This window comes from Streptomyces sp. TP-A0356, assembly GCF_001417775.1.
Lineage (GTDB): Bacteria > Actinomycetota > Actinomycetes > Streptomycetales > Streptomycetaceae > Streptomyces.
Map to the genome: position 1 here is coordinate 403,253 of NZ_BBZJ01000014.1, position 169,546 is coordinate 572,798.

159 protein-coding genes, 1 tRNA gene and 1 riboswitch (1 of these 161 only partly in view) are annotated in these 169,546 nt (G+C 71.3%); of the genes, 68 read left to right on the forward strand and 92 right to left on the reverse strand.

The window, feature by feature from the left end; all coding sequences use genetic code 11:
- Both ASC56_RS07770 and ASC56_RS07775 read right to left on the reverse strand, forming a co-directional pair.
- Positions 1-435 carry the 5' end (the start) of an MFS transporter gene (locus ASC56_RS07770; RefSeq protein ID WP_107309200.1) on the reverse strand. Its footprint begins 1,023 nt before the window's first position, so 435 of the gene's 1,458 nt are visible here — the first part of the coding sequence; its start codon is at positions 433-435; its stop codon lies beyond the left edge, outside the window.
- A gap of 97 nt (positions 436-532) precedes the next feature.
- Positions 533-970 carry a MarR family winged helix-turn-helix transcriptional regulator gene (locus ASC56_RS07775; RefSeq protein ID WP_055490481.1) on the reverse strand — a complete coding sequence of 146 codons (438 nt, stop codon included), beginning with the start codon at positions 968-970 and terminating at the stop codon, positions 533-535.
- A 192-nt stretch (positions 971-1,162) separates the two neighbouring features.
- Here ASC56_RS07775 and ASC56_RS07780 point away from each other — a divergent pair, with 192 nt between their 5' ends.
- On the forward strand, positions 1,163-1,345 hold the full coding sequence (locus ASC56_RS07780) for a ribbon-helix-helix protein, CopG family (protein WP_055490482.1): 183 nt from the start codon (positions 1,163-1,165) through the stop codon (positions 1,343-1,345).
- 108 nt (positions 1,346-1,453) lie between these two features.
- Here ASC56_RS07780 and ASC56_RS07785 read toward each other — a convergent pair whose 3' ends face one another.
- Positions 1,454-2,905 carry an NCS2 family permease gene (locus ASC56_RS07785; RefSeq protein ID WP_055490483.1) on the reverse strand — a complete coding sequence of 484 codons (1,452 nt, stop codon included), beginning with the start codon at positions 2,903-2,905 and terminating at the stop codon, positions 1,454-1,456.
- Positions 2,906-3,147: 242 nt separating this feature from the next.
- On the opposite strand from ASC56_RS07785, the gene ASC56_RS07790 reads away from it, so the two are divergent.
- A complete protein-coding gene (locus tag ASC56_RS07790) occupies positions 3,148-3,402 on the forward strand; it encodes a DUF2530 domain-containing protein (protein ID WP_055490484.1) in 255 nt (84 codons plus the stop codon).
- Positions 3,403-3,544: 142 nt separating this feature from the next.
- On the forward strand, positions 3,545-5,938 hold the full coding sequence (locus tag ASC56_RS07795) for an HAD-IC family P-type ATPase (protein ID WP_055490485.1): 2,394 nt from the start codon (positions 3,545-3,547) through the stop codon (positions 5,936-5,938).
- Between the two features lie 203 nt (positions 5,939-6,141).
- Here ASC56_RS07795 and ASC56_RS07800 read toward each other — a convergent pair whose 3' ends face one another.
- A complete protein-coding gene (locus ASC56_RS07800; protein ID WP_055490486.1) occupies positions 6,142-9,291 on the reverse strand; it encodes a sacsin N-terminal ATP-binding-like domain-containing protein in 3,150 nt (1,049 codons plus the stop codon).
- 194 nt (positions 9,292-9,485) lie between these two features.
- Positions 9,486-10,412 (reverse strand): DUF3027 domain-containing protein, encoded by a 927-nt coding sequence (locus tag ASC56_RS07805; RefSeq protein ID WP_055490487.1) that lies wholly within the window; start codon positions 10,410-10,412, stop codon positions 9,486-9,488.
- A 405-nt stretch (positions 10,413-10,817) separates the two neighbouring features.
- Between ASC56_RS07805 and ASC56_RS07810 the strand changes: the two genes are divergently transcribed.
- The 4 genes from ASC56_RS07810 (at position 10,818) to ASC56_RS07825 (ending at position 14,377) form a co-directional block, all read left to right on the forward strand.
- Entirely contained in the window at positions 10,818-12,245 is a 1,428-nt protein-coding gene (locus ASC56_RS07810; protein WP_055490488.1) for an MFS transporter, read from the forward strand.
- 94 nt (positions 12,246-12,339) lie between these two features.
- Positions 12,340-12,804 (forward strand): hypothetical protein, encoded by a 465-nt coding sequence (locus ASC56_RS07815; RefSeq protein WP_055490489.1) that lies wholly within the window; start codon positions 12,340-12,342, stop codon positions 12,802-12,804.
- Positions 12,774-13,517, forward strand: a complete 744-nt coding sequence (locus ASC56_RS07820) for a futalosine hydrolase (RefSeq protein ID WP_234376869.1) — start codon at positions 12,774-12,776, stop codon at positions 13,515-13,517. Before ASC56_RS07815 ends, ASC56_RS07820 begins: the two co-directional genes overlap by 31 nt.
- A complete protein-coding gene (locus ASC56_RS07825) occupies positions 13,514-14,377 on the forward strand; it encodes a 1,4-dihydroxy-6-naphthoate synthase (protein WP_055490490.1) in 864 nt (287 codons plus the stop codon). Before ASC56_RS07820 ends, ASC56_RS07825 begins: the two co-directional genes overlap by 4 nt.
- Before the next feature lie 27 nt (positions 14,378-14,404).
- Here the strand turns inward: ASC56_RS07825 and ASC56_RS42970 are convergent, their stop codons facing one another.
- Complete coding sequence (locus ASC56_RS42970) at positions 14,405-14,788, reverse strand: cold-shock protein (RefSeq protein WP_055490491.1); 384 nt, start codon at positions 14,786-14,788, stop codon at positions 14,405-14,407.
- A 174-nt stretch (positions 14,789-14,962) separates the two neighbouring features.
- On the opposite strand from ASC56_RS42970, the gene ASC56_RS07835 reads away from it, so the two are divergent.
- A complete protein-coding gene (locus ASC56_RS07835; RefSeq protein ID WP_055490492.1) occupies positions 14,963-15,214 on the forward strand; it encodes a hypothetical protein in 252 nt (83 codons plus the stop codon).
- Positions 15,215-15,224: 10 nt separating this feature from the next.
- Here ASC56_RS07835 and ASC56_RS07840 read toward each other — a convergent pair whose 3' ends face one another.
- On the reverse strand, positions 15,225-15,842 hold the full coding sequence (locus tag ASC56_RS07840; protein WP_055490493.1) for an HAD family hydrolase: 618 nt from the start codon (positions 15,840-15,842) through the stop codon (positions 15,225-15,227).
- 278 nt (positions 15,843-16,120) lie between these two features.
- Positions 16,121-17,116: a hypothetical protein gene (locus tag ASC56_RS07845; protein ID WP_055490494.1), complete on the reverse strand. Its 996-nt coding sequence runs from the start codon at positions 17,114-17,116 to the stop codon at positions 16,121-16,123.
- A 221-nt stretch (positions 17,117-17,337) separates the two neighbouring features.
- On the opposite strand from ASC56_RS07845, the gene ASC56_RS07850 reads away from it, so the two are divergent.
- Together ASC56_RS07850 and ASC56_RS07855 are read left to right on the forward strand one after the other, a co-directional pair.
- Positions 17,338-19,920, forward strand: a complete 2,583-nt coding sequence (locus ASC56_RS07850; protein ID WP_055490495.1) for a helicase-associated domain-containing protein — start codon at positions 17,338-17,340, stop codon at positions 19,918-19,920.
- A gap of 54 nt (positions 19,921-19,974) precedes the next feature.
- Entirely contained in the window at positions 19,975-21,618 is a 1,644-nt protein-coding gene (locus ASC56_RS07855; RefSeq protein WP_055490496.1) for a DNA repair helicase XPB, read from the forward strand.
- 52 nt (positions 21,619-21,670) lie between these two features.
- Here the strand turns inward: ASC56_RS07855 and ASC56_RS37685 are convergent, their stop codons facing one another.
- A complete protein-coding gene (locus ASC56_RS37685; protein WP_079102358.1) occupies positions 21,671-21,865 on the reverse strand; it encodes a hypothetical protein in 195 nt (64 codons plus the stop codon).
- 486 nt (positions 21,866-22,351) lie between these two features.
- Between ASC56_RS37685 and ASC56_RS07860 the strand changes: the two genes are divergently transcribed.
- The gene (locus ASC56_RS07860; protein WP_234376881.1) at positions 22,352-24,316 is read left to right on the forward strand and encodes a UvrD-helicase domain-containing protein; all 1,965 of its coding nucleotides are present in this window, start codon (positions 22,352-22,354) and stop codon (positions 24,314-24,316) included.
- 65 nt (positions 24,317-24,381) lie between these two features.
- Here the strand turns inward: ASC56_RS07860 and ASC56_RS07865 are convergent, their stop codons facing one another.
- A complete protein-coding gene (locus tag ASC56_RS07865) occupies positions 24,382-25,620 on the reverse strand; it encodes a serine protease (protein WP_055490498.1) in 1,239 nt (412 codons plus the stop codon).
- A 216-nt stretch (positions 25,621-25,836) separates the two neighbouring features.
- Positions 25,837-26,526 (reverse strand): copper homeostasis protein CutC, encoded by a 690-nt coding sequence (locus ASC56_RS07870; RefSeq protein ID WP_055490499.1) that lies wholly within the window; start codon positions 26,524-26,526, stop codon positions 25,837-25,839.
- Positions 26,527-26,702: 176 nt separating this feature from the next.
- On the opposite strand from ASC56_RS07870, the gene ASC56_RS07875 reads away from it, so the two are divergent.
- Together ASC56_RS07875 and ASC56_RS07880 are read left to right on the forward strand one after the other, a co-directional pair.
- On the forward strand, positions 26,703-27,347 hold the full coding sequence (locus ASC56_RS07875) for a hypothetical protein (protein WP_055490500.1): 645 nt from the start codon (positions 26,703-26,705) through the stop codon (positions 27,345-27,347).
- A 72-nt stretch (positions 27,348-27,419) separates the two neighbouring features.
- Positions 27,420-28,487, forward strand: coding sequence for a GNAT family N-acetyltransferase (locus ASC56_RS07880; protein WP_055490501.1), 1,068 nt, complete (start codon positions 27,420-27,422; stop codon positions 28,485-28,487).
- Here the strand turns inward: ASC56_RS07880 and ASC56_RS37690 are convergent.
- Both ASC56_RS37690 and ASC56_RS07885 read right to left on the reverse strand, forming a co-directional pair.
- Entirely contained in the window at positions 28,435-28,755 is a 321-nt protein-coding gene (locus ASC56_RS37690) for a DUF4031 domain-containing protein (protein ID WP_079102359.1), read from the reverse strand. The genes ASC56_RS07880 and ASC56_RS37690 overlap by 53 nt on opposite strands.
- Positions 28,752-29,135, reverse strand: coding sequence for a hypothetical protein (locus ASC56_RS07885; RefSeq protein WP_055490502.1), 384 nt, complete (start codon positions 29,133-29,135; stop codon positions 28,752-28,754). Before ASC56_RS07885 ends, ASC56_RS37690 begins: the two co-directional genes overlap by 4 nt.
- A 55-nt stretch (positions 29,136-29,190) precedes the next feature.
- On the opposite strand from ASC56_RS07885, the gene ASC56_RS07890 reads away from it, so the two are divergent.
- From ASC56_RS07890 to ASC56_RS07900, 3 genes are all read left to right on the forward strand, one after another.
- Positions 29,191-30,129, forward strand: a complete 939-nt coding sequence (locus ASC56_RS07890; RefSeq protein ID WP_055490503.1) for a MurR/RpiR family transcriptional regulator — start codon at positions 29,191-29,193, stop codon at positions 30,127-30,129.
- A 53-nt stretch (positions 30,130-30,182) separates the two neighbouring features.
- Entirely contained in the window at positions 30,183-31,118 is a 936-nt protein-coding gene (gene murQ / locus ASC56_RS07895) for an N-acetylmuramic acid 6-phosphate etherase (RefSeq protein ID WP_055490504.1), read from the forward strand.
- Between the two features lie 100 nt (positions 31,119-31,218).
- Positions 31,219-33,957, forward strand: a complete 2,739-nt coding sequence (locus ASC56_RS07900; RefSeq protein ID WP_055490505.1) for an SIR2 family protein — start codon at positions 31,219-31,221, stop codon at positions 33,955-33,957.
- A 356-nt stretch (positions 33,958-34,313) separates the two neighbouring features.
- On the opposite strand, the gene ASC56_RS07905 is transcribed toward ASC56_RS07900, so the two are convergent.
- The 6 genes from ASC56_RS07905 to thrC form a co-directional block, all read right to left on the reverse strand.
- A complete protein-coding gene (locus ASC56_RS07905; RefSeq protein ID WP_055490506.1) occupies positions 34,314-35,855 on the reverse strand; it encodes a carboxylesterase/lipase family protein in 1,542 nt (513 codons plus the stop codon).
- Between the two features lie 237 nt (positions 35,856-36,092).
- Entirely contained in the window at positions 36,093-37,223 is a 1,131-nt protein-coding gene (locus tag ASC56_RS07910; RefSeq protein ID WP_055490507.1) for an NADH:flavin oxidoreductase, read from the reverse strand.
- A gap of 211 nt (positions 37,224-37,434) precedes the next feature.
- Positions 37,435-39,057, reverse strand: a complete 1,623-nt coding sequence (groL, locus tag ASC56_RS07915) for a chaperonin GroEL (RefSeq protein WP_055490508.1) — start codon at positions 39,055-39,057, stop codon at positions 37,435-37,437.
- Between the two features lie 335 nt (positions 39,058-39,392).
- Positions 39,393-39,596: a cold-shock protein gene (locus tag ASC56_RS07920; RefSeq protein WP_009339379.1), complete on the reverse strand. Its 204-nt coding sequence runs from the start codon at positions 39,594-39,596 to the stop codon at positions 39,393-39,395.
- A 447-nt stretch (positions 39,597-40,043) separates the two neighbouring features.
- Positions 40,044-40,319 carry a MoaD/ThiS family protein gene (locus tag ASC56_RS07925; RefSeq protein ID WP_055490509.1) on the reverse strand — a complete coding sequence of 92 codons (276 nt, stop codon included), beginning with the start codon at positions 40,317-40,319 and terminating at the stop codon, positions 40,044-40,046.
- A gap of 44 nt (positions 40,320-40,363) precedes the next feature.
- Positions 40,364-41,644: a threonine synthase gene (gene thrC, locus ASC56_RS07930; protein WP_055490510.1), complete on the reverse strand. Its 1,281-nt coding sequence runs from the start codon at positions 41,642-41,644 to the stop codon at positions 40,364-40,366.
- Positions 41,645-41,662: 18 nt separating this feature from the next.
- Positions 41,663-41,819: riboswitch (SAM riboswitch) on the reverse strand.
- Between the two features lie 191 nt (positions 41,820-42,010).
- Between thrC and ASC56_RS07935 the strand changes: the two genes are divergently transcribed.
- Positions 42,011-42,982 carry a glucosyl-3-phosphoglycerate synthase gene (locus ASC56_RS07935; RefSeq protein ID WP_055490511.1) on the forward strand — a complete coding sequence of 324 codons (972 nt, stop codon included), beginning with the start codon at positions 42,011-42,013 and terminating at the stop codon, positions 42,980-42,982.
- A gap of 105 nt (positions 42,983-43,087) precedes the next feature.
- A complete protein-coding gene (locus ASC56_RS07940; protein ID WP_055490512.1) occupies positions 43,088-44,515 on the forward strand; it encodes a trehalose-6-phosphate synthase in 1,428 nt (475 codons plus the stop codon).
- A 24-nt stretch (positions 44,516-44,539) separates the two neighbouring features.
- Here the strand turns inward: ASC56_RS07940 and otsB are convergent, their stop codons facing one another.
- The 3 genes from otsB to ASC56_RS07955 form a co-directional block, all read right to left on the reverse strand.
- Complete coding sequence (gene otsB, locus ASC56_RS07945) at positions 44,540-45,385, reverse strand: trehalose-phosphatase (protein WP_055490513.1); 846 nt, start codon at positions 45,383-45,385, stop codon at positions 44,540-44,542.
- 67 nt (positions 45,386-45,452) lie between these two features.
- Entirely contained in the window at positions 45,453-45,680 is a 228-nt protein-coding gene (locus tag ASC56_RS07950) for a DUF3263 domain-containing protein (protein WP_055490514.1), read from the reverse strand.
- A 35-nt stretch (positions 45,681-45,715) separates the two neighbouring features.
- Positions 45,716-46,939: an extracellular solute-binding protein gene (locus tag ASC56_RS07955; protein ID WP_079102374.1), complete on the reverse strand. Its 1,224-nt coding sequence runs from the start codon at positions 46,937-46,939 to the stop codon at positions 45,716-45,718.
- Between the two features lie 172 nt (positions 46,940-47,111).
- Here ASC56_RS07955 and ASC56_RS07960 point away from each other — a divergent pair, with 172 nt between their 5' ends.
- The 3 genes from ASC56_RS07960 (at position 47,112) to ASC56_RS07970 (ending at position 50,316) form a co-directional block, all read left to right on the forward strand.
- Positions 47,112-48,056, forward strand: a complete 945-nt coding sequence (locus ASC56_RS07960; RefSeq protein WP_055490515.1) for an ROK family protein — start codon at positions 47,112-47,114, stop codon at positions 48,054-48,056.
- Positions 48,056-49,204 carry an N-acetylglucosamine-6-phosphate deacetylase gene (gene nagA / locus ASC56_RS07965; RefSeq protein WP_055490516.1) on the forward strand — a complete coding sequence of 383 codons (1,149 nt, stop codon included), beginning with the start codon at positions 48,056-48,058 and terminating at the stop codon, positions 49,202-49,204. Before ASC56_RS07960 ends, nagA begins: the two co-directional genes overlap by 1 nt.
- A 182-nt stretch (positions 49,205-49,386) precedes the next feature.
- The gene (locus tag ASC56_RS07970) at positions 49,387-50,316 is read left to right on the forward strand and encodes a 1-phosphofructokinase family hexose kinase (protein WP_055490517.1); all 930 of its coding nucleotides are present in this window, start codon (positions 49,387-49,389) and stop codon (positions 50,314-50,316) included.
- 95 nt (positions 50,317-50,411) lie between these two features.
- Here ASC56_RS07970 and ASC56_RS07975 read toward each other — a convergent pair whose 3' ends face one another.
- Complete coding sequence (locus ASC56_RS07975; RefSeq protein ID WP_055490518.1) at positions 50,412-51,347, reverse strand: CBM35 domain-containing protein; 936 nt, start codon at positions 51,345-51,347, stop codon at positions 50,412-50,414.
- Positions 51,348-51,464: 117 nt separating this feature from the next.
- On the reverse strand, positions 51,465-53,147 hold the full coding sequence (gene cdgB / locus ASC56_RS07980; RefSeq protein ID WP_055490519.1) for a diguanylate cyclase CdgB: 1,683 nt from the start codon (positions 53,145-53,147) through the stop codon (positions 51,465-51,467).
- A gap of 469 nt (positions 53,148-53,616) precedes the next feature.
- Here cdgB and ASC56_RS07985 point away from each other — a divergent pair, with 469 nt between their 5' ends.
- Positions 53,617-54,192, forward strand: coding sequence for a flavin reductase family protein (locus ASC56_RS07985; RefSeq protein ID WP_199835938.1), 576 nt, complete (start codon positions 53,617-53,619; stop codon positions 54,190-54,192).
- A gap of 158 nt (positions 54,193-54,350) precedes the next feature.
- On the opposite strand, the gene arfB is transcribed toward ASC56_RS07985, so the two are convergent.
- Positions 54,351-54,782: an alternative ribosome rescue aminoacyl-tRNA hydrolase ArfB gene (arfB, locus tag ASC56_RS07990; RefSeq protein ID WP_055490521.1), complete on the reverse strand. Its 432-nt coding sequence runs from the start codon at positions 54,780-54,782 to the stop codon at positions 54,351-54,353.
- A gap of 205 nt (positions 54,783-54,987) precedes the next feature.
- Between arfB and ASC56_RS07995 the strand changes: the two genes are divergently transcribed.
- Together ASC56_RS07995 and ASC56_RS08000 are read left to right on the forward strand one after the other, a co-directional pair.
- Entirely contained in the window at positions 54,988-55,563 is a 576-nt protein-coding gene (locus ASC56_RS07995) for a TerD family protein (RefSeq protein WP_055490522.1), read from the forward strand.
- Positions 55,564-55,668: 105 nt separating this feature from the next.
- Positions 55,669-56,187: an N-acetyltransferase gene (locus tag ASC56_RS08000; RefSeq protein ID WP_055490523.1), complete on the forward strand. Its 519-nt coding sequence runs from the start codon at positions 55,669-55,671 to the stop codon at positions 56,185-56,187.
- Positions 56,188-56,206: 19 nt separating this feature from the next.
- On the opposite strand, the gene ASC56_RS08005 is transcribed toward ASC56_RS08000, so the two are convergent.
- The gene (locus ASC56_RS08005) at positions 56,207-57,607 is read right to left on the reverse strand and encodes a M1 family metallopeptidase (RefSeq protein WP_055490524.1); all 1,401 of its coding nucleotides are present in this window, start codon (positions 57,605-57,607) and stop codon (positions 56,207-56,209) included.
- A 63-nt stretch (positions 57,608-57,670) separates the two neighbouring features.
- On the opposite strand from ASC56_RS08005, the gene ASC56_RS08010 reads away from it, so the two are divergent.
- Together ASC56_RS08010 and ASC56_RS08015 are read left to right on the forward strand one after the other, a co-directional pair.
- Positions 57,671-58,171, forward strand: a complete 501-nt coding sequence (locus ASC56_RS08010; protein WP_055490525.1) for a hypothetical protein — start codon at positions 57,671-57,673, stop codon at positions 58,169-58,171.
- A gap of 110 nt (positions 58,172-58,281) precedes the next feature.
- Positions 58,282-58,764, forward strand: coding sequence for a hypothetical protein (locus ASC56_RS08015; protein ID WP_055490526.1), 483 nt, complete (start codon positions 58,282-58,284; stop codon positions 58,762-58,764).
- A 160-nt stretch (positions 58,765-58,924) separates the two neighbouring features.
- Here ASC56_RS08015 and ASC56_RS08020 read toward each other — a convergent pair whose 3' ends face one another.
- Entirely contained in the window at positions 58,925-60,460 is a 1,536-nt protein-coding gene (locus ASC56_RS08020; RefSeq protein ID WP_079102360.1) for an MFS transporter, read from the reverse strand.
- A 381-nt stretch (positions 60,461-60,841) separates the two neighbouring features.
- Between ASC56_RS08020 and ASC56_RS08025 the strand changes: the two genes are divergently transcribed.
- Entirely contained in the window at positions 60,842-61,516 is a 675-nt protein-coding gene (locus ASC56_RS08025) for a pentapeptide repeat-containing protein (protein ID WP_055490528.1), read from the forward strand.
- 95 nt (positions 61,517-61,611) lie between these two features.
- On the opposite strand, the gene ASC56_RS08030 is transcribed toward ASC56_RS08025, so the two are convergent.
- The 3 genes from ASC56_RS08030 to ASC56_RS08040 form a co-directional block, all read right to left on the reverse strand.
- Positions 61,612-62,088 (reverse strand): GNAT family N-acetyltransferase, encoded by a 477-nt coding sequence (locus ASC56_RS08030; RefSeq protein WP_055490529.1) that lies wholly within the window; start codon positions 62,086-62,088, stop codon positions 61,612-61,614.
- Between the two features lie 92 nt (positions 62,089-62,180).
- Positions 62,181-63,587, reverse strand: a complete 1,407-nt coding sequence (locus ASC56_RS08035; protein ID WP_055490530.1) for an FAD-binding oxidoreductase — start codon at positions 63,585-63,587, stop codon at positions 62,181-62,183.
- A 10-nt stretch (positions 63,588-63,597) separates the two neighbouring features.
- Positions 63,598-64,167: a rhomboid-like protein gene (locus tag ASC56_RS08040; protein WP_055490531.1), complete on the reverse strand. Its 570-nt coding sequence runs from the start codon at positions 64,165-64,167 to the stop codon at positions 63,598-63,600.
- A gap of 106 nt (positions 64,168-64,273) precedes the next feature.
- Here ASC56_RS08040 and ASC56_RS08045 point away from each other — a divergent pair, with 106 nt between their 5' ends.
- The 3 genes from ASC56_RS08045 to ASC56_RS08055 all read left to right on the forward strand — a co-directional run bounded on the left by ASC56_RS08045 (position 64,274) and on the right by ASC56_RS08055 (position 67,382).
- Entirely contained in the window at positions 64,274-65,164 is an 891-nt protein-coding gene (locus ASC56_RS08045) for an aminoglycoside phosphotransferase family protein (RefSeq protein ID WP_107309201.1), read from the forward strand.
- Between the two features lie 75 nt (positions 65,165-65,239).
- On the forward strand, positions 65,240-66,298 hold the full coding sequence (locus ASC56_RS08050; RefSeq protein ID WP_055490532.1) for a nitrous oxide reductase family maturation protein NosD: 1,059 nt from the start codon (positions 65,240-65,242) through the stop codon (positions 66,296-66,298).
- Between the two features lie 55 nt (positions 66,299-66,353).
- Positions 66,354-67,382, forward strand: coding sequence for a methyltransferase (locus tag ASC56_RS08055; protein WP_055490533.1), 1,029 nt, complete (start codon positions 66,354-66,356; stop codon positions 67,380-67,382).
- 93 nt (positions 67,383-67,475) lie between these two features.
- Here the strand turns inward: ASC56_RS08055 and ASC56_RS08060 are convergent, their stop codons facing one another.
- From ASC56_RS08060 to ASC56_RS08090, 7 genes are all read right to left on the reverse strand, one after another.
- Positions 67,476-67,808 carry a TcmI family type II polyketide cyclase gene (locus tag ASC56_RS08060; protein WP_055490534.1) on the reverse strand — a complete coding sequence of 111 codons (333 nt, stop codon included), beginning with the start codon at positions 67,806-67,808 and terminating at the stop codon, positions 67,476-67,478.
- A gap of 21 nt (positions 67,809-67,829) precedes the next feature.
- Positions 67,830-68,309, reverse strand: coding sequence for an SRPBCC family protein (locus tag ASC56_RS08065; RefSeq protein ID WP_055490535.1), 480 nt, complete (start codon positions 68,307-68,309; stop codon positions 67,830-67,832).
- 1 nt (position 68,310) lies between these two features.
- Complete coding sequence (locus ASC56_RS08070) at positions 68,311-68,568, reverse strand: acyl carrier protein (RefSeq protein ID WP_055490536.1); 258 nt, start codon at positions 68,566-68,568, stop codon at positions 68,311-68,313.
- 31 nt (positions 68,569-68,599) lie between these two features.
- Positions 68,600-69,850, reverse strand: coding sequence for a ketosynthase chain-length factor (locus ASC56_RS08075; protein WP_055490537.1), 1,251 nt, complete (start codon positions 69,848-69,850; stop codon positions 68,600-68,602).
- The gene (locus ASC56_RS08080; protein ID WP_055490538.1) at positions 69,847-71,115 is read right to left on the reverse strand and encodes a beta-ketoacyl synthase; all 1,269 of its coding nucleotides are present in this window, start codon (positions 71,113-71,115) and stop codon (positions 69,847-69,849) included. The genes ASC56_RS08075 and ASC56_RS08080 overlap by 4 nt, the downstream gene beginning before the upstream one ends.
- The gene (locus tag ASC56_RS08085; RefSeq protein ID WP_055490539.1) at positions 71,112-71,576 is read right to left on the reverse strand and encodes a cupin domain-containing protein; all 465 of its coding nucleotides are present in this window, start codon (positions 71,574-71,576) and stop codon (positions 71,112-71,114) included. The genes ASC56_RS08080 and ASC56_RS08085 overlap by 4 nt, the downstream gene beginning before the upstream one ends.
- A gap of 67 nt (positions 71,577-71,643) precedes the next feature.
- Positions 71,644-72,801 (reverse strand): SchA/CurD-like domain-containing protein, encoded by a 1,158-nt coding sequence (locus tag ASC56_RS08090; protein WP_055490540.1) that lies wholly within the window; start codon positions 72,799-72,801, stop codon positions 71,644-71,646.
- Between the two features lie 203 nt (positions 72,802-73,004).
- Here ASC56_RS08090 and ASC56_RS08095 point away from each other — a divergent pair, with 203 nt between their 5' ends.
- A complete protein-coding gene (locus tag ASC56_RS08095) occupies positions 73,005-74,654 on the forward strand; it encodes an FAD-dependent monooxygenase (RefSeq protein ID WP_055490541.1) in 1,650 nt (549 codons plus the stop codon).
- 62 nt (positions 74,655-74,716) lie between these two features.
- Here ASC56_RS08095 and ASC56_RS08100 read toward each other — a convergent pair.
- Positions 74,717-74,790, reverse strand: a tRNA-Thr gene (locus ASC56_RS08100).
- Between the two features lie 226 nt (positions 74,791-75,016).
- On the opposite strand from ASC56_RS08100, the gene ASC56_RS08105 reads away from it, so the two are divergent.
- The 3 genes from ASC56_RS08105 (at position 75,017) to ASC56_RS08115 (ending at position 77,620) form a co-directional block, all read left to right on the forward strand.
- Positions 75,017-76,153 (forward strand): ABC transporter ATP-binding protein, encoded by a 1,137-nt coding sequence (locus ASC56_RS08105; RefSeq protein ID WP_055490542.1) that lies wholly within the window; start codon positions 75,017-75,019, stop codon positions 76,151-76,153.
- A gap of 233 nt (positions 76,154-76,386) precedes the next feature.
- The gene (locus ASC56_RS08110) at positions 76,387-76,833 is read left to right on the forward strand and encodes a hypothetical protein (RefSeq protein WP_055490543.1); all 447 of its coding nucleotides are present in this window, start codon (positions 76,387-76,389) and stop codon (positions 76,831-76,833) included.
- A gap of 55 nt (positions 76,834-76,888) precedes the next feature.
- Positions 76,889-77,620: a nucleotidyltransferase family protein gene (locus ASC56_RS08115; protein ID WP_055490544.1), complete on the forward strand. Its 732-nt coding sequence runs from the start codon at positions 76,889-76,891 to the stop codon at positions 77,618-77,620.
- A gap of 111 nt (positions 77,621-77,731) precedes the next feature.
- Here the strand turns inward: ASC56_RS08115 and ASC56_RS08120 are convergent, their stop codons facing one another.
- From ASC56_RS08120 to ASC56_RS08150, 7 genes are all read right to left on the reverse strand, one after another.
- On the reverse strand, positions 77,732-79,564 hold the full coding sequence (locus tag ASC56_RS08120; protein ID WP_079102362.1) for a DoxX family protein: 1,833 nt from the start codon (positions 79,562-79,564) through the stop codon (positions 77,732-77,734).
- Positions 79,565-79,705: 141 nt separating this feature from the next.
- A complete protein-coding gene (gene rlmB, locus ASC56_RS08125) occupies positions 79,706-80,644 on the reverse strand; it encodes a 23S rRNA (guanosine(2251)-2'-O)-methyltransferase RlmB (RefSeq protein ID WP_055490546.1) in 939 nt (312 codons plus the stop codon).
- 96 nt (positions 80,645-80,740) lie between these two features.
- A complete protein-coding gene (gene cysS / locus ASC56_RS08130; RefSeq protein WP_055490547.1) occupies positions 80,741-82,141 on the reverse strand; it encodes a cysteine--tRNA ligase in 1,401 nt (466 codons plus the stop codon).
- A 132-nt stretch (positions 82,142-82,273) separates the two neighbouring features.
- Positions 82,274-82,681: a PPOX class F420-dependent oxidoreductase gene (locus tag ASC56_RS08135; protein ID WP_055490548.1), complete on the reverse strand. Its 408-nt coding sequence runs from the start codon at positions 82,679-82,681 to the stop codon at positions 82,274-82,276.
- Positions 82,682-82,737: 56 nt separating this feature from the next.
- A complete protein-coding gene (ispF, locus tag ASC56_RS08140; protein ID WP_055490549.1) occupies positions 82,738-83,232 on the reverse strand; it encodes a 2-C-methyl-D-erythritol 2,4-cyclodiphosphate synthase in 495 nt (164 codons plus the stop codon).
- Entirely contained in the window at positions 83,222-83,974 is a 753-nt protein-coding gene (gene ispD, locus ASC56_RS08145; RefSeq protein WP_055490550.1) for a 2-C-methyl-D-erythritol 4-phosphate cytidylyltransferase, read from the reverse strand. Before ispD ends, ispF begins: the two co-directional genes overlap by 11 nt.
- Before the next feature lie 366 nt (positions 83,975-84,340).
- Positions 84,341-84,823, reverse strand: a complete 483-nt coding sequence (locus ASC56_RS08150) for a CarD family transcriptional regulator (RefSeq protein WP_003953493.1) — start codon at positions 84,821-84,823, stop codon at positions 84,341-84,343.
- A gap of 631 nt (positions 84,824-85,454) precedes the next feature.
- Between ASC56_RS08150 and ASC56_RS08155 the strand changes: the two genes are divergently transcribed.
- On the forward strand, positions 85,455-86,150 hold the full coding sequence (locus tag ASC56_RS08155; protein ID WP_055490551.1) for a hypothetical protein: 696 nt from the start codon (positions 85,455-85,457) through the stop codon (positions 86,148-86,150).
- A gap of 378 nt (positions 86,151-86,528) precedes the next feature.
- Here the strand turns inward: ASC56_RS08155 and ASC56_RS08160 are convergent, their stop codons facing one another.
- Together ASC56_RS08160 and ASC56_RS08165 are read right to left on the reverse strand one after the other, a co-directional pair.
- Positions 86,529-87,209 carry a response regulator transcription factor gene (locus ASC56_RS08160; RefSeq protein WP_009340348.1) on the reverse strand — a complete coding sequence of 227 codons (681 nt, stop codon included), beginning with the start codon at positions 87,207-87,209 and terminating at the stop codon, positions 86,529-86,531.
- Positions 87,206-88,474 carry a cell wall metabolism sensor histidine kinase WalK gene (locus ASC56_RS08165; RefSeq protein WP_055490552.1) on the reverse strand — a complete coding sequence of 423 codons (1,269 nt, stop codon included), beginning with the start codon at positions 88,472-88,474 and terminating at the stop codon, positions 87,206-87,208. The genes ASC56_RS08160 and ASC56_RS08165 overlap by 4 nt, the downstream gene beginning before the upstream one ends.
- 242 nt (positions 88,475-88,716) lie before the next feature.
- Here ASC56_RS08165 and phoU point away from each other — a divergent pair, with 242 nt between their 5' ends.
- Positions 88,717-89,406, forward strand: a complete 690-nt coding sequence (gene phoU, locus ASC56_RS08170) for a phosphate signaling complex protein PhoU (RefSeq protein ID WP_055490553.1) — start codon at positions 88,717-88,719, stop codon at positions 89,404-89,406.
- Between the two features lie 128 nt (positions 89,407-89,534).
- Positions 89,535-89,687, forward strand: coding sequence for a hypothetical protein (locus ASC56_RS41110; protein ID WP_199835939.1), 153 nt, complete (start codon positions 89,535-89,537; stop codon positions 89,685-89,687).
- Positions 89,688-89,874: 187 nt separating this feature from the next.
- Here the strand turns inward: ASC56_RS41110 and ASC56_RS08175 are convergent, their stop codons facing one another.
- Positions 89,875-91,221 (reverse strand): glycoside hydrolase family 47 protein, encoded by a 1,347-nt coding sequence (locus tag ASC56_RS08175; protein WP_234376870.1) that lies wholly within the window; start codon positions 91,219-91,221, stop codon positions 89,875-89,877.
- Between the two features lie 501 nt (positions 91,222-91,722).
- Complete coding sequence (locus ASC56_RS08180; RefSeq protein ID WP_055490554.1) at positions 91,723-92,409, reverse strand: SDR family oxidoreductase; 687 nt, start codon at positions 92,407-92,409, stop codon at positions 91,723-91,725.
- 633 nt (positions 92,410-93,042) lie between these two features.
- Between ASC56_RS08180 and ASC56_RS08185 the strand changes: the two genes are divergently transcribed.
- Positions 93,043-93,636: a hypothetical protein gene (locus ASC56_RS08185; RefSeq protein ID WP_055490555.1), complete on the forward strand. Its 594-nt coding sequence runs from the start codon at positions 93,043-93,045 to the stop codon at positions 93,634-93,636.
- A gap of 178 nt (positions 93,637-93,814) precedes the next feature.
- Here the strand turns inward: ASC56_RS08185 and ASC56_RS08190 are convergent, their stop codons facing one another.
- On the reverse strand, positions 93,815-94,576 hold the full coding sequence (locus ASC56_RS08190; RefSeq protein ID WP_055490556.1) for a phosphoglyceromutase: 762 nt from the start codon (positions 94,574-94,576) through the stop codon (positions 93,815-93,817).
- 156 nt (positions 94,577-94,732) lie between these two features.
- Between ASC56_RS08190 and ASC56_RS08195 the strand changes: the two genes are divergently transcribed.
- Positions 94,733-95,986: an MFS transporter gene (locus ASC56_RS08195; RefSeq protein WP_055490557.1), complete on the forward strand. Its 1,254-nt coding sequence runs from the start codon at positions 94,733-94,735 to the stop codon at positions 95,984-95,986.
- 228 nt (positions 95,987-96,214) lie between these two features.
- Here ASC56_RS08195 and ASC56_RS08200 read toward each other — a convergent pair whose 3' ends face one another.
- The 3 genes from ASC56_RS08200 to mshA all read right to left on the reverse strand — a co-directional run bounded on the left by ASC56_RS08200 (position 96,215) and on the right by mshA (position 99,925).
- Positions 96,215-97,888 (reverse strand): glycosyl hydrolase family 28-related protein, encoded by a 1,674-nt coding sequence (locus ASC56_RS08200; protein WP_055490658.1) that lies wholly within the window; start codon positions 97,886-97,888, stop codon positions 96,215-96,217.
- Between the two features lie 175 nt (positions 97,889-98,063).
- Positions 98,064-98,564: a YbjN domain-containing protein gene (locus tag ASC56_RS08205; RefSeq protein ID WP_055490558.1), complete on the reverse strand. Its 501-nt coding sequence runs from the start codon at positions 98,562-98,564 to the stop codon at positions 98,064-98,066.
- A gap of 23 nt (positions 98,565-98,587) precedes the next feature.
- Entirely contained in the window at positions 98,588-99,925 is a 1,338-nt protein-coding gene (mshA, locus tag ASC56_RS08210) for a D-inositol-3-phosphate glycosyltransferase (protein ID WP_055490559.1), read from the reverse strand.
- A 237-nt stretch (positions 99,926-100,162) separates the two neighbouring features.
- On the opposite strand from mshA, the gene ASC56_RS08215 reads away from it, so the two are divergent.
- From ASC56_RS08215 to ASC56_RS08225, 3 genes are all read left to right on the forward strand, one after another.
- Positions 100,163-100,981: a class I SAM-dependent methyltransferase gene (locus tag ASC56_RS08215; protein WP_199835940.1), complete on the forward strand. Its 819-nt coding sequence runs from the start codon at positions 100,163-100,165 to the stop codon at positions 100,979-100,981.
- A 438-nt stretch (positions 100,982-101,419) separates the two neighbouring features.
- On the forward strand, positions 101,420-102,499 hold the full coding sequence (locus tag ASC56_RS08220) for a C40 family peptidase (protein ID WP_055490561.1): 1,080 nt from the start codon (positions 101,420-101,422) through the stop codon (positions 102,497-102,499).
- Between the two features lie 305 nt (positions 102,500-102,804).
- On the forward strand, positions 102,805-104,106 hold the full coding sequence (locus ASC56_RS08225) for a PP2C family protein-serine/threonine phosphatase (protein ID WP_055490562.1): 1,302 nt from the start codon (positions 102,805-102,807) through the stop codon (positions 104,104-104,106).
- Positions 104,107-104,190: 84 nt separating this feature from the next.
- Here the strand turns inward: ASC56_RS08225 and ASC56_RS08230 are convergent, their stop codons facing one another.
- From ASC56_RS08230 to ASC56_RS08255, 6 genes are all read right to left on the reverse strand, one after another.
- Positions 104,191-104,532 carry a DUF2516 family protein gene (locus tag ASC56_RS08230; RefSeq protein WP_055490659.1) on the reverse strand — a complete coding sequence of 114 codons (342 nt, stop codon included), beginning with the start codon at positions 104,530-104,532 and terminating at the stop codon, positions 104,191-104,193.
- Between the two features lie 172 nt (positions 104,533-104,704).
- Complete coding sequence (locus ASC56_RS08235; protein WP_055490563.1) at positions 104,705-105,361, reverse strand: hypothetical protein; 657 nt, start codon at positions 105,359-105,361, stop codon at positions 104,705-104,707.
- Positions 105,362-105,460: 99 nt separating this feature from the next.
- Positions 105,461-105,952, reverse strand: a complete 492-nt coding sequence (locus tag ASC56_RS08240; protein ID WP_055490564.1) for a helix-turn-helix domain-containing protein — start codon at positions 105,950-105,952, stop codon at positions 105,461-105,463.
- A 346-nt stretch (positions 105,953-106,298) separates the two neighbouring features.
- Positions 106,299-107,396 (reverse strand): phosphotransferase, encoded by a 1,098-nt coding sequence (locus ASC56_RS08245; protein WP_055490565.1) that lies wholly within the window; start codon positions 107,394-107,396, stop codon positions 106,299-106,301.
- 163 nt (positions 107,397-107,559) lie between these two features.
- Complete coding sequence (locus ASC56_RS08250) at positions 107,560-108,297, reverse strand: HAD family hydrolase (RefSeq protein ID WP_234376871.1); 738 nt, start codon at positions 108,295-108,297, stop codon at positions 107,560-107,562.
- Positions 108,297-109,175: a winged helix-turn-helix domain-containing protein gene (locus ASC56_RS08255; RefSeq protein ID WP_055490567.1), complete on the reverse strand. Its 879-nt coding sequence runs from the start codon at positions 109,173-109,175 to the stop codon at positions 108,297-108,299. Before ASC56_RS08255 ends, ASC56_RS08250 begins: the two co-directional genes overlap by 1 nt.
- 228 nt (positions 109,176-109,403) lie before the next feature.
- Between ASC56_RS08255 and ASC56_RS08260 the strand changes: the two genes are divergently transcribed.
- Complete coding sequence (locus ASC56_RS08260; protein WP_055490568.1) at positions 109,404-109,592, forward strand: hypothetical protein; 189 nt, start codon at positions 109,404-109,406, stop codon at positions 109,590-109,592.
- A gap of 63 nt (positions 109,593-109,655) precedes the next feature.
- Here ASC56_RS08260 and ASC56_RS08265 read toward each other — a convergent pair whose 3' ends face one another.
- From ASC56_RS08265 to ASC56_RS08280, 4 genes are all read right to left on the reverse strand, one after another.
- Entirely contained in the window at positions 109,656-110,564 is a 909-nt protein-coding gene (locus ASC56_RS08265; RefSeq protein ID WP_079102365.1) for a winged helix-turn-helix domain-containing protein, read from the reverse strand.
- 304 nt (positions 110,565-110,868) lie between these two features.
- Positions 110,869-112,164: a GNAT family N-acetyltransferase gene (locus ASC56_RS08270; RefSeq protein ID WP_055490570.1), complete on the reverse strand. Its 1,296-nt coding sequence runs from the start codon at positions 112,162-112,164 to the stop codon at positions 110,869-110,871.
- A 63-nt stretch (positions 112,165-112,227) separates the two neighbouring features.
- Entirely contained in the window at positions 112,228-113,208 is a 981-nt protein-coding gene (locus ASC56_RS08275; RefSeq protein ID WP_055490571.1) for an asparaginase, read from the reverse strand.
- Positions 113,209-113,456: 248 nt separating this feature from the next.
- A complete protein-coding gene (locus ASC56_RS08280) occupies positions 113,457-114,059 on the reverse strand; it encodes a hypothetical protein (protein WP_055490572.1) in 603 nt (200 codons plus the stop codon).
- A gap of 264 nt (positions 114,060-114,323) precedes the next feature.
- Between ASC56_RS08280 and dtd the strand changes: the two genes are divergently transcribed.
- Positions 114,324-114,749: a D-aminoacyl-tRNA deacylase gene (dtd, locus tag ASC56_RS08285; protein ID WP_055490660.1), complete on the forward strand. Its 426-nt coding sequence runs from the start codon at positions 114,324-114,326 to the stop codon at positions 114,747-114,749.
- Positions 114,750-114,834: 85 nt separating this feature from the next.
- Here dtd and ASC56_RS08290 read toward each other — a convergent pair whose 3' ends face one another.
- The 3 genes from ASC56_RS08290 to ASC56_RS08300 form a co-directional block, all read right to left on the reverse strand.
- On the reverse strand, positions 114,835-115,800 hold the full coding sequence (locus tag ASC56_RS08290; RefSeq protein WP_055490573.1) for a folate-binding protein YgfZ: 966 nt from the start codon (positions 115,798-115,800) through the stop codon (positions 114,835-114,837).
- 10 nt (positions 115,801-115,810) lie between these two features.
- Positions 115,811-116,248 (reverse strand): Fur family transcriptional regulator, encoded by a 438-nt coding sequence (locus ASC56_RS08295; protein WP_055490574.1) that lies wholly within the window; start codon positions 116,246-116,248, stop codon positions 115,811-115,813.
- A 102-nt stretch (positions 116,249-116,350) separates the two neighbouring features.
- On the reverse strand, positions 116,351-116,926 hold the full coding sequence (locus ASC56_RS08300; protein ID WP_055490575.1) for an FABP family protein: 576 nt from the start codon (positions 116,924-116,926) through the stop codon (positions 116,351-116,353).
- A gap of 272 nt (positions 116,927-117,198) precedes the next feature.
- Between ASC56_RS08300 and ASC56_RS08305 the strand changes: the two genes are divergently transcribed.
- Positions 117,199-117,561, forward strand: a complete 363-nt coding sequence (locus ASC56_RS08305) for a DsrE family protein (RefSeq protein ID WP_055490576.1) — start codon at positions 117,199-117,201, stop codon at positions 117,559-117,561.
- A gap of 65 nt (positions 117,562-117,626) precedes the next feature.
- Here the strand turns inward: ASC56_RS08305 and ASC56_RS08310 are convergent, their stop codons facing one another.
- From ASC56_RS08310 to ASC56_RS08340, 8 genes are all read right to left on the reverse strand, one after another.
- Positions 117,627-117,884 (reverse strand): DUF3099 domain-containing protein, encoded by a 258-nt coding sequence (locus ASC56_RS08310; RefSeq protein WP_055490577.1) that lies wholly within the window; start codon positions 117,882-117,884, stop codon positions 117,627-117,629.
- Positions 117,885-118,007: 123 nt separating this feature from the next.
- Positions 118,008-118,295, reverse strand: coding sequence for a DUF1416 domain-containing protein (locus ASC56_RS08315; protein ID WP_055490578.1), 288 nt, complete (start codon positions 118,293-118,295; stop codon positions 118,008-118,010).
- A 41-nt stretch (positions 118,296-118,336) separates the two neighbouring features.
- Positions 118,337-119,182 (reverse strand): sulfurtransferase, encoded by an 846-nt coding sequence (locus tag ASC56_RS08320; protein WP_055490579.1) that lies wholly within the window; start codon positions 119,180-119,182, stop codon positions 118,337-118,339.
- 137 nt (positions 119,183-119,319) lie between these two features.
- Positions 119,320-119,400 carry a putative leader peptide gene (locus ASC56_RS43060; RefSeq protein ID WP_355139345.1) on the reverse strand — a complete coding sequence of 27 codons (81 nt, stop codon included), beginning with the start codon at positions 119,398-119,400 and terminating at the stop codon, positions 119,320-119,322.
- Positions 119,401-119,652: 252 nt separating this feature from the next.
- Positions 119,653-120,390: a DUF2993 domain-containing protein gene (locus tag ASC56_RS08325; protein ID WP_055490580.1), complete on the reverse strand. Its 738-nt coding sequence runs from the start codon at positions 120,388-120,390 to the stop codon at positions 119,653-119,655.
- A 137-nt stretch (positions 120,391-120,527) separates the two neighbouring features.
- Positions 120,528-121,754, reverse strand: coding sequence for a hypothetical protein (locus tag ASC56_RS08330; protein WP_055490581.1), 1,227 nt, complete (start codon positions 121,752-121,754; stop codon positions 120,528-120,530).
- A 3-nt stretch (positions 121,755-121,757) separates the two neighbouring features.
- Positions 121,758-122,012, reverse strand: coding sequence for a MoaD/ThiS family protein (locus ASC56_RS08335; protein WP_055490582.1), 255 nt, complete (start codon positions 122,010-122,012; stop codon positions 121,758-121,760).
- Between the two features lie 37 nt (positions 122,013-122,049).
- Positions 122,050-122,919, reverse strand: coding sequence for an alpha/beta hydrolase (locus ASC56_RS08340; protein WP_199835941.1), 870 nt, complete (start codon positions 122,917-122,919; stop codon positions 122,050-122,052).
- 294 nt (positions 122,920-123,213) lie between these two features.
- Between ASC56_RS08340 and ASC56_RS08345 the strand changes: the two genes are divergently transcribed.
- The 6 genes from ASC56_RS08345 (at position 123,214) to ASC56_RS08370 (ending at position 129,087) form a co-directional block, all read left to right on the forward strand.
- Positions 123,214-123,993: a response regulator transcription factor gene (locus ASC56_RS08345; RefSeq protein WP_055490584.1), complete on the forward strand. Its 780-nt coding sequence runs from the start codon at positions 123,214-123,216 to the stop codon at positions 123,991-123,993.
- 49 nt (positions 123,994-124,042) lie between these two features.
- Complete coding sequence (locus tag ASC56_RS08350; protein WP_079102366.1) at positions 124,043-125,065, forward strand: LacI family DNA-binding transcriptional regulator; 1,023 nt, start codon at positions 124,043-124,045, stop codon at positions 125,063-125,065.
- A 133-nt stretch (positions 125,066-125,198) separates the two neighbouring features.
- Positions 125,199-126,308, forward strand: coding sequence for a S1C family serine protease (locus tag ASC56_RS08355; RefSeq protein ID WP_055490586.1), 1,110 nt, complete (start codon positions 125,199-125,201; stop codon positions 126,306-126,308).
- Between the two features lie 37 nt (positions 126,309-126,345).
- Positions 126,346-126,591 (forward strand): hypothetical protein, encoded by a 246-nt coding sequence (locus ASC56_RS08360; protein WP_055490587.1) that lies wholly within the window; start codon positions 126,346-126,348, stop codon positions 126,589-126,591.
- 292 nt (positions 126,592-126,883) lie between these two features.
- Entirely contained in the window at positions 126,884-127,615 is a 732-nt protein-coding gene (locus tag ASC56_RS08365) for a response regulator transcription factor (protein WP_055490588.1), read from the forward strand.
- A complete protein-coding gene (locus ASC56_RS08370) occupies positions 127,612-129,087 on the forward strand; it encodes a cell wall metabolism sensor histidine kinase WalK (RefSeq protein ID WP_055490589.1) in 1,476 nt (491 codons plus the stop codon). Before ASC56_RS08365 ends, ASC56_RS08370 begins: the two co-directional genes overlap by 4 nt.
- 376 nt (positions 129,088-129,463) lie before the next feature.
- Here ASC56_RS08370 and ASC56_RS42760 read toward each other — a convergent pair whose 3' ends face one another.
- On the reverse strand, positions 129,464-129,586 hold the full coding sequence (locus ASC56_RS42760; protein ID WP_267887613.1) for a hypothetical protein: 123 nt from the start codon (positions 129,584-129,586) through the stop codon (positions 129,464-129,466).
- A gap of 549 nt (positions 129,587-130,135) precedes the next feature.
- Here ASC56_RS42760 and mshD point away from each other — a divergent pair.
- The gene (gene mshD / locus ASC56_RS08375; RefSeq protein ID WP_055490590.1) at positions 130,136-131,074 is read left to right on the forward strand and encodes a mycothiol synthase; all 939 of its coding nucleotides are present in this window, start codon (positions 130,136-130,138) and stop codon (positions 131,072-131,074) included.
- Positions 131,075-131,104: 30 nt separating this feature from the next.
- Here mshD and ASC56_RS39485 read toward each other — a convergent pair whose 3' ends face one another.
- The 5 genes from ASC56_RS39485 to ASC56_RS08400 are packed head-to-tail and all read right to left on the reverse strand — an operon-like array spanning position 131,105 to position 135,573.
- On the reverse strand, positions 131,105-131,767 hold the full coding sequence (locus ASC56_RS39485; protein WP_234376872.1) for an ABC transporter: 663 nt from the start codon (positions 131,765-131,767) through the stop codon (positions 131,105-131,107).
- On the reverse strand, positions 131,755-133,302 hold the full coding sequence (locus ASC56_RS08385) for a hypothetical protein (protein ID WP_055490591.1): 1,548 nt from the start codon (positions 133,300-133,302) through the stop codon (positions 131,755-131,757). The genes ASC56_RS39485 and ASC56_RS08385 overlap by 13 nt, the downstream gene beginning before the upstream one ends.
- Positions 133,299-134,168 (reverse strand): ATP-binding cassette domain-containing protein, encoded by an 870-nt coding sequence (locus ASC56_RS08390; protein ID WP_055490592.1) that lies wholly within the window; start codon positions 134,166-134,168, stop codon positions 133,299-133,301. The genes ASC56_RS08385 and ASC56_RS08390 overlap by 4 nt, the downstream gene beginning before the upstream one ends.
- On the reverse strand, positions 134,165-135,037 hold the full coding sequence (locus ASC56_RS08395) for a zf-HC2 domain-containing protein (RefSeq protein ID WP_055490593.1): 873 nt from the start codon (positions 135,035-135,037) through the stop codon (positions 134,165-134,167). The genes ASC56_RS08390 and ASC56_RS08395 overlap by 4 nt, the downstream gene beginning before the upstream one ends.
- Positions 135,034-135,573, reverse strand: coding sequence for an RNA polymerase sigma factor (locus tag ASC56_RS08400; RefSeq protein ID WP_055490594.1), 540 nt, complete (start codon positions 135,571-135,573; stop codon positions 135,034-135,036). The genes ASC56_RS08395 and ASC56_RS08400 overlap by 4 nt, the downstream gene beginning before the upstream one ends.
- A gap of 641 nt (positions 135,574-136,214) precedes the next feature.
- On the opposite strand from ASC56_RS08400, the gene ASC56_RS08405 reads away from it, so the two are divergent.
- From ASC56_RS08405 to pstB, 7 genes are all read left to right on the forward strand, one after another.
- Positions 136,215-138,626, forward strand: a complete 2,412-nt coding sequence (locus ASC56_RS08405; protein WP_055490662.1) for an RNA degradosome polyphosphate kinase — start codon at positions 136,215-136,217, stop codon at positions 138,624-138,626.
- A complete protein-coding gene (locus ASC56_RS08410) occupies positions 138,607-139,701 on the forward strand; it encodes a CHAD domain-containing protein (RefSeq protein ID WP_055490595.1) in 1,095 nt (364 codons plus the stop codon). The genes ASC56_RS08405 and ASC56_RS08410 overlap by 20 nt, the downstream gene beginning before the upstream one ends.
- A 239-nt stretch (positions 139,702-139,940) precedes the next feature.
- Positions 139,941-140,354 (forward strand): NUDIX hydrolase, encoded by a 414-nt coding sequence (locus ASC56_RS08415; protein ID WP_055490596.1) that lies wholly within the window; start codon positions 139,941-139,943, stop codon positions 140,352-140,354.
- A gap of 403 nt (positions 140,355-140,757) precedes the next feature.
- The gene (gene pstS / locus ASC56_RS08420) at positions 140,758-141,897 is read left to right on the forward strand and encodes a phosphate ABC transporter substrate-binding protein PstS (protein WP_055490597.1); all 1,140 of its coding nucleotides are present in this window, start codon (positions 140,758-140,760) and stop codon (positions 141,895-141,897) included.
- A gap of 100 nt (positions 141,898-141,997) precedes the next feature.
- Positions 141,998-143,005, forward strand: coding sequence for a phosphate ABC transporter permease subunit PstC (gene pstC / locus ASC56_RS08425; protein ID WP_055490598.1), 1,008 nt, complete (start codon positions 141,998-142,000; stop codon positions 143,003-143,005).
- Complete coding sequence (gene pstA, locus ASC56_RS08430; RefSeq protein WP_055490599.1) at positions 143,002-144,066, forward strand: phosphate ABC transporter permease PstA; 1,065 nt, start codon at positions 143,002-143,004, stop codon at positions 144,064-144,066. The genes pstC and pstA overlap by 4 nt, the downstream gene beginning before the upstream one ends.
- Before the next feature lie 37 nt (positions 144,067-144,103).
- Positions 144,104-144,880: a phosphate ABC transporter ATP-binding protein PstB gene (gene pstB / locus ASC56_RS08435; RefSeq protein WP_055490600.1), complete on the forward strand. Its 777-nt coding sequence runs from the start codon at positions 144,104-144,106 to the stop codon at positions 144,878-144,880.
- A 113-nt stretch (positions 144,881-144,993) separates the two neighbouring features.
- Here pstB and ASC56_RS08440 read toward each other — a convergent pair whose 3' ends face one another.
- From ASC56_RS08440 to ASC56_RS08450, 3 genes are all read right to left on the reverse strand, one after another.
- Positions 144,994-145,194, reverse strand: a complete 201-nt coding sequence (locus tag ASC56_RS08440; protein WP_055490601.1) for a DUF5988 family protein — start codon at positions 145,192-145,194, stop codon at positions 144,994-144,996.
- Between the two features lie 1,064 nt (positions 145,195-146,258).
- Positions 146,259-147,257, reverse strand: coding sequence for an inorganic phosphate transporter (locus ASC56_RS08445; protein WP_055490602.1), 999 nt, complete (start codon positions 147,255-147,257; stop codon positions 146,259-146,261).
- Positions 147,258-147,264: 7 nt separating this feature from the next.
- Positions 147,265-147,885 (reverse strand): DUF47 domain-containing protein, encoded by a 621-nt coding sequence (locus ASC56_RS08450; RefSeq protein WP_055490603.1) that lies wholly within the window; start codon positions 147,883-147,885, stop codon positions 147,265-147,267.
- Positions 147,886-148,166: 281 nt separating this feature from the next.
- Between ASC56_RS08450 and ASC56_RS08455 the strand changes: the two genes are divergently transcribed.
- Positions 148,167-148,523, forward strand: coding sequence for a metal-sensitive transcriptional regulator (locus ASC56_RS08455; RefSeq protein WP_055490604.1), 357 nt, complete (start codon positions 148,167-148,169; stop codon positions 148,521-148,523).
- A gap of 572 nt (positions 148,524-149,095) precedes the next feature.
- Here ASC56_RS08455 and ASC56_RS41115 read toward each other — a convergent pair.
- Both ASC56_RS41115 and ASC56_RS08460 read right to left on the reverse strand, forming a co-directional pair.
- Positions 149,096-149,248 (reverse strand): hypothetical protein, encoded by a 153-nt coding sequence (locus ASC56_RS41115; RefSeq protein ID WP_199835947.1) that lies wholly within the window; start codon positions 149,246-149,248, stop codon positions 149,096-149,098.
- Positions 149,249-149,397: 149 nt separating this feature from the next.
- Complete coding sequence (locus tag ASC56_RS08460) at positions 149,398-150,240, reverse strand: hypothetical protein (RefSeq protein WP_055490605.1); 843 nt, start codon at positions 150,238-150,240, stop codon at positions 149,398-149,400.
- A 405-nt stretch (positions 150,241-150,645) separates the two neighbouring features.
- On the opposite strand from ASC56_RS08460, the gene ASC56_RS08465 reads away from it, so the two are divergent.
- Positions 150,646-152,208, forward strand: a complete 1,563-nt coding sequence (locus ASC56_RS08465) for an FAD-binding oxidoreductase (protein ID WP_055490606.1) — start codon at positions 150,646-150,648, stop codon at positions 152,206-152,208.
- Positions 152,209-152,302: 94 nt separating this feature from the next.
- On the opposite strand, the gene ASC56_RS08470 is transcribed toward ASC56_RS08465, so the two are convergent.
- The 5 genes from ASC56_RS08470 to ASC56_RS08490 all read right to left on the reverse strand — a co-directional run bounded on the left by ASC56_RS08470 (position 152,303) and on the right by ASC56_RS08490 (position 156,402).
- On the reverse strand, positions 152,303-153,001 hold the full coding sequence (locus tag ASC56_RS08470; protein WP_055490607.1) for a phosphatase PAP2 family protein: 699 nt from the start codon (positions 152,999-153,001) through the stop codon (positions 152,303-152,305).
- 286 nt (positions 153,002-153,287) lie between these two features.
- Complete coding sequence (locus ASC56_RS08475) at positions 153,288-154,295, reverse strand: bifunctional lytic transglycosylase/C40 family peptidase (RefSeq protein ID WP_234376874.1); 1,008 nt, start codon at positions 154,293-154,295, stop codon at positions 153,288-153,290.
- Between the two features lie 144 nt (positions 154,296-154,439).
- A complete protein-coding gene (locus ASC56_RS08480; protein WP_055490608.1) occupies positions 154,440-155,195 on the reverse strand; it encodes a serine protease in 756 nt (251 codons plus the stop codon).
- A 228-nt stretch (positions 155,196-155,423) separates the two neighbouring features.
- Positions 155,424-156,062 carry an SRPBCC family protein gene (locus tag ASC56_RS08485; RefSeq protein ID WP_234376875.1) on the reverse strand — a complete coding sequence of 213 codons (639 nt, stop codon included), beginning with the start codon at positions 156,060-156,062 and terminating at the stop codon, positions 155,424-155,426.
- Entirely contained in the window at positions 156,055-156,402 is a 348-nt protein-coding gene (locus ASC56_RS08490; protein ID WP_055490609.1) for a helix-turn-helix transcriptional regulator, read from the reverse strand. Before ASC56_RS08490 ends, ASC56_RS08485 begins: the two co-directional genes overlap by 8 nt.
- A gap of 343 nt (positions 156,403-156,745) precedes the next feature.
- Here ASC56_RS08490 and ASC56_RS08495 point away from each other — a divergent pair, with 343 nt between their 5' ends.
- The 7 genes from ASC56_RS08495 (at position 156,746) to ASC56_RS08525 (ending at position 166,131) form a co-directional block, all read left to right on the forward strand.
- Positions 156,746-158,089: a S53 family peptidase gene (locus ASC56_RS08495; protein WP_055490610.1), complete on the forward strand. Its 1,344-nt coding sequence runs from the start codon at positions 156,746-156,748 to the stop codon at positions 158,087-158,089.
- Between the two features lie 654 nt (positions 158,090-158,743).
- Complete coding sequence (locus tag ASC56_RS08500) at positions 158,744-159,052, forward strand: hypothetical protein (protein ID WP_055490611.1); 309 nt, start codon at positions 158,744-158,746, stop codon at positions 159,050-159,052.
- Positions 159,053-159,283: 231 nt separating this feature from the next.
- On the forward strand, positions 159,284-160,111 hold the full coding sequence (locus ASC56_RS08505; RefSeq protein WP_055490665.1) for a hypothetical protein: 828 nt from the start codon (positions 159,284-159,286) through the stop codon (positions 160,109-160,111).
- Positions 160,101-161,420, forward strand: a complete 1,320-nt coding sequence (locus ASC56_RS08510; RefSeq protein ID WP_055490612.1) for a hypothetical protein — start codon at positions 160,101-160,103, stop codon at positions 161,418-161,420. Before ASC56_RS08505 ends, ASC56_RS08510 begins: the two co-directional genes overlap by 11 nt.
- On the forward strand, positions 161,417-162,976 hold the full coding sequence (locus tag ASC56_RS08515) for an SCO6880 family protein (protein WP_055490613.1): 1,560 nt from the start codon (positions 161,417-161,419) through the stop codon (positions 162,974-162,976). The genes ASC56_RS08510 and ASC56_RS08515 overlap by 4 nt, the downstream gene beginning before the upstream one ends.
- Before the next feature lie 7 nt (positions 162,977-162,983).
- On the forward strand, positions 162,984-164,405 hold the full coding sequence (locus ASC56_RS08520) for an ATP-binding protein (protein ID WP_055490614.1): 1,422 nt from the start codon (positions 162,984-162,986) through the stop codon (positions 164,403-164,405).
- A 13-nt stretch (positions 164,406-164,418) separates the two neighbouring features.
- A complete protein-coding gene (locus ASC56_RS08525) occupies positions 164,419-166,131 on the forward strand; it encodes a type IV secretory system conjugative DNA transfer family protein (RefSeq protein WP_055490615.1) in 1,713 nt (570 codons plus the stop codon).
- Here ASC56_RS08525 and ASC56_RS08530 read toward each other — a convergent pair.
- Positions 166,120-166,683 (reverse strand): GNAT family N-acetyltransferase, encoded by a 564-nt coding sequence (locus tag ASC56_RS08530; protein WP_107309204.1) that lies wholly within the window; start codon positions 166,681-166,683, stop codon positions 166,120-166,122. The two genes, ASC56_RS08525 and ASC56_RS08530, sit on opposite strands and share 12 nt — an antisense overlap.
- A gap of 154 nt (positions 166,684-166,837) precedes the next feature.
- Positions 166,838-169,345, reverse strand: coding sequence for a bifunctional YncE family protein/alkaline phosphatase family protein (locus ASC56_RS08535; protein ID WP_079102368.1), 2,508 nt, complete (start codon positions 169,343-169,345; stop codon positions 166,838-166,840).
- Between the last annotated feature and the right edge of the window lie 201 nt (positions 169,346-169,546).

The window sequence follows — 169,546 nt, forward strand, 5'->3', positions numbered from 1 at the left end:
GAGGCCCGTGGCGCCCATCGCCGACTGGGTGACCAGCAGGGTCGGGCGCTTGGGAAGGCGGTCGACGAGGACACCGCCGTAGAGGCCGAAGAGCAGCATCGGCAGGAACTGCAGCGCCGTGGTGACACCGACGGCGGTGGAGGAGCCGGTCAGGCTCAGCACCAGCCAGTCCTGGGCGATGCGCTGCATCCAGGTGCCGGTGTTGGAGACGACCTGGCCGAGGAAGAAGAGCCGGTAGTTGCGAACGCGCAGGGAGCTGAACATCGAGGACGGGCGGGGCTCGACCGCCTCGGCGGATGCGGGCCCCCGCGCAGACGTGAGGGTGGGGTGGGGCCGGGTCGGACGGGTCTCGTGGGCAGACGGGGCGTCGTGGGTGGACGGGGAGTCGTGGGTGGCTGGTGCGGGGGCGGAAGCTGCTCCGGGTCCCGAACTCAAAGGGGTTCGCCTCCTTGCGATGACGGCTTCGTATCCTTGCGATGACGGCTTCGTACGTACGCGGGCGTGGGCCGCGCCGGTCAGGGATGTGCCCCGGTCACAGGTGCGCGAGCTTCTCCAGCACGGGGGCGGCGGCGCGGAGTTTCGCCCACTCGTCCTCGTCCAGGGCCTCGACCAGTCCGGCAAGGAAGGCGTTCCGCTTGCGGCGGCTCTCCTCGAGCATCGCCTCGGCCCGCTCGGTCTGCGTGACCACCTTCTGACGCCGGTCCTCCGGGTGCGGCTCCAGCCTGACCAGGCCCTTGCTCTCCAGCAGCGCCACGATGCGGGTCATCGAGGGCGGCTGGACGTGCTCCTTGCGGGCGAGCTCGCCCGGGGTGGCGGAGCCGCAGCGGGCCAGCGTGCCGAGCACCGACATCTCGGTGGGGCTCAGCGACTCGTCGACCCGCTGGTGCTTGAGTCGGCGCGACAGGCGCATCACAGCGGAGCGCAGAGCGTTCACGGCGGCAGCGTCGTCGCCATGGGTCAGGTCAACCATGCTCTTTAGGGTAACTCATTACTTTCCCTAAAGACCACTGGAGCGTGACGCCCCACGGGTGACTCCGGCCACTGCGGGCCCGCGTTCCCGGGCTCCTCCGGGAAATTCCCGAGCTGCACCTATCACCCATATGAGTGATATAGCGGCGGAACGTGACGCCCCGCCCGCCCGGGTACGGCGACCCTCGTAGGCATGGGGACCAACGTGCTCAGCGTGCGGATAGACAGGGAGCTGCTGGAGCGGCTCCGGCACCATGCCGCCAGAAGAGGAATGAGCGTCCAGGACTATGTCGTCCGGACGCTCATTCGGGATGACTTCGACGAGCGGTTCCAGGCCGCCGTCGAGGAGACAGAGAGGTTCTACGGGGTCACCTGACCCCGACGGATCGGATGACCCCGGCGGGATCGGATGACCCCCGCGGGATCAGGTGACCCCCGCGGAATCAGGTGCCCACAGCGGATCAGGTCAGGCCCAGAGCCCGCATCAGGTGAGGCCCAGCGCCGGCATCAGGTAGTAGAAGGCGAAGACCGCCGCCACCACGTACATCGGGACCGGGACCTCACGGCCGCGCCCGGCCGCCAGGCGCAGGGCCGCGAAGGTGATGAAGCCCATGCCGATCCCGTTCGTGATCGAGTACGTGAACGGCATCATCATCATCGTCACGAAGGCCGGGATCGCGATCGTGTGGTCCGCCCAGTCGATCTCCCTGACCGAGTTGGACAGGATCAGGAAGCCGACCGCGACCAGCGCCGGGGTGGCCGCCTGTGACGGGACCATCGTGGCGACCGGGGTGAGCAAGAGGGCCGCCGCGAAGAGGGCACCGGTGACGACGTTCGCGAAGCCCGTGCGCGCACCCTCGCCGACGCCCGCCGTGGACTCCACGAAGCAGGTGGTGGCCGAGGAGGAGCTGGCACCGCCCGCCGCGACGGCGATGCCGTCCACGAAGAGCACCTTGTTGATGCCGGGCATGTTGCCCTCGGCGTCGGTCAGCTTGGCCTCGTCGCTGATGCCCATGATCGTGCCCATCGCGTCGAAGAAGGACGACAGCAGGACCGTGAAGACGAAGAGGATTCCGGTCAGCACGCCGACCTTGCCGAAGCCGCCGAACAGGCTGACCTTGCCGATCAGGCCGAAGTCGGGGGTGGCGACCGGGTTACCCGGCCACTTCGGGACGGTCAGACCCCACGTGGGGATCTTGGCGACCGCGTTGAGGACGAGTGCGAGGACCGTCATCGTGACGATCGAGATCAGGATCGCGCCCGGCACCTTGCGGACGATCAGCGCGAAGGTGAGCAGCGTGCCGAGGATGAACACCAGGACCGGCCAGCCGTTGAGGTGGCCGTCGGCGCCGAGCTGGAGGGGGACCGTGGTCTGCGCGATGTCCGGGATACGGGTGACGAAGCCGGAGTCCACCAGACCGATCAGCATGATGAACAGGCCGATGCCGATCGAGATGCCCTTGCGCAGGCCGAGCGGCACGGCGTTCATCACGCGCTCACGTAGACCGGTGGCGACCAGCACCATCACCAAGAAGCCGGCGAGGACGACCATGCCCATCGCGTCCGGCCACGACATGCGCGGGGCGAGCTGGAGCGCGACGACCGTGTTCACACCGAGACCGGCGGCGAGCGCGATCGGGACATTGCCGATCACACCCATGAGCAGGGTGGTGAAGGCGGCGGTCAGGGCGGTCGCGGTGACCAGCTGGCCATGGTCGAGGTGGTGCCCGTACATGTCCTTCGCGCTACCGAGGATGATCGGATTCAGCACGATGATGTACGCCATCGCAAAGAAGGTGGCGAAACCGCCACGGATCTCACGCGACAGCGTGCTGCCCCGCTCGGAGATCTTGAAGTAGCGGTCGAGGGCGCCGGACGCGGGCCGGCTACCCGGCTGCTGCGGGGCGGAGGCCTTGGCGGGGGCCGAGGTGGGCATGCGGGACCTCAATGGTGCGCGGGGGATCGTGGACAAACGTGATCGAGTCTCGCCTTCGCCTGATCACCAACAGGTTCCCCCATACGTCTGTTGGTGTTTCGTACGAATACAAATGGCCAGACTCGAACAGTTTCAGTATGAACATATAAGGCGCAGATCGCTATCTCCGCGCGTAGACCCTTGGCGCACAAGGCACCCGGGGTCCTCACCGGTCCCGCACGATCCCCTCGTAAGCTGTGCGCATGGCGAAGTGGACCCCCAGACACGAGGCGCCGGAGCCCCTTGAGGGCCCCGTGGTCGCCACCATCACCGGCGGCACGATCCTCTGGTTCGTCCTCTTCCTCGCCCAGCTGCCGTTCTACGGCTGGTTCGCCGAGCACGGACACACCTGGTGGCTGTGGACGTGCCTGGCGGGCGGAGGCCTCGGCTGCATCGGGATCTGGTACGTACGCAGGCGGGACGCGGCGATCAAGCGGGCCGCGGCCGCCGAGCGGTAGCGGGGTCGGGCCGTACCGGCCGCCGAGCGGTAGCGCCCCGGGGTCGGGCCGTACAACCACGGCACGAGACCCGTCCTCCCGTGGTCGGATCTTTGCGGCGCTCGGCGGGTGAAGGCCCATATCCACACGTACCGTCGAATGCATGACGCACATCGACGCGGGCGCCGGACTCGACCCCGTACACCCCGCCCCCGTGCCGGAGCGGGCGCGGGGGCTGTCCGCCGCCGAGGTGGCCGAGCGGGTCGCCCGCGGTCAGGTCAACGACATACCGCTGCGCAGCAGCCGCTCCCTGGGCGAGATCGTCCGCGCGAACGTCTTCACCCGCTTCAACGCGATCATCGGTGTGCTCTGGCTGATCATGCTGTTCGTGGCACCGTTCCAGGACAGCCTGTTCGGATACGTGATCATCGCCAACGCCGGCATCGGCGTCATCCAGGAGTGGCGCGCCAAGAAGACCCTGGACTCGCTCGCGGTCATCGGCGAGGCGAGGCCGACGGTCCGCCGGGACGGAATGGCCGCCGAGGTCGCCACGTCCGACATCGTGCTCGACGACATCATGGAGATCGGGCCCGGGGACAAGATCGTGGTCGACGGCACCTGTGTCGAGACCGACGGGCTGGAGATCGACGAGTCGCTGCTGACCGGTGAGGCCGATCCCGTCGTCAAACAGCCCGGCGATCCGGTCATGTCCGGCAGCTTCGTCGTCGCGGGAGGCGGCGCCTTCAAGGCGACCAAGGTGGGACGCGAGGCCTACGCCGCCCAGCTCGCCGAGGAGGCGACCCGCTTCACGCTCGTCCACTCCGAGCTGCGCAGCGGGATCTCCACGATCCTCAAGTACGTGACGTGGATGATGGTCCCGACCGCGATAGGCCTGGCCATCAGCCAGCTGGTGGTCAAGCAGGGCGGGTTCAAGGACTCCATCGCCCGTGCGGTCGGCGGCATCGTGCCCATGGTCCCCGAAGGGCTCGTCCTGCTGACCTCCGTGGCCTTCGCCATCGGTGTCATCCGGCTGGGGCGCAAGCAGGTCCTCGTCCAGGAGCTGCCCGCCATCGAGGGGCTCGCCCGCGTCGACACCGTCTGCCTCGACAAGACGGGCACCCTCACCGAGGGCGGCATGGACGTCACCGAACTGCGGCCTCTGCAGGGCGCCGACGAGACGTACGTACGGAAGGTCCTCGGCGCGCTCGGCGAGTCGGACCCGCGCCCGAACGCCTCCCTCCAGGCGATCATCGACGCCTACCCGGACAGCGAGGACTGGCGCTGCACCGAGGCCCTGCCCTTCTCCTCCGCCCGCAAGTACAGCGGCGCCTCCTTCAGCGAGGGCAACGGCGAGTCCAGTACATGGCTGCTCGGCGCCCCGGACGTCCTCCTGAACCCCGACGACCCGGCCCTGGCAGAAACGGTGCGGCTCAACGAGCAGGGGCTGCGCGTGCTGCTGCTCGCCCGCGCCTCCCGGGACCTCGACGACACCCGGATCAAGGACGGCGCCCGGCCCACCGCCCTGGTCGTCCTGGAGCAGCGGCTGCGCCCGGACGCCGCCGACACCCTGCGCTATTTCGCCGAGCAGAACGTCCACGCCAAGGTGATCTCCGGAGACAACGCGGTGTCCGTGGGCGCGGTGGCCGGGAAGCTCGGCATCGCCGGCCGGGTCCTGGACGCCCGTCGGCTGCCCTCGAACCAGGCGGAGATGGCCAAGTCACTGGACAAGGGCACCGTCTTCGGCCGGGTCACCCCGCAGCAGAAGCGGGACATGGTCGGCGCGCTGCAGTCGCGCGGGCACACGGTGGCGATGACCGGCGACGGCGTGAACGACGTGCTCGCGCTGAAGGACGCGGACATCGGCGTCTCGATGGGTTCGGGCTCGGAGGCGACCCGGGCCGTGGCCCAGATCGTGCTGCTCGACAACAGCTTCGCGACGCTTCCGTCGGTGGTCGGCGAGGGGCGGCGAGTGATCGGGAACATCACGCGAGTCGCCACGCTCTTCCTGGTCAAGACGGTGTATTCGGTGCTGCTGGCGGTGCTGGTGGTGTGCTGGCAGGTGGAGTACCCGTTCCTGCCGCGGCATCTGACCCTGCTGTCGACCCTGACGATCGGCGTCCCGGCCTTCTTCCTGGCGCTCGCCCCCAACAAGGAGAGGGCGAAACCCCACTTCGTCCGGCGGGTGATGCGGTACTCGATCCCGGGCGGGGTGGTGGCGGCGGTCGCCACCTTCGTCACCTATCTGATCGCCCGGCACTCCTACACGGGCCCGGGTGCGCTGGACGCGCAGACCAGCGCGGCCACCCTGACGCTCTTCCTGATCTCCATGTGGGTGCTCGCGATCATCGCGCGGCCCTACACCTGGTGGCGGCTCGCCCTGGTGGCCGCGATGGGTGTGGCGTTCCTGTGCGTCCTGATCGTGCCCTCGTTGCAGCACTTCTTCGCGCTGAGGCTGGTCGGGATGACGATCCCGTGGGTCGCGGTGGGCATCGCGGCGGTGGCGGCGGCCGCCCTGGAGTTCCTGTGGAAGTGGGTCGACCGTCGCTTCCCCGCGTGACGCCGTGAGATTCGTATGCCCCGCGGCGGCCCTACGCGGACGCGTTGCGGCGCCTCACCGGCATGGGCCCGGGCGGCCGGGCGCACGGCGCACTCCGGGGGCGCCCCGGCAGGGCGGCCCCGGATCGCGTGGTGGACCGAAGCCGGTCACCTCACGTCGACGCTCGTCCCCCCACCACCCGGGCACCCCTCGACATGTGGCCCTCAGTCGAACCAGCGGTCCCGCGCCAGTTCCTCCGTGCGGGACGGGTCCTCCAGAAGGGCGGCGACCTCGAAGCGGCGCGGCCACTGCCCGGCCGCCCAGGCGAGCCCGGCGGCGACGCCCTCCAGGGTCGAGGCGTGCAGAACGCCGTCGTCGGTGAGCCGCCAGTCGATCTCCACGCCGTCGACGACGAGCTCCTCGTGCTCGACGTACGAGGCCGGGGTGGACGCGCCGAGCAGGACGCGTACGGACTCCGGTACGTCGTGCTCGACCCCCTCGGAGGTCACCTCGCCCGTCACCGACTCGCTCAGCCGCCGCACCTGGAACAGCTCGGCGAGATCGGCCGCCCGCGTGGGGCGCACGGGCAGCAGCGGGACGCCCTCGGCGAAGGGCAGCAGGTCGGGCGAGTCGACGACCACCGCGTCGGCGGCGTCCACCACGGTCACCCGGCCGTCGACGACCGCGCGCAGCTCGTCCGGCAGGGTCACCTGCTCCGGGTCGAGGTCGGCCAACGCGGTGTACAGGGCGTGGAGCTGGGCGGCCGAGACGTGCCGCTCCGGGTCGGCGAGCCGGTCCAGCAGCTCGGCCGCGCCGCCGGGCTCGTCGAGCAGGGCGGCCACGGACGTCCGTACGCCCAGGGCCCGCAGCACCTGCTCGTCCTCGAAGCCGGTCGCGTCGGCCTCGTCGTACAGGCCGTGCAGCAGCGGATCGCCGCCCGCGGCGCGCAGACCGGCGGGCCGCCGCCCGCCGAGCACGGGGTGGCCGCGCAGCCACCAGGCCGTGTACGGCCGCACGACCTCGTGCGTGCCGTCCGGGAGCAGGATCCGCACCGGCTGGGTGAGCGCGTCCCGCAGCGGGGGCTGAGAGAGGAGGGCGAGGGCCTGCGGCCAGTGGTCGTCGTCGACGAGGTCGAGGTCGCGCACGGCGACGATCTCGGTCGCCACCGGCGGCACGGGGGTTTCGGGCAGCCGGTCCAGGACGTCCTCGCACCACACGTCGACGGCGTCGAGCAGACCGACGTCGTCGGGCTCGGCGAAGTCCGCGTCCCGGGGCTCCAGTTCGTCCGGGTCGAGGACGACATCGGTGGCCCGGACGAGGGCGAAGTTGGCGAGCACACCGCAGGCGGCCAACGGCCGTTCTCCCCAGCGCTCTGTCAACTCGGCGTCTGTCAGGGCCAGTTCGCCCTCGCGCATGACACTCGCGAAGGGGCTGCCGGGCAGGACGAGTTCGCCGGCGGGCGCGAGTTCGCCGTCCTCGTCGAGCAGGGCGAGGGCGCCCAGCCAGGGCTCCTCACCGGGTTCGAGACCGGCCTCCCGGACGAGGGCGAGGACGGTGTCGGCCAACTCGTCGGCGTCCAGGCCCTCCTGGTCCCAGCCGGGTCCCTCGTCGTCGAGGGAGGCGGCGACCGCGGCCCGCACCTGCGGGGTGGTCAGGACGGCGCGCGGAGTGGCCGGCAGGGCGCCCAGCTTCTCCAGCAGAGGGTGGGCGGCCTCCGGGTGGGCGACCTTGAGGCCCAGCCGGGCCAGTGCGTCGGGAGCCACCGGCGGTCCGTCGGGGGTGGGCAGCAGAACCTGCCGGGGCCCGATGGTCGTACGGCCTCCCCCCGTGCCGAACGCCTGGGACGGACCCCCGGCCAGCGGCACGGGCAGTCCCGAGAGCCGGTCCGGGTCGACACCGGCCAGGCTGTCGTAAAGCCGCCACCACCAGCCGGGCTCCCTCTCCAGACCCGCGAGCCGGTCGACCGCCTCGGTCAGCGGCACCCGGGCGACACCCAGCGTCCGCAGTTCCACACGGCGTTCCAGGCCCGCGGGCAGCAGGCTGGGCAGCACCTCGGCGAGCACCCGTACGGTCCCCGCGCCGGCGCCCTCGACGATCTCGGCGTCCCGCGGGCGCAGCGCCTCGGGCAGTTCGGAGTCGTCTCCCGGGTCGTTGGCGGGCGGCAGGAAGGCGGTGCGCGGCAGCCGGTCGAGCAGGGCCGCGCGCAGCGCGCCGTCCAGCTCGCCCTTGCCGAGCGGGCCCGGCACCAGGTCGATGACGCCGGAGGTCACCGGCCGCCAGTCGGCGAGGAGTTCGGCGTAGGCGTCGGCGGCCCGCTCCACCAGGTGGTCGGTGAGCGGGCCGGGGGCGACGTGACGGCGGCTGGTGTCCAGCGGGAACGACGCGATGAGCAGGGCGGGCACACCGAGCACCTCGTCGCTGGGGGTGGGGGCGTGCACGACCGGGGCGGTACGAGGGCGGGCCGGGGTGCCGTCGGCGTCGACCGGGACGGCCCAGGTGAGGGACCAGTGGGGACGCAGCCGCTCCTCGACCGGGCGGTCCGCGAGGAGGTCCGGGGTGAGCGGGCCGTGGTGCGAGGCGGTGCGCCAGCGGGTGATGCCGTCGCGGGAGTCCTCGATGACCGTGTCGGTGCCCTCGGTGCGGCGGCGCAGGGTGCGGGTGTCCTGATCGCCGATCTCGACGACCACTTCCGCCAGCCCGGGAAGGGCGAGGAGGAGGGCGTCGTCGACCGCCCGGAGAAGCCGTTCGGCCAGGTCGGCGGCGGCCGTGTCGCGCAGCGGGAGGATGACGACGGTGTCGTAGCGGTCCGGGGCGCTGCCCTCGGCGGCGAACGGCAGCCGCAGCAGCGGCACGTGCCCGTCGCGGCGGCGGATCTCGTCGCCGAGGCCGGGGCTGTGCAGGGCGGTCTCGGTGGCCAGTTCGCGGGCCTCGGCCAGGGACCAGCGGACCCCGCCGTGCCGGCCGACGACGGCGGGTTCGTCGGTGACGGCGAGGACGGCGGCGAAGCCGACGCCGAAGCGGCCGACGGCCTGGTCCTGGGTGTCACGCTTGGCGGAGGCGCGCAGCGTGGACAGCGACTCGACACCGGCCGCGTCCAGGGGAGCGCCGGTGTTGGCGGCGACAAGGACACCGTCGCGGAGGGTGAGCCGGAGCCGGCCTGGCACCTGCGCCCGGGCCGCCGCGTCGGCGGCGTTCTGCGCGAGCTCGACGACCAGACGGTCGCGGTACCCGCCGAGTACGAGGTCCTCCTCGGCGTTGGCGTCCTCGCGGAACCGGGCCGGGCTGGTGGCCCAGGCGTCCAGCACCCCGCGCCGCAGGCGCGCCGTCCCGAACGGGTCCGCGCCCTCGACTGCCGGCCGCACGAACTTGCTCACGGTTCACTCTCCCTCTCAGCGCTGCGGGATGAAGGTACCGTGCGCCGGGGGTGCCGTAGCCCATGGAAGGCGCCGCTTGCCGGGGTGGCTGCCCCGGGGGCCGCCCCTCCCGGACTCCGCCTCGGCCTGAACGGCCTCGTCCGCAGGCGCCGAACGGGCCGAGTGGCCCCGGCGGGCCGGGATGCGCGGCGGTCCTACGAGTGCCCCAGCTCCGCCGAGGTCTCGTCCGCCACCGGCGGCACCGAACCCGAGTCCGGCGCGGGGCGCAGCGGGAACGGTTCCACCTTCGTCTCGTCGACCACCGGCGGAGCCGGTCTCGGTGTCCTCGGCATGACGGCCGCCTCCGAGTGGGCGCCGCAGCCGTACGAGAGGGAGACCACGCGGCCGTCCGCCGGGGAGAACTCGTTGGCGCACACGCCGAACGCCTGGCCCAGCGAGCCCCCGATCGGCACCAGGAAGGCGCAGGTGGCACAGGTCGCGGGCGCCGCCTGGGCCATCGGCGTCTGGGGGCCGAAGGCGTCCTCCCAGCGGTCCGCCGCGGTGTGCAGGCCGTAGCGGGACAGGACCCGGGCGCGACGCAAGCCCAGTTCCTCCGCGACCGCCGCGATCGAGCCGCGCGACGGCGTGATCGGCAGGTTCGCCGGAGTTCCGGCGGTCACCTCCGCGTCCTCCGCCTCGGCCAGTTCCGCCATCTCGCCGGAGACCGCGGAGTTCGGCGGCGCCTCGTCCTCGCCCGTGAAACCGGGCTCCAGGCGCAGGTCCTCGGCCTCCGTCGGCAGCAGGTCCCCGGGGCCCAGATCACCGGGGCGCAGCCGCTCGCTCCACGGCACCCACTCCGGAGCGAGCAGCGCGTCGGGGCCGGGCAGCAGCACCGTCTCGTCGAGCGTGACCACCTTCGCGCGGGAGGCCCGGGCGACGGTCACCGCCCAGCGCCAGCCCCGGTACCCCAGCTCCTTGGCCTCGAAGAAGTGCGTGACAACGCGGTCGCCCTCGGACACCATCCCGACGTGCTCGCCGACGACCCCGGGCGCGGCAGCCTCCTCGGCGGCGGTGCGGGCGAGGTCGACGGCCTCGGCGCACAGGCGGTCGGGGGTGCGGCTTCGCGTGCTCGCTGCGCTCACAGGTATCGCTTCTCTCCTACGCCGTCTCACGGTGCGCCCTTCCTCGGCTGGGGGTGCGGACGGAGCGGACCGGGGGGCCGCGTCGACGTCCGCGCCCGATCGCGCTCGGGCGCACCTACACCACCCATTCTGCGGGATGGATGAGAGGCGCGCGGCCGAGAACAATCGCCACGGCGCGCTACGCACGCTACCCTCTCCCGGCCCCGGGGCCCACACCGAGTGGCTGCGCTTTCGCGTCACCCGGTCCGCGTCACGCCCTTCGGGGCGCGTCGCCGCGGCGGCGCCCGGCCGCCCGGCGCGGTTGGCCGGTTCCGCCCTTTCAGAGCTCCGAGCCCCACGACACCACTCGGTGCCGTACGTGCGGTAACGGCACTATGCCCGGGCTTCTCGGGGCACTATGACGGGGTGGCAGCCGCGAGGTCGTCCCATGGCACCACCGGGATCAGTGGGGTCAAGGGGCGCAGCCGGAGGGGCGGTTCGGGCCGGTTCGGCGGGTCCGTCCGCGCGGTCGGCCGTGCCCTGCACCTCCCCGTCACCGGCGCCGTCCGCGGCATCCGCAAGGCCACCCACGCGCACGGCGCGGGTGAGTCGGGCCTCGGCAAGCTGATCGAACTGCACGCCGTGAACGGCGCCGGCGACGTCATGATCACCGTCGCCCTGGCCTCCACCGTCTTCTTCTCCGTGCCGACCGACGAGGCGCGCGGGCGCGTCGCGCTCTACCTCGCCATCACCATGGCACCGTTCACGCTCCTCGCGCCCGTGATCGGCCCCCTCCTCGACCGTCTCCCGCACGGCCGCCGGGCCGCGATGGCGGGCGCGATGCTCGCCCGCGCCCTGCTCGCGCTGATCATCGCGGGCGCGGTCGCCGGCGGCGGTCTGGAGCTGTACCCGGCCGCGCTCGGCGTCCTCGTCGCGTCCAAGGCGTACGGCGTCGTCCGCAGCGCCGTGGTGCCACGACTGCTGCCCCCGCGCTTCTCCCTCGTCAAGGCCAACTCCCGGGTCACCCTCGGCGGCCTCCTCGCCACCGGCGTGGCCGCGCCCATCGGCGCCGCACTCCACGCGATCGGCCCGAGCTGGCCGCTGTACGGCGCCTTCGTGCTCTTCGTCGCGGGAACGTTCCTGTCCTTCTCGCTGCCGCCGAAGGTCGACTCGGCCAAGGGCGAGGACGTCGCACTGCTCGCTGCGGACGCCCAGCATCTGCGCGGCCCGCACCGCAGCACGGCCCTGCGCCGCCCCGGGCTGCGCACGGTCGGCCCCGCCGTCACCCACGCGCTGGGGGCCAACGCCTCCCTGCGCTGTCTGTCCGGGTTCCTGACCTTCTTCCTCGCCTTCCTGCTGCGCGAGCACCCGCTCGCCGGTGAGAGCGCGGCGGTGTCGCTGGGGATCGTGGGCGTCGCGGCGGGTGCGGGGAACGCCCTGGGCACGGCCGTCGGTGCGTGGCTGAAATCGCGCGCACCGGAAGTGATCATCGTGACCGTGGTGGCGATCGTGCTGGGCGCGGCGGTCACCGCGGCGGCCTTCTTCGGCGCGTTCCTGGTGGCGTGTCTGGCGGCGCTGGCCGGGTTCGCGCAGGCGCTCGCCAAGCTGTCGCTGGACGCGCTGATCCAGCGGGACGTGCCGGAACTCGTCCGTACGTCCGCGTTCGCGCGCTCCGAGACGCTGCTGCAGGTGGCGTGGGTGCTGGGCGGCGCCATCGGCATCGTGCTTCCGCTGAACGGGGTGCTGGGGCTCGCGGTGGGAGCCGCGATCGTCGCGGCGGGCTGGGTGACGACCGCGCGGGGGCTGCTGGCCTCGGCGCGGCGCGGGGGCGCGGCCAGGCCGAGGGTGGTCTGACGGACGGGCGCCCGGCACCTGATCGCACGAGTGCGGCGGCACGTCGCGGACCCCGCGTGGCGAGTGGGCTGGAGGTGCCCGATAGCCTTCGGCCATGACCGCACTGCGTTCCCGCCGCGCCGTAGCCGCCTTCGGCGCCGTTTCCGCCGGACTTCTCCTGCTGTCCGCCTGTAACAAGCCGACGCCCATGGCGACCGTAACGGTCGGCACGAACTCGGTGAGCTCCCAGACCGACTGCTACAACGACGGCAAGGAGATCGCGGCCGCGGAGCTGGCGAAGTGCCTCAAGTCGAAGGACATCAAGTCGATCAAGGTCGACCCGGATGAGACGGTCCGCTTCGGCGTGGACCCGAGCATCGCGGACAAGGGCTGGACGATCCTGATGAACGGCCAGCCGCTGACCGACTCCAGCAAGAAGACATACCGCACGATCCCGGGCAGTGTGTTCTTCAACGCGCAGTACGGGGCGAGCGGCAACTCCACGCTCGTCTCCGTCAAGGAGGGCGAGAACAACAAGGTGACGGGCCTGTGGTCCTTCAAGCTGGAGAAGGCTTCCTGATCACGTCACCGACCGGACGTGTCCTGGTGGCCACCGCGGTTCCCGTGGAACGGGATGCGGTGGCCGGGGCGCTCGCGTCCCCGGCCGTCGAGGTCCCGCTCCCCGGGGTGACCCTGCACCGCACCGGCGCCCTGGACCTCCTCGCCGCCGGTGTGGGCCCCGCCCTCGCCGCCGCCTCCACCGCCGCGGCGCTCACCGCCGCCGCCCTCCAAGGCGCCCCCTACGACCTCGTCGTCTGCGCCGGTGTCGCGGGCGGCTTCGCGCCCGAGGCGCCCGTCGGCTCGCTCGTCGTCGCCGACGACATCGTGGCCGCCGACCTCGGCGCCCAGACCCCGGACGGCTTCCTGCCCGTCACCGAACTCGGTTTCGGGACCGTCAGCCACCGGCCGCCGCAATCACTCGTACGAGACCTCGCCGCCGCCACCGGCGCGCCCACCGGGACCGTACTCACCGTCTCGACCGTGACCGGCAGCGCCGCACGGGCCGCCGAGCTGCGCGCCCGCCATCCGGGCGCGCTCGCCGAGGCGATGGAGGGGTTCGGGGTCGCCGAGGCGGCCGCCGCGCACGGCACGCCCGTCGTGGAGGTCCGGGCCGTCTCCAACCCGGTCGGCCCCCGCGACCGCGCCGCCTGGCGCATCGGCGACGCCCTCGCGGCCCTCACCGAGGGCTTCGGGAAGCTCGCGCCCGTATTGGAGAGTTGGAAACCAGCATGACCGCATCCAGTGAGCCCCTCCGGATCGCCTACTCCCCCTGCCCGAACGACACCTTCGTCTTCGAGGCCTGGGCCCACGGCCGCGTACCGGGCGCCCCCGCCCTCGACGTCACCTTCGCCGACATCGACATCACCAACGGCATGGCCGAGCGCGGCGAGTTCGACGTGCTGAAGGTGTCGTACGCCGTCCTGCCGTACGTCCTCGACGACTACGCCCTGCTGCCGTGCGGCGGCGCGCTGGGCCGGGGCTGCGGCCCGCTGGTGCTCACGCGGGAGCCGACGACCGGGGGTACGGGACTGGTGGGTGGGACGATCGCCGTGCCGAGCGAGCGGTCGACGGCGTACCTGCTGTTCCGCCTCTGGGCCGCGGACACCGTGCCCGGCGGGGTCGGCGAGATCGTCGTCATGCCGTTCCACGAGATCATGCCGGCCGTGCGGGACGGGAAGGTCGACGCGGGGCTCGTCATCCACGAGGCGCGGTTCACGTACCAGAACTACGGGCTGCACAAGCTTGCCGACATGGGCGAGCACTGGGAGCGCACCACGGGGCTGCCGATTCCGCTGGGCGCGATCATCGCCAAGCGCTCGCTGGGCGCGGACACGCTGGAGCTGCTCGCCGAGTCCGCCCGTGCGTCCGTGCGGGCGGCCTGGGACGACCCCGAGGCGTCGCGCCCGTACGTCATGGAGCACGCGCAGGAGATGGACCCGGCGGTGGCGGACCAGCACATCGGGCTGTACGTCAACGAGTTCACGGCCGACCTCGGCGAGGACGGCTACGCCGCGGTCCGGGGGCTGCTCACGCGTGCGGCGGCCGAGGGGCTGGTGCCGCCCCTCGGCCCGAACGCGCTCGCGTTCCCCTGACCGGAGCCCCGCCCGCCCTGCGCGCGGTCAGACGTCCAACTGGTCGGCGACCGCGCGCAGCAGGCCCGCGATCTTCTTGCCGGAGGCCTTGTCGGGGTAGCGGCCCTTCTCCAGCATCGGGGTGATGTTCTCCAGGAGGGTCGTCAGGTCCTGGACGATGGACGCCAGTTCGTCCGGCTTCTTGCGCTGGGCGGCCGCGACCGACGGGGTCGGGTCCAGAAGGGTGACGGACAGCGCCTGGTCACCGCGCTGGCCGGCGACGACTCCGAACTCCACGCGCTGTCCCGGCTTCAGGGAATCGACTCCGGCGGGGAGAACCGAGGAATGGACGAAGACGTCGCCGCCGTCGTCGCGGGAGAGAAAGCCGAAGCCCTTCTCGCTGTTGAACCACTTGACTTTGCCGGTGGGCACGTCTGTCCTCGTCCTCGTACTCGTCGGAAACTGCGTCTGCAAAGTGTTCGGGAAACTGCTCTGGATAGCACTACAGCGGGCCGCGCGGACCCGCCGGTACCAAGGCTAATGGTCCGGGAGCCGCTGACAAGACGTCGCCGAGTTGTTCCTCGCGCTGGGAACTACCCTGGTCGGGTGCGTGACAAAACCCAAGCGAATTCCACCGCGGCCGGCGACCGGCTGATCCGTGCCGGTGCCATCGTGTTCTTCGTCGGAGCGGTGGCCACTTTGGTCACCATGGCCCCGCTGCTGCTCCGGACGAAGCCTTTCCCTACGTACATGTTCGGCCTGAGCATGCTCATGGCCGTGGGCTTCCTGATGGCCGGAGCGGGTGTGCTCCAGTCGATCGCGGAGGGCCGCAGGCGGGCGCGCGCGGCCCGGTCCTAGTGCCCTTCCCTCACCGCTGTGCGTACTCCGTCAGCCAGGCGGGGAACTCGGTGAGGTCGCCGAGGACGATGTCCGCGCCCGCCGCACGCAGCTCGTCGGCGGCGCAGGGGCCGGTGGCGACGGCGACGGAGTACGCGTCGGCCGTACGGGCGCCCCGGACGTCCCCGGTGTGGTCACCGACGTAGACGACCGCGCGGTGCTCGATCAGCGCCTCCGCCTTACGCTCGGCCCACAGATCGCCGATCACCGCGTCGGGCTCGATGCCGAGGTGCTCCAGGTGCAGCTGGGCGTTGGGCTCGTACTTGGCGGTGACGACGATCGCACGCCCACCCGCCGCCCGCACGGCCTCGACCGCCTCGCGGGCGCCGGGCAGGGCGGGCGTCGCGGCGATCGCGATGGCGGGATACATCTCACGGTAGAGGTCGGCCATGGCGTCGATCCGCTCCGCCGGGAACCAGTTGACCAGCTCGTCCACGAGCGGCGGCCCGAGCCGGGTGATGGCCAGATCCGCGTCGATGTACGTCCCCGTACGCGCGGAGAGCGCCTGGTAGCAGGCCTGGATGCCGGGCCGGGAGTCGATCAGCGTCATGTCGAGGTCGAAGCCGACGGTCAGGGCGCGAGACGTCATGGGGGCATTGTCCCAGCGGGGCGGCACCGGGACCGGGGCGGGATCGGGACCGGGGCGGGGGCGGCCCGTGGCGGGGCGGTGGCCCCACCGGCCACGCACGGCCTCGGCCCTCGCCGAGCCACCTGTGGCGCCGGCTCTCGCCGGACATGGGCCCCGACCTCACCCACTACGCAGGCCGCCCTCCCGCCGGGCCGACCAGGGCGGCGACCCCGGCGGTCAAGCACGGCCTCGGCTCCCGCCGAGCCGCCTGGAGTGTCGGCATCTGTGGTGATGGGTCGTCACTGCTCGCGTTGTGAGCGCCACACCAGGTACAGGGCCGAGGTGACGGCCGCTCCCCGTACGACCCACGGCCAGGTCTGGGCGACGGCGTCGTTCATGTGGCCCTGGGCGATCGGGTCGCCCCAGCGGCCGGCCGTGCGGCCCCAGAGCCAGACGATGCCCGCGACCGCGGCCAGGCCGGGCATGCCCATGACCGCCCATTTGGACTCGGCGGGGCTCAGCCGGCGGGACGCCCACGCGATGAGCCAGCCGAGACCGAGGGCGAGCCAGTTGCCGAGCACGGCACCGACGACCAGAAGCACGGCGGCCAGGAGCAGCAGGGGGTTGCGCCGGCCGGTGAGGCGGAGCAGCCGAGGGCGCGGCGCGGCGGCGGTCTCCTCGGCGGCGGGGACGGCTTCCGTGGCCGGTTCCGGGCTCACGTCCGGACGAGCGGCCTGCGGCTTCGGCGTGGCGCCCGGCGGCGGTTTCAGCAGCTCGGGGATCTCCACGCCACCGACGAACCCGGGCACGGCGTCGCCGAGCCCGAACCCCCCGCCGGACCTGCCGTCGACGCGCCACCAGTCGGGCTGGGTGGTGCTGTCGCCGAGTTCGTGGGCACTGGCCAGGTGGGGCGGTGAGGGGGCGTTCCGGGAGGTGTCGGCGGGGCCGGGCTCGGCGGGGCGGGGGCGGGGCACGACGCGCCGCAGGCGCTTGGGGCGGTCCTCGGTGTCATTGGCACGCTGGACCGGGACGGCGGCGGGACGGCTCTCGGTGGCGCCACGGGGGGCGTCGTCGGACGCGGCGGCGACGACCTCGTCGGGACTGCCCAGGCGCGCGAGGATGCGGCGGACGGCGGCCGGGCTGTCGACCGGGGACTGCGCCCGGCGCCGGTCGATCTCGTCGCGCAGGTCGGACACGAGCCGCATGCGCGCGGCCGACGGCAGCTGGCGCTGTTGGGCCAGGTCTCCGACCCGGCTGAGATAGTCGAAGACCAGCTGGTCGCTCTCGATCCCCACGAAGTCCCTCCGGGGTGCGCCGCGTTCACGGGTACCGTATCCCGAGCGCACCGTCCCCGGGGGCTGCGCCCCCAGACCCCCGGATCGGCCGGACCGGCCTCGGCCTCAAGCGCCGGACGGCTGATCCACACCCGGCCCGGTCCCAAAGCCGCCGCCCCTCGCGCGCGCCGCCACCCGGTCACCCGGGCGTCATCCCCACCCCACCCGCTACCGTTGACCGGATGACCCCCGAGGAGCGCTCACGCGAGGAACCCCCGGCTACGGGCAGCGGCACCGCCGCACCCCGCTCGCTGGCCGAGTCCCTGCGTGCGCGGGACGACGCCTCGCTGTCCGCCCTCCTGCGCGCCCGCCCGGACCTCGTCACCCCGGTCCCGACCGACCTCACCCAGCTCGCCACCCGTGCCGCCACCCGCGCGAGTGTGCTCCGCGCGCTGGAGCGCCTCGATCGGTTCGCCCTGCAGACGGCGGAGGCGCTGGCCGTCGGCCCGGACCCGGTGTCGTACGACGAACTCCTCGGTCTGATGGCCGGCGACGGGGGCCCGGAGGCCGACCCCATGGTCGCCGAGGCACTCCCCCGCGCCCTGGCCACACTCCGGGAGCGGGCCCTGGTCTGGGGCGCCGACGACCGTCTCCGTCTCGTGCGGACGGCCCGGGAGCTGCTCACCCCCTCCCCGCAGCACCCCTCGCCCACCGGCCTCGGCCCCACCGTCGCCGAGGCGACCGCGGGCCTGTCCCCCGGACGGATCCAGGAGATCCTGACCACCGCCGGGCTGCCCACCACCCACGACGCCGTCTCCGCCGTGGAGGCGCTGACCGCCCTGTTCACGGACCGCGCCCGCATGGTCGCACTTCTCGGGACGGCGCCCGCCGAGTCGCTGGAGGTGCTGTCCCGGCTGGAGTGGGGGCCGCCGTACGGCCAGATCACCGCCGACCCCGCCCCCCGCCTGCGCTGGCTGCTGGACCGCGGCCTGCTGCTCCCGACGGCGCCCGGCACGGTCGTCCTGCCCCGCGAGGTCGCCCTCCATCTGCGGTCCGGCCGCGCGCACCGCCGTACCGAGCCGCTGCCGCCCGCCGTCGAGGCGGCCGCCACGCACCGTCCACAGGTTGTGGACGCGACCGCGGCGGCCCAGGCGTACACCGCGCTCGCGACGGTCGAGGAACTGCTGAAGGACTGGGACGAGGGCGGCCCGTCGGTGCTGCGCGCGGGCGGCCTGAGCGTACGCGACCTGAAGCGGACGGCCGTCGCGCTCGACGTGCCCGAGCCGGTGGCCGCCTTCTGGGTCGAGCTCGCCTACGCGGCGGGCCTGCTGGCGTCGGACGGCGAGGTGGAGGAGCGCTACGCGGCGACCCCGGCCTACGACGAGTGGCGGGAACTGCCCGCCGCCGAGCGGTGGAGCCGGCTGGCCACGGCCTGGCTGACCGCGACCCGCGCCCCGGGCCTGGTCGGCGGCCGGGACGCGAAGGACCGGGCGCTGTCCGCGCTCGGACCGGGTCTGGACCGCTCACCCGCCCCGGAGGTCCGCCACCGGGTCCTGACCCTGCTCGCCGGGCTCCCCGAGGGGACCTCGGCCACCCCCGACTCGCTGGTGTCCCGCCTCCGCTGGGAACGCCCCCTGCGCGGCGCCCAGCCCGCCGCGGACGACCTGCGCACACGCCTCGCCCGGTGGACGCTGTCCGAGGCGGAACTGCTGGGCGTCACGGGCCGCGGCGCCCTGTCCGCCCACGGCCGCGCCCTGCTCGGCGAACACCCGGAGCACGCGCAGGCCACCGAGCCGACGGGTCCCGGCGACAAGCTCCCCGTCCACCGGCAGCACCCCCGCCCCGTCCCCCGCCGACCCCTCACCGCCACCGAGCAGGCCGCGGCGGCCTCCCACGCCGCGCGGCTGCTGGCCCCGCTGCTCCCCGAGCCCCTGGACCACGTCCTGCTCCAGGCGGACCTGACGGCGGTGGCCCCCGGCCCGCTGGAGCGTCCGCTGGCCGACATGCTCGGGGTGCTCGCGGACGTCGAGTCGAAGGGCGGCGCGACGGTCTACCGCTTCACCCCCGCCTCCGTACGCCGCGCCCTGGACGCGGGCCGTGCGGCGTCGGACCTGCACGCGTTCCTCGCCGCGCACTCCCGCACCCCGGTGCCGCAGCCGCTCACGTATCTGATCGACGACGTGGCCCGCAGGCACGGGCATCTGCGGGTGGGAGCGGCCTCGGCGTACGTGCGCTGCGACGACGACGCGCTGTTGAACGAGATCCTCGCCGACAAGCGTTCGGCCGCCCTGCGTCTGCGCCGCCTCGCCCCGACGGTCCTGGCCGCCCAGGCCGAGCCGGCCACGCTCCTGGAGGGTCTGCGGGCGATGGGCTTCGCCCCGGCCGCGGAGTCCGCGGAGGGCGACGTCCTGATCGCCCGCGCCCATGCCCACCGCACCCCGCCCCGCACCCCGCCGGAGCCGGTCCCGGACGGGCCGCCCGCCCCCGACGCCACTCTCCTGGCGGCGGCCCTCCGCGCCATCCGCGCCGGCGACCTGGCCTCCACGGCCGTGCGCAAGCCCACCCGGGCGCCCGCCGCCGACGGGGACCTGCCGCGCACCACCTCCGCCGAGACCCTCGCCACCATGCAGGCCGCCGTCCTCACCGGCGACTCCCTGTGGATCGGCTACGTCAACGCCGAGGGCACCGCCAGCCAACGAGTGATCGCCCCCATCCGCGTGGAGGGCGGCTTCGTCACGGCGTACGACCACACGGCCGACGAGGTCCGCACCTATCCACTGCACAGGCTCACGGGCGTGGCGGAGCTGGCGGACGACCAGCCCTGATCATCGCGATATGAGGCACACTGGACGTTTGGCCACACGGAAAGGGTGCCGCGCGTGAATGGTCCGCTCATCGTTCAGTCCGACAAGACCCTGCTCCTGGAAGTCGACCACGAGCAGGCCGACGACTGCCGTCGGGCCATCGCGCCGTTCGCCGAGCTGGAGCGGGCGCCCGAGCACATCCACACCTATCGGGTGACCCCGCTCGGGCTGTGGAACGCGCGGGCCGCCGGGCACGACGCCGAACAGGTCGTGGACGCGCTGATGCAGTACAGCCGCTACCCGGTGCCGCACGCGCTGCTCGTCGACATCGCCGACACCATGGACCGCTACGGGCGGCTGACCCTCACCAAGCACCCGGCCCACGGGCTGGTCCTGAGCAGCACCGACCGGCCCGTCCTCGAGGAGGTGCTGCGGTCGAAGCGGATCGCTCCGCTGGTCGGCGCCCGGATCGACCCGGACACGGTCGCCGTCCATCCGTCCGAGCGCGGGCAGATCAAGCAGGTGCTGCTGAAACTGGGCTGGCCCGCCGAGGACCTCGCGGGGTACGTGGACGGCGAGGCGCACCCGATCGAGCTGCGCGAGGACGGGTGGGCCCTGCGGCCCTACCAGAAGCAGGCCGTGGAGAACTTCTGGCACGGCGGCAGCGGGGTCGTCGTCCTGCCCTGCGGAGCCGGCAAGACCCTCGTCGGCGCCGGATCCATGGCCCAGGCCAAGGCCACCACCCTCATCCTCGTCACCAACACCGTCTCCGCCCGGCAGTGGAAGCACGAGCTGGTGAAGCGGACCTCGCTCACCGCGGACGAGATCGGGGAGTACTCCGGTACGAGGAAGGAGATCCGGCCGGTCACCATCGCCACCTACCAGGTGCTCACCACCAAACGGAAGGGTGTCTACCCGCATCTGGAGCTGTTCGACTCCCGTGACTGGGGGCTCATCGTCTACGACGAGGTGCATCTGCTGCCCGCTCCCGTCTTCAAGTTCACGGCGGACCTTCAGGCGCGCCGACGGCTCGGGCTGACGGCGACCCTGGTGCGTGAGGACGGCCGCGAGTCCGACGTGTTCTCCCTCATCGGTCCCAAGCGGTTCGACGCGCCCTGGAAGGAGATCGAGGCCCAGGGGTACATCGCGCCCGCCGACTGCGTGGAGGTGCGGGTGAACCTCACCGACTCCGAGCGGCTCGCGTACGCCACCGCCGAGACCGATGAGAAGTACCGGTTCTGTGCGACCACCGACACCAAGCGGAAGGTGACCGAGGCCCTGGTGCGGCGCTTCGCCGGGCAGCAGATCCTCGTCATCGGGCAGTACATCGACCAGCTGGACGAGCTGGGTGAGCACCTGGGCGCGCCCGTCATCAAGGGCGAGACCTCCAACGTTCAGCGCGAGAAGCTCTTCGACGCCTTCCGTGAGGGCGAGATCAGCGTGCTGGTCGTCTCGAAGGTCGCGAACTTCTCCATCGACCTGCCCGAGGCGACCGTCGCCATCCAGGTGTCGGGGACGTTCGGGTCGCGGCAGGAGGAGGCGCAGCGGCTGGGGCGGGTGCTGCGGCCCAAGGCCGACGGCCACCAGGCCCACTTCTACTCGGTCGTCGCCCGCGACACCATCGACCAGGACTTCGCGGCTCACCGCCAGCGCTTCCTGGCGGAGCAGGGGTACGCCTACCGGATCGTGGACTCGGACGAGCTGCTGGCCGGGAACTGAGACCGAGGGCCGGGATCGAGGGCCGGGATGCGGGCGCCTGGCGTGGCGCCCGTCATCGGTGGTGGCGGACGCCCGCCTCCTCCCCGTACTCGCCGAGAAGGACCACGTCTATCGCGGCGCCCAGGAAGACCCTGACGGCGCGCAGGGCATCGCCGAGGGGATGCCGATGAGGCTTGCTGTCCAGGGCGGTCGCCCCGGACGGCGGACCGCCCCGGGCGGGGACCGGTGAGAAGGTTGCTGCGCTCATGTCTCCATGGTGGAACCGGGCCACCCGAATGGCGTCGGACCATGGGCGGAACCCGCGCGGCCCGCTCGTACCCCTCCGGTCCGGCCCGCGTAGTCCTCCGGGGGGAGACCGTCCCCTAGGGCAACCGGGGGTGCGACCCGGGGGGCGCCGGAAATCCGTTGGCCACTGCATCCGCCCGTCACCTAGAATCCCCTGCCTTGCCCGCCTCCCTTCACGGAGAGCCGTCGTCCGGACGGAAACCGGACGGCAGGAACGCCACCCGTCACCGCGACAGCCGGCCCGTGCGTGCCCGCACTCCCGACCGGCCCGCCTCCCCCGGGTTCTCGACTCCGCTCGACCAGGGGGACCCCACCGCCCCGGAGGCACCCTTCCGTGTCCACCTCGTCAGCCCCGTCGCCCCCCGGCCCCCTCTCCGACCCGTCCGGCACCGACCCCCTCTCGCGCGAGCGCTCCCACCTCGGCGCCTCCCGCGCCGCGCTGCGCGCGATGCGCGAGGACGTGGAGAACCTGGACATCCGCGACGTCACCGCGAACTGGGTCAACGCCGCGGTCCTCGCCCGCCAGATCGACGAGCGCATCAAGGCCCTGGCCGACCTCAGCCACACCCCGCTCTTCTTCGGCCGCCTGGACTACCTCCACGCTCCCGGCGCCGACCGGGCGGAGGGCGCCACGGGAGAGAGGTTCTACATCGGCCGCCGGCACGTCCACGACGCCGACGGGGACCCGATGGTGATCGACTGGCGCGCGCCCGTCTCCCAGCCGTTCTACCGGGCCTCGAAGAAGGACCCGATGGACATCGCGCTGCGCCGCCGCTTCGGCTACACCGGCGGCGACCTCACCGCGTACGAGGACGAGCACCTCTCCGACCCCGCCGAGGCGGCCACCACCAGCAAGCTGCTCCAGCAGGAGATCGAGCGCCCGCGCGTCGGCCCGATGCGGGACATCGTGGCCACCATCCAGCCCGAGCAGGACGAGATCGTCCGCAGCGGCCTGTCCGGCACCGTCTGTGTGCAGGGCGGCCCGGGGACCGGGAAGACCGCTGTCGGCCTGCACCGGGTGGCCTACCTCCTCTACGCCCACCGTGAGCGGCTCGCCCGCACCGGCACCCTCGTCATCGGGCCCAACCGGTCCTTCCTGCACTACATCGAGCAGGTACTGCCCGCGCTCGGCGAGCTGGAGGTCCGACAGGCCACGGTCGACGACCTCGTCGCCCATGTCGAGGTGCGCGGCACGGACACCGCGGCAGCGGCCGTCGTCAAGGGCGACGCGCGCATGGCGGAGGTCCTGCGCAGGGCCTTGCGCGCGCACGTCACGATGCCCACCGAGCCCGTCGTGGTGGTGCGCGGCTCACGACGCTGGCGGGTGCCTGCGTACGAACTGGAGGCGATCGTACGGGAGTTGCTCGACCGGGACATCCGCTACGGCGCCGCCCGCGAGGCCCTGCCGCAGCGGATCGCGCACGCCGTGCTCGTCCAGATGGAACGGTCGGGGGAGGCGCCGGACGACCGCGTGCAGGACGCCGTCGCCCGCAACCCCGCCGTGAAGGCGGCGGTCAAGGCGATCTGGCCGCCCGTCGACCCGGCCAAGCTGGTTCTGCGGCTGCTCACCGACGCCGGTTTCCTCGCCGAGCACGCGGACGGCATCCTCGCCGAGGACGAGCGCAAGGAGATCCTCTGGGCGAAGCCGGTCCGGTCGGTGAAGTCCGCCAAGTGGTCATCCGCGGACGCGGTGTTGATCGACGAGGCCACCGACCTCGTGCGGCGAACGCATTCGCTCGGCCACGTCGTGCTCGACGAGGCCCAGGACCTCTCCCCGATGCAGTACCGCGCGGTCGGCCGGCGCTGCACCAACGGTTCGGCGACCGTGCTCGGCGACCTCGCGCAGGGCACCACGCCCTGGGCGACGCGGAGTTGGCCGGAGGCGCTGGCGCACCTCGGGAAGTCCGACGCGGTGATCGAGGAGCTGACGACCGGTTTCCGTGTGCCGACGGACGTGATCACGTACGCCTCCCGGCTGCTGCCGCACATCGCGCCGGGTCTGACGCCGGTCGCGTCCGTGCGGGAGAACCCCGGGTCCTTCGAGGTGCGCTCGACCGCCGACGACGCCGAAGTGGTCGCCGCCTGCGCCGAGTTGCTGCGCCACGAGGGCTCGGTCGGCCTCATCGCCGCCGACGCCCGTGTCCCCGTACTCGCCGAGGCACTGGCCGCGGCGGGCCTCGGTCACCTCGGGCCCGGCGAGGAGACGACCCAGGAGACCCGGCTGACCCTGGTGCCGGCGTCGCTCGCCAAGGGTCTGGAGTACGACTACGTGGTGCTCGACGAGCCGCAAGCCGTCGTGGACGGCGAGCCGGACGAGCGGACGGGCCTGCGCCGGCTGTACGTGGCCCTGACCCGTGCGGTCTCGGGCCTGATCGTCACCCACGCGGCCCCACTGCCGCCGCAACTCGCCTGACGGGCGGTCGGGCCGGCCGAGGATCGGCCGGCCCCTTCCCACGGCCGGCCCCTTCCCACGGCCGTCTACTTGAACTTGTCGCTGGTCGCCAGATACACCTGCTTGGCGTTGTCACCGAGGCGCGGGCCACTGATGTAGGTCCTGCGGTCGCTGAGGGAGTTGTTGGACACCAGGTACGTACGGCCGTTGTGCGTCATGAACCAGGGACCGCCCGAGGCGCCCCCGTTCATCGTGCAGCCGATCATGTACTGGGCGGGGTACTGGCTCGGGTAGCTGTAGCCGAGTACCAGGCGCTTGGTGGCGCCACGGCAGTCGTACATCTTCGAGCCGTCGTAGGGCGCCTCGGCCGGGTAGCCGCGGACCCCCATCGCCTTGATCTTGTCGGCCGCGGGAGCGTTGAACCACACGGGCAGCGCCGAACCGACCATCTCCTCAAGGGACTTGTGGCCGTTCTCGGGCTTCACGTGCAGCACGGCGTAGTCATAGGCGGAGGCCACACTGCCCTGGTGGGAGCCGCCCTGGATCCACGCCTGGGAGGTGGTGGCCCAGTCCGTCCACCACAGTCCGTACGGGGAGACCGAGGAGGAACGCACGTTCTGCGTGGCCTGCTGGATGCCGTACCGGGCGCCGTCGTTGAACGACGGCACGAAGGCGATGTTGCGGTACCAGCCGCCGCCCTTGCCCGCGTGCACGCAGTGCCCCGCCGTCCACACCAGGTTGGACCTGCCCGGGTGCGCCGGATCGGTGACCACGGCGGCGGAGCACACCATGGACCCCTCGGGGGCGGTGAAGAAGAGCTTGCCGACGGGCGGCGCGTAGTGGTGATAGGTCGAGGCGACGCGGGTGGCCGCCGTCCGCCGCACGGGCCCGTCGGGCTCGTAGGCCTTGGTGGTGCCGCTGGAGCCGGAGCTGGAGCTGCCCGCCTGGGTGGGCACCGGGATGGTGGACTTCGCCTGGGCCATCCGTTGCGGTGTCCAGAAGTCCTTGATGTACGGGTTGGCGAAATCCTCGGCCTTGGACTTCCAGTGGCTGAAGTCCTTCCAGCCGCCGTTCCTCCACTTCTGCAGGGCCTGGCCGGTGAGGTCGGCGGGGATGCCGTCCGGCAGCTTGTAGCCGCCGATCGACCTCCCGCCGCCCTGGCCGGTGTCGACACCCGGATCGCTCTGGTCCGCCCGGGCCTGCGACGAGGCGGACCCCTTGCCCTCGTCGTGGGTCTTGTTGCTGTCGCAGGCCGTGACGGTCACCATGACCGCGGCGATCACGGCGGCAGCGGCCGCGACGCCGCGGCGGCGTATGAATGGCATGGAGCCTTGTCCCCCTGTGGCTGATTCTTGTCATGCCCCGGCTTGGCCGAAGCGTCCCCACTATGCACGGGGGGCGGACGCCGGGTGATCACCGGGGGACAGTCGGCACACAACGACTACGCGGCGGATATCGATCCGTGACACGACGTCATGTCCGAACCGGACGCCGCGCCGGCCGTCGACGGCCCTACGCCGCGCAGATCGGCCGGAAGGGCCCTAGCCGTCGACAGCCGTACGCCACTGCCGTACCGCCTCCACCGAGACCGGGGAGGCCCAGCCGTTCGGGCGGGCGGCGCCGCCGATGTGGAAGGCGTCGATGCCGGCGGCGCGCAGCCGGGGGACGTGGTCGAGGCGGAGGCCGCCGCCGACCAGGAGCCGTTGGGTGTAGCCGGGCTCGCCGCGCCGGGCGGCCTCGGCGACCAGGGTGGGCAGACCGTCGTCCACGCCGTCCGGGGAGCCCGCCGTGAGGTAGGTGTCCAGGCCCGGCACATCGGCGAGCTGCTTGCGCAGGGCGTCACGGTCGGCGGCACGGTCGATCGCGCGGTGGAAGGTCCACCGGCAGCCGTCCAGCTCCGCCGCCAGCCGCTCCACGGTGCCGAGGTCGGGGCCGCCGTCCTCGCCGAGGAACCCGAGCACGAACTCGTCGGCGCCGGACTCGCGCAGCTCGCCCGCGGTGCGTACGAGCGCCTCGACGTCACCGGCCGCGAACCCGTCCCGCAGGCGGAGCATCACGCGCAGCGAGATGTCGACGGCGGCGCGGATCCCGACGAAGGTCCCCACCGGCGGGGTCAGCCCGTCGGCGGCGATGTCGGTGACCAGCTCTAGGCGATCCGCGCCTCCGGCCTGGGCGGCGACCGCGTCCTCGACACCGAGGGCGATCACCTCCAGGACTGCACGCGTGCTCATAGGACCCCTTCCGTCGGTGTTCCCGTGGAGCGGCTACAGGTCTAGTCCAATCCAAGGGTACGCCGCCGGGATGCGGACGACGAGAAGGCCACCCTCCACCTCGGGGTCCGCCGAGCCGATGACCCGGTCCCGGGCGGGAGCGGGGCCCGGTCTCCGGATCAGGGGACAATGCCCGCATGACCGACCTCGACGCGTTGCGTTCCCGCTGGCTGCAGACCCTGCTGGCGGTGCGGGAGGACGCGGCCGGGCCCGATCCCGCCCCCTACGCCGACAACCTGCTGCGCCGCTGGTCGGAGCCGCAGCGCCGCTACCACACGGTCGAGCACCTGGCGGCCGTCCTGGACCACATCGACGTGCTGGCCGCGTACGCGGACGACCCCGACGCGGTGCGCCTGGCGGCCTGGTTCCATGACGCCGTCTATCTGCCGGAGCGTTCGGAGAACGAGGAGCGCTCGGCCCGGCTCGCCGAGCGCGCGCTTCCCGAGGCCGGGGTGCCGGAGGCCACGACGGCCGAGGTCGCCCGTCTGGTCCGCCTCACCGTCACCCACGACCCGGAGCCCGGCGACGCCAACGGCGCGGTCCTGTGCGACGCCGACCTGGCGGTCCTGGCGGCGCCCCCGCGTGCCTACGCCGCGTACACGGCGAGGGTCCGCCAGGAGTACGGCTTCGTCCCCGACGAGGCGTTCCGCGCCGGCCGCGCGGCCGTACTGCGCCAACTCCTCGATCTGCCCCGGCTGTTCCGCACGCCGTACGGGCAGCGGGAGTGGGAGACGACGGCCCGCCACAACATCGCCGCCGAACTGGAGCTGCTCGGCCCCTAAGGGGTCCTGAGCCGGGGTGCCGGCGCGTAATCCGATAGGTTCGGGAGCCCTTCCCCACCTATCCTCACCCGCATGCGAAGCATGGGTGGGGAACGGGTGACGGAAGCCGTCGCAGGGGCCGTGGAAACGCTGCGGAGGGCGGTGGACCGCGACTGGGACGGCGTGAAGGCGGGCCGCCTGGAGTGGAGTTGCCGTCAGACGGCGGAACACATCGCGAGCGATCTCATCGCGTACGCCGGACAGCTGGCGGGGCGTGCGCGGGACGCGTACGTGCCCTTCGAGATCACCCTCGACGACGGCGCCGGCGACGAGGACGTCCTGCACGTGATCGAGACGACGGGCGCGCTGCTCGCCGCCGTCGTCGCCACCACGCCCCGCGAGGTGCGAGCCTTCCACCCGTATCCCTTCCGCAGCGCGAACCGCGAGGGGTTCGCCGCGATGGGCATCGCCGAGGTCCTGCTGCACACGCACGACATCGCGGAGGGCCTGGGCCTCGCGTACGAGCCGCCGGCCGAGCTGTGCGAGGACGTGCTGACCCGGCTCTTCCCGCAGGTGCGGCCCGGTCCCGACCACTGGCGCACGCTCCTGTGGGCCACCGGCCGTGGTGAGCTGCCCGGCCGGGCCCCGGTCACCGAATGGCGCTGGAACAACAACCTGGTCATCCCCGCCGGACGCCTCGCACTCCAAGGCGTCACCCCGGCGGCCGCGGCCGATCTGCGCCTGGGCGGCACCGGCGGCTTCGAGTGGGTCGACGGCGGCCCCTTCGAGGGAACCCGTGAGGCCGCCGGACTGGTCGTCACGGCGTACGGGGCCGGTGTGCACCGGCCCGAATGGGGGGTGTTCGTGCTCGTACGGTCCGAGGACGGCCGCGCGGTCGGGAGCATGGGCTTCCACGGCGCCCCGGACAAGGAGGGCCGCGTGGAGGTCGGCTACGACCTGGTGGAGAGCGCCCGCGGCCTGGGCTATGCGACGGAGGCGCTGCGCGCGCTGGCGGCGTGGGCGCTGGCCGGGGACGAGGCCACGACGCTCTTCGCGATCGTCGACCGCGCGAACATCCCGTCGCAGGGCGTGGTCTCGCGGGCCGGGTTCACGCTGGTGGGCGAGGACGAGAAGACGTACGCGTACGAACTGCGCGGCTGAGGTCCCTCTCGCGCCCCTTGCGTCTGCGCAGTCCGGCCGCGTGCAGCAGCCGCACCACCTCGCGGCTGCCGACCTCCACCGCGCCCGCGCGCACCGCGTCCGGGTACCGGTGGGAGGGAAGGTCGTAGTGGTCGCGTTCGAACGCCCGGCGCGGCAGGTCCAGCGTCTCGGCGAACGCGTGCAGTTCCTCGAACGAGACGTCGCTGATGAGATGGGACCATGTCCGGCCGTGGCCCGGCCAGGTGGGAGGGTCGACGTAGACCGTCACGAGGACGCCATCCCGCCCGTCGCCGTCCCCAGCGATCCCACCGCCGCGACCTTCACGCCCGCCTTGTGGCACACCCAGTGCGGGTCGGGGCCGAGTTCCGGTTCGACGTCCAGCGAGTGCGGGTCACCGGAGCCGCAGACGGGGCACAGCGGCCAGCGCCCGTACCGCTCCAGCAGGGCGTCCTGGACGTCCTGCGCGACCAGCCCCGCCACGTAGTCCGCGCCTTCCGGCCACTGTTCGATCCACCAGCGCCGCTGGACGACGGAGTCCTCGACGAGCGAGACGACGTCGGCCTCGGCGACCTCGCCGGCGACCAGATCGGCGAGCACGAGGGCACGCGCCGCGTGCAGGGCCTGCTCCAGCGGGCTGATGGGATCCATGCACCCATTGTGCGCACTCTTGACCGCACCTCCGAACGGAAAATACCTTTCACATGTGACCCAGCATGTGAAGGAAACTTTCGCAGGGTCGGTGGGCCCGGACGCGCCGCCCGCACCCGCCGCGCTCGCCGCCAAGGTACGGACCCTCGCCCCCTCCATGACCCGGTCCATGCAACGCGTCGCCGAGGCCGTCGCCGGAGACCCGGCCGGGTGTGCGGCACTCACCGTCACCGGGCTCGCCGAACTCACCGGGACCAGCGAGGCCACCGTCGTCCGCACGGCCCGCCTCCTCGGCTATCCCGGCTACCGGGACCTGCGGCTCGCCCTCGCGGGCCTCGCCGCCCAGCAGCAGTCGGGCCGCGCGCCGTCCGTCACCGCCGACATCGCGGTCGACGATCCCATCGCGGATGTCGTCGCGAAGCTCGCGTACGACGAGCAGCAGACCCTCGCCGACACGGCGGCCGGGCTCGACACCGTGCAGCTCGGCGCCGCCGTCGCCGCGCTCGCCGCCGCCCGCCGCACCGATGTCTACGGCATCGGGGCGTCCGGGCTCGTCGCCCAGGACCTCGTCCAGAAGCTGCTGCGAATAGGCCTCATAGCCCACGCGCACAGCGACCCGCACCTCGCCGTCACCAACGCCGTACAGCTGCGCGCCAAGGACGTGGCGATCGCGATCACCCACTCCGGCTCCACCGGCGACGTCATCGAGCCGCTGCGGGTCGCCTTCGAGCACGGAGCGACGACCGTCGCGATCACCGGCCGTCCGGACGGGCCCGTGACGCAGTACGCCGACCACATCCTCACCACCTCCACCGCGCGCGAGAGCGAGCTGCGGCCCGCCGCGATGTCGTCCCGCACCAGCCAACTCCTGGTCGTGGACTGCCTGTTCGTCGGCGTGGCGCAACGGACGTACGAGACCGCCGCGCCCGCGCTGTCCGCCTCCTACGAGGCCCTGGCCCACCGCCACCATCCGCGTGGCGGAACGAAGCGCTAGCCCCCACCCGTCTTCCTCCCAGAACAGCGCCGCACCGGAAAGAGCCGCTCCTCATGACCTCCTCGCCCCATCACCACGATCTGAGAGCAGAGTTGGAGACCCTGACCACGGAGGCGTTCCGTCCCGAGCTGGCCGAGATCGACCAGCTGCCGACGCTGGAGATCGCGAAGATCATGAACGGCGAGGACGCGACCGTGCCGGCCGCGGTCGCCGCGCGGCTCCCGCAGATCGCCGCCGCGATCGACGCCGTCGCGGAGCGGATGGCCCGGGGCGGCCGGCTGGTCTACGCGGGCGCGGGTACCGCCGGACGGCTCGGGGTCCTGGACGCGTCCGAGTGCCCGCCGACCTTCAACACGGACCCCGCGCAGGTCGTGGGGCTGATCGCGGGCGGCCCCGGCGCGATGGTGACGTCGGTCGAGGGGGCGGAGGACTCCCAGGAGCTGGCGGCGGCCGACCTGGAGGCGCTGGGACTGACGGACCGTGACACGGTGGTCGGCGTCTCGGCGTCCGGCCGCACCCCGTACGCGGTCGGCGCGGTGGAGCACGCACGGGCGCGCGGCGCGCTCACGGTCGGCCTGTCCTGCAACGCGGACAGCACGCTCGCGGCGGCCGCCGACCACGGCATCGAGATCGTGGTCGGGCCCGAACTGCTGACCGGTTCGACGCGCCTGAAGGCGGGCACGGCGCAGAAGCTGGTCCTCAACATGCTCTCGACGATCACGATGATCCGACTGGGCAAGACGTACGGGAACCTGATGGTCGACGTCCGCGCCTCCAACGACAAGCTGCGCGCCCGCTCCCGCCGGATCGTGGCGCTGGCGACGGGCGCGACGGACGAGGAGATCGAGGGTGCCCTGGCGGCCACGGACGGCGAGGTCAAGAACGCGATCCTGACGATCCTGAGCGGCGTGGACGGCCCGTCGGCGGCACGGCTCCTCACGGAGAGCGGAGGCCACCTGCGCACGGCACTGGAGAAGGCGGCGGGCTGACTTGGGCGGGCGCCGCCCCGGAAGAACTCCGCGGCGTCCCGGTCGACTCATATGACGGAAGGTCAACTCTCCGTCACCGACAAGTGGTTTCATCTTCCACATGAATCCCATCGCGTTCGGTGACCTCCTCGAACTCAGGATCCGGCTGGAAGTGCTCGCGCAGGAGGCGGACCGCCGCCTCGTCACTGTCTTCGGTTCGGGGATCAGCAACTCGGTACTGCCGGGCGTTCCGGAGCTGACGGAGCTCTTCCGGGAGCATGTGCCACGCGCGGGCAGGGCGAGGTTCGACGCGACGATCGACGCCCTCCCGGATCCGGGACTCAAGTACCAGAACGCCGCGGCCATCCTGACCAGGCAGGCCGGTGAGCACACGGTGATGCGCGCGATCCGGACCGCCGTGCTGCAGGCATGCCGCGACGTGCCGAAGGAGGAGGCCGCCAAGGTCGCGAGGAACGAGGAGCAGTGCCGTGCGCTCGTCCGCGACACCGGGTCCTGGGAGATTCCGCTGGGATACCAGAGGTTCGCCCACTTCTTCGCGTCCCTGGACGGCAGCGTGCGCGGCCCCGTCATCACCACGAACTTCGATCCGCTCATCGAGATCGCGCTGACCAAGGCCGGTGTCGACGCTGTCGCCATCCCGGTCACCACCGACTCCGCTCCCACGCCCGATCAGCTCCGGGAGGCAACCACCCACCCGGTGCTGCACCTTCACGGGTACTGGACCGGCCCCGCGACGAGCAACGTGCCCTCCCGGATCACTGCGGACAGGCCTCAGCTCGACGCCGTGCTCCAGAAGATGCTCACGAACTCCGTGGTGCTCGTCGTGGGGTACAGCGGCTGGCTCGACGGCTTCATGAAGAGCCTGCGCAGCCGGATTCTCAACGACGCGGACCTCCTGCAGGCCGAAGTCCTCTGGGCGGCCCACGAGTCGGAGCCGGCCGATGCCCTAGGGGATGGCGTGCTCAACGAACTCGTGAGTGCGCCCGGCTTCAGTCTCTATCTGGGGATCGACGGCCATGAGCTCTTCGGCGGCGAACTCGACGCGGACGGTGTCGAGGCGCAGGAGAAGGCGTCCCCCTTCGGCTACTCGCGAGTGCCGCGACGGGCCCCCTCCTCGCAGTACGACCCCGCCCACTTCGCCGAGGGACGACGTCCGGACTGGGACGATGCAGGGCCCGGCCGCTGGCCCGTGCTCAGCTCCACACAGACGTTGGAGCAGGAACTCCTCGACTGCCTGGAGAACGGCGGCGGAGGCGGTGTGGTCGCCATCGGCCCTCTCGGCGAGGGCAAATCGCTCGCGGTACGGCAGGTGGCCATGTCGCTCGCTTCCTCCCGGCAGGACTGGGACGTGCTGTGGCGCGAACCCGGGGCGCCCCCCATCAGCGAGTCCTGGCTGAGTGAGGTGCGCAACGCTTCGGACCGGGCCCTGATCTGCATCGACGAAGCAGATCTGGTCATGGACGAACTCGTGGCCACCCAACGCGTCTGGGGGGTGAAGAACTCCGGCTTCGCGTTCCTGCTCGCCAGCCACGACCGGCTGTGGTGGCAGGGCGCAGGTTCCTATCTGCGCCCGCACATCAGTCCCGTTCTCTTCCACGGCATCACGAGCGAGGACGCCGGCAACATCGCAGCCGCGTGGCAGACGATGGGCCTGTTGCCCTCCTCTCTGGCCGACGCCGAGGCCGCGGCCGCCCGACTCGCCGCGTCCGCGGGTGCCATGGCGACGGAGACGAACACGCTCTTCGGTGCCGTGCTCGACGTCCGTTACGGACCAGAGCTCGGCCACCGCGTCGAGGACCTGCTGAGGAAGCTTGGGGACATCGACCTGACCGACACCGTGACCCTCGGGGATGTCTTCGCCGGTATCTGCGTGATGCAGCACACCCTGGACAGGGATGGAAACCGAGGCAAGGGTGCGAGCCGTTCAGTGATCGCGGAAATGGTGGGAAAGGGCGAGGTCTTCGCGGACGGCAAGATTCTGCGGATCCTCGGCCGGGAGGCGGCCGTCACCTTCGCGGGTGACCGGGTCTACTCGCGGCATCCTGCCATCGCCTCGGCCGTGGTCGACTACCTGCACCGGGACGGTTCCGCGCAGAAGGTCTACACGCTGGTGGGCAGGGCCGGTGGTGCGCTGAGGGCAGCGGATGCAAGTGAGATCGACGGGTTCCGCGACGCCTACCTGCTCTCCCGCAACCTGTCGGTTCCCGAGGCCGTGTGGGCGGCCACCGGAGCCGTCGAGGGGACGGGGCCGCTGCTGGAATCACGGGTGAGCCTGCTGCGCGCCCTTCGCAGGGAAGGCGGAGCCCGGCCCGTCAAGTACGCTCGCGACCTGGCCGCGCATGTGCACGAGTACCGCGACTCCCGCGCCGCCCTCAGAGGGTTCCTCGTGGAGTTCTCCAACTGCATGCGGGACGACGGCCATGCGCAGACCTCCGCCGGTCTCGCGGCTCTCGCTCTCGACGACCGGGTCGGCTTCAGACTCGACTCCAGCCGAGCTGGATACGCGCTCGTGAGTCTCGCGAAGTCGGCGCTCCGACTGAACGCCCAGACAGGCCGGGCAGCCGCGAACGACACTCCGGAGATCGCCTACGTCCTGCTGCAGCGCATCCGTGGCGAGGACGAGGCGGAGAAGTTCCTGGGGACGATCCGCACACGGCTGGCGCCTCTGGACGAGTTCCGGAGGCTGAGCGCGGTCAGGCTGTGCGCTCTCCTCGCGTCCGCGCTGGGCGCCGCGGCCAAGTCGGCCATGGACGAAACGCAGATCAGCCTCGGCCTCGACGACTCCCTGTCCTTCGACACGCTGCGACGGCTGGCGGTGGTCGAGCCCGGGGGGAGGTGAGCAACCCTGTCCGTGCCTGTTCCGACGGGGGGACGCGGCGGCTTCCTGACGACGTGCGCCCGTCGGCCCGCCTCGCCCCCGCCCCCGAGTGAGCCCGGTCCGCGAGTGGGCGGACGGTCCCACGCGCGTCCGCCGCCGGGCCGCAGTTGGACGTGACCGCCCACGCGCCCCACGACCTGGCCGATCCGCCCGTCCCGTACGTCCACGGCGTAGGCGCCGACGTCCGGCGCTCCTTCGGCGGTCCCTTGGCACCGCCCTGCCCGCGCAGCGCGTCGGCGCTCCGTGCAGGGAAGAGGTGAGCAGCAATGCCAAGGCCCCTGACACCGCTGAGCGCCCGCGAGCCTCACCCGCCCGCCCTACGCGAGCAGCGGCAGCGCGGGGAACTCGTAGCCCTCCCACATCCGCCGCGACTCCTCCTCCGGATACGTGGTGACCTCGGGCCGTGCGTCGAGGATCTGCACCAGCCGCCGCTCGGTGTCGTACGCCGGCCAGCCCGGGTCGCCGGTCCTCGCGAACGCCGTCCAGGACGTCCGGAGGCGGGAGGACAGCGCCTCGGCCTCGGGCGAGGGTTCCACCCCCGCGAACAGCAGGTTGCCGAGATCGGCCCCGAACGTGCGGAACAGCAGCGGGATGTCGAGGCCGTGGCAGGCACCGAAAACGCCTCCGCTGCCCGGGGCCGGCCAGGTCAGTTCGTACCCGAACGCCCGGCCGCCGCCGGCCACCTGCGCCTCGGCCAGATGCAGGGAGGGCATACGGAAGAGCCAGTCGGACTGGACCCGTTCGTACAGCTCGTCGGGTGTGGCGTCGGGGAACGCGGCACGGTAGGCGCGCTCGCCGTCCGGGCCCGGCGCGAACAGACGCAGAGCCGCCGTCGCCTGCTCGTCGGTGATCTTCCCGAGCAGCCCGCCGAGGACCAGGAACAGCCGGAACTCCTCCCGGTTGTGCCCGGCGATCAGCTCGATGTCCCGGCCGGCCCCGGCCGCCAGCGCCCGCCAGGGGGTGGTGGGCAGGACCTCGCCGTCGACGACGGGCGAGAACGGGGTCATCGTGGGGGCGACCTGCCCCCACCGGTCCTGGTACTGGAGCATCTTCGTGCCCAACGCCTGCCCCGCGTCGGTCAGTCGGCGCGGGTCCACGGTCGCCAGGTCGGCGGCCGTCGGGCGCAGGCCCGCCTCCGCGGCGAGGGCGGTCGCGATGTCCCGGGCCAGCTCCTCGGAGAAGTAGGTGCCCGGCACGCTCTGGGCGATCGCCCGCCGGAACAGTCCGGCCGCGCGCGGCATGGCCAGCAGCGCGGCGATCGATCCGGCACCGGCCGACTCGCCGAAGACCGTGACCCGGTCGGGGTCGCCGCCGAACGCCGCGATGTTGTCGCGCACCCACTCCAGGGCGGCGACCTGGTCCAGCAGACCACGGTTGGCGGGGGCTCCCTCGACGAGGGCGAAACCCTCGGTTCCCACACGGTGGTTGAAGGTGACGACGACGAGGTCTCCGTCACGGGCGATGTGCTGGGCGTCGTAGCCGGGGCTGCCGGAGTGACCGACCTTGTAGGCGCCGCCGTAGACCCACACCATGACGGGACGGCGGGCGGCCGGGTCGGCCTCGGGAGTCCAGACGTTGACGGTCAGCCAGTCGTCGCCGAGGGGCACGTCCAGAACCCGGGTGCGTCCCTGGATCCCCATTTCCTGCGGGGGCGGCGGCCCGAAGGCGTACGCCTCACGCGTCCCCTCCCAGGCACGCACCGGGCGCGGCGCGGCGAAACGCGCCTCCCCCACCGGCGGCTGAGCGAACGGAATGCCGCGGAAGACCGCCAGCCCGTCCTCCCGGCGCCCGCGCACCGCACCGGCGGCGGTGCGCACCACCGGCCCGGCCGTCCGTCCGCGGGACTCGGCTGTCGTCATGATGACCCCTCACTGGTGACCGGGGCGGCCCCTCACGGAGCGCCGCTGAACAGGATGGCGCCAAGGGCCGGGCGGCCGCCGCCCGTTGAAGGGACGGCGACCACCCGGAGCCCGACGATCACAGGAACACTACGCCTCGGCCCCGGGGACCTCCGCTGCCCCGGCCCGCTCGCCCGGGTCCTGCACGCCAGGGCCGGGCGGCGGTCCCGCGAACGGGGCGCCGCCCGGCCGGAGGGCTCAGTGCAGCGTCTTCAGCGCCGCCGCGTCGTACGGCTCCAGTTCGCCGAAGCGACCCTGAAGGACCTTCTCCGCCCACTGCGGGTCCTGGAGCAGGGCACGGCCGATGGCGACCAGGTCGAACTCCTCCGACTCCAGTCGGTCCAGGAGGTCGTCGATGCCCCGCACGGCTGCGCCCTCCCCCTGGAACGCACGGAGGAAGTCACCGCCCAGGCCCACCGAACCGACGGTGATGGCCGGCTTGCCCGTGAGCTTCTTCGTCCAGCCCGCCAGATTGAGGTCCGAGCCGTCGAACTCCGGCAGCCAGTAGCGGCGGGTGGAGGCGTGGAAGGCGTCCACGCCGGCCGCGGCGAGCGGGGTGAGGATCGCCTCCAGTTCCTCGGGGCTCTGGGCGATCCGGACGTCGTACGCGTCCTGCTTCCACTGCGAATAGCGGAAGATGACCGGGAACTCCGGCGAGACCGAGTCCCGTACGGCCGCCACGATCTCCGCGGCGAACTTCGTACGGGCCACGAGGTCGCCGCCGTAGGCGTCGGTGCGGCGGTTGGTGCCCTCCCACAGGAACTGGTCGAGCAGATAGCCGTGCGCCCCGTGCAGCTCCACACCGTCGAAGCCGATCCGCTCGGCGGCGGCGGCCGCCTCGGCGAAGGCCGCGATCACGTCGTCCAGGTCCCGCTGCGTCATGGCCCTGCCCGTGCCCTCGGTGCCGTCGAGGCGGAGACCGGACGGGCCGACGGCCGGCGCGTCCGCGTAGGGCGGGTCGCCGGCCTTGCGCACCATGCCGATGTGCCACAGCTGCGGCACGATCGTGCCGCCCCCGGCGTGCACCGCCTCGGCGACCTTCGCCCAGCCCGCGAGCTGCTCCTCGCCGTGGAATCGCGGGACCCGGTCGCTCTGACCGGCCGAATCGTGGCCCACGTACGTGCCCTCGGTGACGATCAGGCCCACACCGGCGGCGGCGCGACGGGCGTAGTACGACACCACGTCCTCACCGGGCACGCCGCCCGGGGAGAACATGCGCGTCATCGGCGCCATCACGATCCGGTTGGGGACGGTCAGGCCGTTGAGGGAGACGGGACGGGAGAGGATCCGGGCCGCGCGGGAGGCGGCGTCGGGGGCGGTGACGGTCATGTGGGGAGCTCCTCGGCAGGGGACAGGTGGTACCAGTTGGTATGTGCGTATGCATCAAATGCCTGTGTACTGCTCAACCGAGCTGCCGGTACGGGGAATTCCGGCGGCCGGCCGCCTGTCCTGTGATCCCGGACACGCCAGAGGGCGGCACCCCCTGCTTCCAGGGAGTGCCGCCCTCGGTGGGAACGGACCGGGTCCGAGCCTGGCCGGCTCAGAAGTCCATGTCACCGCCCGGCATGCCGCCGCCGGCCGGCGCGGCGGCCTTCTCCGGCTTGTCGGCGATGACGGCCTCGGTGGTGAGGAACAGCGCGGCGATGGAGGCGGCGTTCTGCAGGGCGGAACGGGTCACCTTCGCCGGGTCGATGATGCCTTCCTTGATCAGGTCGACGTACTCACCGGTCGCGGCGTTCAGGCCGTGGCCCGGAGTCAGGTTGCGCACCTTCTCCACCACGACACCGCCCTCCAGGCCGGCGTTGACGGCGATCTGCTTCAGCGGAGCCTCGAGCGCCAGCTTGACGGCGGCGGCACCGGTGGCCTCGTCGCCCTCCAGCTCCAGCTTCTCGAAGACCTGGGAGGCCTGCAGCAGGGCCACGCCACCACCGGCGACGATGCCCTCCTCGACGGCCGCCTTGGCGTTGCGGACGGCGTCCTCGATGCGGTGCTTGCGCTCCTTGAGCTCCACCTCGGTAGCGGCACCGGCCTTGATGACGGCCACGCCGCCGGCCAGCTTCGCCAGGCGCTCCTGCAGCTTCTCACGGTCGTAGTCGGAGTCGCTGTTCTCGATCTCGGCGCGAATCTGGTTCACGCGGCCCTGCACCTGCTCCGGGGAGCCGGCGCCGTCGACGATCGTGGTCTCGTCCTTGGTCACGACGACCTTGCGGGCGCGGCCCAGGAGGTCCAGGGTCGCGTTCTCCAGCTTGAGGCCGACCTCCTCGGAGATGACCTCGCCGCCCGTGAGGATGGCGATGTCGCCGAGCATGGCCTTGCGGCGGTCGCCGAAGCCCGGGGCCTTGACGGCGACGGACTTGAAGGTGCCGCGGATCTTGTTGACGACCAGGGTCGACAGGGCCTCGCCCTCGACGTCCTCGGCGATGATCAGCAGCGGCTTGCCCGACTGCATGACCTTCTCCAGGAGCGGGAGCAGGTCCTTGACCGAGGAGATCTTCTGGTTGGCGATCAGGATGTACGGGTCGTCGAGGACGGCCTCCATACGCTCCATGTCGGTGGCGAAGTACGCCGAGATGTAGCCCTTGTCGAAGCGCATGCCCTCGGTGAGCTCCAGCTCCAGACCGAAGGTCTGCGACTCCTCGACGGTGATGACGCCTTCCTTGCCGACCTTGTCCATGGCCTCGGCGATGAGCTCGCCGATCTGGGTGTCGGCGGCGGAGATGGAGGCCGTGGAGGCGATCTGCTCCTTGGTCTCGACGTCCTTCGCCTGCTCCAGCAGGGCGGCGGAGACGGCCTCGACGGCCTTCTCGATACCGCGCTTCAGGGCCATCGGGTTGGCACCGGCGGCCACGTTGCGCAGGCCCTCGCGGACCAGCGCCTGGGCGAGCACGGTCGCGGTGGTCGTACCGTCACCGGCGACGTCGTCCGTCTTCTTGGCGACTTCCTTGACCAGCTCGGCGCCGATCTTCTCGTACGGGTCCTCGAGCTCGATCTCCTTGGCGATGGAGACACCGTCGTTGGTGATCGTGGGGGCACCCCACTTCTTCTCGAGGACGACGTTGCGGCCCTTGGGGCCGAGGGTCACCTTGACGGCGTCCGCGAGCTGGTTCATGCCGCGCTCGAGGCCGCGCCGCGCCTCCTCGTCGAACGCGATGATCTTGGCCATGTGAAGTGGTCCCTCCAGGACTGGGGGTGATTACTTCGGACCGCGCCCGCGCCCGCGACGGACGGCCCAGGCCGGAGGTTCCTTGCCCCTCCCGGCCCGCGGCCTCACCGACCCGGTCCTTCTTTGTCACTCTCACCATCAGAGTGCTAACGCCAATGATTAGCACTCGCCCCTGCCGAGTGCAAGCGGCATCCAGGGATGGGCAGGTAAACACAGGTGTACGGGGGCGCACGATCTGCGCGTGCCCCGGTGCCCGGACAGACCGAGGGGCTCGTACCCCGAACGGGATACGAGCCCCTCGACACGTCGAACAGTTCAGTCGTCGGCGCGCAACCTCAGCCCGCCAGGCGGACCATGTCCGCCTGCGGCCCCTTCTGACCCTGCGAGATCTCGAACTCGACCCGCTGGCCCTCTTCCAGGGTGCGGTAGCCGTCCATCTGGATCGCGCTGTAGTGGACGAAAACATCCGCACCACCGTCGACCGCGATGAAGCCGTACCCCTTCTCCGCGTTGAACCACTTGACGGTGCCCTGAGCCATGCCTAACTCCCCTATTACTGGCCCTTGCACAGATCCACACTTCGCGGATCCGGGTCAGACCTCACCCCCCAACGGTTGGGGGCGTGCGCCGGAACGCGTCGACCGCGGCTGAATGTATCTGTCCAACTGCCCTCTGCAACAGGTCAATCGGACGAGAATTCAGGACGCGACCGGTCGGGAATGTACGAAGAATTCGCCCGAATTCAGGGCAAGTCGGGCCCCGCAAAAGGAATGAATGGCGCAAAAGCCCTGCACAGTTTGGCTGCTTCTTGTCGGGTGTGCGCCGGGAAGCCGGTGCGCCCGCCGGTAAACCGCGGGCGAGTTCCCCAACTGTACCGTGCTCAACCATGCAGAATTGCCCCCTCCGCTTCTCTCGCGGAGAGGGCAATTCGATGAACTCCCGGTGTTCGGCGTTACCGAGGGTAATGACGGGACCGGTGAGTGATGTCAGCCGCCCGCGACGGCCGGGATGATCGACACGCCCGCGCCGTCCGGCGTCGCCGTCTCCAGACCCTGCTCGAAGCGGACGTCGTCGTCGTTCACGTACACGTTGACGAACCGGCGCAGCTTGCCCTGGTCGTCCAGAACGCGGGCCGCGATGCCGGTGTGGTTCTTCTCCAGGTCGGCGATGACCTCGCCGAGGGTCGCGCCCTCGGCGCCCACCTCGGCCTGGCCGCCGGTGTAGGTGCGCAGGATGGTCGGGATGCGGACGGTGACGCTCATGGGGTTTGACCTCCGGTCGGGGTACGGCTGGCGGGACGGGCGGTTCAGACGAGCCCGGCTTCGCGGAACGAGTCGAGGTTCGGGCGGATCGTGGCGGTCAGCCCGGTACCGGCCACCGCGTCCAACGTCTTGAGGCCGTCGCCGGTATTGAGGACCACCGTCGTCTTCGCCGGGTCGAGTACACCGCTCTCGACGAGTTTGCGCGTGACACCGACGGTCACACCACCGGCCGTCTCCGCGAAGATGCCCTCGGTCCGCGCCAGCAGCTTGATCGCGTCCACGATCTGCTCGTCCGTCACGTCCTCCACCGCACCCCCGGTGCGGCGGGCGATGTCGAGGACGTACGGGCCGTCCGCCGGGTTGCCGATCGCCAGCGACTTGGCGATCGTGTCCGGCTTCTGCGGCCGTACGACGTCGTGGCCCGCCTTGAACGCGGTCGACACCGGCGAGCAGCCCTCGGCCTGCGCACCGAAGATCTTGTACGGCTTGTCCTCGACGAGCCCGAGCCTGATCAGCTCCTGCAGGCCCTTGTCGATCTTCGTCAGCTGCGAGCCCGAGGCGATCGGGACCACGATCTGGTCCGGCAGCCGCCAGCCCAGCTGCTCGGCGATCTCGTACGCCAGGGTCTTGGAGCCCTCCGCGTAGTACGGACGGAGGTTGACATTGACGAAGCCCCAGCCCTCGCCGGCCGGGTCGCCGATCAGCTCGGAGCAGAAGCGGTTCACGTCGTCGTAGTTGCCCTCGATGCCGACGAGGTCGCCGCCGTAGATCGCGGCCATGACGACCTTGCCCTGCTCCAGGTCGTGCGGGATGAAGACGCAGGAGTGGAAGCCCGCGCGGGCCGCCGCGGCGCCGACCGCGCCCGCGAGGTTGCCGGTGGAGGAGCAGGAGAGGGTGGTGAAGCCGAAGACCCGCGCCGCCTCCAGCGCCTGGGCGACCACGCGGTCCTTGAAGGAGTGCGTCGGGTTACCGGAGTCGTCCTTCACATACAACCCGCCGGTCACGCCCAGCTCGCGCGCGAGGTTGTCGGCCTTGACGAGCTTGGTCCAGCCCGGGTTGAGGTTCGGCTTGCCGGCGACGTCCGCCGGGACCGGCAGGAGCGGCGCATAGCGCCAGATGTTCGCGGGGCCCGCCTCGATCCGCTTCCGCAGTTCCTCGGTGTCGTAGCCCGAGAAGTCGTACGCGATTTCCAGCGGGCCGAAACACTCCTCGCAGGCGAAGACCGGGCCGAGCGGCACGCGGTGGCCGCACTCGCGGCAGGACAGAGCCGCGGCGGGACCGAGGTCCACGGAGTCGGTGGTGCTGGCGACAGTCTGCACAGCCATGTCAGGCGAGGCCCTTTCTCCTCATCTTCCTCACGACGCACCTCGCCGTGAGACGGATTTGGCACCTTCCCTAGTCGGGAGCCTCGCCGAGACGATCAGGAGTGATCTACGAGAGCCGACTGGAGGGTTGCCGGGGCTTCATCGGGCCGTGTCCCTCTGCCCCTCTGGATGAGCTGTATGCGGTTGTTTCACTCGTGCGATACCCGGCGACCTCCGACATGCGATGGTCACCGGCGTTGTTCAAGACTGTAACCGAAGGCCAGGAGAGTTGAGATAGCCGTCCGAACCGCGAGATGGATCAGACAGAGAACCGTTTGAAGACCCCTTTGCCCACCTCCGTCGAACGAACGTGAGGAGCCGCAGACTGTGCTGGAAGAAGTCGAGCGTTGGCTGAGCACCCGCTCCTGGTCCGTGACCGATCGCCCGCTCCACAAGATCCTTGCCGCCAAGCGCGCATCTGGCTCTTCGGTCAGCGTCGTGCTGCCCGCGCTCAACGAGGAGGAGACGGTGGGCGAGATCGTCGCCGTCATCCGCCACGACCTCATGCACCAGGTTCCCCTCGTCGACGAGATCGTCGTCGTCGACTCGGGCTCGACGGACCGCACGTCCGAGGTCGCCGCGGCGGCCGGCGCGACGGTGGTGCACCGCGACGCGATCCTGCCGCGCCTGCCGGCCTTGCCCGGCAAGGGCGAGGTGCTGTGGCGCTCCCTCCTGGTCACCAGCGGTGACATCGTCTGCTTCATCGACGCGGACCTGAAGGAGTTCTCGTCGGACTTCGTCTCCGGGATCGTGGGCCCCCTGCTCACCGACCCGGGCGTGGACCTGGTCAAGGCGATGTACGACCGGCCGCTGACCGTCTCCGACGGGCGCGCCTCCGGCACGGCCGCGGCGGGCCAGGGCGGCCGCGTCACGGAACTGATGGCGCGCCCGCTCCTCAACATGCACTGGCCGCAGCTCGCCGGCTTCGTACAGCCGCTCGGCGGCGAGTACGCGGCCCGCCGCTCCCTGCTGGAACGGCTTCCGTTCCCGGTCGGGTACGGGGTCGAGCTGGGCATGCTGGTCGACGCCCTGCATCTGGTGGGCCTGGACGCCCTGGCCCAGGTCGACGTCGGGGTGCGCAAACACCGCCACCAGGACGGCCAGGCGCTGGGCCGCATGGCCGCCGCGATCTACCGCACCGCCCAGCTCCGCCTGGCCCGCGGCCATCTGATCCGTCCCGCGCTCACCCAGTTCGTACGGAGCGAGGGGGGTTTCGAGCCACGGACGTACTCGGTGGACACGGAGGAGAGGCCACCGATGACGGAGATCGCGGAGTACCTGGAACGGAAGGCGGCCTGAGCCTTTCCGCGCACGGGCGCGACCGCGACACCCCCGCTGTGTGCGGCTCCGCATACGGCCGAACCGCACGTTTGAGCGTTTCCGCACCGGGCTAGGTTTGGTGGCATGGCTTCGCATGCGGCTTCCGTTCTCGTCGCCTCCAACCGCGGCCCGGTCTCGTACTCCCTGGACGAGACCGGGGCGCTCACCGCCAGGCGCGGCGGAGGCGGACTCGTGTCGGGCTTGTCGGCGATCGGCCCGGACACGGACGCGGTCTGGGTGTGCTCCGCCCTCGGCGACGCCGACCGGGAGGCCGTACGGCGGACGGGCGGGGCGCTCGATCCGGCCGACACCGGCGGACAGCGGGTACGGATGCTCGACATCGACCCGCAGGTGCACGCGGCCGCGTACAACGGCATCGCGAACTCGGTGCTGTGGTTCGTGCACCACATGCTGTACCAGACGCCGCTGGAGCCGATCTTCGACGCGGAGTTCCGGCGGCAGTGGGCGGCGTACGAGACGTACAACCGCGCGTTCGCCGAGGCTCTGGCCCAGGAGGCGGCCGAGGGCGCGGCGGTGCTGATCCAGGACTACCACCTCACCCTGGCCCCCCGGATGCTCCGCGAGCTGCGGCCCGACCTGCGGATCGGCCACTTCTCGCACACGCCGTGGGCGCCGCCGGAGTACTTCCGTCTGCTGCCCGACGACATCGCGGCGCAGGTGCTCGGCGGGATCCTCGGCGCGGACCGGGCGGCGTTCCTCACGCAGCGCTGGGCGGACGCGTTCACCGACTGCTGTCACGCGGTGCTCGGCCCCGGCATCCCGTCGGGCACGCGCATCGGCGTGCACGGGCTGGGCGCGGACGCCGACTTCCTGCGCGAGCGGGCCCACCAGCCGGACGTGGGCGAGCGCATGGCCGTACTGCGCAAGCAGATCGGCTCGGCCCCCGACGGGGGCCCCCGCAAGACGATCGTGCGGGTGGACCGCACGGAGCTGTCGAAGAACATCGTGCGCGGGCTGCTGGCGTACGAGGAACTGCTTCGGTCGCGTCCGGAGTGGCGCGAACGGGTCGTCCACGTCGCCTTCGCCTACCCCTCCCGTCAGGACCTGGCCGTCTACCGCGAGTACACGGCGGAGGTCCAGCGGGTGGCGACGGAGATCAACTCCCGCTACGGGACGCCGGGGTGGATCCCGGTGGAGCTGCACGTGAAGGACGACTTCGCGCGCTCGCTGGCCGCGTACCGGCTGGCTGACGTGGCCTTCGTGAACCCCATCCGGGACGGTATGAACCTCGTCGCCAAGGAGGTCCCGGTGGTCTCCGACCAGGGCTGCGTGCTGGTGCTGTCCCGGGAGGCGGGGGCGTACGAGGAACTGGCCGAGGACGCGGTGGCGGTGAACCCCTACGACATCGGGGGCATGGCTCAGGCGCTGCACACGGCGCTGTCGATGGGGCCGGGGGAGCGTGCGGAGCGCGCGAAGCGGCTTGCCGCGCAGGCTACGGCGCTTCCCCCGGCTCGGTGGTTCTTGGATCAGTTGGCCGCGTTGGAGGGTTGAGCGGTGGGGCCCGGTGGGGCGCGTTCAGTCCAGCTCCTGTGCCAATGACCTCAACAGCCGTACGACCCCCTCCGGGCCGTCGACCACCAGGTCCGCCCGCTCCGCCAGCTCGGTGACCTCCTCGCTGCCGCTGCACACCAGCAGGCCCGGGACGCCGTCGGAGCGGAGCTTGTCGACCGCGGCGAAGGCGGGGAGGTCGCCGAGGTCGTCGCCCGCGTACATCACCGCTCCGGCGCCGATCTCGCGGACGTACTCCAGCAGGGCCACGCCCTTGTCCATGCCCGGCGGGCGCAGCTCCAGAACCATGCGGCCGGGTTCGACGATCAGTCCGTGGCGGGTGGCGAGGTCGGCGAGGGGCTCGCGGAGGGCCTCGAAGGCGGCTTGCGGATCGTCGGCGCGGCGGGTGTGCACCGCGACGGCGCGCCCCTTCTCCTCGATCCAGGTGCCGTGCCAGGCGCCGATCCGTTCGAGGAGGCCGGGGAGTTCGGCCCGGACGGCGGCGACGCCGGGGTGCGGGGCGGGGGCCTTGACGGTACCGGTGCGGGCGTCCCAGCGTTCGGCACCGTAATGGCCCAGGACGACGAGGTGGTCGAGTCCGGGGACGCCCGCGAAGCCGCCGTAGCGGACGGCGACACCGGCGGGGCGGCCGGTGACGACCGCGATGGAGGCGACCTTCGGAGCGAGGGCCGCGAGGGCGGGGACCGCGTCCGGGTGGGCGCGGGCCTGGTCGGGGTCGGGGACGATCGGGGCGAGCGTCCCGTCGAAGTCGAACGCGAGGACGGCCCGGTCGGGCCGGGCGAGGATGGCGTCGAGTCCGTCGCGCCCGGCCGCAGTGGCGGGCGTCGGCAAGGAATCCGTGTGGCTGCCCATGGGACGACCCTATCCGGGCGGGGGCGGGCGCACCCATGGCTCATGGGTGCGCGCCGAGGCGTCCCGCTCAGCGCTCCGCGCGGCGGGACTCCCGCACCCGGCGCAGCCGGTTGACGGTCACCGGGGCGTGGGCGAGGGCCCTCGGGTCGTCGAGGAGGGCGTTGAGCAGCTGGTAGTAGCGCACGGGGGCGAGCCCCAGCCGCTCACGTATGGCACGCTCCTTGGCCCCCGGCCCGGAGAAGCTGCGCCCCTCCAGAGCGAGGATGGCCTTTTCGCGGGAGGTGAGCTCTTCCATGGGGGGAACGGTAATCGGCGGGTCCGACATCCGCCCTAGCCGGCGGAGGCGCTGTCGGCCGTCACCGCCGCCCGCTGCAGCTGGCCCAGGATCGCCGCCGGGCTGCCGTCCGGGCCGACGGCCTTGCCTATCCGCTTCTTGATCTCCGCGCTGACGCCCGCCCAGGACGTCTTGCCGACCGGGTACAGCTCCGAGCTCGGCAGCTCCTGCAGGAACGGCGCGAGATCCGCGTCCTGGGGCGAGGCCGCCATGGTCTCCTGCGCCGAGTTGGTCACCGGCAGCAGGTCGTACTCGCGCGAGAAGTCCAGGACGTTCTTCTCGTCGTACACGTAGTCGAGGAAGGTGCGGATCTGGTCCTGGTGGCCGTTCTGCCTGAACGCCGTCATCCAGTCCGCCACGCCCATCGTCGACTTCGCCCGGCCGTTGATCCCGGGCATCGGCACCATGCCGAACTGCACGCCCTTGGCCGCGGCCGCCTTCATCAGGGAGGGGTGGCCGTTCAGCATGCCGACCTCGCCACGGGTGAAGGCGGTGAAGGCGTCGGCGCGGTTCAGCTGCGCCGGGGGCACCGGGCCGGTCAGCCCCTTGCCCACCAGTTCGTCCTTCAGCCAGGTGAAGGTGGCCACGTTCTGCGTGGAGTCGAGGTTGTAGGAGCCGAAGCCGTCCAGATAGCCGTCACCGCCGCTCAGCAGCCACTGCATCGTCTCCGCCTGCGCCTCCTCCGGTCCCAGCGGCAGGGCGTAGGGGAACTTCACGCCCTTGGCCTTGAGGGCACGCGCGTCCGCCGCCAGTTCGCTCCAGGTCGTCGGCGGGGTGATGCCCGCCTCGGAGAACAGCGTCCTGTTGTAGAAGAGGAGCCGCGTGGACGCCGCGAACGGCATGCCGTACTGGACGCGGTTCACCTTCCCCGCGTCGCTCAGCTCCGAGGCGAAGTCCGCCTGGGAGGGGATCGAGAGCACCTCGTCGGCCCGGTACAGCCTGCCCGCCGCCGCGTAGTCCGCGTACGCCCCGATCTGCGCCATGTCGGGCGCGTCGCCGGCGGCGACCATCTCCGTCACCTTGCGGTCCACGTCGTTCCAGGAGTAGACGCTGACCTCGACCTTGATACCGGAGTGCTCCGCCTCGAAGCCGCGGACCAGCTGGTCCCAGTACTTCTTGGAGCTGTTGGCCGACGAGTCCCCGTAGTCCGCGGCCACCAGCCGCAGCGTCACTCCCCCGGATCCGCCCGCGCCCGAGCAGCTCACCAGCGCCCCCGTCATACCCAGCGCGGACACCGCCGCCACCAGACCCCTGCCCCATGCCGTCCCACGCGCCCCGCGCCCCTGCACCCTCTAGCCCAACCCTGCCGTCTCGCCATTCGGAATATCAACATAAGGTCTACACCACGTGAGTGGACTAGACCTCTTCGGGTATCCGGGCCACACTGTCCCCGTGAGACATGTCATCGCCCTCGATGTGGGCGGCACCGGGATGAAGGCCGCCCTGGTAGGCGCGGGGGGCGAGCTGCTGTACCAGGCGCGCCGGGCCACCGGACGCGAGCGCGGGCCCGACGCCGTGGTGGAGTCGATCCTCGGTTTCGCCGCCGATCTGCGCGCGCACGGCGAGCGGCACTTCGGCCGATCCGCGGCCGCCGCGGGCGTCGCCGTGCCCGGCATCGTCGACGCGGAGCGCGGCGTGGCGGCCTACTCGGCCAACCTCGGGTGGCGCGACGTACCCCTGCGCGACCTGCTCGGCCGCCGGCTCGACGGCGCTCCGGTCGCGCTCGGGCACGACGTGCGCACCGGCGGGCTCGCCGAGGGCCGCATCGGCGCGGGCAAGGGAGCGGACCGCTTCCTGTTCGTGCCCCTGGGCACCGGCATCGCGGGTGCCATCGGCATCGGCGGCGGCGTCGAGGCCGGCGCCCATGGCTTCGCGGGCGAGATCGGCCACATCGTCGTACGGCCCGGCGGGACTCCCTGTCCCTGTGGTCAGCGCGGCTGTCTGGAGCGGTACGCGTCCGCCTCGGCCGTCAGCCAGGCCTGGGCCGCGGCCTGCGACGATCCGGAGGCGGACGCGGCCGACTGTGCGCGGGCCGTCGCGGCCGGGGACCCGAACGCCGTCCGGGTCTGGCGGGAGGCGGTGGACGCGCTCGCCGACGGGCTGGTCACCGCCCTCACCCTGCTGGACCCGCGCACGCTCATCATCGGTGGCGGGCTCGCGGAGGCGGGGGAAACGTTGTTCACACCGCTGCGGGACGCGGTCCGGCGGCGGGTCACCTTCCAGAAGCTCCCGTCGATCGTCCCCGCGGCACTGGGGGACACCGCCGGATGCCTGGGCGCGGGGCTCCTCGCCTGGGATCTCCTCGTAACCACCGACCGTTCGGAGGTATCCGCCTGATGGCCCCCAGCAAGGTTCTCGCCGGCGCCCGGGTGGTGCTTCCCACCGGGATCGTGACCGACGGCCGCGTCGTCGTCGAGGGCACGCGGATCGCCGGGGCGGCTCCTGGGAACGAGCACGCCGAGATCATCGACGTACGGGACCACTGGCTGGTCCCCGGCTTCGTCGACATGCACAACCACGGGGGCGGCGGCGCGTCCTTCTCGGGCACGGCCGACGACATCCTCACGGCCGTCCGCACCCACCGGCTGCACGGCACCACCACCCTCGTCGCCTCGACCGTCACCGATGACATGGACGTCCTCGTCAAGCAGGCCGGGCTGCTGTCCGAGCTCGCCGAGCAGGGCGACATCGCCGGCATCCACTTCGAGGGGCCGTTCATCTCGCCCTGCCGCAAGGGCGCGCACTCCGCGGCACTGCTGCGCGACCCCGATCCGGCGGAGGTCCGCAAGCTGATCGACGCGGGCCGCGGCCGGGCGAGCATGGTCACGCTCGCCGCCGAACTGCCCGGCGGCATCGACTCCGTACGGCTGCTCGCCGAGCACGGTGTGATCGCGGCGATCGGGCACACGGACGCGACGTACGAGCAGACGGTGGAGGCGATCGACGCGGGCGCGACCGTGGCGACCCACCTGTTCAACGCGATGCCGCCGCTCGGCCACCGCACCCCCGGGCCCGTCGCCGCCCTCCTGGAGGACGAGCGGATCACGGTCGAACTGATCGACGACGGCACGCACCTCCACCCGGCCGCCCTGCAGCTGGCGTTCCATCACGCGGGCGCCGGACGCGTGGCCTTGATCACGGACGCGATGGACGCGGCCGGGATCGGTGACGGCCGGTACATGCTCGGCCCGCTGGAGGTCGAGGTCAGCGAGGGCGTGGCACGCCTGGTGGAGGGCGGCTCGATCGCGGGCTCGACGCTCACCCTGGACCGCGCGTTCCAGCGGGCGGTCACCGTCGACCGGCTGCCGGTGGAGGACGTCGTGGCGGCCATCTCGGCGAACCCGGCCAGGCTGCTGGGCGTCTACGACCGGGTGGGCTCCCTGGAGCCCGGAAAGGACGCCGACCTGGTGCTGTTGGACGCCGGGTTCGGCCTCAAGGGCGTGATGCGCCGCGGCGAGTGGGTGGTCGATCCCCAACTGGGATGATTCATCCGCTTGTTGACATACGGCGGTCGGCCCGGGGGACTGGGCCGACCGCCGACTCATTTGGCATGATCGAGCCTCCGCACACCGCCGGCGGCTAGCGCACTCTGGAATCCCGGACGTCAGGACACCGACGGTCGGAGGCACGGGGCGCGCCGCCATGAGTTTCGAGGGAGGTCCCCCAGGTGATCCTGACGGTCACGCTGAACACCGCTCTCGACATCACCTATCGCGTACGAGCGCTCAGGCCGCACACCTCGCACCGGGTGACCGAGGTGACCGAACGGCCCGGCGGCAAGGGCCTGAACGTGGCCCGGGTGCTCGCCGCGCTCGGCCACGAGGTGACCGCCACGGGCTTCGCGGGCGGCGCGACGGGCCGCTCCCTGAGGGACCGGCTCGCGCGCACGCCCGGCGTCGTGGACGCGCTCGTCGCGGTCGAGGGCGCCACCCGGCGCACCATCGCCGTGGCGGACGGGACGACCGGCGACACCACCCAGCTCAACGAGCCCGGCCCGGTGATCGCGCCCGCCGAGTGGGCGGCCTTCCTGGACGCGTACGGGGATCTGGTGCGCTCGGCCGCGGCGGTGGCCCTGTGCGGCAGCCTGCCACCGGGGGTGCCGGTGGGGGCGTACGCCCAACTGGTGCGCACCGCACGTGCCGTGGGGGTGCCCGTCCTGCTCGACACGAGCGGCGAGCCGCTGCGCCGCGGGGTCGCCGCCCGCCCGGACATCGTCAAGCCCAACGCCGACGAGCTGGCCGAACTCACCGGCTCCCACGAGCCGTCGCAGGCCACTCGGGACGCCCGTCGGCGCGGGGCGCACACCGTGGTCGCCTCACTGGGCGCCGACGGTCTGCTCGCCGTGAACTCGGAGGGGCGCTGGCGGGCCGTCCCGCCGCGTCGGATCCAGGGCAATCCGACGGGCGCGGGCGACTCGGTGGTCGCGGGCCTGCTGTCGGGCCTGGTGGAGCACCTGTCGTGGCCACGGCGCCTGGCCCGGGCGGTGGCCCTGTCCGCGGCGACGGTCCTGGCGCCCGTGGCGGGCGAGTTCGACCGCCGAACGTACGAGGAACTGCTGGGCCAGGTGGCGGTGACGGGCGAGGCGACGGCGGCCTGACCTCCCTGCGGCGTCACGCCGGGGGCGCAGCCCGGGGCGTCTGCTGCTTCGACGCCCACGGGGGATCGGCTGGTTCGAAGGCCCCGGGGGGCCGACTAGTTGGACCAGCCCTTCGTCAGCCACAGCTGGTCGAGGTAGGCGTTGCACTGGTTCCCCTGCTCGCAGGAGATCCTGACCGTATTGGTGCCCTTGTTGAGCTGGATGTAGTTGTACGTCTTCGTCCAGCCCTTCTCCCAGTCGCCCTGGGGCGCCTGCGCCCAGTTCTTCAGCTTGAGGGGGGTCGTCTGCGGCGTGCCGTTGACGGTGAGGGTGGCGGTGGCGTCGACGCCGGGCACGCCGTAGCCGGTGTGCAGGGTGTACTTGCCGGTCGAGGGGACGTCCACGCTCCAGGTCACGGCGGCGCCGACGTTGTTGAAGCCCGCCACGTAGACACCGCCGCCGGCCGAGGCGCCCTTGACGTCGGACGCGGTGGTGGCGGTGCCCTCCAGACGCAGCGCCTTGGCGTCGATCGTCGGCAGCTTGGTGTCGTCCGCCGACTGGCTGGCGGACTGGCTCGGGGACGTGCTCTGGGCGGACGACGGGCTGGAGCCCGCCTGGGCGCCGTTCTTGCTGCCGTCCGAGTTGCCGCCCGTCATGGCGATCCCGATGCCGATCACGACCGCGGCGACCACCGCGATCGCGCCGATCAGCAGCCCCTTCGTGTTGGGGCCCCGGCCGCGGCCACCGCCCGCGCCCACCGGCGCCTGCCGGGTCGTGGGCGTGCCGCCGGGCACGGTCTCGGGCGCGGCGTAGTGCGCGTTCGGCTGACCGTAGGCCTGCTGGTGCGGGACCTGGCCGTAGGCGGCGGTCGGGGCCTGGGCAGCCGGCTGACCGTACTGGCGCTGGCCGACCGCGCGCACTCTGTTGACGGAGCCCGGATAGCCGTAGCCGCCGGAGGGCGGCTGGGCGCCGTTGGCCTGACCGTCGGCGTAGAGGTAGCCGAACGGGTCGTCGTCCTCGGGCGTGCTCGCGCCGTTGTTGCCGGGCGTCATCCCTAGGTACTCCTCAGCAGGTGCGGGTCCAGATGCGTGTGTGGCTGAATGGCGAGCCTACCCGCTCCGGCGGCCCCAAACGGGTGTTCTTCCCATCACCCACACACTGACCTGGGTTTACCCGGCGCGGCGGTGCTGTTTGGGACGAGACCGTTTCTCCACGTACATCCGCTCGTCAGCGGACTTCAGCACTTCGTCCGCCGTCATGCCGCAATGCGCCCAGCCGATGCCGAAGCTGGCGCCGACCCGCATGGCGCGGCCGTCCACCCGGATGGGCTGGATGATCTCGTTGCGCAGGCGGACCGCGAGGTCCTGGGCGTCGGCCTTGCCGAGCCCGTCGGCGAGCACGACGAACTCGTCGCCGCCGAGCCGGGCGACCGTGTCCCCGTCGCGCACGCCCTGGCTGAGGCGCCGGGCCACCTCGATGAGGACGGCGTCGCCCGCGTTGTGCCCGAAGCGGTCGTTGATCGACTTGAAGCCGTCGAGGTCGCAGAAGAGCACCGCGAGCCCCTTGGTGCCGTCGTCGGTGTCGGTGTCCGGGGCGACGGTGTGCACATGGTGGTCGAAGGCGTCGTACGGTCCCGGGCCGGCGTCGAAGTCGAAGGCGTGCCCGCTTCCGCTCCCGTCGTACGCCGCCGGGTGGTCCGCGCCGTAGCCGCCGAAGGCGGCGTCCAGGGAGGCGGCCGCGCCGGGCGGCAGGGACTGCGGGCGCTGACACAGCCGCGCGGACAGGCGGGAGCGCAGCTCGGCGGAGTTGGGCAGGCCGGTGAGCGAGTCGTGCGAGGCCCGGTGGGCGAGCTGCAGCTCGCGGCGCTTGCGCTCCTCGATGTCCTCGACGTGGGTGAGCAGGAAGCGGGGCCCGTCGGCGGCGTCGGCGACGACGGAGTTGCGCAGGCTGACCCAGACGTATGTGCCGTCGCGCCGGCCCAGCCGCAGCTCGGCCCGGCCGCCTTCCGCGGAGGTCCGCAGGAGCGTGCCGATGTCCTCCGGGTGGACGAGGTCCGAGAACGAGTAGCGGCGCATGGCGGAGGCGGGCCGGCCGAGGAGCCGGCACAGCGCGTCGTTGGTCCGCAGGATCCGGCCGTGCTGGTCGCCACCCATCTCGGCGATGGCCATGCCGGAGGGGGCGTACTCGAAGGCCTGCCGGAAGGACTCCTCGCTGGCGCGCAGGGCCTGCTGCTCCCGCTCCAGGCGGACGAGGGCGCGCTGCATGTTGGCCCTCAGACGGGCGTTGCTGATGGCGATGGCGGCCTGGAAGGCGTACATCTGGAGCGCCTCGCGGCCCCAGGCGCCGGGCCGCCGCCCGTTGCGCGGCCGGTCCACGGAGATGACCCCGATGAGTTCACCGGAGGCACCGCCCTGGACGCCCGGGGTGTACATGGGCGCGAAGAGGCGGTCGGAGGGGTGCCACTCGTCCTCGAAGCGTGGCTCGGGCCCGTCGGTGTACCACTGCGGCACGTCGTCCTCGTCGAGGATCCAGCCCTCGGTGTGCGGTATGAAGCGCAGGTCGCCCCAGGCCTCCCCCATGGTGAGCCGGCGCTCCCAGGAGGCGCGGGAGCCGACCCGGCCGGTGATCAGCGCCTCGGCTGCGGAATTCCCGGCGAGTGCGGCGACGACGAGGTCACCGTCGGGGCGTACGAGGTTGACGGCGGCCAGCTCGTAGCCGAGGCCGTTGACGATGCCGTCGGCGACGGTCTGCAGCGTGTCCGCCAGACTGCGGGCGGTGTTCATGTCCGCCATCACCTGGTGCAGCTGCCGCAGGGTCGTGAGACGGACATACGGCTCCGACTCGGTCTCCATTCGCCCTCCCCTCGAGGTCTCGCAGCGACTCCAGGGACGCGTCGGCGTACTACGGTTCTCCCGGTTTTCCTCTGTGCGCTACTCGGCGTACTCCACGTGTAGCGTCGTGCAGCGTCCCCGCCACTGAATCACAGCGCGCTGCCCACTAGGTACACAGGGTCAACAAAATACCGCTCCTGTGACTCAAGTCACAGGAGAACATGAACAATTGAGTGGGGAATCCACGTTTTCCCGGTGCGTTTACGGAACGCAATTCAGGCCCTTGTGGAGACCGTGTGATCATACGCGCCAACTCGGAGCGGTGAAGGGCGTGTTGATCAATCGGGGGCCGCCGGAAGCGCACACCTGGGGCCCGTGAGGCTCCCGGCGCCGCCCGCGAGCGTGGCCAGGGCATCCGTCGCTGGTCCTAGGACGCGGTTCGGGCCCGGGGCCGATGTGGCGGCGCGAGGGCGCCGACTAGCGTTCTTGTGTGCTGAAGACTCCCCCCGTCCCCTCCGTGCCCGCTGTCCCGCCCGCCTCCGGGCATCCTGAGGGGGTGAGCAACGACGAGTTCCGCGCCGCCATGTCCCGGCTCGCCGCGGGCGTGGTCCTGGTGACCGCGCACGAGCCCGCGCTGGACCCCGAGGGGCCGAGCGGTGAGGACGTCGGCATGACGGCGACCGCCTTCCTGTCGGTGTCCCTGGACCCGCCCCTGGTCCTGGTCAGCCTGCGCGAGGGATCCCGCATGGACGACCTGCTCGCCGAGCAGCCGCTGTGGGCCGTCTCCGTGCTCGCGGAGAGCCAGCGGCACATCGCGGGCCGCTTCGCCATGAAGGGCCGCATCAGCGACCGGCTCCTGTTCGAGGACATCCCGTACGTCCGCGGCGAGGCCAGCGGCGCTCCCCTGGTCGGCGGCGCCCTGGCGACCCTGGAGTGCCGCACGGAACAGCGCGTCGCGGCCGGTGACCACACGCTGGTCGTCGGCCGGGTGCTCAAGGCCCGGGTACCCAGCGCAGAAGGCGGCCCCCTCGTGTACTTCCGGGGGCGCTACCGCCATCTGGGGTGAGCCCGCCCCCGAACAACGTGACCGCGGAAGCCCTGCGGCGACGATCCCCGCGTTCACGGCAGAGCGCCGTGACGGCGCCCGCACAATTCGGTTTCGTTTTCCGTCGGGAATTCGCTGAGCGCATCGGAGAACGCGGCGCCCTAGTACCGCTAGTACCGCTAGTGCCGCCAGTCCCGCCCCGAACGCCCCCGCTTGGTTTCCGACCGCTGCTTCTTCTCGCGCAGCCGCCGCTCGTTGATCCCGCGGGGGATTCGGGTCGGCCTGCGGGGCTTGGGCGGCGGCGCCGTCGCCTCGGCGAGCAGGGCCGCGAGGCGTACGGCGGCGGCCTCGCGGTTGCGCCACTGCGAACGGTGCTCGGAGGCGCGCACGACGACCACCCCGTCGACGAGCCGTCCCGCGAGCCGCTGAAGGGCCCGCTCCTTCCACACCGGGGGCAGCGCCTGGGTCCCGGCCAGGTCGAAACGCAACTCCACCTGTGTGTCACTGGTGTTGACGTGCTGTCCGCCGGGCCCGGACGACCGCGAGAAACGCCAGATGAGCTCGGCCTCGGGTAGCGAGACGGAGCCGCGGATGACGTGGGGACCGGACATGCCTCCATGGTCCCGCGGCAGTCCGGTCCCCGTCACCCGAAATACCGCCGGTCCGGCTTCCCGGGGATTCGGGTAAAGAAAGTAAAGAGAGCCGGAACCGAGGGGACGCCCCGGGGCGTTGGTACGGGTAGCTGTAGCTTCGTGCCCGCACGAAGCCCGTAGGTGCCGCACCCGCGCACGCGAACGAGGGAAGGGACTCCCAACAATGGCTGTAAGCCTGTCCAAGGGCGGCAACGTCTCGCTCACCAAGGAGGCTCCGGGTCTGACCGCCGTCACCGTGGGCCTCGGCTGGGACGTCCGCACCACCACCGGCACGGACTTCGACCTCGACGCGTCCGCGATCGCGGTCAACACCCAGGGCAAGGTCTACTCGGACCAGCACTTCGTCTTCTTCAACAACAAGCAGACCCCGGACAACTCGATCGTCCACACCGGCGACAACCGCACGGGCCAGGGCGAGGGCGACGACGAGGCGATCAACGTCAACCTGGCGGCGCTCCCGGCCGACATCGACAAGATCGTCTTCCCGGTCTCGATCTACGACGCGGAGAACCGCTCGCAGAACTTCGGCCAGGTCCGCAACGCGTACATCCGCATCGTCAACCAGGCCGGCGGCCAGGAGATCGCGCGCTACGACCTGTCCGAGGACGCGGCCACGGAGACGGCCATGGTCTTCGGCGAGCTCTACCGCAACGGCGCGGAGTGGAAGTTCCGCGCGGTCGGCCAGGGCTATGCCTCGGGCCTGGCCGGCATCGCCCAGGACTTCGGCGTCAACGTCTGAGCCCTCCGGCGGCGCCTGCGCGTCGCGGTAGCCCCCGGCTGCGGTGCGGGCCGGGGGCTCTCCGCGGCCCCTCGGCCGCGGGGCCGCTCGGATACGTTGGCCCGCGTGATCCTGGAGCCCCTCACCCTCACCCCCGACCGCGGCATCCCGGCCCCGCTGCTCACCGAACTCACCGCGCTCTACGCCTCCAACCGTGACTTCCACGCCCTCAGCGGCGAGTTCCCGGACCCGGACGACATCCGCCCGGAGCAGGTGGCGACCGCGCTGGCCGACGAGTTGGCGAACCCGGACGTGGACGCCCTGCTCGCCCGCGGCGCCGGGCGCCTAGTCGGGATCGCGGTCACCCTCGCCCACCACCCCGACCCGGCCGACCCGGACCCGTGGATCGGTCTGCTGATGGTGGACGCGGGCATGCAGGGCCAGGGGTACGGCCGCCGGCTCGTGTCACTCGTCGAGGACCGCTTCCGCGCCGCGGGCAGCACCGCCGTACGCCTGGCGGCGCTGGAGAACAACCCCAAGGCCTTCGCCTTCTGGACGGCCCTGGGCTACGAGACCATCGGCCACCGCCCCGACCTCCAGCAGGGCCGCCCGTGCGCCGTGCTGCGCAAGGCACTGCGCGGTTAGGGGCCCTTGCAGCGCTTGCTCACTCGTGCCCCGGCTTCCCCTCGCCGTACAGCCAGTCCCGCCAGATCACCCCGAAGTCCTTGTCCGGAGCCTGCTTGCGGACGTACGCCGTGAAGTCCGCCGTGTCCGCGTTGCCGTAGCGGTGAGCGGCGGCCCAGCCGCGGAGGATGCGGAAGAACGCGGTGTCACCGACCGTCTGTCGGATCTTGTGCAGCACCATCGCGCCCCGCTCGTACACCGGGCTGTCGGAGATGTGCGCGGCGCTCGACGGCTTGGCCGGCGGATACGCCCAGATCGCCTTGTCGTCGGCCGGGTTGTCGTAGTAATTGCCCTTGTAGAGCGCGTCGAAGATCTGCTGGGCCGTGTCACCGCCGTGGTCCTCCTGCCACAGCCACTCCGTGTACGTGGCGAAGCCCTCGTTGAGCCACATGTCCGCCCATGACTTGGGCGTGACCGAGTCGCCGTACCACTGGTGCGCCAGTTCATGGACCACGGTCTGGAGGCCGGGCGCGCCCGGGAACACCGGGCGGGTCTGCGTCTCCAGCGCATAGCCCGAGTCGCCCTCGCGGGCGACGATGGCACCCGTGGAGGGGAAGGGGTAGGGCCCGAACAGGGACGTCTCCCACCGCACGATCTCGGGGATCCTCCCCACCACCTCGGCGGCCGCCTGGTCCTGGGTGGGATCGACGGCCACGTGGACGGGCGGGCCCTCCTTCGTCGGCAGCTGCCGCACGGAGTAGTGGCCGATCGCGACCATGGCGACGTAGCTCGCCATCGGCTGGGCGGTGTGCCAGGCGAAGGTGGTGTGGCCGTCCTTCGTCGTCTCGTGGGTCAGCTCGCCGTTGGAGAGCGCCTGAAGGCCCTGGGGGACGGTGACCGTGATGTCGTACGACGCCTTGTCGGACGGGTGGTGGTTGCCGGGGAACCACGCCATGGAACCCGTCGGCTCGCCCAGCGCCAGCGCGCCGTCGGCGGTCGGCAGCCAGCCCTCCTTGGAGCCGTCCGGGTCGGTGATCGTCTCGGGCGTACCCGAGTAGCGCACCGTCGTGCGGAACGTTTCGCCGCGGTGGAGGTCGGTCGGCGGGCGCACGGTCAGCTCCTGGCCGGCCCGGTTCCAGCGGGCGTCGTGGCCCTGCACCGTGACACCGGCGACGACCAGTCCCTTCAGGTCCAGGTCGAAGGCGGAGAGGTCCTTGGTCGCGCGTGCCGTGATGACCGCCGTGCCGGTGAGGTGGCGGCCGGCCGGTTCGTAGGCGAGGGTCAGGTCGTAGTGCGTGACGTCGTATCCGCCGTTGCCCATCATCGGGAAGTACGGATCGTGCACCCCGGAGCCGCCGGGGGCGCCGTGCACTCCGCCTCCGCACGCGGTGAGCGTGAGGGATATGAGCAGGGTGGGGACGATGCGCACGGTTCGGGACATGAGCGGGATCCTACGAGGCGGCCCACGACGGCGGAGGCGGGCGAGGCGTGACACCATCGCCCCGTGCTCGACATCGGCTATGCCCTCTCCACCCGCTTCCCCGATCCCCCGCAGACCGACTACCGCCGCGCGGACGTCCGCGCGCTGCGGCACGACCTGTTCTGCGGCGACGTCTACCTGGCCGACACGAAGACGGACCGGGAGTTGTCCACAGCCTGGGGATGGGTGCCGGTGCTCGACTTCGCGTGGGCGCTGTGCGCCATCGTCGAGGACCTCGACCGCGATCCGCTCGGCAGCCGCGCCGCCCGGCCCCAGCACGCGGAACTGGACTTCACCGAGTCCACCGACCGCATGCTCTTCCAGCGCCGCTTCGGCTGGGTGGACATCGAGGCGGAGTGGCTGCCGCAGGACGAGCCGCCGCTGACCTTCTCCCACGCCGAACTGCGCCGGGAGGCCCGGGACTTCCTGCACGATCTCGTCGCCGACCTCACCGACCTGCACGAGGACCTCGGGGAGAACCCGGCGATCTGGACCCTCCAGTCCCGCTACCCGCGCATCGACTGACTCATCGTCATACGGCCGTCACCGGACGGGGACACGCGCGGTCGGCCCGACCGAACCCAGGTACGATCACGCATCGGCCACCGACCGACCTCCAAGGAGAGCCCACCGCCGTGCCGGAGCAGATGTCCGTCCAGCAGCGTTCCGCGCTCCACCAGTTGGCTCCGGGAGAACGGCTGCTGACCTACGGCATCGTGGTGCCGGTCAAGAGCGCCAAGGGCGTCAAGGTGAGCATTCACGGGCACGGCAGGCTGGGCGGGCACCTCGGAGACCACCTGATGCACAACGTCGGCGCCGCGTCCGGCGGGGCCGGGAGCATCGCGTCGGGTATGCCGGGGACCTCGGGCGCGCTGCTGATGCGCGTCACCGACCAGCGCGTCGGCCTCGTGCGCCACCTGGACGGCACCCCCGTCTGGGAGATACCCCGCGCCTGGGCCGCCCGTGTGGAACGCCGTCCACGCCTCCAGCTGATGGCCCGCTTCCGCCTGCACTACGCGGACGGCTCCTGGCTCGCCTTCCTCACGATGCGCCGCCGCACGATCGAGACGTTCCAGGGCGTCATCGACGGCCAGGGCGTGCCTCGGGAGCCCAGCTAGTGCTGTGGCCGGAAAGGTTTGCCGGGAAGCTCGCGGCGTCCGGTGCGGTGCATCGCAAGGCGGAGCGTCGCCCGCGTACTGGATGTACTCGGGCGATGCGACAACGCGGCGAGGTGCCGTGCCGGGCGTCGCGAGCCGGTGAACCTTTCCGGTCGCAGCACTAGGCACGTCGCACGTCCTCCGGCACCGGCGCCTCGGCGGCCCCGTACGCCGAAGGCTTCGACCTGACCATGAGGCCCGCGACCAGGGCCGCCAGCAGCATGATGCCCGCAGCCCACCAGATCGCGACGGTGTAGCCGTGGACCATGCCCTCGCGGACGACGAGCCCCTTCTGCGCGGCGTTGCGCAGGTGCGCGGCGATGTACGCCGCGCTGCTGGTCGTCGCGACGGTGTTCAGCAGCGCCGTACCGATGGAGCCACCGACCTGCTGCGAGGTGTTGACGGTCGCCGACGTCACGCCCGAGTCCCGCGGCGCGACCCCGGCGGTCGCGGTCGCGAAGACCGGCATGAAGGTGAGCCCCATGCCCAGGCCGATCAGCACCAGCCCGGGCATGATCTCGGTCGCGTACGCCGAGTCCACCCTCATCCGGGTGAGGATCAGCAGGCCGCCCGCCGCCAGCACCATTCCCGGCACCATCAGCACCCGCGGCGCCACACGGGGCAGCAGGCGGGCCGAGATCTGCGTCGAGCCCACGACGATCGCGGCGGTCAGCGGCAGATAGCCCAGGCCCGTCCGCAGGGGCGAGTAGCCCCGGACGACCTGCATGTAGTAGGTCATGAACAGGAACAGCCCGAACATGCCGATGACGGCCAGGGCCATCGTCAGGAAGCAGCCGACGCGGTTGCGCTCCCGGACGACGTGCAACGGCAGCAGCGGCTGCGGCACCCTCGTCTGCCACCACACGAAGGCGGCGAGCAGCACCACCCCGACCGCGAACAGAGTGAGCACCAGCGGGTCCGTCCACCCCCGTGGCTCCGCCTCGCTGAACCCGTACACGACCGCGACCAGCCCGCCGCAGCCGAGCAGCACACCGGGCACGTCGAGGCGGGCGCCCGGGTGACCGGGGCGGCCGGGCAGGAGCGCGAGGCCGCCGCACACGGCGATGACGGCGATGGGGATGTTGACGTAGAGGCACCAGCGCCAGTTCAGGTACTCGGTCAGCAGGCCGCCCGCGATCAGTCCGATCGCCGATCCGCTGCCCGCGAGCGCGCCGTAGACGCCGAATGCCTTCCCGCGCTCCTTCGGGTCGGTGAACGTGGTGGTGAGCAGGCTGAGCGCCGACGGGGCCAGGACGGCGGCGAAGGCGCCCTGCAGCGCGCGGGCGCCGTAGAGCATGCCGGAGGTGATGGCCGCACCGCCCAGCGCGGACGCCACGGCGAAGCCGATCAGGCCGATGATGAACGTCCGTCTGCGGCCCAGCAGGTCGGCGATCCGGCCGCCGAGCAGGAGCAGCCCGCCGAAGGCCAGGCTGTACGCGGTGATCACCCACTGGCGGTTGCCGTCGGACATGCCCAGCGCGCGCTGGGCGGACGGCAGCGCTATGTTCACGATCGTCGCGTCCAGGACCACCATGAGCTGGGCGAGTGCGATGATCACCAGGCCCCACCAGCGCCGGGGATCGGCCACGCCGGAAGCCGCGCCCCCGCCCGTTCGGGTGACACTCACCCCGCCAGAAGACCATGGATCGGTACGCATCGCATCCGCTCCGCCGCGCTCATCGCCCGGTGGTAGCCGGCTGATCCGGTCGAGGGGACCGGAGAGGCGGTGGCGGGCCGCGCCGCTGCAGGAGCGTGCGGAAGGACGCCGGGCGCCGCGCGCCGTCCGGCGCGGGATCGTCGCCGTCGCCGCGGTCGACGACGGGCCGGTCCGCCGAGCCGTACGGGGCAGGCCCGCGGCCCTCGGGGGCCCCGCGACGCTCGTACGATCCCCCACGCCGACGTCTCCCGCCGCCTCACCGTCTCCGCCGACCCCACCGTCACCCCCGCCCGCGCCCGCCCCCGCGCGGTGGGACGCTGTCGCTCGGGCTGACGGCGCAGGTCGGGGCCGTTGTCAGTGGTGGGGTGCACCATGAGGGGCATGGTGCGCAGGACACGGGTGACGAAGGCGGCGAGGCGGCCGGAGGTGCGGCTGCCGGAGCTGGTGGCCCACACGGGCGGGGAGTTGGTGCCGGACGGGGACTACGACGGGCTGGAGTTCCGGGACGCGGATCTCGCCGGGCAGGACGGCGGGGGCGCCCGGTTCATGGATTGCGCGCTGACCGGCTGTGCGCTGGACGAGACCCAGCTGCACCACGCCCGCGTGATCGACTCCGTCCTCACCGGCATACGGGGCGTGGGCACGGACCTCTCCGAGGCGACCCTGCGGGACGTGGAGCTGGTGGACGCCCGGCTCGGCGGGGCGCAGCTGCACGGCGCGGTGCTGGAGCGGGTGCTGGTGCGCGGCGGCAAGATCGACTATCTGAACCTGCGCAAGGCGAAGCTCAAGGACGTCGTCTTCGAGGGCTGTGTGCTGGTCGAGCCGGACTTCGGGGGCGCCCGGCTGGAGCGGGTCGAGTTCGTGGACTGCGTGCTGAAGGGGGCGGACCTCACGGCGGCGACCCTGGTGGACGTGGACCTGCGCCGCGCGGCGGAGGTGGACATCGCCCGCGGGGTGGGCCGCCTGTCCGGGGCGGTGATCAGCCACGCCCAGCTCCTGGACCTCGCACCCGTGCTGGCGGCCGAGATGGGCGTGCGGGTGGCGGCGGACGACTGAGGCGCCCGGCCTCCGGAGACGGGACCCGGCTGCGTGCGGGGACGGGAGCGGCTGGGGTCTCCGGGACCGCGCCACCGGGGGGCGAGAGCTGCTCGCTATGCCCGCCGCCCCAGCTCCGCGAGCGCCCCGTCGGTCAGGCGGTACACCGTCCACTCGTCCTGCGGGCGGGCGCCCAGGGCCTCGTAGAACTCGATCGCCGGGCGGTTCCAGTCCAGGACCGACCACTCCAGGCGCTCATAGCCGCGCGCGACGCAGATACGGGCCAGTTCCGTGAGGAGCGCCCTGCCGTGGCCGGCGCCGCGGGACTCCGGGCGGACGTACAGGTCCTCCAGGTAGATGCCGTGGACGCCGCGCCAGGTGGAGAAGTTCAGGAACCACAGCGCGAAGCCGACCACCTCTGACCCGTCGTCCTCGGCGACGTGCGCGAACGCCGCCGGGCGGGCGCCGAACAGTGCCTCGCTCAGCTGCTCGGGCGTCGCCCGTGCCTCGTCGGGTGCCTTCTCGTACGCGGCCAGTTCGCGGATCAGGGCGTGGATGACGGGGACGTCGTCGGGGGTCGCGATGCGGATCATGCGCGCAGTCTCACACAGGCGGGGCGGGGCCGATCAAGCCCGCCCCGCTCCTGCCGCCCGCCTCCGGTCGGTGACCACCTTCGCGAACTCCCTCAGTGCCGTCCGGCCACCCGGTCCGCGATCCGGGCCAGCTTCGACGACTCGGCGCCGTGGCTGGTCTGTTCGCGGCGATCGGCCGTGCGGTAGGTGGCGTACATGCCGTGGACGCCGAGCCAGCGCAGCGGCTCTGGCTCCCACTTGCGCACCCGGTGGTTCACCCACGGCAGCGCGGTCAGTTCGGTCGCGCCCGCCGGGCCCGAGTCCCGCTGGACCAGATCGCGCAGCGTGCGCGCGGCGAGGTTCGTGGTGGCGACGCCCGAGCCGACGTAACCGCCCGCCCAGCCCAGGCCCGTCGAGCGGTCCAGGGTCACCGTGGCGCACCAGTCGCGCGGCACCCCGAGCACCCCCGACCAGGCATGCGTCACCTTCACCCCGGCCAGCGACGGGAAGAAGCGGACCAGGATCTCGTGGAGCGCCTCGATGGTGGCGGGCTGGGTGCGGCCGTCGTTGTCCGTGCGCGAACCGAAGCGGTAGGGGACCCCGCGGCCGCCGAGCGCGATCCGGCCGTCGGCGGTGCGCTGCGCGTACATATAGGCGTGCGCCATGTCGCCCAGCGTCTCGCGCCCCTCCCAGCCGATCTGTGCCCACTGCTCGTCGGTCAGCGGCTCGGTCGCGATCATCGAGGAGTTCATGGGAAGCCAGGTGCGCTTCTGGCCCTTGAGCGACGCGGTGAAGCCCTCCGTGCAGCGGAGCACGTAGGGCGCGCGGACCGTGCCGTACGGGGTCACCGCGTGCTTGGGACGGATCTCCGTGACCGGCGTCCGCTCGTGGATCCTCACGCCGAGCGCCTCGACGGCCGCCGCGAGTCCCTTCACCAGCTTGACCGGGTGCAGCCGCGCGCCATGCGGGGTCCAGGTCGAGCCGACCGCGTCCGCGACCCTGATCCGCTCGGCGGTCTCCCGGGCGCCGTACAGCTCGCGGTCCTTCTCGCCGTACGAGAGTTCGCGCTCGTGGAACGCCTTCAGCCGGGCCAGCTGCGCGGGCGTGTACGCGACCTCCAGGACACCGCCGACGTGCACGTCCGCCTCGATGCCCTCCTCCTCGGTGACCCGTACGACCTCGGCGACCGTCTCGTTCATCGCCTGCTGCAGGCGTACCGCGGCCTCGTGGCCGTGCAGCTTCGCGTAGCGGTCGCGGCCCGCGACACCGTTGTAGAGCCAGCCGCCGTTGCGCCCGGAGGCGCCGTAGCCGCAGAACTTCTGCTCCAGCACGGTGATGCGCAGGAAGGGAGCCGCCTTCTTCAGGTAGTACGCGGTCCACAGACCGGTGTAACCACCACCGACGATCACGACGTCGGCGGACGCGTCCCCGTCGAGGGGCTCCCGCTGTCCGGGGAGGCCGTCGTCGGCGTACCAGAAGGAGATGCCACCGTTGACGGCGCTGTTCACTGCGCTGCTCATGCGCCGGACGTTAACCCCTGAGGGCGGCCAGTGTCTCCTTCGGATTCCATGGTTCTGCGCAGCCCAGCGTCAGCGGACGGCAGGCGAGACCGATCAGTACCGCGACGAAATGCCCGAATTCCGTGAAGGTGGGGGCGGTGGCGAGGGGAAGGGCGTACACGAGCACGACGACCGTCAGATACGCGTAGCACCAGGGCGCCGCGATCCGGTACGTCAGCACCCCGACGATCCCGGCCAGCGCGTAACTCACCCCGATGTCCAGGGCGTTGAGTGCCGAGGGCGGGGCGACGCCGTCGCGTACGGCCTGCAGCAGCGCTCCCTCGCTGGCGAGGGTGGCCAGCACATGCGCGGCGACGCACACGGCGAACCAGCGCACGGTGCCCAGCCAGCGCTCCGCCTGCGCGTGGAAGACCGTGTAGAGCACGGCGTACGGCGGCCAGCGCCCGCCGTCCATCCACATCGCGCTGGTGATGAACACGCGCAACGGGTTGGCCGACAGCTCGTGGATGTTGGTGGACCGCTGCCGCAGGAAGCTCTGCTCGACGTGGGGGGACATGCGGTGCAGTGCGACGGTGCTCATTAAGAGGATCAGCAGCCAGACGTAGGTTCCCGGGGCGCTGCGGACGTATGCCGCCACCGCCCCGGGCCAGCGCCTGATCCGTATGACCCGGTACACACAGTCAAGTATGGTCGGGGACGTGATCGACGTGCCTGGCGAGCTGGCCGCCGCACAGGCGAGGTTCAACGGGGACGCCGGGCGGGCCTTCGTCGCGGAGCTGCCGCGACGGGCGGCGGAGCTCGTGCGGCGGTGGCGGCTGCGGATCGACGGGCCCTCGATGTACGGCGTGTGCGCGCTGGTCCTGCCGGTGCTGCGGAAGGACGGGACGCCGGCCGTGCTCAAGCTCCAGCTCCTGGACGAGGAGAGCGCGGGCGAACCACTCGCGCTGCGCACCTGGGGCGGCCACGGGGCGGTTCGGCTCCTGGAGCACGACGGCGCCACGGGCAGCCTCCTGCTGGAGCGCCTCGACGCGGCCCGCGCGCTGACGCACCTGCCCGACTCCCGCGAAGCCGCCCTGGTCGTGGCCCGGTTGCTGGTCCGGCTGACGTCGGTGGCGGCACCGGAGGGGATACGGCGGCTGGGTGACATCGCGGGGGCCATGCTGGAGGAGGTCCCGGGGGCGCTGGAGCGGATCGCCGACCGTGCCGAGCGCCGGCTGGTCGCGGACTGCGCGGCCGCCGTGCGCGAGGTGGTCTCCGAGCCCGGCGACCGCCTTCTGCACTGGGACCTGCACTACGACAACGTCCTGGCCTCCGACCGGGAGCCCTGGCTCGCCATCGACCCGAAGCCGCTGGCCGGCGACCCCGGCTTCGAGCTCTGCCCGGCCCTGTCCAACCGCTTCGAGCCGGACGAGACCGTCTGGCGCTTCGACGCCATGACCGAGGTCCTGGGCCTGGACCGGGAGCGCTCGCGGGCCTGGACGCTGGGGCGCGTCCTCCAGAACTGCCTCTGGGAGGTGGGGGACGGCCGTCCATTGCCCCCGGAACACCTGGAGATCGGGCGAAGGCTGCGCGGGTGACCCGCGCAGCAGAGACACGCCGCCGGATGGCCGATCCAGCTTTCAACGGCCCATCCAGGTCATAGCGTACAGAATATGAAGAAACACCATATCGTGTATGTCGCGTGCACCGCAGCGCTCGCGGGGTGTGGGCTCGGCGTCGGCACGGCCGCCGCGGGCCCGACGACCCACCTGGTGCGTCCGGGGGGCTCGATCCAGAAGGCGGTGGACTCCGCCAAGCCGGGAGACACCGTTCTCCTGTCCGCCGGCACCTACCGTGAGAGCATCCGGGTGACCACCTCCGGGGTGACCCTGCGTGGCATGGGCCGAAACACGGTGATCTCTCCGGGCAAGGCATCGAGCAAGAACGCCTGCGCGAAGGCCGGGAACGGAATCTGCGTGGAGGGGCGGGACGGCCATCCCGTCCAGGACATCACCGTCACCTCGCTGACCCTGTCCGGCTTCCCCAAGAACGGCCTGTGGTCGTCGCGGACCAACGGGCTGACCGTCCGGCAGGTGACCGCCGAGAAGAACGGGCAGTGGGGCATCGCGCAGGAACGGTCCACCCGCGGCCTGTTCCTCGACAACACCATCCGCGGCAACGGCGACACGGGCCTGTTGCTCGCCAACGTGGTCGGCTCCGAGGGCGGAGCCACGGACACCGAGGGCGCGATGATCGCGCGGAACCTTCTGGAGGGCAACCGGGTCGGCGTCACCGTCAGACGCCTCAGGGACCTCACGGTCACGAGGAACGACATCACCGCGAACTGCGCGGCGGTCTTCGTCGTCGGCGACGAGAACAACCCCAAGGCCGGGGCCCTGACCGTGAGCGACAACCACATCACCAAGAACAACAAGTTCTGCCCGAAGACCGCCCGGGTGCCCTTCCTGAAGGGCTCGGGAATCGTCCTGACCGGTGCCGAGGACACGGTGCTGACGCGGAACGTCATCACGGACAACGCGGGCAACTCCCCGCTGTCGGGCGGCATCGTGCTCTTCAAGAGCATGACGGGCGGTCCGAACCAGCGGCACCAGATCAACGGCAACACGCTGCAGCGCAACGCCCCGGCGGACCTCGTCAACGCGGACACCGGAAAGGACAACGTCTTCCAGCGCAACGCCTGCCGGGCCTCCAAGCCCTCGGGACTGTGCTGACCGGCCCGGCCGCCCGGCCCTGCCCCCCAGTGGACCTCAGAGAGGAAGGCGGCACATGACGACCGCAAGCCCTGCCCCGGCGCCGTCCATGCGGCTGCGGGAACTCGTATTCGGGGCGGCGTGTGCCGCCGCCCTCCGCGCGGCCGCCCGGCTGGGCGTCGCCGACGCGCTGGGCGACAGCCCCATGAGCGTGGAGGACCTGGCGGCCGCGGTGAAGACCGAGCCGAAGCCGCTGCGGCGACTGCTGCGGGCCCTGTCCTGCTACGACGTCTTCACCGAGGAGGAGGACGGGAGGTTCGCGCACACCGACATGTCCCGGCTGCTGCGCGAGGACGACCCCGCCAGCCTGCGCTCCATCTCCCTGTGGTGCACCGAGCCCTGGACCTGGGACGCGTGGCCGAGGCTGGAGGAGGCGGTGCGCACCGGCCGGAACGTCGTCGAGGGCCTGTACGGCAAGGAGTTCTTCGACTACCTGCACGAGGACGCCCCGGAATCGGCCGACGTCTTCAACCGCGCCATGACGACCTCCAGCAAGCAGTCCGCACGCGACGTCGCCCAGCTGCTGGATCTGTCGGGAAGTTCGTCGGTCGCCGACATCGGCGGCGGCCAGGGGCATGTGGTGGCGAGTCTGCTGGAGAAGTACCCGTCGATGCGGGGCACCCTGTTCGATCTGCCCCGCGTGGTGGAGAACGCCGATCCACGGCTGCGCGAGGGAGGCGCGCTCGCGGACCGGGTCCGTATCGTGCCCGGCGACTGCCGCGTGGCCATCCCCGTCCGGGCCGACGCCTACATCATCAAGAACATCCTGGAGTGGGACGACGACAGCACCGCCCGGACGCTGCGCAACGTCATCGCGGCGGGCGGCCCCGGGACGAGGGTCGTGGTCATCGAGAACCTCGTCGACGACACCGCCTCGATGAGGTTCAGCACCGCCATGGACCTGCTGCTGCTCCTCAACGTCGGCGGGGCCAAGCACACCACCAAGAGCATGGTGGACCGGCTGACCGGCGCGGGCCTGGTCATCGACACCATCCGTCCGGTCAACCCCTATCTGCACGCGTTCGACTGCACCGTCCCCGCGTGAACCGCCGCGACCGGCGCGGCCGTTCCCCTCACACCACCGGTCGCCGGGTCCGCGTCGGACGCGGGCCCGGCGACCGGTGGCCGTGCGGACGGTTCAGGAGCCTGCGTCCCGCTCCCAGCGGTAGAAGCGGTGCGCCATCGCGTCCTTCGGGGAGCGCCAGGTGGCGGGGTCGTACGCGCTGACATACGCCGCGAGCCGTTCGCTGATGTCCTTGAACTCCGGGTGACCCGCCACCTTGGCGATGGCGGGACCCGGGTCCCGGTCTGACTCGATGAGGTGCATGTACACATCGCCGAACTGGAAGAGGCTGCGCCGGGTGACCCCGACGAGGTGCGGCAGCTCTCCCCGGTCGGATTCCTCGAACACCTTGGCGATGTCCGGAGCCGACCCCGGGGCCATACGGGCGACGATCAGGGCTTGGTGCATCGGGCCTGTCCTCCGTCCGGTTCAGTCGGCCAGGGCCGGTGCGGGCCGCTGCCCGGCGGCGGCCTTCTCGATCTTGTCCCGGATCAGGGCCATCTGCACCTTGGAGTTCCGGTTGATGTTGTCGGTCATCCAGTCGTCGTCGACCGGGGCCTCCGGCTTCATCGCGAAGTCCTGCGTCCACACCATCCGGGTGCCCTCGGTGACCTCCTCGTAGCGCCACCGGATGTTCATGTACGCGAAGGGGCCCGGCTCGACGCGGCGGGCCTTGACGGTGAGCGTGGGGCGGTCCGTCTCCCGTTCCGACACCCAGCTCCACACCGTGCCCTTCTCGTCGGGATGCATGGTCAGCCGGAAGGTCGTCCGGTTGCCCTCCCGGGACAGGACCTCGACGGACGCGTATTCGCTGAACAGCTGTGGCCAGTTGTCCAGATCGTTCGTCATGTCCCAGACGAGGTCCACCGGCGCGGCGATGGTGATGGCGTTCTCCGTGTGTCCAGCCATGTCAGGCTCCTGCCATAAGAGTGGTGTTGACGAGGTCGAGGAACTGCCGGGGGGTCTTGCAGCGTTCCGCGTCGGGCGGCATCGGCGTGCCGTGCCGGTTCTCCAGTTCGCCCACGATGCCGAGCAGACCGAGCGAGTCGATGCCGAGGGCGTCGAAGGCGGAGTCGTACCGCTGCTGGAGTTCCTGCGGGGCGACGGTGACCCCGGCGGCCTTCTTCATGAGGTCGGCCAGTTCTTCCACGGTGATTTGGGCACTCATGCGGTTCCTCCTTGATTCCAGGACGGCCTAGCTACGAGGCCTCGGCGACGCCGTGCCGCAGCACGAGCGCTGTGTTCGATCCCATGAGCCCGCGGCTGAGGACCAGCGCCGTGCGCAGCTCGGCGGCGCGGGCGCGAACGGTCACCAGATCGAGGTCATGGCAGATGTCGAAGACGTTGGGGGTGGGTGGGATCAGGCCGTGCTCCATCGCGAGCACCGCCGCGACGGTGTCCAGCACGGGCGCGGAGCAGTAGCCACGGCCCGTGCCCGTCTTGGGCGCGGTGACGGGCACGCGTCGGCCGTGCGCGCCCAGGACGTCGGCGATCGCCAGCGCCTCGGCACGGTCCGCCTCGGGTACCCCGAGTGCGTCGGCGAAGACGACGTCGATCTCCTCTGGGGCGCAGCCGGCCTCGTCCAGGGCCCCGCGGATCGCCTGGGCGAGCCCCTCCCGGGACAGCTCCCAGCGGGAGGCCCCGGTGAACGTCGCCGCGTGTCCCGCGACTCGGGCCCGCACGCGCACGCCCCGCTCACGGGCCGAGGTCTCGTCCTCCACGACGAGCATGGCTCCGCCCTCCGCCGGCACGAACCCGCAGGCGCCCTCGGTGAACGGGCGGTAGGCCAACGCCGGGTCCTGGACGGTGCTGAGCTCCTCGTAGCCCAACTGGCAGACCATCGAGTACGGGGCCAGCGGCGCCTCGGTCGAGCCGGCCACGATCACATCGGTGCCACGCACCACGGCCCGCGCGGCGTGCGCGAGGGCGTCCAGGCCGCCGGCCTCGTCGGCGGCGACGACCGAGCAGGGGCCCTTGAACCCGCGACGGATGGAGATCTGGCCGGTGCTGGCCGCGTAGAACCAGGCGATGGACTGGTAGGGGCCGACGAAGCGGCTTCCCTTCCCCCACAGCCGCTGCAGCTCCCGCTGGCCGAACTCACCGCCGCCGGAGCCGGCCGCGGTGACCACGCCCAGGGAGAACGGCGCGGCGTCGGCGTCGGCCGGGCCGAGCCGGGCGTCCTCCAGCGCGAAGTCGGCCGCGGCCATCGCGAAGTGCGTGAACCGGTCGGTCTGGACCAGGTAGCGCTCCTCGATCAGCGACGACGGATCGAAGGCGCGGACCTCGCCGGCCACCCGCAGCGGAAGGTTCTCGCAGCCTTCGCGGGTCACCCGGTCCAGGACGCTCAAGCCCTCCCGGGTGGACTTCCAGAAGGTTTCGCTGTTCGTCCCGTTGGGCGCGACGACGCCGATTCCGGTGACGGCGGCACGCCGGGGGTGCGGTGCTCTCATCGTGTCCTCTCCCTCGGACGGGTCAGGACCACCGCGGACTGGAAGCCACCGAACCCGCTGCCCACGGAGAGCACGCTGTTCAGCCTCCGTTCGCGGGCGACACGTGGCACGTAGTCCAGGTCGCACTCCGGGTCGGGGGTCTCGTAGTTCGCGGTCGGCGGCACCACCTGGCGGTCCAGGGCCAGCACACAGGCCACGACCTCGATCGCGCCGATCGCACCGAGGGAGTGGCCCACCATGGACTTGATGGAGCTCATCGGTGTGTCGTAGGCGTGATGACCCAGGGCTCGTTTCACCGCGGCGGTCTCGTGGCGGTCGTTCTGCCGGGTGCCCGAGCCGTGCGCGTTGACGTAGTCGATCGCCGAGCCGTCGATGCGGCCGTGGTCGAGCGCCTCCTCGATCGCCCGGGCCATCTCCAGGCCCTCGCTGGTCAGACCGGTCATGTGGTAGGCGTTGCCGAAGGTGGCATAGCCGCTGATCTCGCAGTACACACGCGCGCCGCGGGCCCGGGCGTGTTCCAGTTCCTCCAGGACCAGCACCGCGCCGCCCTCGCCCATGACGAACCCGTCACGGTTGTTGTCGAAGGGACGGGAGGCGTGTGCGGGGTCGTCGTTGTTCGGGGACGTGGCCTTGATCGCGTCGAAGCACGCCATGGTGATCGGCGAGATCGGCGAGTCCGAGGCGCCCGCCACACAGATGTCGGCCCGGCCCTCCTCGACGGTGTGGAAGGCGTATCCGACCGCGTCGAGGCCCGATGTGCAGCCCGTCGAGACGGTCTGCACGGGACCGCGGGCCCCGAAGCGCTCGGCCACCATCGAGGCGAGCGTGCTGGGCGAGAACGCGCGCTGCAGATGCGGACCCGCCTCACGGTGGTCCACGTCCCAGCGCTGCCCGCGGTGGCTGACCAGGACGTAGTCGTGCTCCAGACGGGTGGTTCCGCCGACCGCGGTGCCCAGGGAGACCCCGACCCGCCAGGGGTTCTCCCGGGCGAGGTCGAGGCCGGCGTCGCGTACGGCTTCCTCGCCCGCGACCAGGGCGAACTGGATGTACCGGTCGGCGCGTTCGATCTGCTCCGGTTCCAGTCCGCAGGCCGCCGGGTCGAAGTCGCACTCGGCGGCGATCCGCGAGCGGAGGCCGGTCGGGTCGAAGAAGGTGATGCCCCGCGTCGCGGTACGGCCGTTGGCGAGCAGATCCCAGAACGCCGGGACGCCGATGCCGCCCGGTGCCACGACGCCTATGCCGGTGACCGCCACGCGCCGGATCATGAACGGACCTGACCTCGGCCGGCCGGCCGGGCAGCGCCCGCCTCGGCTCGTTCCGGTGCGCCCGTGACCGCGCCGTCGGTCGCCTCCGTGTCGACATGGCCGAGCTGTGGACGCGGTGCCAGCGGGCCCAGGTGGAAGACGATGCGTGCCTCCTCGTCACCGACGTTGCGGAAGCGGTGGCGCATATAGGCGGGGATCATGAGCGCCTGCTCGGGCCGCAGGGGGTGGGGGTCGCCGTCCAGGTCCACCTCCAGCTGCCCGCAGACGACGTAGACGAACTCCTCTGAATAGGGGTGGTAGTGCTCGCCGATGCGGTCGCCGGGCTGCACCATGGCCACGCCCATGAAGCCGCTGGTGGAGCCGACCGTGGCCGGGGTGAGCATGGCGCGCAGATCGCCTCCGCGTCTGCGGTTGGGGTCGATCTCGCCGAGATCAACGATTCTTGGACGGGGTTTGATCACGTCGATTCCTCCAATGGTGTGCTGCGTCGACATGGGGGGCGCGGCCGCCGTGGCCCGCGGGCGCCCGTCAGGCCTCGGCCGGCCGACGGTCGGTGACGAGGCCCATGCGGGCGAGCGTGAGGAAGCGTGCGAGGTCGCCGCTCTTGAGCGCGGAGCCGTCCGCTCCGACGGCGGCGCGGTCGAGCAGGGTCGTCAGCTCGGCCGCCTGCTCGGGGTCCTGAAGACCGAGGGACCGGACGGGGTCCCTGTCGAGACCGCCGCGCACGTCGATCAGCCGCACCACGATGTCGTCGCGCTGGAAGATCGTGCTGCCGCACACCGGGCTGCCCGGATCGTCCGCCGCCGCCTCGTCCTGCTCGGCGAGCAGCCGCGCCAGCCGCATGCCGCAGCCCTCCCGGGCGGGGTAGTACAGCGCGTGCCGCTCGGCCTCCGGGCACTCCTGATCCGCCGTCACATGGTGGACGGCGGGCAGCGCCGCGCGGGTGAAGAAGACCCGGGCGGACTCCGGGTCGCCCAGGTCCCGGTCCTGCTCCAGATACGGGTTGATGGCCTCCTCGACGGCCCGCACCTCGGGCTGTCGGGAGACGTGCCGCAGTGCCGCCAGCAGGTCGCCCTGCACCTCGATGGCCCGCACCACCCGGTTGCCGTGCATGAACAGGGAGGTGCGGCAAAGCCGGGTGGTGTCGTCGACCTGCGCCTCGGGCGAGGCGTAGTTCGCGAGGATCCCCGCGACCGTCTGCTCGCTGCCGGGCTTGACCGTGAAGGTGAGCGCATGACGGATCCTGCCGTCACCGATCCGGGGGGAGAACTGCAGCCGGCGCTGGGCGGGCTCGGGGGCCGCCGTCCGGTCGCCGGTCTCCCGGACGATGTGGAAACGCAGCGACCGGGTGTCCCGGACACAGCCGTGCAGCGGCTTCACCATCTGCACGTGCTCCTCGCTGCTCACCCAGGCGAGGAACGGCGGGGCGCTCTCCCACTCACTGGTGATGAGCCACTGCGAGGGGTTGTCGATCGACTGGCAGAGCTGGTCGCTGACATGTCCGGGTACGGACGCGACCTGGCTGCACAGCTGTTCGTACGCCTCCAGGAACTGCTGCTGCGCTCCGTCGTAGACGTCGACCAGCAGGACGACCCGGAGCCGGGAGCCGTCGAACACGGACTGGGAGACCCGTTTCGACACATTGCGCGTCAGCGGTTCTGAAACACGTTCAGACGTTGTGGTCATCCTGCGCACATCTCCTTCACGGGGGCAGAGGTCCGACGTCGGCCTCGGGTGACACGACGTCAGCGTTCCTCGATCGTGTGCCGGTCGAAGGGAGCGCGCGACTCGTATGAACCACGCGGGTGATGGGGCACGCGGACCCGCTCCCAGAGGGCATGGAAACTCCGACGCGCCTCGCAACCGCACCGTGGCCCTTGGAGGCATCGATGCACGAAGAAGCCCACCACCGGGTTCCGGTCCTCATCGTCGGCGGCTCCCTGGTGGGCCTGTCCATGTCCCTGTTCCTGGGCCGCCACGGCGTACGGCACACGCTCGTCGAACGGCACCCGGGAACCTCCGTCCACCCGCGTGGACGCGGCAACAACGTGCGGACGATGGAACTCTTCCGGGTGGCCGGCATCGAGCCGGACATCAAGACGGCGGCGTCGCTCCTGGCCGACAACCACGGCATCCTGCAGACCCCGACCCTCGTCGATGACGCGGGCGAGTGGCTGTTCAGGCACATCGACCCGGGCGGCGGGCTCGCGAGGCTCAGTCCGACGACCTGGTGTCTGTGCAGCCAGAACGACCTCGAACCCGTACTGCTGGAGAGCGCCCGGAACCTGGGTGGCGACCTGAGGTACTCCCACGAGTTGGAGTCCTTCGAGCAGGACCCCGAAGGAGTGACCGCGGTCGTGAGGGACCGGACCACCGAGGAGCGGTACACCGTCCGCGCGGACTACCTGGTCGCGGCCGACGGCCCGCGCAGCCCGGTCCGGCGCAGGCTCGGCATCGGGCAGACCGGGCCCGGCGACCTCTTCGCCAACGTGAGCCTCACCTTCCGGTCCAAGCTGCTCGCCGACGCGGTCGGCGACCGGCACTTCATCTGCTGCTACCTCACCGGCCCGGAGGCCGACGGCGCCCTGCTGCCCGTCGACAACAAGGAGCACTGGGTCTTCCACGCGCCCTGGCACCCGGAACGGGGCGAAACCCTGGAGCACTTCACCGCCGAGCGTTGCGAGCGGCACATCCGCCTGGCCACCGGTGTCCCGGACCTCGACGTGGAGATCACCGGCAAGGCGTCCTGGCACGCGGCGGAGCGCGTCGCCGACCGGTACGCGGCGGGCCGGGTGTTCCTCGCCGGGGACTCCGCCCACGAGATGTCCCCCACCGGGGCGTTCGGCTCCAACACCGGCATCCAGGACGCCCACAACCTGGCCTGGAAGCTGTCCGCCGTGCTCGGCGGCTGGGCCGGGCCCGGGCTGCTGGAGAGCTACGACGCGGAACGCCGGCCGGTGGCCCTGGCGACCAGCGCCCGTGCCTCGGCGCGCTCCGTGGAGCACAGCCACCCGGGCTTCTCCCCGGCCCCCGGCATGGGCGGGGACGGCAGGCCAAGCGGCATCCTCAACGTCGTTCTGGGCTACCGCTATCCGGAGGGCGCCGTGGTGGGCGCCGACCCGGCGGAACCGGTGGTGCCCGAGGGGATGCGGCTGACCGGGCAGCCGGGCAGCCGGGCCCCGCACATGTGGCTGACCCGGTCCGGCGAGCGGATGTCGACGCTCGACCTGTACGAGCGCTCCATGGTGCTGCTCAGCGACGCGCGGGACACGGCGGGATGGCACACGGCCGCCCGCCGGATCGCGGGCCGCGAGGCCGTACGGCTGGACGCGTACCGGATCGGCACGGGTCGCGGCGCCGACCTGACCCCCTGCGACGAGGGCGACGCGGCCGACTGGGCGCGGGTCCACGGGACGACGGCCGAGGGGGCGGTCCTGGTGCGGCCGGACGGGTTCGTCGCATGGCGGGCGGAGGAATCCGTGGCCGATCCGGAGGCGACCCTGCGGGAGGTCCTGACGGCGGTGCTCCGGACGGGCTGATCCCTTCGGCACGGACGCCGGGGCCACCCGCACCGTGGGGTGCGGGTGGCCCCGGCGTGCGGAGCCCCCTGTCGGATTCGAACCGACGACCTTCGCTTTACAAGAGCGGTGCTCTGACCAGCTGAGCTAAGGAGGCGTGCACCTGCGCGCCCGTGCAGTGTACCCAGGTCCCGGCCGGGTTCCGTCGAAAATTTCCGCGAAGTTCACAGTCCCCCGGGTACTGACAGAGCCGGTGAACGGCAGGTACCGTCCTGAGCCAGTTCACTCTTGTGGACTACACCACAACGGAACCCCGTAGTGGCACACCACCTTTACAACGGATCGTCCGGCACGTTCCTGCCGGTGAAGGGGGCCCATTCACCATGGCCACTGTCTCGTTCGACAAGGCGACCCGGATCTATCCGGGTTCCGACAAGCCCGCCGTCGACGCACTCGACATCGAGATCGAGGACGGGGAGTTCCTCGTTCTGGTCGGCCCGTCCGGCTGCGGCAAGTCCACCTCGCTCCGCATGCTGGCGGGGCTCGAGGACGTGAACGCCGGCGCCATCCGCATCGGCGACCGCGACGTCACGCACCTGCCGCCCAAGGACCGGGACATCGCCATGGTGTTCCAGAACTACGCGCTCTACCCGCACATGACGGTCGCCGACAACATGGGCTTCGCGCTCAAGATCGCCGGTGTGCCGAAGGCGGAGATCCGCCAGAAGGTCGAGGAGGCCGCGAAGATCCTCGACCTCACCGAGTACCTGGACCGCAAGCCGAAGGCGCTCTCCGGTGGTCAGCGCCAGCGTGTCGCCATGGGCCGCGCGATCGTGCGTGAGCCGCAGGTGTTCCTCATGGACGAGCCGCTGTCCAACCTCGACGCCAAGCTCCGTGTCTCCACCCGTACGCAGATCGCGTCCCTCCAGCGGCGCCTCGGGGTCACCACGGTGTACGTCACCCACGACCAGGTCGAGGCCATGACCATGGGCGACCGCGTGGCCGTCCTGAAGGACGGCATCCTCCAGCAGGTGGACTCGCCGCGGAACATGTACGACCGCCCGGCCAACCTCTTCGTCGCCGGCTTCATCGGCTCCCCGGCCATGAACCTCGTCGAGGTCCCGATCACCGACGGCGGCGTGAAGTTCGGCAACAGCGTCGTGCCGGTCAACCGCGAGGCCCTGAAGGCCGCGACCGACAAGGGCGACCGCACGGTCACCGTCGGCGTCCGCCCCGAGCACTTCGACGTGGTCGAGCTGGACGGCTCCGCCACCGCCTCCCTGTCCAAGGACAGCGAGGACGCCCCGGCCGGTCTCGCGGTCTCCGTGAACGTCGTCGAGGAGCTCGGCGCCGACGGCTATGTCTACGGCAGCGCCGAGGTCGGTGGCGAGACCAAGGACCTGGTCGTCCGCGTGGGCGGCCGCCAGGTGCCGGAGAAGGGCGCGCAGCTGCACGTCGTGCCGCGGCCGGGCGAGACCCACGTGTTCTCGACGTCGACGGGCGAGCGCCTCTCCGACTGAGGCCCGTCCACCGGCACGGCCGGGGCGAAGACCCCATAGCGGGTGAATTCCCCGAGGTTGACGAAGAGGGCCCTGCGGCAGCCGCGGGGCCCTCTTCGCTGTCGACAAATACCCCGGCAAACGGGACATCTCCCTCGGCCGCGTCAACCCCTACCCCGAAATCTCCGATTCCTCATCCCCCGAACCGGTGACTAAATGTCGCCAAATCACTACCGCACGCTACTCTCACTCGCGTGAAGCACTCCACTACCCCACGGACACACCGCGGCCCCGGCCCCGCCCGCCGGGTCGGCCGTACCCTCGCCCTCGTCCTGCCCGTCGTCCTGGTGCTGTCCGGGACCCTCGCGGTCACCCGCGTCAACTGGTCAGGGGGCTCTTCGACCTCGGTTCTCGCCGCCTCCTCCGAAGACGTCTCCACGCGCGCCTCCTCCCGCGCCCCGCAGGACGTGCTGCGCGACAGACTCCTGCTGGAGCTCCAGGAGAAGAACCCGGGCGTCGCGCTCACCCACCTCCAGCAGGCCGTCAACGGCCGCCCGTCGCTGGCGAAGCACTGCGTGTCCATCGCCCGCGCCCTGGGCCGCGCCGCGGTCCGCGTGTACGGCCCCGCGCGCGCCCAGTCCTACGCCCGCCCGGTCTGCGACACGTCCTTCGCCTCGGGCGTGGCGACGCAGAACGGCTGATGACGGTCCGCCTGCCGCCCGGAGCGACGGACGGGGCGCGACGTACAGTTCGGTCATGACCGATCCGAACGCCGCCTCGCGCCCCGTTCAAGCCGTCATCCTGGCCGGGGGCCAGGGATCACGGTTGCGTCCGTACACCGACGACCGCCCCAAGCCGATGGTGGAGATCCCGGGCACCGGAACGCCGATCATCGGACACCAGTTCTCCTGGCTCGCCGAAGAAGGTGTCACGGACGTCGTGATCTCCTGCGGCCACCTCGCCGAGGTCCTGCAGAAGTGGCTGGACTCCACCGACCTGCCCGTCCGGGTCACGACCGTCGTCGAGACGGAACCGCTCGGCCGCGGCGGCGGCCTGCGCTACGCCGCCGAGCACCTGCCCCACCCCGACGAGCCGTGGTACGCGACGAACGGCGACATCTGGACCCGGTTCTCGCTGCGCGACATGGCGGACTTCCACACCGAGCGTGACGCGGTCGCCACGCTCGCGCTGGCGCGCCCGCGGATCCCCTGGGGCGCCGTCAAGACGGACGGTTTCGGCCGCGTCACCGACTTCATCGAGGCCCCGCCGTCGACGTTCGAGATCAACGCGGGCGTCTACGTCTTCTCGGCCGACTTCGCCAGGATGCTTCCCGAGCGCGGCGACCACGAACGCACGACGTTTCCCCGTCTGGCCCGGGAGCGCCGTCTGGCCGGCTTCCCGATCCCCCAGGGCGCGTACTGGCGGGCCATCGACACGGCGAAGGACCTCACCGAGGCCGCGAAGGAACTCGCCGCGCTGGGGCGTTGAGGGCTCCGCCCGAGCGCGGGTCCACGACCGGCTCAGGTCCTCCTCGCACATCCCGCGGGAAGGGGCCCCGCACACGGCGTGTGCGGGGCCCCTTCCCAGGTCCGTCCGGAGTCACCCCAGCAGTCCGCCCACCAGGTGGTCCGAACCCCCGGAGCTGCTTCCTCCGCCGCTGCCGCTCGACCCGCCCGTCGGGCCACCCGTGCCACTGCCGCCGGAGGACGACGGGCCCGCGCTCGTGCTCGGGGCCTGCTGCGCCGGCCCCGAATGCCGCGACGGGGCCTGGCCCACCATGCCCTGGGTCTGGCTCGGCCGGCCGCCCGTGACAGTGCCCGTGGCGCCGACCGCGCCCGGCGTCGTGGCGGCGCTCGACGGCGATGACGTCGTGCCCCGCGTCGTCGGGGACTGCGAGGACGGGGGGCTCGCCCGGTGCTGCAGCTTCCCCGGCGTCCCGGGCAGCGGCGAACCCGGCAGTTCGTTGCGCGGTGCCTCGCCGGGACCGGGTACGACCACGCGGCCCGTGTCCCGTACCGCCCCGCCGAGCAGCGATCCGACCAGCAGTGTCAGCCCGGTCACCAGCGCCGTCACCAGCGCCCCGCGGCGCAGTACGTACCGCCGCAGCTTCCAGATGTCCGACCGGGGTCCGAGCCGGCGCCACGCGCTGCTCGCGAGACGGCCGTCCACTGAGTACACCGGTGCCCCGGCGATGACCAGCGGCGACCAGGCGGCGAGATAGATGATGTCGGGCGCGTCGTACGCGGGAACCGTCCGCCAGCTCACGGTGACGATCAGCGCGGCGGACAGCGCCGCCCCGACCGCGGCCGCGACACGCTGCCACAGGCCGATGACCGTGAGCACGCCGACGATCACCTGCAGGAAGGCGACGACCAGACCGGTGCCGACGGGGTGCTGGAGGGCGAACTGCCGCAGTGGCTCGGCGACTTGCCAGGGGTGCAGCGTGTTGAGCCAGGTGACCATGGAGCCCCGCTCGCCGCCGTCGAAGTAGACGGGGTCGCAGAGCTTGCCCATGCCGGCGTAGACGGAGATGGAGCCGAGGAAGACACGCAGCGGCAGCAGCACCACGCCGAGGTTCATACGGCGGCCGGGATAGTAGGCGTGCCGCACGTGCTCGCCACCGTGCCGCCTGGTCCGCGGCGTCGGCGTCCGCGCCCCGGTATCGAGCTCCGCGTCCCGGTACAGGTATTGGCTGTAGGCGGAGTCGCCGTAGCCGGAGTCGCTGTGGCCGGAGTCGCCGTAAGGGGAGTCGCCGTAAGGGGGCTTGCGGTAGGCGGACTCGTCGTACGTGGTGGCGCCGGGGACCGATCCGGCGGGTCCCTGGTAGCCGGATCCGCCATGGAAGGGTCCGCCATAGGTGTGTTCGTCGTGGGCGGGCTCGTCGTACGCGGTGCCCGCGCTCCGCATGTGCGGCAGCAGCCGGGTCTGCCCGTAGTGGTGGCCGCGTTGGCCGCCGACGAGCGGGGTCTGCACGGTGGGTGCGGACAGGTCGTCCCCGTAGCCGCCGGGCCCGGACAGGTCCTCGACGCCGATGCGGGGCATGACCTGAGTGGCGCCCGCGTCGGCGGCCGACTCCTCGCCGTGGCGCACGCTGGAGTTGCGCACCGCCTGCAGCAGCCGGTGCGCCCCGGTGTCGTCGGGCGCCGACCTTCCGCTCCAGACGACGGGCCGACGGCGTCCACCGGCGTCACCGGACGCGCTCGCCATGCCCGCCGCCCCGACGGAGGGCATGCGCGCGACGTCCTGGGATGCGACCTGCGGGGACTGGGCGCGCCGCACCGACGCACCCAACTGCACGCGGAAGCTCGCGTGATTGACGATGACCTGCGCCGGGTCGCTCGGCACCTTCACCATGCTCAGCGCGGGAGTGTCGTCGAAGCCCGACGATCGGTCACCCGTCGGTGTGCGGCGTGTTCTGGTCTCCACACTCATCTAACCGAGTGACGTGTGGTTAGGACACTGCTTTGACCGCGTGGATCTGTCCGGACTCCGTCAAGCTCGTCCTGAACGGCCGGATTACCCCGTACGGGTGAACGAGGCGAACGTCCGTTCAGGCGCTCGGGGCCGTGGGCGTCACACGCGCCTGCGGGCCGCCTCGTACAGCACGATCCCCGCCGCCACACCGGCGTTGAGCGACTCGGCGCCGCCCGGCATCGGAATCCGCACCCGGACGTCGCACGTCTCGCCGACCAGCCGCGAGAGCCCCTTGCCCTCGCTGCCGACGACGATGACGACCGGCCCCTCCAGTGCCTCCAGCTCGCCGAGGTCGGCCTCCCCGTCGGCGGCCAGCCCCACGACCGTGATCCCCGCCTTCTTGTACGCCTCCAGGGCGCGCGTCAGATTGGTGGCGCGCGCCACGGGCGTACGGGCGGCCGTACCGGCGGACGTCTTCCACGCACCGGCGGTCATTCCGGCCGCGCGCCGCTCGGGCACGACGACCCCGTGCCCGCCGAAGGCGGAGACGGACCGCACGACGGCACCCAGGTTGCGCGGGTCGGTCACCCCGTCCAGGGCGACGATCAGCGGGTCCTCGCCCTCGTCGTAGGCGGCGTCGGCGAGGTCCTCCGGGTGGGCGTACTCGTACGGCGGCACCTGGAGGACGAGACCCTGGTGGTTCAGCCCGTTGGTCATCCGGTCCAGTTCGGGACGCGGGGCCTCCATGAGGTTGATGCCACCGCGCTCGGCCGCGAGCTGCAGCGCCTCGCGCACACGCTCGTCGTTGTCGATGAACTGCTGGACGTAGAGCGTGGAGGCGGGCACGCCCTCGCGGAGCGCCTCGACGACCGGGTTGCGCCCGACGACCAGTTCGGAGGACCCCTTTCCGCCCGGACGACGCTGGGGGCGCGCGGGCGAGCGGCGCGCCTTCGCCTGCGCGGCACGCTGCTTGGCATGCCCCTTGCGCATCTCGGCGGGCGGAGTCGGGCCCTTGCCTTCCAGGCCCCGGCGCCGCTGGCCGCCGCTGCCGACCTGCGCGCCCTTCTTGCCGGACATGCGGCGGTTGTTCGCGGCCATGACCTACCTGTCTGTTGAAACCTTCGTACGTACGTCTATGCAGTGTGCCGCCCGGAGGGCCGGGCGGCACAATCGATCATCGGATCGGTGAGCGGCTCAGCGCGGGCCGAGCGCCCAGCGTGGGCCCTGGGGGCTGTCCTCGATGACGAGCCCGGACTGGTTGAGCTGGTCGCGGATGGCGTCCGCGGTGGCCCAGTCCTTGCGGGCGCGAGCCGCCTCCCGCTGCTGGAGCACCATGCCGACGAGGGTGTCGACCACGCCGTGCAGGTCCTCGCCGCGATCGCCCTCGCCGGCCCAGTGGGCGTCGAGCGGGTCGAGGCCGAGGACACCGAGCATGGCCCGCACCTCGGCGAGCCGGGCCACGGCGGCTTCCTTGTCGTCGGCGGCCAGCGCGCTGTTGCCCTGCCGGACGGTGGTGTGCACGACGGCGAGCGCCTGCGGTACGCCCAGGTCGTCGTCCATCGCCTCGGCGAAGGCGGGCGGCACCTCGGCGGCGGGCTCCACCGCTCCGCCCGCCTTCTCCACGACGCGCTGCATGAAGCCCTCGATGCGCGCGAACGCGGACTCGGCCTCGCGCAGGGAGTCCTCGCTGTACTCGATCATCGAGCGGTAGTGCGGGGTGCCGAGGTAGTAGCGCAGCACGATGGGCCGCCACCGCTTGACCATCTCGCTCACCAGCACGGAGTTGCCGAGCGACTTCGACATCTTCTCGCCGGCCATGGTGACCCAGGCGTTGTGCACCCAGTACTGGGCGAAATCGTCGCCGAAGGCCTTGGCCTGGGCGATCTCGTTCTCGTGGTGCGGGAAGATCAGGTCCAGCCCGCCGCCGTGGATGTCGAAGGCGCTGCCCAGATACTTGTGGGCCATGGCCGAGCACTCCAGATGCCAGCCGGGGCGCCCGCGGCCCCACGGCGTCTCCCAGGAGGGCTCGCCCGGCTTGGCGGCCTTCCACAGGGCGAAGTCGCGCGAGTCCCGCTTGCCGGTCTCGCCCTCGCCCTCGGGCTGGCGCAGGTTCTCCAGCTCCTGGTTGGACAGCTGGAGGTAGCCGGGGAAGGACCGCACGTCGAAGTACACGTTCCCCTCGGCCTCGTACGCGTGCCCGCGCTCGATGAGCGTGCGCATCATCTCGACCATCTCGGTCACGTGGCCCGTGGCCCGTGGCTCGTACGTGGGCGGCAGGCAGCCGAGGACGTCGTACCCCTCGTTGAAGGCGCGCTCGTTCTCGTACCCGATCGCCCACCAAGGGCGGCCCTGGTCGGCCGACTTGGCGATGATCTTGTCGTCGATGTCCGTCACGTTGCGGATGAACGTGACGTCGTAGCCGCGGTACTCGAACCAGCGCCGCATGATGTCGAAGTTGAGGCCCGAGCGGATGTGGCCGATGTGCGGTGCGGCCTGCACGGTGGCGCCACACAGGTAGATCGAGACACAACCCGGCTTGAGCGGGGTGAAGTCACGGATCTGCCGGGCGCTGGTGTCGTACAGGCGAATAGTCACGTGTCCAGGGTAGTGGCCCGGGAAGAGTGCCTCACTCCCCTTCGGCCCACGGCCACGCATTCGTGACACGCGGCGGGCGCCGCCGACGGTCCGGCCGAAGCAGCCGCCGCCCCCGGGCCGACGGACACCGCCTCAGAGGCTGCCGACCACCTTCCGCGGAATGATCCGCACCACCACCCGCTCCGCGTCCTGCCCCGACGCCGGGTTGAACTCGGCGTACTTCTTGCCGGTGTACTTCAGCGACAGTTCGTCGATGAGCTGCGGGCCGCCCTCGGTCGTCAGCTCCGCGGTGCCCCGGATCTCCGCGTACTCGTACGGCGAATCGGGGTCGTGGACCTCGACGCTCACCCGGGGGTCGCGGTCCAGGTTCTTCTTCTTCTGCCGGTCGACGGTCGTGGAGAAGAGGACGTGATCACCCTCTCGCTTGACCCACACCGGCGAGAGCTGCGGGCTGCCGTCGGGCATGATCGTCCCGACGACGACGAAGACGGGGCGGTCGAGCAGGGCCTTGAGCCGGTCGGACAGTACGGCGGCGGGCATGGGGCTACCTCCGGGACCTGGGTCACTGGTCACTCTCCGGGTACCCTCGCACGCTCTCAGCTCACGCGCACCACGAGCGCCGTCGCGATCGCCATCAGGCCCTCGTCCCGGCCCGGGAACCCCAGGCCGTCCGTCGTCGCGCCGGACACCGAGACCGGTGCCCCCGCCGCCTCGGAGAGGATCTTCTGTGCCTCCGCACGGCGCTTGCCGATCTTCGGACGCGAGCCCACGACCTGGACCGCGATGTTCCCGATCCGGAATCCCGCCGCGCGCACGATCCGCGCGGCCTCCGTCAGCAGCGTGACGCCCGACGCGCCCGACCACTCGGGGCGTCCCGTGCCGAAGTGCTGCCCCAGGTCACCCAGCCCGGCCGCCGAGAACAGCGCGTTGCACGCGGCGTGCGCGACCACGTCCGCGTCCGAGTGACCCGCGAGACCGGGACCCTCGCCCTCCCACTTCAGGCCCGCGCACCACAGCTCCCGCCCCTCCTCGAAGGCGTGGATGTCGGTCCCGATGCCCACCTGGGGCAACAGCGGCGCCTCAGAAGCCATCGGTCAGCCTCCTGCGCGCCAGGACCGCCTCCGCGAGCACCAGGTCCAGGGGCCGCGTGACCTTGAAGGCCTCCTCGTGGCCGGGGACCACCACGACCGGCAGCCCGAGCTGCTCGACCATGCTCGCGTCGTCCGTGACGTTGTCCGTGACCGTCTCGTGGGCCCGGATCAGCGTCGCCCGGTCGAAGCCCTGCGGGGTCTGCACCGCGCGCAGCCGTGCACGGTCGGGCGTGGCGACGACCGCCTCCGGCCGGCCGGGCGTACCGGCCGGCTCGACCTCCTTGACCGTGTCCGCGAGCGGCAGCGCCGGTACGACGGCCGGTGCGCCCTCCCGTACCGCCTCGATCACCGCGTCCACCGTGTCCACGGGAACGAGGGGGCGGGCCGCGTCATGGACGAGCACGATCTCGTACTCGGGCGGCAGCGCGTCGAGGCCCAGCTTCACGGACTCCTGGCGCGAGTCCCCGCCGGGCACCACGAGGAAGTCCGTTCGCTCGGGCAGCGCATGCGCGTCGAGCAGCGACTTGACCTCGCCGGCCCCGTCGGGCGGTGCCACGACGACCACGAGGGAGACGGCGCGGGACGCGGCCATCGCGCGCACCGCGTGGACGAGCATGGGCGTGCCGCCCAGCGCGCGCAGCGCTTTGGGGGCGCCCGGACCGAGGCGTACGCCCCGTCCGGCGGCCGGAATCACGGCTGCCGTGCGAACTCCGGAGGGTGAAGGGCGCGAATCGTCAGACATCGGTTCCTGTCAGGTTTGTGTGCTCGGCCGGGATGGGTATGGCCTGGGGGTGCCTCCAGCTCACGCCAAGGCGGGAGCTCGGGGCAGTGCCGGGCACGAGCCTCGACCGGACCCTTCCGTGACTTCCGGTCGAGCCGTCTGCCCGGGCCCGGCACGCCAAGTATCGGGGGTCTCCCCCGGCGTACGGCAGCCGAGTAGTGCACTCCACTTCTCGGCAGGGCTTCACATCCGGCGTCCGGGTACGAACATGCCGCAGCGCCCGGCGACAGCTACTGCGTCATCGGGCACCGCGGCATTGCATGGGTGCTGTGCGCCGGTCCGCCCGCGGCGCTTCCGGGCCGGGAAGCGCGCGGACCGGAATGGGCTTCAGGACGCGAGGACCTCGTCAAGCAGAGCCTCGGCCTTGTCCTCGTTCGTGTTCTCCGCGAGGGCGAGCTCGCTGACCAGGATCTGCCGCGCCTTGGCGAGCATCCGCTTCTCACCAGCGGACAGTCCGCGCTCACGCTCACGACGCCACAGGTCACGGACGACTTCCGCGACCTTGATGACATCGCCGGAGGCCAGCTTCTCCAGGTTTGCCTTGTACCGACGCGACCAGTTCGTGGGCTCCTCGGCGTACGGCGCGCGCAGCACCTCGAAGACCCGGTCCAGCCCGTCCTGACCGACCACATCACGCACGCCGACGAACTCCGCATTGTCCGCTGGCACACGCACCGTCAGGTCGCCCTGGGCGACCTTCAGCACCAAGTAGGTCTTGTCCACGCCTTTGATCTGGCGAGTTTCGATGGCCTCGATCAGCGCGGCCCCGTGATGGGGATAGACCACGGTGTCGCCAACCTTGAACGTCATGTGACAGGTACCCCTTCCGTGGCTATCCAGGGTAACACGGAAACCGCGTCTTCTGAATGGCGTTTTCGCAGGTCAGGGCATATCTCGGGGCTTGACAACCGCGACAGGAACGTGCTGCGAGGGGGGAGCGGAACAGGGTATTCGCAGGTCGGAGCCGCTCTACGGGCGGGGTGAAACGCGAACGTCACCCACCTTGAGGACCTCCGACCAGGCCTGAATCATCCCCATTTGTCCGGCTCCAAGCGCTCGACTTCCGCTACTCCGTTCGGTGCCTGGAGTCCGGTACGAGACGAATCCGGAATTGATCAAGACGCCCGGCGATCCCCGACTGTTCTCCCGATGATCGATTTTCGGTACCGCCATGCATTCCTTGCGGGAAATCCCCAAGGGGCTCGGGACGCTTATGTGAATTCTGGACTACGACGAGGTCAAAGAGGCTGATGAGGCCCACGGGAACTGTGCGACGCAGGCGCCCCGGGTGGACCCTGGCGACGGCCTACGGAGGGGTAGGGGCGGGTCGGGTGCGGGGGCCTGGGAACGGCTCGGTAACCTAAGGCCGCTGACAGACACTTAGGGCGGCTTTATCAGGGAGTCGCCCTGCTCCGCCCACGTTCAAGGAGTTGCCGCCGCCGTGAGCAGCAGCCTTCGACGCGGCGCCCTCGCCGCCGCCGCCATCGCGTTCTCGATCGCCTCGCTCGCCGCGTGCGGCGCCGGCAACAACAGCCAGACGCTTGAGGTCAAGCCGGACAACGCGGCGACCAGCGTCGGTGACATCAAGATCCAGAACGCGCTGATCATCACCCAGCCCAACCCGAAGTCCACCGGCCCGGCCGTGGTCTCGGTGACCATCTTCAACACCGGTCGCACCCCCCAGACGCTGGACTCGATCAGCGTCGAGGGCGACGGCACCGCGCAGATCTCCCCCGCGAAGGGCACGGGGAAGGTGACGATCCCGGCAGGCGGCTCCGTCGTGCTCGGCGGCAAGGGCAACCCCGCCGCCACGCTGAACAACCCCGGCGTCGCGGTCCAGGACGGCAACGCCCAGAAGACCACCTTCACCTTCAGCAAGACCGGTGACGTCACCCTGCGGGCGTACGTCGTCCCGGCCGAGAGCTACTTCTCCATGTGGGGACCGAGCAACATCCCGTCGCCGTCCGCCTCCGGGTCGCCGGCCGCCTCCGGGTCACCCTCCGTGTCCGGTTCGCCGTCCGCGTCGTCGAGCGCCGGCGCCCACGGCGGCGCCCATGCTGGCACGAAGCCGTCGAAGCCGGCGAAGTCGGCGTCGGGCACGGCGACGGCGACCGCGTCGGGCTCCGCCGGGCACTGAGGCCGGGCGGCGGCCGCCTCCGAGGCCGCCGGGTGGGGGCGGTTCGGCACCGCCCCACTCCGCCGTCGCGGTCGCGCACCGCGACGGCGAACGCGTGAGGGGCCGTGCGGCCCGAAGGCCCATGTGTCCGCGCGACCTGATGCACAGAGGGGCCGGCCGCCCACGGAGAGACCGCACGCGACGGTTCGTGCGCGTGGCCGTACGCCGAGAGGCCACACCGGACGGGCCATGTGCACTCGATCGGCCGTGCCCCCGTGCTCCGGTCGGCCCGCCCCCGTACGCACGAAGGGCGGTACCCCTCCAGGGGTGCCGCCCTTCGTCGTGCTGTACGCGCGCGTGGGGGCCGTCCGGCTCGTACGCGCGCGTGGGGGGTTCGGCTTACGGCTCGAACTTGTAGCCGAGGCCGCGGACCGTCACCAGGTAGCGCGGGGCACCCGGGTCCGGCTCGATCTTGGCGCGCAGGCGCTTGACGTGGACGTCCAGGGTCTTGGTGTCCCCCACGTAGTCGGCGCCCCAGACGCGGTCGATGAGCTGCATACGGGTCAGGACGCGGCCCGCGTTGCGCAGCAGCATCTCCAGGAGGTCGAACTCCTTCAGCGGCAGGTCGACCTTCGAGCCGGAGACCGTGACCACGTGACGGTCGACGTCCATGCGCACCGGCCCCGCCTCCAGCGCGGCCGGCGTCACCTCCTCGGGCTCGCCGCGGCGGCGCAGGACGGCCCGGATACGGGCGACCAGCTCACGGGAGGAGAACGGCTTGGTGACGTAGTCGTCGGCCCCTATCTCCAGCCCGACCACCTTGTCGATCTCGCTGTCCTTGGCGGTGACCATGATCACCGGGACGTTGGAGCGGCCGCGCAGCTGGCGGCAGACCTCCGTGCCGGGCAGACCGGGCAGCATCAGGTCGAGCAGCACGAGATCGGCGCCGTTGCGCTCGAACTCGTCGAGACCGTCGGGCCCGGTGGTCGCGATGGCGACCTCGAAGCCCTCCTTGCGGAGCATGTAGGACAGGGCGTCGGAGAAGGACTCCTCGTCCTCGACGACGAGCACTCGGGTCACGGAAGGACCTCCGGGGCGGGAAGCGGTTCGTACGGGGATGAGACGGTGGTCGTTCCGTCGGGCCGGCCGTCCTCTTCATCGAGGCCGGACGGGTGGTCGGTCGCGCGGTCGCGGGCCGCACCCGCCTCCGGCAGCCGCAGGGTGAAAGTGGAGCCCTGTCCCTCCGAGCTCCACACCGTGACCTCCCCGCCGTGCGAGGCGGCCACATGCTTGACGATCGCGAGCCCCAGGCCCGTACCGCCCGTGGCACGGGAGCGGGCTGGGTCGACGCGGTAGAAGCGCTCGAAGATGCGCTCCTTGTCCTTCTCGGAGATGCCGATGCCCTGGTCGGTCACGGCGATCTCGATCAGGTCCCCGCCCGGCACGGACACCCTGCGGGCGGCGATGCCGACGCGCGTGCGGGCGGGCGAGTAGTTGACGGCGTTCTCGACCAGGTTACCGAGGGCGGCGGCCAGCTGGCCGCGGTTGCCCCAGACATGCAGGTCGGCGGTGCCGCCGGCGGCCATGGTGATCTGCTTGGTGCCGGCCTGGTGGCGGCAGCGGTCGACGGCCTCGGCGACGAGTTCGTCGACACGCACGGGCTCGGCGTCCTCGAGGGGGTCGTCGTTCTGCACCCGCGACAGGTCGATGAGCTCCTGCACGAGGTTCGTCAGCCGGGTCGCCTCGATCTGCATCCGGCCCGCGAAGCGCTCCACGGCCTCGGGGTCGTCGGAGGCGTCCATCACGGCCTCCGAGAGCAGCGACAGGGCGCCCACCGGGGTCTTCAGCTCATGGCTGACGTTCGCCACGAAGTCGCGGCGCACCGCCTCTATCCGGCGCGCCTCGGTGAGGTCCTCGACGAGCAGCAGCACCAGCCGGGAGCCGAGGGGCGCCACGCGCGCGGAGACGGCGAGGGCCTCTCCGCGCCCGGTGCCGCGACGCGGCAGGTCCAGTTCGACCTGACGTATCTCGCCGTCCCGCCGGGTGTCGCGCGCCATCTGGAGCATCGGCTCGACGGCGAGCTTGCCACCGCGCACGAGCCCGAGGGCGTAGGCGGCGGAGCTGGCCTTGACGACGGCGTCGGCCTCGTCGAGCACGACGGCCGAGGACCGCAGCACGGACAGCACCGTGTCCACGCCGGGCGGCAGCACGGGGTCGGTGTGCAGGGAGGTGCGCGTAGGGCGTTTCTGGTCGCGCTCGCTCCAGCGGAACGCCAGCATGGCGATGACGCCGGTGAGCACTCCGGCGATCGCTGCCGCTGCGGCGACCGCCGCGTTCACGTCCATGCACCCAGGTTAGGCACGTCCTGTCCCCCGCCCACAGCCATCGGAGTGCGACCTCGAACACTCGTCGCCCAGAGTTCACCTTGGAGCCAGTATTGGTTCATTTGGGATGTCGGAAACGGTCGCGTACGGGCCGGAACGTGGGAGCGTGGGGCGCGGAGGGCGCCGTGTCCGCCGTGTTCGCCATGGTGACGACGGGCCCCGGCCCCCGGCCGCCGAAGCAGACGTAAGAGAGGGACACCCTGATGCGGGACGCGTACCACGAGGAACTTGACTCGATCGGCGAGGGCCTGGTCGACATGGCCCGGCTCGTCGGGTCGGCGATCGGGCGCGCCACGACGGCGATCCTCGACACCGACCTGAAGCTGGCGGAGTCCGTGATCGAGGCCGACAAGAAGGTCGACGACCTCCAGCACGACCTGGAGGCGCGCGCGATCGCCCTCCTCGCCCGTCAGCAGCCGGTGGCGACCGACCTGCGTATCGTCGTCACCTCGCTGCGGATGAGCGCCGACCTGGAGCGGTCCGGCGACCTGGCCCAGCACGTCGCGAAGCTGGCCCGGCTGCGTTTCCCCGAGCGCGCCGTCCCGCACGACCTGCACGCGACCATCCTGGAGATGGGCCAGCTCGCCCAGCGCCTGATGGCGAAGGCGGCCGAGGTGATCGTCACGAAGGACGTCGACCTGGCGCTGCAGCTGGAGCAGGACGACGACGAGATGGACCTCCTGCACCGCACGCTCTTCCAGCACCTGATCGACGACCGCTGGAAGCACGGCATCGAGACGGCCGTGGACGTCACCCTGCTGGGCCGTTACTACGAGCGCTACGCCGACCACGCGGTGGCGGTCGCGAAGCGAGTGGTCTACCTGGTGACCGGCGAGCACGCGGACGATTTCCAGCAGGACATCCAGCCGGCGACGGGCGTCGAGGGCGCCTGACCAGGGTCCCCGGGGGCCAGCGGCCCGAAGGAGCCCGACCGGGGCGTGCGCAAGCACCAGTGCGCCGTTGATGCGCCCGTCACCGTGGGCATGAAATGGGCACAGGCACCAGTCTCGAGGAGGGACCCATGGCCGAAACTCCCAGCACGCCGGACCCCACGCAGGAGCGCGAGACCCAACAGCCCGCCGAGATCAAGAGCCTCCCGCTGGTCGGCGCCTGCGGCTGCGGCTCCGGCTGCAGCTGCGGGTGCCAGCAGGGCGCGCCGTGCCAGTGCGGCTGACGGCGCACGACGCGGACGCTCCCGCGGCACGACCGAACACCGAGTACGACGACGAAGGGCCCCGGCACACCGCCGGGGCCCTTCGCGCTGCCCTGCGAACCGGTCGTCACCGTCACCGCACGAGTGGCGCGGAACCCGCGGGCTGTCCCGCCACCCGCCGCGAGGCGGCCACCGGTCCGCGCCCCTGTCACTGCGGGTGCCGCAGGCCCCGCAGGATCTTCCCCTCGGTGCTGAGGTAGCCGTTGGTGTAGTCGAAGCGCGGAGCGTCGGCGAAGGTCAGGTAGAGCCATTTGAAGTTCTCGGCGAAGACGTACGCCGGGCAGTGGTCACCCTTGGCCATGGGGCGCTTCGTCACGTCGGTGACGGTGGTGTAGCCGCCGGGGACCCGGTGGTGGGTCCTCAGGTTCTGGAAGTAGCGCCAGGCGGTGTCCCGGTAGAACGGGTCCCCGGTATGCCCGTACAGCTCGAAGGCGCAGTTGGCGTACTCCGGGCGCAGCGCGTTGCCCGGCGACAGGACCGTCAGGCGGGAGTAGTCGATCAACTCGGGGATCACCGTGTACGTGTCCTGGACGGCCGTCCAGGACCGGAAGTAGTCCGCGGCCAGGGCGTTGTCCCCGCCGACGGGCAGGATGGCAACGGCGAGGGAGGACTGGCGCCGGCCGAGCAGCTCTCCGGTGCGATGGTCGACCTGTTTGAACCAGAGCAGGCCGCCCACCCTCTCCGCGAGGTGCTTCTTGAGGGAGGCGTCGAAGATGCGGAACCAGTTCAGGCACTCGGCGTCGCCGAACATCGCCCAGCCGCCCCACAGATACTCGTAGAAGGAGTCCGTGGGCGGGTTGGGGGCGATGTCCGCCCCGTCGGCCCACTGGCCGCTCTCCACGTTCATGGTGGTGCCGAGCAGGTCGAGGTCGGAGCGCCGCGCCACCACCGCCGCGAGCGCGCGCTTGGCAGCCTCGTAGTACCGGGAGTCGCCGGTGAGCCGCGACAGGACTCCCCACTCCAGGATGTTGGTGCCGATCTCCGCGAGCGGCACCTCGGCGCCGGAGACCGCGCCGGTACGCAGGTTGACGTGCCGGTAGGGCATGCCCGTCGGGGACATGGTGAAGGCGGGCAGCACCCGGTCCGCCAGGTCCACGCACCGGGCGAGCAGTTCCGCCTCGCCGGTGGCGAGATAGCCGGCCAGCAGACCGCCCACCAGACGGATGATCGTTTCGAAGACCTGGAAGTCGGCATCCACGTCCAGGTCCAGACGGGATCTGATCCAGTCCAGGCTGCGGGCGACCTCGTCGTCCAGCCCCATGACGTAGTGGGTGTCGAGGGCTTCGACGATGGACAGCCCCACGGGGTGGCGGCGGGAGAAGAACTCCCGGTACCGACCCGAGACCGGCAGCAGTTCGTCGTGCCCCCAGGCGTTGCGCCGGTAGCCGTTCCAGGCGTGGAGGAACTCGGCCCGAATCTCCTGGGCCTTCTGCTGGTCCGGTGGCCCGACCCTCGCGAGCGACTCCGTCGGGTAGCCACCGGTGGTGCTGGGCAAGGGAGTCGCCGCACGGGCCGCAGTACCCAGAGCCCCCACTGCGGCGCACCCTCCGAGGGCCGACAGTGCGCGCAGCACACCGCGCCGGGAGGGGGAGTTCACGTTCGGCCGCCCGACGTGCGTCATGATGCGGGGCCTCCCTGGCCGTAGCGGATCACAAGGCGGCCACATTGTGTCTGCGGATCGCCACCAGTGGTGGGAGGCACGCCTGACGGGACCTCACCTGCGCGGCTCGGGTGCAGAACGCCCCAGACGGCGCCCGGTTGCAGCGCTGTGACATCGGAAGAACGGTTCGGGGGGGTTTTCGCCGCCGCCCGTGAGAGTGGAACGCGCCGCATCTGACTCGGCGCCGATGGCCACTTGGGTTCCACACCGAGCGCCCCACCGCCCACAGCGGCCCGGCACAGCGATCCGTCGCTTCGTGGTCCACAGACGGTACAGGTCGTCAACCGGCGCCGTATCGCTGCGACTTGGCGGGCGCGACCACATACGGCACTCGTGTCAGATGACGCGCACTCCGCCGTCGACGAACAGGTCCTGGGCGTTGACGCCCGTGTTGCGCAGGAGGAAGTCGGTGGCGTCGGCGACCTCCGCCATCGTCACGAGGCGCCCGATGGGGGTACGTGGTACCTGGGGGTTGCCGGACACGTCGCGCCACCTCGGATGGTCGCCCACCATGCCCGGGTGGATGGCGTTGACGCGATGGGGGGCGATCTCCACTGCGAGGGTCCTCACCAGTCCGGTGATACCCGCGTTGATGGCGGTCACCATGGTGGAGCCGGGGTAGGGGCGTTCTTTGGCCAGGCCGCCGAAGAGTACGACCGACGCGCCTGGGGTGAACCGGTCACGCAGGACTCGCACGGTCTCCGTGTACCCCACCAGTTTGATGGTCACGGCGTGGACGGCCTTGGCGATGTCGAAGTCCGCGACAGTGGTGAAATCCTCTGCCATGGCGCCGATCACCAGGTTGTCGACTTCCCGTACGTCGACGAGCGCTCCGTCGATGGTCTCCGGCCGCGACAGGTCAAGGGCCAGGCCCCGGACCGTGCCGGCGATGTCGGCGGCCGCGGCCTCGGCTCGCTCCATGGTGCGGCTGGTGATGATGACGGTGTCGCCGCGATCGGCGAATCGCTGCGCCAGAAAGCGTCCCAGGCCGCCGCTGCCTCCGACGATGAACGACGTGGTCACGATCCAGCGGCCCCTTCCAGTGGACATGCGGCCGATAACGGATCTTATGCGGCTGAACACGGGCCGACAACGACGGAAGCGGCGATAGCGCTGCAAAAGTCCACCAATGTCTCGGCGGCGTCGCCGAGAGAGGGTCGGCGTCCGAATCCGGGACCGGCCGCCCGATGCGCCGCCCGCTACGCAAGGCGGACCGCCGCCGTGTCTGGGCTAACCCACGGGCCTGATCCGCTTGTCGCTTGTCTTGTCGCTTGTCGGCTCGCAGGTCAGAGCCTGTTCCGGGCCACCCCGCAGTGCGGCCCTGTCTTGCCACGACAAGCGACAAGGGCATCAGCGGTGCCGGCGCGCCCGGCGGAGAGAGGGCTAGAACGAACGGCCTACGGCCGCGCGTCCCTTGGCAGCTCGCTACGCTCGCGCGACGACCGCCGTCAGGGCGAAGCACTCGTTATCTAGGGCTGGAAGGCCCTTAAACCAGGTCAGATCATTGATCACCATGTGAGTCACGTGAGGCACGACGGTCGAACCTCAGTCCAGGCGTCAGACCTGGCCGGGACTCAGCCTCGACGCCACCGGCCACCGGCCACCGGTGCCAGCATCACCGGTGGCCCATCAACCGCACACCAGGGGGAAACATTCATGGCCGGCCGAACCCGCACCATAAGGAACATAGCCACCGCTTCCGCAGCCGCTGCACTGTTCACACTCTCGCTCAGCGCGGGAACCGCCAGCGCCAGCCCGTCCGAGCCGTTCGCCGACCAGGCCCGCGCCGCGCATCTCACCCCCGCGCAGGACGGCGCGCTGCGCGCCGAAGTCGCCAAGTACCTCCAGCGTAGCGGCGGCAAGCAGATCTCTCTCAACGAGATCAAGGTCGACGACAAGCGCACCATCCGCGTCGCCATCCCCGGCGAGGCGCACCCGCGCACCTTCACCGACCACGGCAGCACCGCCCCCGCCTACAGCAGCATCTGCAACCCCTACGCCAACACCCAGAACGGCTACTTCTGCGCCTTCAGCGGCTACGGCTGGACCGGCAGCGAAGACCCGATGTACTACTGCCACTCCTACGCCATGAACTACACGGGTACCGGATCGTGGGTGAACCGCCAGTACGGGACCCACGTTGCGAAGTTCTACGGAAAGTCCGGCAACTACATCGACGAGAGCCTCCCGCCGATCTCCGCCGCCACCTCGCAGAACTGGTACCACGTGTGGAGGGTCGTCCCCTGCTGACCAGGCTGCCGAAGCGCGATGCTTTGCAGCTGGGGGCATGTAGGCCAACCGACGGAATTCGCTGACCTGCGAAAACGCGGCGGTCGGGGCGTGGGCGTCCCGTGAAGGGCTGTGGGCAGAGCATGAAAATGCCCCTCATCTGCGCCGAACGCACAGGTGAGGGGCATGATCACAGACCCTACTTCTTCTTGCCCTGGTTCTTGACCGCCTCGATCGCCGCCGCGGCCGCTTCCGGGTCGAGGTACGTGCCGCCCGGGTTGACCGGCTTGAAGTCGGCGTCGAGCTCGTAGGAGAGCGGGATGCCCGTCGGGATGTTCAGGCCCGCGATGTCGGCGTCCGAGATGCCGTCGAGGTGCTTGACCAGGGCGCGCAGGCTGTTGCCGTGGGCCGCGACCAGGACCGTGCGGCCGGTCAGCAGGTCCGGGACGATGTTGTCGTACCAGTACGGCAGCATGCGGAGGACGACGTCCTTCAGGCACTCCGTGCGCGGACGCAGCTCCGGCGGGATGGAGGCGTAGCGCGGGTCGTGCGCCTGGGAGAACTCCGAGTCGTCCTCGATCGGCGGCGGCGGGACGTCGTAGGAGCGGCGCCACAGCATGAACTGCTCCTCGCCGAACTCCTGGAGGGTCTGCGCCTTGTCCTTGCCCTGGAGGGCGCCGTAGTGGCGCTCGTTCAGGCGCCAGGAGCGGTCGACCGGGATCCAGTGGCGGTCGCACGCCTCCAGCGCGAGCTGCGCCGTGCGGATCGCGCGCTTCAGGAGGGACGTGTGGACCACGTCGGGCAGCAGGCCGGCCTCCTTGAGCAGCTCCCCGCCGCGGACGCCCTCCTTCTCGCCCTTCTCGTTCAGGTTGACGTCCACCCAGCCGGTGAACAGGTTCTTCGCGTTCCACTCGCTCTCGCCGTGGCGGAGGAGGATCAGCTTGTACGGTGCGTCGGCCATGCCTCAGAGCGTAATCCACGCATTCGACCCGCCGAGCGGCCCGCCCGGCAGGCGGACAGTTGACGGCCTCTGTTAATTGAGTGGCCACTTGGGGCCCCCGCCCCGTAAGTTGTGCTCGCCGCCTGAGCCGCTTACATCAGTGGGGGGATCCCGTCCATGTCCGTCGCCAGTCTCAGACGTGCCACCCGGGAGACCGTCTCCGGGCTCCCCCGCGAGTTCTGGTGGCTGTGGACCAGCACCCTCGTCAACCGGCTGGGGGCCTTCGTCGCCACGTTCATGGCGCTGTATCTGACCCTGGACCGCGGCTACTCCGCCTCGTACGCCGGTCTGGTCGCCTCCCTGCACGGCCTCGGCGGTGTCGTCTCCTCGCTCGGCGGTGGTGTGATGGCCGACCGGCTGGGGCGGCGGCCGACCCTGCTGGTCGCCCAGTCGTCCACCGCCGTGTCCGTCGCCGTGCTCGGGTTCGTGCAGAACCCGGTCGCCATCGCGGCCGTCGCCTTCGCCGTCGGCATGGCGTCGAACGCCTCCCGCCCCGCCGTGCAGGCCATGATGGCCGACATCGTGCGGCCCGAGGACCGGGTGCGCGCCTTCTCCCTCAACTACTGGGCGATCAACCTGGGCTTCGCCGTCTCCTCCATGGCCGCGGGCTTCATCGCCGAGTTCAGCTATCTCGCCGGGTTCCTGATCGAGGCGGGGATGACGCTGGTCTGCGCGGTGGTCGTCTTCGCGAAGCTGCCCGAGTCGCGGCCGGAGCGGATCACGAAGGAGACCGTTCCGGAGGTGGGCCTCGGCACCGTCCTGCGCGACGGCCGATTCATGAGCGTGGTCGGTCTGTCCTTCCTCGTCGCGCTCGTCTTCCAGCAGGGGTCCGTGGGCCTGCCGGTGGCCATGGGCGGGGCCGGGTTCGCGCCCGCGGAGTACGGCATGGCGATCGCCGCCAACGGCGTACTGATCGTCGCGCTCCAGATCCCGCTCACACGGCTCATCGAGCACCGAGACCCACGGCGGCTGCTGGTCGTCTCGTCCCTGCTCGCCGGATACGGCTTCGGGCTCACCGCCTTCGCCGGATCGTTGGGCGTCTTCGTCCTCACGGTGTGCGTCTGGACGCTGGGCGAGATGATCAACGCGCCGACCCAGACCGGCCTGGTGGTGCGGCTCTCCCCCGTCCACGGCCGCGGTCGCTACCAGGGCGTCTACACGCTGTCCTGGTCGGCGGCGGCCCTGGTCGCCCCGCTGATGTCCGGCCTGGTCATCGACCGGCTCGGCGCGAAGTGGCTGTGGGGTCTGTGCGCGGCGGTCGGCACGGGGGCCGCGGTCGGATTCGGGGTGCTGATGCGCCGCCTCCCGGCCGAGGAGACGGCGCAGGGCGCGAGCGTGGAGGCGGCCGAGGCGGGGGTCGGCGCGGTCTGAGGCGGTATGCCTCCGGCGCGAGCGGGGCTGGCGGCGCGGGGTGCGCGTGCGCCCCGGCGCCGCGGTCCGCCGGTCCGCCCGTCCGCCGGTCCGCGGTCCGCCGGTCCGCGGTCCGCGGTCCGCCCGTCCGCCCGTCCGCGGTCCGCCCGTCCGCCCGTCCGCGGTCCGCCGGTCCGCGGTCCGCCCGTCCGCCCGTCCGCCGGTCCGCGGTCCGCTGGTCCGCCGACGTCACAGTTCCCGCTGCGCCTCGTACAGGTTCCGTGGCCGTACGACGTCCGTCGTGCGGTACAGCTCCAGACGTGAGTGCAGGTCGCCCGTGAAGTCGGGCACGTCGATCTGGTCGAACTCCGTGACCTCGTTCAGACCGACGGTGGCGGAGCGGGGAGCCAGGCCGTTGATCTTCATCAAGCCCGCGCGGCCGTTCGTCACACGGATGTTCCAGTGAGTGAAGCGGGCGCCGAAGAGGGGCCCGGCGGACGCGTCCCCGCCGTGGCGGCCGTTGTTCTCGACCGTGATGTCGGTGCGGACGTTCGCGAAGGGGAGCCCCCGGTGCGAGTCGAAGGTGCCCATCCGCATCTCGCCGCGCGACCAGACGTTGTACGAGGACAGGCCCTCCACGTTGATGCCGTGGAGCTGGGTGTTCGCCGGGGCCGGGACCGTCCGGCGCTCGATGGTGAAGTCCTCGATCAGGTTGTCGTGCGAGCCCTCCCGGCAGAAGTACGGGTGGTGCGAGCCCCGGCCCGCCACGCGGGTGCGGCGCAGGGTGCAGGAGGATGCGGCGACCAGGCCGAAGCCGTTGTCCACGTGCCGTACGACGACGTCGTCGGCCCAGCAGTCGTACGCGCACTGGAACACGACCCCGTTGTAGCCCTTGTCCAGGAGGTGCGGGGACTGCGGGGTCTCGATCGCCTGCAGGGTCAGGCCCTCCACACCGGCACCGGTCAGCGCCCGCACGTGGGTCGTCAGGCGCGGGTCCCACTCCGGGCGCACGTCGAGCGGCAGGGGTCGCTCGAAGGTGACCTTCCGGCCCGCCACGCGCGCGATGCGCACGGGCCACTCATAGGGCACGTACGACGTCAGCTTCGTCTTGTCGTCCCAGGAGTACGCCTCCGGGCCCGGGCCGCCGCCCGCCATGTGCTGCAGGAGGGTGTGACCGGCGTCGTCCGCGAGGCGCAGCAGGACGAGTTGACCCGCCCTCAGCCGCCGGGCGTCGGCGACCGTCACCGTCCAGGAGCCCTGCTCGGCCGGGGACACCGTGGTCAGCGTCTCCCACTCGTCACGCTTGTTGCCGGTCCAGCCCTCGAACGGCCACGTCCTCGCCCGGACGGCCGCGACCAGGGAGTCCCAACGGGCCGTGGGCGCCAGCCAGATGAGGCCGCCCGCCCAGGACCAGGCGGACTTGTCGCCGCCGTACCGGGAGCCGTAGACGCCGATCAGCTCGGTCAGGTTCTTCGTCGCGTACAGCGTCGTACGGTCACTGCCCGCGCCCCGTAGGACGACGTCGTCGTACCCGATGCGGATGAGGCCGTCGATGCGGAACGTGCCGGGCGGGACGAGAACCGTGCCACCGCCGGCCCTTCCGGCGGCAGCGATGGCACGGTTGATCGCGGGGGCGGAGTCGGTCGTGCCGTCCGCCACGGCTCCGTACGCGGTCACGTCGGCCACCACGGGCCGACGGGGCAGACGCGCCGCGCCGCCGCGGTAACCGGCCCGGCCGACGTACGGAATCTGCGGATGGGTGAAGGGGGTGTGGACGAACTCGCGCCACAGGGGCGGGACCTCGCCCCGCGGCCGCGCCGATGCGGCGGTCGGCGTTGCGATACCGGTGGCCGTGGCGGCCGCCACGGCGACGGCGCCGCCGAGCAGGCCCCGTCTGCTGATGTCTCCGTGCGTCATGCCCATGCCCATGCCCGAACCGCCTTCCCAGGACCCCGACGACTCTCAAGGGGTGCGCTTCCATGGATGTGAACGACGTTCAGATCTGCGTCGGCGGTGAGCATGCCACGGAGCCCGCGGGCCGGGGAAGGGGTCGTGCAGGGGTGATGGGCGGGGGTGATGGGCGGGTGCGGTCCGGAGGTCAGGCCTCGGGGCGTTGGGTCAGATGACTGAACGCCTCCAGGTTGCGGGTCGACTCGCCGCGCGACACCCGCCAGGCGTACTCCTTGCGGATCGCGGACGCGAAACCGAGCTCGAGAAGCGTGTTGAAACTGCCGTCCGCCGCCTCCAGGACCGAGCCGAGCAGCCGGTCGACCTCGTCCGCGGTCACGGCGGCCAGCGGCAGCCTGCCGGTCAGATAGACGTCCCCGAGCGGGTCGACGGCGTAACTCACCCCGTACAGCTTGAGGTTGCGCTCCAGCAGCCAGCGGTGCACCGCCGACTCGTTCTCGTCGGGGTGCCGGATCACGAAGGCGTTGAGGGACAGCGAGTGCCTGCCGACGATCAGCGAGACGGTCGTCGAGAGCTTGCGCGTCCCGGGGAGCTTCACGACGTACGAGCCCGCGCCCGGACTCTCCCACTCCAGTTCGGCGCCCTCGAGGACCTCTTCGATGACCCGTGCCGCTCGCTGCTCCTCAGACATGCTGGGAGCGTACGCGACCGGTGTCAGCCGTGGTGGGCGCGCACCCGGCGCCGGTGGTGCATGGCCGCCGTGTACACCCCGGCGGTCGCGGAGGCCGCGTTCTCCCAGCCGAAGGCCTCGGCGTGCCGGGCCGCGGCCTCGCCCATGCGGGCGGCGAGATGCGGGTCGTCGGCGAAATCGCGCAGCACGCGCGCGTAGACGGCGGGATCGTGCCCCCGGACGAGGAATCCGGTGTGGCCGTCCCGCACGGCGACGGGCAGCCCGCCGACCGCGGCCGCCAGCACCGGCGTGCCCGTGGCCTGCGCCTCGATGGCGACGAGTCCGAAGGACTCGCTGTACGACGGCATGACCAGCACGGATGCGGCGCGGAACCAGTCCGCGAGCTGGTCCTGCCCGACGGGCGGCCGGAAGCGCACGACGTCCGCGATGCCCAGCCGCGCGGCGAGCTTCTGCAGCCCCTCGGGCTTGGCGAGACCGCTGCCGCTGGGACCGCCCACGACGGGCACGACGATGCGGGAGCGCAGTTCGGGGCGCTCGTCGAGGAGGACGGCCACGGCGCGCAGCAGCACGTCGGGCGCCTTGAGGGGCTGTATGCGCCCCGCGAAGAGCGGAATCAGCGCGTCCTGGGGAAGCCCGAGCCGGGCCCTGGCGGCGGCACGGCCGTCGGCCGGCCGGAAGCGCTCCAGATTCACCCCGGGATGGACGACGGCCACCTTGCCGGGGTCGGCCGCGTAGTGCCGTACGAGGTCGTCGGCCTCCTCGGCGGTGTTCGCGATGAGCCGGTCGGCGGCGGCCACGATCTGGGTCTCGCCGATGACGCGGGCGGCGGGCTCGGGGGTGTCGCCCTCGGCGAGGGCGGCGTTCTTGACCTTGGCCATGGTGTGCATGGCGTGCACCAGAGGGGCGCCCCAGCGCTGGGCGGCGAGCCAGCCGACGTGGCCGGAGAGCCAGTAGTGGGAGTGCACGAGGTCGTAGTAGCCCGGGCGGTGGCCGGCCCAGGCCTGCATCACCCCATGGGTGAAGGCGCACAGCTGGGCGGGGAGCTCCTCCTTCGCGAGCCCTTCGTACGGGCCCGCGTCGACGTGCCGGACGAGGACGCCGGGGGCGAGCTCGACGGTGGGCGGGAGGGCGGCCGTGGTGGCCCGGGTGAAGATCTCCACCTCGATGTTGATCGCGGCGAGGCGCTGGGCCAGCTCCACGATGTAGACGTTCATCCCGCCGGCGTCGCCCGTGCCGGGTTGGTGGAGCGGTGAGGTGTGCACGGAGAGCATGGCGACGCGGCGGGGCCTGCGGTGCGGCAGCCGGAGCCGCGAGGGAGCCGCCGAGGAGCGACGCCCGAGCCTGCCGACGTAGTGGCTCACGTGGCGTTCCTCCTTGATGCGGGCATGCCTTGCGGGAGGGTGCGGACAACCTCCAAGAGGTGCGAACGCCGGAGCAGGGGTGGTCCATTTCCCGCGGCGGCGGCTTTGCCGAATCATTGCCCCACATCGCTCAACCGTTCGAGGCTGTGGTGCCGCGTTCCGAGCTCGGGTACCCCCGCCGCCGAGTTGTCCACAGGCCGGGACGGGCCACCTCCCCGGCCGCTTACTCTCGTACGCATGTCAACCCGCGCAGCGTCCCGCCCCGTGGGTACGGTGACGCGCGGGACCACCAATCCGAATCGGCTGCGCCGTATGGACCGCTGGATCGCCGCGGTCCACGGTGCGGAGCTCCGCCGCACGGCGGACCCCGTGGCCGTCGACCTCGGGTACGGGGCCGCCCCCTGGACCGCCGTCGAACTGCTGCGGCGCCTGCGCACCGCCGCGCCCCGCACCCGCGTGGTCGGCGTCGAGATCGAGCCCGCCCGGGTCACGGCCGCGCAGCCGTACACCCGCGAGGGCCTGGTCTTCCGGCACGGCGGCTTCGAGGTGCCCGTCCAGGGCCGCCCGACCCTCATCCGCGCCGCGAACGTCCTGCGGCAGTACGAGGAGGGCGAGGTCGCCGCCGTCTGGGAGCGACTGTGTGCCCGGCTCGCCCCCGGCGATCCGGCGGCCGGCTCGCGCGGCGGGCTGCTGGTCGAGGGCACGTGCGACGAGATAGGCCGCCGCCATGTGTGGGTGGCCCTCGGCCCCGAGGGCCCGCGCACGGTCACCTTCGCCACCCGACTCGGCTCCCTGGACCGCCCCTCCGACCTGGCTGAGCGCCTCCCGAAGGCGCTCATCCACCGCAACGTCCCGGGCGAGCCCGTGCACGCGTTCCTGCGCGACTTCGACCGCGCCTGGGCCGCCGCCGCGCCCTACGCCTCGTACGGCGCGCGCCAGCGCTGGATACGCACGGTCCGCCGGCTGAAGGCGGACTGGCCGGTCACCGACGGCCCGACGCGCTGGCGCCAGGGGGAAGTCACCGTCATGTGGGGGGCGTTGGCGCCCCGGGGCTGACCGGCGCGACGTGCCCATCGGCCTGGTCAGCGGATCCGGCTGGTCCGTCGATCGGCCGAACGGCCTGACCGGCTCGGCCCGACCGGCTTGATCTGCCCGATCTGCCCGCTCCGGCCATCGACTTGACCAGCTCGATCGGCCTGCTCAGCTCGATCGGCCCGATCTGCCCGTCCAGTTGAGGGGCCCGATCAACTCGGTCGGCTCGGTCGGCAATCGGCTCGAACGGTGGGGAACGATCTCCCCGGGTCCTTCGTCACATCCGCGGGGAGATGATCTGACGAGGGCGGGCAGTGGGGTGGGAGATCGTCGTACGAGGTGCGGCAGGAGAGGGAGTTTTCCGCGCGGCAAAGTCCCGCCTCTGTCACTTTGCCCATCGGCATGGCACGATCCCCACGCGTCCGAAAGTTACTGACGGTTAATCAGGTTTGGGGGCGAATTATGGGATCCGGCAAGTGGACCCTGACCACGGCGGCCATCGCCCTGGTGTGTGCGGTCACCGTTCTGGGCACATCGGGCGCGGCCCGCGCGACCCCGGGCCGGCCGGCCCCGGCACCCGCTCCCGGCGGTTCGGCCCCGGCGCCCGGCAAGGACCTCGAAGCGGTCCGCAGGAAGCTGGACACGCTCTACCACGACGCCGCCGTGGCCACCGACGCGTACAACGCGGCCGAGGAGACGACCAAGAAGCAGTCGGCGCAGATCGTCGAGTTGGCTCGGGAGATCGTCAAGGGCCAGGAGAGACTGGCCCTGTTGAAGGACCGCGCGGGCGCCGCGGCCCGCGCCCAGTACCGCGGCGGGGGCCTGCCGCCCGAGGTCCGGCTCTGGCTGAGCGACAACCCGCAGGAGTTCCTCGACGAGGCGGGCATCGCCCGCCAGGGCGAGCACGCGACCGAGGGCCTCCTCGCCGAGATGACGCGCACCCAGGAGGACTTGAGGCAGTACGCACGGGACGCCGCCGACCAGTGGAAGCGGCTCGACGCCAACCGCCGGGCCAAGGCCGAGGCCAAGAAGGAGATCGAGAAGCAGATCGCCGCCGCGGAGAAGCTGCAGTCCCAGCTGAAGAAGCAGGAGCAGGAGCGGCTGCGGAAGCTGGAGGAACAGGCCGCATACAAGGCGCAGACGGCCTGGCTGGACTCCGGGATACTCAAGGAGATCCGCGGCAAGGCGTCCGAAGAGGGCGCGAAGGCCGTGGCGTTCGCGACCCACCAGATCGGCAAACCGTATGTGTGGGGCGCCGAGGGCCCGAACTCGTACGACTGCTCGGGGCTGACGTCCCAGGCCTGGGCGGCGGCCGGTACCGCCATCCCGCGCACCTCGCAGGAGCAGTGGAAACAGCTCAGGCACGTCGACGTCAAGGACATGCGTCCCGGCGACCTGATCATCTACTTCGGTGACGCGAGCCATGTGGCGATGTACGTCGGCGACGGCGCGATCATCCACGCCCCGCGCCCGGGCCGCATGGTCACCATCGCGGGCGCGGGCTCGATGCCGATCCTGGGGGTCGTACGCCCGGACGCCTGAACCCACGCACCGGGTGATGTGCCGCACGTCCGGCCGAGTGATGTGCCCCACGTGACCTGGTCCATGTGACGGGGCGCACGCCACCGCCGCATCAAACCCCCGCCCGACGTGACGTTCGTCATCCCCGGTGGGTCCCCGCATGTCCAACTGCGGTAGGGGATGCGGCATATGACGCTGGCCGGTTGCCCCGCATCACCGCGAAGGGCATTCCGCTGCGGCCTCGGCTACCGCTATGGTCCCCAGTCGGTGGGGCGAGGTCCCTCGTCCCCGCCATGCCCTCGGGGGGAGGGAAGGAACCCGACACGATGCCCGTACCCGTACCGCGGCAGAGGGCGATCCCGGCCGCGGAGAGTGGTCAGGCTCAAGCCACGTCCCTGCCCAGGACCCAGGCCGCACAGGGGCCGGCCGCCCGTAGCAAGCCCCCGACCGACACGCTCACCCTGCTGGTGATCGAGGACGACCCCGCCGGTTCGCCGATCGTGCCCGAGATGCTCGACGCGGCGGGCCGGCCCATACGGCTGCGCACCGCCCGTAACCTCACCGAGGCCGAGCGGCTGCTCACCGACGACGTCCACTGCATCCTGCTGGACCTCGCGCTGCCCGCCCCCGGCCGGGCCGCCGACGAGGAGGATGACGACGAGCTCGCCGTGCTGCGGCACGTGCTGCAGCTCGCGCCCCGCCATGCCGTCCTCGCGCTCACCGCGTCCGGCGACGCCGAGCGCGGCGCCGAGGCGGTGCGCGTGGGCGCCCAGGACTATCTGTTCCGTGACGAGCTGGACGGACGGCTGCTGAGCCGCGCGATCCGCTACGCGGTCGAGCGCAAGCGGTCCGACACGGCCGAGCGGCGGCTGACCGAGTCCCGGCTGCGGGCGCAGGAGAACGCGCGTCTGGAGCGCGGTCTGCTGCCCACTCCCCTGTTGGAGGGCTCTTCGCTGCGCTTCGCCGCCCGGTACCGCCCCGGCCGCTCGCGTGCGCTGCTCGGCGGCGACTTCTACGACACGGTCCGTACACCGGACGGCACGGTGCACGCGATGATCGGCGACGTCTGCGGGCACGGTCCGGACGAGGCCGCGCTCGGCGTGGAGCTGCGCATCGCCTGGCGCGCCCTGACGCTGGCGGGCCTGTGCGGTGACGAGCTGCTCTCCACGCTCCAGCAGGTCCTGGAGCACGAACGGGACAACGACGAGACCTTCGCGACGCTGTGCACGGTGGACATCGCGCCGGACGGCCGCCGCGCCGGACTGTGTCTGGCCGGTCACCCGGCTCCGCTGATCGCCCGCCCGGACCGCCCGGCCGAGCTGCTGCCGTACGACAACAACGGCCCGGCGCTCGGACTGCTGCCGCGCGCCCGCTGGCCGCGCATGCAGGTCGAGCTGGGCCCCGCCTGGAGCCTGATGCTCTACACCGACGGCCTGATCGAGGGCCGCGTCGGAGAGAGCGGGGAGCGCCTGGGTCAGGACGGCATGGTGGAGCTGGTCCGCCGTCGGCTGGCCGCGGGCCTGACCGGCGAGGACCTGCTGCGCGCCACGGTGAGCGAGGTCCGCGACCTCAACGGCGGCGAGCTGACGGACGACGTGGCGGTGGTCCTGCTCGACCGCGGGGCCTGAGCGGCGTCTGACGGCGGCGACCCTCGGACGGCCGCCGCCGTACCGCCCGGGCCGGGCTGACGGCCCGGACCCGGGGGGCGCGGTCTACCGTCCGCCGTTGTAGGGACCGTACGGCCCGTCGCTGCTGCTTCCGCGGCGGCGACGGCCCCAGCCGCCGCCCGAGACCTGCTTGAGCGCGGGCCGGACGTCCACGAAGAAGACGATCGTGGCGACGAGGCCCGCGAGCTGCAGGAAGAGCATCGGCACGAACAGGTTCACCGCGACCGCGAGGCCGAGGATGATCAGCCAGAAGCCCTTGTTCTGCTTGTCGGCGGCGCGATACGCGTCCACGCGGTACAGCGCGGCCATGGCCAGTGCCACCACGGCGAGCACCAGCATGGCGGTGAAGAGCAGCCACATCAGGCCGCCGAATGCCGTCATCAGCACAATGCCCACCACCCGAGTCGAGTCGTTTCTACGGCAACCGTACCCGTGTCCGGCCGCCGTGTATCCGTAAGAACGGGCCGGGCACTCCCAGAGTGCCCGGCCCGTACCAGGTCGTCGGACCGCCCGTCGCCGGACCGCCCGTCGCCGGACCGCCCGTCGCCGGACGCCGTGCCTACTTGGCCGGCGGCGTGGTCTTCTTCGCCACCGGCTTGCGCGCGGGCGGGGTCGCCTTCTTCACCGGGCTCTTCTTGGCGTCGGCGGGCTCCGCCTCGACCCCGGCCTCGGCCGGCTTCGGCTCGTCCTTGACCTCGACGGGCTCCGGCTTGCCCTCGACGGCGACGGCCAGTTCCTCGATCTCCTCGGCGGCCTCGCCACGCCAGGTCTTCACGGCCTGCTCGCCGTGCTCGGCCACCTTCTCGTAGGTCTCGCGGGCCTTGACCGCGTACTCGGCGGCGACGCCGACACCGCGCAGGGCGAGGTCCTGGGCGCTCTCGCCGAGCTTCTTCAGGTCGGCGTCGAGGCTGCTGCCGAACTTCTTGAGGTCGGAGTCCAGGCCGCTGAGGAACTCGTTGACCTTCGTCTGGAGGTTCACCTGCGTCTCCTTGACGCGGGCGCCCGCCTCCTTGGCGCGGGCCGCGGCCTTCTCCTGGACGGCCTTCGGGTCGGTGTTGCGTACGGCCCCGATACGGGCCGGGGCCTCGGCGCGCAGCTGCTCCACCAGGCCGGGCACCTTCCTGGCCTGCTGAAGGGCCAGGTCGGCGGTGCCGGCGGCGAAGTAGAGCGGGGTCGGGTCGCTGAGGGTCTTGCGCAGGTCGTCGGTGATGGCCATGGAGATGATCCTCCCGGTTCGGCTTTCGACTGAGGGTTGGGTGGTCCGCGGGACGCTGTCCGGTCGTCCCGGCTGGGTGGGTGGTTCCGGTCGTCTGGGTCAACTGGCGGTCTGCTGCGGACCGGCATCGGCGCCGTCGACCGTGCGGGGGCCGGGGGCGTCGGTGTCCTGGGCGTCGTCCGTGTCCCGGGCCTCCCGAGCCGCCCGGCCGTCCTGGTCCGCCGTGTCCGCCCGGGCGATCTCGAAGCCGTTCTCCTTGCGGAACGACTCGTAGATCTGGAGCAGCACCTGCTTCTGCCGCTCGGTGAGCGTGGGATCGGCGAGGATGACGGCACGCGTCTCCACCTCGTCCCGGTCCCGCTCGGCGTCGAGGATGCCGGCCCGCACGTACAGCGTCTCGGCGGAGATCCGCAGCGCCTTTGCGACCTGCTGCAGCACCTCCGCACTCGGCTTGCGCAGCCCGCGCTCGATCTGGCTCAGATACGGATTGGACACCCCGGCGGCGTCGGCGAGCTGCCTGAGCGACAGCTGCGCATTGCGCCGCTGTTCGCGCAGATACTCACCGAGGTTGCCGACGTTGAGCGATGCCATGCCTCCACCTTGCCCCAAGGGCGCTAACAATTGCAAGCACGTGCTTGCAAAAGTGCGCCACGCCACGCGGGGGAGGTCGCACGCCGAGGCCCATCCCACACCGATGGCGTACCGGAAGGGGGTGAGACACCACCGGGCAGACGGGTGACGGGTCCGTTGCCCACCGACTCGCGTACCCCACCACGTCTGTCCCATGACTGCCGGGTCGGCCTTGAGCCGTGACCGCGTCGCGTGCCCGGCCTGCGGGTGAGGAGCGGGCGGGCCAGGGCACGAGCCCGGGATGCCGGCTGCGTAGGTGAGGGACCGAACCGCTGCCGCGGCCCTGAATCGCCGGCGCCGACGGGCCTCACTCCCCGGGGCCCTGGCCCGTTCGCCCCCATCGGCCGAGCGCCGACCTGACATCGCCCAGGGCGGGAACGGTGTCCAGGCCCAGCGGCTCCGCGGCGGCGGCCAGCACCCGCCGCACCTTCCCGGCCTCCTCCGCCAGGGCGGACGCGCCGGACTCCGGTCGGGAGTCGAGGAACTGGGTCGCCCGGACGATGTCGGTGAACACGGACTGGGCCCGTTTGAAGTCGAGCAGTCTCGGGAGGTCCTCCTCCCAGCCGTTCGAGCTTCCGGCCCTCTCCTCCTCCATCGCCGCGCACCACCGCTTCACCATCAGCTCGTGCTGCGCCTTGGGGTACCGCATCAGATACAGATGGGTGGCCAGGTCGTAGAGAGGGTCACCGAACAGGGCCAACTCCCAGTCGATGGCCCACAGCCGGCCCCGGCCGTCGACGACGAAGTTCTCCCGGTGCAGATCGGCGTGCAACAGACAGAAGGGCCGCTCGCTCAGGCCCGCGACCTGCTTACGGAGCTTCTTGAAGGAGTCCCCGTCCAGCCCCAGGGAGGAGAACAGACCGGGAAACCTCTTCAGGTTCTCCTGGTACACGCGCTCCTCGGCGAAACAGATCAGGCGGTCCAGGAAGCCCGCGGTGTCCCCCTCGGCGGACCGGTCCCGCGGGCTGCACTCGCGCTCGACGTCGAGCGAGTCCGGTGTCACCCGGGCCATCTGCCGGAACAGGTCAAGGATCTGGTCGGCGACGCCGTCGGGAATCTCCTCGCCCGAGGCATACAGAGAACCCAGCGTCCGGCCCTCGATGAACCTCTGCAGCCGCACGTCCTCGCTCACCTCGATGAGGTCGGGGACGCGTGTGACACGGCCCTGGAGAGCCGCGAGCAGCGTCTCCTCCGAGGCGAAGCACCGGCGGTCGAACCAGAGCAGACCGCTCCGCGGCTCCCGGCACTTGCCCCGGACCCGATGCGGGCCGACGACCTCGGCGGGCAACGGGATCACATACGTCTCGTGGTGGTAGCCCGCGAGCGGCCCCTCGACCGCACTCGGGTCGCCACTCATCGCGGCGGCGCGTGCCCGCGCGGGAGAGGAGACACGTTCGGCTGGCATCGTTCGTTCCCTGGCATGAGAGCGCACCCATGGTGCGGAAGTGCAGCACGCTACCTCCCGGCGGACGGACGCGGCGCCGGAGAGGGCTCTTTCCCCGTGTCGCTCCCCTGCCCGGGGGATGGAACAGGCGGGCGCACGCCCCCATATGGGGCGTCATGCCGGTTCAGACGTGGCCCCGCAGCGTCCGCAGCACCGCCTCCAGCGACCGTACGACCACCTCGGCGCCCGCGTCGCGCAGGAGATTCGCCCTGTCCTCGTCGCGCGCGTAGCCGAGGAACGGCACACCGGCCTGCTCGGCGGCCCTGAGGTCCGACGGGGCGTCCCCGATCATCAGGGCCGTCCCGGAGGCCGCGCCCATGGCCTGCAGGGCCCGGTTGAGGTGGTACGGGTCGGGCTTCTGCTGGTGGAGTTCGCGCGTGCGGCCGTAGATGTGCGGCGCGAAACACTCGGCGGTTCCCCGGACCGCCAGATACTCGGCGACCGTGCGCGCCGAGTTGTTGGTGGTGACGGCGAGCCGCGCGCCGAGGGCGGTCCAGGTGCGGATCAGCGGATCCGCGTAGGCGGTGGGCTGTGCCGTGGGGACGGCTCGCAGCTCCTGCTGGGTGAGCATCTCCTCCAGCTCGGCCACCAGATCGCTCCCCGGGTGCCGCTGGTTGACCGCGAGCAGGACGACCTGCGGATCGGGGTGCACCTTCTCGTCATCGGTCAGCAGCCAGAGCAGCCCCTGCCGCTCCAGCCACTCCACCAGCTCCCGGGCGATCTCCTCCGCCGAGTAGCCGGCGAACAACCGGCAGATCGGCCCGTCGAAGTCGAAGAGGACGAAGCGCGCACCCGTGATCAGTTCGCGCAGTCTTTCCGTCTCTTCCGTTACCGGATCAGTCTGCGTCGTATCAGAAGTCACTAGGAGAGTGTCAGGTCCGTGGTGATGGTTTCCCAGAGGGCGTCGAACCACTTCTGCGATTGCTCCACGAACGCCGCCTCACGCCGGCCCGCCCGGCGCTCGAAGGAGAAGAGGAGGGACTTGGAGCCGAGGGTGTCGTACATCTCCAGGGTCCGGCTCTCCACCTCCTCCTCCCGCTTCGTGAGCATGTAGTACGCGATCAGGGCCTCGGAGCCGTTGAGGAGGTAGAGCTTCACGGGCGGTGTGAAGGGCAGTGCGCGGAACGTCACACGGACATCGATGTTGTGCGACGAGCGCAGGGCCAGGAGGTTGTGGCGCAGGACGTGGCCCTGGGCGTTGCGCTGTTCGAGCCAGCGCCGGTGGACCGGGTCCTCGTCGCCGGGGCTGTCGACCGAGATCGGGAACGCCAGGTTGATCTCCCGCGAGGGCAGCAGGATCCGTACGTCGATCGACTGGGGGCGGATACGGCCCTCGTGGATCAGCCGCACCGGTTCCCCCAGCGCCAGCATGAGCGTTTCAGCAGTCAGACAGGCCGCGTCGACACGAACCTGGGGGGCCGCGAACGCCTCCGCGAGCCTCGGCGCCAGTCCGACCATCGTCGGCTGCGGCTCGTCCCTGACCGGCTGGGGTTCGGCGACCCTGGGCGGGCTGCCCTTGCTGACGTTGCTGAGCAGGCCGTCTTCCTGAAGGACGCGCAGGGCCTGGCGGACCGTGCCCCGCTCCACCCCGAACTCCTCCGCCAGCTCGGCCTGGGTCGGCAGGCGGTCGCCCGTCTTCAGGTCACCGGCGCGGATGCGGGCGCGCAACGTGTCGGCGATCTCCTGGGGCGAGAGCCTTCTGCTGCCGTTCACTGCGACGTTCTCCTGAGCCACGACCAAACGCTACAACCCACCTCCATCTATGTGGAGTTGTTTGAGGGTTGTTTATAAGCAGGGACCAACTGGGGATAACTACAATGAAGTTGGTTGCCAACTTGGAAGAGTTGGTGGAGGGTTTGCCTCCTCTCGCACACCATCCGCAGGTAGTCACCCCATGCAGACGGCTCATTCCCCCCTGTCCCGCCCACCGGATCCCCGGGATCCGCCCCGATGGAAAGAGGTGCCACCGTGCCCGCCATAGCCCTCCTCTCCGCAGTCTTCGTCGTCGGCTTCGAGCAGTTCGTCCAGTGGAAGTACGGCACCATGGGCATCGTCGGTCTGCTGCTGATCACCATCGGCATCAAGGCCAAGAGCCCCGCCTGCAGCTCCATCGGGGCCGTCGTGCTCGCCCTGATGGTCGCCCAGCCCGCCCTCTGACCAGGCCCTACGGGAGACCGGTCGGACCCGGAAGAGGACCGCTCAGGTCCACGGGCGGACCGGTCAGGTCCCGAACTCCAGGTCCGAACTGATGGTCTCCCACAGTGCGTTGAACCACAGGTGCGACTGCTCCACGAAGGTCGTGTCCCTCAGGCCCGCCCCCTGCGCGAAGGGGAACAGCATGGACTGCGTGCCCTGTGCGTCGTACATCTCCAGGTACTCGTGGTCGATCTCCTCGCCCCGGCGCGTCAGCGTGTAGTAGGCGAACAGCGCCTCCGAGCCGTTGAGCAGGTACAGCTTCACGGGAGGAGTGAACGGCAGCGCGCGGAAGGATACGTGGACGTCGATGCCGTGTGTGCCGCGCAGCGCCAGCAGGTTGTGCCTGAGGACCTGGCCCTGGGCGTTGCGCTGCGCCAGCCAGCGCCGGTGCAGCCGGTCGTCGTCCGTGCCCTCCACCGGCGTGGGGAAGGCCAGGTCGATCCCGCCGCTCGGCAGCAGGACCCGCACATCCACCCTGGCCGGTTCTATGCGCCCCGCGTGAATCTCGCGCAACGGCTCACCCATGGCGAGGGTCAGCGACACCGATGTCAGGCAGAGGGCGTCGATCTCCACGTGCGGGGCCGCGAAGGCGGCGGATATCCGTGGGGCCAGGGCCACCATCGTGGGCTGGGGCGGGGCTTCGGGCCCGGCCAGCACCTCGCCGGCATGCTGCGCGACGGTCGCCGGGCTGCCCTTGGACACATTGGTGAGCAGACGCTCCGACTGCAGGATCCGCAGTGCCTGGCGTACGGCGCCCCGCTCGACGCCGAACTCGTCCGCCAGCTTGGCCTGCGTGGGCATCCGCTGACCCGGCCGCAGCACTCCGGAACGGATCCGGCTGCGCAGCTCGTCGGCCACGTCGTGGTGGGACTTCTGTGGCCGTGGTGACCTGTTCCGCCCATTGACGGGGGCATGTTCCGGCTCCACGGCCAAACAGTACAACTTCACGCCATCTTTGGGCAGTTCAGGGTGAGGTGGTTATGAGACGAGTCCAAGTGGAGATAAGTGAGGAGAAGTTGGTCGCCAACTTCGACGAGCTTGAACGAGCTTGAGCGTTCTTGACCGACATGGCCGTACCACTGACCGGGCTCCCTTCCGGAGGGGAGCCGGGAGCCCGGTCGGTACGCACCACCACAACTGGATCGCTACGGATGAACAGCACGGCAACCACCCACCCCCACGGAAGGAGCGCCACCCGTGAGCCCGCGACGGCTCACCAGCTCAGGCCTGCAACGGCTCAGAAGACGTCCGGGCACCACGGTCGCCTGGACGTACGCAGCAGGGCGTCGGCCACGGAGGCGGCGCCCTCCTGCTGTTCCCGCACGCTCCCGAGGGCCGCGAGCCGCACGGCGGACTCGTCGCCCAGCCACAGCCTCGCCAACTCGCCCACAGCAAGGGTCAGCTGGGGCTCCCGGTCGGTCCGCGTGCACTCCGCGCCGTCCGGACCGGCCTGCAGCAGGTAGCGACCGCCGGTCAGTCCCGCCTCGTCCACGACCTCGAGGACGAGGGCGCCGGGACGTTCGTACGTACGCGCCTCCAGGGCCCGTACGACGTCCAGGATCCGCACCCACAGCCAGTCCGCGTACGTGGTGAGCCGGGCCCCGCGCGGGTCGGGGAGGAGGTGCGGCAGCAGGTCGTCCGGGGCACGTCCGCCCGTCTTCACGGTGGTGACCCAGTCGATCGAGCAGAGGTAGCGCCACAGGGCGCGTTCGGCGGCCGGGCTCGTGGCGATCAGGCTCTGGACGGTCGCCGTGTTCAGGGGGCGCTTGTCGTCGCCCCAGTGATCGTCACACACATACGTGGCCAGGCCCTCGATCTCGCCGGACGCGGAGCGGTGGACGGCGTAGAAGGGCTCCGTCCACGGCACCCGGTCCCGCCGCAGGGCGCCCGTGTGGACCTGCCACCAGCGGTCGTCCCGGGTGATCGTGCCGCTCCGGCTGCGGCGGAGCCGCTCGTGCAGTTCGGGGCCGAACTTGCGGACGTCGGCGCCGTCGACGAGGTCGATGCGGCCGCCGTCGTCCGGGGCCGGGCGGTGGCGGTCAAGGCCGACGCGGGGCACGTCGATGGTCCACTCGGCGGTGTGGGTGGCGGGGCCGAAGCCGTAGCGGCCGTAGATGGGGTACTCGGCGGCGATGAGCGTGGCGACGACGTCACCGCGTTCCTTCGCGGCGGCGAGGTCGAGGGCCATCATGCGGCTGAGGATGCCGCGGCGGCGGTGCGTTGCGGTGACGGAGACGTTGGAGATGGCGTTGGCGGGGACGGGGGTGCCGCCGACGGCGGTGAGCTCCTGCGGGAAGGAGCGGAAGGTGGCCACCATGGGCGTCCCCCCGGTCGAGCAAGGCCGGGAGCGGGGGAGGGCGTCGGTGTCGAAGGCGGCGAGGGTGCGGGAGGGGACGATGTAGGTGCCGCGGTCGGCTGTCTCGTCGTCGCAGACGTGGGGGGAGCGAAGGAAGCCGGTGTGGAGGGCGCGGGTCCAGTCCGGGATCTCCGGTTCGGTGATGGGGCGTACGTGGATGTCCTCGGAGCGGCTCATGGGCCCACGCTAGGGGGGTGGGCCAAGGGGTGTCGCGTGGATTTCGGGGCAGGGCCGGAGCGGTCAGAAGACCGCGCGTATCTCGCCCACCTCGCGGCCTCCGCCCAGCAGTGGTGACCTGCCGATGCGGTCCACCACCGGGCCCTCGAAGCCCATCACGGTCAACGCGCGTGACAGGACCGGGCCCAGCGCCCGGGTCGCGCCGTCGTCCACCTTGAAGGCCAGCGCCCGGCCGTTCGGCAGGGCCACCGCCTGGACCGCCTCCGCGCCCATCTTCGACAGGGCACCGGGGATCTCCCGCATCAGCCAGGTGTCGGGGCGGCGCGTGCCCGCCACGTACTCCGGGTGCGCCCGCATCGCGTCGGCCACCCGGCGTTCCGCCGTGCCCGGCGCCGCAAGGACGAAGGAGCGGAAGGCGCGGGCCAGACCGGTGAGGCTGATCGCCATCAGCGGCGCCCCGCAGCCGTCCGTACCGACCGCCGCCACCGGCTCCCCGGCCGCCTCCTCCACCACCGAGTGGATCAACTGCTGCAACGGGTGCCCGATGTCGAGGTACGACTCCAGCGGCCAGCCCCGCAGCGCGCACGCCGCCAGCATCGCCGTGTGCTTGCCGGAGCAGTTCATGGTGACCCGCTCACGCGCGGCGCCCGACGCCAGGTACGCCTCCGCCTCCGCCGCGTCCAGCGGCAGGTCCGGCGGGCACTGGAGCCGCTCCGCGGTCAGGCCGTGCTCCGCCAGCATCGTCCGCACCAGGTCCCGGTGGAAGGCCTCGCCCGAGTGGCTGGCGGCGGCGATCGCCAGCCGCTCCCCGGTCAGGTCCAGGCCCGCCCGCAGCACACCGGCCGCCTGCATCGGCTTGTTGCACGAGCGCGGGAAGACCGGCGCCTTCACGTCCCCGAGCGCGAACTCCACGGAACCGTCCGCGGCCAGCAGCACCAGGCTCCCCCGGTGCCGCCCCTCGACGAACCCGGACCGCACCACCTCGGCGAGCACCGGGGGCACGGGAGCGGCGACGGACAGCGTGGGCCGGGCGGAAGTCGACATGGGTGGTTGCCTTCCGGAGGAGGGGACCCGCCCCGGCGCCGCCCCGCGCGGAGCGGCTCCCTCCCCCGGCGGGCGGGGGCGGGGCCCCGGCCGGTCTCGGTAGCCGGTTCCACCCGGCAAGGCACCGTCGGCGGCTGCGAGCCCACCCGGCCGCCGCGACCGCCGGGATGCCCGGTGCCGCAGCTGCCGCCGAGGTCCCGGGGCCGCCGTGCACGCGGGCGCCCCGGGTTCGCCCGGGGCCCTCCGCGTCACATGAGCAGATCGTCTACTTGTGCTTCTCCTTCACGGTACCTGCGCGCGATCTCGGCACTGCAACCGTCCGCCGTGCGCTGCAGCCGCTGCCGCCGCCGGGAGACCTGCTGCTCGTAGCGCACGAGCCGGACCATGCCCGCGCCCAACTCCTCGTCGGTGCGCGCCTGCAGGTCCGACAGCTCGACCTCGGCGAGCATCTCGGCCGCCAGCCGCCGGTACTCCTCGCCGTGCGGTGTGCCGACCGTCACATGGCGGGCCGAGGAGCGCTGGCGGGCGGGTGCGTCCCTGAGGATCTCCGGGAGCCGTTCCATGACCCCTTCGGGCGCGGCCCCGCCACCGCGACGGGCCAGCTCCGCCCGCAGGATGTCGATGCGGCCCTGCAGAAGCCGGCGTACGTAACTGAGATCGGCCTCGTCCTGCTGGGCGTCCCGGCGCAGCGTGCGCAGCTCGGGCAGCCGCAGGACGGACAGATCGGGCTCGGGCAGTTCCGCGGGCAGGGCGCTGTCCGTGCGCTGCACGGGCGGCCGGCACTCCCTCGTGCTTCCCCTACGGGCGGGTGCCACAGCCCCGGGCGGCTGCCCGGTACTCGGTGTGCTCATGTACCTCTACCGTCCCCTCGACCGGCGCGGCACCCCCCACGGATGCGCCGCAACACACGCATCGTGCCACCCCGCGTGCCCGTCATGTGACCGAGTGCCCCCGATCTGCCCCGGATGGAGGGGTTAAGGGTCGATAAGAATGCCCTCGTAAGAGATCACTGGACAGATCACGGAATGACCTCGTAAGCGAGCGTGGCAGGCCGGGGCACGGACCGTCGGCGGCCCCTTCCCGGCGCCGCCGGATCGCACGGCATGATGGTCCTCATGCGTGCGGTGGTGCAGAGGGTGGACGGCGCGAGCGTCGTCGTGGACGGTGAGACGGTCGGCGAGATCAGCGGCGAGGGCCTGTGCGTGCTCGTCGGGGTCACGCACGAGGACACCAAGGAGAAGGCGGCCCAGCTGGCCCGCAAGCTCTGGTCCATCCGCATGCTGCACGACGAGAAGTCCTGCTCGGACATCGACGCGCCGCTGCTGGTGATCAGCCAGTTCACGCTCTACGGCGACGCCCGCAAGGGCCGCCGCCCCACCTGGAACGCGGCTGCCCCGGGCGATGTCGCCGAGCCTCTCGTCGACGAGGTGGTGGCGCAGCTGCGTTCGCTGGGCGCGACGGTGGCGACGGGCCGGTTCGGCGCGCGGATGCGCGTGTCACTGACGAACGACGGCCCGTTCACCGTGCTCGTGGAGATCTGATCCCGCGGAAGCGCATCACCGCGAAAGCTCATCCCCGCGGAAGCGCATCCCGCGGGGAAGCTGATCCCGACGGGAGAGCCGGCCCCTACGGTTCGACGATCACTTCCTGTGCCGCCGCCGTCGAGTCCGCGAGCAGGCGGGCGTCCGCCGGGACGTTCCGCTTGACCAGGGCGAGGGCGACCGGGCCCAGTTCGTGATGGCGTACCGACGTGGTGACGAAGCCGATCTTGCGCCCCTCCGGACCGTCCTCCGCCAGCCGCAGCTCCGCGCCGTGCGGCGGCAGGTGGACCTCGCTGCCGTCGAGGTGGAGGAAGACCAGGCGGCGCGGTGGCTTGCCCAGGTTCTCGACGCGGGCGACCGTCTCCTGACCCCGGTAGCAGCCCTTCTGGAGGTGCACGGCCGTGCCGATCCAGCCCAGCTCGTGCGGGATGGTGCGGTGGTCGGTCTCGAAGCCGAGGCGGGGGCGGTGGTGCTCGACGCGCAGGGCCTCGTAGGCCAGCAGCCCGGCGGCGGGGCCGTTCTTCTCCGCGTACGACTCCAGGTCCCTACGCGGCAGGAACAGGTCACGGCCGTAGGGCGTCTCGCGGACCAGGACGCCTGCCGGGGCCTCGGCGATCGAACCGGCCGGCAGGTGCACGACCGCGAACTCGTCCGTCCGGTCGGCGACTTCGACGCGGTAGAAGAACTTCATCGACTCCAGGTAGGCGATCAGCGCGTCCTGGGTGCCGGGCTCGACATGGGCCCAGACCGTCTCGCCGTCGTCGACCAGGTACAGCGCGTGCTCGATATGACCGTGCGCCGAGAGGATGAGCGCCTCGGTGGCCTGGTGCGGGGGCAGTTCGCTGACGTGCTGGGTGAGCAGCAGGTGCAGCCAGCTCAGCCGGTCCTCGCCGCTGACGGCGATGACGCCGCGGTGCGAGAGGTCCACGAATCCGGAGCCGTCGGCGAGGGCGCGCTGCTCGCGGAACAGGTCGCCGTAGTGGGCGGCGACGCCTTCGTCCACGCCCTCGGCGGGGACGGCGCCGGGCAGGGACAGCAGGGGACTCTTCATGGATCCAAGCCTACGACGGGGTACTTGAACTCTTGAGGGAGCAGTCCTTGCAGCGACCGAAGATCGCGAAGTGCTTCATGTCGGTGTCGAAGCCGAAGGTCTCGCGGAGCTTGGCGGTGAACTCGGCGGCCACGTCGAGGTCGGCCTCGATGACGTTCGTGCAGTCGCGGCAGACCAGGTGGATGTGGTGGTGCCGGTCCGCGAGGTGGTAGGTCGGCGCCCCGTGCCCGAGATGGGCATGGCTGACCAGCCCGAGCTCCTCCAGGAGCTCCAGGGTCCGGTAGACGGTGGAAATGTTGACCCCCGACGCCGTCTTCCTCACTTCCACGAGGATGTCGTCGGGGGTCGCGTGCTCCAGGGCGTCCACGGCTTCGAGCACGAGTTGCCGCTGCGGGGTCAGCCGGTAGCCGCGCTGCCGCAGATCGCTCTTCCAGTCGGTGCTCACCACAGCCCCCAGTGTAGAAGCGTCGGCCCTGCATGCGCCCGCGCGGATCATGACCGGCGGAGACGATGGGTGCCGGGCCGGCGAGGCCTACTTGAAGGGCGAGGCCTACTTGAAGAAGGCGATCCCGTCGTCCGGCAGGTCGTCCGGGAGTGCCTTCGCCCAGCGCTCCACGTCCTCCGGGGTGACGACCTTCTTCAGATGGGCCGACATGTAGGGGCGCAGCGGGACGTCGGGCGTCTGCTTCTCGCCGACCCACATCAGGTCCCCGTTGACGTACCCGTACAGCCGCTTGCCGCCGGTGTACGGGGGCGCGGCCGCCGTCCGCGCCACGGCGTCCGTCGCGAGGTCGATCTGCGGCTTCTTCTCGGCCAGCTCGCCGTACCAGACCTCCACGACCCCGTCGTTGCGGACCATGGTGACCTCGACCTTGCGATCGGCGCCGATCCGCCAGAAGCCGGACTCGGACTCCAGCGGCCTGACCTTGTTCCCCTCGCCGTCCAGCACCCAGGTGTGCGAGTGGTACTCCAGGAAGTCCCGGCCGTCGTGGGTGAAGGAGACCTCCTGGCCGAAATTGCACTTCTCGGAGCCGGGGAAGTCGTGCACGCCCGCGCCCGTCCAGTTCCCGAGCAGGAAGGCGAGCGGGACCAGGCCCTTGTGGAGGTCGGACGGGATCTCGATCATGAGCAGCTCTTCGTCGTGAGTGGCAGGGTCAGCGCTGGCCCTCGTACAGCTTCTTCACGGTCAGCCCGGCGAAGGCGAGGACGCCGACGCAGACCAGCACCAGCAGGGTTTCGAAGAAGATCGCCACGGGTTGCTCCTTGTGAGCGAGGGTGGGTACACAGAGCCGGGTCCCACTCTAGTCGGGCGGGACGCGGCCCTCTTCCCGAGGTCGGCCGTCAGGGTCGCCCCCCGATGCGCCGGGGTCGATCACCACGCGGGACTACGATGCGGGCATGGCGAAGAAGCTCGTGATCAAGGTGACGGCCGGGGCTGACGCCCCGGAGCGCTGCTCGCAGGCGTTCACCGTGGCGGCCGTGGCGGTGGCCAGCGGCGTCGACGTCTCGCTCTGGCTGACCGGCGAGTCCTCGTGGTTCGCGCTGCCGGGCCGGGCCGCCGAGTTCGAGCTGCCGCACGCGGCACCGCTGCCCGACCTGATCGAGTCGATCCTGGCGGCCGGGCGGATCACCCTGTGCACACAGTGCGCGGCCCGCCGCGACATCACGGAGAAGGACGTCATCGAGGGCGTACGGATCGCGGGCGCACAGGTGTTCGTGCAGGAGGCGCTGGCGGACGACACCCAGGCGCTCGTCTACTAGGGCGCTACTGGCTTCCTGCTAGGGCGCTGCCGGCTCCTGGGGCGCTGCCGGCTCCCGAACGGGCACTACCGCCGGTTCTTCCCGTCCAGCTCGTCCCACCACTCGTCCGACTTCGGGTCCCCGGAGGGATCGTCCCACCAGCGGTCCTCGGGGCCGCGCCGGTTGGCCACCATCGCGGCCAGCGGTGGGATCACCATGGCGACCACACACATGCCCACCGCCACGGGCACCGACCAGATGCGCACGACTCCCCACGCCAGGACGAACAGTCCGATGCACGTGCCCATCATGGCGAAGTAGACGTGCCGCCGTCGTGCGTACATGTCTCCAGGCTATGCCGGGACATGCCGGAGGGCCGCACCCCGACCGGCAAGCGTCCAACCCCCGGGGGATGCGGCCCTCAGGCCGTGCACGTACGGCCCCTCGGACCGTCGTGGAGTGTGCCGTCAGACGGCGATCGCGACCTCCGCGAGGCCGCCCGTCCGGGCGACGACGGTGCGGTCCGCGGTGGCGCCCGGCACCAGGGCGCGTACGGTCCAGGTGCCCTCGGCCGCGTAGAAGCGGAACTGTCCGGTCGCCGAGGTCGGGACCTCGGCGGTGAACTCGCCCGTCGAGTCCAGCAGGCGCACGTACCCGACGACGGGCTCGCCGTTGCGGGTCACCTGACCCTGGATCGTGGTCTCACCGGGCTTGATCGTCGAGGCGTCGGGGCCGCCGGCCTTCGCTCCACACATGGTTCTTCCTTCGGGGTCGGGTCGGTCCGGGGGATCCGGGATTACTTGGCGGCGCCGAGCTCGATCGGAACGCCGACGAGGGAGCCGTACTCGGTCCAGGAGCCGTCGTAGTTCTTGACGTTCGGGACCTCGAGCAGCTCGTGCAGGACGAACCAGGTCAACGCGGAGCGCTCACCGATGCGGCAGTACGCGATGGTGTCCTTGGCCAGGTCGACGTCCTCCTCGGCGTAGAGCTCCTTGAGCTCCTCGTCCGACTTGAAGGTGCCGTCGTCGTTGGCGTTCTTCGACCACGGGATGTTGCGGGCGGTCGGGACGTGGCCCGGACGCTGCGACTGCTCCTGCGGCAGGTGCGCCGGCGCGAGCAGCTTGCCGGAGAACTCGTCGGGCGAACGGACGTCGACCAGGTTCTGCGCGCCGATCGCGGCGACCACGTCGTCACGGAAGGCGCGGATGGACGTGTCCTGCGGCTTGGCCTTGTAGTCGGTGGCGGCGCGCTCGGGCACCTCGGTGCCGTCGACCAGCTCGCGGGCGTCCAGCTCCCACTTCTTGCGGCCGCCGTCGAGCAGCTTCACGTTCTCGTGGCCGTACAGCTTGAAGTACCAGTAGGCGTAGGACGCGAACCAGTTGTTGTTGCCGCCGTAGAGGATCACCAGGGTGTCGTTGGCGATGCCCTTGGACGACAGGAGCTTCTCGAAGCCGGCCTGGTCGATGAAGTCGCGGCGGACGGGGTCCTGGAGGTCCTTCGTCCAGTCGATCCTGATGGCGCCCTTGATGTGGTTCTTGTCGTAGGCGGAGGTGTCCTCGTCGACCTCGACGATGGCGATGTTCGGGTCGTCCAGGTGTTCCTGCAACCAGTCGGCGTCGACCAGGACGTCGCTGCGGCTCATGCTCTTCTCCTCCGGGGCAGTTGCGGCGGGGTGTACGAGTCAGAAGGGGTGCGGATACGCGGCTTCGCGGTGGCGTACGGCGCACGGGGGCCCTGAGTCGGAGCCAGGGCCGGCGATACGGGAGTCCGCTCTCCCGTTCAGGAAGTGCGACAGAGCATGGCGGCGACGCGGCACAGGTCTACTGCCCGCCGCTTCGTGAGATCCGCCTGTCGCTGCATGGGGTCGATCGTAGGGACGTATGGGCGGGCATGTCACCGGCGTGTCGAATGATGAGACGCGATCGTCCGGGATATGGAATCGAAGGGCCCCCGGGGCCGCCGCCGCACGGCTTCCGCGCGGCCGCGGTCGGGGGCGCATCTGCGGTGCGGACGGCGGTGTCTCGCCTTTCGGACAAGCCATGGTCCCCGGCCCTTCGGACGACCCATGATCCCGGCCCTTCGGACACTTCCCCGTCCCGGCCGTCGGTCGTCCTACCCAGCGAGCTTGACGTCCGAACCCTTCACGGTGATCTCCACCCCGCTCTTCGCCGCCTCGACCTTGTCGAGCTGGATGCCGCCCGGCAGCTGGTCGATCTTCTGCTGGAAGTCGGTGATCGCCCGCATCCGGGTCTCGGCGAGCTGGACGCCACCGAACTTCGGCATGGCGTCCGCGTGCACCTGCACGGTGTTGCCCCGGGCCGTGACCGAGCTGAGTACGTAGAGGGGGTTCGGCAGCTTGGTGCCGAAGACGTTCGCCTCGACCGCGACCTTGATCTTGCCGTTGCCGCCGTCCGAGAGGCCGATCACCCGCGCGGTGACGCCCGGCGCGACCCGGGTGGGCTCGGACTTGGCCGTCTTGAGCAGCTCGTCGTAGGTGATGAGCGCGGTGCCGCTGGCGGTGGTCGCGGTGGCGGAGCTGAAGTTCCCGGAGAACTTGACGCCCTTCATCTGCGCGCTCAGGTCGTCGATACGGATCTTCTGGGCGCCGTTGCCGGTGGCCGCCTCGTAGTTCTTGATGCCGACCTCGACGTCGTCCAGTTCGCCGCCGGCGACCTGGGTGAGGAAGGGGAAGCCCTTGATGGACACGTCCGGGGTCGAGGCCAGGTTCTCGGTGGTCCTGAGCTTGTCGGCCGCCTGGTTCTCCGCGAAGTTGACCGCGACGCGGTCCGCGATCACGAAGAGACCGCCCAGGACCACGACGACGATCAGCAGTATTCGCAGTGCGCGCATGCTCGGTGTTCCCCCACCTCGGCGGTCATGGACGACGACAGTCGCTGACGGCCTGGTGGCCGTCGAGCGCGACTGTAACCCTCCTGGGAAGGCTCGCCGGGAAATTGTCGATCACTTGTGACATGCCGCGAAGGGGCTCACCCCTGGCCGATGGCGCGCCCCAGCAGATAGATCACCGGCGCCGCGACGGTCAGGGGCAGGGCCACACCCGCCGTGAAGTGGACGAAGCGCGACGGGTAGTCGTAGCCGGCCACCCGGTGGCCGATCAGGCCGCAGACGCCCGCGCCCAGCCCGAGGAAGGCACCGGAGGTGCCCAGGCCGGTCGCGCTGCCCATCGCGATGCCCGCGCCCGCCGCCGCCAGCAGTGCCACCACCACGGAGGCCGCGGTCGGCAGCGGCAGCGCACGCGCCAGGACCGCCGCGGCGACCGCGACGGCGCCCACGGTGACGGCGCGCGGCTCGGCCGCGAGGTGCCCGGCGGCGACGATGGACAGCGCGGAGGAGGCGACGGTGGCCATCAGGCCGTGCATCCGCTCGTCCGGATCGGCGTGCGAGCGCAGCTGCAGCACGAGCGCCAGCAGGACCCAGACGCCGAGGGTGCCGAGGATCGCGGCGGGCGCGTGCTCACGGCCGGCCACGAGCAGCGCGACATCCGCCGCGACCGCGCCCAGGAACGCCAGCGCGATGCCCTGCCGGGCGGGCCACATGCCGTTCAGCCGGAACCATCCGGCGGCCGTCACGCCCTGCAGGATCACGAGCGGTACGACGAGCGCGTACGCCCCGAGGGGAGCGGCCCCGGCGAGCAGCGCCCCCAGCACCGCGGTGAGCGCGGCGGGCTGCAGCCCGGGATCGATGATCGGTGAACGGCCTTCCAGCCGAGCACGCTGGTTGGGGGCGAGGTTCGCCATGTCGACGGCGGCAGGCTGGGGCCGGGTCGTCGTCCGCGTGCCGCCACCGCCTCGGGCGGTCGTCCCGTTGGGGTGCGACGCGTGGGCAAGGCCGCCGGCGCCGGGTGCTCCATGACCCTGTGGCTCGTACACGGGAGTCTCGGGCGGCAACGGCTGTCCGTACGCCTGCCCCTGCCGCGGCTGCCCCTCCCACTGCTGCGGATACGGCTGCTGCTGGTGGGGCTGTTGCTGGTACGACTGCTGCTGGTACGGCTGTTGGGGGTAGGGGTGCTGCTGGTGCGGCTGCTGCTGCGGATACCCGGCGTTCGGGTCGTACCACCCCTGCTGCTGCGGATGCTGCGGTTGTCGAGGCTGTTGGGGTTGTTGCTGCTGTTGCTGCTGTTGCTGCTCATAGGGGTCGTACCCGGCGTCGTACCCGGCGTAGCCGTCGTACCCCTCGTGCGGCTGGTTGCTCATCGCTCATCCTCCTGCGAACGGCGGGAGCACCTCGACCGTGCCGCCCTCGGCCAGCCGTACCGTCTCATGCTCACGGGTCCCGACGGGGTCACCGTCGACGAGGAAGGAGCATCGCCGCAGGACGCGGACGAGTTCGCCGGGGTGTCGCTCGCGGGCCGCCTCGAGCGCCTCCGCGAGCGTCGTCGCGTCGTACGGCTCCTCGGCGATCCCGGCGGCCGCCTTGGCGGCGGCCCAGTAGCGCACCGTGCCCTTTGCCATCTGCTTCCTCAACTCGGTCGTGGTGAACACCGTCAGGCTAGCCCGCGCGCGAAGCCGCCCACGCGCCGATCCGCGCCACCAGCTCGTCGTCGCTGGCGTGCTCGGCGTGGCCCATGCCGCGTTCCAGCCAGAGTTCGGCGTGACCGGAGGCGGCGTCGGCCAGCATCCGGGGATGGTCGAGGGGGAAGTAGGCGTCCCGGTCGCCGTGCACGACCAGCAGCGGGGTCGGCGCGATCAACGGCACGGATTCGACGGGCGAGGAGGGAACGGGATCCCAGTCCCGATGGTGGATCCGGGTACGCAGGCCGTAGCGGCCCACCAGGCGCCCTTCGGGGCGGGTCACCAGCCAGTGCAGGCGCCGCATCGGCGCGGTGCCACGGTAGAACCAGCGGGCGGGAGAGCTGACGGCCACCACCGCGTCCGTGTGTGTTCCCTCCCGGTGCTGCGCCGCGTGCCGCAGCACCACCGACCCGCCCATCGAGAAACCGACCGTGGCCACCCGGGAGTGCCCGAGCTCCCGCGCCCACCGCACCGCGACCGCCAGGTCGTCCACCTCGCGGTCACCGACGGTCGACCGTCCCCCCGACGCCCCGTGCCCCCGGAAGGAGAAGGTGACCACCGCCGCGTACCGCGCGAGGACGCCCGCCACCCGGCGCACATGGGGCCGCTCCAGATCACCCGTGAAGCCGTGCGCGACGACGATCGCAAGATCCTTCGGATGACCGGAAGCCGGATGACCGGAAGGTGGACGTCCGGTGTCGTACACAGCGGATCCCGGGTCGTATGCGGCGTCGATCGTCACCCCGTCGACCGTGCGCAGGAACGTCCGTGAAGGCCTCCGACGGGCCGTCTCAGCATTCGGACGAACCGTGGATCGTGCCATATGACCTGCCGGACCCGTGCTCATGTGGGCTATTCTGCTGGGAAGAGGACTCGGGCAGCGTAGCCCCCGGGTCCTTTTGTGCTTTCGGAAGCGTTGTATACGAAGCGGGAAACCGCAGGTGTACGGCCCCGTCGAGCGCACAGCGGGTCCCAGGGGGCGCGGGATTCGCACCGTACGAAGCAGTGCCGCGAACGTCCTCGCAGGGACCGAGGAGGAACCAGACGTTATGGGCGAGCGAACCGTGCACGAACGTATGACGGCCCGGGCATGGGGATCCCCCCTGCTTGAGCGCAGCCGAAAGCTCGGGGGTGGGGTGCGATGAGCTCTCTGCTGCTCCTGACCAATGCCCTTCAGCCGTCGGCAGAGGTGCTTCCCGCTCTCGGCCTGCTCCTGCACAACGTGCGAGTGGCTCCGGCGGAAGGCCCCGCTCTCGTCGACACCCCGGGTGCCGACGTCATCCTGATCGACGGGCGGCGGGATCTGCCGCAGGTGCGCAGCCTGTGCCAGCTGCTGCGCTCGACGGGTCCCGGATGTCCCCTCGTCCTCGTCGTCACCGAGGGCGGTCTGGCGGCCGTCACCGCCGACTGGGGCATCGACGACGTCCTGCTGGACACCGCCGGCCCCGCCGAGGTGGAGGCGCGGCTGCGTCTTGCCATGGGCCGCCAGCAGATCGTCAACGACGACTCCCCCATGGAGATCCGCAACGGCGACCTGTCCGTCGACGAGGCGACCTACAGCGCCAAGCTCAAGGGCCGCGTCCTGGACCTCACCTTCAAGGAGTTCGAGCTCCTGAAGTACCTCGCGCAGCACCCGGGCCGCGTCTTCACCCGTGCCCAGCTGCTGCAGGAGGTCTGGGGCTACGACTACTTCGGCGGTACGCGCACGGTCGACGTCCACGTCCGGCGGCTGCGCGCCAAGCTGGGGCCCGAGCACGAGTCGCTGATCGGCACCGTGCGCAACGTCGGCTATCGGTTCGTCACCCCGGAGAAGGTGGACCGGGCGGCGGCCGAGGCGAAGGCCAGGGCGGCCCAGCCGAAGCCGGAGGATACGGGCGAGACGGTCGGCATGACGGCGGCCGAGGTCACGGCTGAGGCATAGGAAGCCGTAAGCCCTGCCCAGAGGCGGTCCATCCGCGTAGACTCCGCGCGTGGCCAAGGTGACTCGGGACGATGTGGCACGGCTGGCGGGAACCTCCACCGCCGTCGTGAGCTATGTCATCAACAACGGACCCCGGCCGGTCGCCCCGGCCACGCGCGAGCGCGTCCTCGCCGCGATCAAGGAACTGGGGTACCGGCCCGACCGGGTCGCCCAGGCCATGGCGTCGCGGCGCACGGACCTCATAGGCATGATCGTCCCCGACGCGCGCCAGCCCTTCTTCGGGGAGATGACGCACGCGGTCGAACAGGCCGCCGCCGAGCGCGGGAAGATGGTCCTCGTCGGCAACACCGACTATGTGGCCGAGCGCGAGGTGCACTATCTGCGGGCCTTCCTCGGTATGCGCGTCTCAGGTCTGATCCTGGTCAGCCACGCGCTCAACGACCACGCCGCCGCGGAGATCGATGCGTGGGACGCCCGGGTGGTGCTGCTGCACGAGCGGCCCGAGGCGATCGACGACGTCGCGGTCGTCACCGACGACCTGGGCGGTGCCCAGCTCGCCGTCCGCCACCTCCTGGAGCACGGCCACGAGTACGTCGCCTGTATGGGCGGCACCGCGGAGACCCCGGCGGTCGGCGACCCCGTCTCCGACCACGTCGAGGGCTGGCGGCGCGCGATGCAGGAGGCCGGGATCTCCACCGAGGGCCGGCTCTTCGAGGCGCCTTACAACCGCTACGACGCCTACCAGGTGGGCCTGGAGCTGCTGTCCGGCCCGAATCGTCCGCCGGCCATCTTCTGCTCCACCGACGACCAGGCGATCGGCGTGCTGCGCGCGGCGCGCGAGCTGCGCATCGACGTGCCGGGCGAGCTGGCCGTGGCCGGCTTCGACGACGTGAAGGAGGCGGCGCTCACGGATCCGCCGCTGACGACCGTCGCCTCGGACCGGTCGGGGATGGCCCGTGCGGCCGTCGACCTGGTGCTGGACGACGGGCTGCGGGTCGCGGGGTCGCGCCGTGAGCGGCTGAGGCTGTTCCCTTCCCGGCTGGTGGTACGGGGCTCGTGCGGGTGTGACTGACACACACCCTTAGAACCTGAGTTCGACCCCTGCCCGGCCCCACCGGCGCCCTTATATCGGGCATACGCGGTTCTGTCGGGCTTCTCAGGGGCGACTCAGGAAGCTCTCATGATCACGGGACACTCTCTATTGCATGACCGAGAGCCTCCGCCGCAGCGGCGAGTACGAGTACCCCCAGGGTCACGGGCAGCAGCCCGCGTATCCCCAGGCGCAGCACGCCTCTTCCCCCGTGAATCCGGAGTGGCCGCCCCCGCCGGCGTACCAGCCGGCCCAGCCGGCCGCCACGGACTCCACCGGTCACGGCGGTCAGGGCGACGGCGGCGGCACGGCTCTCCCGGGTGGGGTCCCCGCCGAGCCCACGGCGCCCGCCCCGAAGAAGCGCGCCAAGGGCCCGCTCGCCCTCCTCGCCGCCGTGGCGATCGTCGCCGCGGCCATAGGCGGCGGTACGGCGTACGGCATCCAGGAGCTGACCGGCAAGAACGCGGTCTCCACCAGCTCCTCCACCAGCACCACCGTGGTGCCCTCCAGTCTGAAGGGCACGGTGGCCGGCGTCGCCAAGGCGGTCAGCCCGAGCATCGTGGAGATCAGCGCCACCTCGAACGCCGGGCGGTCGACCGGCTCCGGTGTGATCATCACCGGCAACGGCGAGATCATCACCAACAACCACGTCATCTCCGGCGCCTCCTCCATCAAGGCGACGACGAACGACGGCAAGTCGTACACCGCGCGGGTCGTCGGTACCGACAGCAAGAAGGACCTGGCGCTGATCGAGCTGGACAACGCCTCCGGTCTGCAGACGGCCACGCTCGGCAACTCCGACGGTCTCCAGGTCGGTGACCAGGTCGTCGCGATCGGCTCCCCGGAGGGCCTGACCGGCACGGTCACCAGCGGCATCGTCTCCGCCCTTCACCGCGACGTCACCGTCTCGACCGGCGAGAGCCAGGGCCAGGGCCGGGGCGGCCAGTGGCCGTTCCAGTTCGGCGGCCGGCAGTTCAACGGCGACACGGGCTCGTCCACGACGACGTACAAGGCGATCCAGACGGACGCCTCCCTGAACCCGGGCAACTCCGGCGGCGCCCTGATCGACATGAACGGCAACATCATCGGCATCAACTCGGCGATGTACTCGGCCGCTTCGGACTCGACCTCGTCGAGCGCCGGCAGCGTCGGCCTGGGCTTCGCCATCCCGGTCAACACCGTCAAGTCCGACCTGGCGAAGCTGCGCGCCGGCTCCCAGAGCTGAGCGGGCACCCTGCCGGGCGATTGGTAAGGAGCACGACATGATCAAGCAGATTCTGCACGAGGCGACCGCTCCCGTCGGCCCCGCCGGGGTCTCGCTGGCCCTGGCCGTGGCGTACGAACTCCACGCACCGACGACGCCGGCACCCCAGGCGTACGAGCTCCGGGCACCGGTGGCGCGGGCGCTGGAGGTGGCGGTCCCGCAGCTGATGGGCCTGCGCACCAGCGCCGCCCGCCCCCACCGCCGCAAGGTGCCGCTGAACCGGCTCACCGCGGTCCTCACCTGAGCCGGACCCCGTACGGTCCCGGCGGGCACCCGGCGACGTACCCCGTACGGTCCGGGCACCCGACGAAGTACCCCGTACGGTCCGGGAACCCGACGACATACCCCGTACGGTCCGGGAACCCGGCAACGTACCCGTACGGTCCGAGGGCCCGGCGACGCGACGTACCCCGTACGGATGCGAGGCGGACTCGCCCTCCCGGTTCCCCCGCCGATGCCTTTCCGCCCGCGCCCGGAAACGTGCGAGGCTGAATGAGTCCAGCCCCGCCCGTCGTACCCCTAGGAACCCCACGCCGATGAGCCCCGCCGAAGGCGACCGTGAACCCCAGCGCATCCTGATCGTCGACGACGAGCCGGCCGTGCGCGAAGCACTCCAGCGCAGCCTCGCCTTCGAGGGCTACGACACCCAGGTCGCCGTGGACGGCGCGGACGCGCTGGAGAAGGCCACCGCGTACCAGCCCGACCTGGTCGTGCTCGACATCCAGATGCCGCGCATGGACGGCCTCACCGCCGCCCGCCGCATCCGCGGCGCGGGCACCACCACCCCCATCCTCATGCTCACGGCCCGTGACACGGTCGGCGACCGCGTCACGGGCCTCGACGCCGGGGCGGACGACTACCTGGTCAAGCCGTTCGAACTGGACGAGCTGTTCGCCCGCATCCGGGCCCTGCTGCGCCGCAGCTCGTACGCGGCCGCGGCCGTCGGCGCCCCGGAGGACGAGGCCCTGACGTTCGCCGACCTCCGGATGGACCTGGCGACCCGCGAGGTCACACGGGGCGGACGGCCGGTGGAGCTGACGCGCACCGAGTTCACCCTGCTGGAGATGTTCATGGCGCACCCCCGCCAGGTACTGACCCGCGAGCAGATCCTGAAGGCGGTGTGGGGCTTCGACTTCGAGCCGTCGTCGAACTCGCTCGACGTGTACGTGATGTACCTGCGCCGCAAGACGGAGGCGGGCGGCGAGCCACGGCTCGTGCACACGGTGCGCGGTGTGGGCTATGTCCTCAGGCAGGGCGGCGCGGAGTGATCAGACGGTACCGGTCCCTCCCGCTCCGCTCCCGGCTGGCCCTGCTGGTGGCGGCGGCCGTCGCGTTCGGGGTGGCGGCGGTCTCGGTGAGCTGCTGGTTCATCGTGCAGGGCAAGGTGTACGAACAGGTGGACAGCGACCTGCAGAAGGCGGCGGCCAGGCCCCAGCCGTACACCGACGTACTGGGCACCCTGGACAGCTGTCCCCAGACACCGCAGGCCGCGACCAACGACTTCCTCCGCACCCGCGACAGTTACTACCTCCAGCTGGTCAAGGCGGACGGGACGCCCTGCGTCTCCTCGAACTCCGTGGGCACGGTCCGGGTCACCGACGCCGACAAGGAGGTGATCAGGAACGCGACCAGCCGCAAGGGGATCGTGCGCAACGGCACCGACACCAACGGCAACGACGTACGGGTGCTCACCCTCCCCCTCGTGGTCAGCACGGGCATCGGCAGCGAGCCCCGGCTGTACCCCAACACGGCGCTCGTCGTCGCCGTCTCGCTCAAGAACACCCAGAACACCCTCAACGACCTGGCGCTGCTGCTCCTCCTCGTCTCCGGCATAGGAGTCGTCGGCGCGGGCGCGGTCGGCCTGGCCGTGGCCCGCGCGGGACTGCGCCCAGTCGACAAGCTCACGGAGGCGGTCGAACACATCGCCCGTACCGAGGACCTGACGACCCGGATCCCGGTGGGCGAGGACAGTGAGGACGAGATCGCCCGTCTCTCCCGCTCCTTCAACTCGATGACGTCGGCCCTGGCCAGCTCCCGGGAACTGCAGCAGCAGCTGATCGCGGACGCGGGTCATGAACTGCGGACGCCACTCACGTCGCTGCGGACGAACATCGAACTCCTCACCCGTAGCGAGGAGACGGGCCGCCCCCTCCCCCCGGAGGACCGCAAGGCACTCCTCGCCTCGGTGAAGGCACAGATGACGGAACTGGGCTCGCTCATCGGCGACCTGCAGGAACTGTCACGTCCGGAGAAGGGCCAGCACACCGGCAAGGTGCAGGTGGTGGCGTGGGAGGACATCGTCGAATCCGCGCTGCGCCGCGCCCGGCTGCGCGGACCGGAACTGACGATCACGGCGGACCTGCAGCCGTGGTACGTGAGGGCCGAGCCGACCGCGCTGGAGCGGGCGGTGGTGAACATCCTGGACAACGCGGTGAAGTTCAGCCCCGAGGGCGGCACGATCGACGTCGCCCTCTCGCAGGGCGTCCTCACGGTCCGCGACCACGGCCCGGGCATCGCGGCCGACGAACTCCCGCACGTCTTCGACCGCTTCTGGCGCTCCCCGAGCGCCAGGGCACTGCCGGGCTCGGGCCTGGGCCTGTCCATCGTGGCCCGCACGGTCCAGCAGGCGGGCGGCGAGGTGTCCCTGCGGCCGGCGCAGGGCGGCGGCACGGTGGCGACGGTACGGCTGCCCGGGGCGCCGACTCCGCCGCCGGAGACGCCCCAGCACGAAGGTCCTTGATTTGGGCGACCAGCGTCTCCGGCACCATTGGTATCTGCGGTTCCTGATCTGCGGTTCCTGATCTCCGGGGCTGAATCCCTGGCTGCATCCGTGGGTCCGCCGCGACGGGTCGGTCAGGGGCACGCCGTCCAGGCTGATCACGCCCGCCGTGGGGCCGTAGAAGCGGGCGAGGAGCTTGGCGAGCGTGGACCTGCCGGCGGCGGCAGGTCCTGGGCATGCGCGCGTCAGCGGCCAGAACCTGGCGAACGCGTCCTTGACGTCGCCCATGTCGGCATCGGCTCCTCCTCGGCTCAGGCGGTTCCGTCGTGGGGGTCCTGGTGACACGGCCGAGGCGGGGCCCCGGAGGTGTTCCGGTGACCCGCCTCGTGGCGAACCGTCAGCCCTGGTGGCCGACCGGGCGGCGCCGCTCGTGCTTCTTCGGGGCCGCCTTCCTGGCCGCGGGCCTCCTCGGAGCCGGCTTCTCGGACTTCTTGACGGGGGCGATCTTGCGGAAGCTCATATGAATTTCCCTCTCGGCTGTGCGGTGAATTCTTGACGACCTCGCACCGGATCTGCAGCGACTTCACAACAGCCCGGCACCTGTGAATTTCCGGTCAGGCTCGACGCAGCGAGGCCAAGGCCCCACGGATACGGCTCAGCCCCGGCTGTCGTGGCCGACGGGGCGCTTCGGCGCGGGCTTCTTCGGGACCGGCCTCATTACGGGGCCCGCGGGCCAGCAAATGCCAATTCGACTGAGACCTTCATGAAATGCGCCTGAATCAATTTTCAGGCGATCCATGGAACGGAACCGGAACTCACACAGAATTTATTACGGGCCTCACCCGGAACTTACCAAGGCAATTGCCAGGCCATTTCAGCGTGGCTCGTCGCGGCCAATGCACGGGCCGGACCGGCCTCGGGCTCTCCGCCGCCGTGCCCGGAGTCGACGACGGCGCGGAGCCGTTCGCGTGGCCGGAGCTCAACGCTCGGAGCGCGGCTGGAGGTTCGGGGTTGCAGGCACGTCGCCTCCGCCTCCCCTTTCCCCGGGCCTCCCCGTACCCTCGTACCCATGACCAGCGACGACACCGCCCGCCCGGCATCGCCCCGCTCCATCGAGACCGTCACCGCGCTCTCGCCCGCACAGGCGGAGGCCGTGCTCGCGCTGCTCGCCGAGGCCGCCCGGGTCGACGGCCAGCAGGCCGTGTCCGAGCAGGGGCGGCTGCAGTTGCGCGGCGGTGAGCGGGAGGGCGTGTCCCATCTGCTGCTGTCGGTCGGCGACACGCTCGTCGGCTACGCGCAGCTGGAGGACACCGACCCCGTCGAGGCCCCGGCCGCCGAGCTGGTCGTCCACCCCGCGCACCGCGGCCACGGGCACGGCCGGGCGCTGGGCTCCGCGCTCCTCGCCGCCTCCGGCAAGCGGCTGCGGGTGTGGGCGCACGGCGGTCACTCCGCGGCCCGGCACCTCGCGCAGGTCCTCGGCCTCACCCTCTTCCGCGAACTGCGCCAGCTGCGCCGCCCCTTGACGGATCTCGACCTGCCCGAGCCGAAGCTGCCCGACGGCGTCACCGTGCGCACCTTCGTGCCCGGCCAGGACGACGCGGCCTGGCTCACGGTCAACGCGGAGGCCTTCGCCCACCACCCCGAGCAGGGCTCCCTCACCCAGCGGGACCTCGACGACCGCAAGGCCGAGCCCTGGTTCGACCCGGAGGGCTTCTTCCTCGCGGAGCGCGAGGGCGACGACGGCCCCGAGCTCATCGGCTTCCACTGGACCAAGGTCCACGCACAGGAGCGGCTCGGTGAGGTGTACGTCCTCGGCGTCCGCCCCGGTGCGCAGGGCGGCGGCCTCGGCCGTGCCCTCACCACGATCGGTCTGCGGCACCTCGCCGACCAGGGCCTGCCGACCGCCATTCTGTACGTCGACGCTGACAACAACGCCGCGCTCACGGTCTACGAGCGGCTGGGCTTCACGACCCACGAGACGGATCTGATGTACCGGACGGAGACGTGAGGACCGGGTGATCCCCCGCCGTGCGGTGCCTCAGCGGACCCTGGCCGGCACCCGGCGCCTGCGGATCGGCTCCGGCAGGAGCGCCGCCGCCACCGGCAGGGTGAGCAGCAGGAGCATCGCCCAGCGCTGATGTGCCGTCGCCCAGCCGGGGGCGCCCGCATCGACGAACAGGGTCCATCGCTCCGGAAGCAGCGTCTCCAGCAGCGTGCCCGCCAGCACCGTCACCGCCACGGCGGCGCCCGGCCGCGGCTCGTCGGTGAACCGCACGGCGGCTGCCGCGCCGGCGAGCGCCAGCGCCGCGAGCGCCGCCGCCTCCAGGCTGACATCGCCGGCCAGGAGCCGTATCTCTCCCGGCACCAGGAGCAGGGCCGCCACCCAGCAGAGCACGGCGAGAGGGACGACGAGCCCCATCCGCAGTGTGGTGCGCACCGCCCGGCGGGTGGGCACCGCGGTGGTGATGTGCCGTGCCGGGTCGTCCAGCAGGAACGCCAGGCCCAGCGCCAGGGCGACCGCGGCCGACCTCAGCACCACGAGGGCGAGCACGGTGTCATCCTGCCCGGACATCAGCCGTACGAGTCCGGGGAGGGCCGTCGCCAGCCCGCCCGCGGCGCCCAGTACCGGCCAGGGAAGGGTGCGCCACACCGGCGGAAGAAGGACACGGATCGCCGCGTACGTCGCTCCTACTCCCGGCACGACTCCTCCTTGTCGGTCCCGTTGTTCGCGGCCGGCACCCCCAGCAGCTCCGCCACCCGCGCCTCGGACGTCTTCGGCGATGTCAGCTCCGTCCAGTGGGCCTTCACCCGGGCGGTGACGCCGTAGAGCGGACGCCCCAGCAGCTCCCGGACGATCCGGGTCTGTTCGGCGCTCATCCCCACCGGGTTGGTGGGGGCCAGGGCGACGGCGGAGCCAGTGATGCTGTCGTCCAGGCGGACGTTGCGAAACGCGGTCATCGGGTCGTCCTGGGCGGCCATGGCCAGCCACATGACGGTCACCACGCGCGCGTCGCACATCTCGGAGACCGCCTGCTCGTCACCCGCTACGAGGACCGACGCGACGCCGACGGCGAACTCCGGGATGCGATTGCCACCCCAGCGCGTGCCGGCCGTGACCACACCCGGCGTGCGGAGGGGCTCGGTGGCCGCGTCGCCCTCCAGCTGGTGGACGACCGGTATCCGCTGCCGGATCGTCAACCGTGCTCCTCCGGCGCCGCCTCCCGCGAGGTCCTGCACACGGTCGACGACCTTCGCCCAGTCGTCCCGCCAGCCGGTCCACTCCGGGAAGGAGCAGTACGTCGACCTGCCGTGGGCCATGCACGACTGGAACGCCTCCGGTGTCACGCTCGCCTTCGTGCGGGCCGCCATCAGGGCGGGATCGTCGCCCGGCGACTGCCCGGCGATCCCGGCGGCCGTGGCGCCGAGCGCGACCACCGTCATCGCCTTCAGCAGGCGGGTCCGTCCCCCGCTCACGAGGGCGGCGACGCACAGCAGCAGTGCGCTGAGCCCCGCCAGATACAGGACGTGCCAGGCGGCCGGGCGACCCAGGAGGTCGGAGGGGATCGGGTTGTTGCTGGTCTCCGAGACGAGGGGGTGCAGCCAGATCAGCCAGTGCACATCACCCAGGAGCGAGGAGGCGACCATGAGCGTGCCGAACCCCACGACGACCACGAGCGGACCCCCGGCGACACTCGGGTACAGCCGCGCGGTCAGCGCGCCCATGACTCCGGACAGGAGCACCACCAGCGGCCCGGTCGCCAGTTCGGCCACCGACCCGTGGCCGACCGCCCCCGGCTTCAGCGCGGCCCAGCCGAACTCGACGGCGCTCCCCAGCGCGGTGACGGCCGCGAGCGGCACCACGGACAGCGCGTGCGCCACCGTACGCCGCCAGGGTTCCAGGACCAGGACGTCGAAGTGCCGGTCCGTGCCATGGCGCCGGGAGCGCTGCACGGCGACGTTGACACAGATGAAGACGGCGATGGCCAGCAACAGCGTGCCCGGCTGAGTGGCGCGGTCGGTGTCCTGCAGGATCGGGTAGTCGTTCATGTCCTCGCGGGGAGACAACAGCTTCCAGCCCGTGGAGCCGAGGTACAGCAGGAGGAAGAAGAACACCGGGATCTGCACGAGCAGTTGGCGGGCTTCGAAGCGGGCGAGCGCGAGGACGGCGGGGACCGGTTGACGGCGGGTCGCCACGGGCGCGGGGACCGTGGGGGCCTTGTCGATGACCGTGCTCATACGGACGCCACCTCCGCGGGCTCTCCGTCCAGGACCAGCAAGTAGCCGTCCTCCAGGGTGGGGTCGAGGAGGTCGGCGCCCTGGGGCGGGTCGCCGACGTTGCGGAACGTGCCCAGGCCCGTGCGCCAGCCGGCGCGGGCGCCCGGGTCCCGTTGCGTACTGCTCCAGACCCGGCCCGCCGCGCGTGCGGTCAGCTCGGCCGGGGTGCCCTCGAATCGGATCCGGCCGCGGGCCATAACGATGACGCGGTGGCACAGCATCGCCACGTCCTCGGTCTGGTGGGTGGACAGCAGCACCGTCCGTCCCTGGCCGGCCTCGGCGATCAACTCCCGGAAGCGCATGCGCTGTTCGGGGTCGAGGCCGACGGTCGGTTCGTCGAGCAGCAGCAGGCACGGGTCGCCGAGGAGCGCTGCGGCGAGGGCGACGCGCTGGCGCATACCACCGGAGAGGCGCTTGAGGCGCTTGCCGCGCACATCGGAGAGGTCGACGGCTTCGAGCACGCGCCGCACCTCGCGGTGGCGGGCGGCACGGTCGGTGAGCTCCTTGAGGATCGCCACGTAGTCGACGAACGCGAAGGCCGTGAAGTCGAGGTGGAAGCCCGGGCTCTGCGGGAGATAGCCGAGCCGGCGCCGCACCTCCTGGCGTCCGGCGGCCGTGTCCGGGTCGTGCCCGAGGGCGGTGAAGGTGCCCCGGTCGGCGGGCACGGCGGTGGCGAGCACCCGCAGCAGCGTCGTCTTGCCCGCGCCATTGGGCCCGAGGAGGCCGGTGATGCCCTCGCTCAGACGCAGCGAGACATCGTCGAGCGCGGCCGTCCCGCCGTAGCGGAGGGTCAGGCCGGAGGCCGAGACGGTGGGGGCGGTGGTCATGAGGTGCTCCTGTGGGCGAAGTCGGGGAAGAGGGACGGGACCGGCGAGGCGTCGAACCGGTCGCGCAAGCGGTGCAGCAGGACGGCTGCCACCGCGGCGACCGCGCCCGCCACGCCCTGGCCCGCCGCCGTGAACGGCGGGAGCGTCCCGTGGGTGGTCGCCTCGGCCATCGCCAACAGGCCGACCCAGCCGCCGCTGACCAGGACAGGGGCGAGGACCGGCCCCAGCCGGGCCGTCAGCGCGAGCCCCGTGGTGGTCAGCGCGAGGGCGGGAAGGAGCCAGGCCAGGGCACGCAGCCCGTACCCGGGGAGGGCCAGTGTCGCCAGGCCGTTCAGCGCCAGGCTCGCCACCAGCACCGCGACCGTGCGGATCATCAGCAGACGGAAGCCGTGCAGCGGAGCGACGAGCGTCATCTCGTACGTCGGGTCGAGGGCCGGACCGTACGAGAGCGCGACGCCCCCCAGTGGCAGCAGCGGGGCCAGGGCGAGGAACATCGCGGGCGAGCCCGCCGAGTAGACCGAGACCACGGTCATGACCAGGACCAGCAGGACCGCGCCCAGCCAGGAGGCGCGCAGCACGGGGGTCGCGGCCAGCAGCCGCGCGGTGTGGTCGGCGATCCCGAGCCGCATGAGCAGCCCCTCGAAGACCCCCGGCCGCGGGGCGTCCAGCTCGGCGTCGAGCCGCTCCCACCCGGTGTCCAGGGCAAGCGGGTCACTGACCTCGGCCAGTGCCCCGCGGCAGGGCGCGCAGGCGACCAGGTGCGCGTCGACGGACCACAGCCGGGGGGCCTCCAGCTCGCCGCGAGCATAGGCGCGGAGGTCGTCGGCGTCCGCGTGCCATCCGGCGCCGTCGTGCTTGTCGTCCCTCATGCCAGCTCCTCCCGCAACCGCTTGCGGGCGCGCAGCGCCCGTGTCTTGACCGTGCCGGGGGGAATGCCGAGCAGGACGGCCGCCTCCCTGGTCGTGAGTCCGTCGATCACCGTCGCCTGGAGGACGGCCCGCAGCTCGGGCGAGAGCCTTATCAGCGCCCCTGCCAGGTCGCCGTGCTCCACTCCGGCCAGGACGCGCTCCTCCGCGGACGCCTCGTGCCGGTGCCGCAGCCTGGCCAGCGTCTGCCGCAGCCGGCCGCGGGCGCCGTCGCCACGCAGCGCGTCCACCAGCCGCCGGGCGCCGACGCGCCAGAGCCAACCGGCCACGTCGCCCTCCTCGCGGTAGCGCGCGGTGCCGTGCCAGACGGCCAGGAACGTCTCCTGCACGACGTCGTCCACGACCCCGGGGTCGGCACAGCGGCCACGCAGCCGCGCCGTGAGCCATGGCGCATACCGCCGGTACAGCTCCTCGAAGGCGCGACGGTCCCCGTCTGCCGCGGCACGCAGCAGCTCTCCGTCACTTCTCGTTTCCCTCACGCCCCTTCATCGGACGAGCCCCCACGATCGGTTCACGTCTCGGAGAAGAATCTCTGTCGCCGGGGGAGCCAAGGGTCGCCGGGGGAGCCAAGGTAGGACGGCCACGGCGGCTCCCTCGCCGTACGAGAGCGGAGCGGGCGACGACGCGCCGGCCGAAGCGGGGCGTCGCATGGCAGCCGACGGGGACCAGGGCGCGACGACCACGGCCATTCACCGCCCGACGGCCGCATCGGGTCGCCGTATCCGCCGGAGCGGGTCGCGGCGCCGACCGCGGCGCGCTTCGGTGCGACGGCGGGGGGAGAGTGGCCCCTCCGGCGGCTGAACCCGCACCCGCGCCCGACCAACCGCGCCCGACCAACCGCACCCGACAACCGAAAGCCGGCCGCCCCCGCCCTCGGTCGTCGCAGTGCGGCTCGATGCGGCCTCCGAGCGGTCCGCCGAGCCGCGGCCGGGGTCGGCCGTCCGGTGGCGGTTGCCGTGCGGTCGGTCGACTCGGACGACACACCCGCCCCTTGCAGCCCTCTCGTACGCCGTAGTGTCGCCTGTAGACGTCAGCGAGCCTCCCCGCGCTATCCCGCACGTCATGTCGCCGTAACCATTGATTCAGACGAACTTGCGACGCTCTGCCAATGAACGCCGCCGTGCCAGAGCCGACGCCGCCCCCGGAGAACGGGGCCGGTACGGAACACGGGCATCGCTTCGCCGCGACGCCGCCCGGACTCCATGACGCGCCTGTCACCCGGTCGGCGCGGAAGAATGGGTTCATGAGCCAGCAGAACGCCCAGGCACCGGCCCAGCCGTCCCCCACCACCTCCCGTGATGGGGAGGCTTCGGGTCGCGCGAACACGCAGAACCAGCAGCCCTCCGTGGGCTCCATCGCCGCGCACCGCCCGCACACCGTGTCCGGGGCGGTCTCCGATCTGGCACCGGACCTCGACGCCGACCTCGACGTGTACGAGGAGGCCGAGGAAGCGTTCGGTGCCGAGCTCCCCCAGGGCCGCTTCCTCGACCGGGAGCGCAGCTGGCTCCAGTTCAACGAGCGCGTGCTCGAACTGGCCGAGGACCCCAGCACGCCCCTCCTGGAGCGGGCCAAGTTCCTTGCGATCTTCGCCAGCAACCTGGACGAGTTCTTCATGGTCCGGGTGGCGGGTCTGAAGCGCCGCATCGCCACCGGCGTCGCCACCCGCTCGGCGTCCGGTCTCCAGCCGCGCGAGGTGCTGGAGATGATCTGGGCCCGGTCCCGCGAGCTCATGGCCCGGCACGCCGCCTGCTTCCAAGAGGACGTCGCCCCCGCGCTCGCCGACGAGGGCATCCACGTGGTCCGCTGGAACGAGCTGACCGACAAGGAGCAGGCGCGCCTCTTCACGCTCTTCCGCCACCAGATCTTCCCGGTCCTCACCCCGCTGGCCGTCGACCCCGCGCACCCCTTCCCGTACATCTCGGGGCTCTCGCTCAATCTCGCGGTCGTCGTGCGCAACCCGGTCTCCGGCCATCGCCACTTCGCGCGCGTCAAGGTCCCGCCGTTGCTGGCCCGCTTCCTGGAGGCCTCCCCGCAGCGGTACGTGCCCATCGAGGACGTCATCGCCGCGCACCTGGAGGAGCTGTTCCCGGGCATGGAGGTCCTGGAGCACCACACCTTCCGGATAACGCGCAACGAGGATCTCGAGGTCGAGGAGGACGACGCCGAGAACCTGCTCCAGGCCCTGGAGAAGGAGCTCATGCGGCGTCGCTTCGGGCCGCCCGTGCGTCTTGAGGTCGAGGAGTCCATCGACCGGTACGTCCTGGACCTCCTCGTGCGCGAGCTGAAGATCTCCGAGGCCGAGGTGTACCCGCTGCCGGGTCCCCTGGACCTCACCGGTCTCTTCGGCATCGCGAACCTCGACCGGCCCGAGCTGAAGTACCCGAAGTTCGTGGCGGGCACCCACCGCGACCTCGCGGAGGTCGAGTCCGCATCCGCGCCCGACATCTTCGCGGCGCTGCGGGAACGGGACGTCCTGCTGCACCACCCGTACGACAGCTTCTCCACCTCCGTGCAGGCGTTCCTGGAGCAGGCGGCCGCCGATCCGGACGTCCTCGCGATCAAGCAGACGCTGTACCGGACCTCCGAGACCTCGCCGATCGTGGACGCGCTCATCGACGCGGCCGAGTCCGGCAAGCAGGTCCTCGTACTGGTCGAGATCAAGGCCCGGTTCGACGAGCAGGCCAACATCAAGTGGGCCCGCAAGCTGGAGGAGGCGGGCTGCCATGTCGTGTACGGGCTCGTCGGGCTGAAGACCCACTGCAAGCTGTCGCTCGTCGTACGGCAGGAAGGCGAAACGCTCCGCCGCTACAGCCACGTCGGCACGGGCAACTACCACCCGAAGACCGCTCGTCTGTACGAAGACCTGGGGCTGCTGACCGCCGATCCGCAGGTCGGCGCGGACTTGTCCGACCTCTTCAACAGGCTGTCGGGCTACTCGCGCCGCGAGACCTACCGCAGGCTGCTCGTCGCCCCCAAGTCCCTGCGCGACGGTCTGATATCGCGGATCAACAAGGAGATCCAGCACCACCGGGCCGGCCGGCCCGCGTATGTGCGCATCAAGGTCAACTCGATGGTGGACGAGGCGGTCATCGACGCGCTCTACCGCGCGTCCCAGGCCGGCGTCCCGGTCGACGTGTGGGTGCGCGGCATCTGCGCGGTGCGCCCCGGCGTCCCCGGCCTGTCCGAGAACATACGCGTACGGTCCATCCTCGGCCGCTTCCTCGAACACTCCCGAGTCTTCGCCTTCGGCAACGGCGGCGAGGCCGAGGTGTGGATCGGCAGCGCGGACATGATGCACCGCAACCTCGACCGCCGTATCGAAGCACTCGTCAGGGTCACCGACCCGGCACACCGGGCGGCCCTCAACCGGCTGCTGGAGACGGGTATGTCCGACACCACGGCCTCCTGGCACCTGGGCCCGGACGGCGAGTGGACCCGGCACGCTACCGACGCGGACGGCCAGCCCCTGCGGAACATCCAGGAGATGCTCATAGACGCCCGGAGGCGCCGGCGTGGCACAGCAACACCTTGATCCCCCGACCGACCCCACGGCCAGGCCTGCGGCCGGGCCCGTGTCCGGGGACGCCCTCGCGGGCTACCTGAGGGCCCAGGCCACGGAGTTCCTGCGTTCGCTGCGCCAGCACCGGGAGACCGGTGCCGCGGGGAACGGCACGGAGGACTCCGGCGACGCGGCGCTCGCCCTGCGCCGCTCGGCCCGCCGCATCAGCGGCACGCTCCACACCTTCCGTCCGCTGCTCGACGCCGACTGGTCGGAGGCGATGCGTCCCGAGCTGGCCTGGCTGTCGGGCACGCTGGCACGCGAGCACGCGTACGCGGCGCGGCTGGAACGGCTGCTCCTGGCGCTGCACCGGCTGTCGGGCTCCTCGGTCTTCCCCGCGCAGCCGGTGGGCGCGGCGGAACCCGTCGGCACCGGGCCGCGCACCCAGCCCGCCGCACCGGAACGCGGCAACCTGACCGTCGGCGCGGCGAAGGCGGGGGCCCTGCTGGAGCGCCAGCTGACCCTGGCCCGGACCCGCGCCCACTCCGCCGCCCTGCAGGCCCTCGGGTCGAGCCGCTTCCACGCGGTGGCGGACAGCGTCGCCGTCCTCGCCAGCGAGGTTCCGCTCACCCCCGCCGCGGCCACCGCCGACCTGCGACCGCTGGCGGCGGCGGCCGAGGAACGGCTGTGCGACGCGGTGGCCGCGCTGCCGCTGATCGTCGCGGGCCACCCGTACAACGCGGAGGCCCTGATCCACGGCCTCTCCCCCGACCCGGCACCGCATCCGCAGGACGGCCCCTGGCACCAGGTCCGGCTGCTGCTGCGGCTGCACCGCTACGCCCGGGAGGTGCTGTACGGCGAGTACGGCGAGCACGGGGAGAAGGCGGCCGTCGACGTACGGCTGCTGGCGGCCGGCCAGGCCCTGAACCGGCACCGGGACGCCTCGGAGGCGGCCGCCGCCGCGGCCGCCGCGGCGCGCACCCCGCGCATCGCCCCGGCGACGGCGTACGCCTTGGGCGTGCTGCACGCCGACCAGCGCCATGAGGTGGAGGCGGCGCGCTTCGCCTTCCAGCAGGCCTGGCAGCGGCAGACGGTGGGCACTCCGTAGGCATCGGTGGGCAGTAGGCATCGGTGGGCGGTGCGCAGGCCGTGGAGACCGGAGGGCGGTGCGCCGGCCGTGGAGACCGGAGGGCACTCCGTGGGCCCATGGGCATCGGCGGGCCCCGCGCAGGCCCGTAGACGTCGTCGAGACGTCGGTGGGCACTGCGCAGGCACCTGTACGACGGCACGGCGCGTCCCGGCGCGTCCCGGCGCGACGCAGGCACGAGAGAGGAGCCGGAGCACCCGATGAACGACGAGACCATTCGCGCGGCTGGCTGTGTCCTGTGGCGCCGCTCCCCCATAGACGGTGAACTGGAGATCTGTCTGGTCCACCGGCCGAAGTACGACGACTGGTCCCACCCGAAGGGCAAGCTCAAGCTCGACGAGGATCCGCTCACGGGCGCGCTGCGGGAGGTGGGGGAGGAGACGGGGTACGTCGCCACACCCGGCGCGCCCCTACCCACCGCCCACTACGAGGCGAACGGCCGTCCCAAGCAGGTCCACTACTGGGCGGCCGAGGCGACGGGCGGCTCGTTCACCCCGAACCGCGAGGTCGACCGCCTCCTGTGGCTCCACCCGGCAGCGGCCCGCAACCGTCTGACGCAGCCCCGCGACCGGGACCTCGTCGACGCCTTCCTGAACGCACTCAAGCTGACCTGAGCCCCCAGACAGGGGCGCGCGGGCCCCCAGACGGGGGCGCGCAGCAACTGCGCGGGGGCGCACGCGCCTCGCAAGGGGCGCAGAGAACTGCGTGCCCTGCCACAAGCTCCTGGCCGACCGAAATCCGCAGGCCAGGGGCCCTTGCCTCGACCCGACCCAATGGAATGCCCTCGTGTCCGAGACGTAAGCGTTCCGTGACCTAACCACACCGACTGCAGGGGTTCACCTTCCGTTCATTCTTGGCCATCGGCAGCTTCACCTGTTCTGCCTAATTTCGGCCTTACACGGTGCGAAGCGCGCATGACGGCGTGCTGCCGCACTTCAAAAGTCACAGCGGCCCGCACGGGCTGACCACACTTCGCACGCCGCCAGCGACGGCGGCTCCTGGAAGGAACTCCCGAAAGTGAAGCTTCAGCGCACGAACCGGCTTCGCGCCCTTTCCCTCGGTGCTGTCGCCGTCTCCAGCGCCCTGGCCCTGACGGCGTGCGGCTCGGATGCCAAGAGCAGTGACAACGCCACCAGCAGCAGCTCCGCCTCCGCGCCGAGCAGCGGCTCCATCAAGTGTGACAACGCCAAGGGACAGCTGCAGGCGTCCGGCTCTTCCGCGCAGAAGAACGCCGTCGACGCGTGGGTCAAGCAGTACACCCAGGCCTGCTCGGGCGTCCAGATCAACTACAACCCGACCGGTTCGGGCGCCGGTGTCACCGCGTTCCTCGGTGGCCAGACCGCGTTCGCCGGTTCGGACTCGGCGCTGAAGCCCGAGCAGATCGCCCAGTCCAAGAAGGTCTGCACCGGCGGCGGCCAGGCCATCGACCTCCCGATGGTCGGCGGCCCCATCGCGATCGGTTACAACGTGCCGGGCGTGAGCAACCTGGTCCTGGACGCCTCGACGATCGCCAAGATCTTCAACGACCAGATCAAGACGTGGGACGACCCCGCGATCAAGAAGCTGAACCCGAGCGCGAAGCTTCCCAGCACCAAGATCCAGCCCTACCACCGTTCGGACGAGTCCGGCACCACGGACAACTTCACCAAGTACCTGATCGCCGCCGCCAAGACCGACTGGCCCTACACCGGTGGCAAGGCCTGGCAGGCCAAGGGCGGCCAGTCCGCGCAGGGCTCCGCCGGTCTCGCCCAGCAGGTGAAGCAGACCGCGGGCGCGATCTCCTACTTCGAGCTGTCCTACGCGGCCGACGGCATCAACACGGTCGACCTGAAGACCAGCGCCTCCGCGCCCGTCAAGGCCACCGTCGAGAACGCCACCAAGGCCATCTCCACCGCCCAGGTCGCCGGCACCGGCAAGGACCTGGCCCTGAAGCTGAACTACAAGCCGACCGCGGAGGGCGCCTACCCGCTCACCCTGGTCACCTACGAGATCGTCTGCGACAAGGGCAACAAGTCCGACACGCTGCCGGCCGTGAAGTCCTTCCTCGGCTACACCGCGTCGGAGGACGGCCAGAACCAGCTGACCGCCGCCAAGTACGCGCCGATCCCCGCCGAGATCATCGCCAAGGTCCGCCAGACCATCTCGGGCCTGAGCTGACCTGAAGTGCGGCCCGCTCCCACTCGGAGCGGGCCGCACCGTCCGGTGCACCGCCGCCTGGAGCCGCAACCCGCTACGGCTCCGCAGACCGGAGATCCTGATGGACATAACGACACAGAACACTGAAGCGCCTCCCCCCACCCCCCAGCCTTCCGTGGCCCAGCAGAAGCGCGCGAGCCGCGGCGCCACCCGTCCCGGAGACCGGATCTTCCTCGGTCTCTCGCGCGGGTCCGGCATCTTCCTCCTGGTGATCATGGCCGCGATCGCGGTCTTCCTCACCTACCGTGCGTCCCTCGCGATCAGCCAGGACCACGGCAACTTCCTGACCACCTTCGAGTGGAACACCAACCTCATCCCGCCGGTCTTCGGTATCGCGGTCCTCGCCTTCGGCACGGTCGTCTCCTCGATCATCGCCATGGCCATCGCGGTCCCGGTCGCGGTGGGCATCGCGCTGTTCCTCACGCACTACGCCCCGCGCAAGCTGGGCGGCCCCATCGCGTACGTGATCGACCTGCTGGCCGCCGTGCCGTCCATCGTGTACGGCCTGTGGGGCGCCCTCGTCCTCGTACCGCACATGCAGGGCCTGTTCGGCTGGCTGAACGACTACTTCGGCTGGACCGGCATCCTCTCCTGGCAGGGCGGCGCCCCCCGTTCGCTGCTGACCGTCGGCGTCCTGCTCGCGATCATGATCCTGCCGATCATCACCAACGTGAGCCGTGAGGTCTTCCGCCAGGTCCCGCAGATGCACGAGGAGGCGGCCCTGGCCCTCGGCGCCACGCGCTGGGAGGTCATCCGCATGGCCGTGCTGCCCTTCGGCCGCTCCGGCGTGATCTCCGCCTCGATGCTCGGCCTCGGCCGTGCCCTCGGCGAGACGATGGCCGTCGCCACGGTCCTCTCCCCCACCTTCGACATCCAGGCCAGCCTGCTCGACCCGGGCGGCGGTACCTTCGCCCAGAACATCGCCAGCAAGTTCGGTGAGGCCACCGACCAGGGCCGCGACGCCCTCATCGCCTCCGGTCTGATCCTCTTCGTCATCACCCTGCTGGTCAACGGCGCGGCCCGCATCATCATCGCCCGCCGCAAGGAGTACTCGGGGGCCAACGCATGAGCCACGCAGCCGTCACCGCCAAGCGTCAGAGCACCCTGCGCGGCGCCAGCCTGCCCAAGTGGTCGCCCTGGGCCATCGCCGCGGGCTCGATCGCCGTCGGCGCGGGCATCGGCCTGGGCGCGGGCCTCGACAGCACCATCCAGTGGGGCCTGATCGCCGCGGTCCTCTTCGTGCTGGGCACGTACGTCATCTCGGCGCGCGTCGAGGGACGCCGGCAGGCCAAGGACCGGGTCGCGACCAGCCTCGTCTGGGTCTGCTTCATCGCCGCGGTCATCCCGCTGGCCTCCCTCATCTGGGAGACCCTCAAGCGCGGTGTGAAGGTCTTCGACGTCTACTTCCTCACCCACTCGATGGGCGTGGTCGCCGACACCGAGCCCGGCGGCGGCATCTACCACGCCATCCTCGGCACCCTCGAGCAGGTGGGCATCGCCACCGTGATCGCCGTGCCGGTGGGTGTGCTCACCGCCGTCTACCTGGTCGAGTACGGCCGCGGCAAGCTCGCCAGGGCCGTCACCTTCTTCGTCGACGTCATGACGGGCGTTCCGTCGATCGTCGCGGGTCTGTTCGTCCTCAGCTTCTGGATCCTCATCCTCAAGATGGGCTACTCCGGCTTCGCCGGCTCGCTCGCCCTGGCAATCCTGATGATGCCCGTGGTGGTCCGTTCCACGGAGGAGATGCTCAAGCTCGTGCCGAACGAGCTGCGTGAGGCCTCCCTCGCGCTGGGCGTCCCGAAGTGGCGCACCATCCTCAAGGTGGTCCTGCCGACCTCGATCGGCGGCATCACCACGGGCGTGATGCTCGCGATCGCGCGCATCACCGGTGAGACCGCTCCCGTCCTGCTGCTGGTGTGGGGCACGAACTTCATCAACAGCAACCCGTTCCAGGACCCGCAGGCCTCGCTGCCGCTGTACATCTACCAGCAGTACGCGAACAGCGCCGGCTCCGGCGCGGCCTACGACCGGGCATGGGCGGCCGCGCTCGCCCTCATCGGCTTCGTGATGATCCTCAACCTGGCGGCCCGCGGCATCGCCCGCTGGAAGGCCCCGAAGACCGGTCGCTGACGCGGCCACAGCGACTGATTATGGAAGTGAAGTAGTCATGGCCAAGCGAATCGACGTAAGCGGACTCACCGCATACTACGGCTCCTACAAGGCGATCGAGGACATCTCGATGACCATCGAGCCGCGGTCGGTGACGGCGTTCATCGGCCCCTCCGGCTGCGGCAAGTCGACGTTCCTGCGGACGCTCAACCGCATGCACGAGGTGACCGTGGGCGGGCGTGTCGAGGGCAAGGTGCTGCTCGACGACGAGGACCTGTACGGCACCGGTGTGGACCCGGTCTCCGTCCGCCGTGAGGTGGGCATGGTCTTCCAGCGCCCGAACCCCTTCCCCACGATGTCGATCTTCGACAACGTGGCGGCGGGCCTGCGGCTCAACGGCAAGTACAAGAAGTCCGAGCTGAACGACGTCGTCGAGAGGTCGCTCAAGGGCGCGAACCTCTGGAACGAGGTGAAGGACCGCCTGAACAAGCCGGGCTCGGGTCTGTCGGGCGGTCAGCAGCAGCGTCTGTGCATCGCCCGGGCGATCGCGGTGGAGCCGAAGGTCCTGCTGATGGACGAGCCCTGCTCGGCCCTGGACCCGATCTCGACCCTGGCGATCGAGGACCTGATCGGCGAGCTGAAGGAGCGCTTCACGATCGTCATCGTGACGCACAACATGCAGCAGGCGGCGCGCGTCTCGGACCGTACGGCGTTCTTCAACCTGTCGGCCGTGGGCCAGCCCGGCCGGCTGATCGAGATCGACGACACGGAGCGGATCTTCTCCAACCCCTCGGTCCAGGCGACGGAGGACTACATCTCGGGCCGCTTCGGCTGAGCCGACGGTCTGCACGAAGACCCCTCGCGGTGCTGCATGGCGGTGCCACCGCGAGGCCGAAGAGGGCCCGCCCCTGGCTCCCGGGGGCGGGCCCGTTCGCGTCCGCGGGCGCGTTACTCGGCGACCTCTGTCCGTTCCCACCACTGGAAGACGATCATCCGTCCCTCCTCGCGGTCCTCGTGGCGCGGTGTGACCTTGTAGTGCTCGTATCCGCCGCGATGAGGAATCTTGAGCTCTTGTCCTGGCGGAACGATCGGCACGGTCTTGCCCGCCAGATCGTCCGGCCCGCCTTCGAGGAGTGCCTTGGTAGTCATGGATCCAGTCTTGTCACACTGCCGCCACCCGCATCTCGAACCGCCGGAACCACGGGAGAGGCCCACCGCCCACGACGACGGCAGGAACCCACCGGGCGGGGATGACCCAAGCCCGCGGGAGGGGGCGGGGGCCTACTGGGGCGCGGCCGAGGCGTCGCCCGGGCGGGATCGTTCAGGCCCCCCTGGGATTCCGGAGGACGCGAGAACGCCATCCGCGCCGAGACCAGGGCGAAGCCCCGGGACGGGCCCGGCGACGGAGTACGGGCCCGGAACGAGGCCGGAACCCCTTCTCCGCGGGGGCGGGAGGCGGGCCGGGGGGGGGAACCGTCGCGGCGGGATCCTGGAGCTCCCAGGACGGCCCCAGGCCCCGTCCTGTCCACCGCCCACCCGCGGGGCCGGGAGGCGGGCCAGGGGAGCAGTCCCAGCGGGACCGGCGACCAGTCACGGCGGATCCGAGGGGTCCGGTCACGGCGGGATCCTGTAGCCCCCTAGGAAGGCCCAGGACCGTCCTGTCCACCGCCCACCCGCGGGGCCAGGAGACGGGGCCACGGGAACAGTCCAGCGGGACCGGCGACCAGTCACGCAGGACCTGGGAGATGGACCAGCCCGGGCAGGACCGGGACGGAGTGTCGCGGCAGGAGCCGAAAGCGCGCGCCGGCGGAAGACCCCAGGCAGTGCCCGGAGGGATGGCCGGAAGACGGAGTTCCCGGCGAGGTCAGGGTGGAGGCTCGCGACGTGGCCGCAGGCGCCTTCCCCACAGCGGGACGGGCGGAGTCTCCGGGCGAGGCCCGAGGCCGGGCCGGGCGGGGTCGGCGAGGGAACCCGGCGGAAGGACGCAGTCCCAGCGAGATCGAGATACGGACGAAGCCCCGGAATGGAGGGAGACCCCCGGGGGCCGGAAGGCGGGAGGCGAGGGAGACAAGGCCTCGGCCGGGACCAGGGCGGCACCGTGGTGGCGGGCCCAGGCGTAGTTCCAGCGCCGACCGCAAGCGAAGCCCGGAGGGACGAGAGCGGAGCGGGGCGGGCCCGGAAGAGACCTTCCCTCGGGCGGCCCCCGCCGTCGGTTACAGGAACGCCAGGTTGATCACCCAGAAGCCGCACGCCGCCACGATCCCCGCGGCCGGCATCGTGATGAACCAGCCCAGCACGATGTTCTTCGCGACACCCCACCGCACGGCGTTCACCCGCTTCGTCGCGCCCACGCCCATGATCGCCGACGTTATGACGTGCGTCGTCGAGATCGGAGCCTTGAACAGGAACGCCGTCGCGAACATGATCGAGGCGCCCGTGGTCTCCGCCGCGAACCCCTGCGGCGGGTCCAGCTCGATGATCTCGCGGCCCAGCGTGCGCATGATGCGCCAGCCACCCGCGTACGTCCCCAGCGACAGCATCACCGCGCAGACGATCTTCACCCACACCGGGATCGGATCCCCGTACTTCTCGACGTCCGCGATGACCAGCGCCATCACCACGACGCCCATCGTCTTCTGCGCGTCCTGCAGACCGTGCCCGAGCGCCATCCCGGCCGCCGACACCGTCTGCGCTATACGGAAGCCCCGCTTGGCTTTGTGCGGATTGGCCCGGCGGAACATCCACATGATCGCCATCATCACCACATAGCCGACGATCAGGCCGACCACCGGCGACAGGAACATGGGGATGACGATCTTGTCGAGCACCCCGGACCAGTACACCGTCGTACCGCCCGCCAGCGCCGCGCCCACCATGCCGCCGAACAGCGCGTGCGACGACGAGGACGGCAGGCCGAAGTACCAGGTGATCAGGTTCCAGCTGATCGCGCCCACCAGCGCCGCGAAGAGGATGCCCATCCCCTTGCCGCCCTCGGGCGTCCGGATCAGGCCTTCACTGACCGTCTTGGCCACGCCGCTGCCGAGGAACGCACCGGCGAGGTTCATCACCGCCGCCATCGCCAGCGCCGCCCGCGGCGTCAGGGCGCGCGTCGACACCGACGTCGCGATCGCGTTCGCCGAGTCGTGGAAGCCGTTCGTATAGGTGAAGAGGAGCGCGACCAGGATGGTCAGGATCAGAGCAAAGGTGTCCATGGACGCCTCAGGACTCCTTGACCGCGATGGTCTCCACGGTGTTGGCCACGTGCTCGAAGGCGTCCGCCGCCTCCTCCAGCACGTCCACGATCTGCTTGAGCTTCAGGACCTCGATCGCGTCGTACTTGCCGTTGAAGAGATGGGCGAGCAGCTTCCGGTGGATCTGGTCCGCCTGGTTCTCCAGACGGTTCACCTCGATCCAGTACTCGGTGAGGTTCTCCATCGTGCGGAGGTTCGGCATGGCCTCCGCCGTCAGCTCCGCCGCCCGTGCCAGCACCTCGATCTGCTGCTCCACGCCCTTCGGCAGTTCCTCGACGTTGTAGAGGACGACCAGGTCGACGGCCTCCTCCATGAAGTCCATGATGTCGTCGAGGGAGGACGCGAGGGAGTAGATGTCCTCACGGTCGAACGGTGTGATGAACGAGGAGTTCAGCTGGTGGAAGATCGCATGCGTGGCGTCGTCACCGGCGTGTTCCGCGGCCCGCATACGCTCTGCGATCTCGGCCCGGGCGGAGGCGTCCGCCCCGAGCAGTTCCATCAGGAGTTTCGAGCCCGTGACGATGTTGTCCGCGGAAGCGGCGAACATGTCATAGAAGCTCGTCTCCCTGGGGGTCAGACGAAAGCGCACGTGGGGTCCTCAGGATGCTTCGGTGTCAGTCAGGCTGATGCTAGGCGCATCATCCAGCCACAGCTAAGGGGCCGTCCTCCAGTGTCGCCCATCGAACAGAGTGGTCGGCACGGGGGCGGTACGGGGGTGGCCGAGGCACGGGCCAAGGGCCATATACCCGGCAAAGTTCGTTATCATATACCCACCGGGGGTATATGTCCGTATCGTGATGCTCACGATGCGCACACGCACACCCTCTGTCCAGATCCATATCCCGCAGCGGCTGTCAACAGGAGGACGCCATGACGACCACCGAGGCCGGCGCGGCGGCGCCCTCCGAGGACGGCGGGACCGTGGTGACCGACCACGACCGTGGCATCCACGGCTACCACAAGCAGAAGGACGAGCACCTCAAGCGGCTGCGCCGCATCGAGGGCCAGATCCGCGGGCTGCAGCGCATGGTCGACGAGGACGTGTACTGCATCGACATACTCACGCAGGTCTCCGCCTCGACGAAGGCCCTGCAGTCCTTCGCGCTCCAGCTCCTGGAGGAGCATCTGCGCCACTGCGTCGCGGACGCCGCGCTCAAGGGCGGAACGGAGATCGACGCGAAGGTGGAGGAGGCGACCAAGGCGATCGGCCGCCTCCTGCGTACGTGACCCCCGGGCGCCCCGAGCCGGACGGACGGGTCGGCGCCTCTCCCACCTGTCCCACCTGACCGGAAGGGCGGAGCGGGGACGAGAGGTCTGCCACCTCACCGGCCGGCACCATGCGGAGCATCCGCCACCTCACCGGCCGGCACCGTCCGGAGCATCCGCCACCTCACCGGCCGGCAAGGTCCCCAAGCATCCGCCACCGCATCCGCCACCTCGCCCAGACAAGCACCTCGCCCAGACAAGCGGAACGGAGGGGCCGGCCACCTCACCGGACGGAAACGCCGACGCATCCGCCACCTCCCCGGGAGGCGGGGCGGGCTCAGAGGTCCGCCACCTCACCCAGGCAGGCGGCGCGGCCCAGCGGTCCGCCACCTCACCCAGGCAGGGGGCGCGGCCCAGCGGTCCGCCACCTCACCCAGGCAGGCGGCGCGGCCCAGCGGTCCGCCACCTCACCCAGGCAGGCGGCGCGGCCCAGCGGTCCGCCACCTCACCCAGGCAGGGGGCGCGGCCCAGCGGTCCGCCGCCTCAGCGGACGAGACGGCTGAGGCATGCGTCACCCCGCGGCCGGTCTCGGCTCACCCGCCGGAGGCGTCCCGTTCCTCGGCTACCTTCAGCACCTCGTCGATGCTCTCAAGACTGAGCCGGTCCTCGTGTGCGGCCGAGGCCGCGATAATCAGGTCGCCGCACAGCTCGATCTCGGCGAGGGCCACGTGGTCCTGAACCGCCATACCGCCGACCGGAGCCACGTGCATCACCTCTTTCTGCCGTCACCGGCTTCCTAGAGTAGGGAGCGGCCGACACACCGCGCATGGCACGGACGGACCATTTCCAGCCCCTCAGCCGCGCCACTCCCGGCCCGCCCTCCGGCCCTCCCGCCTCACTGCTCCGCGATCCTCCCGACGAAGATGTCCCCGGCCTCCGGCAGCCGCACGTCGACGGGCACCCCGAAGTCGTACAACAAGGTCGTCGAGGCCACCGCGACCGCGGTCTTCTGCCGACCGTTGACGAAACTGAACCGGTGACGGACCTTCCGGATGCGCCCCTGGTCGTCGATATAGGCGTCGAACGGGACTTCGGCCGTGGCGAACCCTTTCGCCGCCGCCTGCAGCGGCTCCCTGTTCGCGGCCGACGCGCTCCTCGCCGCGAGCCCGAGGTCGGCGACCCCCCGATAGTGCCGCACGGACGTCCCCGCGATCTCGGTCCTCCCCACGTACGTCGCGCTCCGCACCCCGCGCAGCAACTCGGCCGCCGCCCAGGGATCCGTGACACCGCCGGTGACGAGGTTGCCGTCGGAGAGCGTGGCGGTGTCGACCCGTACCCACTTGTCGGCGGGCACCCCCGCGCCCCGGTTCTTCATGAACAGGGCGCCCGGAGCGAGCAGTTCCGTGATGGGGCGGTGCTCCTCGGTGCCCGCCGGGTCCTTCGGCAGCGTCACCTGCAGCCGGCCGAGCCGGTCGCGGTAGTCGTAGACGCCCTCGCCGCGGATGGTGACCCGGGTGCCGCCGGTGGCCATCTCCATCGACGTACGGGCCTTGGAGCTGCCCGCGTGCACCAGCGCCGCGGCCGCCCGGTGGAGCACCTCGACGGCATCGGTGCCGGAGCGCGCCTCCTCGGCCGCGGCCCCGCCGCCCGCGCATCCCGTGACCGAGGTGCCGCAGACCAGCAGTCCCACCGTCGTGACGACCGCCGCACCGACTCGACCGTGCCGCCGCACCACCATCGCTGCCTACCCCCAAGCCGGTCCGTCCCGGTGTCCCTCCTGTCGTTCGGTTAACGACGGGTAGGGGCACCCGTCACGCGCGCGGCATGGCAACACACTTGCCTTGGGTAACGTTGTCGGAGTGGAGCAGCAGGACACTGGTACCGGTCCGAAGGAGCACCGCACGACGACGGTCGAACAGGGCCGTTTCTGTGTGGCCCGGTGCAGTTGCGGCTGGCGGGGGCCGGCGCGCAGGGCCCGCAGCCTGGCGAGGTCGGACGCGGCGGGGCACTCGGCCGGTTGACGCTGACGGCCGCCCGGCCGCACGCACGCCTTCCGCACGCTGTAGCGATTCTGTGGCACTTCCCTGCGGAACCCCCAGGCACGAGGCTCCGTCTCGTTCCAGGGAATCCAAGGGAGGCGCACATGCAACGGCGTACGTTCATCGGCGGAGCCACCGCCGCGCTCGCGACGGCGGCCACCACCGCGTGCAGCGGCAGCGCGAGCAGCGCATCGGCCGCCGCCGGCACGTCCGCTCGTAAGGCCGCCACCGGCACGTCCGCACGTACGGCCGCCACCGGCTCCCGCGCCGCCGACTGGACGGCCCTGTCCAGGGATCTGGCGGGCACCCTGGTCCGCCCGGGCGACCACGCGTGGTCCACCGCCCACCAGCTCTACAACACCCGCTTCGACTCACTGAAGCCCGCGGCCGTCGCCTACGTCGCGCACGCCGCCGACATCCGCACCGTGATGTCGTACGCACGCGCCCACAACATCAAGGTCGCCATACGCAACGGCGGCCACTCCTACGCCGGTTGGTCCTCCGGCGACGGCCGTCTGATCATCGATGTGGGGCGGCTGAGCACGACACGGGCGAGCGCGGGCGAGGCCGTGGTCGGCGCCGGTTCCAAACTGATCGACGTGTACCGCGCGTTGACCGCGAAGGGCGTGACGATACCCGCCGGTTCCTGCCCCACGGTCGGCGTCTCGGGCCTCACCCTCGGCGGCGGCCACGGTGTGGTCTCCCGGGCGTACGGACTGACCTGCGACAGCCTCACCCAGGCGACCCTGGTCACCGCCGACGGCAAGCAACTCGTCGCGAACGCCACCGAGAACAAGGACCTGTTCTGGGCCCTGCGCGGCGCGGGCAACGGCAACTTCGGCGTCGTCACGGAGCTGCGCTTCAGGACTCACCCGGCCCCGCAGGCGGTCTCGGCCTATCTGACGTGGCCCTGGTCCAAGTCCGCCGCCGTGCTCAAGGCCTGGCAGGAGTGGGGTCCGAACCAGCCCGACGAGATCTGGTCCTCCTGCCACCTGGAGAGCGGCGGCACGCCGACCGTCTCCATCGCCGCGTTCTCGCTCGGCACGTACGGCGAGCTCCAGAACGCGATCGACCGCCTGACCGCGACGATCGGCTCCCCGGCCCGGAGCGTCTCGCTCAAGCGGCGGTCGTACGAGGCCGCGATGGAGGTGTACGCGGGCTGCTCGTCCTTCTCCTCCGCCGCCCAGTGCCATCTGCCGGGGTCGACGCCGGGCCGCTCCCCGGGGGGCGCCCTCGGCCGCGAGACGTACGCGGCCCGCTCGGACTTCTTCGACCGCTCGCTCCCGACGGCCGGCATCCAGACGATCCTGAAGCAGATCTCCCAGGTCCGGGGCGGCGCGGGCAGCGTCGCGTTCACCGCGCTCGGCGGCGCGGTCAACCGTGTCTCGCCGACGGCGACGGCGTTCGTGCACCGCCGCTCCCGCATGCTGGCGCAGTACATCGCGAGCTGGCGGGCGGGCACCTCCGGCACCACGGCCCAGACCTGGCTGACGTCCGCACACGCGTCCATGCGGGGCTACGCGTCCGGGGCCGCGTACCAGAACTACACGGACCCGACGCTGACGAACTGGAAGAAGGCGTACTACGGCGACGCGGCGGCCCGGCTGACCCAGCTGAAGCACCAGTACGACCCGAACGGCTTCTTCACGTTCCCGCAGTCACTGTAGGAACCACGCCCCAAGGCCCCGCCCCGCGGCAACGGGCCGCGCCCGCTCCCGCGCGCGGCCTGTGTGCCGGCCTGTGTGCCGGAGAGCCGCCGCGCTACGCCGCCAGGTCACGCTCCTCCGCCGCCGGTTCCGTCCGTGGGCCGGGGATGACGGTCTCCGGGGCCCCTGCCCCGCGCGCCCGGATCAGCCATCCGGCGCGCGGCGAGCGCTCGACCGCCTTGGTGAGCGGGGTGAGCAGGGCCATGGCGAGCGGGGAGAGCAGCAGGGCGACGGCCGTGCCGAGGGCGAAGCCGCCGATGACGTCCGTCGGGTAGTGCACGCCCATGTACACCCGGCAGAACCCTTCGAGGAGCGCCAGCCCGAGGCCGATGAAGCCGAACTTCCGGTTGGCGACGAACAGTCCGACCGCCATCGCCATCGTGAGCGTGGCGTGGTCGCTGACGAAGGAGTAGTCGGTCTTGCCGGTGACGAGGACATCGAGTCCCTGGTGGTCGACGAACGGCCGGGGGCGCCCCACGAAACCCCGGATCGGCACGTTCACCAGCACCGCGAGGCCGGCGGCCAACGGCGCCCAGACGAGTGCCGCCACGGAGGACGCCGCGTCGTCGCCGCCCCGTCGGCGCACGCTCCACCAGCACCACAGGACGAACAGGACCATGGCGAGCAGCAGTCCGTACTCGCCGACGAACTCCATGACGCGGTCGAACCAGTGCGGCGCTTCCTTGGCCAGGCCATTGATGTCGTAGAGCAGATCGACGTCGGGGTTCGACCCGGATTCGGCGAGTCCAGCCATGGTGCGCGGCCCCTTCGTCCTCTGTTCCGTCCCGCGGACGCGCCCGTGCGCGCGCCGCTCCACCACCCCCGTGGTCCGTAGATCCGCTCCACGACGTCCAGCCTGCTGCCGTATGTCAACGCTCTACGGCAGAAGGAACGCACAGTCCTCTCGTCTACGTTCCACATTCCACCGAATGATCACGCAGACGTTATCGAAGAGAGACTCGTCTTCGCAGCTCAGGGGGTGGGCGTAACAGAGAGTTCCGGCCAGCGCGTATCCACACGCCTGCCGTTCACACCCCGGTTCACACCGTCGTGGGCAGTGCTTTCGCGCCATCTTCGGTGACCCGCGTTGCCCCGAAGTAGTCGGAGGTGTCGATCGGGTCGAAACGGATCACGGCCCCCGTCCTGGGCGCGTCGATCATGTAGCCGCCGCCGACGTAGATCCCGACGTGATGGATGGCGCGGGAATTGGTCGGGTCGTGCGAGAAGAACACCAGGTCGCCCGGGAGGAGTTCGGACCGCTTGGGGTGCGCGCCGGCGTTGTACTGGTCGTTGGCGACGCGCGGCAGCGTGACGCCCACGCTCTCGTACGCGGCCTTGGTCAGCCCCGAACAGTCGAAGCGCCCACCCTGGTCGGCGGTGCCGTCGCCGCCCCACAGGTAGGGGGTGCCGAGCTTCTTCTGCGCGTAGTAGATGGCGCCTGCCGCCTGCTTCGACGGGTCGAGCCGCTGCACGGGCGCGGCGAAGCTCTTCGCCAGGGTCGTGATGGTCCTGACGTAGTTCTGGGTCTCCGTGTACGGCGGCACGCCCCCGTACTTGATGACCGCGTACGCCCCCGCGTTGTACGCGGCGAGCATGTTCTCCGTCGGGTTCCCGGGGGCGTTCTTCACGTACGAGGCGAGCTTGCAGTCGTACGAGGCGGCCGACGGGATCGCGTCGCGCGGGTCCCAGACGTTCGCGACCCCGTCGCCGTTGCCGTCGATGCCCTGGACGGCCCAGGTGCCGGGGATGAACTGCGCGATCCCTTCGGCCTTCGCGGGGCTCGTGGCGTTCGGGTTGAAGCCGCTCTCCTGGTAGAGCTGGGCGGCGAGCAGCGCGGGGTTGATCGCGCCGCACAGGTTGCCCCACTTCTGCACGATCGACGCGTATACGGCGGGCACGGCGTTCTTGGCGAGTCCGACGGCACCCTGCCCGACTCCGTTGGCAAGGTTCCCGGCGGCCAGGTAGACACCGACCACGAGGACCATCACGAAGCTCAGCGCGGCGCCGACGGCAACGGTCGCCCAGATCCACGCCTTACGCACCGTCAACCGCCCCTCGCCGCACGGGAGTCCGCCGAGGGTCAGTGTAGGGGTCGGGGCAAGAGCGCGGACCTGCGCAGGAAGGAGCCCGGACGGCCGGGCCCGAAAAGCCAAGGCCGACAGCTGCCCCGAGAGGCCCTGCCGCCGCCGCGGCTACTCGCCCGTGGCGCTCCTGTACAGGTTCGCGGCCTCGGTCCCGAGGGCGACGCTGTAGGAGACGTCGGCGGTGGAACCGCCCTGTTCGTGGCCGCCGAGGATGCCCACGACCTCGCCGTAGCCGTTCACCCAGGGGCTGCCGCTCGTGCCGCTGGTGAAGCCGGGGCAGTCGATGCGCTGTTGGGTACGGCTGTGGGCGGTCGGCCGGTTGATGCAGCTTATCGGGTTCTCCTGGGAGCTCGGATAGCCCGTGACGGTGACGGCGGTGGCGCCGGTCTCCCGGCCCGTGACGAACTTGTTGCCCCCGACGACGTCCTCGACCTGCACCTTCCCGATGGGCTCCACCGCGGCGAAGGCGACATCGCTGTCCTCGTCCTGGTCACCGCTCCAGGCGTCACCGACGTACGTCCTGGAGAGCTTCCACACCCCGAACGGCGCCCTGCCGTCCCGGTAGCCCGGGGCGAACCACAACGTGCCGCTGCCGATGCAGTGCGCGGCGGTCACGATCAGGTTGCCCTGCTTGCTGTGCACCACGGAGGCGGTGCAGAAGTGGCCGCCCTCGAGGGCCCCGCTGGAGCTGAAGAGCGCGCCGATCCGCGAGCTGGCCGACGTGGAGACCGCCGGGTTGGTCACACCCAGCGGCCCGGGAGCACCGTCGGCGGCCGCCACGGACGAGGTCGTGACGGCCAGCAGCACGATGGCACCGAAGAACGCGTGCCGGCGGTTGCCAGGGGGGCGTGTGATGCGGTTCATCGCCTCTTACTGTGACCCAGGAAGGTGAGAAAGTCTCTGTGACCAATCTGAAATTCCCCTATGAGGTTCCATTGCCGCAGCTCACTGCGCGCAATTGGCTCACAGCTCCCCTCCATCCTTCGGACGCAACCGGCGTTCTGAGGACGGATACCCTCGTCCGAGTCGGCGCACGCACGTACGTACGAGGCGTAACCCGCTCACGTTCACAGGGCGGCTTCGGCGGCGCGCCTATCCGCCCGTGTACGCCGTCGTCGTCCGCTCGGCCGCGGCCCGGGCCGCCTCCTCCGGCTCACCCGCCGCCACGTTCGCCGCGCCCCAGGCCTCACTGCTCGACGTGACGAAGCGGCGGCCCTCCTCGGACGTCAGCCAGGCCATGCTCTCCGCCCGGTCCACGGACTCGCCGGACGCCAGATGGCGGGACAGGCCCAGGACACCCAGGTCCCACCCCACGCCCACCGCGCCCGGACCGAACTCCGCCCAGCGCTCATCGTCCACATGAGCGATGTGCTCCAGTTCGAATCGCGTGCGGTCGTCCGCCACCGGCGTCAGCCGCAGCTGGATCCAGCTCACCTCACCGCCGTACTCCCAGGTCGCGAAGAACCCCTTCGGCGGGTCGCACCGTTCGATCGTGCCACTCGCGTTGCCCTGGAGCTGGAAACGGCCGCCCTCGCGCAGCTCACCGGTGACCGGCAGGAACCAGCGCGGGATGCGCTCGGGGTTGGTGCAGGCGTCCCAGAGGTCGTCGAGCGGTGAGTCGTACGTCCGTGAGACCGTCACCACCCGCACCTCGCCCGCTCTGAAGACCCGCCGGCCCACCTGTCGCCGTACGGAATTGATCTCGTGGGTCACATCCATGCCGTCAGCCATCGGTCTCTCCTTCCAGGCGACGCCGTCGCCTTCCGCGCGCCAGCTCCGTCTCCAGCGCGTCCAGCCGTGGGGCCCAGAACCGCCGGAAACGGCCCATCCACTCGTCGACGTCCCGCAGCGGCTCCGAGTTCACCGCGTACAGCCGCCGCGTTCCCTCCGGGCGTACCGTCGCGAAGCCGTTCTCGCGCAGGACCTTCAGGTGCTGGGAGACGCCCGGCTGCGATATGCCGAACTCGGCGGTGACGACCTCGCAGACCGCCCCGGACGTCATCTCCCCGTCCGCCAGCAGTTCGAGGATCCTGCGGCGCACGGGGTCTGCGAGCACATCGAACACGTGCATGAGGGCAAGCTATCAGCCATCGCTTATATAAGCCACCAATGAAGCAACTGCCAGGGACTCCCGCCCGGACAGGCCCCCACGCGATGCGCGTAGACCGGCCCAACCCATGAATTCCCTGTGAGCCTCGTCAAGGCGCCGCCAGGCGCGCACCATCCCCCGGCCATTGATCGGTAAGGCGGCCGCCTCGGTTCGGTAAGGCGGAAGTCAGAATTCCCACGCCCTCTTGTTTGTCGCGTACGCAACAAGTCACTGTCATCGCGGGCCGCCGCCTCGTCGCCGGGACTCCGTACCGGCGACGCACCCGCACACCTCCCCCTGTCAATCCGACTCAGGAGAACGCACCTTGCGTACGACACCCCCCAACCGACCGGCCATACGCGGCAGGTGGCGCCGCCTCGGCTCGGCCGCCGTCGCCACCGCAGCCCTCGTCCTCGCCGGTCTCGGCACCGCGGCCCACGCGAACGCGGCCTCGACGGCCGCCGCGAAGACGACCGCCACGTCCGCCTCCACGAAGGTGACCTGGACCCGCTCCTGCGCGGTGCCCAAGAGGAAGGGCGAGATGGCCTGCCACGCCCTGCGCGTCACGGGCGGCATCACGGCCTTCCAGAAGCAGCAGGCGAAGAGGATGGGCAGCACGCCCAAGGCCGTCTCCCCGAAGGCCGCAGCCGCCTCCCCCACCGGCTACGGCCCGAGCGACCTCCAGTCCGCCTACGGCCTGACCGACGCCGCCTCCGCCAACGGCTCCGGCGAGACCATCGCGATCGTCGACGCGTACGACGACCCCAACGCCGAGGCCGACCTGGCGGCCTACCGCTCGTACTACGGCCTGCCGGACTGCACCACCGCCAACGGCTGCTTCTCCAAGGTCAGCCAGACCGGCTCCACGACCTCCCTGCCCACCGCCGACAGCGGCTGGGCCGGTGAGATCTCCCTCGACCTGGACATGGCCAGCGCGATCTGCCCCAACTGCAACATCCTGCTCGTCGAGGCGAAGTCGGCCTCGATGGCCAACCTGGGCACCGCGGTGAACGAGGCCGTCAAGCTCGGCGCCAAGTTCGTCTCCAACAGCTACGGCGGCTCGGAGTCCTCCTCGGACACCACGTACGACTCCTCGTACTTCAAGCACCCGGGCGTCGCGATCACCGTCAGCGCGGGTGACAGCGGCTACGGCGCGGAGTACCCGGCCGCCTCCCGGTACGTCACCTCCGTCGGCGGCACCGCGCTCTCCACCTCCTCCGACAGCCGCGGCTGGAGCGAGACCGTGTGGAACACGAGCAGCACCGAGGGCACCGGTTCCGGCTGCTCCTCGTACGACGCCAAGCCGTCCTGGCAGACCGACTCCGGCTGCTCCAAGCGCATGATCGCCGACGTTTCGGCCGTCGCCGACCCGGCGACCGGCGTCTCGGTCTACGACACGTACGGCGGCGGCACCGGCTGGGTGACGTACGGCGGCACGAGCGCCTCGGCCCCGATCATCGCCGGGGTGTACGCCCTCGCCGGCACCCCGTCCAGCGGCTCCTACCCGGCGCGGTTCCCGTACAACGCGGCCGGCACGTCCGCCCTCAACGACGTGACCAGCGGCAGCAACGGCACCTGCGCCACGAGCTACTTCTGCACCGCCGGGTCCGGCTACGACGGCCCGACCGGCTGGGGCACTCCGGAGGGCACCAGCGCCTTCACCGGCTGACGCCGTCCCCGGACGCATGACGGAGGCCGTCGGCAAGTAAGTGGGGACTTACGGACGGCATCCTCCGGGGGACGAGTCGCGGCAGCCGGCCGCGGCTCGTCCCCCGCCCGCAGTGGTCCACCACCCGTCAGCATCCGGGCCACGACTCCTACGGCATCACGGCCGGCTGGTACACCTTCGGCGGCGCCAGGGAACCCCGGGCGACGGCACGGCACCGGGGACGGGCCGCCGCAACCAGCCGCGGCCCGTTCGGCACGCCCACCCGCCGCAGCCCGCGCCGCGGCCCGGGGATAGCCTTCCGCTCGTATGGGTGACGCTCGTCCGCGGCGGGCCGGATCGGCGGGCGTCGCCGCAGGCCGACCCGGTCGTCGCGGCACAGAGTGGGTCAACGACGGAACCGCACAAAGGGTTCCGCTTGGAGCTCATTGCCCGACGTGACCCGCCGTGATACACACGGTGCCCATACGCCCCTTCGGACGCCGTCCCACGCTCCCCATGCGGGTCCCGCACGGGACGGAAGCAAGGGACACGTACGAAACCCGCCAATCAATGACGCCAAGTCGACATACGACAGCGTCATTGTCAGCGACAATGACCCTGGCCTCTGCGACCGTGGCAGAGGTACGGAACTACCCACTAGGGGCGGTGACTTACATGCATCTCGCGGCCGCAAAAGGCGACATCAACACGATCATCGGCGGTATCGCCCCGAACTGGGGGCCGTTCGGCAGCCTGGGCAACGAGGCTCGCGTGATGGTCGAGGTGGTGATGGCCGTAGCCATCCTGCTCTGTCTGGCGATCGCGATCTGGGGTGCTGCCAAGCAGCGCATCGGCGCGACGGCCCTGCGCGACACGTTCAGCGCCGAACAGGGCAAGGGCCTGATCGTCGCGGGCCTGACCGGCGTCTTCATCATCGGCTCGCTGGGCACGCTGTTCACGATCGTGTACGGCATGGCCGTCTAGGCGGGCCCCGGACCGCCGCGCCGGCCCGGCGCACCGTCAGTCCCCGGCCGGCCGCGTCCGGTTCCCTCCCACGCCCCGTCCGTCCGTCGCGCCCACCGGCTGAGGTTGCGTTTCCCTGATGTCGAGTCACCACACCGCGCCCGCACGGGAGCCAGCACGGCTACCGTCGTACTTCTACATGGTCCGACCCGAGGTGCGGCATGGCTATCAGGTGGAGGGGGCGTGCACGACGTGAGTCTCGGTGACGGTGCCTCCGGCGGGGGCGAGGGAGAGTACGGCGGTGTAGGACAGACCCGGACGCGGCTGCCCGACCGGGGCGCCGACGTGTACGGCGGCGCCCGGCGGGGCCGGTCCTCGTCGCGGAGCCTGGTCACGGTCGTCGGGGTGGTCGTCCTCCTGATCGCGGCCATCGCCTTCGCCAACCGCGGGGGCGGGGGCTCCTCGTCAGCCGACGGCACCAGAACCGACGCGGCCCCCACGTCGGCCTCCGGCACCCGCCCGGTGCGGTCGAACGCGGGCGGGATTCCGACGGGGTTCGCACATGACCAACAGGGGGCGCAGTCGGCGGCGGCGAACTTCGCCGTCGCTCTGGGATCCGACGGTATGTTCAACACCGCAAGACGGCACGAGATCGTCCAGACGGTGGCCGACCCCAACGCGCTGAACCGCCTGCAGTCCGGGTTCGACGCCGACTACTCGCCCGGCCTGATGAAGAAGATCGGCCTCAACGATGCCGGCGGCGCGCCTTCCGGCAGCACCTTCGTCTACCGCACCCTGCCGGTCGGCACCAAGGTGACGTCGTACGGCCCCGCGGCGGCGACCGTCCAGGTCTGGTGCAACGGCCTGTCCGGGCTCACGGGCCAGAGCTCCACCAACCCCGTGACCAGCAGCTGGTTCACCTGGACGGTGACGCTGAACTGGACCCGGGACGGCTGGAAGGTCACGGAGACCAGCCAGAAGGACGGACCGACCCCCGTCAGCGGAGACAACCCGGTCTCCGGGTCGGACGAGATCAGCAAGGCGGTCGAGGAATACGGAGGGTTCACGTATGCCCGCTAACCCGCACCGCGCGCTCAGGCTCACCGGCGTCGTGGCGGCCGCACAGACCGCGGCCGTGCTGCTGGCCTCCCGCGCCTACGCGGCCCCCAGCCCGTCGCCCTCGCCCTCGAGCGACCCCTGCTCGCTGATCACCGGCCCGGCCAAGCAGTACTGCGAGAAGGGCAACTCCTCCCCCGGAGGTGGCGGCACGGGCCCCTTCACCGATACCCCCCTCGACCCCCTCTCCTCCCTCGCCAAGGGCTGCGCCAACGCCGCCTCCTGGACCATCGACAAGTTGTCCGCCGCCGTGAAGGAGACCGCGAACGTCGACTTCACCAACCCCAAGTTCCTCCAGCAGTACGCCGTCGTCTTCGCCGCGTCGACCATCCTCACCCTCCTCCTCTGGCTGCTCGCCGTCGCGAAGAGGGCCGTCCGCGGTGTCCCCCTGGGCACCGCCCTCTCCGAGGCCATCGGCTTCCTCTGGCTGACCGTCCTCGCCTCGGCCTTCACCCCGCTGATCCTCTACACCGTCGTATCGGCCACCGACGGCGTCACCGACGTCCTCGCCAAGACCACCGGCGACCAGACGAACACCTTCTTCGGCACGTTCTCCGGCGCGATAAGCAAGGGCGAGAACATCGGCGGCGGCCCGATCATGCTGATCGTCGTGTCCCTGGTGTCGATCCTCGCCGCCGGCGTCCTGTGGCTGGAACTCGTCATCCGCGCCGCCCTGCTCTACGTAGGCGCCCTCCTCGGCACCGTCGTCTACGCGGGGCTCGTCGACAAGAACCTCTGGGGCCACGTCCGGCGCTGGGCCGGAGTCATGATCGCCGTCATCCTCGTCAAGCCCGTCATCGTCATCGTCCTCGGGCTCGCCGGCGCGCTCTCCTCCGCCAACGGCCCCGACTCCTTCTCCGCCGTCGTCTCCGGACTCGCCATCATCCTGCTCGCCATCTTCGCGAGCGCGATGATCTACCGTTTCGTCCCCGGTTTCGGCGACGAGATCGCCGCCTCCCGCAGCAACCGCATCATGCAGGGCGCCGAAGGCAAGGCCGCGGCCGTCATCAGCTCCCCGGCGACCCTCGTCGCCCAGGGCATCAAGACCCACAGCGCCCGCGCCGACAGCAACGGCGGCGCAGGCTCCGGCAACCAGCCGCCCCGCCCCGCGAACCCCGCCTCCGGCGGTGTGGCCGCGCACAGCACCCGGACGCCGGGCGGCAGCGGACCCATCGCCTCCGCACCCCCGCCGCGCACCAGCCCGACCAACACCCCCCACGCCAGCAGCACCCGCAACAGCAGCACCAACCGCCCAGGAGGTGAAGGGCGTTGACGACCGAGTCCCACGTGTCCCATGCGGTCACGCCCCGCCGGACATATCTGATCGGCCGCGCCCGGCCGAACGCCATCGTCGGCCGCAACCGCGAGACCGGCGAGATCGCCCTGATCATCGCGGGCGCGTTCCTCGGCATGATGTGCGGGCTCCTCGTCCCCGTCCTCTCCCTGCGCATCGTGCTGCTGATGGGCTTCCCGCTGATCGCGCTGGCCGCCGTCTACGTCCCGTACAAGCACCGCACCTTCTACCGGTGGTTCGAGATCAACCGAAGTTACAAGCGGACCCTGCGGCAGGGCACGAAGTACCGGTCGGGGGTCATGGAGGCCGGCACCCGGCTCGACGGCCGTGAGGTCGAGATCGGCCCGCCCCCGGGGATCGGGCGCATCACCTGGCTCGCCGCACCCTTCGGGCCCGACGAGATCGCCGTACTGCTGCATGCCGACCGGCGGACCGTCACCGCCGCCATCGAGATCGAGGGCCCCGGTGTGGGCCTGCGCGACAGCGAGGACCAGGAGGCCCTCGTCGACCGCTTCGGCACCCTCCTCAAGCACGTGGCGAACGGCGACGGCTTCGTCACCCGCCTCCAGATGCTGGCCCGCACCCTGCCCGCCGACCCGGACGCACACGCCAAGGACGTCGCTCAGCGCGGCGACGACCGCTCCCCGGACTGGCTGCGGCGGTCCTACGACCAGCTCCAGTCCATGGTGTCCACGAGCAGCGAGCAGCACCGCGCCTACCTCGTCGCCTGTATGCACTACACCCGCGAACTGGCCGCCGAGGCGCAGGCCATGGCGCGCGCCGCGCGGCCGCAGGGCGGCAAGAAGGTCGACCGGGACGCGGGCCTCGCGGTCGTCATGGCGCGCGAGCTGACCGACATCTGCTCCCGGCTGCAGGAAGCCGACATCCGCGTACGGCAGCCGCTCGGGCAGGGGAGGCTCGCCTCCCTCATCCACTCCATGTACGACCCCGACCATCCCATCGACCACATCCAGGCCATGACCAAGCGGAACGCCTGGCCCGCCGAGCTCGACGCCATGGAGCCCACCTACCTCCAGGCGAAGACCCGCGAGTCGTCGACGCGCGCACCCTGGTGCCACGCCACCGCATGGGTCAGGGAGTGGCCGATGACACCGGTCGGCGTGAACTTCCTCGCGCCGCTGCTCGTCCACACCCCGGACGTCATCCGCACGGTCGCCGTCACCATGGACCTCGAACCCACCGAGGTCGCCATCGAGCGCATGCTGACCGAGAAGACCAACGACGAGGCCGAGGCCAGCCGCGCCGCCAAGATGAACCGCACCGTCGACCCCCGCGACATCGCCGCCCACTCCCGTCTCGACCAGCGCGGCGAGGACCTCGCGAGCGGCGCCGCGGGCGTCAACCTGGTCGGCTACATCACCGTCTCCGCCCGCTCCCCCGAGGCGCTGGCCCGCGACAAGCGCACGATCCGCGCCTCGGCCGGCAAGTCGTATCTGAAACTGGAGTGGTGCGACCGCGAACACCACCGGGCCTTCGTGAACACACTCCCCTTCGCCACCGGCATTCGGAGGTAAGGACCTGATGCGGGATCCGCTGTCCGTCCTGACCGACGCCTTCACGTCCTTCCTCTTCGGAAAGGTCGAGACGACCCGGCTGCCCGTCCGCACGTCCACGGGCCAGGCCCAGGCCGTCTACCTGCCGACGGCCGCGCCGGGCCTGGGCGACTCCGGTGTGATCATCGGCCGCGAGGTCTACTCCGGAAAGGGCTACATCTACGACCCCTTCCAGCTGTACGGCCAACAGCTCCCGGCTCCCCACTGGCTCGTGCTCGGCGAGTCCGGCAACGGCAAGTCGGCGCTGGAGAAGACGTACGTCCTGCGCCAGTTGCGGTTCCGCGACCGGCAGGTCGTGGTCCTCGACGCCCAGGGCGAGGACGGGGTCGGCGAGTGGAACCTCATCGCGCAGGAGCTGGGGATAACACCCATCCGGCTCGACCCGACCGCCGCACTGGACCACGGCATCCGGCTCAACCCGCTCGACCCGGCCATCACGACGACGGGTCAGCTAGCGCTGCTGCGCACGATCATCGAGGTCGCGATGGGCCACGGCCTTGACGAGCGCTCCGGTTTCGCGCTGAAGGTCGCCCACGCGTACGTCAACGAGACGATCGTCGAGCGCCAGCCGGTGCTCACCGACATCGTCGAGCAGCTGCGGCACCCCGAACCGGACTCCGCGGAGGCGATGAACGTCGCCCTGGACGACGTACGGGCCTGGGGCCTGGACGTGGCGCTGGTCCTGGACCGCCTGGTCGACGGTGACCTGCGGGGCATGTTCGACGGTCCCACGACGGTGGGGATCGATCTGGACGCTCCCCTCATCGTCTTCGACCTGTCCCACATCGACCGCAACTCCATCGCCATGCCGATCCTGATGGCGATCGTCGGCGTGTGGCTGGAGCACACCTGGATCCGCCCCGACCGGAAGAAGCGCATCTTCCTGGTCGAGGAGGCCTGGCACATCATCAACAGCCCCTTCGTGGCCCAGCTGTTCCAGCGGCTGCTGAAGTTCGGCCGACGGCTCGGTCTGTCCTTCGTGGCGGTCGTGCACCACCTGAGCGACGTGGTGGACGGCGCGGCGGCGAAGGAGGCGGCCGCGATCCTCAAGATGGCGTCCACCAGGACCATTTATGCCCAAAAGGCGGACGAGGCACGGGCGACCGGCCGGGTGCTCGGTCTGCCGAGGTGGGCCGTGGAGATCATCCCGACGCTGACGCCCGGCATCGCGGTCTGGGACGTCAACGGCAATGTGCAGGTGGTCAAACACCTGGTCACGGAGATGGAGCGACCGCTCGTCTTCACCGACCGCGCGATGACGGAGTCGGCGAGCGACCCGGCGGACGACGCGCTGCGCGCCGCGGAACGGGAGGCGGAGGAGCGCGCGTCGGCATTCATGGAACAGCGGCTGAGCGACCTGGACGGCTCGTCCGAGTCCACGGTGGCGTAGACATGGGGTCCCGATGAGTGCAGGCAAGGAGCGGCGGGCCGGCCAGGGAGGCATCCCCGACGGCCTGTTGGTGGGCGTGCTCGTCTTCCTGCTCGGTGTGACGCTGATGGTGTGGACGGCCACGGGCCTCTCGGGCTGGTTCGCGCGGGGCACCTGGCCGCACGATGTCCGGTTCAGCCGGACGCCGGTGGCCATACGCCATCTGGTCGTCCGGCCGCACGACATCGCGGGCGCGTGGCCGGACGCCTCGGCGGACCAGCTGTCGGGGTACGGGTTGTTCTGGGGCCTGTTCATAGGCGAACTGATGGTGCTGTTCGTCCTGACCGTGTTCGTCATGGGCACGATGGCCCGCTGGAAGGCGGTACGAGCACGCCGCAAGGCGACAACGGCCAAGGCCGCAGCCGGCCCGGCCGCGGACACTGCCGACTGGGCCCCGAGCACCCCTGGCGGCCCGGCCGCGGTCTCGTCCGCCCCGGCCACGGGCTCGCCTGCCCGGTCCGCCGGTGTGCCTGCCACGGCCGGGAGCTCGGCGACCTCGGCTCCTGGCTCACCGGCCCCGATCGTGGGCGCGTCGGCGCAGCAGACCGCCGCGCTGTTCTCGGACGTCGCCTCCGTCCCGGTTCCTGCCCCCGGCCCCGGCCCCGGAGGGACGGAGTACGCGACGGCCGCCGAGCCGCCGTGGCCGCCGGCGCCGCACCCCCGTGCTCCCGCGGCCCCCGGCGAACTCGCGGGCACCCCCCGGGGGACCCGCGCCGGCGTGGAACAGACCGGTGTCACCGCTGCGCGCTCCGGCGCCCGGGCGTCCGCCTCCGTCGTCCTCGGCGGCCCCGAGACCCGCCACCCCCTGGCCGCCCAGGCCGTACGGGACGCCGAGGGGCCCGCACTCGTCGTCACCTCCAGCCCCGCCCTGTGGTCCGAGACCAAGGACGCCCGCAGCAAGCTCGGTCCCGTACTGCTCTACGACCCCTCCCACCTGTGCGACACCCCGGCCCGGCTGCACTGGTCCCCGGTCGTCGGCTGCGAGGACAAGGCCACGGCCGCGGCGCGCGCCCTGGCACTGCTCGCCCCGGTCCGCCCCACGGCCCGTATCGACCAGGCGGTCGCCGATGTGGCGGAGACGCTCCTGCGAAGCTATCTGCACGCGGCCGCCATAGAGGGCCGCACCATCCGCCACATCCACCGCTGGGCCCAGGGCACCCAGGTCCAGGAGGCCGTACGGGCCCTGCGGACGAGCACCAAGGCCTCGTCCGGCGCGGCCGGTGAACTGGAGTCCGCGCTCACCTCGCACGCCGAGCGCAGGGACATGGCCCAGGAGTTGACCGCGCGCGCCCTGTCCTCCCTCTTCACGGTCCATATCCGCGAGGCATGCACACCCAACCGAAATGACAGCATCGCCTTGGATTCCTTCGTGAACGAAGGGGGCACACTCTATGTAGTAGGCGAATCCATCGAGGATCCCAGGCAGCACCCCGGCGCGATGCCCCTGCTGACGGCCCTCGCCTCCAGCGTGGTCGAGCGCGGCCGGCGCATGGCCGAACGGTCATCCTCCGGTCGCCTCGACCCACCACTCACCCTCGTGCTGGACGACGTGGCGGCCGTGGCTCCCCTCCCCCAGCTTCCGCAGCTCCTGTCCACCGGAGCGGATCGCGGCCTGCCCACCCTGGCCTTGCTCCGCTCCCGCGAACAGGCCCGGGCACGCTGGCCGCAGTACGAACTACCGGTGTAGCGGCTGCGGTTCCCGCTCGATCACCATCTCCAGTTCGGACGCGCCCGAGTCCTCGGCCAAGGGTACCGTGACCCCGCTCTCCACGAAGCCCACCTTGCGGTACAGAGCCCTGGCCCGCCCGTTGTCCTCGTGCACGATGAGCCGCACCCGCTCGGCCCCGTGCCCCCACGCCCACTCCAGGCCGGCATCGAACAGCGACCGGGTCAGCCCGCTTCCGCGGTGCTCGGGGCGTACGAACACCCCGACGACATGGCCCTGCTTCCGCTCCACCGGAAACCCGGCCCAGTCCTTCGTCCCGGCCTCCTCGAGCAGCACGGTCAGGGTGCCCACCCAGGTGCCGTCCGGGGCCTCGGCGATGATCTGCTGAGCCCCTGCCGCCCCCTCGGCGGCCCTCGCCGCCCGCTCCTGCCAGAAGGAGTCGGGCTTGGCGACGGCGTCCTCGTAGGTCTCCAGGAAGGCCAGGTGCGCCAGGGGATCCCGGAGCGCGGTGAGCCGCAGTTCCTTCACCACGGGCCACTCGTCGGGGCGTATGGAACGGATCAGGTGAGACATGCGGCCACGGTAACCGCCGCACGCGGCGGGTGCGCCCCCATTTCGCGCGGCCGGAACGACAGCGGCCGGATCACGACAGCCGGACCACGACAGCCGCAACACGACAGGTGCGGCCCCGGTTCGCGGGGCCGCACCCGATTGTGGTCGGTCAGGGTCAGCCGTCGCTGTCCGACGTCTTCGCCCGGCCGCTCGGCGCGGCGGCCTCGTACAGGTCGTGCTTCGGCGCCGGCATCGTGGACTGCGCCCCGCGGACGCTCTTCCAGATCGCCTCGTTGAAGGTGCGCTCGTCGATCTGGTCCTCCTTGGTCAGGTTCTGCTTCGCGGAGACACCCGACATCGGCGAGTTGGCCGTGTTCACGGCGGCCAGATCGGTGGACGGCTTGATGGCGTCGTACGCGGCCCCGTTCGGCCGCGCCGTGAAGGAGTTGACCATCGGGGTGGAGTACGCGTCGAACTGCGTCATCGGGGACACGCCGAGCAGCAGCTCGATGGTCCGCAGCATCGACGCGGTCGAGTAGAACGTCGAGTCGACCCGGCCGGTGCGCGTGTACGGGCTGATGACCTGGGAGATCGTCCGGTGCGCATCCACGTGGTCGGGCCCGTTCTGCGCGTCGTCCTCGGTCACGAAGATCGCTGTCGAGTTCCAGTACTTCGAGTGCGATACGGCGTCGACGAGCTGACCGAGCGCCCAGTCGTTGTCGGCGACATACGCCTTCGGGGTGGGCAGACCGCTCTTGGTCCCGGAGGTGTGGTCGTTGGGCAGCCGCACCATCTCAAGGGCGGGCAGGTTCCCGCCCTTCTCGTATTGCGCGAACTCCTTCTTCCACTCCTCGATCCGCGGGCTGCCACAGCCGGCGGCGCGGGCGGGGAAGGTGTTCGCGGAATCGGGGCAGGCCATGTTGAAGGGGCCGAACGCGTGGTCGGTCCGGGCGTTCAGCACGGAGTCGTCCGCCACGGTCTTCCCGGTCGCGTCCGCATACCCGTAGAACCCGTAGTTCCGGAAGCTGATGCCCTTGTCCGCGAGCCGCTGCCAGATGTACGCGTGCTCCGGGTCCTTGTTGGGCGCGATCGCCGGGTCGTTGTTCTCGGAGGGGTACGAGTGGTTGCGCCCGGAGTAGTTGGCGGGCCAGCCCTGCTCGGCGTACGGGTTGGAGTTGGCCGCGACGGTCCAGTTCCAGCCCTGCGCGCTCACCTCCGCGTCGGCGTAGAAGTTGTCGAGCGTGACGAACTGGCGCTGCAGCGCGCGGGCGTTGGGCGCGGAGTCGTTACCGAAGAGGTTGAGCGAGGCGTCTCCGTTGCCCTTGCCGAGGGAGCCGAACTCCTGGTCGTAGGTCCGGTTCTCCTTGACGACGTAGATGACGTGCTTGATCGGCGACTTCTCGCCGATCCGACGCGGCACGACCGCTCCGGTCGCCCTGGGGCCGTCCCCCTGCTCGAAGCCGTTGTTGGCGATCACGGTCCGCGTCCACCGGCGCAGCTGCCGGTCCCCGCCGCCGAGGCCGATGGTCGACAGCGTGCCCTTGATCATCGAGCCCGAGTACTGGTCGGGCGACTGGGGCGCGGTGGAGGTGGGGTCGGGGTGGCCGGGGCCGTTGTTGGGTCCGGCGCCGAGCCCCTTGGCGTTGGTGACGTAGAGCTTGCCGCCGTGGGCGATGACGGAGGTCGGGTACCAGGCGGTGGGGATGAAGCCGTCCGTGCTGCCGCTCTTCAGGCTGACGACGGCGATGTCGTTGTTGCCGGAGTTCGCGACGTACAGCCGGCGGCCGTCCTCGGAGAGCGCGAGGGCGTCGGGGTTGCTGCCGACGGGCGCGTGCCGGTACGGCGCCAGGCCGATGGTCCGCGTGACGGCGCGCTTGGCGTTGTCGATGACGCTCACCTGGTCGCTGTCGCCGTTGGCGACGTACAGGGTCTTCTGTGCCGGGTCGGCGATGATGGCGTTGGGGTGGGTGCCGACCTTGATGGCGGCCCGCTGGACGGGCGCCGACCCGCTGATGTCGAGGACGCTGACGGTGTTGCCGCCCTGGTTGGTGACATAGGCGGTCTTCCCGCCGTCGGTGAGGGCGACGGCGTACGGGGCATGCCCGACCCCGACGGTCGCCATGGACCCGTCGGCCAGATTCACCACGGTCGCGGCTTCGCCGAGCCGGTCGGCGACCACGAGCCGCTTCCCGTCGGGCGTCACCGCGATCCCGGCCGGATACATGTTCACGGCCTGGCCCTGCGGGTTCTTGGTGGGCAGCTTGATGGGGGCAGCCTCGGTGAGTCGCCCGCCCTGCACGTCATACGTGTGGATGATCTCGCGCCCGCCGCCACTGGCATAGGCGCGCTTGCCGTCGGGGCTGAAGGCGAGGCCCGTGAAGATGGCCTGCGGGCTCGGATACGAGATGGTCTGTACGACCTTCGAGTCCTTGGCGTCGACCACCTGGAGGGACTGGGTGCCCTGACCGGCGTTGCTCACCAGGAGCATGCTCTTGTCGGGCGAGAGAACGGTGTTGAGGGGCAGGTCGCCGAGCTCGGCCTGCTTCCCGGCGGGAGTGACCTTGTAGCCGACGGGGGTGATGGCGGTTCCGTCGCCCTTCGGTCCCGCGGTGCTCTGTGCGCCGCCCCCGGCGGCGAGGGCCACGGCGGCTCCGGTGGCCAGCACGGCGGTACTGGCGATCATGGAGACGGCTAGACGTCTGTTCCTGCTGCGTCCATTGCTGCCGCGCTGTGTGCGCGCTGTGCGAGTGAGGACCATGGACAACGACGCTGGCCCCGGTGGGTGACGTGCCCCCCACAATGCACTGACGTGGCCATGGCCGTACGGTGAACGCGAAAGAGCCCCAACTCACGGGTGTTTCACCCGGAGTTGGGGCTCTCTCTC

Bases quoted from the DNA above. Each gene is read 5' to 3' on its own strand.
- ASC56_RS07775 (WP_055490481.1), bottom strand. From the start codon at position 970: ATGGTTGACCTGACCCATGGCGACGACGCTGCCGCCGTGAACGCTCTG.
- ASC56_RS07780 (WP_055490482.1), top strand. From the start codon at position 1,163: ATGGGGACCAACGTGCTCAGCGTGCGGATAGACAGGGAGCTGCTGGAG.
- ASC56_RS07785 (WP_055490483.1), bottom strand. From the start codon at position 2,905: ATGCCCACCTCGGCCCCCGCCAAGGCCTCCGCCCCGCAGCAGCCGGGT.
- ASC56_RS07790 (WP_055490484.1), top strand. From the start codon at position 3,148: ATGGCGAAGTGGACCCCCAGACACGAGGCGCCGGAGCCCCTTGAGGGC.
- ASC56_RS07795 (WP_055490485.1), top strand. From the start codon at position 3,545: ATGACGCACATCGACGCGGGCGCCGGACTCGACCCCGTACACCCCGCC.
- ASC56_RS07815 (WP_055490489.1), top strand. From the start codon at position 12,340: ATGACCGCACTGCGTTCCCGCCGCGCCGTAGCCGCCTTCGGCGCCGTT.
- ASC56_RS07825 (WP_055490490.1), top strand. From the start codon at position 13,514: ATGACCGCATCCAGTGAGCCCCTCCGGATCGCCTACTCCCCCTGCCCG.
- ASC56_RS07840 (WP_055490493.1), bottom strand. From the start codon at position 15,842: ATGACGTCTCGCGCCCTGACCGTCGGCTTCGACCTCGACATGACGCTG.
- ASC56_RS07850 (WP_055490495.1), top strand. From the start codon at position 17,338: ATGACCCCCGAGGAGCGCTCACGCGAGGAACCCCCGGCTACGGGCAGC.
- ASC56_RS37685 (WP_079102358.1), bottom strand. From the start codon at position 21,865: ATGAGCGCAGCAACCTTCTCACCGGTCCCCGCCCGGGGCGGTCCGCCG.
- ASC56_RS07860 (WP_234376881.1), top strand. From the start codon at position 22,352: ATGCGCGAGGACGTGGAGAACCTGGACATCCGCGACGTCACCGCGAAC.
- ASC56_RS07865 (WP_055490498.1), bottom strand. From the start codon at position 25,620: ATGCCATTCATACGCCGCCGCGGCGTCGCGGCCGCTGCCGCCGTGATC.
- ASC56_RS07870 (WP_055490499.1), bottom strand. From the start codon at position 26,526: ATGAGCACGCGTGCAGTCCTGGAGGTGATCGCCCTCGGTGTCGAGGAC.
- ASC56_RS07875 (WP_055490500.1), top strand. From the start codon at position 26,703: ATGACCGACCTCGACGCGTTGCGTTCCCGCTGGCTGCAGACCCTGCTG.
- ASC56_RS07880 (WP_055490501.1), top strand. From the start codon at position 27,420: ATGCGAAGCATGGGTGGGGAACGGGTGACGGAAGCCGTCGCAGGGGCC.
- ASC56_RS07885 (WP_055490502.1), bottom strand. From the start codon at position 29,135: ATGGATCCCATCAGCCCGCTGGAGCAGGCCCTGCACGCGGCGCGTGCC.
- murQ (WP_055490504.1), top strand. From the start codon at position 30,183: ATGACCTCCTCGCCCCATCACCACGATCTGAGAGCAGAGTTGGAGACC.
- ASC56_RS07900 (WP_055490505.1), top strand. From the start codon at position 31,219: ATGAATCCCATCGCGTTCGGTGACCTCCTCGAACTCAGGATCCGGCTG.
- ASC56_RS07905 (WP_055490506.1), bottom strand. From the start codon at position 35,855: ATGACGACAGCCGAGTCCCGCGGACGGACGGCCGGGCCGGTGGTGCGC.
- ASC56_RS07910 (WP_055490507.1), bottom strand. From the start codon at position 37,223: ATGACCGTCACCGCCCCCGACGCCGCCTCCCGCGCGGCCCGGATCCTC.
- groL (WP_055490508.1), bottom strand. From the start codon at position 39,057: ATGGCCAAGATCATCGCGTTCGACGAGGAGGCGCGGCGCGGCCTCGAG.
- ASC56_RS07920 (WP_009339379.1), bottom strand. From the start codon at position 39,596: ATGGCTCAGGGCACCGTCAAGTGGTTCAACGCGGAGAAGGGGTACGGC.
- ASC56_RS07925 (WP_055490509.1), bottom strand. From the start codon at position 40,319: ATGAGCGTCACCGTCCGCATCCCGACCATCCTGCGCACCTACACCGGC.
- thrC (WP_055490510.1), bottom strand. From the start codon at position 41,644: ATGGCTGTGCAGACTGTCGCCAGCACCACCGACTCCGTGGACCTCGGT.
- ASC56_RS07940 (WP_055490512.1), top strand. From the start codon at position 43,088: ATGGCTTCGCATGCGGCTTCCGTTCTCGTCGCCTCCAACCGCGGCCCG.
- otsB (WP_055490513.1), bottom strand. From the start codon at position 45,385: ATGGGCAGCCACACGGATTCCTTGCCGACGCCCGCCACTGCGGCCGGG.
- ASC56_RS07950 (WP_055490514.1), bottom strand. From the start codon at position 45,680: ATGGAAGAGCTCACCTCCCGCGAAAAGGCCATCCTCGCTCTGGAGGGG.
- ASC56_RS07955 (WP_079102374.1), bottom strand. From the start codon at position 46,939: ATGACGGGGGCGCTGGTGAGCTGCTCGGGCGCGGGCGGATCCGGGGGA.
- nagA (WP_055490516.1), top strand. From the start codon at position 48,056: ATGGCCCCCAGCAAGGTTCTCGCCGGCGCCCGGGTGGTGCTTCCCACC.
- ASC56_RS07975 (WP_055490518.1), bottom strand. From the start codon at position 51,347: ATGACGCCCGGCAACAACGGCGCGAGCACGCCCGAGGACGACGACCCG.
- cdgB (WP_055490519.1), bottom strand. From the start codon at position 53,147: ATGGAGACCGAGTCGGAGCCGTATGTCCGTCTCACGACCCTGCGGCAG.
- arfB (WP_055490521.1), bottom strand. From the start codon at position 54,782: ATGTCCGGTCCCCACGTCATCCGCGGCTCCGTCTCGCTACCCGAGGCC.
- ASC56_RS07995 (WP_055490522.1), top strand. From the start codon at position 54,988: ATGGCTGTAAGCCTGTCCAAGGGCGGCAACGTCTCGCTCACCAAGGAG.
- ASC56_RS08005 (WP_055490524.1), bottom strand. From the start codon at position 57,607: ATGTCCCGAACCGTGCGCATCGTCCCCACCCTGCTCATATCCCTCACG.
- ASC56_RS08020 (WP_079102360.1), bottom strand. From the start codon at position 60,460: ATGCGTACCGATCCATGGTCTTCTGGCGGGGTGAGTGTCACCCGAACG.
- ASC56_RS08025 (WP_055490528.1), top strand. From the start codon at position 60,842: ATGGTGCGCAGGACACGGGTGACGAAGGCGGCGAGGCGGCCGGAGGTG.
- ASC56_RS08030 (WP_055490529.1), bottom strand. From the start codon at position 62,088: ATGATCCGCATCGCGACCCCCGACGACGTCCCCGTCATCCACGCCCTG.
- ASC56_RS08035 (WP_055490530.1), bottom strand. From the start codon at position 63,587: ATGAGCAGCGCAGTGAACAGCGCCGTCAACGGTGGCATCTCCTTCTGG.
- ASC56_RS08040 (WP_055490531.1), bottom strand. From the start codon at position 64,167: ATGAGCACCGTCGCACTGCACCGCATGTCCCCCCACGTCGAGCAGAGC.
- ASC56_RS08045 (WP_107309201.1), top strand. From the start codon at position 64,274: ATGGTCGGGGACGTGATCGACGTGCCTGGCGAGCTGGCCGCCGCACAG.
- ASC56_RS08050 (WP_055490532.1), top strand. From the start codon at position 65,240: ATGAAGAAACACCATATCGTGTATGTCGCGTGCACCGCAGCGCTCGCG.
- ASC56_RS08055 (WP_055490533.1), top strand. From the start codon at position 66,354: ATGACGACCGCAAGCCCTGCCCCGGCGCCGTCCATGCGGCTGCGGGAA.
- ASC56_RS08060 (WP_055490534.1), bottom strand. From the start codon at position 67,808: ATGCACCAAGCCCTGATCGTCGCCCGTATGGCCCCGGGGTCGGCTCCG.
- ASC56_RS08065 (WP_055490535.1), bottom strand. From the start codon at position 68,309: ATGGCTGGACACACGGAGAACGCCATCACCATCGCCGCGCCGGTGGAC.
- ASC56_RS08070 (WP_055490536.1), bottom strand. From the start codon at position 68,568: ATGAGTGCCCAAATCACCGTGGAAGAACTGGCCGACCTCATGAAGAAG.
- ASC56_RS08075 (WP_055490537.1), bottom strand. From the start codon at position 69,850: ATGAGAGCACCGCACCCCCGGCGTGCCGCCGTCACCGGAATCGGCGTC.
- ASC56_RS08080 (WP_055490538.1), bottom strand. From the start codon at position 71,115: ATGATCCGGCGCGTGGCGGTCACCGGCATAGGCGTCGTGGCACCGGGC.
- ASC56_RS08090 (WP_055490540.1), bottom strand. From the start codon at position 72,801: ATGACCACAACGTCTGAACGTGTTTCAGAACCGCTGACGCGCAATGTG.
- ASC56_RS08095 (WP_055490541.1), top strand. From the start codon at position 73,005: ATGCACGAAGAAGCCCACCACCGGGTTCCGGTCCTCATCGTCGGCGGC.
- ASC56_RS08105 (WP_055490542.1), top strand. From the start codon at position 75,017: ATGGCCACTGTCTCGTTCGACAAGGCGACCCGGATCTATCCGGGTTCC.
- ASC56_RS08115 (WP_055490544.1), top strand. From the start codon at position 76,889: ATGACCGATCCGAACGCCGCCTCGCGCCCCGTTCAAGCCGTCATCCTG.
- ASC56_RS08120 (WP_079102362.1), bottom strand. From the start codon at position 79,564: ATGAGTGTGGAGACCAGAACACGCCGCACACCGACGGGTGACCGATCG.
- rlmB (WP_055490546.1), bottom strand. From the start codon at position 80,644: ATGGCCGCGAACAACCGCCGCATGTCCGGCAAGAAGGGCGCGCAGGTC.
- ASC56_RS08135 (WP_055490548.1), bottom strand. From the start codon at position 82,681: ATGCCCGCCGCCGTACTGTCCGACCGGCTCAAGGCCCTGCTCGACCGC.
- ispF (WP_055490549.1), bottom strand. From the start codon at position 83,232: ATGGCTTCTGAGGCGCCGCTGTTGCCCCAGGTGGGCATCGGGACCGAC.
- ispD (WP_055490550.1), bottom strand. From the start codon at position 83,974: ATGTCTGACGATTCGCGCCCTTCACCCTCCGGAGTTCGCACGGCAGCC.
- ASC56_RS08150 (WP_003953493.1), bottom strand. From the start codon at position 84,823: ATGACGTTCAAGGTTGGCGACACCGTGGTCTATCCCCATCACGGGGCC.
- ASC56_RS08165 (WP_055490552.1), bottom strand. From the start codon at position 88,474: ATGGACGTGAACGCGGCGGTCGCCGCAGCGGCAGCGATCGCCGGAGTG.
- phoU (WP_055490553.1), top strand. From the start codon at position 88,717: ATGCGGGACGCGTACCACGAGGAACTTGACTCGATCGGCGAGGGCCTG.
- ASC56_RS41110 (WP_199835939.1), top strand. From the start codon at position 89,535: ATGGCCGAAACTCCCAGCACGCCGGACCCCACGCAGGAGCGCGAGACC.
- ASC56_RS08185 (WP_055490555.1), top strand. From the start codon at position 93,043: ATGGCCGGCCGAACCCGCACCATAAGGAACATAGCCACCGCTTCCGCA.
- ASC56_RS08190 (WP_055490556.1), bottom strand. From the start codon at position 94,576: ATGGCCGACGCACCGTACAAGCTGATCCTCCTCCGCCACGGCGAGAGC.
- ASC56_RS08195 (WP_055490557.1), top strand. From the start codon at position 94,733: ATGTCCGTCGCCAGTCTCAGACGTGCCACCCGGGAGACCGTCTCCGGG.
- ASC56_RS08200 (WP_055490658.1), bottom strand. From the start codon at position 97,888: ATGGGCATGACGCACGGAGACATCAGCAGACGGGGCCTGCTCGGCGGC.
- ASC56_RS08205 (WP_055490558.1), bottom strand. From the start codon at position 98,564: ATGTCTGAGGAGCAGCGAGCGGCACGGGTCATCGAAGAGGTCCTCGAG.
- ASC56_RS08215 (WP_199835940.1), top strand. From the start codon at position 100,163: ATGTCAACCCGCGCAGCGTCCCGCCCCGTGGGTACGGTGACGCGCGGG.
- ASC56_RS08220 (WP_055490561.1), top strand. From the start codon at position 101,420: ATGGGATCCGGCAAGTGGACCCTGACCACGGCGGCCATCGCCCTGGTG.
- ASC56_RS08225 (WP_055490562.1), top strand. From the start codon at position 102,805: ATGCCCGTACCCGTACCGCGGCAGAGGGCGATCCCGGCCGCGGAGAGT.
- ASC56_RS08235 (WP_055490563.1), bottom strand. From the start codon at position 105,361: ATGGCCATCACCGACGACCTGCGCAAGACCCTCAGCGACCCGACCCCG.
- ASC56_RS08240 (WP_055490564.1), bottom strand. From the start codon at position 105,952: ATGGCATCGCTCAACGTCGGCAACCTCGGTGAGTATCTGCGCGAACAG.
- ASC56_RS08245 (WP_055490565.1), bottom strand. From the start codon at position 107,396: ATGCCAGCCGAACGTGTCTCCTCTCCCGCGCGGGCACGCGCCGCCGCG.
- ASC56_RS08270 (WP_055490570.1), bottom strand. From the start codon at position 112,164: ATGAGCCGCTCCGAGGACATCCACGTACGCCCCATCACCGAACCGGAG.
- ASC56_RS08275 (WP_055490571.1), bottom strand. From the start codon at position 113,208: ATGTCGACTTCCGCCCGGCCCACGCTGTCCGTCGCCGCTCCCGTGCCC.
- ASC56_RS08280 (WP_055490572.1), bottom strand. From the start codon at position 114,059: ATGAGCACACCGAGTACCGGGCAGCCGCCCGGGGCTGTGGCACCCGCC.
- dtd (WP_055490660.1), top strand. From the start codon at position 114,324: ATGCGTGCGGTGGTGCAGAGGGTGGACGGCGCGAGCGTCGTCGTGGAC.
- ASC56_RS08290 (WP_055490573.1), bottom strand. From the start codon at position 115,800: ATGAAGAGTCCCCTGCTGTCCCTGCCCGGCGCCGTCCCCGCCGAGGGC.
- ASC56_RS08300 (WP_055490575.1), bottom strand. From the start codon at position 116,926: ATGATCGAGATCCCGTCCGACCTCCACAAGGGCCTGGTCCCGCTCGCC.
- ASC56_RS08305 (WP_055490576.1), top strand. From the start codon at position 117,199: ATGGCGAAGAAGCTCGTGATCAAGGTGACGGCCGGGGCTGACGCCCCG.
- ASC56_RS08310 (WP_055490577.1), bottom strand. From the start codon at position 117,884: ATGTACGCACGACGGCGGCACGTCTACTTCGCCATGATGGGCACGTGC.
- ASC56_RS08315 (WP_055490578.1), bottom strand. From the start codon at position 118,295: ATGTGTGGAGCGAAGGCCGGCGGCCCCGACGCCTCGACGATCAAGCCC.
- ASC56_RS08320 (WP_055490579.1), bottom strand. From the start codon at position 119,182: ATGAGCCGCAGCGACGTCCTGGTCGACGCCGACTGGTTGCAGGAACAC.
- ASC56_RS43060 (WP_355139345.1), bottom strand. From the start codon at position 119,400: ATGCAGCGACAGGCGGATCTCACGAAGCGGCGGGCAGTAGACCTGTGC.
- ASC56_RS08325 (WP_055490580.1), bottom strand. From the start codon at position 120,390: ATGCGCGCACTGCGAATACTGCTGATCGTCGTCGTGGTCCTGGGCGGT.
- ASC56_RS08330 (WP_055490581.1), bottom strand. From the start codon at position 121,754: ATGAGCAACCAGCCGCACGAGGGGTACGACGGCTACGCCGGGTACGAC.
- ASC56_RS08335 (WP_055490582.1), bottom strand. From the start codon at position 122,012: ATGGCAAAGGGCACGGTGCGCTACTGGGCCGCCGCCAAGGCGGCCGCC.
- ASC56_RS08340 (WP_199835941.1), bottom strand. From the start codon at position 122,919: ATGAGCACGGGTCCGGCAGGTCATATGGCACGATCCACGGTTCGTCCG.
- ASC56_RS08345 (WP_055490584.1), top strand. From the start codon at position 123,214: ATGAGCTCTCTGCTGCTCCTGACCAATGCCCTTCAGCCGTCGGCAGAG.
- ASC56_RS08355 (WP_055490586.1), top strand. From the start codon at position 125,199: ATGACCGAGAGCCTCCGCCGCAGCGGCGAGTACGAGTACCCCCAGGGT.
- ASC56_RS08360 (WP_055490587.1), top strand. From the start codon at position 126,346: ATGATCAAGCAGATTCTGCACGAGGCGACCGCTCCCGTCGGCCCCGCC.
- ASC56_RS08365 (WP_055490588.1), top strand. From the start codon at position 126,884: ATGAGCCCCGCCGAAGGCGACCGTGAACCCCAGCGCATCCTGATCGTC.
- ASC56_RS42760 (WP_267887613.1), bottom strand. From the start codon at position 129,586: ATGAGCTTCCGCAAGATCGCCCCCGTCAAGAAGTCCGAGAAGCCGGCT.
- mshD (WP_055490590.1), top strand. From the start codon at position 130,136: ATGACCAGCGACGACACCGCCCGCCCGGCATCGCCCCGCTCCATCGAG.
- ASC56_RS08385 (WP_055490591.1), bottom strand. From the start codon at position 133,302: ATGAGCACGGTCATCGACAAGGCCCCCACGGTCCCCGCGCCCGTGGCG.
- ASC56_RS08390 (WP_055490592.1), bottom strand. From the start codon at position 134,168: ATGACCACCGCCCCCACCGTCTCGGCCTCCGGCCTGACCCTCCGCTAC.
- ASC56_RS08395 (WP_055490593.1), bottom strand. From the start codon at position 135,037: ATGAGGGACGACAAGCACGACGGCGCCGGATGGCACGCGGACGCCGAC.
- ASC56_RS08415 (WP_055490596.1), top strand. From the start codon at position 139,941: ATGAACGACGAGACCATTCGCGCGGCTGGCTGTGTCCTGTGGCGCCGC.
- pstC (WP_055490598.1), top strand. From the start codon at position 141,998: ATGGACATAACGACACAGAACACTGAAGCGCCTCCCCCCACCCCCCAG.
- pstA (WP_055490599.1), top strand. From the start codon at position 143,002: ATGAGCCACGCAGCCGTCACCGCCAAGCGTCAGAGCACCCTGCGCGGC.
- pstB (WP_055490600.1), top strand. From the start codon at position 144,104: ATGGCCAAGCGAATCGACGTAAGCGGACTCACCGCATACTACGGCTCC.
- ASC56_RS08440 (WP_055490601.1), bottom strand. From the start codon at position 145,194: ATGACTACCAAGGCACTCCTCGAAGGCGGGCCGGACGATCTGGCGGGC.
- ASC56_RS08445 (WP_055490602.1), bottom strand. From the start codon at position 147,257: ATGGACACCTTTGCTCTGATCCTGACCATCCTGGTCGCGCTCCTCTTC.
- ASC56_RS08455 (WP_055490604.1), top strand. From the start codon at position 148,167: ATGACGACCACCGAGGCCGGCGCGGCGGCGCCCTCCGAGGACGGCGGG.
- ASC56_RS41115 (WP_199835947.1), bottom strand. From the start codon at position 149,248: ATGGCGGTTCAGGACCACGTGGCCCTCGCCGAGATCGAGCTGTGCGGC.
- ASC56_RS08460 (WP_055490605.1), bottom strand. From the start codon at position 150,240: ATGGTGGTGCGGCGGCACGGTCGAGTCGGTGCGGCGGTCGTCACGACG.
- ASC56_RS08465 (WP_055490606.1), top strand. From the start codon at position 150,646: ATGCAACGGCGTACGTTCATCGGCGGAGCCACCGCCGCGCTCGCGACG.
- ASC56_RS08470 (WP_055490607.1), bottom strand. From the start codon at position 153,001: ATGGCTGGACTCGCCGAATCCGGGTCGAACCCCGACGTCGATCTGCTC.
- ASC56_RS08480 (WP_055490608.1), bottom strand. From the start codon at position 155,195: ATGAACCGCATCACACGCCCCCCTGGCAACCGCCGGCACGCGTTCTTC.
- ASC56_RS08485 (WP_234376875.1), bottom strand. From the start codon at position 156,062: ATGGCTGACGGCATGGATGTGACCCACGAGATCAATTCCGTACGGCGA.
- ASC56_RS08490 (WP_055490609.1), bottom strand. From the start codon at position 156,402: ATGCACGTGTTCGATGTGCTCGCAGACCCCGTGCGCCGCAGGATCCTC.
- ASC56_RS08500 (WP_055490611.1), top strand. From the start codon at position 158,744: ATGCATCTCGCGGCCGCAAAAGGCGACATCAACACGATCATCGGCGGT.
- ASC56_RS08510 (WP_055490612.1), top strand. From the start codon at position 160,101: ATGCCCGCTAACCCGCACCGCGCGCTCAGGCTCACCGGCGTCGTGGCG.
- ASC56_RS08520 (WP_055490614.1), top strand. From the start codon at position 162,984: ATGCGGGATCCGCTGTCCGTCCTGACCGACGCCTTCACGTCCTTCCTC.
- ASC56_RS08525 (WP_055490615.1), top strand. From the start codon at position 164,419: ATGAGTGCAGGCAAGGAGCGGCGGGCCGGCCAGGGAGGCATCCCCGAC.
- ASC56_RS08530 (WP_107309204.1), bottom strand. From the start codon at position 166,683: ATGTCTCACCTGATCCGTTCCATACGCCCCGACGAGTGGCCCGTGGTG.
- ASC56_RS08535 (WP_079102368.1), bottom strand. From the start codon at position 169,345: ATGATCGCCAGTACCGCCGTGCTGGCCACCGGAGCCGCCGTGGCCCTC.